A 230,686-nucleotide genomic window follows, 5' to 3' on the forward strand; every position below is an offset into this window, starting at 1 on the left:
GAACCAAATCTGCTCGTTGTACATGGTGCCCACCCAGCCCAGGAGCGGCGCGATGGAGGGGTGGTAGAGCAAACGGCCCAGGCCGGGGATGGCCCGCAGGCGGCGCTCCAAGAGGGACACTATATCCTGGCCCAGCTGGGGCGGCTGGAAGCCGGCCGGCTCCACCGCGTCGCCCGTGGCCGCGTAGTCCATCTGGCCCACCCCGGCCGCCGAGCTCAGGGCCACGTGGGGCGCGATTTCTCGGGGCAGGCCCATGTAATCCAGGGCCGCCGCGTCGCAGGCTACCCGGTCGCGCCCGGCCAGGAGCAGACCGCAGGGCCGGGGCAGGCCGGTCTTGGGGCCGCTGCCCTCCATGGCCACGGTGGCGTCCACCAGGTTGAATACCGTCTGCTTCACCTGAAGGTTGATCTCGGCGATCACCTGGTGCACCTGGCGGTGATACTGGTAGCGCAAGCGGGGCAGCAGGCCCCAGTGGTTCTTGAGGCAGCAGGAGATGCCCGAGAGCACGTGGGTCTTCATCACCGGCAGGTTGATGATGCTGTCGCTTTGGAATACCGCGCGGGGGAAGGACAAGGTGGGGCAGGCCGGGTTGGCGGTGGGCACTTCGCGGTAGGGTTCGCGGGCCAGGTTGACCAAGTCCGCGCCGTGGCACGAGGCCAGGGAGTCGTAGCCCCAGTGGCGGCAGGCGCGGGCGAACTGGGGATAGCCGGCCACGTCGCTGTCGGCCAGGGTTAGCCTTAGCGCCGGGAAGCGCGCCCGCAGCTGGCTTAGCAGGGCGTCCACCACCCAGGGGCCGGAGTTGCGGCCCGGCAACACCTCCTGGCTCATGGCGTTGATCTTGACCAGGCAGCTCTCGCCTAGGTCACCGGCGCTCAGCTTGGCCAGGTCCAGGGAATGGGCCACGGCGGCCTCCACCGCTTCGGGGGTGGCCTGGGGCAGTTGATGAAAAGAAACTTCAGGCATGGTTGCTACTAAACTTTGCCGCCAGCCAAGGGCGCAGGCGTAGCCAGATGCGGTGCAGGCACAGGGCCAGGCAAACCGCCAGCACCGGCATCAGGGGTGAGTTGAAACGGCTGGCATTGGCGGTGACCAGGCTGTGGAAGACGTACACGAACAGTGAAGGCACCACGAAGGCCAACAAGGGCCAGTCGCCCCGTCGCAGGCCGCTGCCCGCCAAAAAGAACAGGGCCGCGAAGCCGGGCAGGGCTATCCACCAAGTGTCGCAGAACAGGCCCCGCCAGGCCAGGGGCAGGGAGGCCAGAAGGTGCCCCCCCGGATGGGCCAGGATCTTTTGGATGGCCCGTTTCTGGGAGTGCATGTCGCCCACCGTGTAGTGCCCCAGCCACTTGGTGTGGCGGGCCCACTCGTTCTGCCCCATCATCTCAAAGGTGTCGCCCCGGTTCTGCACCCTGAGCCGGTTGAAGTCCTTCAAGTCGAGCACCCGCCCCAGGGTGAGGGCGTAAAGGTCCAGGCCCAGGAATTTTTGATACTTGGGCGGGTGGTGAAAATCGGCCGGCTCGGGGGACTCCTTCACCAGGGGATTGATATGGGTCCAGGGGGTGTAATAGACCAAGGCGGCCAGGTGCTCCTTGGGAGTCATCAGGGCGTGGTTGGCCCGGATGTCCAACACCTGCCCGCCCCGGAAGGCCAGCATCCAATGGCCGAAGTAATGATGGTTGCGGGCCATCCAGGCACCCACCGGCAGGGCGAAGGCCAGGCTGAACAACAGCAGCCCGCTAAGGGCCCGCCGCCAGGGCAGGGCCCCCCGCCAGGCCGCGACCAGCACCAGGAGCACGGCCACGGGCCAGAAGTACATGAGCACCGCGCGGGTGAGCGCGCCGCCGGCCAACCAGAGCCCGGCCAGGACAAAAACCCACCAGCGGGGCCGCCGCAGGCACCAGTAAAAACAGAAGGAAAAAAAGAACAGGGCCACCGCCGCGCCGAACTCGCTGTAAAAACGGTTCAGGAAAAACATCAGCCCCGGGCTGTAGGCGATGATGGCCCCGGCCAGGTAGCCCGGCCAGGGCGAGCCGGTGATGCGCCAGGCGAAGAGCCCGGCCACCGTTGCCACCAGGAGCAGCCAACCGATCTGCCACTTTTTGAGGGGCAGAAGGTCGTCGCGCAGGAACTGGGGCAAAGGCAGCTCATGGAGCCCCGGCACCAGGATGATGCCCGCGGCCAAGAGGGCCGGGTAGCCCGGCGAGCGCCAGGCGTCCGGCCAGGGCGAGGGGGTAAGGGTGCGCTGGGTGGATATGGTCCCGTGGTGCACCAAGTTGTGGGCCATGCACAAGTAGTGGGTGGCGTCGTGGTCGTTGGCGTAGTGGGGCAGGCGGGCGGCGGCAAAGGCCGCGAAACCGCCTAGCAGGGCCGCGATGATCAAGCCATGCAAGCACACCCGTAACCAGCGGTGGCTCGAAAGGGAATGCCGGAGAAGGGCGGCGGGGTCGCCGGGAGTCTGTGGAGCATCTGCGGGCATGGGTCTCTCTGGTTGTGGGGGGCCCATTTGCCTGAACCATACACACCGGGGGCCCCAGCGGCAACATGGTGGGCGCACAATCGTACTTTCGTTGCGTAGCAGGGGCAAAGCTGCTAAATATGGTGGACTGAAGCAGGTTCGGCCGGGATTTTTTCCCGGAACGGACCAATACTAAAACCCCGGGAAGACAGCATGATTATTTCCAAGGCGCCGGTGCGCATCTCCCTGGGAGGCGGCGGCACCGACCTTGCCTCCTACTACTCGCGTTTCGGCGGCTTCCTCATCGCCGGCGGTATAGACAAGTACATCTTCATCTGCATCAACCAGCGCTTCGAGCGCTCCATCAAGCTCTCCTACTCCCGCACCGAGGTGGTGGAGAGCGTTGACCAGATCAAGCACAACATCTTCCGCGAGGCCCTCAGGCTCTCCGGGGTGGACAACCAGGTGGAGCTCTCCTCGGTGGCCGACGTTCCGGCCAACTGCGGCCTGGGCTCCTCCTCCAGCTTCACGGTGGCCCTGCTCACCGCCCTACGCTCCTACAACCGCGACTTCGCGCCCCTGGGGGAATTGGCCGAGGAGGCCTGCCGCATCGAGATCGACATCCTGGGCGCGCCCATAGGCAAGCAGGACCAGTACATGGCCGCCTATGGCGGGGTGACCGCGCTCACCTTCGACACCGACGGCACGGTGCACGTGGAGCCCCTGAAGATGCCCGGCGGCAAGCTGGTGGAGCTGGAGTACAACATCGCCCTGTTCTATACGGGCATCGAGCGCAGCGCCTCGGACATCCTGGCCAGCCAGAACAAAAAGACCCTGGAGGACGACGAGGCCATCATCGAACGGCTGCACGGCATCAAGCAGATCGGCCTGGAGACCCGGCGGCTGTTCGAAAAAGGCGACATCGACACCTTCGGCGATCTGCTGCACGAGCACTGGACCACCAAGAAGAAGCTGTCCAAGTCCATCAGTTCGCCCTTCATGGACGAGTGCTACGAAGAGGCCCGCAAGGCCGGGGCCCTGGGCGGCAAGATCATGGGCGCGGGCGGGGGCGGCTTTTTCATGTTCTATTGCCCGGGCACCAAGGCCAAGGTGATCCAGCGCCTCGAGGCCATGGGCCTGAGGTACTTCCCCTTCCGTTTCGATTTCGAGGGGGCCAAGATCGTGGCCAACCTTCGCAAGTGATGCCCGGAGGCAAGCCGTGAGCGACTATATCGAGCAGTATTTGGATGAGGCGGGCAAGATCGCGGCCTCCCTGGACCGCGCGGCCATCGCCAAGATGGTTCAGACCATCGTGGGCATCCGCAGCGGCGGCGGCCGTTTATTCTTTGTCGGGGTGGGCGGCGGCGCGGGCAACGCCAACCATGCGGTGAACGACTTCCGCAAGATCGCCGGGATCGAGTGCTACACCCCCACCGACAACGTGAGCGAGCTCACCGCCCTGATCAACGACGAGGGCTGGGACGGCGTGTTCGCCCGCTGGCTCAAGACCAGCCGCCTGGGCCCCAAGGACGGGGTGTTCGTGTTCAGCGTGGGCGGGGGCAGCGCGGAGAAACAAATCAGCGTGAACATCATCGAGGCGCTCAAGCTGGCCCAGGAGGTGGGGGCCAAGATCATGGGCGTGGTGGGCCGCGACGGCGGCTACACCGCCACTGTGGCCGACGCCTGCGTGGTGATCCCCACCATGAGCGCGGCCACCGTGACCCCGCACACCGAGGCCTTCCAGGCGGTGGTGTGGCATATGGTGGTCTCGCACCCGGACATCCTGCAAAACGAGATGAAGTGGGAGTCGGTGAAGTAAGGCGGGCGGTCTTTCTGGACCGCGACGGGGTGCTCAACCCGGTGGTGATGCGCGGCGGCAAGCCCGCCTCGCCGCGCAGCCTGAGCGAGTTTTCCCTGTTGCCCGGCGCGGGCGAGCAGGTGGCGAGGCTCAAGGGCGCGGGCTACCGGGTCATCGTGGTGACCAACCAGCCCGACGTGGCCCGGGGGCTTCTGGCCCAGAGCGAGCTGGACGCCATGCACCAGGCCCTGGCCGCCGGGGCTCCGGTGGACGAGATAAGGTTTTGCCCCCACGGCGACCGCCACGGGTGCGAGTGCCGCAAGCCCAAGCCGGGCATGATCACCCAGGCGGCGGCCGAGCAGGGCATCGACCTGGCGGCCAGCTGGCTGGTGGGGGACGGGTACAAGGACATGGCGGCTGCCCAGGCCGCCGGCGTGAAGGCGATACTCATCGAGGCCGAATACAACCGCGCGGTGGAGGCTCCCCGCCGGGCGCCTGACCTGGTTTCGGCCGTGAATATAATTTTGGAGCAAGGGTAGGGCCATGGCCATTTTTCTGGACAGCGGCAAAATCGAGCAGGTGGAGAAGTACCTTAGCTGGGGGGTGATTCGCGGCGTGACCACCAACCCCACCATCCTGCTCAAGGACGGGGTGACCGGCGGGGCCGAGGGCATGAAGAAGCGGGCCCAGGAGATCGCCGCCATGATCGCGCCCCTTCCCCTGTCGCTGGAGGTGACCAGCAACGACCCGGCTCAGATGATCGCCCAGGGGCGTGAGTTCGCGGCCCTGGCCGAGAACATCAACATCAAGATCACCATCCACGGCCCCAACGGCGAGGACGACAACATCGCGGTGATTCACGAGCTGGAGACGGTGCATGACGTGCGGGTCAACGCCACGGCCATGATGAGCGCGCAGCAGTGCCTCCTGGCCGCGCTGGCCGGGGCCACCTACGTGTCGCTGTTCGGCGGGCGGGTGAACAACATGGGCTACGACGCCTCCGGCGAGATCGGACGCCTGCGCGAGGTGCTGGAGCTGCAAGGCCTGGAGAGCCAGATCATCATCGGCTCGGTGCGCGAGGTCAACAACGTCATCACCTGGCTGCACGCCGGGGCGCACATCGTCACCGTTACCCCGGATATCCTGGGCGGCATGCTGGTGCACCCCTACAGCAAGGAAACCGTCAAGATGTTCCTGGATGACGCCAAGAAATGCGAGACCTGCTGATTCGACGTTCCCGGAACGCCGCTGACGTTGTTGCCGGCGATGCTCAAGCCTCGACACGCCTAGTCAGCGACGCCCAGCCGGCCCCCGGGGCTGTGCCGGATAGATAAAAAGAAAGAAATATGAGCCCGGTCCTCCGCCAGGGGGGCCGGGTTTTGCTTTGGGGAAGCCCATGAAAAAATTTTGGGCAGGTTGACCCGCTAAATTCTAGTGACCTAAGGTGATTGTCAATTGGCCTCGCCGTTTAACGGCCCTGCCCGCGGTCCGCCCTTTGGGAATGAGGAGGTAGTCTTATGAAAAAGCTGTTTCTCTTGTTAATTTGCGCCGGCTTTTGCTTGGTAGCCGGCCCGGCCCACGCCTATACGGTTTACAATCACGCCAGCCATTCCGTGTGCGTGATGACCCACCCGGTGCGCAGCATGGGTCACTGCAAATTTTTCGTGGACCCGCATTCCCACCACAACGGGTCGCACGGCTCGGGTCTGGATGGCGCCTATTTCCAATTGTGGACCAACAACGGCAAGGTCATCAGCAGCACCACGGTGGAGGCGGATATCCCCAAAGGCGGGTTCGCACGGGTATATAACGACCGCGTGGAGGTTTGGAAGCATTGCGACCATTGCAAAAAGAGCAGGGACTTGATCGCTGGTTTTCCTCTTGAGAAGGGCGATCCTTTTGAATAGGAGGCCTTGAGGCGGCAGCCTGAGCCGGCCAACCCGCCGCAAATTAACCCGGTCCTCCCTGAGGGGGGCCGGGTTTTGCTTTGGGGGCTGAAGTTAAGCGAGAGGGGGGCGCCTACGGGAAAGCAGGTTGGGAAGGGTAAGCGGGGCGGTTCGGTGGCGCGATGGCCGCGCGCTTGGCGGCGGCGGGAGTATTGTGGCGGGCGGCCCCGCATCCGGTCAGAGCGGGCAGGTAGAGGAGGCTGCGGGATTCTGGGCAGGGCGGTATGTGATGTGAAGGACGGTGAAGAACCCGACGAGAAGGAGCGCATCCGGTAAGAGTGTCCCGCGCCCGTAACGGGGGTGCCAGACCGGACCGGCGCGAATTTTCTTTCCCTTAACTGCCTGCTTCTTTTTTTCTTTTATACTGTCGGCAATAAAAGGGGCCGCCCAACCGGGCAGCCCCTCTCGCTATTGCAAACTTGGTTTTACTTATTCCTGATTCAACTTGGCGGCCAGATCGCGGGCTCGCTCCAGGCACTGATCCATGTTCAGGTATTCGAAGGACCCGAAGCGGCCGCAGGTGTGGAGTCCCAGGCCGTCCAGCCAGTTGTAGACCCGCTCCCGGTTGCTCAGGTAGGCCAGGTCGTAGACCACGTAGGCGTACTTGATCTTCTGCACGTCGCTGGCGGTGACCTCGGCCGGGGTGATGCCGCAGAGACCGGCCACCTGCTCGGCCACCCGGCCTACCAGCTCGTCCTCGCCGGCGGCCAGGAGCTTGTCGCCCGGCGGCACGGTGATCTCGGCCACCAGGTGGGAGCTGCCTTGAGGCGCGTTGTGCGGGCTGAAGTAGCTCATGTAGCACACCCGGTGGGGCAGGATGGCCGGGTCCGGAATGTACACGGCGCTCTTGTCGCTCAGGCCCTCGTGGCCCACCCCCAGCATGACCAGGATGATGCTGTTGTACTGCAAGGCGTCGCAGGCTTGGCGGGCGTCGTCCGGCGCGCCCTGCAGGCAGGCGGCCAGGTTCATCACCGGGATGGTGGAGATGAGGCGGCGGCAGGCGTAGGTCTCGTTGCCGTCGCTAACCTCCCAGCCCGCACTGGTCTTTTTGATGCTCGTGGCCCGGAAACCGGTCTTGAGGTTAACCCCCTGGGCCAGGGCGTGGATCAGGGCCTCGATGCCCCCGCGCTGGGGATAGAGGAAGTTGAGCTGATGGGTGTAGCCCTCGGTCTCGATGCCGATGGCCGCCTTGACCACGTCGGCCGTGGGCGGGGAGGGGATGCGCTCCACCCAGTGCACCGAGATGTCCTTGGCCGCGCGCTTCCATATCTTGTCGTTGTAGGGGATCAGGTACTTGCCCGCCAGGCCCTCGCCGAAGCGGAAGCGGCACCACTCATCCAGGTTGGAGGGTTCGGCGTCGCTGCGCTCCAGAAAGCCCATGAGGCAATCGAAAATATCCTGTTTTTCCAGGGCGTAAAGGCCGTTTTCAAAGGGATATTTCACGAAGCGGTCGCGGAACCATATCTGGTTGTTGCGCCGCTGCTCCAAGAGGTTGCCCTCCAGCCAGCCGGTGAGCTGGGCCAACAGTTCCGAGTCGCGCGAAAAGAGGATGTGCCCCCCGATGTCGTAGGTGAAGCCGTCCTTCACGAAGCTGCGGCACAGCCCGCCGGGGCGCTCCTTGGCCTCCAGCACCAGGCTCTCGTGGTCCAGATATTGGGCCAGGCTCAGGCCGGTGAGGCCGCCGCCCAGGATGATGGTTTCCACTTCCGTGGTCATGCGGGGGATTGTCCTTCCTGCTCGATGATGTGTTGCTCCAGCTCGGCCAGTCCGGTGGGCGAGCCGATCTCAAAGTAGGGGTGCTCCACCACGTAGGCGGCCAGCTGACCCGCTGAGGCCAGCTCGACGAACACCTTCTCGATGGCATAGGGCTCGCCCGCGGGGATGCGCTCCAGCACCTCGCGGGAAAAGGCGCTCAGGCCGTAGTCGATGCAATCGTACTCCGGGCCGGGGGACCACTTGTCATAGGAGGCCACCATGCCGCCCTTGAGGCGCACGTTGGAGGGCTCCTTTTGCCCCTGGTTGCGCCACACCACCATGAGCCCCGGCGCGGCGGAGGCCAAAAAGCGCTGCCACACCGCGCGGTAGTCCAGGAGCAGATAGGAGTCGCCCCAGATCATGAAAAAGCGCTCCTCCAGCAAGGGGGCGGCCTTTTTCAGGCTGCCGCCGGTGCCCAGCAGGGTGGGGCCGTCTTCGCTGTATGCCACCTCCAGGCCCCAGCGGGAGCCGTCGCCCACAAAGGCGCGGATCTGTTCGCCGAAGTGGCCGATGCACAGCACTACCCGCTCCACGCCCTGCCCGGCCAGGAGCCTGAGCTGGTGGTCCATGAAGGGCCGCCCGGCCACGGGCACCAGGGGCTTGGGGACCTCTTTGGTCAGGTCGCCCAGGCGGGTGCCCTGGCCCCCGGCTATGATCACCGCCTGCACGGGCGCTTAGTCCCTATCCTCGGCCAGCATGGCCCGGATGGAGGCGGTGATGGCCTCGGCCGAGTTCATCTTGCTGTACCAGCCCAGGGCGTGAATCTTGTCCAGCACCAGGCGCACCTGGGGCACGTCGCCCTTCCAGCCCCGGTCGCCGCCGGTGTACTTGAGCTCCACGCCGCTCAGGCCCATCTCGGCGATCACGATCTTGGCGATGCTGGTCACGTCCAAAACATCGTCCGTGGCCACGTTGAACACGTTCACCGTGTCGTCGGTTTCAGCCATGATGTAGAGCATGGCCCCGATCACGTCAGTCACGTGCACGTAGCTTTTTGCCTGGGTGCCATCGCCAAGTATTTCGAGCGATTGAGCATATTTCTTAAGTTTTCGGATGAAGTCGTATCCCACCCCATGGGTCTGGCGTCCGCCCACCACGTTGCCCATGCGCAGGATGTAGGCCTTCATGCCGTACTGGTGGGCAAAGGCGCTGATCAGCCCCTCTCCGGCCAGCTTGGAGGCCCCGTAAAAGCTGATGGGCATGAGCGGGCCGAAGTCCTCGGGGGTGGGGAAGGTGCCCACGTCGCCGTAGATACCGGAGCCCGAGGTGTAGAGAATCTCCTTGGCCCCGTTGAGGCGCATGGCTTCCAGCACGTTGTAGGTGAGAAGGGTGCCTTCGCGCAGGTCCAGGTCGGTCTCCAGCATGCCCCGGGCGATGTCCGGGTTGGAGGCGTAGTGGATCACCCGCTGGTGCCCGGCCATGGCTTGGCTCACCTGCTCCAGGTCGCCCAGCTCGCCCTTCACGAAGTTGAAGTTGGGGTGCTCCCGGTGCTCGGCCAAAAAGTCCAGCGAGCCGGAGGAGAGGTTGTCGTACACGGTGAGGGGGCCTTGCTCGATAATGGCGTCCACCATGTGGCTGCCGATGAAGCCGGCCCCGCCGGTGATGAAAGTGCGCATACGCGGTTATCCTTTTGGTTGGCGGCCCGGGGCCATTTGGCCGATCTGGCCGCGCAGGCTGCCCAGGGAGGAGCCGTAGGAGTGGAGGTAGCCGAGCCCCACCAGGCCGGGCAGATACATCATGGCGTTGATGAAAACAGAGTAGATCAAGGCGCTTGAGCTGTCCACGCCGAAGTAGCCCAGGCCCAGCACGCAGAAGTATTGCAAGGGGCCGATATTGCCGACGGTGCTGGGGATGGTCATGCCCACGAAGATGAAGCAGAGCACGAACAGGGTCTGGGCGTAGCTTATCTCCAGGCCGAAGGCTTGGGCCAAAAGCCAGTAGGCCCCGCCCTCGATGAGATAAACCACCCAGCCCAGGGCGATGATGGCCGCCAGGCGTCCCGGGCTTTTGACCACCGCCAGGCCGTCCACAAAGGTGCTCAGCCAGCCTTCGGCCTTGGCCCGCACCCCGGGCCAGGGGGCCAGGCCGGCCAGCTTGACGATCCAGCCGGGGTGGCGCTGCAAAAAGAACAGCCCCAGCATCAGCCCCAGGCAGGCGGCCAGGCCGATGAGGGCCAACTTGTACAGCTCGCCGTGGCCGGTGTAGGCCACCGCCGCGCAGAGCAACACCAGCAGCGAGAGCAGCTCCAGCACCCGCTCCAAGAGGATGGTGGAGAGCACCGCCGTGGCCGGGATGTCCTCGCGGCGGCCGCAGATGTAGGCTCGCACCAGCTCGCCCAAACGGGCGGGGAGTAGCGCGTTGCCCGCGCAGCCCACGAAGGTGTAGCCCAGGGCCCCGCCCAGGCCCACCGGCTTGAGGCGGCCCAGGATGATGCGCCATTTCTGGGCCCGGGGGATGAACCCGGCCAGATACACCGCCACCACCGCGGGCAACAATGGCCAGTAAAGATCGCTCAGAGCCTGCCACAGACGGTCCGGCTCCACCTTCCTGAGCACCAGGTAGAGGAACAGGGCGGTCACGGCCAGGAGTATCAGCCGTTTGGCGAGGCTCTTCATGGCATATCCGGCGGCGGGTCGACTGGAGGTTAAGGCCAGGAGAACAGTTCCGTCAACCTATCAGAGGTATTGGGCTTTGGCAACCGGTCCGCCTGGCGCGGGGAGGCGGGATATGCTAAATGTTGGCCGTCGAAAGGAAGCTACATGAACCAAGAGCAGCCCCAAATCACCGTGGCCATGATCTCCATGAACGAGGAGGCGGCCGTGGGCAAGGTAATCGCCGATATCCAGGCGGCCGCGCCCGGCACGCACATCCTTTTGGTGGACTCCAGCAAGGACCGCACCCCGGAGATCGCCCAGGCGGCCGGGGCCGAGGTGATCCGCCAGTTCCCGCCCAAGGGCTACGGACCGGCCATGATGCGCGCCCTCACCTCGGCCCGGGGCCAGGTGGTGGTCACCCTAGACTGCGACGATACCTATCCCACGGACCGCATTCTGCCCATGGCCGAAGAAATACTCTTCGGCCGGGCCGACCTGGTGGACGCCAGCCGCCTGGAAAAGAAACCCGAGGCCATGCCCTGGATCAACTTCCTGGCCAACTGGGGCTTCGCCTGGCTGGCCAGCATCCTTTTCCTACGCCGGGTCACGGACCTGCACTCGGGCATGAGGGCCTACCGCACCAGCCTGTTCGACGAGATGAGCTTTCAAGCCCAGGGCTCGGCCCTACCCGTGGAGCTGCTGCTCAAGCCCATGGCCAAGGGCAAGAAGGTCAAGGCGATCTTCATCCCTTATGACGAGCGCACCGGTGAGAGCACCCTGGATCCGCTGAAGAGCGCCTGGTGGACCCTGAAACGGATTCTCCGCGTCAGGTTTGGCTTTTAGTTAGATTCCCCTACAACCAGCGGCAAGAGTCCGGCCCAATACAAGGGCCGGGAGGCGTCGCGTGGCTGCACGATGAACAGCACCCAGCCGGGCAGGGGCTTCTCGCTGATGGCGTAGCCGGCCCGGTGGAGCGCCGCGCGGGCGGCCGGGGCCAGGGAGGCGCGCACCGCCAGGTGCAGCTCATGGCCTTGGGGCAATAGCTGGTCCTGGTTCAAATAGCGCGGCAGCCAGGCCGGGCGGTGGCGGGGAGAGCGGTCCACCCTGAGGCGGGCGGGCAGCCAGGCGGCCAGGCCTGGCTCGGCCCACACCGGCTGGCGGCCGGGCAGCATCTCGGCCAGGGCCGAGGCCGCCGCTCTGGGAGTGGCTTGGCGCCCCTCGCCCTGGCTCACCCCCACCAGCAGCTCGTTGAGGGCCCAGTCGCCAGAGGCCTCGCCGCTCTGGGCCAGGCGCAGATAGCGCAGCTCACGGGGCGCGAAGCGGATCTCCTGCCAGGGCGCGCGGCCGGAGATGGCCAGCTTGCCTCCGGTCCAGAAGAAGGGCAGATAGGGCCGGGCCTTGGCCAGCTCCTGCCAACTCTCGCCGTCCGCGCTGCCGCTGAGGGTCAGCTCGCGGGGCAGCAAGCGTGGCTCGCCCGGGAAGAGCATCAGCGAGCACACGCCCTCCTGCGCGCGGCCCAGGTCCAGGGTAATGCTTGCGCCCGGCTCTTGGGCCAGCACCAAGCGGGTGGCCGCGTCGCGGTCCCACAGGGCCTCGCCCCCGCCGGGCGCGACGCTCCAGCCCTGGGGGCTGAGCCCGGACACGCGCGGGGCGGGCGGCCGGAAGTCGTAGAACAGCCGCCAGCGGGGAGGCGCCTGCTCCTCGCGGCAAGCCGCCCCCACCGTGGCCAGGGCCTCGCGGGTCACGGCCGCGTTGTGCTCGCCCATCACCGCCAGGCCGTAGCGCGGGGCCCGGAGCAGGCGCCGCTTGTAGGGCGGGTAGCGCTCGTGGTCAAAGGGCAGGAGGATCACTTTTTCCTTGGCCAGGAAGGTGTTCTTCATGCCGGTCCAGTAATCCACCACATAGGCGTAGCGCAGGCCGCGCTCTACCATGGCCTCGGTGAGCGAGGCCTGTTCGGCGGCCATGCCTTCGGCCGCGGCCCGCTGTTCGGGGTGGTTGAGCGGCGAGAAGGCCACGGCGGTGTAGAGGTTCATGCCCGCCACCAGGGCCAGGAGCAGCCAACCGGCCAGGGCCAGGGGGCCGCCTGCCCGGGTGAGCCGATCCCAAAGCAGGGCCACGGCCAGGGGCCAGATCAGATACAGGGCCAGCAAATAGCGAAAGGAGCCCGAATCCGCCCCGCCCACCGCGCAGAACACGTAGGCGATGCACAGGAAGGTGAGCAGCAGCACCTCGCCGCCGCCCGCCCCCTCCCAGCGCATGAGCCGCCGCCAAAGGTCCACCCCCCAGCGGGCCAAGGCCCACAGGGCGGCCAGCCCGGCGGCCGCGGCCAGGGCGGGCCCCAGGCCGGGCAGCACCCAGTCCTTCCTGAACCAGGACGCCCCCACCGTGGCCGGGAGCCCCTCGCGCACCAGGAAGTGCAAATTGGCCCAAAAGCCCGAGTGGGGCCGGGGCATCTCCATGTAGTGCAGGGTGCCGCCCTGGGTGAGCCAGTTGTGATAGAGGAGCGGCGAGGCCCCCACCAGTCCGGCCAGGGCCATGCCCCAGAAGCGCCAGCTTATGAGCAGGCGCGGCGCGCGGTAGAGCAGCAGCAGCAGGGTGGGGGGCAGGAAGTACACGAACAGGGGGTTGGTCCACACCCCCACCCCGGCGGTTAGGCCCCAGGCGATGAGCGCCCCGGCCTGACCCGATGCCAGAGGTCCGGCCTTGAGCAGGCGCACGGTGAGCCACAGGAGCAGCGCGCCCAGGGGCAGCATCTCCACGTGCAGGCCCCGGGCCACCACCGAGTAGGCCACCAGCATGTAGGGCCCCAGGGCCGAGAGCAGGGCGGCGGCCAGACCGGCCCGCTGGTTGATCAGTTCCTTGCCCAGGAGATAGAGCAGGGGCAAATAGGCCAGGGAGATCAGCGCGGCGGTGGCGTTCAAGACCCGGGGGGTGGCCCCGGCCAGGGCGAAGCTCCCGGCCGCCAGGATCGCCTCCAGGCTGCCGCCGTAGTGGTTGCCCCAGAACAGGGGCGTGAACTCGCCCTCAAGGGCGTGGCGGGCCATGAGCCCCACCACCGCGATGTCGCTGTCCAGATAGGGCCAGGCCAGGTAAGCCCCGCGCACCAGGGCCCCGGCCAGGAGCACCAACAGCAGGCGGATGGCCACTTGCCCGGCGCTCAGCTCCCCGCGCACCCCGGCCCCCTAGCGCCGGCCCGAGCGCAGGCTGGAAAGGCTCAGGCCCCGCCGGGTCATCTCGATGAGCCCGGCGGCCACCACCGGGAAGTAGAGGCAGGCCCAGAAAAGCAGGCTGTAGGCCGCGGCACGCTCCTGGTCGGCCCCGGCCATCATCAAGGCCCAGGTCACCGCCAGCTGGGTGGTGCCGATGTAGCCCGGTCCGGCGGGCACCGCCGCGGCCAGCATACCCCCGGCCAGGACCATGGCCGCCATCAAGAGGCTGTGGGGCAGGCCCACCGCCGGGAGGAAAAGGTAACCGGCCAGGTACATGAGCAGCCACAGGGCCACGGACTGGGCCAGCAGCAGGGGCAGGTGACGCCCCCGGCCCAGCAGGGCCAGGCCCTGGGTGAAGTGGGCCAACACCTCGGCCACCTTCTGGCCCAGCTTGGGCGAGAGCCGCCCGGCCAGCCCGGCCAGCCAGCCCACCGTGGCCGTGGGCCAGCGGTACAGGGCTCCCAGCACGGCCAGCACTCCCAAATACGCCGCCAGCAGGCTCAGCCCTGCGGCCCGCAGATAGATCACGTTGAAGGGCCCGGCCTGGGCGGCGGGGTCGGTGAAGATCAGGGCCGCGAAGAAGAAGGCCAGGATGGTCATGCCGTCCAGGATGCGCTCGATGACCAGGGTGGCCAGGGCGCTGGAGGCCGGGACCCCGCTGATGCGGTCGGCCGCGTAGGCCCTGACCAGCTCGCCCAAACGGGCGGGCAGGATGTTGTTGGCCATGAAGCCGATGAGGTTGGCCGAATATAGATCGCCCACCAGGCAGCGCTTGACCGGGCCCAGGAGCACCTGCCAGCGTTGGGAACGCAGATAGAAGATCCAGGCCTGGAGGGCCGTCACCATGAGGACGTAGAGGGGATTGAGGCCCTTGATGAGCATCCACATCCCTTCCAGGTCCACCCGGCCCAACAGCCAGATGAGGCAGGCGGCGCTGATGGCCAAGCCCCCCAGGAGCTGCCACTTCACGCGGGTAGCTCCCGGCGAGGGCGACGCGGCGGCTGGGGGCATGGATGGGTCATGGGGCTCTCCTGCCTGGGTGGCGGACTTTACTGGAGTGTAAAGGCGGGGTTGCCCGAAAACAAGGGGTTAGGTTGGGCGAGAGGGGCTTAGGTGCTGCTGCCCTTCGGCGAGGGGCGCCCGGGGTGCTTCAGCAGGGCGGCAGCCTTTTCGCGTCCCTTGCGCACCGCTTCCAGTTGGAGGCGCAGCGGCTCTTCCCACTGGGGGGCGGCTTCGGCGGCGGCCCTTAGGTGCCCCATGAGCACCGGCCAATCTACCTGGGAGGCCCAGAAGCGGGCAAAGGCGCTGTGCCCGCCCGGGAAGGGCGCGGTGGGACGCTGGTGCCAGGCGGCCAGGGCCTGCCTGCCTCGGGCCAGCTGCTCCATGGCCTCGCCGGGCCACGCCTGGGGCTGCTCCGCCGGGCGGTAGACAAAGGCCTCGGCCACCTCCAGGGGCGGCCAGTTGCGCTGGCTGGGCTTGCAGGTGATGCGCAGCCAGCGGGCCCGGGTGGGCGCGAAGTTGAACTGCAAGGCGGGAACCGGCTCCAGCTTGACCCGGCGGCCCCGCCAGCTCAACCCGGCCATGCAGGCCTTGCCTCCGGCGATCTTTCGCCAGGTCAGGCCGTCGGTGGAGCCTTCCACCAGCACCTCGTAGTGCATCCCCGGGCGGCCCTTCCATTCGGGGCCGGGCAACAGCGACAGCCGGGCCAGCTCCCGGGGCTGGCCCAGATCCAAAAACAGCATGGAGTCGTGTTTGGGGCTGGCCTTCCAGACTGTGGCCAGGTCGCGATCGGCCACGGGCGCGGCCCCCTCGCCGAAGCCCGCCGGCCGCCAGGAGGTGCTGGGCACCGGGGCCAGCACCGGGGCGGGCGGGAAGTCGTGCCACATCACGTAATCGTCCACCTGCAGGGGCTCCTTCCAGGCGCCCAGGCGCTTGAGGGACTGCTCCATGATCCCGGGCGGGGGCACGGCCAGGCGCTGGTGGGTGACCAGGGCGGGACGAGCCGAGCGGTCCACCCGCTTGAGGTGGGAGCTGTTGCGCGCTCCGAAGAAGTCCGCCGCCAGGATGCGCCCCTCGCTCTCGAAGGTGAGCGGCAGGGCCACCCGGCCGTGGGCGTAGGCGAAGCTCACCCCCTCGCCGTCAAGCTTGTCCATGGCCGCCTCCACCGGGCGGCGGGGCTGGTCCTGATGGCGATCCATATAGAGCAGATGGGTGTAGAGATTGAAGGCCATGAGCCCGGTGAGCAACACCGCCCCGGCCGGGGCCCGCCAGGCCCACAGCCGCCGGAGCCACAGGGCGGCCAGCACGGTCACCGGCACCATAAGGGGCGCGGCGTAGCGCATGATGGCCTTGTGGCCGTAGCCGCTGGAGGCGTGGATGAACAATAGGGCCAACAGGGTAAGGGCGATGATGTCGACGGGGCCTTGCCAGGGCCACTGGCGCCGCCAGGCCCGCCGGGCCCAGTTCGCGGCCGTGGCCAGGGCCAGGACGGCGGCGGGCAGATAGACCAGGAGCAGCACCACCCAGGGCAGGGCCGAGGGCATGTCCCCGGCCACGCTGCGGCCGTCCCACCAGGCCCCGGTGAGGGCGCGGGTCCAGACGTTTTGCATGAGCATGGCTGCGTTGGAGCCCAGGCGCTCCAAGTGCGAGCCGCCCAGCTGCACCATGGTCAGCCAGTCGTGCTCCAGGTTCCACAGGATCAGCGGCGAAGCCCCGGCCAGGGCGCCCGCGCCCAAACACCAGGGGCCCGCGCCCAGCAGCCAGGCGGGGCGGGCCAGCACCAGGCCCAGCCCGGCCGCGGCCAACAGAGGCAGGGCCATGAGGCTGGACCACAGGCCCAAGCCCGCGGCCAGGCCCAGGCCCAAAGAGAACAGGGCGGGACGGCGGGCCCGGCCCGAGGCCAGGCGCATCACCCCCCAGAGCACCACCGCTCCGGCCACCACCGCCTCCAGATGACCGCCGGTCACGTAAACCCCCTGGAAGCTCATAAACAGGGGGGGCAGGGACCACAGGGCCCCGGCCAGCACCCCGGTCCACCAACCGCCCACCGCCCGGCCCAGGCCGAACAGGGCCAGGACCCCCAGGGAGCCGTAGATAAGAAGCACCAGGCGCAGCAGGAAGGTGGAGGGCCCGAAGAGCTGGAACAGCCCGGCGGCCAAATAGGCCTCCATGGTGCCCATGTAGGGTTGGCCCCAGAAAAGCAGGTGGTGGTTGCCCCGCATGATGTCCAGGGCCATGAGCCCGGTCACCGCCTCGTCGTAGTCCACCTGGCTCAGCGAGGGGCTGCTGATGAGCCAGAGGCGCACCACCCAATAGAGCAGGACCAGTCCGGCCAGGACCAGCGCGGTGATATGGGAGGATGCGCGGGGGTGGCTTGGGTTAGGGTGCATTACTCCGGCGGATGTTCCTTGGGGTCGTAGTTCAGGCTGAAGCGCAAACGCCAGACGTTGAGGAATGCCTCCAGGGCGATGCTGCCGGTCAGCTTGGACTGGCCCACCCGGCGGTCCTCGAAGATGATGGGCACCTCGGCGAAGCGGCAGCCCAAAAGGTGGGCCCTATAGGTCATCTCCGACAGGGCGGCGAAACCCCCGGCCTTGAGAGTGGCCAGCTCCAAGCGGGCCAGGATCTCGCGCGGCCAGACCTTGTAGGCCCCGGTGAGGTCGTTGACCGGCAGGCCCAAGACGGTGCCCACGTAGATGCTGGCCCCCCGCGAGAGGATGCGGCGGCCTAGGCCCCAGTTCTTCACCCCGCCACCGGGCACGTAGCGGCTGCCGATGGCGATGGCCCCGGTGCGGGCCGCTTCCACCAAGGCGGGCAGGCGGCTGGGATGGTGCGAGAAGTCCGCGTCCATCTGGGCCAGCAAGGGGGCGTCGCTGTTGTTCAGCGCCCAGGTGAAGCCCTCGCGGTAGGCGGTGCCCAGGCCCTGCTTGCCGGGCCGGTGCAGGACCGTGATGCGGGGGTTCTCCCGGGCCAGCTCGTCGGCCAGCTCGCCGGTGCCGTCCGGGGAGTTGTCGTCCACCACCAGGATTCCCAGGTCCAGACCCAGACCGAAAAGGGCCTCGCTGAGCGGGCGCAGGTTATCGGCCTCATTGTAGGTAGGTATTACGACCAGGGTTTCCATGGGCAGTGGCGATCATCCAGGAAGGCGGTGAACTTTGATCCGGCAAGTCTATAGAAAAACCGCCGCCACGCCAAGCATTTCCGGCCTTCGTCTTGACTGGCGAGCCCCCGCGAAAATATAGTTCCTTAGTGAGTTTTCAAAAGCTTAGGAGCTGTGTGGTCTCATCTCGTCCACTCAAGACCTTCTGGCCCACGGCCGCCTTCCTCCTCGGCCTGGCGTGGTACCTGCGCCTGCCTTGGTTGCTCAAAGCCGACAAATTTTTGGACGCGGATCACTCGGTGTGGGGGCTCATGGCCCGTCACATCGCCCAGGGCCTAGCCTGGCCCTACTACATGTACGGCCAGGGCTACATGGGCAGCAGCGAGGCCATTTTCCTGGCCCCTCTCTTCGCCTGGTTCGGGGCCAGCCCCACGGTAATGGCCTGGGCCATGACCGGCCTGTCCCTGGTGATATTGCTTTTAGCCGCGCTCCTGGTCCGCCGTCTGGCAGGGCCAAGGATGGCCCTGGCCACCCTGGCCCTGGCCGCCTTGGCTCCGCCCTTTTTCATTCGCCTGGGGCTTTTGTCCTACGGCGGCTATCACGCGGTGCTCTTGTGGGGGGTCTTGCTCTGGCTGCTGTGGAGCCGGGTGTATCTGCCCCTGGACGACCCCCAACCGGGGCGCTGGGCCTGGCGCCTGTGGCTCATGGGCGCCCTGTGCGCGGTGGGCTGGTGGACCTGGACCTTCTTCTGGCTGCTGGTGTTCCCCCTGCTGGCCTGCCACGCGGCCTACCTGGCCGGACGCCTGGGCCGGGTGCGGGCCGGCCGCCCCTTTTGGGCTCCCGCCAGGGGATGGGATCTGGCCGGGGCCATCGCCCTCGGGTTGGGGCTGGTCTACCTGGCCTATGCCCTGGCCGTGATCAGCGCGGGGCGCGAGGTGAGTTGGCCTCTCCTGCCCGGAGTCAGCCTGCAAAACGACCCCCACCTGGCTCTGCGCCAGGATTTACCCATCGCCCTGGGCTTCATGGGCCTGGGGCTTTTGCTTTGGCTGGGGCCGCGCCTGCGGCGGGCCCGGCGGCGTCCGCCTGGCGGGGCCCGCCAACTCCGGCGCGAGCGCCTGGGCCGGGCGGGCCTGGTTCATCTGGGCGGGCTGCTGGCCTTCGGGAGCGGCTTGGTCCTCAAGCAGGGCGGCGACGTCTGGTACCGGCACAGCGATATGGCCGCCTGGGGCAGCTACGTGCCGCCCCTGCTGCCCGCCGGATCGGAGCGCCTCTGGGCCAACCTGAAGGTGGTGGCTGGCAGCATGGTGCCCGAGGCCTGGTCGCCCCACCCGCCCCTGGCCGCCGCGTGGCTGGCCTGGATGTTGTTCGGGGCCACTCTGGCCGCCGCCCTGGCCGCGTTGGGCTCGCGCCTTGTGGCCGCGCGCAAGCGGGGCCTGATCGCGGCCCTGGGCGAGGACTGGCTGGCCTTTGCCTGCGCGGTCTCCTATTTGGCCCTCCTGGCCGCTCTGATCTTCAGCACGGCCACGGTGGACCGCAACAATGTGCGCTATTTCTTCGAGAGCATCCTGTGGTGGCCGTTCTTGCTGGCCTGGGGGGTGCGCGCCCTGTATCGCCGGGCGCGCTGGGCCGGGTGGGTGGGCGGGAGCGCCTTGGCCGGGGTGTTGCTGGCCTCGGCCCTGGTGGTGTGTTTGCATCCAGCCTTTTGGCGCACCACCTCCTGGCGCGAGCCCTACGGGCCCCTGCTGCGCTATCTGCAACAAGAGAAGGTGACGCGGGGATGGGCCGACTATTGGGTGGGCAACCGGCTGACCTTCCTGACCCAGGAAAAGCTCATCTTCGCCATGGACCGGCGCTACGACACCTCTTTACAGCGCTACCATCCCTACTACTACGCGGTGAAGGACGCCGCGCGGCAGGCCTATTTGTTCCGTAAGGGCATTGACGACGCGGCCCTGGAGCGGGTGCGCCGCGACCTGAAGAACAAGCGCGAGCCTTTCACGGAAAAAGACCTGGGCGCCTACCGGGTGATCCTGGTGGAGAACCGGAGCTAGGCCCGCTTGGCCTTCCTGCGGCGGCGCAGCCACAGTCCGCCCCCGACCAGACCCAGCACCAGCAGCGGCGGCACGGCCAGGGAGGCCTTGACCAAAGGCTCGTCGTAGACCAGGGTCACCTGGTGCTCTCCGGCGGGCACGGCCACGGCCTGCAAGAAGCCGTAGGCCTGGCGGATGGGCGCGGCCTGGCCGTCCACTTGGGCCGACCAGCCGTGGTAGGCGCTCTGGCTGAGCACCAGCCAGCCGGGGCGCCGGGCCGAGACCTTGAGCCTGGCGTTCTGGCTGTCCCAGCTCTCCACCGCGACCCTGCCGCCGGGATCGGCTGTCTGACCCTGGGGAGCCCGCCAGCCGGGCGGGGCCTTGCGGAAGACCACCGTGCGCGAGGGGTCCGCCGACTTGAGCACGTGCAAATACTCCCAGATGGGCTCCACCACCGCCGCGCGGGACACGAACCAGGCCCGGCCCAGGTAGTCGCGGTTGACCAGCATCCCCCGGGGGCCGGGCTTCAGGTTGGGCCGGTCGTACTGGAAGCGGCCGTCGGCCTCCAGGCCATAGAGGCGGATCATGGCCTTGGGATGGGTGGAGCTCAGGATGATGGTGTCGCCCTTGGCCCCGGCCGGAGCAGTCAGCTCCAGGCTTTGCCCGTTGACCTCCTTGCCAAGGCGCAGGGGCCAGGCGGCGGTTATGCGACCCTGGTCGGCCAGGGCCACCCGGGCCACCTCCTCGCCTGGCCTGGCCTGGCCTGCCAAGGGGGCCTCGGCCACCAGGCGCAGCTTGGCCACCGGGCCGGGCTGGTCCAGGCGCACCGCCGACTGGCTGTAGCCGCAGAGGAACCACTGTTCGCAATGGGAATCGACCATGGGGCTGTCCGGGGCCACCAGCTTCACCGCCCAGAGGTTCAAAAAGCGCGGGTTGCTCTCCGAGCGCCGCCAGGTCTGCCAGAAGCCCAGGGGCAGGCGGCGGTCCATGTACCCGCCGGGCGGGTTGATGAAGTCGAGATGGGTCAGATAGATGGGGTACTGGTAGCCCATGGCGTCGGGGCCGCGCCCCGCCAGCACCCGGCCCCGCTCCGGCCCCCCGGCCAGGCGGGCCAGCTCGCGGTAGGCAGCCTCCTGGGCGGGTTTGGGCCGAGTGGGGTCGCTGCGGCGCACCGGGTCGCCGCCCACCATGACCGGGGTGTGGTAGAAGCCCAGGTCGAGGGCCACCAGGGCCACCAGCACCAGGGCCACCAGGCGGGGCGAGGCCTCCTGGGAGCGGCGCACCACCGCCCACCAGATAACCCCCAGATTGAACAGCAACCAGGTAAGCAGGCTGGCCAGGGGCAGGGTGTAGCGCCAAGGGTAGGGCAGCAGGCCGCTGCTCTCCACGGCCATGCTCAGCAAGAGCGTGCCGAAGATGATGGCGGCCATCACCGCCAGCACCCGGCGCAACGCGGCCAGCTCCGGGGGCCGCGCCTGGGTCATCAGCCAGCGCAGGCCGAAGCCGGCCAGCACCAGCAGGGCCAGGTGCAGCAGGAACATCCAGCGCACCGTTTCCCGGAACAGGCCGTAGCCGGGCAGAACGTCGACCAACACTTTGTGCAGGCCCAGGTTGTTGCCCATCATCAAGACGATGCCCAACAGGCCCAGGAGCTTGTAGAAGCCGGCCTCCCGGCCGCGCACCCACACCACGGCCATCATGGCCAGGGCCAGGGGGATGAGGCCCACGTAGGCGGTGTTCTCGGCGTGGCCTTGCAAAAGGCGCGGGGCCAGGAAATAGAACAGCACCCACCAGTCGCCCGAGCCCTGGGCGATGAAGTCGCGCCGCTGGGCCCCCACCAGGGCCCGGGTGTCGTGCGCCCCGATGGGGTCGCCCAGGGTCTGGGCCAGGTGCACCAGGTTGGGCAGGGCCCAGATCAGCGAGGCCCCGGCCATTAACAGGAAAGGCAGCGCTCCCCGGCGCCAGGCCGAGCGCCAGCCGTTGGTTTGCAGCTCGTCGATGGCTGCGTAGAGGCAGTAGATGCTGGCCCCCAGGCCCACATAGTAGAAGATCTGGGGGATGCCGCCCATGAAGCTCCAGCCCAGGAACAACCCGGCCCAGGCCGCGTTGATGAGGCTCTTGCCATGGCGGGCCCGGTGCAAAAACAACAGCACCAGGGGCGCCCAGCAGAAGGTCTGGATCATCATGGAGTGTTCGCTGTGGGCGGTTACGACGCCCATGCAGCCCATGACCACGCCCATGACCGTGGCCGCCGCCCGGCCCAGGCCGAGCTGGAGCCCCAGCATAAAGGCCCCGAAGGCGGCCAGGGAGCAGTAGGCGGTGAGCACCACCTGGAGGTAGTCCGAGCGCAGCAGGCCGCCTTCCAGGAAGAAGGTGTTGAGCAGCGACAGGGGGTTGAACAGGTCGAACAGATACTCCATGAAGGGCAGGCCGGTGGCCATGAGCGGGTCCCACAAGAGCAGCTTGCCCTCGGCCAGGCCCCGGTAGAAGTAGGCCCGTTGGGAAGTGAGCTCCAGGAAGTCGCGGCCCAGGAACAGGCGGTAGTCCAGCTCGGGATAGATGTATAGCCAGCGTTGCAGCCAAGGAAGGAGAATCACCAAGGCGGCCCCGGCCAGGGTCCACCACAGGGCGGCATTGGCCTGCACGGGGACGATGGGGCTGCGTTTTGGGGCCATGGGCAGATTTCTCCTTTGCGGACACCAGGAGGATCAATTCCCAGTTAAACCCTTAGGTGGGGGCTATGTCAATAATGCCAAGGCATTGATTGTGCGGTCTAAAACTCCTGCGGTCTCTTGTGGGGCAAGCGGGGCTGGGCTAAGATGGGCCCCTAGGCGGCGGCCCCCTCCGTGGCTGCCCCTTGGCGAAGGGCTTCCCTGGACGGGCCGCCTCTGCCAAGATAGGCTTTCAGACAGGGCCGATGGGGCCGGGCGCGGGAGGGAGGATCACTTGGCCATCTGGCGGCGGTGCAACGAGATCGGGCGGCGCGTCCCCTGGGCGGGGATGCTCCTGGGTCTGGTCATGCTGTTGGGCCTGGGCCTCCGGTTGTGGGGCCTCGACTGGCCCGGGGACATGCACCCCGACGAATGGACCAGCCGCATGGTGGCCGCCTTTGCGGGCGGCAGCCTCTACTACCCCCATCCCGTGATCTGGCACCAGGCCTTCTACCTGCTGGCCGGGTGGAGCTACGCGCCGGCCCAGTTCCTGGTGGGCAAGCTCTCCCTGCTCCTGGGGCCCTCCTACGCCGAGGTGGCGGTGATCCCCCACCTGCTCTGGGGCCGCCTGGTGGTGGCCCTGCTGGGCACTCTGAACATCTGGGCCCTATACCGCCTCATATTGGCCTGCAACCTGGGCCGCGCCGCCGCCCTGACCGGCGCGCTCTTGTTGGCCGTGAGCCCCCTGTTGGTGGTGCATAGCCATTACCTAACCGTGGACGCGCCCCTGGCCCTGGCGGTCACCCTGAGCCTGTGGGCCGGGGTGCGCCTCATTGCCGATCCCCGCTGGTGGCGCTACGCGGTGGCCGGGCTGGCCATGGGCCTCACCCTTACCACCAAGGCCAACGGCGGCCTGGTGCTGGCCAGCCTGGTCTTGGCCCACCTGCTGGTGGTGCTGCGCGACCGGCCCCCCAAGCTGCGCTGGCTCCTGGCCTGGCCGGCGGCCTTCGCCGGAGCCATGGCCGGGGGCATGATCCTGGGCTATCCCGGCTTCGTGCTGGGCCACGAGAACCCCATCCTCAAGTACGCCGAGCAGGTGCACAACTTCACCCGCCCCCACTTCGCGGAGAAGATAAGCCTGCTCAACAGCCCCATCGGCGACCGCCTCACCTGGTCGGCCCATACCTTTGGCGACGCCATCGGCTGGGAGCTGGTGGCCTTGTTCGCGGTGGGCCTGGCCATCGCCCTGTGGCAGCGGCGGCGCTCCCTGTGGGTGGTGGCCTCTTATCCGCTGTTCTACTACCTGGTGGTGCTGGTGTTCTCCCACCGCCTGGCCGAGCGCGACCTGACCTCCCTGGTGCCGCCCCTGATCTGCCTGGGCCTGTACACCCTGGCTTGGGGCTGGGGCCGCCTGCCCGGCGGATGGCGGCGGGCCCTGTGGGTGGGCGCGGCCATCGCCCTGGCCCTGATTCCCTTGGGGCACAGCATCTCCGGGGCCTATCTCTTCTGGCAGGAGGAGACCCGCATCTCGGCCCAGCACTGGCTCAAGGCCAACTTCGCGCCGGGCGACAAGCTCTACCTGGGCGGCTACGGTCCGCCCCAGACCCCGCCCCAAGCCGAGTTCCTGCACTCCCACGACCCGGAGGCCTACGCGGGCCCCAAAAACTACGTGTTGTTCTCCTCTAGCGCCGAGGACCGCCACTGGTTCCAGTGGGGGCATGTGCCGCGCAACGAAATGGGCCGCCTGATGCAGGGCATTGACCAGCGATTTTTACTGATCAAGGAGTTCGACCTGGGCTACGACCGCCCGGCGGACAAGCAGCCCGGCCGCTTCAAGTTCCCGGTGTTCGTGGACCCCCTGCTAAAGCTCTACGCCGCCCGGCCTAACCTGGCCCAAAAGGAGCGCCTGGGCCTGGAACGGCCTCCGGCCGATTCGGGCGCGGGCTATGCCGTGGTCTACACCAACCATCCGGCCTACAGCGCCCAGGGGGCAGACGCCCTGGTGCGGGGGCCGGGCAGGGCGGTGCGAGTGCTGCGCCCGCCGCGGGAGCTCATCGCCGCCGAGGTGGAGCTGATCAACTTGGGCCGGCAGGCGGTGGAGGTCAAGATGGTGCAGGGGCCGGGGCGCAGGCGGGTTCGCCTGGAGCCGGGCCAGACCTGGCGCTGGCAGGGCAGGCCGGTCAGCTGGCCTCTGCCCCTGAAGCGGGTCTATCCCTTCACCCTGTGGCTGGAGAGCCCGGGCGAAGTGTATATGCGGGTGCACGCCGACCCCCTCAAGCTGGGCCTCAGCTGCCTGGAGCGGGGGGAATGGGAACTGGCCGGGCGTCTGCTGACCCAGGCCCAGGCCCAGATGCCCGGCGCGGTACTGCCCCGGGCCCTGGCCGCGGCCGCCTTGCTGAACCAGGGCCTGACCTCTCAAGCCGCGCCCCTGCTGGCCGGGCAGGAGACGGCCCTGGAGCGGCTGGCCCGGCTGGTGCTGCGCGAGGATGATCCCCGGCAGCGGCCCGCCCGTTTGGCCGCCTGGGCCGGGCTCTACCCGGACCTGTTGGCCAAGTCCCTGACCCGGCGCTATGTGCCGGAACCATATTCTTTTAAGGCGGGCCTGGGCCTGAACCAAAAGCATCCGGCTTTCGATTTCGCGGCCCGGCCCGGGGACAAGAAAAGCCCACCCTCCTACCGCCTGGCGGTGCGCGAGCTGCTGCCCGCCTATGACCAGGTGGCGCGGGTGCGCCTGACCTGGGACCAGCTTCCCCTCATGGCCGAGGGGCCGCTGGGGGTCATCACGGCCCAGGCGAAGGGGCCGCTGGGGCAAAAGGGACCGCTGCTCAAGCGCGAGCTAAAACTGGCCGACCTGGCCGCCGGGCCGGGGAGCAAGGCCATCGCCCTGGAGCTGCCCGCCGCCGCGCCGGACGCCCGCTGGGAAATAAGCCTGACCCCCTTGGCCGGGTCGCCGCTCAGTCTGAAAGGGGTGGAGCTGACCACCTCGGCCCTGGACCAGGTGGCGGTTGCCGCCCGCTGGGCTTTCTGGGCCCAAGGAGAGCTGATGCGCCGCCAGGGACGCCCCGGCCCGGCCGCCTCTATCCTGGCTTGGCTGGGCCGCCTGGACCCGGCCTTCGCGCCGGGGCTGAGGAGCCAGGTGGAGGCCCTGGTGGCCAGCGGCCAGCCCAAGGCGGCCCGCGCCCGCCTGGAAGCGGCCCTGCCTTTGCTAAAAGCACAGCCCCAGGCCTCGGATTGGGCGGCCAAGCGCCTGCAAAAGCTGGAGGGCTCCGCCTCGGTCCCGCGTTGAGTCTCCTAAGCGGGGCGCATTGCCAACGCCCCGCCAACTCTATATAATCCGACCCATGCAACGCGCAATCGACAGCCTGGCCAGGGAGCGATTCGACCTGGTGGTGGTGGGCGGGGGCATCTACGGCGCGGCCGCGGCCTGGGAGGCCGCCCGCCGGGGCCTGAAGACCGCCCTGATCGAATCCGGCGACTTCGGGGCTCTGGCCAGCGCCAACAGCCTCAAGACTATTCACAGCGGGTTCCGCTACTTGCAGAACCTGGACCTGGCCCGGCTGCGGGTCTCCTCTGGCGAACTGACCAACCTGCTGGGCATGGCCCCTCACCTGGTGCAGGCGGTGCCCTGCCTGGTGCCCACCAAGGGTTTGGGCAAGCAGGGGCGCCCGGCCTTCGCTGTGGCGCTCACTCTGTACAACCACCTGATAAACAACCACAAACTGCGCGGTCGCCTCTTGGGCAAGCACGAGGCCCGCGCCCTGCTGGGGCCTTGCCCCCTGGAGGGCGTGACCGGCGCGGCGATGTGGTACGAGGGCGTGTCGGCCGACTCGGAGCGCCTCACCTTGGCCTATGTGCAATCGGCTGCGGCGGAGGGCGCGAGCGCGGCCAACTACGCGCGGGCCCTGGACCTGCTGCGCGAGGATGGCCACGTGACCGGGGTGCGGGTGCGCGACGAGCTGAGCGGGGCCGAGTTCGCGGTGCAAGGCTCGGTGGTGCTGCTCTGCGCCGGGGTCTTCAACGACGCCCTTCTGGGGCGCGAGGCTCCCCGGCCCGCCCTGGCCTCGGCCATCAATGTGGTGCTCAAGGACAGCCTGGGCTCGGCCCTCATGGGGGTGCGCTCGCCGCGCACGGCGGCGCAAGACCCGGTGTGCGGGGCGCATCGCTTCATGTTCATGGTGCCCTGGCAGGGGCGCACCATGCTGGGCACCGCCTACCGCCCCTGGCCGGAACAGGCCCGCCCGGCCGGGCCCAAGGCGGCGGAGCTGTTGGACCTCCTGGTGGAGTTCAACCAGGGCTGCCCGGGCCTGAACCTGGGGCCCGAGGACATAAGTTTCTATCACTGGGGCCTGGTGCCCCTGGCCGAGCCGGGCCGCGCGCCGGGCGGAGGCGGCTTGGCCACCAAGCGGCTCGTCGAGGAGGAGTCCGGCCTGGTGGCGGTGAGCGGAGCCAAGTACACAACCGCCCGCGCGGTGGCCGCCGAGGCGGTGAGCCGGGCCGCCGGCCAGATGGGCAAGGCCGCGCCCGAGCTGGCCGTGACCCCCTTGTGGGGCGGCGATCCCAACGGGGAGGCCCTGCCCGCCGATATGCCGCCCGCCACGGCCAAGCATTTGCGGGCCCGCTACGGCTCCCGCGCGGCCGAGGTGGCCGCTGTGGGCCAGGCCGACGCCGCGCTGCTGGAGCCATTGGCCGAGAGCCCCACGGTGCTGGGCTGCGAAGTGGCCTGGGCGGTGGAGCAGGAAATGGCCCTGAGCCTGGCCGATGTCAGTTTGCGCCGCACCATGCTGGGCAAGGTGCAGCGGCCCAGCGACGCGGCCCTGAGCGCGGCCGCCGGGATCATGGCCGCGCGCCTGGCTTGGGACGCGGCCCGGCAAGAGGCCGAGATCACCCGGGCCCTGGAGCCCTACGCGGTGCTGGAGGAGCTCAAGTGAGCGGGGCCATGCGCGAGGACGCCGATCAGGTCACGGCCACCCACGAATACGCCCAGCGCTTCGCCGGGCCGGTGGGGGCCTACTTTCTCACCGTGCAGGGCGCCCGCACCCTGGAGCTGGCCGCGCCCTGGCCGGGAGCGCGGGTGTTGGACGTTGGCGGCGGCCACGCCCAACTGGCCCCGCCGCTCATCGCGGCGGGCTATCAGGTCACCGTGGCGGGCAGCGACCCCAGCTGCGAGACCCTGCTCAAGGAGCGCCTGAAGCCGGGCTCTTATGAGTTCGTGGCTTGCGACCTCATGGACCTGCCTTTTGAGCCACGCTCCTTTGACCTGGTGCTCAGCTACCGGATGCTCACCCACGTGGCCGATCCTGCCGGTTTCGCGGCCCAGCTCTGCCGGGTGGCCGATCGCGCCGTGATCGTGGACTACCCGGCCAAGCGGAGCTTCAACATCCTGGGCGAGAGCCTGTTCAAGGCCAAGGAGTCCCTGGACGACAACGTCCACACCAGGCATTACGTGAGCTTCTGGGACCGCGAGGTGAGCGAGCTTTTCGCGGCCCGGGGCTTTGGCAAGCCCGTGCGGCGGCGGCAGCACTTCTGGCCCATGGCCCTGCACCGCAAGCTCAAGTCCTCCGGCTTCACCAGCGCGGCCGAGGGCGTGGCCCTGGGCATGGGCCTCACCGCTCTCCTGGGTTCGCCGGTGATCCTGCGCATGGAGCGGGCATCGTGAAGATTCTTCTGCTCGCGCCGCATCCCTTCTATCAGGAGCGGGGCACCCCTATCGCGGTGCGCCTGTTGGCCACCACCCTGGCGAGCCAAGGCCACGCGGTGGAGATGCTCTGCTACCACGAGGGCCGCGAGGTGGCGCTGCCCGGCGTGACCCTGCACCGCATCAGCCCGCCGGGTTGGGTGAAAAACGTGCCGCCCGGGCCGTCCTGGCAAAAGATCGTGTGCGATCTGTACATGTGGCCCGCCGCCCGGCGGCTGGCGGCCTCTGGCGGCTTCGACCTAGTGCACGCGGTGGAGGAGGCGGCCTTCATGGCCCTGCGCCTGCACAAGCTTTTCGGCCTGCCCTATGTCTATGACATGGACTCCTGCATGTCGGCCCAGATCGCGGACAAGTTCCCCGCGGCCAAGCCCCTGGCCGGGCTGCTGGCCCGCTTGGAGGGCGCGGCGGTACGGGGCAGCGCTGGGGTGGTGGCGGTGTGCCAATCCCTGGCCGACACCGCCCTGGCCCACGGCCCCAAGGCCCCGGTGTGCCGTTTGGAGGACGTGAGCCTCTTGGAGGAGCCCGGGGCCGAGCCGCCCGAGGAGCGCTTGACCTACCACGGCCCGGTGATCATGTACGTGGGCAACTTGGAGTCCTACCAGGGCATCGACCTCTTGCTGAAGGGCTTCGCCCTGGCCGCGCAAAAACACCCCCAAGCCCATCTGGCGGTGATCGGGGGCAGCGACAGCGCGGTGGCCGCTTACCAGGCCAAGGCCGAGGCCATGGGCATCGGAGCGCACGCCCATTTCCTGGGGCCGCGCCCGCCCGCCCAGCTGGGGCATTATCTCTACCAGGCCAACATCCTGGTGAGCCCGCGCATTCAGGGCGAGAACACACCCATGAAGATATATTCCTACCTCGACGCGGGGCGGCCCCTGGTGGCCACCCGTCTGCCCACCCACACCCAGGTGCTGGACGACGAGATCAGCCTGCTGGTGGACCCCACTCCCGGCGACATGGCCCGGGGCCTGGGCGAGCTCTTGGCCGACCCGGAGCGGGGCCGGGCCCTGGCCCGCGCGGCCAAGCAGCGTGTGGCAGCCGAGTACAGCCTGGCCGCCTACCGCAGGAAGCTCCTGGACTTCTACGCCCAGGTTGAGGCGGGCTGCTTGGGAGGGCGGGCATGAGCGCCAGCCGCGAGAACTGGGCCCTGAGCCTGTACCGGCGCTCGGTGCTCAAGCAGCAGAAGTTCGCGGCCATCCAGGGGCTCTTGGAGCCCACCCAAGGCAAGCGCTGCCTGGACATCGGCGCGGACAACGGGGTGATCAGCCTGCTGCTCCGCCAGGGCGGGGGCGATTGGGCCAGCGCGGACCTGGCGCCCGAGGCAGTGGAGTCCATCCGCTCCCTGGTGGGCGGCCGCGTGGAGCGCATCGACGGCGGGCCGCTGCCTTTCAAAGACGCCGAGTTCGACTGCGTGGTGGTGGTGGACTTTTTGGAGCACATCCCCGACGACCAGGGTTTTGCCGCAGAGTTGGGGCGCATCCTCAAGCCCGGCGGCCAGCTCATCGTCAACGTGCCCCGGGAGCCCCGCTGGTCTCTGGTCTGGCCCCTGCGCCACGCCATCGGGCTCACCGACCAGTGGCACGGCCATCTGCGCCCCGGCTACCGCCGCGACAGCCTTCCGGCCCTCTTGGCGCCCTGGTTCGAGCTGAGCCAGGCGCGCACCTATTGCAAAACTTTCTCCGAGCTGTTGGACACGGCGCTCAACTTCGGGTATGTGATCAAAAAAGGTTCGGCCCATGGCCAGGCCGCCACCGCCAAGGGGACGGTGGTGACCCAGGCTGATTGGCAACAGGGCGGCAAGGGTCTGGTGGACGTGGCCTACCCGATTATGAAGGCCTGGGTCTGGCTGGACAATTTGCTGCCCTTTTTTCGGGGATACCGATTGATCGTCTCCACGAGACGCAGAGGATAGAGCATGAAGATTTTGGTTACCGGCGGCACCGGTTTCACCGGCTCGGCCCTGGTCAAGCGGCTCATCGGCCTGGGGCACCAGGTGGTGGCCCTGGACTACAAGGAGGGCCTGATCCCCCAGAACCTGCGCGACGCCGGGGCCGAGGTGCACATCGGCTCGGTCACCGACGCGGCCCTGGTGGACCGCTGCACCCAGGGGGTGGAGATCGTGCACCACCTGGCCGCCGCCTTCCGCGAGCTAAACGTGCCCGAGAGCTACTACGATGAGGTGAACACCGGGGGCACCCAGAACGTATTCACCGCCGCCGCCAAGCACGGGGTGAAGAAGGTCGTCTACTGCTCCACCTGCGGGGTGCACGGCAACGTGGATCACCCGCCTGGCGGCGAGGACGCGCCCATCCAGCCGGCCGACTACTACCAGCAGACCAAGTACAACGGCGAGGTGGTGGCCCAAAAGTGGTTCGCCAAGGGCATGAAGACCACCATCCTCCGGCCCGCGGCCATCTACGGCCCCGGCGACCCGGAACGCTTCTACATGATCTACAGCCGGGTGGCCAAGGGCGTGTTCCCCATGTTCGGCTCGGGCAAGACGCTCTACCACCCCTTGTACATCGACAACCTGGTGGACGCCTTCCTCCTGGCCCAGGAGGAGGACAAGGGCCTGGGCGAGGCGTACCTCATCGCGGACGAGCACTTTTATCCCATCGAGGAGCTGGTCAAGCGGGTGGCTCAGGCCATGAACATGAAGGTGCGCATCCCCCACTACCCGGTGTGGCCCCTGGTGGCGGCCGGGCACGTGTTCGAGAAGCTCTACAAGCCCTTCAACGCCACCCCGCCCATCTTCCCCCGCCGGGTGGACTGGTACCGCCAGAACCGGGCCTTCAAGATCGACAAGGCCAAGGCCGAGCTGGGCTACGCCCCCAAGGTGGGCATCGACGAGGGCCTGAGCGCCACCTACCGCTGGTACCAGGAGATGGGCCTGCTCAAATGAGCGGGGCCTGAGCCATGCCCACGCCGATCGGCCATGCCCTGGCCGGGCTGGCCGCGGGCACCGCGGCCACCGGAGGCCGCACCCTGCTGGGGCCGGTCAAGGACGTGGTGTTCTTCTGCGGGGTGGGCGTGGTGGCGGACCTGGACTTTTTGCCCGGGCTCCTCAGCGGCAACGGCGCGGTCTGGCACCGGGGCATCAGCCACTCTATCGGCGCGGTGATCGCGGTGGGGCTGGTCGCCTGGCTCTGGGGCCGGGGGCGGGGTTTGGGCAAATGGCTGGCCGTGGGAGCCCTGGCCGCCTATGCCAGCCACGTGCTGCTCGACTTTCTCAACGTGGACACCAGGCCGCCCTTTGGGATACCCTTGCTGTGGCCCTTTTCCGGCGAGTATATGCTTTCCCACCATGCTATATTCCCGGATGTGAAGCGCGAGGGCTTCACCTGGGCCATCGTGCTCCACGACCTCAAGGCCGTGGGGTGGGAGACGCTGCTCTTGGGGCCCCTGGCCTTGGCCGCCTTGTGGTGGCGCCGGGCGCGCCGGACGCGGGAACAAGGAAGCATCTAAGTGGATTTATCAGTCGTCATACCGATCTATAACGAGAGCGCCAACCTGGAGGCCCTGCACCAGGAGGTCCACGCGGCCCTGATCCCCACCGGCCTGGACTACGAGGTCATCTTCGTGGACGACGGCTCCCGGGACGACAGCTTCGCCATCCTGGCCCGTTTGGCCGAGGGCGAGCCCCGCGACGTGGTGGTCAGGCTGCGCAAGAACTTCGGCCAGACCGCTGCCATGAGCGCGGGCTTCGACCACGCCACCGGCAAGATCGTGGTCACCATGGACGGCGACCTGCAAAACGACCCCCGCGACATCCCCAAGCTGATCGAAAAGATCACTGAGGGCTATGACCTCGTGGCCGGCTGGCGCCACGACCGCCAGGACAAATACCTCTCGCGCAAGCTGCCCTCCAAGCTGGCCAACGGACTGATCAGCAAGATCACCGGGGTCAAGCTGCACGACTACGGCTGCACCCTCAAGGCCTTCAAGGCCGAGGTGATCCAGAACGTGCGCCTCTACGGTGAGCTGCACCGCTTCATCCCGGCCATCGCCTCGCTCATGGGGGTGAACATCGCCGAGGTAAAGGTGAACCACCGCCCCCGCACGGCGGGCAAGAGCAAGTACGGCATCGGCCGCACCCCCCGGGTGCTCCTGGACCTGATCACCGTTAAGTTCCTGCTCTCTTATGCCACGCGGCCCATTCAGATCTTCGGCCTGTGGGGGCTCTTCGCCTTTGGGGCGGGCTTCCTTTTGGGCCTGTATTACACCTGCCTCAAGTTCTTCGCCGGGGTGCCGCTCTGGGGCAAGCCGGGCCTGTTTTTGGCCATCCTGCTGCTGTTCATCGGGGTGCAGCTCATCTGCATCGGCCTGCTGGGCGAGATGCAGGTGCGCACCTATTACGAGGCCCAGGCCAAGCCCATCTACGCGGTGCGCCAGGTGATAAACCACCCCAAGGACCGGCAGGACTGATCGCCGGGGGGAGCGCCCCCGGTCCGAGGACCGCGCCTTGAAACTCATCTACGACCTAAGGCTTTTGACCGGCCAGATGCACGGCATGGCCCGCTATGCCCTGGAGCTGCTCCAAGCCATGCTGGCCGAGGACCCCGACTTGCAGGTCGGGGCTCTGATCCGAAAGCCCGAGCACGCGGCCATGCTGCCCCCCGACAAGCGGGTGCTGGCCATGGCCTGCAAGCTGTCCCCCTACGGCATCAGCGCCCAGCTCAGCCTGCGCAAGCTCCTGGACGGCCTCAGGCCCGAGGTCTACCACTGCCCCTTCTATGCCCCGCCCGCCAAGTTTCAGGGGCCCATGGTCTTCACCATCCACGACCTGATCCATCTGCGCTTCCCCAAGGACCACGGCCTCAAGTACCGGCTTTTCTATTTGTGGGTGGTGGCCCCGGCGGCCAAGCGGGCCCAGTTCGTCTTCACCCCCAGCGAGCACAGCAAGCGTGACCTCATCGAGCTGATGGGGGTGCCCGAGGAAAAGATCGTCATCACCCCCAACGCGGCGGGCGAAGCCTTCCGGCCCGTTCAGGGCGCGGTGGAGGCCCCGGCTGGCCTGCCCGCCCGCTACATCCTGGGTGTGGGCAACCCCAAGCCCCACAAGAACCTGGGCGGCCTGGTGGCGGCGCATAAGCTGCTTAGCGAGCAAGCGCCCGCCGGAGTCGAGGTGCCGCCCCTGGTGATCGTGGGTGCCAAGGCGGGCGCGGCGGACTGGGCCAAGCCCAGCGAGCGCCTGGTGCTGCTGCCCTCTCTGGAAGACGCGGAGCTGGCCAGGGCCTATCAGGCGGCCTCAACGGTGGTCATGCCCTCGCTCTACGAAGGCTTCGGCCTCCCGGCCCTGGAGGCCATGGCCTGCGGCGTGCCGGTGGTGGCCGCGCGGCGGGCCTCCCTGCCCGAGGTCGTGGGCGACGCGGGCCTGCTGGTGGAGCCCGAGCCCGAGGCCCTGGCCAAGGGCATGGAAACGGTGCTGGCCGACCCCGCCCTGGCCGCGCGCCTCCGGGAAGCGGGCCCCCAGCAGGCGTCCCGCTTCTCCTGGCAAAAGACCGCGCTCACCACCCTGCGCATCTACCGCCGGGTGGCCAAGAGGTTCGGGGCGTGAGCCCGGCCGCGCCCGCCCTGGCCGGAGCCAAGGTGGTGCTGGTGCACGACTGGCTCACCGGGATGCGCGGCGGCGAAAAGGTCCTGGAGGCCATGTGCCGCCTGTTCCCGGACGCGCCGCTCTACACCCTGCTGCACATTCCCGGCTCGGTGAGCCCCATCATCGAGGACCGTCCCATCCACACCAGCTTTGTGCAGAAGATGCCCCTGGCCGCCAAGCGCTACCGGCACTATTTGCCCCTGTTCCCCCGGGCCATGGAGGGGCTGAGCATGCCCTCCTGCGACCTGGTGCTCTCCACCAGCCACTGCGTGGCCAAGGCGGCCAGCGCGCCCTCCGGGGCCTTGCACGTGAGCTACGTGCACACGCCCATGCGCTACATCTGGGACATGTATCCCGAGTACTTCGGCCCGGGCCGGGGCGGCGCGGCGCGCTACGTCATGCCGCTGCTCAGGCGCCGTATGCAGCGCTGGGACGTGGCCACCTGCCAGCGGGTGGATCACTTCATCGCCAACAGCCGCCACGTGGCCCGGCGCATCCGGCGCAACTACGGCCGGGGCGCGGTGGTCATTCCTCCGCCGGTGGAGGCCGAACGCTTCGCCCCGGCGGCCAAACCCGAGGGTTACTACCTGGTGGTCAGCGCCCTGGTGCCCTACAAGCGGGTGGAGCTGGCCGTGGAGGCCTGCACCAGGGCCAACAAGCGGCTCAAGGTGGTGGGGCGAGGACCGGAGGAGGCCCGCCTCAAGGCCATGGCCGGGCCCACGGTGGAGTTCCTGGGCTGGGTGGGCGACGAGCATTTGGCCGGGCTCTACGCCCGGGCCAAGGCCTTCCTCTTCCCCGGGGAGGAGGACTTCGGCATCACCCCCCTGGAGTCCATGGCCTCGGGCCGCCCGGTGATCGCCTTCGCCCGGGGCGGGGCCCTGGAAACGGTGGTGGGGCCCGGCGATCCCGCCGGCCGCGCGCCCACGGGCCTGTTTTTCCATCACCAGCACGCCGGGGCCCTCTTGGCCGCCATGCAGGAGCTGGAGGCCATGCTGGAGCGCTTCGATCCCCAGGCCCTGGCCGACCACGCGGCGAGCTTTGACACCGCCCATTTCATGGAGCGTTTGGCCGCCCATCTGGACGCCCTGGCTCGGGGCCAAGGCGTTGCCAGCCACGCGGGGCAATGATAGAGTTTAGGCGTCGGGCCGCTGTGATAGGCGGCCCGGAGTTGTTTGGCTAAACGCCCGGAGGGGTCCGTGCAGATTCTGATCATCGGCGCAGGCGAGGTAGGCTTCCACACCGCGCTCCGGCTGTCCCACGAGGGGCACCGGGTGGTGGTGGTGGACCGTCAGCCCGAGCGGGTGCGCCAGATTTCCGAGCAGATGGACGTGCAGACCCTGGTGGGCACCGGCTCCAGCCCGGCGGTGCTCCGCGCGGCGGGGGTGGATCAGTGCGACCTGGTGCTGGTGGTCACCAACAGCGACGAGGTGAACCTGACCGCCTGCCGTTTCGCCCGTCTGCTGGCCCCGGCCGCCACCCTAATCGCCCGCATCCGGTCGGCCGATTATCTGGCCTTCTTCGAGGAAGTGGGCACGGCCAGCCTGGACGTGGACACGGTGATCAACCCCGAGCGCGAGGTGGCCAACCAGATTCTCGAATTCCTGGCAGTGCCCGCGGCCAGCAGCGTCACCGACTTCGCGGGCGGCAAGGTGAAGATGCTGGGGCTCAAGATCCCGCCCACCTGCCCCCACGTGGGCCGCCCCCTGCACGAGCTGCGCATTGCCGGCGGCCCGCGCTATCTGGTGGTGGCCATTGAGCGCGGCGGCCAGGTGATCATCCCCGGCGGCGGCGACGTGATCCTGTCCGAAGACCTGGCCTACGTGGTCACCCGGCGGGAGAACACCGACCAGGTGGTGGCCCACTTCGGCCTGTCCAACCAGCCAGTGCGGAACCTGGTGGTGGTGGGCGGCGGGGCCATCGGCCGCTTGGTGGCCGCCGGGGCGCGCGAGATGGGCATCAAGATGCGCATCATCGAAAAGAGCGCCGAGCGCTGCGAGGCCCTGGTGGACGAGCTGGAGGACGTGACCATCTTGAACGGCGACGGCACCGACCTCTCGCTCTTGGAGGAAGAGAACGTGGGCGCGGCCGACGTGTTCGCGTCGGTCACCGACGACGAGGAAAACAACGTGCTCATCGCCCTGCTGGGCCGCAAGATGGGCGCGCGCCGTACCATCGCCCGGGTGGCCCACCTTGGCTACGTGCCCCTGGTCAGCTCCCTGGGCCTGGATTTGGTGGTGAGCCCCCGCTTCGCGGCGGTGGGCGCCATCCTGCGCCACCTGCGGGCGGGCAAGGTGTTGGCCGTGGCTCCGCTCAAGGACGAGGACACCGAGGTCATCGAGGTGGAGGCCCAGGACACTTCGGCCCTGGTGAACAAGCCGCTCTCCGAGGTCAAGCTGCCCCAGGGCTCGCTGGTGGCGGCGGTTATCCGGGATGGCGAGGTGGAGATCGCCACCGGCGACACGGTGGTGCGTCCCGGCAATCAGTTAGTCATCTTCGTAACCCGCCAGGTGCTGAAAAAGGTCGAGAAGCTTTTGACCGTGCGCCTGGAGTTCTTCTAGGCCGCGCGAGGGGGTTGGCCCGTGGGTTTTGCCTACGTCCTGTCCTTGACCGGGGTGCTGTGCGTGGGCACGGGGCTGTTCATGCTCATGCCCATGGGCATTGCTCTGCTCTATGGCGAGCCAGGCTGGCGCGCCTTTGCCATCGGCACCGGGCTTAGCCTGCTGTTGGGCACGGTGCTCTTCTTCCTGTTCCGCGACAAAAAGACCCGCGAGCTCAACCACCGTCAGGGCATGGCCATCGTGGGCATTTCCTGGCTGGTGGCCGGGCTGTTGGGCGGCATACCCTTCGCACTGTCCGGCGACTTCAGCGGCTTCACCGACGGCGTTTTCGAGTCCATAAGCGGCTTCACCACCACCGGGGCCAGCATCCTCACCAACGTGGAGGCCAGCCAGAAATGCGTGCTCTTCTGGCGGGCCCTCACCCACTGGCTGGGCGGCATGGGCTTCATCGTGCTCTCGGTGGCCATCCTGCCCTTCGTGGGGGTGGGCGGCATGCAGCTGTTCAAGGCCGAGGTGCCCAGCCCCACCCCGGACCGCCTGGCCCCGCGCATCACCGACACGGCCAGCGTGCTCTGGAAGGTCTACGCCGCGCTCACCGCCGCGGAGGTGGTGCTCTTAATGTTCGGGGGCATGGACTGGTTCGACGCGGTGTGCCAGGCCTTCGCCACCATGGCCACGGGAGGCTTCTCCACCAAGAACGCCTCCATCGCGGGCTTCCACAGCGACTACATCGACGTGGTGGTGACGGTCTTCATGCTCCTGGCGGGCATGAACTTCACCCTGCATTTCCAGATGTTCTGGCAGCGCCGCTGGAGCGCCTTCTGGCGCAACGAGGAATGGCGCTTCTACATGTACCTCTGGGCGGCGGCCACCCTGGTGGCGGTGTTGGCCCTGGACTGGGAGGCGGGCGACGGCCTGTGGGAGGCCATTCGCCTCTCGGCTTTCCAGGCGGCCACCATCCTCACCACCACCGGCTTCGCCACCACCGACTACTCCCTGTGGCAGCCCGTGGCCATCGGGGTGCTGGTGGTGTTGATGTTCGTGGGCGGCTCGGCGGGCAGCACCGGCGGCGGGCCCAAGGTCATGCGCATCATGGTGGTGTTCAAGCAGGTCTCGGCCGAGCTCAAGCGCCTGGTGCATCCCCGGGTGGTGGCCCCGGTGCGTTTGGAACATCACACCGTGGACCGCTCCATCGTGGCCTCGGTGTGGGGCTTCATGGGCGCCTACGTGGCCTGCTTCATCGTGGTGGGCCTGATCCTCAGCGTCATGGAGCTGGACCTGGTCACCTCATTCACCGCTTCCATCGCCTGCCTGGGCAACATCGGCCCGGGCTTGGGCTCGGTAGGCCCGGCGGACAACTACGCCCACCTCCCCGCGGCCGCCAAATGGCTTTTGAGCTTGGCCATGATTGTCGGGAGGCTCGAGGTCTATACCGTTCTCGTCTTGTTCCTACCCGAGTTCTGGAGGGACTAGGCCCCCAGGCTGCGCCGCACCAGGCGAAAGGCTTCCTTGCGGATCAGGCCGCTGAAGGGCCCGATCAGGCTCCAATAAAAGCGGAAGTAGCGGCGGGCGCGGGAGTCCAGGCACAGCACCCTGGTTTCGGTGCTCAAAAGGCATTTGCCGTTGTCCATGGGCTCGGCCAAGAAGTTCATGGCCATCTTGGCATAACCGGGGCGGTCGAAATCCACGAACTCGTCAGGGCTCACCCGGAGCAATTCGGCAGTGGGCAGCCAGAAGCGCCCCACCATTCCCACCACCAGCTCCCGGCCCGGTTCCTCGTCCAAGACCGTAAACCCAGGTTTTTGCGGATCAGTCGGAATGAGCTTGATCTTGGCCTGGCCCAGGCCGCGCAGCAGGACCAGCCAGCGGACCAGGGGCGAGCGGCTCCAGTCCAGGTCCAGGAGCAGGGAATAAACCCTCTCCGGCGGGGCTGGCAAAAAAGTCTGGTAGCGGGCGTGTACGTCAAAAGCGGGCAGGAATTTGTCCAACAGCATGGTGTTGCCTGGCCATTTCCACCAGCGGTGTGAGCTCCAGATGCTCGCGCACCGCCTGGTTCAGGGACACGCCGTCGATGGATTCGCGCGGGCCCAGATATGGCAGGGTGCCCAGGAAGGGGACGCCGCTGTACTCCACGATCAAGGCGTGGTTCTGATTCACCGAAGGGTCGTGCGGATCGGCAGGCTGGGTGCTACTGAAAATGAAGCCTATCACGTGCAGGCCCTCGCGGGCCAGGGCCTGGATGGTGAGCAGGCTGTGGTTGATGGTGCCCAGGCCGGGCCGGGCGGCCAGCACCACCGGCAACCCCAGCTCCACGGCCAGGTCAAGGAAGGTGGCTCCCGCCGCGATGGGCACCAGCAGGCCGCCCACCCCTTCGATCACCCCGAACTCCTGGCCGGCCAGAAACTCGCGGCACACGGCGGCCGAGGCTTCCAGCGACAGTTCCACCTCTTCCTCGCGGGCGGCGGCCAGGGGCGAAAGCGGCGCGCGCAAGCACACCGGGTTCAGGCTGTGCAGCGGTTCCCTTAGCCCCACCAGGCGGTGCAGCAAGAACACGTCCGGGCTCACCGGCAGGCCCTCGGGCCCGGGGGTGCACTCGCTGGCCAGGGGCTTGAAGTATCCCGCCGCAATGCCCGCCTGCCGCAGCCCCGCCACCAGGGCGGCCGAGACCATGGTCTTGCCCGCGTCGGTGTCCGTGCCGATTACCACCACCCCGCGCCCGCTCAAATCCCCACCTCCTTGGCCGCCTCGGCAAAGGCGTACGCGGCCATCCGCATGTCCTCGGGTTCGTGGGCCGCGGTCACCGTAAGGCGGATGCGGCTGGAGCCGGGAGGCACCGTGGGGGGGCGCACCGCCGGGGCGTATATGCCCCGCGCGGTGAGGGCGTGGCCCATGGCCACGGTCTTGGCGGGCTCGCCCACCAGCACCGGCACGATGGGCCCTTCCTGGCTGAGCACCGTGTGCCCGGCCTGGGTCAGCTCGGTCCGCAGCAGAGCCGAGAGCTCCCTGAGCTTGTCGCGCCGCCAGGGCTCGGCGTCCACCAGTTCCAGCCCGGCCCGGGCCACGGCCACCTGGCTGGGCGGCGGCGCGGTGGAGTAGATGAAGGGGCGGCTGTAATTGACCAGGGCGTCGATCACCGCGCGATCCCCGGCCACGTAGCCTCCCAGCCCGCCCAGGGCCTTGCTGAAGGTGCCCACCATGACCACCTCGGGGCTGGGCTCCAGACCCAAATGCTCCAGGCTGCCCCGGCCGGTGTCGCCGTAGACCCCGGTGGCGTGGGCGTCGTCGATGATCAGCAGCGCGCCCGCCTGGCGGGCCGCCTCGCGCAGCTCCCGGAGCGGGGCCACGTCACCGTCCATGGAAAACACCCCGTCGGTGACCAGCAGCTTGAGACCGTGGCCATCGCCGCCGGCCAGCAGCTCGGCCGCCGCGCCCGCGTCGCTGTGCGGGTAGATGCGCACCTCGCCGCGCGACAAACGGCAGGCGTCGATGAGGCTGGCGTGGTTCAGCCGGTCGCTGACGATGAGGTCGCCCTCCCGCGCCAGGCCGCAGATCACCCCCAGGTTGGTGGTGTAGCCGGTGGGGAAGAACAGGGCGGCCTCGGCGTGCTTGAAGGCGGCGATGGTCTTTTCCAGCTCCAGATGGCTGTCCAGGGTGCCGGAGATGAGGCGGCTGGCCCCGGAGCCGGTGCCGCAGGACCCGGCGGCCTCCACCGCCGCCTGGGCCAAACGCGGGTGCCCGGCCAGGCCCAGGTAGTCGTTACTGGCCATGAGCAAACAGCGCCGCCCCTGGACCACCACCCAGCGGCCGCAGGAGGGGCCCATGGACACCAGGCCCCGCGCCAGGCCCGAGGCCTGGTTTTGCGCGGCCCGCGAGGCCAGGGCCTCCATGGCGGGGTAGGGGCTCATGCGGCCGCCCCGGTGGCCTCGGCAATGCCCTTGCCCGTGGCCTCCAGCAGGAGGTCGATCTCTTCCAGGCTGCTGGCCAGGGTCGGCATGAGGATCACCGTGTCGCCCAGGGGCCGGATGATCACCCCGTGTTGGCGCGCGGCCATGATGGCCCGGTGGCCCATGCGCGCCTCGGGCGGGTAGGGCGTGTCGGTGGCTTTGTCCTGGCTCAGCTCGATGCCCACCATCATGCCCTGCTGACGCACCTGGACCACATGCTCCTGGGCGGCGATCCCGGCCAGGCCCTCGCTCAGGCGGGCAATCAGGGGGGCGGTGTTCTCCACGACGTTGTTGGCGCGCATCAGCTCCAGGTTGGCCAGGGCCGCCGCGCTGGTGAGGGGGTTGCCGGTGTAGGTGTGGCCGTGGAAAAAGGTCTTGAATTCGTCGAACTCGCCCAGGAAGCCGCCGTACACCTGGTCCGTGGCCATGGTGGCGGCCAGGGGCAACACCCCGCCGGTGATGCCCTTGCCCAGGCACATCAGGTCGGGCTCCACCCCTTCCAGCTCGCAGGCGAAGAGCTTGCCCGTGCGGCCGAAGCCGGTGGCCACCTCGTCGGCGATGAACAACACGTCGTGGGCCTGGCATATCTCCCACAGCCGCCGGAGGTAGCCCTCGGGCTGGATGATCATCCCGGCGGCGCCCTGCACCCGGGGCTCCACGATCAGGGCCCCGATCTCATCCGCCTTTTCGGCCAGCATGGTCTCCAGGGCCTCGGCGCAGGCCAGGCCGCACTCCGGATGCTTCAAGCCCAGGGGGCAGCGGCGACAGAAGGGCTGGGGCAAGCGGTGCACCGGGAAGAGCAGGGGACCGTAGACCTGGTGGAACAGGTCGATGCCGCCTACGCTCACCGCGCCGATGGTGTCGCCGTGGTAGGCCTCGCCCAGGGCCACGAAGCTTTTCTTTTCAGGCCTGCCGCTCTGCTGCCAATACTGGAAGGCGATCTTGAGCGCGATCTCCACCGCCGTGGAGCCGCTCTCGGAGTAAAAGGCCTTGTTCAAATCGCCGGGGCATATCTTGGCCAGCTCGGCGGCCAGGCGGGCGGCCGGGGGATGGCTCAGGCCTAGCAGGGTGGAGTGGTCCAGAAGGTCCAGCTGGTCGCGGATGGCCTGGTTGATGGCCGGCACCTTGTGGCCGTGCACCGTGACCCACAGGGAGCTCACCCCGTCGTAGTAACGGTTGCCGTCAATGTCGATGAGCCAGTTGCCCTCGCCGCGCTCTATGACCAGGGGCGGCTCGCCGGGCCAGAGCTGCATCTGGGTGAAGGGGTGCCAGAGGTGCTCGATGTCCTGCTTGAGAATGTCGTTTGTCTTGCTCATGATGCCTCTCTCACCAGCTTGTCGGAGGGCCTGAGGCCCAGGGCGGCCAGGTCGGCCAGGTCCTCGGAGGGCTGGCGGCCCTCGGTGGTCAGGTAATTGCCTACCATGGTGGCTCCGGCCCCGGCCAGATACATCAGCGGGGCCAGGTTGCCCAGGACCTGCTGGCGGCCGCCGCAGGTGCGGATGGTGGCCTGGGAGTTGAACAGCTTGAACACCGCCACCGCGGCCAGGGCCTGGGTGGGGCTCAGGGGTTCGACGTGGGACAAGGGGGTGCCGGGGATGGGGTTGAGGAAGTTGAGCGGCACGCTCTCGGGCCTCAGCTCGGCCACGGCCTGGGCCAGCTCCACCCGCTCGGCCGGGCTCTCGCCCAGGCCCACGATGCCTCCCACGCAGACCTCCAGGCCCGCGTCCTGGGCCGTGCGCACCGTGTCCACCCGGTCCTGATAGGCGTGGGTGGTGCAGATGCGCGCGAAGTGGGTCGGGCCCGCTTCCAGGTTGTGGTGGTAGCGCACCAGGCCCGCCGCGCGCAGGCGCTGGGCCTGCTCGGGCTCCAGGAGCCCCAGGCTGGCGCAGGGCGCGATGATCCCCTCGTTGGTGAGCACCTCGATGGCCCGGCAGATCTCGTCCAGGGCCTCGCCCTCGGGGCAGCCCCGGCCGCTGGTCACGATGCCGAAGCGCTGGGCCCCGGCCTCGGCCGCCGCGCGGCCCCGGCGTACCATCTCTTCAGCGCTCAGCAGGGGGTACACCTCGGCCTTGCCGGGATAGTGGGCGCTCTGGGCGCAAAAGGAGCAGTTCTCCGAACAGCGGCCCGAGCGGGCGTTGACGATGGCGCAGAACTCCACCATGTCGCCCTCGGCCGTGGCCCGCAAGGAGCTGGCCGCGGCCATAAGCGCGCTCAGCTCACTCAGGCTCTGGGGCTCGATCCAACCGGCGGCTTGGGAGGGGTCGGGCAGGCGGCCATGACGGGCGTCGTCGGCGGCCTGATTCACTTGGCTTGCAAAGCTGTCGCTCATGATTGTCAACCTCGTGTAAATCAGGTTGACAATCTATCAGCCAGGCGGGATGGGCGCAAGCGGTGAGTGGCTGTTTTGGGGCGGAAAAAGCGGGGCCGGGCTAGGACTTGCCCTCCCAGGCCAGAAGGCTCACGTCCCCGTGATGGATGGGCGAGACCGTGCCGTTCTCCTCCAAGAGCAGGGCCCCGCTGGGTGCGAAGCCGGTGGCCCGGCCCTGGCGCACCAGCTTACCCTCGCGCACCGAGACCTCCAGGCCCAGGATCAGGGAGCGCCCGGCGTACTCGGCGGCCAGCTCCTCGGCCCCGCCGCCCACGAACTGCTCGTAGAGCGCGCTCATCTCGGCCAGCACCCAGGCCAAAAGCTCGGCCCTATGCCAGGCATGGCCCGTGGCCGCCCGCAGGCTGATGCCCGGCTGGTCCAGCCCGGCCAGCCACTTGGCCTCCTGGTTCACGTTGAGCCCCACCCCCACCACGGCGTGGTCCACCGTTTCGGCCCGGCTGGTGAACTCGGTGAGCACCCCGGCCAGCTTGCGGCCTTCCAGATACACGTCGTTGGGCCACTTGATGGCCGGGGCCAGGCCGCCGTGCTTTTCCAGTGCGCGGCACAGGGCCAGGGAGACCAGGTTGTTCAGGGCGAAGATGCGGCTCAGGCCCAGGTCGGGCCGCAGGATCAGGGAGAAGAGCAGGGCGGTGTTCGGCGGCGAGACCCAGCGGCGCTCCAGGCGGCCCCGGCCGTGGGTCTGGTGCTCGGCCACCAGGCAGGCGCCGTGGGGAGCGCCCGCCTCGGCCCGGCGGCGGGCCTCCAGATTGGTGGAGTCTATCTCCGGGAAGTAGTACAGCGGCAGGCCCATGGAGCCCGCGCCCAAACGGGCCTCCACCATGGCCGGCAACACCAGGGGCGGCTCGCCTTGCAAGAGATAGCCCCGCCGGGTGGCTGCGCTGATGTCCACCCCCTGCTCGCGCAGCACGCCCACCGCCTTGGCCACCGCCGCGCGGCTGCAGCCCAGGAGTTCGGCCATCTCCTGGCCCGAGCGCTCGCCGCCCGCCTCCAGCAAGAGGCGCAGCACCTGGCCCGCGCGGGAGGGTTCCACCAAGATCAGGCCCCTTCGCCCAGGACGGCCAGCACCGCGTGATTGAAGCCCGCCGGTCCGGCCAGGGGCTCTCGGGTCAGGCCCTCCAGCTCCAGGGACGCGTGGCTGCCGTCGGGCCGGGCCACCAACACCGGGTGGTCCACCGCCTCCAGCATGGACAGGTCATTCTGCGCGTCGCCCAGGGCCATGGTGCTCAGCACCGGGTCGCGCTTGGCGTAGAGCACCTTGAGCAGGCGCACCGCCTTGCCCTTGTCCCCGCCGCCCAGCAGATGCCAGAAGCGGCCCCCCCGCGTGACTTGCAGGCCAGCCTGCTCGGCCGCCGCGATGAGCGCCTGGCCCTGCTCCTCGCTGGTGGGGGGCATTATGGGCTCGTTGAACTCGCGGGCGCGGGCCTTGGCCGCCTGCTCCTTGCTCAGGCCGGTGAGCTTGGCCACCTGGCGGTCGCTCATTTCGCCGAAGCCGGTGAGGCCCAGCTCGGCCAAAAAGCCCTTGGCCCGCTCGCGCACCTCGGCAATGGGCAGGCCGATTTCGTGCACCCGCCAGCCGCCGCCCGCGTCGATCCAGGTCTCGCCCTTGGCCACCACGCAATCAGGCGGCGCGAAGACGCCCCCGCCGTTCTCGGCGATGAAGGGGCCGCTCAGGCCCAGCTCGGCGTGCAGGGGGATCATCTCGGCCCGGGTCTTGGAGGAGCAGAGCACCAGGGGGGTTCCCCCGGCGGAGAGAGCCTCCAGGGCCGGACGCGCCGCCTCCCAGGAGTAGGTGTGGTGATCCAGCAGGGTTCCGTCCAGATCGCTGAAGACCACCAGTCCCATGTCTCTCCCCCTCGCTCGCCCTGCCTAGCCCTTGCCGTGCAGGTGTTCGTTCACCAGCTTCATGGCGCAATACTTGCCGCACATGGTGCAGACTTCCTCCTCGCCCGGAGGGGAGCCCGCCCGCATGGCCCGCGCGGTCTTGGGGTCCAGGCACAGGCCGAACATGGCCTCCCAGTCCATGGCCTTGCGGGCCTGGGCCATGGCCCGGTCGCGGGCGATAGCCTCCTGGTTGCCCTTGGCGATGTCCGCCGCGTGGGCCGCGATGCGCGTGACTATCACCCCTTCGTATACCTCATCCGGGCCGGGTAAGGCCAGGTGTTCGCTGGGGGTCACGTAGCACAGGAAGTCCGCCCCGGCCCAACCGGCCAGGGCCCCGCCGATGGCGCAGGCCACGTGGTCGTGCCCGGCGGCCACATCGGTCACCAACGGCCCGAGCACATAGAAGGGCGCATTGTGGCACAGGCGCTTTTGCAGCTGGATGTTGGCCTGCACCTGGTCCAGGGGCACGTGGCCCGGACCCTCGATCATCACCTGCACCCCCGCGTCCCAGGCCCGGTCGGTCAGCTCGCCCAGGGTGATCAGCTCGGTGATCTGGGCCCGGTCCGTGGCGTCGGCCAGGCAGCCGGGCCTCAGGCCGTCGCCCAGGGAGAGGGTCACGTCGTGCTTCTGGCAGATCTCAAGCAGCCGGTCGTACTGCTCGTAGAGCGGGTTCTCCTTCTCGTTGGCCAGCATCCAGCAGGTGAGGAAGGAGCCGCCCCGGCTCACCACGTCGGTGATGCGCCCCTCGGTCCGTAGCCGCTGCACCGCCTGCTGGGTCACCCCGCAGTGCACGGTCATGAAGTCCACGCCCTCTTCGGCCTGCTGCTCGATGACCCGGAACACGTCGTCCGCGGTGATGTCGATGATGCCCCGGCCCTCGCCGGTCACCTCCACCGCCGCCTGGTAGATGGGCACCGTGCCCACCGGGGCGTGGCTCAGCTCCAAGACCTGGCGGCGCATCTGGGTCAAATCTCCGCCGGTAGAGAGATCCATCACCGCGTCGGCCCCGGCCTCCAGGGCGGCGTGGAGCTTGGCGGCCTCCTCGGCCGGATCGCAGCGGTCCGGGCTGGAGCCCAGGTTGGCGTTCACCTTGACCCTGAGTCCCTGGCCCACGCCGCAGGGCTTGAGGCTGGTGTGGGCCGGGTTGGCCGGAATGGCCACCTTGCCTTCGGCCACCAGGGCCATCAGGGTGTCCAGCGCCATGCCCTCGGCCGCGGCCACGGTCTCCATGGCCGGGGTGGCCTGGCCCGCGCGGGCCGCTTGCAACTGGGTCTGTGCCATCTGCTTAACCTTCCTTGCCGGCCAAGAGCAGCAGGCGATCCACGATCTCGCCGGGGCTCTGGGCCAAAAGACGCAGCACCGGCTCCTTGCCGTTTTCGCCGCGGTCGAATATTACCTCGGGAACCTTGCCCATGACCTCGATGGCCCGGGTGGTGCCCCATTCCAGAGTGGAGCCTTCCATGCGTTTGACCTCGGGCGGCTCCTCGGCCCGGGAAAACTCGCCTACGCTCCAGCCCAAGGCCTTGGCCCGCTCCACCAGCTCCTCGGAGAAGTTGCAGGCCATGGCCGCGCGCATGGCCGGGTCCTTGGCCATGGCCGCCAAAACGATCTTGGCCACGTGGCTGGAGGCGCCAAGACGGGCCGGGCCCACCGCCTTGAGGCGGGTGCCGATGTGGCTGATGCGCCCGGCCACGGCCAACACCTCGGCGGCCGAGGAGGCGCCGGGCAGGCCGTAGCCCAACTGGCCGCGCACCTCGGGGATCATGGAGGCCAGGCCGTCCACCGTCTCCAGGCGCTCGAGGGCCGCGTCCATCTCGGCCAAACACTCGCCCAGGGCCAGGCGCGGGGCCAGGTCGGCCAGGGCGTGCACCGGGCCGTGGCCTTGGCCGATGGCCAACCCGGACGCGATGGCGCGGCGCACCAGCAGGCGGGCCCGCTCAACCGCCGGGGCCAGCTCCCACCCCTGGGCCAACAGGGCCGCGATGGCCGAGGCCAGGGTGCAGCCGGTGCCGTGGGTGTGGGGGGTGTCGATGCGCGGGGCGGAGAAGAAATAGGTCTGGCTGCCGTCGAAGAGCAGGTCGCCGGGCTCGCCTTGCAGATGGCCGCCCTTTATCAAGGCCGCCTGAGCCCCCAGGCCCACCAGCTCCTTGGCGGCCAGCTCCATGCCCGCCCGGTCGGTGATGGGCCGTCCCAGCAGCTCGGCCGCCTCGTCCAGGTTGGGGGTGATCAGCGTGGCCCGGGGCAGGAGCATGGAGCGCACCGCTTGCACCGCCTCGGCGGCCAGCAGGCGGCTGCCGCCCTTGGCCACCATCACCGGGTCCACCACCACCGGAGCCTTGACCCCGGCCAGCAGGCCGGAGACCAGCTCCACCAGCTCGGCCGAGTGCAACATGCCGGTCTTCACCGCGTCGGTGCCGATGTCCTCGATCACCGCGGCGAACTGCTGCTCCACGAAGTCCAGGGGCACCGGGTGCACCGCGCGCACCCCAATGGTGTTTTGGGCGGTCAGCGCGGTGATCACCGTGCTGGCGTGTCCGCCCAGGGCGCCCACGGCCTTCAGGTCGGCCTGGATGCCCGCTCCCCCGCCGGAGTCGGAACCGGCGATGATCAACACCCGCGAGATGCTCATGGGGCCATTTCCTCTTCGCCAAAAAAAATCGGGGCCGCCGTGGTAGGCGGCCCCGCTCGTATAGTTTGCCATGGGCTTACTTTATCGGGCGAGCCGTTCCCTACGCCGGCACTAACCGGATCAGGTTCAAGGGGTCGCTCCGCCCTGGGCGGAAGCTCTCAGCCACCGATGGGGCACCCCCCGGCCTCTATAGACGAAAACCTATCAAGGGATTGCCCTATCGTCAAGCGTACACGGCACATAGCTCATCATAAGCTTATCGTTTCTTGACGGACCCCAGCCCGCCCCCTATAGTGATTAAGGACTGATCACCGCCGGCGGGAGCTTAACTATCTTCCCTTCTTGGAGAGTCGGCCATGCACCTGTTGCGCCCCTTTGAGTATGTAGGGGCTAAGTTCCTGGGTATGCTGGATGAAGCGGGAGAGCTGCTCCTGCTTTTTCTGCAGACGGTGCTGTGGTTTTTCCGGCCGCCTTTCCGCTTCCATCTCCTGTTCAAGCAGTTCGAGTTCGTGGGAGTGGGCTCCATCAACGTGACCCTGCTCACCGGCGCTTTCACCGGCGGCGTGTTCGCCTTGCAGAGCTACCACGGCTTTTCCCTGTTCGGGGCCGAGAGCCTGGTGGGCTCCACCGTGGCCCTGGCCCTCACCCGCGAGCTGGGCCCGGTGCTCACCTCGCTCATGGTCACCGGCCGGGCGGGCAGCGCCATGGCCGCCGAGCTGGGAACCATGCGGGTCACCGAACAGGTGGACGCCCTCTATGTCATGGCGGTCAACCCGGTGCAGTACCTGGTGGTGCCCCGGGTGCTGGCCGGGGTGGTCATGCTCCCGGTGCTCACCATCATCGCCGACTTCGTGGGCATCGTGGGGTCTTATATCGTGGGGGTGCACCTGCTGGGCATCAACCACGGCATCTTCATCAGCAAGATCATCGAATATCTCGAGTTTTCCGACATATCCATGGGCATGACCAAGGCGGCCTTTTTCGGCCTGATCCTGTCCATGGTGGGTTGTTTCAAGGGTTTCTACACCACCGGCGGCGCCGAGGGGGTGGGCCGCGCCACCACCCAGGCGGTGGTCCTGGCCAGCGTACTCATCCTGGCCTCGGACTACGTGCTCACCGCGATCATGTTCTAGGGACGCTCCATGGGCACCAACGGCAACATCATAGAGCTGGTCGACATCCACAAGGCCTTCGGCTCGTTCAAGGTGCTCAAGGGCGTGAACCTGAGCATTCCCCAGGGCAAGACCACGGTGATCATCGGGCGCAGCGGCGGCGGCAAGAGCGTGATGCTCAAGCACATGATCGGCCTGATCAAGCCCGACCAGGGCCAGGTGCTGGTCAAGGGCAATGACATCGTGCGCATGGGCGACCACCAGCTGAACCAGGTGCGCCACAGTTTCGGCATGCTCTTTCAGGACGCGGCCCTGTTCGATTCCATGAACGTGATGGACAACGTGGCCTTTCCTCTCCGGGAGCACAGCAAGCTCTCGGAAAAAGAGATCATGGAAGCGGTGTCCCAAAAGCTGGCCATGGTGGGGCTGCCCGGGGTGGAGGAAAAGCTGCCCAGCGAGCTGAGCGGCGGCATGCGCAAGCGGGTCGGCCTGGCCAGGGCCATCGCCCTGGAGCCGGAGATCATCCTCTTCGACGAGCCCACCACCGGCCTGGACCCGCCCCTGTCGGCGGCGATCAACCGCCTGATCAAGGACACCCAGGAGCGCCTGGGCATTACCGCGGTGGTGATCAGCCACGACATCGAGGGGGCCTATGACGTGGGGCACAACATCGCCATGCTCTACCTGGGCGAGATAATCGCCCAGGGCACCCCGGACGAGATCAGAAACAGCGACAACGCGGTGGTGCAGCAGTTCGTGCATGGCCGGGCCGAAGGGCCCATAGAGGTTATATAAACCGGCGTCCGGCGCCGGATGGGTTATACTAGGGAGCCGAAGGGACCGGAGGCATCATGGCCGGAGTTTCCACAGAGGCCAAAGTCGGCATTTTCGTTCTGGTGGGCGTGGCCATCCTCGCCTACATGACTATCCGCCTGGGCGATTTCAAGCTCGGCGGCCCGGAGGGCTATAAGGTCTACGCCGTTTTCGACCAGGCTTCGGGCCTTAAGAAAATGGCTCCGGTGGAGATGGCCGGCATCCAGATCGGGCAGGTGCAGCAGATCGCCCTGGACCGGGGCAAGGCCCGGGTGACCATGCTTATCAGCAAGGACGTGCCCCTGGCCGAGGACGTCACCGCCCTGATCCGCACCCGCGGCGTGTTGGGCGACAAGTTCATCGCCCTGGAGCCGGGCAGCCCCGGCGCCCCCAAGCTCAAGCAAGGCGAGCAGATCACGCGGGCCGAAGTGCCCACGGACCTGGACCGGGTGATGAGCCGCATCGGCGAGGTTGCCGACAACATCAAGGACATCACCGATTCGCTCAAGGTCTCCATCGCCTCGCCCGAGTCGGCCCAGAACATCAGCGAGGCCCTGGCCAATCTCCGGGAGCTCACCGGCAGCCTCAAGACGGTGGTGGCCGACAACCAGCAGCGCCTCAACCGCATCGTGGTCAACATGGACCGCTTCACCGGCGACCTGAGCGACATCAGCACCCAGAACAAGGCCGCCCTCAACGACACCATCAAGAACTTCCAGGTGGCCAGCCGCCAGATGCAGACCACCATCGCCGCGCTCACCTCGGTCATGCAAAAGGTGGACAAGGGCGAGGGCACCATCGGCCAGTTGGTCAACAACAAGCAGACCATCGAGGACCTGAACTCCACCCTGGCCTCGCTCAAGGACGTGAGCAACAAGATCGCCAAGGGCGAAGGCACCATCGGCAAGCTGATCAACGACGACACCACGGTGACCAAGATCGACGACGCCCTGACCTCCATCAACGACTACCTGGCCCGGGCCGACGCCTGGCGGGTGTTCGTGGAGTATCGCGGCGAGTACATGTTCAAGGAGGAGTCGCTACGTAGCGAGCTGAACGTGCGCCTGCAACCCAAGGCGGACAAGTTCTTCCTCATCGGCGTGGTGGACGACCCCCGGGGCAAGCGGGCCGAGACCGACTCCTACAAGACCGTGGACCAGGACGGGCATGTCACCACCACCCACTCCAACACGGTCAACTACAACCGCGACGACCTGACCTTCAACGCCCAGTTCGGCAAGCGCTTCTGGGATCTGGTGCTCCGCGCGGGCATCTTCTCCAGCACCGGCGGCATCGGGGCCGACTACTACCTCTGGGACGACAAAATCCGGCTGACCGCCGAGGCCTTCGAGTGGCGCATGGACACCGCGCCCCGGGTGCGCTTCTCGGCCAACTACGATTTCTGGAACTACTTCTACATGTCGGCGGGCGTGGACGACATATTCAGCAAGAGCGGGGACACCAGCTTCTTCCTGGGAGGCGGCATCTACTTCTCGGACGACGACCTGCGCTTCCTGCTGACCAAGGCGCCCACCTCGCCCTAGGCCGGAGGTCATGGCTTTCGATCTGATCATAGCCGCCACCGATTTCTCCCCCGGCGCGGGGGAGGCCTTTGCCCAGGCCCTGGCCCTGGCCAAGCGCCAGGGCGCGCGCCTGCTCCTGGTCCACGTATTGCCCCCTCTCATGCCGCCCAGCCCGCTGATGGACGAGGTGGCGGTCACCCAGACCACCATGGCCCTGCGCGAGGGCCTGCGCGCCTCCAGCCTGCAAGAGCTGGAGGCCCTGGCTTCCCAGGCCGAGGAGGTTACACTGGAGACCCGCCTCATCGAAGGCGACCCGGCCCGCGAGCTGGCCGCCCTGGCCAAAGGGACCGGGGCCGGGCTCCTGGTCCTGGGCCACACCGGGGTCAGCGGCCTGGCCGAGGCGGTGTTCGGCTCGGTGGCCCAGAAGCTGGTGCGCCGGGCCCCCTGCTCGGTGCTGGTGGCCCGCCCCATGCTCCCAGAGCCCGCATCGGATATGTAACCAGCGAAAATCCCTCCGATGGTTTATAGTTAGGGCAGGAGAATCTTCAACCGGGCGGCCGATGGCCGGCCCGCGGATTATTGGATATGCGCGAATTTCTGGCAGCTGTGTGTGAACATCTGGCCTCGGGCTCGAATTTGTGCCTGGCCACCATTGTCGAGGCGACCGGATCGGCTCCCCGCTCGCGGGGCAGCCAGTTTTTCGTTTATGACTCTGGATTTTACGGCACCATCGGCGGCGGACGCTTCGAGGCGGACATCATCGCCCAGGCCCGTGCCTGCCTGAGCCAGGGGAGGGCCGATCTGGCCCACCATCGCTTGCAGGGCAAGGACGTGGCCGACATGGAGATGATCTGCGGCGGCGACGTCAGCGTGTACCTGGAGCCCCTGACCGCGGGCGACCAGGAGGCCCTGGCCATCTACCGGGCCGCGGCCTCGGCGGCGGCGCGGGGGCGGCGCAGCCTGCTGGCCACCCTGGTGGCTCCGGGGCCCATGGACGCGGTGGGCGGGCGCAAGCTCCTGTTGGGCGCGGACGGCGGCGCGGTGGGCTCCCTGGGCGACAACGGGTTGGTCCCGGCCCTGGGCCAAGAGCTGGAGCGCCTGAGCGGGGCCGACGGCCCCCAACTCTGGCTGAGCCCGGAGGTCCCGGCCCAGCGGCTGCTCCTGGAGCCCATCATCGAGCGGCCCACGGTGTACATCTTCGGCGGCGGGCATGTGAGCCAGAAGCTGGCCCCCCTGGTGTCCATGGCGGGCTTCAGCCTGGTGGTGGCCGACGACCGGCCCGAGTGGGCCAACCGGCAGCGCTTCCCCCAGGCGGCGGAGATATGGAACGATCCCCTGGACGCGGTCCTGGCGGATCACGAGCTGGGCTCCGAGGCCTACGTGGTCATCGTCACCCGGGGCCACCTCTACGACAAGGAGGTCCTGGGCCAGGCCCTGAGGCACAAGGCGGCCTACGTGGGCATGATCGGCAGCCGCCGCAAGCGCGAGATGATCTACCGGGCCCTGGCCGAGGAGGGCGTGTCGTCCGAGACCCTGGCCTGGGTGCACTCACCCATCGGATTGGACATCGGGGCCGAGACCCCGGAGGAGATAGCCATCAGCATCATCGCCGAGCTGGTGGCGGTGCGGGCCGGCAAGAGCGCCGGACGCTAACGGCGCAAGAGGAGACAGACGATGCGGCAAGGTGTGTGGTTCATTCTATTGGCCATAGCCTTGATAGCCGGCTGCGCTCATGAGGCGGCCGAGGAAATGGCCAAGGTGCAGGTGGGCATGACCCCCAAGCAGGTGGAGGCCAAACTGGGCCAGCCCGAGGCCGTCAAGCGAGTGCGCTTTCCGGGCCACCAGCGAGATTATCTGGTATTGCAGTACGAGCTAATCCCCCAGTCCCAGGTATGCCTAAGCGAAGGCACCGGCCGGGTGCTCACCGGCATGTTCACCCTGGGCCTGAGCGAGGTGGCCTGGACCAATGCCAAGGCCACGCCGCACTGGGTGTACTTTCTGGACAACAAGATGGTTTACTTCTCCGAGGCGGTGGATTGCGAAAAGACCGGATGCCGCACTTGGCTGGATATAAGAGACAAGAATTACACGCGCTGATAGCGCCACCGTCACGGATTGGAATTATTGACAAATATGATCAAGGACGAAAGCCCCGCAAAGCAGACCCAACCCCAGGAGCCCCGCACCCCCGAGGCCCCGGTGGGCACCCCCTTTTCCGACTTCGACCTGCCCCCCGAGCTGCTCAAGGGCCTGTCCGATTCGGGTTATGAACGCTGCACCCTGATCCAGGAGAAAGCCATTCCCCTGGGCCTGGAAGGCAGGGATGTGGCCGGCGAGGCCAAGACCGGCACCGGCAAGACCGCGGCCTTCCTGGTGCCCATCTTCGCCCACCTGGCCCGCGACAAAGAGCGCAAGCCCGGCGAAATCAGCGTGCTCATCGTTTCGCCCACCCGCGAGCTGGCCCTGCAGATTTTGCAGGACGCCCAGGCCATCGGGCGGCACATGGACCTGAAGATGCTGGCCGTGTTCGGCGGGGTGGACTACAAGAAGCAAGCCGACGCCCTGCGCGAGGGGGTTGATCTGGTGGCGGCCACGCCCGGCCGGCTCATCGACTACATGAAGCAGCGCATCCTGGACTACCGCAAGGTCAAGTTCCTGGTCATCGACGAGGCGGACCGCCTGTTCGACATGGGCTTCGTGGACGACCTGCGCTGGGTTCTCCGCCGCCTGCCCAAGTACGACCAGCGCCAGACCATGCTCTTCTCGGCCACCCTGGGCTGGCGGGTGATGGAGCTCACCTACGAGTACATGAACCCGGTGGCCAAGATCTCGGTGGTCTCCAACACCAAGACGGTCAGCCAAGTGACCCAGGAGATGTACCACTGCTCGGCCTATGAGAAGCTCAACCTGCTTCTGGGCCTCCTCAAAAAAGAGGACTGGGAGCGGGTGATGATCTTCACCAACACCAAGCGGGTGGTGGACATGCTGACCTTCAAGCTGAAGGCCCACGGCCTGCCCGCCGAGGGCATCAGCGGGGACATCACCCAGCCCAAGCGCCTCAAGCTCATGGAGGCCTTCAAGAAGGGCGAGCTCAAGATCCTGGTGGCCACCAACGTGGCCGCCCGCGGCCTGCACATCGACAACGTGAGCCACGTGATCAACTACGACGTGCCCGCCGATCCCGAGGACTACGTGCACCGCATCGGGCGCACGGCCCGGGCCGGCGCGGTGGGCAAGGCCATCACCATCTGCTGCGACGAATACGCCACCCATCTTCCCTACGTGGAGGAGTATCTCGGTGACAAGATTCCCGTGGTATTCGCCGAGGAAGACATGTTCCTGCCCGACGACACCCCGGCCTACCGGCGGCCTCCCCGCCGCAATGACGGGCGCGGCCGCCCCGGCGGCGGCGGGGGAGGGGGCCGTGGCCGGAGCCGCTCCGGCGGCGGCGGCAAGCCTTCTGGCGGCCAGCGCCGCGGCCGGAGCTCCGGCCGGGGCAGGGGCGGCGGCAAGTCCTCCGGCGGCGGGGGCAGGAGCTCCTGATCCCCGCCGGACGGCCATGAACATGGGGGGCGGGCATGGCGCCTAGGGCCGCCGCTCCCAGCCGGGCCCAGCGCCTGACGGGCCTGGCCGTGCTCATTGCCTTGGCCTTGGTGGCCCTGGGGGTGCTATACACTCAGGGCCGCTACGACCCGGCCTCCTGGGGCTGGGGCTCGGCCGCGCCCGGCGGCGACGCCGGTCCCCTGGCCGCCCTGGCCGTGCCCGGCCTGGAGCCCCGCGAGGCGGGCGCTTCCTTTGACCCGGCCACCCTCTCCGACAAGATCGACGGCAAGGCCGAGCTTTACCTGGCCGCCGGGTTCCAGCGCCTCTACACCCGGCGCTACGCCCTGAAGGGCAACCCGGCCGCCTGGCTGGAGCTGATGCTCTACCGCATGAAAGACCCCCGCGCCGCCTTCAGCGTGTTCAGCAACCAGCGCCGCCCCGGACCCACCCCGCCCGGCCTGGGGCCCAACGCCTACGCCACCAGCAACGCCCTGTATTTGGCCGACGGCCCCTGGTATCTGGAGGCCGTGGCCTCGGCCCCGGACGCCGGGCTCATCAAGGGCCTGGACGCGGCGGCGCGGGCCATCGTGGCCGCCCTGCCCAAGGACCAGGCCGCCGCCGTGCCCGGCGAGGCGGCGCTCTTCCCGCCCCAGGGCCTCAAGCCCGGCTCGGTGGTGCTCCTGGCCAAGGACGCCTTTGGCATGGCCGGGCTGAACCAGATATTCATCGCCTCCTATCCCCAGGGAGCGCCCGAGCGCATCGCCTGGCTGGCCCGACGGGCCGGCCCCGAGGCGGCGGAGCAGGAGGCGGCCGCCTATGCCCGCTTCCTGGAGACCAACGGCGGGCGCATGGCCCCGGCCCCCAGAGCGATTCGCGGCGCGCGCCTCACCGAGCTCTTGGGCGTGTGGGAGCTGGTGTGGCCCCAGGGGTCGTATGTGGCCGGGGTGCGCGGGGCCGAGAGCCAGGAGGCCACCCTGGAGCTGGCCATGCGCCTGCATAAGCGCCTGAGCGAGGTGAAGCCGTGAGCGGCCAGGGCAAGGATCTTGACCGCCGCGAGTTCATTGGGCGCGCGGCCAAGGCGGGCCTGGGCGTGGCCGCTGTGGGGGCTTTGGCCTGGTGGGGCTATGACGGCAAAGGCCCGGACGCCACCAGCGGCGCGGCCCCCTCGGTGAAGCTGCCCTCCTATGCCGTGAGAGGCCGTGAGAGGCGCCTGGCCATCGTCAAAAGCAGCCACCGGGTTCCCGCCCTGCGGGCCGGCCTGGAGGCGCTGGGCGGCCTGGGAGCCTTCGTGGGCGCGGGGCAGCGGGTGCTAATCAAAGTCAACGCGGCCTTTGCCAGCCCCCCGGCGCTCTGCGCCACCTCCAACCCCGAGCTGGTGGCCGAGCTGGTGCGCCTGTGCAAAAAGGCCGGGGCTCGGGAAGTCATCGTCACTGACAACCCCATCAACGACCCGGCCTCCTGCTTTGAGCTTTCGGGCATCGGCCCGGCCGCCCGGGCCGCCGGGGCGCGGGTGATGCTGCCCCATCCGGCTGCCTTCGCGTCCTACAGCCTGCCCGGCGGGCGGCTCATCCAGAACTGGCCCCTGCTCTGGGGGCCGCTGGAGGGGGTGGACCGTGTCATCGGCCTGGCCCCGGTCAAGGACCACCACCGCTCCCAGGCCTCGGCCACCATGAAAAACTGGTACGGCCTGCTGGGAGGCCGCCGCAACGTGTTTCACCAGGACATCAACGGCATTATCTCCGAGCTGGGGCGCATGGTGACCCCCAGCCTGGTCATCGCCGACGGGGTGGTCTCCCTGGCCCGCAACGGCCCCACCGGAGGCTCCCTGGAGGACCTGAAGCCCACGGGCACCATGATCTTGGGTACCGACCAGGTGGCCGTGGACAGCGTGGCCGTGGGCCTGCTGGGCCTCAGCCCCTCGCAGGTGGCCTGGCTGGGCCTGGCCCAAAAGGCCGGGGTGGGCACGACCGATTACCAAGCGCTCAAGCCGCGCCTGGTGGAGCTGGGCTGATGAAGATCACCACGGCCCGCCGCATAAGCCAGGCCTTTTTCCTGGCCCTGTTCCTGTGGTTCTGTGTGGTGGCCACGGTGGGCGAGCGCTTGTGGCAACTCCGGGGCTGGCCGGTGAACTGGTTCCTGGAGCTGGACCCGCTCACCGGCCTGACCACCCTCATCGCCGGGGGCTCGCTCTACAGCGGCCTGCTCTGGGGCGCGGCCACCCTGGCCCTTACCCTGCTGCTGGGCCGCTTCTTCTGCGGCTGGGTCTGCCCCTTTGGGGCCATGCACCATTTCATCGGCTGGCTGGGCAACCACAGCAAGGACCCCAAGGAACGCGCCCGGCGCAACGCCCCCCATCCGGCCCAACAGATCAAGTACTTCCTCTTGGCCTTTTTCCTGGGCGCGGCGGCCAGCGACCTGGCCGCGCGGCTTCTGCTGGGGCAGGGCGCGGCCTTCGCGGCCGGGGCAATAGCCATCGCCTTGGTGCTGGCCGCCACCCGTAAGGGGCAGGGCAGGGACTTCTACTTCATCGCGGTGGGCGTGCTGCTGGCCCTGTGGGCGGTGTGGAGCATGGCCGCGCCCCGGGGCGGGGCCTCGTTGCTGGCGGGCCTGCTGGACCCCATCCCCCTAGCCAGCCGCTCGGTGAACCTGGCCCTGCTGCCCCTGGCCGACATGCCCCTGCGCATCGCCTGGCCCGAGCCCCGCTTCTACCAAGGCGCGGCCATGATCGGGGCCATCTTCCTGGCCTTCTTGCTGCTCAATCTGTGGCGGCCCCGTTTCTTTTGCCGCTACGTCTGCCCCACCGGAGCGCTCTTCGGCCTTCTGGCCCGCTTCTCGCTGTACAAGGTGGGCAAGCGCGAGGCGCGCTGCGGCGGGTGTATGGACTGCGAGGCGCTCTGCGAAGGGGCCTGCCGCCCGGCCGGGCGTCTGCGCCCCCAGGAGTGCGTTCTCTGCCTCAACTGCCTTAGCGAATGCCCCGAGAGCGCCATCACTTACCGGCCCAAGCCCTCGGCCGCGGGCGAGGTGGCCCCGGACCTGAGCCGCCGCCGGGTCTTGGCCGGGCTGGGCGTGGGCCTGGCCGCGCCGCCGCTCTTGGGCCTGGGCGGGCTGCTGGGGCCCAACTGGGACCCGCGCCTCATCCGGCCGCCCGGCTCCCTGCCCGAGGGCGAGTTCCTGCGCCGCTGCCTGCGCTGCGGCCAGTGCATGCGCGTGTGCCCCACCGGCGTGTTGCAGCCCGCCGGGCCATCCTTCGGCCTGGAGGCGCTGTGGACCCCGGTGCTTAACAACACCATCGGCACCAGCGGGTGCCAGCCCCGCTGCGTGGCCTGCTCCCACATCTGCCCCAGCGCGGCCATCCGGCCCATATCCCTGGCCGAAAAGCTGGGCCAGGGCGAGTACGCCGCGCAAGGCCCCATCCGCCTGGGCACCGCCTTTGTGGACCGGGGGCGCTGTCTGCCCTGGGCCATGGACCGGCCCTGCATCGTGTGCCAGGAGAACTGCCCGGTGAGCCCCAAGGCCATCTTTACGAGGGTGGCCTATCAGACCGTGATCAGCGGCCTTAGCGCGGGCGAGGCTGGCGGCGGCGAGTTGGCGGTGAGCGGCCGGGCGCTACGGCCCGGGGCCTTGGCCACGGGCGACTACTATCTGGTCGCGGGCGAGGTCCGGGCGCGCATCCGGGCCAACACCAACGCGGCGCTCTCCCTGGAGCCCGGCCCGGGCTGGCATACCCCGACGCCCGGCAGCCCGGTGGCGGTGCAGGTGCGTTTGCAGCGGCCCTATGTGGACCCGGCCCGCTGCATCGGTTGCGGCATCTGCCAGCACGAATGCCCGGTGAGCGGCAAGCGGGCCATCCGGGTTAGCGCGGAGAACGCCACCCGCGAGCCCAGGCACTCCCTGTTGCTCAAAGGCGCGGGCCCCCACTGAGCCACCGGCTTCGTCAGACGGCGGGATACCGCGTTGCCGACGGCGCTCCAGCCCCGACACATTTTTAGCTCTTCTTTGAATGTCACTGGCTTGTGCTCTTGTCCCGCGCCAAATGATTGCCAGGTTCCTGCTATAATTAAAGGAATTGAAATGCCGCCGCGAAGGTGGCTGAACGGGGCGAACCCTCACTGAAGGCGGGAAGCATGGCCGAGAAAAAGGGCGGCAACAGCCGTAGGGATTTCTTCAAGACCGTGGGCGCGGCAGGGGCGGCATCCCTGCTTTTGGGGCCGGGCGCGGCCCTGGCCGCCGCACCGATGACCGTGCCCCGGCGGCCTTTCGGCCGCACCGGGGTGGAGGTCGCCGCCTTGTCCCTGGGCGGCATCTTCGACATCGTGACCAACCAACTGGTGCTGCACCAGGCGCTCAAGCTGGGCATCGACTACTGGGACACCGCCTACTCCTACACCGGAGGGCGCAGCGAGGAGGGCATCGGCCGCTACTTCGCCCGCTTCCCTCAGGTGCGTGAGCGCATCTTCCTGGTCACCAAGGCCCACCGCCGCACGCCCGAAGATTTGCAGTCCAACCTGGAGGAGTCCCTCAAACGGCTCCAGACCAACTACGTGGACCTGTTCTTCGTGCACGCCATCAGCGAGCCAAGCGAGGTGGACCGCCCGGAGATCAAGGCCTGGGCAGCCAAGATGAAGAAGGAGGGCAAGATAAAGCTCTTCGGCTTCTCCACCCACCGCAACATGGCCGATTGCCTGGCCGCCGCGCCCAAGATGGGCTTCATCGACGGCATCATGATGACCTACAACTACCGCATCATGCACGGCCAGGACATGAACCAGGCGGTGGAGGCCTGCCACCGGGCAGGCATCGGTCTGACCGCCATGAAGACCCAGGGCGGCGGCCCGGTGGCCGACGACACCGAGGGTGAGGTGCAGCTGGGCGGCCGCTTCCTCAAGAAGGGCTTCAGCCCCTTCCAGGCCAAGCTCATGGCCATTTGGGAGGACAAGCGCATCGCGGCCATCTGCTCCCAGATGGCCAACGTGACCATCCTGCAAGCCAACGCGGCCGCGGCCATGAGCCGCACCGCGCTCAGCGCGGCCGATCGCCGCGCCCTGGCCGCCTATGCCCAGGCCACGGCGGGCTGCTATTGCGCGGGCTGCGCGGGCATCTGCGAGGATGCCCTGGCGGGCGCCGCGCCCGTGGCCGATGTGATGCGCGGGCTCATGTACGCCCGCAGCCACCGCGACCTGGAGCTGGCCCGGGCCACCCTGGCCGAGGCCCTGCCCGGCGGGTCCGATGCGCTGCTCAACACGGACTTTGGCCCGGCCCAGGCGGCCTGTCCCCAGGGGCTGCCCATCGCCCGGCTCATGCGCGAGGCGGCGGAGGAATTGGCCTAGGCAAGATAAAGGTCGATTGCGGCTTGCCAATTCGGCGGTTTTTGTTATAATCCGCTTTCGTCGCCCTAGGCGGCAAAACAACGCGCCCGTAGCTCAGCTGGATAGAGCGCCGGACTACGAATCCGTAGGCCGCCTGTTCGAATCAGGCCGGGCGCACCAAAAGTAACGAGGGGCTGGCCCGGAAGGGCTGGCCCCTTTCCCTTTTGATCAAGCACGTTGTCCCCATTTTTTTTCGTATGAAGAATGGAATCAGCGCCTTTAGTTTGTGTGTAGCTAACATAGTTGATGCAATACTAAACAAGCGTATGTGTTGTGCTGGGTGAAAATATGCCGGGTAGATCAAACAAACCCTCGAACAGAATCGACCTGGCCGAAGCCCTGCGTTTCCGGCTCTAGCGCGGGCTTACTTACCAGGAGATCGCCGAATGCTTAGATAGTAGGCCAAATCCACGGGGGGATAAGGGGGGAATCCCTTTTTCAATTAATTACGGTTCGGCCCCTGGGTACGAATTTTCTAAAAGCACCCCACGCAACAAATTTCTTTCGATCTTGGTCATGCAAGGCACAACCCTGCTTGCTGGCGTCCAAGTTAATGGTGCTTAGAATTAGTATGCACTCCCCTCTTCACGGCGGAGACCGACGCCGCGCGCAAACTGGGCTCAACCAGGCGGCATTGGCGCGAACCGTGGCCGGCTACTTGCCATGCGGTGCCAGGAAACCGTATTTGCGGTACACCGCCTGCCCCTCTTGGCTTACCAGAAAATCCAGGAAGTCCTGGGCCGCCTGGGGATGAGGCGCCTTTTTCAAGGCCGCGGCGGTGTAGGTTACGTACTGGTTTTGCGCGTCGGGAATCTGGACCATGGCGATGGGGTTTTTTATCATGCCCTGAAAATAGGCTTCGGTGTACCAGACGGGCCCGGCATCGGCTCTCTTTTGCATGATGCGCATGGGCGTTTGGCGGTGGTGCATGCGGGTCAGCCAGGTGGTGCCGGCCTTTTTTTTGGCCTGCATGATCTTTTCTTTCAGGGCCTGGCCGCCGGCGGCCACGTATGCTTTTTGTATGGGCGTGGCAATGCCTTCCCATTGGGGGTTGGGCATGGACACCTTCACGTCGTCGCGGCCAAGGTCTTTGAGTCCCTTGATGTGCTTAGGGTTGCCCTTGTAAACCATGATGGCCAGGCGGTTGCGGGCGTAGTCCACCGTGCGGCCGAACCAGCCCTTCTCCTTCTGCATCTTCATGATGCGGCCGCGCCCCCGGGTATAGACGTCCGGTTGCAGGGCTATGCGCAGGGAGCCCACGACCAGGGATCCCTGCTCTATCTGTTGGGCCTCAATGCCCGGCGGCAGGGTTTGCCAATAAATGCGTTTGTATTGGGGATACTTCTTCTGGAAGGCCTTCATCAAGTCATGGGTGACCATGAACTGGTTCCCGGCGAAGAAAACCACCAGTTGCGGATCAACCACGTCGCCGTGCAGGTCGGCCATGTCGTTGACGCATCGGAGATGGAATTTCTTGCCGTTGGCGGGCGTGCCGGCCCAGGGGGGATAAACCTGGGTGGCCAGGGCGGAGGAAGCCGCCAGCAGGGCCAGGGTCAGGGTGCACAAAAAAACCAGTTTCCGTAACATACGCCCTCTCCTTTTAGGTCAGCGGCGATCCCGGATTTGGGGCCGGGACCGCCGCTGCTTGGTTCACTTACTTGGCCTTGCTCTTGTCATGGGCCTTGATGATGGGCTGGAAGGGCCCCAAACGATGCTGTTCGGCCGAGAATCCGTCATCCCAGGGAGGATAGGGCGAATCCACCGGTTTCTGCTTCTTGTCGGGGTAGTCCGTGCTCAGCTTGGCCGGGCTCATGAGGGGCCGGGGCAGGCTGTTGAAGTAGGCGGCGATGTCATAGGCCTGGCCGGTGGTGAGCACCGGATGCTGGTAAGTGGCTCCCAGGGGCATGTTGGCCCGGATGAAAGCCGCCGCGGTCCTCAGGCGGTTCATACCCGCGCCGTTGTTGTAGGCGCCCGGCCCGGCCAGGGGTGGCACCACGTACTTGGGCTGGTAGGTGTACAGGCCCTGATAGCCCATCCCCTGAACACCGTGGCAGGTCAGGCAATAGGTGGCGTAGGTTTCCTTGCCCGCGGCCAGGTTGGCCTTGCGGTCGGGGAACTTCAGCTTGGGCGTGCCCTTGCCCAACATCTTCTTGGGTGCGCCTTCGCTCAGCCAGGTCAGATAGGCCACCATGGCCTTCATTTCCGGGCTGTCCTTGGGCAGGGGCCGGCCGTTCATGCTGCGCTGGAAGCACCCGTCGATCCGGTCCTGTATGTCGCCCATGCCGCCCTTGCGGGCGCGGTAGCTGGGATAGCGCTTGGTGACTCCCACCCAGGGGTTGCCGAAACGCTGCGTCCCCATGTTCAAGTGACAGTTGGCGCAGTCCAGGGTGTTGCCCGAGTAGCGTTTGTCAAGGTGGGGCTGTCCCGAGCCCAGATGAAGGTTGGTGCGATTGAGCAGCTCAAAGCCACGGCGCACCTGCTCGCCCTCGGGGCCCTGGGGCAGATGGTTGGGGTCGCGGGGTTTCCACCAGCTGCCGGCCAAGGCCACCTTCACCGGCGGAGCCTGGTAGCGGGCCGGGGCGGTGAGGCTGTTCAGGAATAGAAGCACGGCGTGGATATCGCTCCGCTGCCATTGCTGATCCAGTTGCAGCCAAGCCATCAGGTCCACCGCCTCGCCGATGGTCCCCACTCTCCCGTCGTGGAAATAGGGCCCCGTGATGGCCACGTTCCTGAGCACCGGTACCTTGAAGACGTAGCGGTCCGCCGGGTTTTTGGTGACGCTGTAGCGGCCCAGGTCATTTTGGTCGAAGTAGGGATGGTAAACCCCAATCTTCTGGAAGAGCATGCCGCCCAACACCGGCCCCTCGTGGCAGCGCACGCAGCCTTGATTCATGAACAGCCGCAAGCCCTTTTTCTGCTTGGCCGAGAGGGCCGAGGCGTCCCCGGCCAGGAAGCGGTCGAAATTGCTTTTGGTGATCAGGGTGCGCTCAAAGGCCGCCACCGCGTGGGCGAAGTTCTTGGCGTTCACGGGCTCCTTGTCCTTGGGGAAGGCCTTGGCAAAGGCCTCGCGGTAGCCCTTCATCTTTTTGAGGCGTGCCATGGCCTCCACCACGTCGGGCATGCCCATCTCCATGGGGTTGAGCATGGGGCCGGTGGCCTGGGCCTCCAGGGTGGGGGCTCTGCCGTCCCAGAACTGAGCGATTTGGAAACCGGCGTTTAGGGTGCTGGGGGCGTTGCGCGGCCCGAAGTGACCCATGGCCCCCTTGGAGGTGGGCAGATAGTCAACCCCGCCCTTGCTCTGATCCAAACGGTGACAGGTGTTGCAACTCTCGCTACGGTTCAGGGACAGTTCGGTTTCGAAATACAGCCGCTTGCCCAGGGCGGCCATCTCCGGAGTGTCGGTATCCGCTCCGGGCATCTTGTCCGGCAGTGTGCCGAAGACCGCTTTGGCCTGGCGCAGCAACATCTGATCGTCAGCGCCGGTGGCGGACATCACCTGGCCGGCCAATAGGGCGGTCAAGGCCACGGCCAGCAGCACCAAACAGGTTTTCCTCAATCGATTCATCTTGGGTCATCTCCTCCCCTATGGGTCATTTACTCCCCCTCGGCTCATCCGCCGCCCGAAGCCGCCATAACGGCCGGACGGCCGCAGCGGCTAGAAGGGCAAGAAGGCATAGCCCCGGAGCTGGTAGGTGGGCAGCACGGTAAGGGCCGAAAGGGCGATCTCTATCTGGGGGTTCACGTCCCGGTGGGCGATGTCGTGCTCCTTGAGCCCCTGGCCGCATACATACAGTTTGACCCCCGCCTGCTTGAGCTGATCAAGCAGCGCCAAGCTGGGGTTGGCAAAGCCGTGCTTCTTTTCATAGGCCGCGGGGGCCAGCGCCGCCTCGGTGGCCGGGCCGTGCATCACCAGCACCAAGTGCAGCTTGTCGGGCTTCACCCCGGCCGAGGCGAAAACGTTGATCAGGCGGGCCACCTTGGCCAGACCGGGAATCAGCTTGCCCTTTTCCGCCTTGCCCTTGGTTATGTCGAACACGATCTTGTAGCTGAGGGCGGGGTCGGGCTGCACCTCGGCCTTGGGCAAAGACACGATCTCGCCGGCCGCCTTGATCACAGGATGCTCCCAGGGCCTTGCGGCCAGGGCGGTCCCGGCCATCAGCAGGCACAGGCCCGCGGCCAGGGCCAGGATGAAAAACAAGTGCTTCATGATCTCCTCCCTTGGAGACGAGGTTGAATATCCAATGGCAGGCAAACTGAATCGAACTTCTCTCATCAATCCGGGCCGGACCCAGGCCGCCGCAGCTTTTGCACCAGGCTCACCAGGCCCCAGCGGGTGGCCTCCGGCAACTGGGCAAAGGGTTGCATCACGGTGCCGTCGTAGCCGTTGCTGATCACCGCAAAGGCCCTTTCGGGAGTCAGGCCATAGCGGGTCAGGTCGGGCGGTGCCGGGCGCAAGCCCCGGCCAAAGGCGCTCCCCTTGCCGTTGGTGCCGTGGCAGGTGGCGCAGGTGCCGGCAAAGACTCGGGCCGCCGCGGCCGGGTCGCTGGCGTGCGTTTGGGCGGGAGGCGGCGAAACCATCCCGAATTGCCGGTTCATGTAATCCAACAGCCGCTCCAGCTTGGCCCGGTCGAAAACGGTGAAGTAGGGCATGCCCGAGCCGGGGATGCCCCTGGCCACCACTTGGTACAGATAGGACCGTTGGGCGCGCACCGCGTTGATGCGCTCGGGGGGAATGATCAGGGACGCGGCCTCGGGGCCGTCGCCCCCGCCGCCGTCGCCGTGGCAAAAGGCGCAGGAGTTGGCGTAGATGGTCTCGCCGTCGTCGTAGACCGTGGCCAGGTGGGCCTGGAAGCCTTGCAGGGCCGAGGCCTTCCAGGGGGCCAGCAGGGCGCGCTGGGTCTGGGCCCGCGCCTCCAGGGTGGCCTGCACCGGGGCCACGGCCTGGTGTTGCAAAAACTGCCTGGCCAACAGCATGGAAACCAGGATGATGGGCAAGAGCACCAGGGCGATCTTCATGCGCCCCTCCCGGGCCTCGGAGCCGCGGTAAAAGGCCAGGCCCACCAAGACCATGGCCGCGGCCACCCCCACGCTCACCGCCGCGATGATGGCCGGGGTCAGCCGGTCCAGCAGACTGCCCAGCAGCAGCACCCCCACCACCACCTGGAACAGCACCGCCACCACCATCCAATGGGAAAGGTGATAGTGACGATCCTCGGCGCCCTTGGTGGAAAAGAAGAAGTGAAAGGCCCCGCCGAACAGGGCGGCCGCGCCCAGAATATGCAGGTAGCGCATGAGCCAGTGGAACACCAGGACCGGTTCCTCGGCCAAGCCCCGGGCGGCCACCCGGGCCCACTTGTCCGGATTCTCCATTAGGGTGAGCACCGCGGTGAACACCGCCGGCACGGCCATGAGGGCAGCCAGGCCCAGCACCCCGAAAATAAGGTGCCTGACCGGGCGCACCTCGATCTTGTGGCCAATGGTGTCCAGGGAGAGGAAGGCGGTGATCATCAACACCAGCAGGCCCAGCCAGTAGGGGGCCAACAGCGCGGCGGCGGTGAGGAAGGGTACGCTCCAGAGCACCTGGATGATCAGCAGTGGCGCCACCCCCAGCACCACGGCCAGGCTTTTCAGGGCCAGGTGGATGCGCAGCACCCGCTTGTCCCAGCGCAACTCGAAGCGGTAGCCGGTCAGCCAGGAATGGGCGAAGAAGAACACCGCGATCATGGCCGTGCCCAGCATCAGGAGCACGAACAACAGGTGCAAGGCAAAGGAGCCGAACAGGAGCAGCTCCATTGCCCCATCGCCAAAGGGCTTGGCCAAAAGAAGGTCGTGCAGGTTATTCATGCCGCCCCGCCTTCCGGCCGATGGGCGGCACCGCTTCCATGGAGCGGCGCGAGCCGGACAGCTCGTAGAGGTAGGCGGCCATGGTCAGCGCCTCGTCCGGGGTGCCCGCGAAGGCGGGCATGAAGGGCACCATCTGCTCGGTGCGGCGCACAATTACCCCAACCGAGGGCTGGGTGCGCCCAGCCAGGCGGTCGCGGATGTCGTTGAGGCCTCCGATGCTGTGGCACACCCCGCAGTTGGCCATGAACAGGGCGTGCCCGGCCGGGGCGCGCGGCTCCAGGCCCGGCGGTTGGGCCGCGTACCAGGCGGCCTGGGAGAGCATGCCCTGGCGGCGGACCTGCTCCGCGCGGGTCAGGGGGACCTGGCTGGCGTACATGTAGCCTGGCATGAGGTAGGGGCCCCTAATGAACTCGCGGGCCCGCTCGAACTCTATGACCAGGCCCACCGCCAGGATCATGGCCGGGATTATCAAGAGGCGGGCGGCCAGCCGCAGGCGGAAAAGGGCGGCCGCCGCCGCGCCGGCGATAATCACCACGGCAAGCAGGTTGCCCAGCCAGAGCAGCCAGCCTTCCTGAGACAGGTGCGAGGTGAGCACCGCGAAAACCTTGTGCACCGAATAGGTGCGAGGCACCGCGCTGAAATAAAGCCAGCCCGCCAGCGCGGCCAGGGCGCCTCCGGCCAATATCCAGCCGCCCAGCAGGCGCATCACCCGCCGGCGCAGCTCGGCGCCGGGCTTGCGGCTGAAAAGCACCATGCCCAGGCAAAACAGCCCGCCCAGGGCCAGTCCTCCCAGGAAACGCAGGGCCAGCTGGGGCCAGAAGGTGGGGTTGAAAAAGGCCGATACCAGGCGCTGGTTCTGCACCCAGCCGTCCGGGGTGAGCATGAAGCCCAGGATGCCGGAGATGAGGAAGGCCGAGCAGAAGGCGATGGCCACGTAGGACCAGCCCAAGGCCACGTGCAGTCCGGCCCGCCTGGCGCGCATGCGCTCCCACAAAAAATAGTAGGGCAGCAGCACCAGGACCTCCAGGGTGAAGGCGATCCATTCGATGAACCAGGGCCAGAAAAATACCCGCAGCATGGAGCCGATGCCCTGAGGGGCCAGCACGCTCACCGTGAACCAGATGCCTGCCCCGGTCACCGCGCCCACCGCGGTGATGATGATCACCGCCGGCTTGAGCAGATGCTTGGCTAGATCCTCCAGCTCGCCGTCGCCCCTGCGCAGGGCCAGCTGCTCCATGAGCACGATGAGAGTCAACAGGCCTATGGCGAATCCGTGGCTGATCAGCACATGCACCACCGCCACCAGTGCGATGCTCATGCCTTGCCCCAAAGCAGGCATGTAGAAGGTTGGGAACAGCACGGCCTACTTCCCCGCCTCGAAGTGTGGGCGCGGCTGGCTGGTGGCATAGGCGGCCACGTCCAGGGCCTGGGCCACGCTCAGGGTGGGGTTGTTCTTAGGCATGAAATGATGGGTGAAGGCCGAGAAGTTCTTCATCTTGTGCATGCCGGCTCCGTCGTTGAAAGACTGGGGGCCCCACAGGGGCGGGGCGATCGGGGTGCCCTGGCCGCCGTCCCCGTGGCAGCGGGAGCAGACCTGGGCGAAGACGGCCTGGCCCTGGGCTTTGTCCGGCTTGTGGTCGCTCTTGAGCTTCTTCAGGCCCAGCCAGGGGATGTCGGCGTAGATGGGCAGCCCCTTGGAGATCCAGTGGTAGTAGGCCATGATGGCCTGCATGTGCCTGCCTTCGGGCGGCAGGGTCTTCCCGTTCATGCTGCGCTGGAAGCAGCCCTGGGTGCGGGTCACCAAGTCGGTGACGTATTTGCGGCGCTTGCGGTACTTGGGGTACTTGGCCGCCACCCCCACCAGGGACAGGGTGTTGCGCTCCCGCCCGGCGTTGAAGTGGCAGTTGCGGCAGTTGAGCTGGTTGCCCACGTACTCTTTGGCGTAGGTCTGGGTGTCCATGAGGATGTTGTAGCCCAGCATGACCCCCTCCCGGATGTCGGCCGGGGCGTCCTGGGGCCGGGGCGGGGCAAAGACCACCGCCGAGGCCTTGAGGCTTTCCCCCGGCGAGCCGCCCGCCATCAGCGCGCGCTGGACCGGGGGACCGGCCATGCTGCCCATCATGGCGTATAGGCCGGCGCCTCCGACTATGAGCACTAGGGCCAGCACAAGGGCGAAAAGGATGCCGCGAGAGTTCAAGGGTTCCTCCCGAATGAGTGAGAATGAAGAGCAGAAACCGTTTAACTAGGTCGGAGAGAAAAAACTGGTGGGGATGGCGTCTGCCTAGTTTCAATTATGCGCGGGTAGGAATTCCCAACCAATACGAATTGTCATAAATCTTGTACTGAAATACTACTATTCTTGTCGGATAGATGGCAGTTTGGCCTCTAATGCCCGGCAAATCAAAGATATATCCCGGCACCGGCTCGCAGAGACGTAGCCAAACAAGACGCCCAGTGTCCGCCGAATCCGATTCGGCAAGGCTGCTAGAATAGGTTCAAGGCCTATTTGACGGGGTGAATTTAGGAGGAAACATGGAAAACCTGAAAAAGCTAGCCTTCCGCGCCAGCGTGCAGGCCTCTTTTGATGAGGCGCTGCAAATGGCCAAGGATGCCCTCGGAGAAGAGGGCTTTGGCGTCCTGACCGAGATAGACATTCAGGCCGCTCTCAAGAAAAAACTGGATCAGGATTTCCGAAAATACATCATCCTTGGCGCCTGCAACCCACCCTTTGCGCTGAGGGCCTTGCAGGCCGATCTGGAGGTCGGCCTGCTTCTGCCCTGCAATCTCATTGTTTATCAGGACGATCAGGGGGGCATCCAGGTGGCTGCCCTTAACCCGGTCGCGGCACTGGGGGTGATGGATATTCCGGAGCTGGATCAGGTGGCTCAGGAAGTCTCGGAACGGCTGCGGCGGGTGATTGGGCGCATCGCTGCTTAGCCCCCAAGGTGGACACGGGAGGGATTTAGTCAGTCACGGCATTGATCGGAGTGTAGGGTTTTGAATGTTGAGACGGTACTGATCCTGTTATTTTCGGTGGCGGCCGGGGTGGCTGTCGCGGTGCGCCAGTTGCACCTGCCCTATACCGTGGCTCTGGTCCTGGGCGGCCTGCTCCTGGGCATATTCAACTTTTTTACGCCTCCTCATCTGACCAAGGAGCTGCTCTTTTCGGTATTCCTGCCGGGTTTGCTGTTCGAAGCCGCATTCCACATAGAGTTTCGTGAGTTTTGGCGCAACCGCTCGGCCGTGGTTTCCCTGGCCGTACCGGGGGTGGCCGCGGCCGTGGCCTTGACCACGATCATCCTGGTCCCCGTGGTCAACACCCTGCATTTGGAGCAGGACTTCATATGGCAGTATGCCTTGGTGTTCGGCGCCCTCATCGCGGCCACCGACCCCATTGCCGTGGTGTCGGTTTTCCGAAGCCTCGGGGCGCCCCGGCGTTTGTCCATGCTGCTGGACAGCGAGAGCCTGTTCAATGACGGCACGGCCATCGTTTGTTTTACCCTGAGCATTTCCCTGGTGTCGGGCGCCAGCATCACGGCGGGGCAGCTGGCCTCTAATTTTTTCCAGATAGTCATCTTCGGCGGGCTGATCGGAGCGGCGGCGGGCCTGGCGGTCTCGCAAATCCTCAAACACATTGACGACGCCATGATCGAAATTACCTTGACCACGGTCGCGGCCTACGGCTCCTTCGCCATTGCAGAGCACTTTCACTACTCCGGCGTAATTGCGGTGGTGGTGGCCGGGGTGCTTTGCGGCAATTACGGCGCGCGAGTGGGCATGACCCCTTCCACCAGAGTCGCGGTGGAGGCCTTTTGGGAATACGTGGCCTTTGCCCTGAACTCTATCGTATTCCTGCTCATAGGCCTGGAATTGAACCTGGATGCCCTGTTCAGCTCCTGGAAGGTGATCTTGGTGGCCTATCTGGCCGTAACCATGGGACGTGGGCTGATTATATTCGCGGTATCGGGCCTGCTGGCCAAGACGCGGGAAAGGCTGCCTTGGTCCTGGAGTGTGGTCCTTACCTGGGGCGGGTTGCGGGGCGCTCTGCCCATGGTGCTGGTGCTCAGCTTGCCACTGGACTTTCCCCACAGAGACCTTTTGGTCACCATGACCTTTGGGGTGGTGTTGATATCTATTATGGTCAATGGCACCACGGTCTCTCCCCTGCTGCGCTGGCTGGGCATCGTGCAGGGGCGCGAGCATCGCGCGGCCTATGAATTTACCCGCGGAAAGTTGCAGGCGGCCAGCGCAGCCCTAGAGGAACTGGACCGCATGTCCCATGTGCATTTCCTCCAGGAAGAGGTGCGGGATTGCCTAAGAGAGGAATATCAAAAACGGATGGAGGAGGAGCAAGTCCAGATCGGTGAGTTGGACCTGGACCACGAGGCCATTGAGGCCGATGAGTTCAAGTGGGCGCACCGCCATCTGCTTTTGACTGAAAAGAACCATGTGATTGATTCATTTCAGCAAGGCATCATCGGGCAAGACGTTTACGATAAATTGCTGGCCGACATAGATGCCCGCCTTCTGCGCCTGGAGTCGGGCGAGCCAAAAGTAATTTTTTCAAAATGAGCGTCAAGCTACAGCAAGGAAATCGTTGAATAGAGTTGGTTTCGAGAGAAACATCCGACGTTGACGCTTGTAAAATCTTTAAATAATCGCAAAGCGATATCGTTTAAGTTAATCGGCTACAAGTTGCAGTTCGGTGGCCACGATGAGGTTAGATAGAGGACTTGCAACCTAAACTCAACCCCACCAGACAGGCGAATAACGCCGCAGGAAGGGGCGAACGGTCCGCCCCCTACCCCAAGTATGGGCCCGTGCGACCTAGGCGATTCTGAGAGATTAATCGGTCCGTGAGACAGGGGGAAGCGGAATGATAAATGGGCCCGGTTAGGAGCTTTGTTTCGAGTGCGTATAGCCTGAACAAAGGTGCTCGGCTTTGGGCCACTGCCCGTTGTGCCCGTCCCAGGACTGCCCCTGACATAGGCCCAGGGCGTTATTCCGGTCGCCATGTCCCCGTTCGAAATGCCGGCAGTCATGGCATCGTACCTCGGCGGCCTGCTGCTCAGGTTACTCGGCGTCTACTGGAGCATCTTCCGGCCGCCAAGAAAAGGCCTGGACACCGGGAGGGAGTTGCAAGGTGAAGTTTCTGGCCAACGGTATACCAGCATCACCAGCTACGGCGGCGTGAAGCCCAATGCCGACGGGTCCTATGACATCTACTTCGGGCCCAAGCCGCCCCTGGGCAAGGGCTGCAACGTCATCCTGCGCTTCTACGGGCCGCTGTGTGGCTGGTTCGATCATTCCTGGCGTCCCGGCGAGATAGAGCTGCTCAACTAACTCGTTGCCAAAGCTTGCGCGAACAATAAGAGGTGAAACATGAAAAGGCTGCTAGGCCGGTGGTGGATTGTGGCCCTGATGCTCGGGCTTGTCTTCTGCGCGGCCCCGGCCCGCGCGGGGTCCGGCGGCAATGAATGGAAGTTCCAGGTCGCGCCCTATGCCTGGCTGGCCGGCCTCAAGGGCAGCACCTCGACCCTGCCCGGCCTCCCGGCGGCGAACATAAACATCGATTTCTACGACGACGTGCTGGGCAATCTGAACGGCGCCCTGATGCTCTTGGGAGAGGTCCAAAGGGGGCGGTTGGGATTCGTGGCCGATGTGGCCTACACGGATATCGAATCCAGCAACTCGACTCCCGGGCCGTTTTTCAGCTCGGCCGACACCAGGTCCAAGACCTTGATGATCTCGGGGTCGCTTTTCTACCGGCTGCTGGAAAAGCAGCGCGGCTTCCTCGACGTCTTCGGCGGGGCGCGCTACTGGTCCCTGGAGACCGATCTCTCCTTGACGGGGGGCGTGGCCAGGCCGCGCAATCTCTCGCACAGCGAAAGCTGGACCGATCCCCTGGTGGGGCTCAAGGGCCTGCTGCCCCTTGGCGGCTCCAAGTTTTTCCTAAGCGGCTTTGCGCTGACCGGTGGCTTCGGGGTGGGCTCGGACTTCATGTACGACCTCAACGCCAACCTGGGCTACCAACTGACTGAGACCTTTGCCCTCACTTTCGGCTACCGCTACTTGTACGTGGACTACGAAAACGACGGCTTCAAGTACGATGTCACCCAGCAGGGTCCGATCCTGGGCTTTTCCTGGCGGTTCTAAGCGGCTCGCGGGGGCCATGCCCCCGCGGGGCCTTACCTAGCGCAGAAGGAGGACCGACGACCTGCGGCTTGCCAGAAGCTTGGCCACCTTGTTCACCGAGAAAAGCCGTTTGAAGATCGAGGTCTCGCCCATCCACATGGTCACCAGGCTCCAGTGGTCTTCCTTTAGGACAAATTGCTCCAGCAAGGACAGGGCCACAAGCTGGATCCAGGGCTGAATCCCCTTGCGGTTGAAGTAGTGCATCAGCCAATCCAGCTTTTTCTCGATCTTGTCCTCCGCCAAGTGCTTGTCGGTCAGGCCTGCAATTTCGACCTCCGCCTTGTACAGGACCGCCATCTGGGTGACCAGCTCGAGGGACTTCTGGCTGAGCAGGTCGTCCTCCAGGAAGCAGAGGATTCTGCCCGTATCCTTTTCCTCCTTGACGATAAGGACCGAGCAATCGGCGTTGGTGGCGATCTTCTGCTGGCTGTCCATGTCGCCGTGCAGGACTATCAGGTCGCTGCCGCAGTCCTGGGCCTCTTCCAGGATCGTCTGGGCCGGGTTGCCCACCCGCACCCGGACCGTCAGCTCCTTGATGCCGCCATCGGCGCTGCCCGACTTTTCAAAGAGGCCGGGGCTGATCTCCACCATTTCGTAGTCACCGCCGGCCGGGGCATAGGGCAGGTCCTCGGCGGAGAACCCCTGCAAGACTGACCGGTGGTATTGATGCATGGTATCGGCGAATTCCGGGGGCACGCCGCCCTCATCGGATTTGTGGGGTATGACGCCCAAGAGAGTGACATTGGCCCAGGTGTTGACCAAAAGCCGGGAGACCTGGCTAAGGGTATGGGCGCTTCGTGTGTCCTGATCTAGGGCTACAAGAATTCTCATGTCCACCTCATGGGTCGGCGTTAGGGAAGGAAAAGCAGCGAGCAGGGGCTCTTGCTCAGCAGCTCGGCCAGAGGGCTGTTCGCCGGCGGCACCTCCGAGACGATCAGAAAGTGGTCCCTGACCAGCGCGGCCATGGAGGAGGGCGATCCCTCCACGGTGGAGATGTCTTTTATGGTTCCGCCCGAGGATTCGAAAAGGGAGACCGCGGCCTCGATATCGCTGGGTGAGGCCGGCTTGCCGCCGAACCGGCAGTTCAGCAGGGCCAGCTCGATGGAGCGGCTGGGGAAAATTCCCAGGAAGGTCTCCATGGACTTTGGTGCGATCTTGCCCGGGGAGACCCATAGCACCCCCTTGGAGGGGGGAGGGACGTTTTGGGCCACCATGGCCGGGCAGGGCAGGTTGCGGTAGAGCCGGGAGCCGATCTTGGCCGTGAAGTGGTCCGGCTTGAAACGGTGCAGCAACCCCTCCACGAAAAGGGCGTAACGGTTGGAGCGCAGGTGCCTGGCGATGCGCTCGTCCCGGGGCTGCTCGGGAGGCAGGAAAAGCGGGGAGGGCAGGATGCGGCATCCGGCCTGCTCCGCTTTGACCAGCTGCACCACCTGGTCCACGGTGTCCCTGACCACGGCGTCTTCCCACTTCCGGCGGACCCAGCCAGTGGCGATGGCTTGCCCCTGTTCGCCCGGCTCCGCCGCGTGGATGGTGCTGATGTCCAGGTCCAGGAATTGGCCCAGCTGGCAGGCGTAACGCACGGCGATGCGCGAGGCCAGGTCCGCGTCAACGGCGATGGCGGTCTTCAGCATGGGCATCAACCTCCATCTTCCATTTGCAGGGCCTGGGCCGCTTTTTCGATGGCGCCCCTGATCTCCTTGATCTTGAATGGCTTGGCGATGAAGTCAAAGGCCCCCTTGGTCAGGGACTCCCGGGCCACCTCCAGGGTGGCGTAGCCGGTGATCATGATGACCTTGGTCCGCGGGCTCTTGTCTCTGACCAGTTCCAAGATTTTGATGCCGTCGATATCATCCATGCGGATGTCGGTGACCACGATATCGAACACTTTTTCATTAAGCGCATCTATGGCCTCGTGGGGGCTGGTGAAGGCTTCCAGCGAATGGCCGTCTTTTTCCAGCGATGCCTGGAGCCGCTCTCCCACAATGGTCTCATCGTCCAGGATCAGTATTTTTAAAGACATCTTCGGCCTCCCTTTGATTGACTCTCAGCCCTATGGTTCGTCGCGCAACCGGGCTATCCATCCGGATTGACCACCATGAGGGTTTTCTGGATGCCCCTCCTCTGGATGTAGGAGCGGCCGACGTTGAACAGGATCACCAGGCATCCGGAGATTCCGCTGGCGAACAGGAAGAACTTGCTGATCAGGTTGAAATAGGCGTCATAGGAGGGGTCGAAGTCCATGATCCCCAACTGCCGCAGGTACATGGGGATGGCGATGCCCCGGCTCACCACGCAGAGCAGGATGATGAGGCTGGTCACCATGCGAATGTATTTTTCATTGACCACCTTCACCCCGTAGACCCCCAGATAGATCCCCACCAGGGAGCCCAGGTACAACAGCATGGTCAAGCGGATGTCCACGAAGCCCTGAAAGGCGTAGCTCAGGGCCCCGTAGGCGCCCATGAACATTGCCAAGTAGAGCTCGGTGCCCGCGGCCACCGCGGTGGGGACCCCGAACACGTAGATGATTGCCGGCACCCCGATGAATCCCCCCACCCCGATGGTCCCGGCCAGGTAGCCGGTGGCGATGCCGCAGGGCAACAGGACCCACAGGCTGACCTTGGTGTCAGCCACCTTGAAATGGATCACCGGGGGAATGGTGATCTTGGCCATGGCGTCAGCGATTTTGCGGGACGGCCCCGTGTCGCGTCCATTGCTGTCCTTCTTGGAGCCCATCACGTCCTTGATCATGGAGATCGCGACCACCGAGAGGATGACCGCGAAGACCAGGCTGATGTACAGGTTGGCTCCGGCGCCCTTGGCCGCGCCGTGGCCGCTGCCTTCCTTGAAAAGAAAGCTGTTGATGAGCACGGCCACCTGGATGCCGATCACCGCGGTGATGAGCATGAACAGGGCCAGTTTCTTGTCCACGTTGCCGGCCTTGCCGTGTTTGTGGGAGCCGACCATGGCCTTGCCGAACTTGTGGGTGATGTTGCTGGCCACCGACACCACGCCGTTGATGCCCAGGTTCATCATGCCCGGGGTCATGAAGAAGGCGCCGCCGCTGCCGATGAACCCGCTCAGCACGCCGCCGATAAAGCCGAGCAGCACCACCTGCAAGGCGGTGGAAAGATCTATTTGGATGAAGTTTGCGAGAAGGTAATCCATGAAAGCCTCCTGTTTCGCGGAGCAGCGGTATCAGTCGATATTCACCAGCTTAAGGAGCAGCCCGGATATGGTCCCGTAGGTGTAGGCCACCAAGGGCACGAACAGGGCCACCGAGACGGCGGCCACCCACTTCCAATGATCGTGGGTCGCGCCGCCCAGGAAGTTCATGATGGGCTCCTGGTGGGTGAAGACCAGGCCGTAGATGAGCACGGCCAGCGCGGTGAAGCCCAGCAGCTTGAAGGCCTGCTTGGCCCCGAAAAGGAACTGCGACTTGAGCTCGTCGATCTTGATGACCGGGGTTTTCATCCTTTCATGGATGGCCAGCCCCAGCTCGCGGGTAAGGCGGGTGCTGGCCTGGGGCCCCTTGGCCAGGAACAGGTCGCCCAGGACCACCAGCGAGTAGTTGTCGTTGTCCCGGAGGGTGTCTATGACCTCGTGCTGCCCCCCGGCGATGGTGACCCCGCCTGCCGAGCGCCCCATGGCCACCAGCTCCTCGATGGTGTTTTCCAGGCCGCCGTCGTCGCTGCTCACCTCGGGCCCGTCGTCTTCCACCCCCCCAGTGTAGGCGCCGTGGGTCGGGCGAGGCTCCGGGCCTGCCGCCTCCTGGAAGAAGGGCTGGCCTTCCTTGGGCGGGACGAGCCGGAGCAGCTCGACGGCGGCCCCCCACCTCTTGGCGAGCTTGGTGATCTGCACGAAGTCATCGGTCTTGGGGTCGAAGTGTTCCGACAGGTACAGGATGTTGGTCTCCGCCATGGTGCAAACGTGGCCGTGACACTCGTCCAGGGAGCCCAATACCCGCGAAACCGACTCGGCCACCTTTTTCTGGCGCGGCAAATAGGTCACCGTCACCACCTTGCCGCTGGCCTTTACCCCCAGGTTCAGGTTGGCGGTTTCTTTGTTGAAGGCCAAATGAAGCGTGGCCCGGGCGGCCGTGTGGAGGTCGTCCATGTGGCTCACGCTCTCTTCGGTGAGGCGGTACTCCGGCAGCTCGGCCATCTGCATCAATATTGCGGATGCGTTGGCCAGGCTGAGGTTTTCCAGGTTGAGCAGGAGGTCGTAGTTGGAGATGTCCCGCAGGTCGGCGCGATGGACGTAGTGCACCCATTTCATGATGTCCGCGTCCAACGATTGCAAGTAGTCCAGGGCCTTGCCCGGGTTGAGGTTCAGTTGTTGGGAGACGATGTCCACCCGGGTTTCCATGGGCACGTTGACGCCCACGCGCAGGACGTTTTTCACACCAGGAAAGAGCAGGTGGGCCGCCCGGCCGGTGTAAATCAAGTTTTGGTCCTTGATTTTCTTGCTGAGCATGTCGGTGACGAAGGAAAGGTAGATTTCCTTTTCCCAGGCCAGCTTTTCCGAGACTATGGGGGACTTGATTATGGAGGCTTCCAGGCGGCTCAGCTTGATCCCCTGGGTGTGGGCCTCCTCGGCGAGCTGGGCCCGCGAGTACAGGGGCCACCCGGTTTTCTCGGCCACTTTCTGCGCCAGGACGCTGACCATGCTGTGCGCCGGCGCGGTAATCAAGACAATTGACATAGGCTCACCCTTTCAGTGGGTCACCAACTTGAGCTTGAGTTGTCGAGAGGCCGGCCGTGCCGGAGGTGGGAATGCTCTTGGTGCTCGCGCCCAAAAAAAGGTGTCTTGTCGCGGGGTGAGGGCTTCTTTTTTTGCTGGCCTTGCTGCGGCTACTCCTAGCTAGTTAAGCGACTGATATGGTCCTTCTCCCTGACCTGAACCACATGGCAGGGAATCAACGGCATTAGTCTTCTGATCATCTTTTCCATGTCGGTTTCCGTGTCGCTGATGATGATCAGGTCGATACGTTCGCGGGTCAGAAGTTGCAGAAATTCCTTGTCAGCCTCCTCGCCCTGGGAAGAGGTGGTGACCAGGAGGGATATTTCAATATCGTTCTCACGGCCCCGGTTGATCACATCCATGCACGCCTCGATAACCGGGCTTTTCGCCTCTCCCTGAGCTGGCTCCGGCTCCACCGAGAAGACGATGATCTTGGTGTTGATCCTCTCGGCCAGGGATATGGCCTGTTGCAGGGCCTTCAAGTCCCGGCTGTCCGGAGCCAATGGAATGAGAATGTTTTCCTGCCCCACGATTCATCCCGATGTTTGAGTGTTTCCAGTTTCGATCCAACCGGGCTGCACGGGGAACCTTGCGGGTGGGCCCGCGCCCATGCCGGGCCCTGCCCAATGCCCTGCAAGGCAGAGGCCATTATGGAATAGCCAATTATTTAAGATTGTTAAAAAATGGGGCGTGAGCGGAGCCAGCTAAAACGTTCCAATTTGGAACAGTTTGATGTTCCAATATGGAACGCGAGAATGGGCGAAAAGGGGCCGAGGGGCTTGGGCCGAGGGGTTTATTTGGGGGAAGGGTCGAGGGCGTACTGTTTGATTTTGCGCCACAGGGTCGTTCGAGGGACCTTGAGGATCTCCGCCGCCTTGCTTTTGTTGTAGCCGGTTTCGATCAGCACGCGGCGAATGTGTTCCTTCTCGTTGTCCTGCAGGGTCTGCCAGGTCTCCGGCTTGATGTCCTCGATGGCGAAGTTGAACAAATCGTCCGGCAGGTCCTTGGGGGTGATGGTCTTGTGGTCGGAAAGGGCGATGGCCCGCTCGATGATGTTCTCCAGCTCGCGCACATTGCCGGGGAAGGGGTATTGATTAAATATTTCGACAACTTTTTGGTCAACCGCCGAAACGGACATCCCGAACTGCTGGTTGTATTTTTTAATGAAGTGGTTGATGAGCAGGGGGATGTCGCCCCTGCGGTCCCGCAGGGGAGGCAGCTCGATGGACACCACATTGAGCCGGAAGTAAAGGTCCTCCCGGAAGCGATTTTCGTCCGTGGCGGCCTTTAGGTTCTTGTTCCCGGCCGCGATGATCCTTACGTCGAGCGGGATCTGCTTGGTGCCTCCTACCCGAATCAAGGTGCGTTCCTGAATGAAACGCAGGAGTTTGACCTGCATGCTGCCCGGCATGATCTCGATCTCGTCGAGAAATAGGGTGCCCTTGTCGGCCGACTCCAGCAGGCCGATCTTGGTGTTCAGCGCGCCGGTGAAGGCTCCTTTTTCGTGTCCGAATAGCTCATTGGCGATGAGCTCCTCGGAAAACCCCCCGCAGGAAAAGGCGATAAAGGGGTTCTCGCGCCGGGAGCCGAGAAAGTGGATGGCCCGGGCGACCAGCTCCTTGCCGGTTCCGCTCTCCCCCTGAACCAAGACATTGCAATTGAGCGAGCACACCTTCTTGACCACGGACAAGACATCCTGCATGGCCTGGCTGTGCCCGATGATGTACTGCTGGCGGGAGTAGGCGGCCAGGGACTTCTTGAGGTCGTCCCGTTCCTGAACCAGGGCTACCTTTTCCAGGGCGCGCAAGGCCAGGGCGCTCAGCTCCTTGACCTTCACCGGCTTGGCCAAAAAATGAAACGCTCCGGCCTGGATGGCCTCCACCGCGGTGTCGATGGAGCCGTAACCGGTGAACACGATGACTTCGGTGGTGGGATGGTGGGTTTTGATATCCCTGACCACGTCAAGCCCGCTCATGCCCGGCAACCTGAGGTCGCAGAAGACCAGGTCATAGTGCTCGGCGGCCATTGCTTTCAAGGCCGATTCGCCGTCCCCAAAGGTCTCGACGGTGTGCAGAGTCTTGGACAGGCCCCGCTGGATTTCCCTCCGGGTTATGGCTTCGTCATCGATTATGGCGACCCTGGCTTTATGCAGAATCTTGCCCTGGCTCATGCGCTTCTTTCGTGCTCAAGAAAATGGAGAATATGGAGCCCTGTCCGGGTTTGCTTTTAACCGTGATGCGGCCGCCGTGCTTTTTGATGATGCTGTAGGTGACCGATAGCCCCAACCCGGTCCCCTCTCCCTCCTTTTTAGTCGTAAAGAACGGGTCGAATATGGAATCGATCTGCTCTTGGGGGATGCCCTGGCCGGTGTCGGCCACGTCGATCCTGATTTCGTCGGGGTTTTCCCCGGCGCCGATGATTACGCTCAAATTGCCGCCATCCGGCATGGCCTGGATCGCGTTGATCAAGAGGTTCAGCAGGGCCTGCTGCAACCGGCTCTTGTCGATCCACACGGGCCTGAGCGGAGTGTTGATCGACTTGCTGTATTTGATCTGTTGCAGCTTGATCTTGTTTTTGACCAGGCTGACCGTCTTGTCGATGATGTCGTCCAGGGAGAGCTTTTCCAGGTGTTCCTGATCGTTCCGGGAGAACTCCAGCAGGCCCTTGACGATCTCGGCGGCGCGCTCCGCCTGCCCCATTAGGTCGTTGTAGAGCTTCGCCCTCTCCTCGGGGGTGAAGTCGTCGTCGTCCATCAGGGTCTCGGTTATCAGGGATATGTTGTTGATGGGGTTGTTCAGTTCATGGGCGATGCCCGAGGTGAAGGTGCCGATGGAGGCCATTTTGCGCGAATGCAGCAGCTGCTCCTGCCGGGTCTGTATCTCCTTGGTCATCTTGTTGAAGGCGTTGATGCAGGCCGATATCTCGTCGCCCCGGTCGGCCGGGTAATATATTTGGCTGTAATCGCCCCGGGAAACCTTGCCGGTGGCGCTGTGCAATATGGACAGGGGCTTGGAAATGTTCCAGCGGGCCTTGAACAACAGGAAGGCGAACACGGCGAGGAACAGGACGAAAAAGACAAAGGGGATGATCAGTATGGTGTTTATGGCCTGATCGATCCTGCGGCGCTTGGTCTCGATCAATTTGTCCACGAAGTCATTTAGTAGCTTGCCCTTTTCGCGCAACTGCGAATTTACGTAATCGGCGACGCCCCGCTTTTCGCTGTCCAATCCGCGGTAGACCAGGCTTTCGTAGCTTTTCAGGGCGTTTTGGAATTGCGCGAGCGCCGGGGCGCCCATGATGTTTTTCATCTGGCCGCGAAGCTCGCTGAAGTTGTTTAGGGTTTGCAGGAGATAAGAGGTCAGCTTGTCCACGTCCCCGCGGTCGCCCGCCAGAAAAACGTTTTTTTCGTAGCGCCGCAGCTCGAGGATGTCGTCCCGGAGGTCGTTGAAGCGCTCCATGAGGATCAGCTTGTTTTTCAGGCCCACCACGTTCTCGTAATGGAATACGGTGGAGGCCAGCATGAAGGCAAGGCAGACGGCCAACAGGAAAATCAATCGGCTGCCGATGGTTTTCACGAGGCGGGCTCCCCGAAATTCAAAACGGATTCCTTCCGGACCATATCGCTCCTAATCGCTATCCTCGATTGGGGCTTTTGCGGGCTTCCCGGCTTTCTGGTCACTCACGGGCATCTTAAAAGCAAGGGCCCTGCAATATTTGCAATAGATATTAATTATCATATGATATTAATTATCTAATATGCCAATGACCATTGTACCACTTCTTTCCCAGAGTATCGTGACCCGGCCCCAGGGCTAAATCAACCTCCCGGTGGGCCCAGGGCAACCGTGGAGGTGCCAATGATGAGCGCAGCCGATAGGGGGTTGGCGAGCCTTTCGAGGCCGTCCCTCGGAGCGGCCCGGGAGGCCGCGCACAACGCTTGGCTAAACCCCATCGCCCGATATAGAGTGTAGGCCATGGCCAAGCTCTTACCCCAACGCGCCTCCTTCAAGACCGCCGCCGTGGTGGTGGTGGTGGCTTCCATGCTGCTGTTCGGCCTCATCGCGGCCTACAGTCTGTTCGTCCTGCACTCGGTGGTGCAGCAGGCCGAGGAGGAGAACCTGGCCGCCGACCGGGCCCAGGCCTCCCTGGGCGTGCTGTTCATCGCCGACCACCAGCACAGCCTGTTCACCCGGCTGGCGGCGGTGGCCTCGCGGCCTTCCTTTGGCCGCCTGCTCACCAGCGGCGAGGCCCCTGAGCTGAGGGCCTACCTCAATTCCCTGGCCGGGCAGTATGAGGAGTTGCGCACCGCCCTGGTCACCGACCCCCACGGCCGCATCCTCATGGAGGCCCCGGCGGCGCGGGTCAAGGGATCGCCCGACCTGGTGCTGCCGATGGGCGAGGCCCGCGCTCCGGACCAACCCTGGGTCTCGGGAGCCCAAAAGACCAGCGACGGCCGCCTGCTGGTCACCCTGGGGGTGCCCATCCCCGGTCCCCGGGGCAGCGTGCTCGGCTATTTGGCCGTGCGCCAGACCAACGAGCCCTGGCGCAACTTCCTGTCCCACCTCTCGGCCCGGCCGGGGCGTTCCTACTATCTGTTCGACAACCAGGGCGGGCTTTTGGCCTCCGGCCCCCAGGCCTCCGCGCGCCTGGCCCGCCTGGCCGAGGAGCTGCGCCGCGAGCTGGGCAGCCGGCCCGGCCCCTTGTCGCGCATGGCCGCCATGGCCTGGGGCGGCGAGGCCTTCGTCTCCGCCTCGGCGGTCAGCGGCCTGGGCTGGGTGCTGGTGGTGGCCCAGCCCTATGAGCAGGCCATGGCCCAGGCCTTGGCCCTGTCGCGCCAGGTGTATTTGTTCCTGGCCCTTTTGGCCGCGGGCATCACCTTCGGCACCCTGCTGCTGTTGTCCTTGTACCGCGCCCAGCAGACGGTTTTGGAGCGCACCGACCAGGAGGCGCGCCGCCTGGAGAGCGAGGTGGCCAAGCGCACCGCCGAGCTGCGCCTGGCCAACGACCGCCTGCGCACCCTGTTCCGCGACTTGCCGGACATGATCTACGAGGTGGACGCCGAGGGCAAGCTGACCCTGGTCAACCGGGCGGTGACCCGGCTGCTGGGCTACGAGCCCCGCGAGATGGTGGGCCGCCTGCGCCGCGAATTCGTCTTGAGCGACGACCTGGACAAGTTCGACGAGGAGCGCCTCCGGGCCGAGCGCGGCGAGAAGATGAACATGATGGCCCTGCGGCACGTGACCAAGGACGGCCAGACCCGCTGGCTTTCGGTGCACTCGCGCGGGGTATTCGATCCCCAGGGCCACCTGGTGGGTCGCCGGGGAGTGGCCCGCGACGTGACCCAGCAGGTGCTGGCCGAGCGCCAGGTGCGCGAGCTCTCCCGGCGGCTCATCGGGGCCCAGGAGGACGAGCGCAAGCGCCTGGCCCAGGACCTGCATGACGAGATGGGCCAGCTCCTCTCGGCCCTGAAGATCGGCCTGCAAGGCGAGGCCGCCCGGCGGGGGGGCGGCCCGGAGATGGATCGCCTGATCCGCCTGACCCAAAAGGTTATGGACCGGGTGCGCGCCCTGGCCTACAATCTTCGTCCGGCCATCTTGGACAGCTTTGGCCTGGCCGCGGCGGCCCGCGACCTCTGCGAGGCGCTCAGCGAGGCGGGCCTGTTGCAGGTGGAGACCGAAATCCAGGAAGTGCCCCTGGACCTGGCGCCCGAGGTCAGCCTGTCCATTTACCGCTGTCTGCAAGAGGCGCTCAACAACGTGGTGCGCCACTCGCGCTCCGGCTGGGCCAAGGTGGAGCTAGCCATGGAGGGCAACCTCATCAGGATGGCGGTTAGCGACCGGGGTCGCGGCTTCGACGTGGAGGCGGTCCTGGAAGACGGCGGGGCCGGGCGCAGCCTGGGCCTGCTGGGCATACGCGAGCGTATGAACCTGCTGGGTGGGCACCTGGAGCTGACTTCGTCGCCCCAGGGGACCCGCCTGGTGGTCGAGGTGCCTTTGGAGGAGGCTCATGCCTGACAAGATTCGCGCCATAATCTGCGACGACCACGCCATCTTCCGCCAGGGCATCAAGCAGGTCCTGGCGGCCAACCCCGCCCTGGAGGTGGTGGGCGAGGCCGGCGACGGCCTGGAGGCGGTGGCCCTGGTCAAGAAGCTGGCTCCCGAGGTGGTGATCATGGACATCACCATGCCCGAGCTCACCGGCATCGAGGCCACCCGCGAGATCGTGGCCCTGCGCCCCGAGACCCGGGTGGTGATCCTCAGCGTGCACTCGCGCAAGACCTTCATCTCCGAGGCGCTCAAGGCCGGGGCCCGGGGCTATGTGCTCAAGGACTCGGCCGGGGAGAAGCTCCTGGCCGCGGTGGACGCGGTGATCAAGGGCGAGTGCTATCTGGACTCTCCCGTGGCCGGGCACATTGTGGACGAGTTTTTGGCCGTGCCCGAGGCCGCCCCGGAAAGCAGCGAGCAGGCCGAGCGCCTGAGCGACCGCGAGCGCCAGGTGCTTCGGCTCATCGTGGAGGGCAACACCAACAAGCAGATCGCGGACAAGCTGTTCCTGAGTCCCAAGACGGTGGACAACCACCGCTCCCGCATCATGAGCAAGCTGGGCCGCCACGACCTCATCGGCCTGGTCAAGTACGCTATCGCCAGCGGCCTGGTGGACCCGGACTCCTGGAGCCGCTAGGCTCCGCCGGTCTCATCAACCCAATAGAAACGGCCCGGCCTCCCCAGGGGAAGCCGGGCCGCGTTGGCTACGGGCCAGATTAGGTGGGTTTACTTGGGTGGCGTGATCTTGTATCCGCCCTTGCCGTCAAAGGTGATCTCGCCGTCGAGGTAGTAGACCTCGGTCAGTTCGGGCCGCTTGTCTTGCAGCATGTAATAGGCCTCGCCGCTGCGCGCTCCGGTGGAGCAAATGAACACCACCGGCTTGTCGGCGGGCAGGGAGCCCAGCTTCTTTTCCAGGTTGTCGGTGGGGATGTTCACCGAGCCCTTGAAGTGGCCGGCCTTGTACTCGTGGGGGTCGCGCACATCCACCAGGTAGATGCTCTGGGGCTTGGTTTTATAGATCTCCTCGAAGGCCACCAGGTCCAGGCTGCCTTCCTCCTTGCCCGCCTTGAGCGAGCGCTGAGGGGCCGCCTTGGCCTTGGCCGGAGCGGCGGCCATGGCCACGCCCGCGCCGTAGGTCTTTTTCCAGTCCGGGTAGCCCTTGGCATAGACCTTTAGGTTCTTGTAGCCCAAGGCCTGGGCCTTGAAGGCCGCCTTGTGGCTCAGGGCGCAGTGCAGCCCGCCGCAGTAGAAGATGACCAGGGCGTTTTTATCAGCGGGCAGCAGGCCTTTCATCTTGGCGAATTGGCTGGTGGGCATGCTCAGCGCGCCGGGGATGTGGCCCTTGGCGTACTTCTTTTTATGGGGCCGCGAGTCGATGACCAGGCCCAGGGTCTTGCCGGTGACCACGTCCTTGACCTCGGCCGCCTCCACCAGCACCGGGAACGGCTTGAAGGCCGGGGCGGCGGTGGCCTCCGGGCCGCTGGGGCCGGGGCCATAGGCCTTTTTCCAGTCCGGATAGCCCTTGGCGTAGACCGCCAGGTTGTTGTAGCCCAGGGCCTGGGCCTTGAAGGCCGCCTTGTGGCTCAGGGCGCACTTGAGGCCGCCGCAGTAGAACACCACCAGCATGGCCTTGTCCTTGGGCAGCTTGCTCGCGGCCAGCTTGTCGAACTGGCTGGTGGGCATGCTCAGAGCGCCGGGGATGTGGCCCTTGGCGTATTTCTTCTTGTAGGGCCGGGCGTCGATGACCACGCCCTTGACCTTGCCGTCCACCACGTCCTTGACCATGGCGGCGTCGACTATGTTGGGGAATTGCTTAAAAGCCGGGGCCTCGCCGGCCATCACCGGCAAGGCGATAGCCAGCACCAGCAGGGCGGCCAGCACCAGGGCCGCTCCCTTTTTGATCGAGTTCACGGTTAGCCTCCTAACGCTTATACAAACCGGGGACGCTATTTGCACTTGGCCGGGCTGGGCGAGTCCGCCGCGTGGCCGTGCAGATAGGCGTAGATGTCGGTCAGGTTCGACTCGCTCATCTTGGGCCACTTGGGCTTGCAGGGAATCTTGTTCTGGTTGAACAGCTCGGCCCACTTGGCCTGCTTGTAGGTGGCCGGGCTCAGGTCCTTGGCCGGGCCGTTGGCCGTATGGCAGGTGCGGCAGTTCTTGCGGTAGAGGTACTTGCCCTTGCGCCAGTTGCCCTCGGAAAGGGCCGGCCCCATGCTGGCCAGCAAGAGCAGCGCGGCCAGGGCCAGGGAGAATACGGTCTTTATCATCATTGCCTCCGTGGATTTGGTTGCGGGAAGGGGCTGCTCCCAATCGGGGGAGTTAGCCGACCTTCCAGAACTCGGGGGGCATGTGCATGCCGCCGGGCAGGGTGGGGGTCACCGCCCAGTCGAGCATCAGCGTGCCCTGGGTGTAATAGATGTTGGGCTGGGTGTGGACCTGGGGCGAGTCCACGGTTACCAGCTTGCGAGTGGCCATGAGTTGGCTCACCGGGCTGGCCGGGTCGTTCAGATCGCCGAAGACCCGCGCCTTGGTGGGGCAGGTCTCCACGCAGGCAGGCAGCTCGCCCCGCTCCAGCCGGTGCAGGCAAAAGTCGCATTTGTCGGCCACCCGGGTCTTGGCGTTGCGAAAGCGCGCGCCGTAAGGGCAGGCGCTCACGCAGTTGGCGCAGCCGATGCACTTCTTGGGGTCAATGACCACCACTCCGTTTTGCAGCTGATAGGTGGCCCCCACCGGGCAGGCGGCCACGCAGGAGGGCTGACTGCACTGCATGCACTGGCCGGGCTGGAACTGGGTGCGCTTGCCCTCCAGGCCTCCGGTGTGTTTCACCCAGTTGCGCCAATGGCCGTCCGGCACCTGGTTCTCCACCTTGCAGGCGATCATGCAGGCCTTGCAGTCAAAGCATTTCTGGGTGTCGACCACGATGGCCAGGCGTTGGGCTTTTTGCGCGCTCATCAGCTTTGCACCTTTTCCACGGTGACCAGGGTTTCATGCATGGCCATGTTGCCCGAGACCTCGTCGGCCTCGTCGGTGAGCACCGCGCTGAGGCAGGCCCCCTTGCCGTAGATGTTTTTCAGCCAGGTGGACAGCGGCCCGAAGCCGGTGTCCATGTACACCGTGTCCGGCCGTATCTCCTGGGTCACCCGCGCCTTGAGCCGGACCGCCCCGGCCGGGCTGCTCACCCGCACCGTGTCGCCGGGCGCGATGCCCAGGCGCTTGGCGCGGCAGGGCGCGATCCACAGGCTGTTCTCGTCCTCCAGCTGGCAGAGCAGGGCGTTGTTGGTGCTGGAGCTTTGCGAGATGTAGGCGTTGCGCCCCACCACCATGCGGAAGCGGTCCTGGGGCACCTCGGGGCGGGAACGGTACACCGGCAGCGGGTCCACCCCGTTTTCCTTGTAGCGGTCGTTGTATAGCTCGACCTTGGTGGAGCGGGTGCGGAAAGGCTTGTTCTGATGCACCCCGTGGGTGGTCACCACCTCGTTGTACACGCCCTCGTTCTTGAGGGCGGCGTCCACCTGGGGCAGCTTTTTCAGCTGGGCCGCGCGGAAGTCGGCGATGGTGAAGTCGAAATACTCCCCCAGGCCCAGGCGGCCGGCCAGCTCCTTCATGATCCAGAAGACCGAGCGGGTCTCGTACATGGGCGGCACCACCGGGTCGCGCATGACCATGCCCGAGCAGGCCGAGGAGCCCTGGAAGGAGGAGACCGGGTCCTCGCGCTCCAGGTAGGTGGGGGCGGGCAAGACCAGATCGGCCATCCAGGCGGTGTCGCTCATGGCGATGTCCACGCTGATCATGAAGTCCAGCTTGGAGATCATCTCAACAGTCTTGGCCCGGTTGGCCCCGGTCTGCATGGGGTTGGTCTTGTAGGAGAAGAAGCATTTCACCGGGTAGGGCTTGCCCTCGATCACCGCGTCGCGGGTGTACTTGAACGAGCCCTCCTCGGGGAACATCATCTTGGCCCGGCCCGCGTCCACCCGGTCCTCGGGGTTGGAATCGTAAAAGGGCGCCTCATAGGGGATGGAGCCGGTCTTGATCTTGTGGGGCAGGGTCAGGCCGCCGGCCTGGTCCCAGTTGCCCAACAGGGCGTTGACAATGGCCATGGAGCGCCGGATCTGGGTGGAGTCCACATAGTCGCTGGAGCGGCGGCCAGGATAGACCATGGCCGCCGGGGCGGCCGCGGCCAGTTCACGGGCGATGCGGGTTATGTCCTTGGCCGCGATGTCGGTCTCGCCCGCGGCCCACTCGGGGGTGTACTGCCGCACATGCGCGGCCAGCCGCTTGAAGCCGTGGGTCCGCTTGGCCACGAACTCCTTGTCATAGAGGCCCTCTTTGATGAGCACGTGGGCCACGGCCAGGAAAAAGGCCATGTCCGAGCCCGGCCGGATGGCGTGCCACTCGGTGGCCAGGGCCGCGGTCTTGGTGTAGCGCGGGTCCAGCACCACCAGCTTGGCCCCGCCTTGCAAGGCGGTGACCATGTCGATGCTGTCCGGCGTGACCAGGGCCTCGAAGCGGTTGGCCCCGGGCATGACGAGGTATTTGCAGTTGAGCGTGTCCGGGATGGGCACCACGCCGTAGGTGTCCAGATAGGCCCGGTTGCGGCTGAGCAGGCAGTTGGACTCGTGGGAGATCACGTTGTAGGAGCCGTAGACCTCGGCGAAGCGGTGCACAAAGGTGCTCTGGGTGTCCGTGCCGGCCATGAACACCGTACCGCAGCGGGTGTACTGCTCGCCGATGGCCTTGAGCTTGGCGGCGGCCAGGTCCAGCGCCTCGTCCCAGCTGATGCGCCGCCATTTGCCCTCGCCCCGCGCGCCCGCGCGCAAGAGGGGGTACTTGAGGCGGTCCGGGTCGTAGAGCTGCATCACCCCAGCGTTGCCCCGGGCGCAGAGCATGCCCCGGGACTTGAGGTAGCGCGGGTTGGGGTCCAGCTTGGTGACCACCCCTTTTTCCACCCGCGCGATGAGCCCGCACTTGTTGAAGCACATGTCGCAGGCCGAGAACTTCTTCTCCAGGGCCGGGGGGGCGGGTTTCTGGTCGCCGGCCAGGGCCCGCCAGGCGCCGCCACTGCTGGCCAGGGCCGCGGCCGAGGCCGCCCCGCTGAGCTGGAGCCAACGGCGGCGGGTCATGCCGGTCTTCTTGGTGATGCTCATTACTTGCCCCCCTTCGCCTGCAAGGGCAGGTTGCGGAAGCGGCCGCCGTCCTTGGCCGGATCGCCCTTGTAGCCCAGGGCCTTGAAGTCCACGTAGTTGCCCTTGCCGCCGTGCGGGCCCGCGCCCGCTCCGGCCAGCTTCTTGAAGTCAGCTCCGGCCTTGTTCTGATGGCAGGAGCCGCAGTAGGGGGCCTTGGCCAGGGTCCGGTGGCAGTCGGCGCAGGAGAGCGACTGCTCCTTGGGAGCCACCTCGTGGGTCAGGCCCCAGTACATGGCCGTGGGCACGAAGGTGTACTTGCCGGAGTAGGGCAGGCCGGCCTGCTTCATGCCCTCGGCTGCGGCCTTGTTCCAGTCCCAGTGCTTCCAAAAGCCGCCGAAGAGCTTGGGCGCGATGAGGTAGCGGTGCACCGCGTCGGCGATCTGCTTGCCCTGGTGGATCTTGAAGGGATAGATGCGGCTGGCCGGGTCGGATATGCGGCCCACCGGCGAGGTCAGTTCGGTGACGCCGTTGTCGTTGACGCGGTCGCCCAAAAGGTGCCGCTTGACCGTGCCGTTGTACCAACGATAGGCGGGCTTCACCCCTTGGGCCCAGGTGAAGCTGCCCTTCTTCTTGGCATAGGTGGGCATGCCCAGGGCGTCTTTCTTGCCCTTCTTGTTCTTCCCGGCGGTGGACCAGTCCCAGGACACCTTGGTGGGGTTGCCCTTGGAGTAGACCGGCACGTGACAGGTCTGGCAGGCCACGTGCTTGGTGTGCTGGTTCAGGTGGTAGTCCAGATAGGGCCGCCCGATGTGGGGCCGGTCGGTGTGGCACTGCTCGCAGGTCAGGTCGCCCTCCACCGCGGGCACCGAGATGCTGCGCCCGGAGATGAGGTGGTTGCGGGTCTTGTGGCAGTCCTGGCAGCGGAAGTTCATGCCTCCGCCGGTCAGGCCCATGTGCACGTCGTGGTTCTTGTCGGGCTTGGCCATGGCCGAGCTCATGTCGCCGTGCTTGACCGCGTCGCCCCCGCCGCCCACGAAGTGGCAGTTCATGCCGCAGGTGTTGCGGCTGGGCCGCCCCACGTTTTTGGCAACCCGGGCCAGGTCCACGTCCTTGAAGGGCATGCCCGCGCCCTTGGGGTTCTTGCGGTAATCGCCGGTGGTGTCATGGCAAACCAGGCAGTCGATGTTGGCCGGGTTCTTGAAGTCGAAGTTGGCGTCCTTCCAGCCATAACCGATGTGGCAGGAGGTGCAGCGCGCCCAGTTGCCTGAGAGGTTGATGCAGAAGTTGTTGATGGTGTTGTGGCGCTTGCCCAGGTCCACCCGCTTCTCGTTGCCTACGGTGTAGGGCGAGGGCCCCTGCCAGTTCCAGTGGGAGGTGTGCAGGATGGCCTTTCCCGCCTCCTTGTGGCAGCTCAGACAGTTTTGGGTCACCTCATGCGGGGTGACTCCCTTGTCCAGCTTCACCAGGGCGTGGTGGTCGGGCACCTTTTTGGCGTGGCAAGCCAGGCAATCGGTGGGGGCGCGAGTCTCCAGGGGGCGCACCTTGGCCCCGCGCACCATAGAGCTGTAGATGATGGGCCCGCGGGCGTGCGGGGTCTGCTCGGACTCCTTGTGGCAGTCCATGCACAGCTGATGATAGGCGCCCTTGAGGCCGGGCGTGTTCAGCTGCTTGGGGTTAAAAGGGGCGCCGTGGCACTCCTTGCAGGACACCGGCTTGATGCCCTTGGCTTGCAGCTCGGCCATGCGCACCGGCGCGCCGTAGGTGTCGCCCTTTTCGCGCGGCTGGCGGTGGTGGCAGATGGTGCAGTCGCCCAGCACCCCGGCGTGCTTGCCGTGCATGAAGCGCACCGGCTCGTAGAAGTCGGAATGCTCCTTGATCACCGGGCTGTCCAGCATGAACAGGCGCACCGTGTCCTTGGGCGCGGGGAAGGGCTGGGCCTTGGTCTCCAGGGGGCGCTTGGCCGCGGTCTCGGCGGCGATGGCCGTATCGGGCGCGGCGCTCAGGCCCAGAAGCACGGCCAGGGCCAGGGCGCTGAGCACCACCGGGGAGAGCTTCTTGGGATGGGCTCCCAGCACCGGGAAGATGAACACGCACACCCGGTAGAGGAACATCAGGGTGGCGATAAGTCCGGCGGTGATGAATATCTCGCCCACGGCCGGGAAGTAGGAGGTCAGCTTGTAGGGCGGGTTGTAGGCCACCAGGAACACGTTGATGCGGTTGAGCATGATGCCCAGGACGAACAGGGCCGAGGCGAAAAACAGCCAGCCCGGCGAGCGCCGCACCTTGTCGAACAAGAGCAGGGTGAAAGGCAGGATCACCCCGAAGAGCATCTCCACGATAAAGGAATTGGACTGGTAGGAGCCCTCCAGCAGATACACGTAGGTTCCCCGCCAGAGCATGTCGCCGATCTTGAAGGCCAGGTAGATGCCCATGAGCACGGGCATAAAGCGGGCCAGGGGGGTGAGCACCTCCATCTCGGGCTGGCGGTTGAAGCTCTTGGCCACCAGGAGCGACTCGAAGGCCACCATGGGGTAGCCGGCCGCGAAGGCCGAGAGCAAAAACAACAGCGGCAGGATCGGGGTGTACCACAGGGGATGCACCTTGGAGGGCGCGATGAGCATCAGGGTGCCCAGGCTGGACTGGTGCAGACAGGAGAGCACGATGCCCGCGATGATGAACAGGAACATCACCTTGCCCAGGATGCGGTCCAAAAACTCCAGCACCGATTCGAGCATGTCCCCCAGGAACACCAGCAGCCAGTTGTGCTTCTTCAGGGTCAGGTTCACCCGGCCCTTGAAACGCTCCACCACGATGGGCAGGAACTCTATGTAGAGCACGTGCAGATAGATCATCACGCACATGGCCACTTCGAAGAGCACCGAGTTGGGGTTGTGGTTGAAGATGGGGCTGGTGATGTTCCAGTAGCGCCCGATGTCCACCAAGAGGCCCAGCACCACGAAGGTGTAGCCCAGCATGGCGGTGAGCAGGGCCGGGCGGATCACCGCGTGGTACTGGTCGCGGTTGAACACATAGGCGATCAGGCCGGTGGTAAAACCGCCCGCGGCCAAGGCCACGCCGGTGGCCACATCCACCGCGATCCAGATGCCCCAGGGGAACTGGTTGTTGAGGTTGGACACCTTGCCGATGCCGAACAAAAAACGGGCGGCGATGAAGGCCCCGCCGATGGCCATGAGGGCCAGGAGCACCATCACCCCGGGGCTGAGGAATTTTTCTTCCACCGGGGCCGCGGCTTCGTGCTTACTCATGGCCCGCCTCCTTCTGGTCGTCGTCGTGATGGCCCATCTCGGCCTCCTGGCTCTTTTTCAGATAGCCCGAGAGCCACATGATGCCGCCCAGGACTCCGTAGAGGCCCAGGGGCACGGCCAGGTAGCTGGTGATGGCGTGCTGGATGGATTCGGTGAGCCGGGGAGGGGGCGTGGGGCTCAGCTTGGGGAAGCCGATGTTCTCGAAAGGCTCGGAGGCCAGATAGAGCCAGGAGGTGCCGCCCACCTCGTGCTCCCCGAAGATGCGCTCATGATATTTGCCGGGGTTGTTCTTCATCTTCCAGCGGGCCAGATCCAAAAGCTTCTCCCGGGGCCCGAAGGTGATCACCTCGCGGGGGCAGACCTGGGCGCAGGCGGGCAGGCCGCCGTCTTTCACCTGGTCGAAGCAGAAGGTGCACTTGCGCACCTGGGGAGTCAGGGCCTTGTCGTACTCATAGGCCGGCACCTGGAAGGGACAGGCGATCATGCAGTAGCGGCAGCCGATGCATTTGTCCACGTCGTAGACCACCGCGCCGTTGGGGGCCTTGCTCAGCGCCCCCACGATGCAGGCCGACACGCAGGAGGGGTCGGCGCAGTGCATACACTGGAACTTCACGTAGGTGGGCCGCTGCCGCCAGGTGAGGGTGCCGATGTTGTTGGGGTAGTACTTGTTGACCACCGTGAAGCTGGTGTCGTCCATGCGCCGCAGGCTCTCCAGGACAGCCATCTCCTCGAAGGACTGCTTGGGCTGGGGCAGGTGGTTGCGCTGGTTGCAGGCCTGCTCGCACTTGCGGCAGCCCACGCACAGGGTGGTGTCCACCAGGCAACCCACCTGGCCTTCCGGGGGGGCCTTCTTGGCCTTGGCCGAGGCCTTGCCGGCCGTGGCCAGGGGCAGGGCGGCGGTGGCCCCGGCGATCTTGAAAAAGCTTCTACGGTTTATTTCCATTACGCCAACCAGTCCTAAGCTCGGTTCTAGGTTTCGCGTTTACCCTTTTGTATGATCAGGCTGATGCCGTCGTCCGAAGGCCGCTGCTCCACGATGCAATCGGACGAGCGCGACACTATCTGGCCGATCATCCCGATGAGACCTTCGTCATGCACCATTACCCGGAGCCGCTCGCCTGGGTTCAGGCGGTTTAGGGCGCTCTTCATCTGCAGCAGGCACAAAGGGGCGACCACGCCGTTGAGGTCGACTTCATGATGTGGGCCCATCGCCCCTCCTTTGCTGCAAGTTGCAACGCATACTCGCAATATGTATGCCCAATTTGTAAGAATTGATCCCGCGGGAAGGCTTTGTTGACAAGCAATTGAAATAGAATGGCAAATAAACCATATTGCGGTGTTAAACATTGGCGGGGTGGGTTTTACAATTGATTAAATGTCTTATGCATATGTAAAAATTAGTGATAAAATCTTAAACACCTGTTGCGAACAGGTTTGACAGCCAGCTCTGGAGAAAATGCGAACTATGCGCGCCCATGAGATAAACCGTCAGCTCGAGAGCATCATCAACACCATGAACGACGGGTTGATCGTCATCGCCCCGGACGGGGCCATCGTGATGATCAACCAGGCCTTCGAATCGCTCACCGGCTACCAGGCCGAGGAGGTGATCGGACAGCCCTGCACCTTGCTCTCTTGCGATGCCTGCGAGCTGGCCATCAAGCATGGCCAGGGCCAGGTGTGGTGGTGCGCCCTGTTCGACCCGGCCCACGGGGGCATGAAACGCTGCCGCTGCAACTACCGCAAGAAGGACGGCTCCTACGTCCCGGTTTTGAAAAACGCCTCGGTGCTGCACGACGAGAACGGCATCCCCCTGGGCGCGGTGGAGACCCTCACCGACATCTCGGAGCTGGATCGCCTGGACCAGGAGGTGGCCCAGCTCTCGGCCCAGCTAGGCACGGTGGACGGCTTCCGCGGCATCGTGGGCTCCTCGCCGGCCATGCAAAAAGTGTTTCAGGTGATTCAAAAGGCGGCGGCCAGCGACGCGCCGGTGATCATCTACGGCGAGAGCGGCACCGGCAAAGAGCTGGTGGCCCGGGCCATCCACCAGACCGGCAACCGCCGGGAGATGCCCTATGTGCAGCTTTCCTGCGCCGCGCTCAACGAGTCGCTGTTGGAGAGCGAGCTCTTCGGCCACACCAAGGGGGCCTTCACCGGGGCCTACCGCCACCGCATCGGCCGCTTCGAGGCGGCCAACGGAGGCGACATATTCCTGGACGAGATCGGCGACATCCCCCTGAGCACCCAGGTCAAGCTGCTGCGCGTGCTGGAGACCAAGCAGTTCGAGCGGGTGGGAGACCACCAGCCCATCTCGGTGGACGTGCGGGTGATCACCGCCACCAACCGCAACCTCCAGCAGCTGCTGTCCTCCGGGGCCTTCCGCGAGGACCTCTACTTCCGCATCAATGTGATCCCCATCCACCTGCCGCCCCTGCGCGAACGCATCAGCGACGTGCCCGCCCTGGTCAACACCTTCATCCAGCGCTTCAGCGCCAAGACCGGCAAGGAGATAACCGGGCTCAGCCGCGAGGCCATGGACAGCTTCATGGCCTATCGCTGGCCGGGCAACGTGCGCGAGCTCAAGGGCGCCCTGGAGTATGCCTTCGTGGTGGCCGAGAGCGGCCTGATCGAGCCGGACCACCTGCCGCCCCAGGTGCTGGAGGCCCGCCCGGCCCCGATCATGCCCGCCGGGCCGCAAGCGCTCCCGCAAGCATCCCCGGCCGGCCTGTCGGAAAAGGACGCCCTGGTGGCGGCCCTCAAGCAGACGGGCGGCAACCAGACCCAGGCGGCCGCCCTCTTGGGGGTCAACCGGGTCACGGTCTACAACCGCATGAAAAAGTACGGTCTGGAAATGAAGAAGGTGTTGCAGGCCTGAGCGAAGCGCCTAGGGCTCGGTCTTGGGAGGGGCTGCATCGGCCGGGGTCAGCACCTTGGCGGCATCCACCCCCCACTGCGACACGCAGCCCACCAGGTCCAGGGCGTTGGCCTTGAGCATGGTCAGGCGCTCGTCGTCCACCACATAGATGTGCCCCAGGCTGACCATGGGGGCCATGGGTACAAACACCGTGCTGCGGCCTCCGGGCAGGCGGTCCATGACCAGGCCGGGAACCTCGGCTCCGGAGTCGTGCAGGCGCACCAGGGCGGCGGGGTAGGCGGTGCGCGTCTCGGCGAAGCCGGTGAGCAGGTTCTTGATGAGCTGGTAGCCGGGTATCTGGCGGAAGAGCTTGGCGTCGAGCTTGTCAAAGGACCAGGTGCCGATGCGGGTGCGCACCGCCGCGCCGATGAGGTAGCAGGCCACCACCAGGGCAATCACGGCCAGCAGGGCGGCCAGGAGGGTCATGCCCATGGATTGCAGGCCCAGGAGCTTGGTCAGCTTGCCCAACGCGCCCACCACCTGCGCCACCAAAAAGGCGATGAGCGCGGTGGGCACCAAGACCACCAGGCCGTAGATCAGGTTCAGTTTCAGGCTCGCCTTGCTCTCAGCCATGCCGCCGCCTCCTTGGCCGGGGTGGGGCCGGAGGGCGGCTTGTGGCCCTCCGGTGCGGCCATTCTAACCCATGCGTGGGGGGTGAGGTGAGGGGAGGGCGCCCGGGCCCGCAAGAGAGCCCCCGGCGCGCAACCGGATCGATGAAAAGGGGTTTGCCGGCCAAGCCTGCCCCATGGCCCCGGCCCGGAGCCATGCAAGGCCCGGCGCGGCGGGTTTGCTCCGCGGGCCTCCGGCCGCCGAGCTACCAGCCGTACTTCTTGAGCGCCTCGCGCACCGCATCCTCGCGGGTGGCCGCGTCCAACTCCAGGCGGCGGCTCTGCCCCTCGCGGATCTTGGCGGCCAACAGGTCCAGGTCGGCCGGCTTTTCCATGAAGTCCAGGGCGCCCAGCTTGATGGCCTCCACCCCGGTCTCCAGGGTGGCGTGGCCGGTCAGCAGGATGATTTGCAGGTCCGTCTTCTTGGCCAGGGCCTGCTTCAGGGTGGCCATGCCGTCGATGCCCGGCATCATCAGGTCCAACACGATGGCGTCGTAAATATTGCCTTGAATCTTTTCCAGAGCGTCCGCCCCGTTGTCGGCGGTGTCCACCAGGAAGTCCCGGTTGCGCAGGCGCTCCCCCATGCTCTCCAGAAACTCCCGCTCGTCATCGACGATGAGCACTCTTGGTTGGGCCATGGGTCCCTCCTTTAAAAAAACCACCCGGCCTGGCCGGAGCCTAACGGCGGCCGGCCACCACCTCGGCGGCCTTGCGCTGATCCAGCCAGCGCACCTGGCCGTACTCCAGGTTGTACACCGCGCCCACCGCGGCTATGCTCCCCTCGGCGCAGGCCGAGCGCACCAGGGGACTCAGGCGGCCCAGGTCGCCCAGGGCCTGCCAGATGTTCTCCTCCACCGCCGCGTCCACCTGGCCGTGGCCCGGGTCGCCGGCCGGGGCCGGGGGCACCCGCTCCAGGGCGGGGTCGATGTAGTCCAGCAGCCCGGCGATGTTGGGCTCGATTCCGTCCCCGCCTCTTTGGCGGCGGTTCCAGGCGGCGGTAACCGCCCCGCAGCCGGTGTGCCCCAGCACCACCACCAGGGGGGTGTGCACGTGCAATGCGCCGTACTCCAGGGAGGCGGCGGTCACCGGGGTGACGATGTTGCCCGCCACCCGCACCACGAACAGTTCCATGATGCCCGCGTCGAAAAGACGCTCCACCGGCACCCGCGAGTCGGAGCAGGAGAGCACGGTGGCCAGGGCGTGATGGGCCTGGTCGCCTTGGTGGGCGGCCTCCAGGCGTTCCGGGCCGGTGTTGGGGTGGATGGGCCGGTCCTGCCAGAAACGGCGGTTGCCCTCGGCCAATATGGCCAGCACCTCGGCCGGAGTGGGTTTGTTCTTGTGAGGCGGGGTTGCGTGCTCTTGGGGGCCGCTCATCGTAAATCCTCCAGAGTAGGCCTCGGCCTCATAACCGGGCCGCCGCGCGGGGGCGGCGCTTTAGTCCTGCATAAGGTTGAGCAGGTCCTCGATGTCCACCGGCTTGACCAGGTAGCGGTAGGTGCCCAGGTCCTGGGCTCCTTCCATCTCCTCGCCCGCGCTGTGGCCGGTGAGGATGATCACCCGGGTGTCGGGCTGTTCCTGCCGGATGGCGCGGATGGTGTCCAGACCGCCCAGGCCGGGCATCTTAAGGTCCACCACCACGCAGTCGTAGGCCTGCTTCCTGGCCAGCTCCAGGCCGGCCTCGCCCGAGGTGGCCCAGTCGTTGTCGATACCCCTGAGCTCCAATCGCTCGGAGAGGGTGGTTACCAGCTCTTTCTCGTCGTCTATCAGTAAGACCCGCATTCTTTCCTCCGCCCTTATCGGGCCGGCTCGGCCTCAAATCTAGCGCGGCAGCACCACGGTGAAGGTGGTTCCCTGCCCCGGCTCGCTATGCACGTCGATGTGTCCGCCCATTTTCTGAACTATGCCGTAGGTGATGGACAGACCCAGGCCGGTGCCTTTTTCGCCCCGGGTCGAAAAGAAGGGCTCGAAGATGCTGTTAAGGTTTTCCTTGGGTATGCCCACGCCGTCGTCGCTGATGGCTATGGCTATGGTTTCATCGCTGGGCAGGCTCACCGAGATGTCCAGGCCGCCGCCGTCGTCCATGGCGGCCATGGCGTTGTTGATGATGTTGAGCAGCACCTGCTGCAGCTGTCCCTTGTCCGCCCTGAGGGTGGGCACCTCGGGCGGGATGTTCACCTTCACGTCGATGTTGCGGTACTCGGCCTCCTTGCCCAAGAAGCCCAGCACCTCCTTGACCAGCGCCTGCAAATGAATCTGCTCGTACTTGAGGGGCAGGTGGCGGGCGAAGCCCAGCAGGCGGTGGGTGATCTCGCTCACCCGCTTGACCGAGCCCTGGATGGCCTGGGTCAGCTTTAAGAACTTTTCCTTATGGCCGAAGTCGGTGGACACGGCCAAAAGGTCGCTCATCAGGCCCACCTTTTCGTTGATGATGGCCACCGGGTTGTTGATCTCGTGGGCCACCCCCGCGGCCAGGCGGCCGATGGAGGCCAGCTTGTTGGTGTACTCGGCCTCGTGCAGCAGGCCCACGCGCCTGAGGTCGGCCTCAAAGACCCGGGAGACAAGGGTGGAGGTGCCCCACCAGAGCACCACCAAAATGGCCAGCACGCTCACCGCGATCATCACGATCACGTTGATGCGCAGCTGACCCCACTTGTGAAGGAGCACCTTGGGCTGGTTGACCAGCACCAGGGTCAGCGGGGTGTTCTCGATGCGGGCCATGCCCATGAGCAGGGGATGCCCAGAGAGGTCCTTGCCCTCCACGATGCCGTGCCAATCCTGGGGCGAGGAGGGCAACAGGGGGAAGCGGGCCAGCACCCCGCCGTAGAGCTGGGAGGGCGTCTGCAACACGCCCTGTTGGTTGACCAGGAACAAGTCGCCCGAGGGCTGCAACTCGGCCGCGCGCAAGAGGTTGTTCAGGCGGCCGGTGTCGATGGTGGCCCGGAGCACGTAGGGCTTTTCACCCTCGCGCTCGTGGCGCACCGCGATCACGAAGTGGGGGAAGTTGCGGTGGCCCAGGAACACGTCGCTGACGTAGATGCCCCTGAGTTGCACCTCCTTGTACCAGTCCTGATCCTTATAAGCGCGGCCTTGCAGGTTGTAGGGCCCCATGTAGGCCCGCTGGATGCCATCCTGGTCGATGAGCCCCAGATCCACGAAGCCGCCGAAGGCCCGCCGCAGGCGCAGGAACACCGCGCCCAGGTGCTTCAAGTCCGAAAGCTCCTCAAAGGTGTAGCCCAGGCTGACGTAGGTGAGGGCGGCGCGGCGCTCGTCCAGGAAGTAGCTGATCTGCACCTGGCCGGTGGACAACAGCCGCTGGATGTGGCCTCTGATCTGGTTGCTCTGCAGCTCGTACTGCTGGTCGAACTGATAGAAGTTGACCCAGGAGAGCAGGATCACGGGCAATAGGGTGGCCAGCAGGCCCAGTCCGAAGGTGTTGCGCCACAAACGCCGGTAGTTCAGCGACTCCAGCTCGGACTCGCGCCGGTCCCAGAAGGCCGGCTTAATTTTTTGCCAGAGGCCCATTATCATCCCTGCGCGGACCTTATCTTGTCATAGGCCTGCTGCATGACTTCGGAGAGCTGGTCGATGTCCACCGGCTTCTCCAGGTAGGCGAAGGCCCCGATCTGCAAGCACAGCTCGCGGTCGCGGGCGCTGCCGTGGCCGGTGAGGATGATCACCTCCATCTCGGGGTGATCGGTCTTGAGGCGCTTGAGCACCTCCACGCCGTCGATGCCCGGCATCTTCAGGTCCAGGACGATGACCTCGGGCTCCTCCTCGGCGGCCATCTTCAGGGCCTCGGTGCCGTCGTAGACCACCGCCGAGCCGATCTCGCGCAGCATCAGGCGCTCGGAGAGCGTTTCCACGAACTCGCGCTCGTCGTCCACCAAGAGCACCTTGGAGGGCAGCTTGAAGTCGGCCTGGCGGTAGATGTCCGCCTGGTAGTAGGCCGGACCCGGGGCCACCTGCACCGAGGACACGCCGGGCACGGTCTTGACCAGCTCCTCCAGCTCCTCGCTGAGGCGGCCCAGCATCATCACCTTCTTGTTGATGGCGATGCCCACCTGGCCGTCCTTGGCCTCCACCTTGAGGTCGTGGGGGTTGTGGCCCTTGTCGGCCAGGGCCGCCTCCACCTGGGCGCCCAGGAGGAAGTCCTTGACCTCCTGACGCGAAGCCGCGTTGGGGGCCAGGATGACGCTGTCGACGTTGTCGCAGATCTGGTTGACCGCCTCGGTCTCGCCTACCTGGTCCATGCCGATGCGCATGTCGTAGAGCTTGGGGTCCCAGGCCTCGCGGCCGCGCAGATACTCCACCCAGCGGATGGCCGCCTCGTCCTCGCGGTGGATGCGGGCCAGGGCGTCCTTCTCGCTCAGGCCCAGCTCGCGGGCCCCGCGGACCGCGCGGCCCTTGGCCTCGGCGATGAGGCACACGTCCAACACGTGGGTGATGGAGCGCGGCACCAGATGGGAGGCGTAGCCCAGGTAGATAAGCTCCTCCTGGGCCAAAAGCTCGGCCATGCCCAGCTTGAGCCGGCTGACCGCCCGCTCCTTTTCGTTGCTGAACTGGTTGAAGATGGATGGCTTGCCGAACATGGCCCGCCGCAGGGCCCCGGCCTTGATGCCGCTGGTCTCGGCCACCTGGCTGATGAGGTCCTCGTCGCGCATGACGGGATATTCGAGCCGCGAGGAGAGGCCGTGCACCACCTCCTCGGCGAAGCAGAAGACACCGCTGAATAGGTTGACCACACTCATTACTAATCACCTCCCAAGACGTGCACTTCCTCTAGGGGGCACACGGTCATCAGGGGACAGGTTTCCTCGTCGGAGCCCAGGTGGGCTGACTCGTGGATGGCCCCCAGAGCCACCGAGGCCAGGGGATAGACGTGATCCTCCCCGATCTTGGCCAGCAGGTGGGTCCGCTTCATGGCTTCCAGCACGTTTTCCTTGAGGTGGCTGAAGCTGATGTCGTAGCCAGCGCTACGCACCTGGTCCACCAACAGCGACAGGGTGTCCTCGCCCGAGGCGTCGATGTCGTTGATGCCGTTGGCCACCACCAGGATGTGCTTGAGCTTGGGCATTTCGCGGATGCGCTCGTTGATCTGGTCCTCCAGGAAGCTGGCGTTGGCGAAGAACAAGGGACCGTCGAAACGAACCACGGCGATGTGCTCGCACTCGGCCAGGCTGAAGTGCTCCGCGTCGCGCAGGGAGCAGTCTTCGTGCATGGACAGCTTGGCCACCCGGGGACGCATGCTCTTATAGAGGAACACCAAGAGCGAAAGCACCACCCCGATCATGATGCCCTTGTCCAAATGGGGGGCGAAGATCAGGGTGCCCACGAAGGTGATGATGCTTATGGCTCCATCGTACCATTGGGCCTTCCAGGCGTGCACAAAACCGCTCACGTTGATAAGACCCACCACGGCCATCATGATTACCGCCGCCAACACCGCCTGAGGCAAGTGGTACAACAACGGCGTGAAAAACAAAAGCACTATCACCACCATCAGGCCGGTGACCACGCTGGACAGGCCGGTTACCGCGCCAGCCTGCAAGTTCACCGCCGAGCGCGAGAACGACCCCGATACCGGATAGCTCTTGCCCAGGCAGCCGATCATGTTGGCCAGGCCCTGGCCGATAAGCTCCTGGTTGGGGTCCAGGCGCTGGCCGGTCTTGGCGGCCATGGCCTTGGCGATGGAGATGGCCTCCATGAAGCCCAACAGGGAGATGATGACCGCGTAGGGGAACAGCTGGAGGATGATGCCCCAGTCCATGGTGGGCGCGCTGAGGGTGGGCAGGCCGGGCGGGATGTCGGCCACCACCGCCCCGCCGCCGGCCATGCGCAGGCTGGCCAGGTCCAGGCCCCGGTTGCCCACCATGACCCGCCACACCCGGCCGTCGCCCTTGACCCCCTGGGGCACTTTGCCCTCGGGCCAGAAGCGCATCCGGCCGTCCGGGCCTTCCTCGCCCACGAAGATGTAGGAGCGCAGGTCCTCGCGCAGCAGGTGGGCCTTGCCCTTTTCCAGCTCTATCTTGGCCGTGTCCATGCTGGCCTGCTGGTGCAGCTTCATCACCTCCAAGGATTCCGCGCCTTGGTTGTCGGCCGCCTTGCGGGCCGCTACGTTGATGTCGGCCCGCTCCTGGCCCAGGTTGTTGATGCGCTCCACCTCCTGGTTGTAGGCCACGATCTGGGCCCGCACCTTGGCCGACTGGATGGCATCCAGGGGCACCTTGGCGTCGTGCTGGAAGCCGATGGCCCAGGAGATGAGGGTGGTCACCGCCACCGCCACCAGGACGTAGGGGATCTTGGGGTTGATCCGCTTGAGGCCCCACATGATGATGAAGGCCCCCACCCCCATGGCAAGGGTGGGCCAGTGGGTGTAGTGCAGCGCGCCCTCCAGCACCCGCCAGATCGTCTCGTAATGATGAGGGGCCTTGTCAACGTAGACCCCGAACATCTTGGAGAGCTGGCTGGAGGCGATGATGATGGCCGCCGCGTTGGTGAAGCCGTTGACCACCGGGTGGGACAAAAAGTTCACCACCAAGCCCAAACGCAGCACACCCAGGGCGAACTGGAAGGCGCCCACGATGAGGGCCAAGAGCACCGCGTAGGCGATGAAGGCTTCGCTGCCCGCGGTGGCCAGGGGCTCCAGCGAGGCGGCGGTCATCAGTGAGACGATGGCCACCGGCCCGGTGGCCAGCTGCATGGACGAGCCGAACATGGCCGCGATCATGGGGGGCAGGAAAGCGGCGTAAAGGCCGTAGTAGGCCGGCAGGCCGGCCAACTGGGCATAGGCCATGGACTGGGGTATGAGCACCAGGGCCACGGTGATCCCGGCCAGCAGGTCCACCCGGAAGGCAGCTCCGGAATACCCTTTGAACCAGCCCAGGAAAGGGAATATGCGACTCAGCATTTCGTCCGCTCTCCATTGGTCTGGATGGTCATTGCTAATCCTCCAAGCCGAACTTCTTGATCTTGCGCCACAGGGACACCCGGTCTATGCCGAGGATTTCGGCCGAGCGGGTCTTGTTGCCCCCGGTCTGGTTTAGAACCTGCTTTATGTACTCGCGCTCCCGCTCCTCCAGGGTGGGCGGCCGCGAGGCCTCCCGCTGCCCGGCATCCTGGGCGGCGCTCTTCACCTCCTCGGGCAGGTCGGCCAGGTCGAGGCTGTCGCCTCCCAGGGTCACCCCCCGCTCGATGAGGTTTTCCAATTCGCGCACATTGCCCGGGAAGCGGTGGGCAATGAGCGCCTCCATCATCTCCCGGGGGATCTCGGTGATGTCCTTGCCCTGCTTGCCCGCGTGCTTGTGCAAAAAGTGATTGGCCAATAGCGGTATGTCGTCCGGGTGCTCCCTGAGGGGGGGCAGCTCCAGGCACACCACGTTGAGGCGGTAGAAAAGATCGGAGCGGAACTGGCCTTGCTCCACCAGGTGCTTGAGGTCCTGGTTGGTGGCGGCCACGATGCGCACGTCCACCGGAATGGGCTCGGTGCCCCCCACCCGGGTGACGACCTTCTCCTGGATGACCCGTAGCAGCTTCACCTGCATGGCCATGGGCATGTCGCCGATCTCGTCCAGGAACACGGTGCCCCCGTCGGCCGCCTCGAACAGGCCGGGCTTGGTGGCCATGGCCCCGGTGAAGGAGCCTTTCTCGTGGCCGAAAAGTTCGCTGACCAGAAGCTGTTCGGCAAAGGCCGCGCAGTTGAAGGCCACGAAGCGGCGCTCGGCCCTAAAGCTGGCCTGGTGCAGGGCCCGGGCGAAGAGCTCCTTGCCGGTGCCGGTCTCGCCCATGATCAGCACGTTGCAGTCCGTGGGCGCGATCTGGGCCACGGTGCGGATGAGCTGCTGGATGCGGGGGTGTTTGCCCACGATGGAGCCCACCCCGTCGCGGGCCGAGGCCTCCTGCTTGAGCTGCTTGATCTCCTTTTTTAGCCGCGCCTTGTCCAGGGCGTTGGCCACCTGGGCCCGCACCTCGCCGATCTTGTAGGGCTTGGCGATGTAGTGGAAGGCGCCGCGCTTCATGGCCTCGATGGCCGAGTCCACCGAGGCGAAGGCGGTGAGCATGATCACCTCGGTGTCCGGGTGGTTCTGCTTGACCTCGGCCAGCACCTCCATGCCGTCGACCTTTTCCATGCGCAGATCGGTGAGCACCAGCTCAAAAGAGCGCACCGACAAAAGCTCCAGGGCCTCCTGGCCCCCGGAGGCGGCCACCACCTTGTACTCGCCATCCTTTTCCAACACGTGTTGGAGGTTGCGGCGGGCCACCGGATCGTCTTCCACGATGAGCAGATGAGGCTTGGCGGACATGGTCTACCTCCCCTCCGGCGCCAGGGGCAGGGTCAGGCGGAACAGGGCGCCCTTGCCCGCCGGGCTCTCGGCGGTTATGTGCCCCTCGTGGCGCTCCACGATGCCGTAGGTGATGGACAGCCCCAGGCCGGTGCCGCGCCCCACGTCCTTGGTGGTGAAGAAGGGGTCGAAGATGCGCGAGAGCACCTCGGGCGCGATCCCCGGGCCGGTGTCCTCCACCTCCAAGACCACCTGTCCCTGGGCCAGCTCGCGGCGGCCCCGGATGGTTACGATGCCCCGCTCGCCCATGGCCTGGATGGCGTTCATGATCAGATTCAAGAGGGCCTGCACCATGTGGGCCTTGTCCATCTCCAGCCGGATGCCGCCAGGCACCTCCAGGCGGACCTCCACCCCGGCGGGTATCTCGCCCCGGATCAGCTTGCGGGCCTCCTCCACCACGGCGCGCAGGTCCTCGGGGTTGAGCTCGAACTCCCGCTGGCGGGCGAACTCCAGGAGCGATCCCACGATGTCCCGCGCCTTGCTCACCTGCTGGTCAATGGCCGCCAGCAGTTCGCGGTGGTAGGGGCTGGCCTCCTGGTCCAGCTCTTCCAAGAGAATCTGGCAGGAGGTGGAGATGTTGTTCAGGGGGTTGTTCAGCTCGTGGGCCACGCCGCTGGTCAGGGTGCCCAGGGCGGTGAGCTTCTCGGTCTGCACCACCTGCTCGTTGTTGTGCCTAAGCTGGCTGACCATGCGGTTGAAGCCCTGCACCAGGCTGTGGATCTCGTCGCCGCCCCCGGCCCAGGGAATGGTCTGGTACTGGCCCTGGGCCACCACCCCGGTGGCCTCCTCGATGGTCTGCAAGGGCTTGATCAGGCGCACGATGAGCACGTGGGCCAATACCGCGCCGATGGCGGCCAGCACCACCAAGAAGCCCACCAGCAGGGGGCTGTACTCCCGGAGCAGGGTGCTCAGCCCGTGGCGTTCCTGGTGGGCGATGGTCTCGGAGCGGTCGATGAGCTCCTTGCCCGCCTCGCGCAGGCGGCCCACGGCCTGGGCCAGGGCCGGGCCCTCGGCCAAGTGCCCCCCGCCGGCCAAAAGCTCGTGCACCTTGCCCAAGCGGCGGCGGTACTCATCCAGCAGGGTGGAGAGAATTCGCTGGTTGGCCTGGCCCAGGTGTTCCTTCTCGGCGTTCAAGAGGTCCTGGTACTGGCCCAAATAGGCCAGGGCTTGCTCGAAGTCCTTTTCGTGGTGGTAAAGGAAATAGTTCTTCTCGTAGCGCCGGGCTTCCAGGACCTGGTTCACCAGGCTGTCGGCTTGGCTGAGGAACAGCAGGCGCTGCTCCATGCGCGCGAAATAGTGGTAGCTCAGCGCACCGAACAGGGCCATGCCCAAAAAGGCGGCGGCAAAGCCCACGGTAAGGCGCACCCGGATCTTCTTGGTGTTGCGCAGCAGTTTCATCGCGTTCCCTTGTCCCGCGCGCGGCATGGCTTGGCCGGCCCCGGCCGGGGCGCGCCGGGCGGCCCCTGGCATAAATCCGGCTCTCAGGATGTCGCCGCTGGCGGAACTCATGCGGCTTTTGTCTGAAGGATTCGTGCCAAATTTCTCAAGCTCGGGGACAATGGGCTGAATTGCCTCGCTTATCAGCCTAATTTGGTCTCGATGCGGTTCTTGGTCAACCGTTACAGTATGCAACGAAATGGTAGGGCAAATGCCAGATAAAGTAAATGAATATTTACATAAATTTAGCTGGGCCACTTAGGGAGAGACATGTTGCAAGATTAAACGTTTTTCAGTCGAAATAGCGAGGAGAGCACCCGGCCCGGCGAGGCAAGGGCGGGGGAGGGCCATGGCGCGGGGCCGCGCCGCGTCCCTGCGGGCGACAAATCGGGATGCGGTTCTTTAGTTGTGTGGAATCTTGGGGATTGTTCCGTATAATCGGCTTAAAGGAGGGCGCTTTGAAAATTCGCCTTTTACTTGTCGATGATCACAGCCTGTTTCGCCTGGGCATCCACACCCTGCTCACCGAGCAGCCGGACATGGAGGTGGTGGCCGAGGCCGACAACGGCCGCGCTGCCGTGCGTCTGGCCGAGAAGGAGTGCCCGGACGTGGTGGTCATGGACATCTCCATGCCCAACCTCAACGGCATCGAGGCCACCAGCGCCATCCTGGCCAATTGCCCCACCACCAAGGTGGTGGCCCTGTCCATGCACAACGAGGAGCGCTACGTCCTGGGCATGCTCAAGGCCGGGGCCAGCGCCTATCTACTCAAGGACAGCCCCCTGGAAGACGTGGTCAGTTCCATCCGCACGGTGCACAATGGCGGCACTTTTTTGTCGCCCGCCATCGCCGGGGTGGTGCTGGGGGGCATACGCCAGCCCCGCGCCCAGGAAAAGGGCTCGGTCTCCCAGGTGCTCACCCCCCGCGAGCGCGAGGTGCTCCAGCTCATCGCCGAGGCCCGCACCTCCGAAGAAATCGCGGACATGCTCTCCCTGAGCGTCAAGACGGTCTACACCCACCGCCGCAACATCATGGAAAAGCTCCAGGCGCGCAACGTGGCCGACCTGACCAAGATCGCCATCCAGGAAGGCCTGACCACCCTGCAAAGACGATGAAGTCTCCGGCTTACCACCAAAATTCCGGATAAGCGCGTCGAGGCGAAAGGTTGTTGACCAGCAGGGCAACGCCCAGCATTACCACCGCCCCGGCCGCCACGGGCACAAGCACGTAGAGCCAGCCCAGGTTTTGGATGGAGGGGCCGCCGATGACCGCTATGAGGGCGGTGGCTCCGCCGGGAGGGTGCAGGGTCTTGGTGGCATGCATCAGGGCGATAGCCAACGACACCGCCAAGGCGGCGGTGAGCCAGTAATGAGGGCCCAATAGCTGTACGCAGGCCACCCCCACCACGGCGGAGAGCACGTGGCCGCCAAGCAGGTTGCGCGGCTGGGCCAAAGGGCTTTTGATCGCACCGTAGATCAGCACCGCCGAAGCTCCGAAGGACCCGATAATCATCGCCAGCCCCGTGGGGGCCAGCCAGTGGTAGTTGAGCAGGGCAACCAGCCCGATGCCCAGGAAAGAGCCCAGCCAGGACCAAAGAATCTCGGCCAGGCCCACTCCGGGAGGGCTCTGGGTGGAGCTTTTCATCTTGGACCAGTAGCTCATCTTTGGTCACCCTCACCGGAGCGGGGGAGCAGGTCGGAGCGGGTGACTATTCCCAGCAAGCCACCGTCCTGGTCCACCACCGGAATCCGGTTGACGGATTCGCGGGCCATGAGGGCCGCTATCTCGGCCACGCCGGTTTCGGGACCCACTTTGACCAGCGGGGAGCTCATCACCTCGCGGGCCAGGCGGCGGCGCAAGGGAACGGCGCCGCAGGCTTCCCCGGACAGGCAACGGGCCACCACCGCCATGAAGCTCAGCCCGGCCTCGCCGCCCATCAGCTTTAGGACGTCCTTTTCGGAGATCATTCCTACAGCAAACCCGTTCTCCAGCACCGGGACCCCAGCCACCCCTTCACGGGCCATGACGTGTACCACCTGGGCCAGGCTGTCCTCCGCCTTCAGGGACACCACCGGCCTGGTCATGACCTCGCTCGCCCGGCGTCCGCCGACCAGGCGTTCCCAAGCGTGTTGGAAGGCCAGGCTATATATCTGCTTGAAATCACCGGGGGTAATGTCGAGATAACCACCTGCCTGGCGCATGGCCTCATAGATGTCCTCGTCGTCCAAGCGCAGTGCGTCCGTGGGGGGAGTTTCGGATGTGCCGCCCAAGGAAGCCTCCTTAACTTTTTTGCACGCCAAAAGCATGTGCTGCCGGCGCGTAGGTAAAGGTAAAGTCGATTCAATATAAAATCAAATAAGTACCTGTTTACCTAAATTACCTTATTCTGATCTCCAGCCCAAGAAAAAATTATCGAGGTGAGGCGAATTACCGAGCAGCTCGGCTTGGGAACTTTGGGGGCTGGCCAAGGCTGGTTGGGCGCTACGCGAAGACCAACAGATAAGCCAGCTGTTGAAAGCGCGGTCAGCGGGCCAGGCCGCGCCCCCGCCCGGAGGCGCGGCCTGGCGCGATAATTACCAGCTGAGCTCGGCCTGGCCCTCCCAGGCGCCGTGGATGTTGCAATAGGAGGTGGCCAGCAGGGTGCCCGGTTGGTCCAGCTTCACCTTGAAACAGGCCACGGGCTCGGTGTTGGCCACGATGCTGTCCGGCCCCTCGGTGCTGGCGCCATGGGCGGAAAACTCCGCGCGGCCCAGGCAATAGACGAACTTGCCGCCCTGGGGCATGTAGTAGAGGGTGATCCAGTTGATGAAGTGGGCCGTGGTGTTGGGATGGGCGATCTCCTTGCCCACCGAGACCATGATTTCCACCGGGTCGCCGGGCTGGCCCTTTTGGGTGATCTCCACCACCGGCACGTGCTTTTCCTTCTTAAAATCGTCGGTGCGGATCATATCGGCAAAGTTGGCCATGGGTTCCTCCTGCCAAAAATTATCCTCCGCCCCCGCTGGAGGAGCGGCGTGTGAGTGGGCTGTTGTCAATTATGCTCGGGCAGGATTGCCCTCGAGTAAATAGGTAATTCTAGGGTTTGCCCCCCAGGTAAATTCTTAGTTTCGCTATCCGGAGCCCGTTTTTCCTCCCCGCCGGACTAGGACTTTTTCTTAGTCGAATTTCCTACATTTTCCGCATACCCATTCTCAATTTGCAGGCCCACAATTAGGTATGCTGCTCGCCGGGCGGGCGGCATAGCAGTTATTTAGGGGAACCACTGTCGAGGAAACGCCATGAGCACAGCATTGAAACGGAATTTTGCCTGCCCCGATTATGACCGCTGCCTGAACCAGGCGGTGAAGGCCAAGGACCGTAACTTCGATTGCGAGGGCTGTTCCAAACGCCAGGTGGTCCGCGAGGACTGGGGCGAGATCCAGCAACAGGACGTGCACCGGGTGGTCACCTTGTTCGAGGCGGTGTGCCGCCGCCAGAGCCGCACCAGTTCCAAGCCGCTTACCCCCGAGGACCTGGCCTTTCTGTGGGAAGAGGAAAGGCCCGGCGAGGAGGCCTGCGCCTAAGGCCCGGTGATGAGCATGGCGCGGTTCAGCTCCCGGGGAGTTGCCGCGCCCAAAAGCCCCATGGTGCGGCGCAGTTCCTGGCTCAAGCCGGCGACCACCGCGTGCACCCCGTCGGCCCCGTCGGCGGCCAGGCCCCAGAGCAGGGGCCGCACCACCCCCACCAGATCGGCCCCCATGGCCAGGCACTTGAGCGCGTCGCTGCCCCGGCGCACCCCGCCGTCGGCCACGATGGCCAAGCGGTCGCGGACCACGGCCCGTATCTCGTCCAAGACCTGCAAGGCGTGAGGCAGATAATCCAGGGTGTGGCCGCCGTGGTTGCTCACCACGATGCCGTCCGCCTCGGCCTCTGCCGCCTTGGCCGCGTCCTCCGCGCTCAACACGCCCTTCAATATCAGTGGGCACTCCACTTCGCGGCGAATTTCGCGTAGCTCGGCCAGGCTGAGCGGCGCGCAGTCGGCCACCATGGGCTTGTCGCCTACCTTGGTGCCTTCGGCCGCGTCGATCTCCAGGCCGATCCAGGTCACTCCGGCCTTTTGGAACTCCTCGATCATTTCGAAGATGCGCCCCCGCTCCCTAAAGGGCTTGGCGTTGGCCACCACCGGCAGGCCCAGGCCGCAGAGCTCGGCCAGGTTGGCGGGCACCGGGCTGCCGCACCAGAGCAGGCTGCCCGCCTTCTTGAGCCCTTCGGCCACCAGGCTCATGCCGTGCTCGGCGATCTTGGGGATGGGCATGGTAACCGCGGACATGATTATGGGCGTGGCCAGCTCCAGGCCCAACACCTCCACCGCCGTGTCGGGCGCGGGCGCGTCGATGTAGCGCGGCTTGAAGGTGTAGGAGTCCAGCACCTTGCGGTCGTGCTCCAGCACGAAGCCGGTTTCCACCGCGTTCAGCACCCATGCCAGGCCTTTTTCTGCCAGGGCCGCCTGCCCTTGGGCGTAAATCTCGCTCAACGTCATGCCGTCCTCCCGGGTGAATGGTCTTCTACAGATTAGCACGCCCGGCCCCCGGAGCAAGCGATCCGCCTAAGGCGCGGGAAGCAGGGGGTTTCCAGGGGTGAGGGGGAATGGTTAAGATGGAATTAACCACAAAAAGGTAGGTGCCCATGGACCATCTGGAATTCCTGAGCACGGTGGCGATGCTGGAGGGGCTGGCCCTGCCCGAGCTGATGAAGCTGGCCGCCTTGGCCCGGGGCGGCGAGGCCCGCGAAGGCGAGCGTATTTCCACCGAAGGCAAGCCGGCCGAGGAGCTGTTCATCCTGCGGCAGGGCGCGGGCGAGCTGCGTTACGAGCTGCCCGGCCGCGAGTCTACGAGCGACCACGCCCTGTCCACCCTGGAGCCCGGCTTGGCCTGGGGGTGGTCGGCCCTGGTGCCGCCGCATATCTACACCCTCTCGGCCTACTGCACCTCGGGGCAGTGCTCCTTCCTGCGCCTGGGGCGCGAGGCCCTGGAGGCCCTGTTCGAAGCCAACCCGCGCATCGGGTATATTTTTATGCGCAACCTGGCCTACATCATCGGGCAGCGCTTCAACGCGGCCCAGGACGAGCTGGCCCGCGCGCAGGGGTTCGACCAGATGCACCAGTGGTGAGCCAAGGGGCGCGGCGGGAAGGAACAACTTGAGCCCGCAAGCAGACGACCCCTCCCTGACGCGCCGCGAGGTGCTCAGCCTCGACGGCCCCCGCCGGGAGGCCCGCCAAGACGAGATGGCCCGCGAGGCCCCCTGCGAGATACGCCTGGAGGGCCGCTCCCATGTATTGCTCATGGCCACCCCGGCCGGCCTGGAGGCCCTGGCCCTGGGCTTTTTGCTCAGCGAGGGCGTGGTCTCCCGGCCGGAGCAGGTGCTGGAGCTGAGCACCGGCCGCGGTGAGCTGCCCGGCATGGGGCCGGTGCATTGGGTGGACGCCCGCCTGGAGCCCGGCCTGGCCCGCCAGGCCCGCGCCCGCCGGGTGGCCCCGGCGGCCACCTCCTGCGGCCTCTGCGGCCTGGAGTCCTTCCGCGACCTGAGCGGGGGCATCGCGCCGGTGGCTTCCGGGTTCACCGTGGAGCTGGCGATCATCCAAAAACAATTCGAGGCCATGGAAGCGGAACAGGAGCTTTTCCGCCGCTCGGGGGCCACCCATGCCGTGGCCCTGGGCACCGCCGAGGGCCAGCTCATTTGCGTGGGAGAGGACGTGGGCCGTCACAACGCCCTGGACAAGGCCATCGGCATGGCCATCAAACAGAGCCGCGACCTGGGCCAATGCGTGTGCACCGTGTCCGGCCGCCTGAGCATGGAGATGGTGCTCAAGGCGGCCCGGGCCGGGCTGCCGGTGGTGGCCTCGGTCTCGGCGGCCACCGCCCTGGGCCAGAGCCTGGGCCAGGAGCTGGGCCTGACCCTGCTGGGCTTCGTGCGGGGCGAGAGGGCCACTCTCTACAGCCACGCCGAACGCGTGTTGCAAGAGGGCCGCCCCCTGGCAGGCCCGGTCCCGGCGGGTTTGTGATAAGCTTGCCGGGTCGCGGCCTTTAGTCATCGGAGCAACGCCATGCCCACCCCCCAGCCCCTCATCGCCGGCCTCACCGCCCAAGAGTATCTCCTCCGGGTGGAGGAGTTCCATGGCCACGTGTCGCCGGGCACCACCATGGGCGGCTTTCTGGTGGGCGCGGCCTGGGATCTCTTGGGCGACACGCCCTATATCAACGCGGTGGTGGAGACCATGGTCTGTTTGCCCGACGCAGTGCAGCTGATAACTCCCTGCACCCTGGGCAACGGGTTCTTGCAGCTTCTTGATTGGGGCAAGTTCGCGGTGACGCTCTACGACCGCGAGACCCTGGAGGGCGCGCGGGCCTGGGTGGAGGTGGGCGATATCGAGCGCTTCCCCCGGGTGGCGGACTGGTTCCTGCGCCGGGGCGGCAAGGTGGACAAGCAGCAGGTGGTGCAAGACATCCTGGACGGCGGCTACGTGCTGGCCCAGGCCGCGCCGGTGCGTATGCGTTCCTGGCTCAAGCCCGTCGAGAAGGTCTCCACCGGCCCCTGCGCGGGGTGCGGGGAGTATCACCCCTTGCGCCAGGGCGAGCTGTGCCCGGCCTGCGCGGGCCAGGCCTATTACCATAGCTAGGCGAGGCGGGGAGAGGTCATGGCGCGGGTGCAGTTCAAGCTTTGGGTCGAGGAGGAGGGCAAGGTCCTGTTCGGCGAAGGCCGCCTGGCCCTGTTGCAGGCGGTGCACGAGGCCGGCTCCCTGGCCGGGGCGGCCCGCCAAATGTCCATGAGCTACCGCGCGGCCTGGGGCCGCCTTCGGGCCTCGGAAAGCCGCCTGGGCTTCAGCCTGCTGGAGCGCCGCGGCAAGGGACGCCGCGAGGTGCGCCTCACCGAACAGGCCCTCAAGCTGATGGCCAGGCACCGGGCCATGGAAAAGGAGGCCGAGCGCTTGGCCGCAAAGTACCAAAAACAGTGGGACCAGGAGCTGGCCGCCCTGCGCGGCAAGGAGGGCGCGGCATGATGCCCCGGGTGGTGCATGTGGACGGACCGGCCGGGCCGGAGCGCGAGGCCCTGGCCCAGGGGCTCATGCAAGCCCTGGCCCAGCAAGGCGTGGCCGTGGGGCTGCTGCGGGCCAACGGCGAAGGGGTGGCCCTGAGCCTGCCCCTGGAGGGCGGCGCGGGCGAGGCCCTGGTTGGTCTGCGCGGCCTGGAGCTGGTCATCAGCCTGCTGCCTCCGGGCGAGGGCCAGGAGACCCTGAGCATCGAGCCCGGCCGCGAGGCCGAGCTGGCCGAAGAGCTGGCCGCCCGCCGGGCCAAGAGCCAGGGCGAGCGGCGCCTGACCATCCTGGCCGACGGCAAGCCGGTGCCGGCCAAGCCGTTCGTGCGCGACATCCTGGCCAACAGCCTGGACGGCCTGCTGCGGCCCTTGCACGGCATTCAGGGCGCGGGCCGCTTGGAGATAATCATCGAGTAGGCCTTTGGCCTGTCCATCGCCTGCCCCGGCAACCGCGCCCCAGCGGCGCCACGAGTAACTTTCATCGCGCGACCGATCCGCGTAGGCTTTTAGGCAAGGGGCTGCTCCTAAGAAAGGGCGGCCCGCGTCCGGGTCGGGAGCTGGGAGGCGGCATGAGCCGGGGCCTGATCAAAAAGTTGGTGATCCTGGGTTTGGTGGTGGCGGCGGTCTTGGCCTTTTGGCTGCTGGACCTGGGGCAATACTTTTCCCTGAGCTACGTCAAAGATTCCCGTCAGGCCTTCCAGGCCTATTACCACGCCCACCCGGCCTTGATGCTGGGCGGCTACTTCCTGGTCTACGTGCTGGTCACCGCCTTTTCCCTGCCCGGCGCGGTGGTGATGACCCTGGCGGGCGGGGCCTTGTTCGGCTTCTGGGAGACCCTCTTGGTGGTCTCCTTCGCCTCCAGCATCGGGGCCACCCTGGCCTGCTTCTTCGCCCGCTTCGTCTTGGGCAACTGGGTGCAGGCCCGCTTCGGCGACAAGCTGGAGGCGATCAACCGGGGGGTGGAGCGGGAAGGGGCCTTTTATCTGTTCACCCTGCGCCTGGTGCCGCTGTTCCCCTTCTTCGTTATCAACCTGGTCATGGGCCTGACCAAGATGCCGCTGCGCACCTTCTACTGGGTCAGCCAGCTGGGCATGTTGCCGGGCACCATGGTGTTCACCAACGCGGGCAAGGAGCTGGGCCAGATCGACAGCCTGGGGGGAATCCTCTCGCCCGGGCTGATCATCAGCTTCGTGATCCTGGGTCTGTTCCCGCTGGTGGTCAAAAAGGGCCTGGCCTGGTACCGCCGCCGCACCGGGCGCAAGCAGATCATCGAGTAGCCGGAAGGGAGGGGGCATGGCGACGTATGATTACGACCTGGGGGTGCTAGGCGGGGGCTCGGCCGGGCTGACCCTTACCTCGGGCGCGGCCCAGCTGGGGGCCAAGACCCTGCTCATCGAAAAGGAGCCCCGCCTGGGCGGCGATTGCCTGCACTACGGCTGCGTGCCCTCCAAGACCCTGATCAAGACCGCGCGGGTCTATCACTTGATGAAGCAGGCGGACCGCTTCGGCCTTCCGCCGGTGGAGACCCCGCCGGTGGACTTCGCGCGGGTGCGCGACCGCATCAAGGGGGTCATCGCCACCATCCAGGAGCACGACAGCGAGGCCCGATTTTGCTCCCTGGGCGCGGCGGTGCGCTTCGGCTCGGCCCGCTTCGTGGACGAGCACAGCGTGGAGTTGGATGGCAAACGCATCTCGGCCAAGGCCTGGCTCATCGCCACGGGCTCCTCCCCGGCCGCTCCGCCGGTGCCCGGCTTGAGCGAAACGCCCTACATCACTAACAAGGAAATTTTCTACCTGGACAAGTTGCCCGAGTCGCTCATCGTCCTGGGCGCGGGGCCCATCGCCATCGAGATGGCCCAGGCCTTCGCCCGTCTGGGGAGCAAGGTCAGCGTGGTGCAGCGCTCCGGCCAGATCCTCTCCAAAGAGGACAAGGACTTGGCCGACGGGGTGATGGCCGCGCTCATGGCCGAGGGCGTGGAGTTTTACCTCAACGCCAAGGTGACCGGCGCGCGGGAGGTTGGCGGCAGGCCGCACCTGGCCTTCACCAACGCGGACGGCAAGGCCAGGGAGCTGAGCGCCGAGCGTATGCTGGTGGCCTTGGGCCGTAGGGCCAACCTGGAAGGCCTGGGCCTGGAGGACATCGGCGTGGAATTCGACGCCAAGGGCCTCAAGCTGGACGCCCGCCTGCGCACCGCGCACAAGCACATCTACGGCGCGGGCGACGTGACCGGCGGCAACCAGTTCACCCACGCGGCGGGTTACGAAGGCGGGGTGGTGCTGGCCAACGCTGTGCTGCACCTGCCTCGCAAGACGGACTACACCTGGCTGCCCTGGTGCACCTACGCCGACCCCGAGCTGGCCTCCATCGGCCTGAACGAGAAGGCGGCCGAGGCGGCGGGGCTTAAGTACACCGTGTGGAGCGAGCAGTTCGCGGGCAATGACCGGGCCCTGGCCGAGGGCGAGGCCGAGGGGCGCATTAAGCTGATCCTGGATCAGGACGAGAAGATTCTGGGGGCGCAGATATTGGGTCTGCACGCGGGCGAGCTGATCAACGAGTGGGTGGCCGTGGCCGGGGGCAAGGTGAAGCTCTCCACCATGGCCGGGGCCATGCACCCCTATCCCACCCTGGGCGAGATAAGCAAGCGGGTGGCCGGCGACGTGCTGGCCCCCAAGCTTTTTTCGGACCTGGTGAAAAAGGGGCTCAAGCTTTTCTTCTCCACCCGGGGCCGGGCCTGCACCCCGCCCACGGGCGGCACAGCCCAATAGGGACACCTTCGGCAGCAACGAGGTAGGACATGCCCAGCATTCTGACCGCGGACATAGGGGCCACCAACAGCCGCTTCGCCCATGTGGCGGGCGAGGAAGACCAAGGCCTGGAGCTCAAGAACAGCGTGTGGCTCAAGACCGCCGAGGCCGGGACCTTTCAGCATCTGCTGGAGCAGGTGGAGGCTTCGGAGCTGGGCCTGGCCCCCAAAGAGGCGGACCTAGCCTGCTTCGCGGTGGCCGGGCCGGTCATAGGCGGCACCTATTGCCAGCCGCCCTGGATCGAGTGGGACATCGACCTGGAGCGCGACCGCCCGGCCCACGGCCTGGGGCCCAGCCTGCTGATCAACGACTTCGTGGCCCAGGCCTGGGCCTGCCGCACCCCGGCGGTGGACGATGCCCGCGAGGTGCTCTCCGGCGACCCGGATCCTGACGGGGTGATCGGGGTGATCGGCGCGGGCACCAGCCTGGGGCACGCCGCCCTCTTGCCCGGCGCGGGCGGTCTGGTGTTGGCCTCGGAGTTCGGTCACGCGCCTTTTCCATTCGCCGGGGGCCGCGAGCGCGAGTACCGCGAGTTCCTCAGCGGCCAGGTGGACATGGACCAGCCCAGCAACGACGTGACCGTGTCGGGCCGGGGCCTGGCTCACGTGCACCACTTCCTGAGCGGCGACAAGCTGAGCCCCAAGGAGGCTGGGCAGGCCATGGGCGAGGACTCGGAGACGGTGCGCTGGATGGCCCGCTTCTATGGCCGGGCCTGCCGCCAGTGGGCCTTGGGCTGCCTGGCCCTGGGCGGGCTCTACATCGCCGGGGGCCTGGCCGCCAAACTGCCGGTCTTGGTGGAGCACCCCGCGTTCGGCCGCGAGTTCCGCCTGGCCGAGAGCATGGTCCACGTCCTGGAGCGCATTCCGGTTTTGCTCAACACCAACGAGCAGAGCGGCCTGTGGGGGGCCGCCGCCGCGGCCCTTCATTGGCGGAGCTGACCCGTATATAATTAGTAGGCAAGTAGGGAATTCGCCGCGCCGGGGAGGGCGCGCCTGGTTCCCCGGGGGTGGGAAAGCAGCCTAAATAATGCAGCCAAGACGCAAGTTCCTGGCCCTGGGCCTCGGTTGCCTGGCCGGGCTCAATCTTGTCCTGGCCTGGCCTTCCCGGGGTTGGGCCGCGCTCAAGCGCCAGATCCTGCCGGCCCACACCAAACCCACCGGCCTTTTCAACCGCGACCCCAAGGGCATTGACAACCGCAACCTTTCGGTGACCCCCATCGAGCAGTTCGGCACCATGGGCCAGAGCGACCTCAAGCTGGACCCTGCCAAGTGGCGTTTGGTGGTTCAGGGCAAGCTGAGGCAGCCGCTGAGCCTGGACCTGGCCACGCTGCGGGCCCGGCCCCAGATGCAGCGGACAGTGCTGCTCATCTGCCCGGGGGTGTTCTCCTATAACGCGGTGTATCAGGGCTTCAGCCTGGGCAAGCTGCTGGAGGAGACGGGCCTGGACCCCATGGCCGACATGGTGGAGATTCGCGGGCCCAATGGCGGCTACACCAAGATCGAGCACTTCAAGCTGAGCGAGGTGCTCTCGGACAAGGTGTGGCTGGCCTACCAGGTCAACGGCAAGGACCTGCCTCCCAAGCACGGCTTCCCGCTCAGGGTGGTGGCGGGAGACCACTACGGCGACGACTGGGTCAAGTACGTGAGCAAGATCACGGTTCGGGCCACTGGGAAGAGGGGGTAGGGCCATGATGAGCCAGGCAAGCAAGCAGGCCTGGGTCTGGGCTCTGGGCCTGGCCCTGGTGGCCGCGATCCTCGCCGGTCCGGCTCCCCACGCCGACGCGGCCCCGCCTCAGCGCATCGTCTTCTATGTCGCCTGATACGACGTGGGTAAGGCCGCCCTGGAGGGGCAGCCGGGAGTTATCAAGGTGACCCGGGGCTGGCACCGGGGCCGGGAGATCAATGCCGTGACCTACGACCCGGCCAAGATCAGCCAGGCCTCGATGGTCGATCTGCTGAAAAAAGCCAAGACTTACCGGGGCATAGCCGTGCCGTCCGCTAATATCCCAGCCCAATGAAGGAATATATACAGTTAGTATTACTTAAAATGTTAGTTAAATAATAACAAATAAGAAAATTATTAAATATCCCATCATCTCGTGGCACAGCCATGGAAACGCCGGCAACGCAGTATTCCGGTGTCTGGCTGCGCCGCCGGTTAAAAGGTCCAGCCCCAGCTCAGGCTCAGAGTAAAATCCGGGCTGGTGTAGTAGATCAGGTCCTCGGCAAAGGCGATGGAGATGAGCTGGCCGTGGGTCGGGACCCACTGCACGCCCAGGAGAATCTGCAACATGCCGTTGTCCAGCCCCTCCACCCCGGTGTCGTCCAGCAGGGGCGTGGCCCCGTTTAGCTGGGCCCGCAGGGTCAGGGTGTCGCTCCAGGCCCAGCCCAGGGACAGGCTCCCGGCGGCCACGTTGTTGGGTTCCAGGGGGTCCAGCAGGCTGGTGTAGCCCAAATAGAAGTACAGGGCGTTGGCGCTCAAGGACCAGCGGCCGTGGGTCAGCTCCCCGGTCAGGCCCAGGGCGGGCAGGGCTCCCCCGGCCCCCAGGCCCTTGTCCGGGTCGCCGCTGGGCAGGCTCACCTGGCCCAACAGGCTGAGCGCCGCGCCCGGCCGGGCCCACAGGCTCCACGCCCCTTTGAGGCGCAGGTCACCCACGCCCTGGGTGCTGGAGTCCTGGCTGATGATGGTGCGGCTTCGGCTTGATGCCCGGTAGCGCACCAGATCCTGGGGCACCTGCTCACGGCCTCCGTTGGGCAGGCCCAGGGCGCGGTGATAGGATTCGATGAAGCCGTCCATAAAGCCGCCCCAGTAAAATGCGGCGGGCAGCTCCACCCCCAGGCGCACCCCGTGGGGCAGGGACTGCTCATAGCCCAGGGACACGTAGCCCAGCTCCATGTCCAAATCCAGGCTGGCCCGGTTGCTGCCCTGGCGCACGAACACGCTGGAGTAGGCGGTGGTGAGCAGCAGGCGGCCCGTGCCCGCCGGAGCCACCGCCGCGCCCGTGGGAGTGAAGGGCACCAGGGCCAGGGCCAGGGGTGATTGGTTGGGCACCGCGAAGGGCAGGCTCTGGGGGCTGGGAGCGGTCTCGCTGGCCATGGCCGGGGCGGCGCTAAGGGCCAGGGCCAGGAGCGCGGCGGCGATTATGCGGTAAAACTTGAGCAACATGGCCCCTCCCTTTGGGATGGGCATTATAGCCCAGGGAGCATCGCTTGTGCAGGGAGCTTAAAGAGGTTGCGCCCGGCGCGCTATGTTGGCAATATTGGGGCAGTCCCACGGCAGGAGAAAATCATGACCGTTTTGAGAATGCTGGCCTTTTTTATCTTGTTGGCGACCATGAGCGCGATGCTGGCGTCTTGCGCCAACGTGGCCCCGCCGGGGTACGACGCCGCATGGGAGCAACGGCGGGCCGATCAGTTGGAGTGGGAGGACGATCCCTGGCGCTGATCGCCTGACCGCCCCAGAGCAGTCAACGAGGCTGGCGGACGCAAGACCGCCGGCCTCTTCGTTTGCCCGGCTTCTAGTAGCGGCCCCGGTAAAAGGCCAGATGGCGCGCCTGGGGCCGGAACATCCCGGTCAGGCGCTGCACGCCCTCGGGGGGCAAGGGGCCTTTGATTCCGGCCCGGGCCAGGGTGGCCACCTCCTCCGGCGTGGAGCATCCCACGATCACCGTGGTCACCTCCTGGGCCAGGGCAAAGCGGATCAGCGCCTCGGCGTCCAGGCCGTCCCGGGGCGAAAGATAGTGCCCCCCGCCCAGCACCTTCATGGCAATGGCCGCCAGGCCCTTGGCCCGCGCCGCGGGCAGGGTCTCGTCCAAAAAGCCTTCCAAGCAGGCCTCGGCCGGGTTCACCGGCAAAAGCACCGCGTCCACCGGCCAGGTGAGCACCGCCTTGGTTAACAGATAGGGGTCGTGGTGGCCCGTAACCCCGATGTGGCGCGCCAGGCCCTGCTCCTTGGCCTGCACAAAGGCCTCCAGGGCCCCGCCCGGACCGGAGATGCGCTGATATTCGTACTCGGTGCGGATGTCGTGAATCTGCCACAGGTCCAGGCGCTCCACCCCCATGGTGGCCAGGGTGTTCTCCAGGTCGGCCCAGGCCCCGTCCTTGTCGCGGGCGGCGGACTTGCTGGTCTGGAACACCCGGGCCCGGTCCTCGGACCGCTCTGGCCAGACTTGGCCGTAGTAGCCCTGGCTGCCCGCGTAGGCCGGGGCGGTGTCAAAGTAGGTGATGCCCGCCGCGATGGCCGCCTCGATCACCGCCTGGGCCTCCTCTTCGCGGTCCTGGGTGCGCAGCACCCCCTCGCCGCCCAGGCCCACCCGGGTCACCGGGAAATCCTTGTCTCCGAAGCTGGCGGTGGGAATGACCATGCTGCCCTCGCTTTCTCCCTAATTTCACTCTAACCGGGCCGGTCGCGCCAGAAAAGGCGCTTGCGGGGCAGGGGGGTGGGGTCTAGATTTGAGGGCGTGCGTCCTGCAACCCCATGCCCGCGAGGATATACCGTGCCCTTTGCCGCCCTGATCTGCGACCTGGATGGAACCCTGATCAACAGCCTGGACGACCTGGGCGAGAGCATGAACGCGGTTCTGGCCGACGATGGGCTGCCAGTGCATCCCCTGGAGGCCTACCGCTATTTCGTGGGCAACGGGGTGGAGAAGCTGGCCGAGCGCGCCCTGCCCGAGGACCGGCGCGACCCGGACACGGTGCGCGAGATGGCCCGGCGCATGCGCGCGGTCTATGCCGACAACTGGGCGGTGCACACCCGCCCCTACGATGGCATCCCCGAGATGCTGGGCCTGGCCGTGGAGCGGGGCCTGGCCCTGGCGGTGCTCTCCAACAAAGTGGACGAGTTCACCAAGATCATCGTGCCCCACTTTTTCCCAGAGTTCAGCTTCGCGGCCGTGGCCGGGGCCAAGCCAGAGGTGCCTATCAAGCCACACCCCCAGGCCGCCCTGGGCATGGCAGAAGACCTGGGCCTGGAGCCCGCGCAGTGCATCTTTTTGGGCGACACGGCGGTGGACATGAACACCGCGCGGAGAGCGGGCATGTTGCCCGTGGGCGTGCTGTGGGGCTTCCGGGGGGAAGAGGAACTGCGCCAGGCGGGCGCGGCCGCGATCCTAAGCCACCCCCGCGAGCTGGCCGCGCTGTTGAATTAGTACAACCTGCGCCTAAAGAGCCAGCCCGCGATACCCAGGGTCACCACCCCGATCACGGCCATGGGCCAGTAGAGCGGCAGCAGAAGCTCCACGTCCGCCCCTTCCAAGAACACCGACCGGATGATTACCAGGAAATAGCGCAGGGGATTGAGCAGGGTGAACTGCTGCACGATCTCGGGCATGTTGGCAATGGGCGTGGCGAAGCCCGAGAGGATCACCGCGGGCACCATGAACAGGAAGGTGCCCAGAAGCGCCTGCTGCTGGGTCACGGAGATGGAGCTGATCATCAGACCCAGGCCCACCGCCGAGAGGATGAACAGCCCCATGCCCAGATAGAGCGCGGCCAGGCTGCCCAACAGCGGCACTTGGAAGATTTTCACCGCCACCAGCATGATCAGGCTGCCTTCGCCCAGGCCGATGATTATGCCGGGCAGGGCCTTGCCCAAGAGGATTTCCGCCGGGTGCAAGGGGGTGACCAGCAACTGGTCGAAGGTGCCGTTCTCGCGCTCCCGGGCCACGGACAGGGCCGTGACCACCAGGGAGAGCAGCAGGGTCAACAGCCCCACGATGCCCGGCACGATGAACCAGCGGCTCTCCAAATTGGGGTTGAACCAGGTGCGCACCTTGAGCTCGGCCGGGGGCTTGGGCCAGCCGTGGTCGGCCGCCCACTTGCCGCTGAAATTGGTGACGATGGTGCGCACGTAGTTCAGCAGCACCATGGCCGTGTTGGAGTTGCGGCCGTCGATGATCACCTGCAAGTCGCCGGGCCGCCCCTGCATGAGCTGGCGGGTGAAGTCGGGCGGGATGTTGATGACCATCAGCACCTCGCGGGCGTCGATGGCCGGGGCCACCTGGCCCAGGTGGTCCAGGGTTTGGCGTAGCTGGAAGGCGGGGGAGCCCTGGAACGAGGCCAGCAACTCGCGGGAAGCCACCCCTGCGTCCTGGTTGTAGACCGCGTAGGGCACCTGGTTCAGCTCGAAGGTGGCCGCGTAGCTGAAGATCAAAAGTTGGAACAGGGGCGGCACGATGAGCATTATTCGGCTGGTCTTGTCCTTGAGCAAGGCCAGCAGCTCCTTGATTACCAGGGCTCGGATGCGTCCCCACATGGCCGCCCTCAGTCCAGACGCTTGCGGCTACGTAGCCGCACCAGGGTAAAGAAAAACGCCGCCATGACACCCAAGGCCAGGGAGTTGAGCCCGATCACCGGCCACACGTCCCCGGCCAAAAACACGCTCTGTAACACGGCCACGAAATAGCGCGCCGCGATGACGTGGGTGATGGTCTGCACCCAGCCGGGCATGGAGCCGATGTCGAAGATGAATCCCGAGAGGATGAAGGCGGGCAAAAAGGTGGCGAAGATGGCCAGCTGCCCGGCCACGAACTGGCTGTGGGCCACCGTGGAGATGAGCAGGCCCATGGCCAGCGCGGCCAAAAGGAACAGGGCGCTGACCCCCATGAGCACCCCCAGGCTGCCCCTAAGCGGCACCTCGAACAAAAACACCGCCATGGCCACCGAGAGTATCTGACCGCCCATGCCCAGGCAGAAGTAGGGCACCAGCTTGCCTAGAAGGATCTCACTCAAACGCACCGGTGTGACCAGCAGGGCCTCCATGGTGCCGCGCTCCCACTCGCGGGCCACCACCATGGAAGTGAGCAGGGCGCCGATCAGGGTCATAATCACCGCGATGAGTCCGGGCACCAGAAAGTTGGTGGAGCGCACCTCGGGGTTGAACCAGATGCGCTGCTCCACGTTCACCGGCAGGCTCATGGCCTTGCCCTGCTGGGCGGCGTAGCGCACCAGCCAGTTGCTCCACACCCCCTCCACGTAGCCCCCCACGATGCGGGCGGTGTTGCCGTCCACCCCGTTGAGGATCAGCCCGATGGGGGCCGGGCCGCCGGTGAACAGGCGCGAGGCGAAGTTGCTTCTGAGCCACAGGATGCCCTCCACCCGGCGGTGGCGCATGGCATCTTGGGCGGCCTGAATGTGGTCGTAGCGCATCGGCCGGAACCAGGGCGACTCGTAGAAGTCGGCCAACAGGCTGGAGGCGGCCGGGGACGACTTTTCCACCACCAGGGCCAGGGGCACCCGCTTGGCGTCCAGAGACACGCCGTAGCCGAAGATGAACAAGAGGATGGCGGGCAACACGAAAGCGATGGCAATGGAGGAGGGATCGCGGATGATCTGCAAGGCCTCCTTGCGCACCAGGCCCCGCACCCGTCGCCAGCCGCCCCCGCTCATGCCGCCTGCTCCTTGTCCTTGGCCGCGTGGCTCTGCTCGATCAGCTCGATGAAGGCGTCCTCCATGGTGGGGTCGGGGTTCTCTTGGTTGCGGTGCTCTTGCTTGAGCTGCTCCGGCGTGCCCTCGGCCAAGAGCTTGCCCCGGTCCATGATCACCACCCGGTCGCAATACTCGGCCTCTTCCATGAAGTGGGTGGTCACCAACACGGTGACCTGGTGCTCGGCCAGGGCGTTGATGCGCCGCCAGAACTCGCGGCGGGCCAGGGGGTCCACGCCCGAGGTGGGCTCGTCCAGGAACAAGATGCGGGGATGGTGCATCAGCGAGGCGGCCAGGGCCAGGCGCTGCTTGTAGCCCAGGGGCAGGTCTCCGCTGGTGGCCCCGGCCAGCTCGGCCAGCTCGAACTCCTCCAGGGCCCAGCCCACCCGCTCACGCTTGAGCGAGCCCTTGAGTCCGTAGATGCTGGCAAAGAAGCGCAGGTTCTCGGCCACCGATAGGTTGCCGTAGAGGCTGAAGCGCTGGGCCATGTAGCCGATCTTGGACCGGGCCTGGGCCGCGGCGGTGCGCAGGTTGTGCCCGGCCACCTGCAAGGTGCCCTCGCTGGCGGGCAGCAGGCCGCAGAGCATACGGAAGGTGGTGGACTTGCCCGCCCCGTTGGCGCCCAGCAGGCCGAACACCTCGCCGCGCTCCACCGCGAAGCTGATGCCGTCCACCGCGTAGAAGGTTCCAAAGCGGCGCTTCAGGTCCTTGACCTCGATCACCGGGCCTTCGCCGGAATCCTCTTCCGGGGCGGGAGCGTTCATGGCCGTGTCCTTGTCGCGGCGCTCCCCGCCCAGCATGTCCACGAAGGCGTCCTCGAAGCGCGGGGCCACCTCCTGCACCTTGAGCTTCTCGCCGTCCCCGGCCATGCCCGCCAGGCCGGGATCGCCTTTTTCCCGCGTGACTACCCGCACGCCCTCGCCCTGAATCAAAGCGTCCAAGACCGGCGGGGCCTGGGACAGCTCGCGCTGCAAGCGGCGCTTGCCCATGTCCGGCGAGGAAACCAGGAAGCTGCGGCCGGTCATGGTGGTGGTGAAGTCGCTGGGCGGCCCGGCCTGGAGCACCTTCCCCTGGTGCATGAGGATCACCTCTTGGCAGCGCTCGGCCTCGTCCAGATAGGCGGTGCTCAGGAGCACCGTGAAGCCCTGCTCCTCCACCAGGCGGTAGATGATGGCCCACAGCTCGCGGCGCGACAGGGGGTCCACCCCCACGGTGGGCTCGTCCAGGAGCAAGAGCTCCTTGGGTTGGGCCAGGGAGCAGGCCAGGCCCAGCTTTTGCTTCATGCCGCCGGAGAGGTCGCCGGCCAGACGCTTGGTGAAGGGGGCCAGGCCGGTGAGGCGCATCAGCTCCTCGTAACGGGCAGGGCGCTCCTTGGGGGCCAGGTTTTGCAGGTCCGCGTAGAGGTCGAGGTTTTCCTGCACGGTGAGGTCTTCGTAGAGCCCGAACCGCTGGGGCATGTAGCCCAGGGAGGATTGCACCTCCAGGGCCTGGCGGGCCACGTCCAGGCCCAGGGCGGTGACCGTGCCCTGGTCGGGCAGTAACAGCCCGGCGGCCAGGCGCATGAGGGTGGTCTTGCCCGCCGCGTCCGGCCCCACCAGGCCGGTGACCAGGCCGCGCCGCACCGAGGCGCTGACCCCGTCCAGGGCGGTGACCTTGCGGCCGCCCCCGGAGAAGGTCTTGACCACCCCGTCCAGGACCAGGGCCGGGGAGTCCTGGCTGGCTTGCGGCGCGTTCACGGGACTATTTGCCGGCGCAGGGGTTCTGCCCGCCCCGGGCGGCCGGCTTGGGCGGCTGCTTCAGATCCAGCACCACGGTCACCGGCATGCCCAGGCGCAGCTCGTGGCCCGGGTTGCAGGCGTAGATGCGCGCCCGGTAGACCAGCTTGGTGCGCAGCTCCGGGGTCTGCACCGTCTTGGGGGTGAACTCGGCGGTGGGCGAGATGTAGCCCACCCAGCCGGGGAACTTCTTATTCGGGAAGCTGTCGGTGAGGATGGACGCGCTCATGCCCGGCACCACCTTGCCCAGCATGGTCTCGGGCACATAGGCCCGCACCCACACCGGGTTGTTCAGGGCCACGGTGAAGGCCGGGACGGCCGGGGAGGCCATGTCGCCGGGCTCCAGGATGCGCTGCTGGATCACCCCCTCGCCGCTGGCGTAGAGCTTGGTGTCTCTCAGCTCGCGCTCGGCCAGGCGCGCGGCTGCCTTGAGCGCCTCCAGCTTGGCTCGCGCGGCCGCGATGTCCTGCTGGCGGGGGCCCTCGATGGCCAGGTTTAGGGACTCGGCCGCCCGCTTGACCTCGGATTTGGCCGCCAGATAGCGCGCCTCGATGGAGTCGTAGGTCTGGGCCGGGATGGCCTTGCGCTGGTAAAGCTCTTTGTTGCGCTTGTAGAGGTGGGTGGCGTCGGAGAGATTGGCCTTGGCCCCGGCCAGGCGGGCGCGGGCCTCGGCGATCTCCTGGGGCCGGCTGCCGGCCAAGAGACGAGCCAGGACCTGATCCTGGGCGGCCACCTCGGCCTGGGTCCGGGCCAGGTTGGCCTGATAGCGCACCGGGTCCAGCTCGGCCACCAGTTGGCCCGACTTGACCTGGTCGCCTTCTTCCACCAGGATGCGCTCAATGCGGCCGTTGGCGTGGAAGGCCAGGTGCACCTGGCGAATATCCACGTTTCCGTAGAGGGTTAGCTGATCCTTGGGCTTGTTCTCGGCCGGGCGCACATACAAGTAGTAGTAGGCGCCTCCGGCCGCGGCGGCCAGAATGAGCAGCACGATCAGGATCTTCAACGGCTTGGGCATGGCACCTCCCTGCCGCTTGAGAGTAGGCAGCGGCAAACTAGGGCAGATGCCTTTGTTATACTCCCATCACCGCCGTAGCTAAACCTTAAGCCGCATTTTCATGCGTCTTTTTCCGCCATGCCGGGCAGGGGAGGGCGCGGCCTCAGCTCTCCAGCTCGTTGAGCATGGCGCGCAGGTCGCGGTGTTGCAGCCACAGGTTGAGGCGCTCGTGCCCGTCGCTCTGGCTGTAGCGCCGGGCCACCTCCCGCGCCTTGCGCTCGGCCCGCTCTCGCAGCCACGGCCCCGCAATCAGCTTCCCACCCGGCTGCGGCTCCTGCCGGTCATGTTCCGGATTCATCTCCCGCCCACGCCGCCTTTGCGGCCAAGGCCCCTTCACCACCGACCTCCGGAGGCGCTCCCTCCTTTGGCTCCTTAATCTACACACTGCCCGCCACATGAGTGTATATGCACCTTTCTCCTGAAAAAAAATTACCTAAGGCCTTTGACCATGGTCCTGAGGTCCTTGGCCAGGCCGTCCCATTTGTCCTTGCCCAAGGTGCCGACCACGCGCTCCTGGGCCTGGTGCCAAAGGGGCACGGCCTGGAGCACCGCCCCCTTGCCTTTGTTTGTTATCTCCACTCGCTGCTCTCGCCGGTCCTCTCCGGAGTGGGTTTTCACCAGGCCCTTTTTCTCCAGCACGCGCAGGTTGCGGCTCAAGGTGGTGCGGTCCATGCCCAGGCCTTGGGCCAGCTGGGCCAGGTTGCTGTCCGGCGACAAGACAAAGGAGACCAGCAGGCTGAACTGAGTGATCTTCAGCCCCACCGGCTTGAGGGCTTGATCAAAGGCTTGGGTTACCAGGCGGCTGGCCCGGCGCAGGTTAAAGGCCGCGCAGCTGCGGGCCAGGTCCAGGCAGAACGCGGAGCTCAGGCACGACGCGGCACCGTTGGTGCGCATGGCGGCCAGTTCGTCTTGCAGCTCCTTGTAGTTCATGGTTCGGTTCTCCGGGTGACCCTTCAATAGGAGTATATGCACGCATTTTGGCGGGGGTCAAGAAAAATGTCTGGCCCGTCACACAAGGCTGGAGCCCGGCCCGGCCTTGTATTAAAATTCCTGCTCGGCCGGGCGCTCCCCCGGCGATCCGCAAAACATCCGAGAAAGGCATGGACCCATGAGCCCGGTGATGCGCAACCTCGACCCCGAACAACTGGCCCAGCTATTACCCACGGGCATAGCCGACGAGTTTTTCGACGCCCTGTATGGCGACGCGGCCGAGGGGGCCTATGACATCAGCCTGTCCTTCAAGGGGCAACAGGGCCCGCGTTTGGAGCTGGAGTTGTTGCTCAGGCAGCGTCCGGGCAAGTGCCTGGCCTGCAACCTCACCTACGGCCTGCCCCAGGTTTTTTCGCGCCACCCGGTGCTCAACCTCAAGGGCGTGGTGGCCAAGGTGTGCCAGCTGGCCGGAGCCGACCCGGCTGAAGCCAAGTGGGAGTTGGGCCACACCCAGCCGGTCAGCAACGAGCTGCACGCCATTCCCCTGTACATCACCCTGGAGGGATGAGCCGGGGCGGCGCGCCGGGCAAAGGCCTTGACAAAGAAGCGCGCCTCCCATATTTAATGAGAAAATTTGTTTGGGCGGCAGCAAGGCGGCCATATAGGCCCTAACAGGGAAGCCGGTGCGAATCCGGCACGGACCCGCCGCTGTGACCGGGGACGAAACCCGCAAAACAAGCCACTGCACCGCGAGAGCGGGGCGGGAAGGCGCGGGGAGTAGGGCGAACCGGAAGTCAGAAGACCTGCCTTGCCGCCGGCGACTGGGGAGAAGGCAAATCCTCGAGACGCACCGCGTCCGGGGATTTTTGTTTTCTCCGGGGTGGTCCCCCTAACGCTGAACTCCTAACGGGAATAAGGAGAAAGCATGGCCACCCAAGTCGAACTGGCCGTTCAAGGCCAAATCACCCCTCAGATGAAAGAGATCGCCCTGGCCGAAGGCCTGGAGCCCGAACTGGTGCGCGCGCGTTTTGCCGCCGGCCAGATCGTGGCCCCCATAGGCTCCAACCATGAGCACAGCGTGGTGGGCATGGGCAAGGGCCTGGGCACCAAGGTCAACGCCTCCATCGGCACCAGCACCGACATCGTGGACATCGCCGCCGAGGTGAGCAAGGCCCAAGCCGCCGAGGCCGCCGGAGCCGACACCCTCATGGAGCTGAGCGTGGGCGGCGACCTGGACCAGGTGCGGCGCGAGGTGTTGGCCGCGGTCAAGCTGCCCGTGGGCAACGTGCCTCTGTACCAGGCCTTCAGCGAGGCCACGGCCAAGTACGGCGACCCCAACAAGCTGGACGAAGATATGCTCTTCGAGCTGATCGAGCGCCAATGCGCCGACGGCATCGCCTTCATGGCCGTGCACTGCGGCATCAACCTCTACACCATCGAGCGCCTGGAAAAGCAGCACTACCGCTACGGCGGCCTGGTGAGCAAGGGCGGCACCACCATGGTGGCCTGGATGAAGAACAACCAGCGCGAGAACCCGCTCTACGCACGCTTCGACCGGGTGGTGGAGATCCTAAAGAAGTACGACGTGGTGCTCTCTCTGGGCAACGGCCTGCGCGCCGGGGCCATCCACGACTCATTCGACCGGGCCATGGTGCAAGAGCTTCTGATCAACTGCGAGCTGGCCCAGATCGGCCGCGAGATGGGCTGCCAGATGATGGTGGAAGGCCCGGGCCACGTGCCCCTGGACCAGATCGAGGCCAACATCATCCTGCAAAAGCGCATGAGCGACGACGCGCCTTACTACATGCTGGGGCCCATCCCCAGCGATGTGACCGCCTCCTACGACCACATCACTGCGGCCATCGGCGCGGCCCAGAGCGCCCGCTACGGCGCGGACCTGATCTGCTACATCACCCCGGCCGAGCACCTGGCCCTGCCCAATGAGCAGGACGTGATCGAAGGGGTCAAGGCGGCGCGCACCGCGGCCTACATCGGCGACACGGTGAAGCTGCCCGAAAAAGGCCGCGCCCGCGACAAGGCCATGAGCAAGGCCCGCCGCGACTCGGACTGGGACAAGCAGTACGAGCTGGCTCTGTTCAGCCAGGACGCCAAGGCCATCCGGGCCGAGCGCTGCCCGGCCGACAGCCAGGCCTGCACCATGTGCGGGAAGTTCTGCGCCAACAAGGGCAGCATGGCGGTGTTCGGCCATCTGGTCGAGGGCACCTGCAAGGCCTGAGGTGATCGGCCTGAAGCCAGAACGGGCCCACCCGGCCCTAGCCCGGGACGAGGGCTGCCCATGGGCAGGAGGAGAATTAGACATGCAACTGACTGAGATTATCGCGCACATTGCGCCCATCGATCCGGAGCGTTTGGCCGAGGCGCACGCGCATTCCATGGCCCTGGCCATACCGCCCCTGGCCTTGGGGCGGCTGCACGAGCTGGGCGAGCGCCTCTGCGCCATCCAGGGCACCATAACGCCCAGCGTGGAAAGGCGTGTCTTTCTGGTCATGGCCGGGGACCACGGCGTGGCTGCTGAAGGCGTGAGCGCTTTTCCCCAGGAGGTGACCGGCGAGATGGTCAAGAACTTCCTGGCCGGCGGGGCCAGCATCAACGCCCTGGCCCGCGAGGCAGGGGCCGAGGTGTGGGTGGCCGACCTGGGCATCATCCCGGAGATCGAGGCCCAGGCAGCCAGCGGACAGCGCTTCATCAGCCGCAAGGTGGAACGGGGCACGGCCAACCTGGCCCAAGGCCCGGCCATGAGCCGCGCCCAGGCCGAACAGGCGGTGCTCACCGGCTTTGAGCTGGCCAGGGAGGCGGTGGCCCAAGGCGCGCAGATGCTGGGCACCGGCGACATGGGCATCGCCAACACCACGCCTTCCACGGCCATTGCGGCCGCGCTAACCGGCAAGCCTCTCTCCGGGTTGGTGGGGCGGGGCACCGGCCTGGACGATCCCGGCCTGGCCAACAAGCACTGGGTCATCGAGCGCGGCCTGGAGCTGAACCGGCCCGACCCCAACGATGGCCTGGACGTGTTGGCCAAGGTGGGCGGCTTCGAGATCGGCGGCATCGCGGGCTGCGTTTTGGCGGCCGCCTATCACCGCAAGCCGGTGGTCATCGACGGGCTCATCTCCACCGCCGGGGCGCTCATCGCCCATGCCCTGTGCCCGGCGGTTGCGGGCTACATCTTCGCGGGCCACCGCTCCCAGGAGCCGGCCCACGCGGCCATGCTGGAGCGCTTGGGCCTGGAGCCTATCTTGGACCTGGGCATGCGCTTGGGCGAGGGCACCGGCGCGGCCCTGGCCATGCAGGTGTTGAGCGGGGCGGCCCGGGTGATGCGCGAGGTGCTCACCTTTGAGCAGGCCGGGGTCAACCAGGGCTAGGCGTCATGGGCAAAGAAAAGGCCCGCCGCAAGGGCGGGCCTTGGCCGTCGTGGGTTATGGCTAGATTTAATCGGCCAGAAGGGCCTCCTTGACCGCGTCGCCCATCTGGGCCGTGCTGGCGGTGCCGCCCATGTCGCGGGTCTTTACTTGGCCCGCGCCCAACACGGCCATCACCGCGCGCTGCATGTCCCCGGCGGCCTCGTCCTCGCCCATGTGCTCCAGCATCAGGCGCACCGCCTCGATGGAGGCGATGGGGTTGACCACGCCCTGGCCCGCATATTTGGGGGCCGAGCCGTGGATGGGCTCGAACATGGAGGGGTAGTCCTTCTCTGGGTTGATGTTGCCGCCGGCGGCAAAGCCCATGCCGCCCTGGAGCATGGCCCCCAGGTCGGTGATGATGTCGCCGAAGAGGTTGGAGGCCACCACCACGTCGAAGTACTCCGGGTTTTTCACGAACCACATGGTCATGGCGTCAACCAGGGCTACGTCGGTCTTGACGGCCGGGAAGTCCTTGGCCACCTCGGCGTAGACCGAATCCCAGAAGACCATGGAGTAGTTCAGAGCGTTGGACTTGGTGCAGTTGGTGACCATGCCCTGCTTGCCGCGTTTGGCGGCCAGCTCGAAGGCGTAGCGGATCACACGCTCGCAGCCCTTGTGGGTGAAGATGGCGGTCTGCATGGCCAGGCCGTCGGGGGTGCCTGCCTTGAAGATACCGCCCGCGTTGCTGTACTCGCCTTCGGTGTTCTCGCGCACCACCACGAAGTCCACCGTCTCCGGGGTGGCGGTGCGGATGGGCGTGGCCACGCCGGGGTATAGCTTGATGGGCCTGAGGTTCACGTACTGGTCGAAGCCTTTGCGAATCTTGAGCAGCATGGTCAGCGAGATGTGGTCCGGCACTTTGGCCGCGTCGCCCACGCAGCCCAGAAAGATGCCGTCGCAGCCTTCGAGCTGGTCCAGGCAGTCCTCCGGGGCCATCTCGCTGCTGGCCAGATAGCGGTCGCAGCCCCAGTCATAAAGCTGGGTTTTAACCTTGAAGCCGTGCTTGTCGGCCGCTGCCCGGAGCAGCTTCTCCGCCTCCACGGTGATCTCGCCGCCCACCCCGTCGCCGGGAATCAAAGCAATGTCGTACTCGCGCATGATCGTCCTCGCTTGCTTTGCGGTGTCAGTGCCAAAGGGCCGCTTGGCCCGGGGCATTATAGCCCGTGGACATCTCCATGGATAGCGGGATCAGGCCCGCACTCCGCACCAGAGGGCCGTGGTAAGGGCCAGCACCTTGCAGGTGGCCAGCACGCTGGGCAGCTCCACGTATTCGTCGATGCCGTGGATGTTGCCCGCCTTGGGGCCGGTGCAGGCCGAGACCATGTTGAAGTAGGGCGCGAAGCGCGAATCGATGCCCGAGGAGCGCCCGATGAAGGGCACATAGCCACCGGAGATCTTGCGGGCGGCCTGGAGCATGGTCCGCACAAAGGGGTGCTCCGGGTCCTGCCGCCAGGGTTCGGTCTGCCAGCCGAACCACTCGATACTGGGCGGGTGCTCGGCCAGCCAGGGGTCGCTCTGGGCGGCCTCCTCGATAGTGCGGCGCACCAGGGCGCGCACCTGCTGCATGGTCTCGCCCGGCGGGAAGCTGATGCGGCACTCCATCACCGCTTCGCCGGCCACGGTGGAGGGCCAGTCGCCCGCGCGCACCGTGCCCACGCTGAGATGGCAGGAGCGGCCCGAGCCGCGCTCGAACAGCTCGTAGTGCACCGTGGCCTGGCGGTGCTCGCCCAGCTTTTCCAGGGCCTGGTATATGGGGATCAGCTTGCCGAAGGCGTTGACCCCCTCGTGGGCCAGGCCGCCATGGGCGGTGCGCCCCACCACCCGCACCCGGAACATGCACACCCCGGCGTGGGCGATGGTCACGTTCATGCCGTGGGGCTCGGAGCAGATCATGGCGTCGGCAACGTGGCCCGCGGCCAGGCAGGCCAGGGTGCCCCCGGCCCCGCCGGCCTCCTCGTCGATGACGCTCATCAGGCGCACCGTGCCCGCCGGACGAAGGCCCGCGTTCAGCAGCGCGGCCAAGGCGTAGTGGTTGGCCATGAGGCCTGCCTTCATGTCGCCCGCGCCCCGGCCGTAGAGGCGCTCGCCCTCTACATCTCCGCTCCAGGGGTCGCGGCTCCAGGATTCCACCGGCTCTGGCGATACCACGTCGATATGGCCGTTGAGGATGAGCGAGGGTCGAGCAGGGTCGCCGGGCAGGGTGGCCACCAGGTTGGGGCGGCCGTCGTAGGGCGCCTTGGTATCGAGGAAAGCCGGGTGCCCGCGCAGGGCCTCGATGTCGGGCAGCACGGTGGCCACCTCCAGGCCCAGTCCGTGGTAGAGGCGCTCCATGTATTGCTGGGCCGGGGCCTCTTGGCCCACCACCGAGGGGATGCGCACCAGCTCCTGCAAGGAGCGGGTAAGCTCGGGGGCTAGCTGCTCCACGGCGGCGCTGATCTTCTGACTAAGCAAGCTGATTTCCATGACGCTTATTCCGTGCCGATGGATAAGGGGGTTAAGCGCGGGGCAGGGGATGGTGGCAGGCCACCCAGTGTCCGCTGGCCAGGGGCCGGAACTCCGGCTCCAGGCTTCGGCAGTCGTCCTGCGCGTGGGGGCAGCGGGTATGGAAGCGGCAGCCCGTCGGCGGGTTGAGCGGGCTGGGCACGTCGCCGGAAAGGATCACCCGGTTCTTCACCCGGCCCACCTCGGCCACCGGCGCGGCCGAGAACAGGGCTTGGGTGTAGGGGTGGCGCGGCCCGGAGAAGACGGCCTCCTTGGAGGCCAGCTCCATGAGCTTGCCCAAATACATCACTGCGATGCGGTCGCTGATGTGCTCCACAACGGACAGGTCGTGGGAGATGAACAGATAGCTCAGGCCCATCTCCCGTTTGAGGCGGGCCAGCAGGTTGACCACCTGGGCCTGCACCGATACGTCCAAGGCCGAGAGCGGCTCGTCGGCCACCACCAGCTTGGGGCCCACGATCAGGGCGCGGGCGATGCCCAGGCGCTGGCGCTGGCCGCCGCTGAACTCATGGGGGTGGCGGTCGTAGTGCTCGGGCCTGAGGCCCACGGTCTCCATCATCTCCAGCACCCGGCGCTTGCGCTCGGCCTGGCTCAGCTCCTTGTTGCGCCTCAGGCCCTCGCCGATGATCTCGCGTACCGTGAGGCGCGGGTTGAGCGAGGACCAGGGGTCCTGGAAGATGATCTGCATCTCGCGGCGGAGCTTGCGCAGCCCTCCGGCCGAAAGCTTGGCGATGTCCTTGCCCTTGTAGCTCACCGTGCCCCGGGTGGCCTCGATGAGGCGCAGCACCAGGCGGCCGGTGGTGGACTTTCCGCAGCCCGACTCGCCCACGAAGCTGAGCGTCTCGCCCTGGAACAAATCGAAGCTGAGCCCGTCCACCGCCTTGACCACCTCGCCGGAGCTGACGATGGAGCGGTTAACCACGAAGTGCTTGGTGAGGTCTTGTACCTCTAGGATGGTTTCACGATTCATGGCCGCCTCACTCGTAGAGCCAGCAGAGGGCGTGGTGCCCCGGAGCCAGCTCGCGCCAGGGGGCGGGCTCCTGCACGCAGCGGGGCAGGGCCCGGGGACAGCGGGGGTGGAAGGGGCAGCCCTGGGGCAGCTCGAAGAGGCTGGGCACAATGCCCTTCATCTCGTAGAGCTCGTGGCCGCCCGGGCGGGGGATGGACTTGAGCAGGCCCCGGGTGTAGGGATGGGCCGCGTTGTCAAAGATGTCTTGCACAGTGCCTTGCTCCACCACCCGGCCGCAGTACATCACCACCACCCGCTTGGCCGACTCGGCCACCACCCCGAGGTTGTGGGTGATGAGCATGATCGCGGTGCCGATGCGCTCGTTGAGCCGGTGCATGAGATCCAGCACCGAGGCCTGCACCGTCACGTCCAGGGCGGTGGTGGGCTCGTCGGCCAGGAGCACGTCCGGGTCCAGGAGAAGCGCCTCGGCGATCATCACCCGTTGGCGCATGCCGCCGCTCAGGTGGTGGGGGTAGTCCTTGATGCGCTTGGCCGGATCGGGGATGTCCACCAGGGCCAGCATCTCCACCGCCCGGTCGCGGGCCTCGCTCTTGCTCATCTTGCGGTGGGTGCGCAGCGCCTCGGTGAGCTGGTTCTCGATGGTGAAGGCCGGATTCAAGGAGATCATGGGCTCCTGGAAGATCATGGAGATGCGGTCGCCCCGCACCCGGCGCATTTCCCTGGCCGACGCGGTGAGCAGATCGCGCCCCTGATACCAGATGCGGCCCTTGGCGATGCGGCCGGGAAAGGGCACCAGGCCCAGCACGGCCAAGGCGGTGACGCTCTTGCCCGAGCCTGACTCGCCCACCACCCCCAGCACCTCGCCGGGATCGATGTGATAGTTCACTCCGCACACCGCCTGGGCCACGCCCTGGCTGGTGTGGAAATTGACCTCAAGGTCCTCTATGCGCAGCAGCGGTTCCATGCTACTTCAGCCTCGGGTCGAGGACGTCGCGCAGGGCGTCGCCCAGGAGGTTGAAGCCCAAAACCGCCAGGGTGATGGCCACCCCGGGGAACACGGTCATCATGGGGTTTTCCATCATGAAGTTGCGCGCGTCGCTGAGGATGTTGCCCCAGGAGGGCGCCGGTGGGGGCGCGCCCAGACCCAGGAAGCCCAGGGAGCTCTCGGCCAGGATGGCGTAGGCCAGGCTGGCCGTGGCCTGCACGATCAAGGGCGCGGTGCAGTTGGGCAGGATGTGGCGGAAGATGATGTACACGTCGCCGTTGCCCATGGCCCGCGAGGCCTCCACGAACTCCTTCTCCTTGAGCGAAAGCACCGAGGAGCGCACGATGCGCGCGAAGCGCGGCACGTAGACCACGCCCAGGGCTATGATCACGTTGTAGAGGTTGGGCCCCAGCGCGGCCAGGATGGCGATGGCCAGCAGGATGGCCGGGAAGGACATCAGCGCGTCCATGAAGCGCATGATGACGTTGTCCAACAATCCCCCGAAATAGCCCGCCGCCGCGCCGGTGATCACCCCGCCCACCGTGGCCAGCACCACCGACAACAGGCAGATGTAGAGCGAGATGCGCGAGCCGTAGATCACCCGGCTGTAGATGTCGCGGCCGTACTCGTCGGTGCCGAACCAGTGCTCCGCCGAAGGCGGGGCCGCCTGCATCTCCAGGTTGATGGCCAGGGGGTCGTGGGTGGCCAGCAGGGGAGCGGCCAGGGCCACGGCCAGGTTGAGGCCGATGACGATGACCCCGATGAGGCCGATCTTGTTCTTGAGCAGTCGTTTTAAAAGCATGTTGTGCCCGCCTCTCACTTGTATTGGATGCGGGGATCGAAGAAGCCGTAGAGCAGGTCCACGATCAGGTTGATGAGCACGTAGACCAGGGCGATGAACAGGATGCAGCCCTGCACCACGGGGTAGTCGCGCATGTTGATGGCCACCACCAGATATTTGCCCAGGCCGGGCAGGCTGAACACCGTCTCAGTGACCACCGCGCCACCCAGGAGCATGCCGTACTGGATGCCGATGGTGGTCAGCGCCGGGGCGAAGGCGTTCTTAAGGGCGTGCTTGTTGATCACCTTCCACTCGGGCAGGCCCTTGGCCCGCGCGTGGGTCACGTACTCCAGGCGCAAGACCTCCAGCATGGACGAGCGCACCATGCGCGCCACCACCGCGGCCATGAACAGGCCCAGGGTGATGCCGGGCAGGAGCAGGTAGCGCATGCCCTGCCAGAAGCTCTCCCAGATGGGCACGAAGCCGGTGGAGGGGAACCAGCCCAGGTTCACCGAGAAGACGAGCAGGCAGATAAGCCCCAGCCAAAAGCCGGGCACCGACACGCCCACGATGGTGCCGATCATGAACATGTAGTCGCTCTTGGTGTTGTGCTTTACCGCGGCCATGACCCCCGAGGGGATGGACACGATCAGCGAGAAGATCAGGGCCAGGGTGGTGAGCGACAGGGTGACCGGGAAGCGGTCGGCGATGGAGGTGAGCACCGGCACCTTGGAGTGGATGGACACCCCGAAGTCGCCGGTGAGCACCCGGCCCACCCACAGGAAGAACTGCTGGTAGAGCGGCTGGTTGAGCCCCAGGGCGTCGCGCAGGGCCTCCACGTCCTGGGGCGTGGCGTCGTTGCCCAGCATGACCAGGGCGGGGTCGCCGGGGATCATGTGGATCAACAGAAAGACCATGACCGCCACCAGGCCGATGGTGGGGATCAGGTAGATGATCCTTTTGAGAATGTATTTAAGCATGGGCCACGGTCTTTTTGTCGCCGCCCCCCGGGCCCAGGAGGTCAAGCCCGGAGGACGGCTGTTGAAGGTTTACTTGCTCAACCACACGCCCCACAGGCGCGGCATACCGGTGCTGAGCACCTGGTAGCCGTGCACGTAGTCGCGGAAGGCGTTCAAGTAGTTGTAGTTGCAAGAGAGCACCCAGGGCACCTGGTCTATGCAGATCTGGTGGATCTTCTCGAAGATCTTTTGGCGCACCGCAAAGTCGGCGGTGGCCAGGGCCTCTTGGCGCAGCTTCTCGGCCTCGGGATAGACCTCCATAAACTTATTGCGTTTCAAGTAGGCGTAGGCCAGGGCCGGGTCGGGCATGGGGGCCGCGCCGAAGGTGTGGATCTGGGACTGGCCCTTGAGGTGCTTCTTCAAGAGCACCGGCCAGTCGATCACGTTGAGCTTGGCGTTGACGCCCAAGGCCTTGAGCTGGGCGTGCACGGCCACGGCCATGCGGTACATGTAGGAGTACTTCTTGGTGGTGTCCACCACCACCTCTTCACCCTTGTAGCCCGATTCCTTGAGCAGCTTCTTGGCCTTGGCCATGTCCGGGGAGTACCAGGTCTTGAAGAAGGGGGTCCAGTACTGGTTGGCGGTGGCCACGGCCGAGGGGTTGATGGTGGCGTAGCCCATGAATCCGGCCTTGGCCATGGAGTTGATGTTCAGGGCATAGGCACAGGCCTGGCGGAACTTGAGGTTGTTGACCACCGGCCGGGTGACGCCGAAGTGGGCGCCCACCCAGACCAGGCCTGCCACTTCCTGCACCACCATGCCTTCCTTGGAGTAGTCGCTCTTGTACTTTTTCATGTACTTCTGCGGGAAGGAGTGCACCAGGTCTACTTCCTGGTTGACCAGGGCCATCACCGCCACCGACTCCTCGGAGATGGGCATGAAGGTGACCTTGTCCAGGTAGGCCACGCGCTGGCCGCCCATGCCGTCGCGGGCGCCGCTCTGGCCCTTGTAGTCCGCGAACTTGGCCAGGATGACGTGGCGGTCCGGCTTCCACTCGATGAACTTGAAGGGGCCGGTGCCCACGGGATGGGTGATCTGGCCGCCCTGCTTGGCCATGTCGGCCTTGCACATGATGGCCATCACCGGGGCCACGTAGGCCAGGGCGTTGGGGAAGCCGGGAGAGGGCTTCTTCATCAGAATGCGCACGGTGTACTTGTCCACCGCTTCGACCTTGGCCACCCCGGCGAAGAGCTTGGCCCGGGCGCAGGTCTTGGGGTTCATCATGCGCTCCACCGAGAACTTAACGTCCTCGGAGGTCACCTCGGCCCCGTTGTGGAACTTTTTGCCCTTCATCAGGTGGAAGGTGTAGGTCTTGTAGTCCTTGCTCACCTCCCAGGACTGGGCCACCACGGGCACGATCTTGAGGTTGGTGGTGTAGGCCAACAGGGGCTCGAACACGTGGTTGAGCACCACCGCGTTGACCATGGCCGGGCTGGCCATGGGGTCCAGGCTGGTGATGTCGGTGTTGAGCCTGACCTTGATCTCGCCCCCGGCCTTGGGCTGGGGCGCGGCCCACAGGCTGGTGGCGCCGAGCAGCACCAGCGCCGCCGCCAGGCAAACGGCCACGGCGCGCATGGTCTTGTGAGTACCTTTTGGGGACATATGCTCCTTGCTCCTTATGATGAGGTGGTTTCGCCGGGAGCCAGGTAGCGCCGCGCCGCCGCGACGAAAACCTTCACACCGGTGATCAAAGCTTGGGGGTCCAAATCGAAAGTATGGGAGTGCATGGCCCGGTAGGGCCCGGCCGGGGCGCAACCCAGGCGGATCAGCGCACCGGGGCGCTCAGCCAGGAACAGGGCGAAGTCCTCGGCCGCGGTCACCGGGTCCAGGGGCATCACGTTTTCCGCGCCCAGGGCCTCGCGGGCCGCTTCGGCCAAGAGCTCCAGGGCCTCGGGGTGGTTGTCCAGGGGAGGGAAGGTCTCCTCCAGCTCCAAGTGGCACTCCACGTTAAACGACTTTTCCAGGCCCGCGGTCATTTGGGCCAGGCGCTCCTTCAAGAGGGCCCGGGCCGGGGCGGACAAGGCCCGCAGGCTGCCCGAGAGGCGGGCCGCGCCGGGTATGATGTTGTTGGCCGAGCCGGCCACGAACTCGCCCACACTGATCGCCCCGCTCTCCAGGGGGTTCAGGTTGCGGGCCACGATGGACTGCAAGGCGCTCACCAGATGGGCCCCGGCCACGATGGGGTCCTTGGCCAGGTGAGGGCGCCCGCCGTGGGCTCCCTGGCCGCGTATCTCCAAATGGAACACGTCGCAGGAGCTGTGGCTGACCCCGGGGGTGATCCCCGCCTGGCCGGCGGGCAGGTCGGCGGTGAGATGGGCGGCCAGGATGTAGTCCACCCGGGGGCTGTCCAGCACGCCCCGCTCCAGCATCATGCGTGCGCCTTGTCCAGTTTCTTCGGCAGGTTGAAAAAGAAACTTAATATTTCCCTTTAACCTGCTCTTCAGCCCGGATTCCATAACCCGGCGGGCCACGCCCAGCATGATGGCGGTGTGGCCGTCGTGCCCGCAGGCGTGCATCACGCCCGGGTTCTGGGAGCGGTAGGGAACCTCGTTGGCCTCGGCAATGGGCAGGGCGTCGATGTCCGCGCGCAAGGCCAGGGTGGGGCCGGGCTGGGTTCCCCGAATCAGGCCCACGGCGCCGGTCATGCCCGGGAGAGGGAGGAGCTCCACCCCCCAGCGGGCCAGTTCGGCCTGGATCACGCGGGTGGTGCGCTCCTCCTGGCCGGACAGCTCGGGATGGCGATGCAGGTCCTCGCGGAGGTCCCTAAGCCATGCCTGAAATGCCTTGTCCATGGGTCTTGCCGCCTTTTTTTGGCACTAGTGGTCCTGTCCGGGCGGGAAATACCGTCCGGTGAGCCGCCCGGGGGCGGCTGGGGGGTTTAGACCCCGTCGCTTCCTGCTATGGGTCCGCCGCCGGGCAGGGGAGCTTCGGCGTGCCGCCCGGCCACGATTTCGTCTGCGATCACCTTGGCCACCCAGGCCCTCCGCTCTGCGTCCATGCGCTGGGCGATGGCCGCCACGCTGATGGCCGCCTCCACCTGCCCGGACTCATCGCGCACCGGGCGGCCGATGGCCACCGCCTCGGGTATGAACACCCCGCCGGTCTCGGAATAGCCCATCTCCCGGCAGCGCTGCACCGACTCCAACACGTCGTCCGCGGTGTAGTTCTTGTAGCGGGTGTAGCGCCTCCGGTTGGCCGAGATCACCGCCCGGCAATCTTTGTCCGGCAGGCTGGCCAAGAGCACGGTGCTGCCCGCGCCGATGCCCAGAGGGGTGCGCTGACCCACCTCGTGGGTCAGGGTGCGGATGGGGAAGCTGCCTTCCGTCCGGTCCACCACCAGGGCGTCATAGCCCGAGCGGATGACCAGGAAAGCGGTGTCCTCGGTGATTAGGGCCACCCGCTCCAGGATGTGGCGGTATTGGTCCCGAATTTGGAACTGATGGGCCGCGGCCCCGAAATGATAGAGCTCCACCCCCAGGTGGTAGCGTTTGGTGATGGGATTGTAGGAGAGCAGGCCCTCGGAGACCAGGGCTCCCAGAGAGCGGCGGGCGGTGGCGGTGTGCAGTTCGGCTTCGCGGGCCACCTGGGCCAGGCTCATGCCGCGTTCGTTGTTGTTTACCACCATGCGCAACAGGCCGATGGCCCGGTGGATGGTCTGCACTCCCCGCTGCGAGGATGAGGCTGATTGGCTTTTGGTCGGTTTATCAGCTTGTTTCATGATTCCTCGGGTGCCTGGTGATCATAGGGTGGAAAAATCTTAGTTTTTTGATTCCGTAGGGTCAATAAAAAATTTACACATAATTCAATTTTAGTTACATATAGTGTAACAATCTACAAAAAGGTCAGGCCGGGGCACCGCACGGGCGGTTTTAAGGCCAAACCGATCACATAGTGGAAGGGGATGCCTGGAGGGGGCAGCCGGGCGGCCTAGCGGCGGATGAGCACCACGCCGGCCACCAGGAGCAGGGCCCCCAGCAGGCGCAGGGGGTCGGCGGGCTGGCGGGCCAGGCCCAGGAGCCCGAAGTGGTCAAAGGCCAGGGAGGCGATCATCTGCCCGGCCACGAACAGGGCCAAGAGAGCGGCCGCGCCCAGGCGGGGCAGGAGCAGGATGATGATGACCACGTAAACGGCTCCGAACAGGCCGCCGGTCCAGGAAAGCCAGGAGCTTTTGGCCATGGCCGAGGCCGTGGGAAGGGGCTCGCGCATCACGGCCAGCACGGCCAGCATGACCAGGGTGCCGCCCAGATAGCTGACGAACGAAGCCCAGCAGGCCGAGCCCAGGGCCCCGCGCAGCTGGGAGTTCACCGAGGCCTGCACCACAAAGGACGCGCCCGCCGCGGCCGCCAAAAGGCCCAAGGCCCAGAAATGCCAAAATGCCGGCATGAGGCACCTCCGCTTTCAGATAGATACGGTGCGGCGGCATCAACCGCCTCGGGGCTGGCTGGTGTGGCGTCTAAGCTGAAAGGACCGGCAGGGGGGCGCTCAGGCGAGGGCGCCCGCGCCGAGAAGCTGCACGTTGAGGATCTCGCCTTGGGACAGGCTTTCCCGGCCCTCGGGTATGGCCGCCACCGCATGGGCCTTGGCCAGGGCGCTCAGGCGGCTGCGCTTGGACAGGGGATGGAACAGGGGCAGGCCGTCCTCGCCGGGGGACAGGGAGCCTTGGAAAAAGTCGGTCCAGGCCGGGTTGCCGTCCAATATGTCCGCCGCTAGACGGGCGCTCACCCGGGGCAGGCCGGGACGGGCTCGTCCGGCCAGGGCGTGCAGGCCGGGCAGGGCGATCTGCAAAAAACCCATGAGATTGGAAGGCGGACCGCCGGGCAAGAGAAACACCGGCTTGCCGGCCAGCAGGCCGAAGCCCACCGCCTTGCCCGGGCCCATGCGGATGCGGTGGAACACCTTGCGCCAGCCCAGCTCTTTCAGGGCCTGGGCCACCAGGTCGCGTTCGCCGCGCCAGGCCCCGCCGCTGGTGATCAGCGCGTCGCTGCCGGCCAGCAGGTCCTCCAGGGCTCGGCGCAGCTCCTCGGGCTGGTCGACCGCCATGCCCAGAGAGGGGGCCATGCCCTCGCGCGCGCAGAACCCGGCCAGGGTGATGATGTTGGAGGCGTGCACCTGGCCCGGCCGTAGGGGCAGGCCGGGCATGACGATCTCGCTGCCCGTGCCCAGGATGCCCACCCGGGGCCGCGCGAACACCATGGCCGAGCCCAGGCCGCCCGCGGCCAGCAGCCCGGCGGCCACGGGGGTGATGACTCGGCCCGTGGCCAGGATCAGGTCGCCCCGGGCCACGTCGCCGCCTGTGGGCAGGATGTTCTTGGCCTGGGACGGGGCCAGCACCAGCAAATCGCTGCCTTCCAGGCGGGTGTATTCCTCGGAGACCACCGCGTCCGCGCCGGGCGGGATGCGCGCGCCGGTGAGCACCCGCACCGCTTGGCCAGGCCCCACCGGGATTTCCTCGTGGTCCCCGGCGGCCATGATGCCCGCCAGCTCCAGGCGCACCGGCGCGGCCTCGCTGGCAGAGGCCACCTCGCTGCCGCGCAGAGCGTAGCCGTCCTTGCGCGAGGCCGCCGCGGCGGGGCTGTCCAGCAGGGCGCGCAGCTCGGCTCCGGCAACCCGGCCCACGCTCTCCAATAGCGGCGCGTCCTCCACGCCCAGGGGCTCCACGCCCTCAAGGGTCAGGCGCAGGGCCTCCTCGTATCCCAGAGACAAGCGGTTCATGCTCTCCTAAAGCCCAATCAGGCCGACAGCGGCCTGTATTGAATTTATAACCTGGACGGTCCGGGGGGCAACGGAATACCATGCAGCCTATGAAACACCCCCTGAAAACCCGGCCCATCCTGCGGGTGCGCGGCGACGCGGTAAGCCCGGACAGCATCACCTTTGCCGACGAGCGGCCGCTGAGTCTGGCGGTGCGCGGCCGGGCGCTCACCGTGCTCATGGCCACCCCGGGCCTGGAGTGCGAGTTGGCCGCGGGCTACGCCCTGACCATGGGCTGGGCCAAGCCCGGGGACACGCCGCCTCGGGTGGATTACCACGCCGGGCAGGCCCAGGTGGAGCTGGATTTGGCCGTGGACCCCGAGTCGCTGAGCCCTATCCGCGCCGCAGGGGGCGGCCTGCTGGGCCCCACCGAGGCCGAGCCCTTGGCGGAGGGCCCCGGCATGGAGCTGGGCCTGGCGCGAGGCCTCACCGAGGCCATGGGCCAAGGTCAGGTGCTCTACCCCCTGACCCGGGGTACCCACGCGGCCGCGCTGTTCGACGCGGCGGGCGGGCTGCTGGCCCTGGCCGAGGACGTGGGGCGTCACAACGGCCTGGACAAGGCAGTCGGGATGGCCTGGCTGGAGGGCAGCCTGAGCCGGGCGGTGGCCGTGGCCCTGTCCGGGCGGTGCAGCCTGGAGATGGTGCTCAAGACGGTGCGCGCGGGGGTGAGCATAATCGTGAGCGTGTCCTCGCCCACCGTGCCGGCGGTGGAGGCGGCCGAGCGGTTGGGCCTAACCCTGGCCAATTGCCACGGCCCGGAGAACCTGGTCATCTACACCCACCCCGGCCGCCTGCGCCAAAACGGCGAGCCCCTGCGCCTGGCCTGAGTCTTATTGCCAACCCGATTCGGCGATCTCGTCGTGATAGATGAGCTGAATCTTGACCGTGGTGCCCGCGGCCAGGGGGCCGGAGTCGGGGGGAATGATGATCAGGCAGTTGGCGTCGCGCATGGATTTGAACACCGATGACTTCTGGTCGCCGGCCAGGGCCACGTGCAGGCCGCCGTTGCCCAGGGAGAAACGCCCGCGCAGCAGGCGCAGGTTGTGGGTGGGCTTCTTGTCGATGGGCTCGTCCAGCACCGCGCTGACCACGGGCTTGAACAGCTTGCGCGCGCCCATGAGGGCCAGGAGGGCGGGGCGCACGAACTGGATGAAGCTGGTCATGGCCGAGACCGGGTTGCCCGGCAGGCTGAAGAAGAGCTTGTCGTCCATGGTGCCGAAGGAGCAGGGCTTGCCCGGCTTCACGCGCACCCGTCCAAAGCGCAGCTCCACGCCCAGGTCCGCGTAGGCGTCCTTCACGAAATCGTACTTGCCCATGGAGCCGCCGCCGGTGGAGAGGATCACGTCCGCGTCCAGGGCGCGGCCCAGGAGCTCGCGCACCTGGGGCAGGGAATCGCGGGCAATGCCCAGATGGTCCGGCTCGGCGTTGTACTTGCGGGCTTCGGCGCACAGGGCGTAGGCGTTCACGTCGCGGATCTGGCCGGGGGCGGGCTTTTCGCCCACCGCGGCTAACTCGTCGCCGGTGGAGATGATGGCCACGCGGGGCCGCTGGTACACCCGCACCGTGTCGTGGTTCAGGGCGGCCAGGATGCCCACATCGGCCGGGTTGAGCATGTCGCCCCGCATGAGCACCGCCTCGCCGCTCTCGATATTCTCGCCCCGGCGGCGGTAGTTCTCGTAAGGGGCCACGGCGCGAAAGAGCTCCACCTCGCCGCCATGTTCTCGGCTGTCCTCGAACTGCACCACTGCGTCCGCGCCCGGGGGCAGGGGAGCGCCGGTCATGATGCGCACCGCCTTGCCGGGCGTCACCGTCAGGCCGTTCAGCGAGCCCCCGGCCTGCACCTCGCCCACGATCTTCAGGCGCGCGGGGCGCTGGGGTGAGGCCCCGGCGGTGTCGCTGGAGGCCACCGCGTAGCCGTCGCGGGCCGAGGAGTCGGTGGGCGGCAGCATGGCGTCGGCCACCACGTCCTCATGCAGCACCCGGCGCACCGCCTTAAAGATGGATATCTCCTCCGGCCCCAGGGGCGTCACCGCGTCCAGGATGATCCTCTGGGCCTCGGGCAGGGAGACGGTTTTCATCTCTTGGCTCATACCGCTACGCCGTTTACCCCCAAATAAAAGCGCCCGCCAAGCAAGCAGTGGCCGGCGGGCGTTTTGGCGGCGAATCCCCCCGCCGCAGCAGCAGCGGGGGGACGCCGGTCAGCTCTGGTCGCCCTTGCCGGGCAGGCTCCTTTGCTCCACGGGCAGGGGAGGGGGCACGGCCTGGCCGCCGCCCAGCTCCTGCACCGCCGAGAAGCGGGAAGGGCAGGCTTCGTGGCAGGTGCCGCACTTGATGCACAGATCCTGGTCGATCACGTGCACCTTGCCCTTGGCCCCTTCGATGGCCTGCACCGGGCAGCGCCGGGCACAGATGCCGCAGGCCTGGCACTTCTCCGGGTCGATGTAAAAGGACACCGGCTCTTCGATGAGGCTGGTCACCTCGTCAAGAGTGAAGTGCCCTTCGTAGAGCTCCTTGTCCTTGAGCGGGGTGGAGAGCTTCTCGCGCTCGCTCACCTTGATGTAGGGGATGAGCTTGCGCACCGCGGCCAGCTTGGCCTTGACCTCCACCAGGTCCACGCCCTCGCCCTCGGCCAGGGGGCCCAGCTCCTTTGTCCGCTTGTTGAACTCGTCGACCTCGCGCGCGAACACCAGGCCCTCACCCGAGGACATGAAGGATACCTTGAGCCGGGCCGGGTTGAGCCCGATGTGCTCCAGGATGCGCTTGGCCAAGAGCACCGTGTTGAGAGCATGGTAGTTGCCGTGGGTGATGTAGTTGCATTCGCCCAGGCGGCAGCCGCCCACGAACACCCCGTCCATCCCGTTGGAGAAGGCCCGCAGAATAAACTCCAGGTCCACCCGGCCGGAACACATGACGCGGATGATTCGCATATCAGTGGAATATTGTAGTCTGGAAACTCCAGCCATGTCAGCGGCGCCGTACGCTCACCAATGGCAGAGGAACCCCAGAGTCTTCGGCTTGAATTTGGCAGCCGCGCTCATAGCTCCTCACCTCCTTTCCGGGTCTGGGCAAACATCATTGGTTCACCGCCGCGTCTATCTGCCCCAGGATGTCCTCGTCCGGAGGGGCGTAGGCGTCGATTTGGCTGAAGACCTCTTCGTCCGTGAAATGCTTTAGGTAGATGGCCCCGGTGGGGCAGCAGGCGTTGCACAGGCCGTCGCCCTTGCACAGCACCGGGTTGACCACGGCCTTGGGGCCGCCCTTGGTCTTGCGCATCTCGATGGCATCGTAGGAGCAGGCCTCCAGGCAGGCTCTGCAGCCCATGCAGGCGTCTTCCTTTACCTCGCACACGCTGCCCGACACGGTCACGATGTCGTTGGAGAGCATGGTGAGCGCGCGGCCGGCCGCGCCGTAGGCCTGGTTGATGGTCTCGTGGATGTACTTGGGGTAGTGGGCCGCGCCGCAGAGATACACGCCCTGAGTGGCGAACTCCACGGGGCGCAGCTTGACGTGGGCCTCCTTGAAGAAGCCGTCCTCGCCCAGGGCCGCGCCGAACAGGCCCGAGAGCTCCACGTTGTCCTCGCCGGGCACCACCGCCGCGGCCAGCATCACGTAGTCCGCGTCGATGGCGATCTCCGTGCTCAGGATGTAGTCGGGCAGGGACACCCTGAGGACCGGTTTGCCCTCGTCGGACTCGGCGGCCTCCACCTGGGGCGCCTGCTCGGGCTCGTAGCGCACGAAGCGCACTCCCAGCTCGTTGGCCTCGCGGTAGTGGTCCTCCATGTAGCCGTAGGTGCGCATGTCGCGGTAGAGGATGTATACGTCGCGCTCGGGGTTTTGCTTTTTCAGCTTGATGGCGTTTTTCACCGACTCGCCGCAGCACACGCGCGAGCAGTAGTTGCGCTCCTCGTTGCGGCAGCCCACGCACTGGATCATCACCACGGTTTCGGCCTCGGCCAGGCCCTCGTCGCCGTTGGTGATGCGCTCCTCCAGCTCCAGGTGGGTCATCACCCGCTCGTCCTGGCCGTAGAGGTACTCGTTGGGCTCATAGACCCCGGAGCCGGTGGCCACCACGGTGACCCCGTGCTTGATCTCCACCAGGCCGCGCCAGCTCTTCACCTTGGTGACGAAGTTGCCCACGTAGCCGGTGGCCTCGGTGATCTCGGCCCCGGTGTACACGTGCAACAGCGGGTGCTTGAAGACCTTGGCCTTTAGCTCTTCCAGATAGGCCGGCACGTCCAGGCCGTCCAGGGTGTCATGGATGCGCACCGCCAGGCCGCCCAGCTCATTGGACTTCTCCAGCAAATAGACCTCGTGCCCCTGCTCGGCGATGGACAGGGCCGCGGTCATGCCCGCGATGCCGCCGCCCACTACCAGGGCCGCCTTGTTAACCGGCAGGTCGATCTCGCTGAGCGGCTCCAATAGGCAGGCGCGGGCCACGGACATGCGGGTGATGTCCTGGGCCTTGGCGGTGGAGGCCTCTCGCTCCTTGGAGTGGCACCAGGAGCAGTGCTCCCGGATGTTGGCCATGTCGTAGTAGTACTGGTTGAGGCCAGCCTCACGCAGGGTGTCGCGGAACAGAGGCTCCAGGGTGCGCGGGCTGCACGCGGCCACCACCACCCGGTTGAGCCCCTTCTCCTTGATCATGTCGGTGATCTCTTTGGCGCTGTTGGTGGCGCAGGAGAAAAGCTGTTCCTGGGCGTAGACCACGTTGGGCAGGGTCTTGGCGAACTCCACCGTGCCCGGCACGTCCACGATGCGGCCGATGTTGGCCCCGCAGTGGCAAACGAACACGCCGATGCGCGGCTCCTCGCCGGTCACGTCCTTCTCGGAAGGATACTCGCGCTCCTTGGTCAGCTTGTCGCGGCGGTAATCCAGAAGCTCGCCGGTCTGGCTGCCCGCCGCGCTGGCGCTGAACACCGACTCCGGAATGTCCATGGGGCCCTGGAAGGCGCCGGACACGAACACGCCGGGCGCGCCGGTGTTCATGGGGTTGAAGGGCTCGCCCTTGCAGAAGCCGTGCTGGTCCAGCTCCAGGCCGAACATCTCGGCCAGGCGCTGGTTGTCCTCCGGCGGGTTGAGCCCCACCGAGAGCACCACCATGTCGAACTCCTCCTCCTTGACCCCCTCGTCCGGGGTGGAGTAGCGGATGATGACGTTGTGGTTCTCCGGGTTCTCGCCCACGATGTTCACATAAGAGCGGATGAAGCGGGTGTCGGCCAGAGCGGCCGTGTTCTGGTAGTAGCGCTCGAAGTCCTTGCCGTAGGCGCGCACGTCGTTGTGGAACACGGTGCACTTGGCGTCGGCGTGGTGGTCCTTGGTCAGAATCACCTGCTTCTGGGTGTAGGTGCAGCACACGCTGGAGCAGTAGGAGTTGTCGCCTTCGGTGAGGCGGCGCGAGCCGATGCACTGCAACCAGGCCACGTTTTGGGGGTGCTTCTTGTCGCTGGCCCGGAGGATCTCGCCCTCGTAGGGCCCGGTGGCGCACAAGAGGCGCTCGTAGTCCATGCTGGTGACCACGTTGGGGATGCGGCCGTAGCCGTACTCCTCCTTCACCGCCGGGTCATAGACCTCGTAGCCCGGGGACAGCACCACCGCGCCCACCCTGATCTGAAGCTTCTCGGGCTTCTGGTGGAAATCGATGGCGTTTGCCTGGCAGACGTTCTCGCAGATGCGGCATTTCTTCTCTTTAAGGTAGATGCAGCTCTCGTCGATGTAGGCGATCAGGGGGATCGCCTGCGCGAAGTAGATGTGCACCGCCTTGTTGTCGGAAATGCCCTGGTTGAACTTGTCCGGGTACTCCACCGGACAATATTCCACGCAGGAGGTGCAGCCGGTGCAGGCGTCCTCGATAACGTATCGGGGCTTCTTGACCAGGCTCACCGTGAAATCGCCCACCCCTCCTTCCACCTTTTCGATATCGGTGTAGGAGAGGACCTCTATATTTGGATGCCGGCCGACCTCGACCAGTTTAGGCGAGAGTATTCACATGGAGCAGTCATTGGTGGGATATGTCTTGTCCAACTGCGACATATGCCCGCCAATGGCTGGGTTTTTCTCCACTAGGTATACTCGGTAGCCCGCCGTGGCCAGGTCCAGGGAGGCTTGGATACCGCTGATCCCGCCACCCACGACCATCACGTCTCCGAATTCGCCGCCGGGCTGTTTAACAGCCTCTTGCGGCAACTGCTCTTCCGACATGGGCTCGTGTTCCCCTTTCCATATCCCCGGCGCTTCGCCCCGGGGCTTTATCGGCCGATTTGGCCGCTTATGCTCTTTCTGTCCGCCCGGGGCGGTTTCCCCCCCCCACCCCCGCGCGCGGCCCCCTAGAGGGCCTCGGCCACGATCTCGGTGATGTCCTTGATCTGGATGGCCTCATCGGCCTCCAGGGTAAGGATGCTGTCCTGGAAGTTGGAGATGCAGTAAGGGCAGGCCGTGGCCAGCACCTCGGCCTCCTGGTCCATGGCCTGCTGGAGGCGCAGGTCGCTGAAGCGCTCGCCCTTGGGGGTCTCCATCCAGATGCGGCCCCCGCCGCCGCCGCAGCACAGGCTGGCCTTGTGGTGGTCGGGCAGCTCCTTGAGGCTAAGGCCCGGCACCGCGCTCAGCACGCCGCGGGGCTCGTCGTACACCCCATTGTGGCGGCCCAGGTAGCAGGGATCGTGGTAGGCCACCGTCTTGGCGAACTCGTTCTTCAACTCCAGGCGGCCCTCGGCAATCAGCTCGGCCAGGAGCTGGCTCACGTGGACCACCTCGAAGTTCACCGCGAAATCGGGGTACTCGTTTTTGAAGGTGTGATAGCAGTGGGGCGAGGAGACCAGGATCTTCTTCACCCCGGCGTCGATGAAGTTCTTGATGTTTTCCTTGGCCAGGCGCTTGAACAGCTCCTCGTCGCCGGTTTTACGGATGCTCTCGCCGCAGCAGTTTTCCTGGGGCCCCAGGATGCCGAACTCCACCCCGGCGGCCTTGAGCACCTTGGCCGTGGCCTGGGCCACTTTCTTAAGGCGCGGGTCGTAGCTGAGGTAGCAGCCCGGGAAGTAGAGGTACTCCATCTCCTCGCTGAAGGTGCCGACCCCCTGGCCTTGGGCCCAGGCGGAGCGGTCCTTGCGCGACTCGTTGAGCGGGTTGCCCTCGCCGATGAGGCTGGCGCTGATGGCCCGGATGGGCTTGACCGAGGTGGGGAAGACGCCGTACTCGGTGGCCAGGCGCCTGAGGGCCACGCCGGACTCGATCTGCTTCACGTCGCGGGGGCACTGCTGGGGGCAGCGGCCGCAGGTGGTGCAGAGCCAGATATCCTCGCTCTCGATCTCGGTCATGCCGAAGGTGGCCTGGCGCACGATCTTGCGCATGGAAAAATCGCGCACCCGGTTCCAGGGGCACACCGCGTCGCACAGGCCGCATTGGAAGCAGCGCTTGAACAGGTCGCCGCCGCTATCGCGTATTACCTCTACAATTTCTTTGTAGTCGGCTACATTCTCCACTGTCCGTGCCAGTCCTTCCGCCGGGTGCTAAGGGCGCCCTAGGCTTTTTTCGATTGGGACATCCGGGCAACGGCGTCTTGCAGCTTGTCCAGGCCGAACTTGTCGGCCAAAGACATGAGCCCGGTCTCCATGTCCTCCAGGGGAGCCTCTTCCTCCTCGTCCACCTCTATCTCGCGCTCTTCGTAGGTGAGCACGTCGTTGAGGCACCACTTGACGCACTGAGGCTCGTCGGCGCCCTCGCACATATCGCACTTGAGCGGCAGCCCCGAGTCAGGGTCCTTGAACAGGTCGCGGGAGGGACAGGTGGCCCGGCAGAAGGCGCACTCGTCGTATTCCTTGCCGTCGATGGTGTATTTCTCGCGGCCCATGCACTCGGCCGGGGTGTACTCCCCGGCGAACACCGGCAGCCAGATGTCCTTGATGCGGTCGGTAAGGATCTGGATGCGGCTCTTGGCCGGGTTGATGCTGCTGTATCTGGGCTCGGCGTGGTAGGCGGAGCAGATAATCTCGCAGCCGCGGCAACCGTTGCAGCGGTCGGCGTCGACCTTGATCGTCTTGATGGTCTTTTTAATTTTCGCCATCTTCAAGCAAGCCTCTCTTGATCAGTTCGTCGGCCACGTAGTCCAGGTCCAGCTCATGCAGCCGTTCCTTGGTGGGAACGCCGTTGTCGTTCCAGCCCTTGAACTTGTAGTAGGTGCTGAGCAGCTCTTCTTCCAGCTCGGGGAAGCGGCGCTTCCAGTGATCCTCGGGCGGGTACTCGTCCTTGCGGGACATGCCGCGCAGGTTATTGAAGGCCCGGTGCAGGTTGCGGCTGCGGTTGACGATCTTCTGCAGGCTCTTCTCGTCCAGCTCCAGGCCGGTGAGCGCGGTGATCAGCTTGGGGTAGTTGTGGATGTGGTAGGGAGGCTTCAGGCAGAACGAGCCCATGCCCGCGCAGATGCACAAGGCATCGTCGATGTTGTGCAGCATCTCCATCCAGTCCACGATCTGGGAGGCGATCTCCGGGGTGGGGTAGTAGGGGATCGCCTTCTCGCCGCGGACCTCCCACTCCAAGAGCCACTCCTTCCAGTTATCGTCGGGCAGCTGAGGCCAGTCTTCCACGAAGCGCTCGCGCTGCTCCTTCTTGGGGAAGGCGGCCTGGGGCCAGTTGCCCTCGATCTGGGTGATGCTGATCTTCTCGTTGGTGGCGTACATCAGGAAATAGAGCGGGTCGAGCATGCCCAGCTTGATGGGCAGCTGCTCGTGCTTCTTGATGTTGTTGTGGGCCAGCTTCTCGGCCTCGGGGCCCAGGGCCTTGCCCGCCCAGTAGGTGCCGTTGGCCAGCAGGTCGCCCACCTTGCCCTTGCGGTGCACCATGTGGTCCAGCAGCCAGAAGAAGCGGCCCTCCTTGTCCTCGGGGCAACCCTCGAAGTCCTCGTCGGTGAGGATGCCCGCCTCCTTGAGCTCCACCGCGTAGGCCAGGATCTGAGGGGTGGAGAAGCCGTCTACCCCGTACTCGCTGGCCTTCTGGGCGATCTGGAAGCCGAAGTCCAGGTTGTCCACGTAGGCGGCCATGGCGTAGGTGAGCTTGGAGAAGCACTTCATCATGTAGCGGGGCACGTTGGGATAGTCGATGAGCGCGCCGCAGTGCTGGGGGCAGTTGTAGCAGGAGATGAGCCGGGCGATGGAGTCGGTCTGGGTCTTGGACCAGCTCTCGTCGATCTCGTCGGTCCAGAAGTCCTTGCGCCGCTCGCGGGCGTTGCCCCAGGCGAAGTTCTCGGTGTGCCACTTCTCGTCGGTGTGCACCATTTCCGCCGGGGAGCCGATGCCCGAGAGGATGGTCATCACGTCGGGGATGGGGTTGTTGTTGCGGTAGTTGATGTACTCGGTGATCTCGTCCATGATCTCCATGAACTTGGCGCCGTCGTGGATGTGCACGTCCTTGGTGCCCCGCACCGCCACGGCCTTGATCTTCTTGTCGCCCATGACCGCGCCGCCGCCCAGGCGGCTGGAGCTGGAGCGCGACTGCTCGATGGAGGCCACGAAGACCTTGTTTTCGCCTGCCGGCCCGATGGCCGCCACCTGGGCCCGGGGCTCGTCCAGCTCCTCGCGGATCAGGTCCTGGGTCTCCAGGGCGCCCTTGCCCACCAGGTGGGTGGCGTCGCGGAGCTCAACCTTGTCGTTGTTGATCCAGACGTAGACCCAGTCCGGCGATTTGTTGCTGAAGACCACCTTGTCGTAGCCCGCGTGCTTCAGCTCGGCCGACCAGAAGCCGCCCATCATGGGATAGGCCAGAAGCTCCGACTGGGGCGAAACGAAGCTGATCACGGTCCGGTTGGCGCTGAAGGCCGGGGTGGCGTTCAGCAGGCCGGAGCTGAAGATCAGCAGGTTTTCGGGGTCAAAAGGCTTGGTCTCCGGCGGCACCCGGTCCCAGTGAATCTTGACGCTGGTGCCCAGGCCGCCAAGGTGCGTCTCCAACACTTTGGGATCGGTCTCCACCCGCTCGATATTGCCGGTGGCCAGATCGATCTCCAGGTTATAACCAGTCTCTCCGTACCTCATTCTTACCTCTTTCGAAAGCAAAGAAACGGCGGGGATGGCTATGGAGCGATCCTCAAGTCCCTGCTTTGCATGCAGTCTTTTTAGACAGCCTACCGCCCCACATCTTAAGGGGCGGGTGAATGGTAGTTATAATATGGCTACAATGTAACTGAGTGTCAACCATAAAAACCACGGCAAGGCTTTATGTTAAAAATTCGGCCAGATGAGCGAAATTAGGGACAAAATCGTAGTTGAGGTTCGAGAGGGCACCTGTAAACCCCCTGTGATTGGTGGGGGCATGGCCCGGCGAAATTTGACCAGCTAGGGCATAGGCTTTAGTATGAGCCCTAGGGGAGGGCTCGGGCGCGCCGCCGTGGCTGCTACGAAAAATATCCATAAAAGACATTAATATTCGCCCCTTACCCCCCATGGTCCCCGCCAGGCCCTGGGACGCGTCCGCCGGAGTAATGACATGCCCGATTTGCACACCGCCTGCCGGGAGCCCGTGACCCCATGAGCCTGGAGCCCAACCAGCGCCGCGCCCTTTGCGGCATCTGCCCGGCCGGGTGCTGGATAATCGCCACCTACGATGGGGACGGCCGCCTGGCCAAGGTGGAGCCCGACCCGGCCTCGCCCCTGGGCATCACCTGCCGCCTGGGCGACCACTCGCCCGAGATCCTGTATTCCCCCGAGCGCCTGAAGACTCCCCTGCGCCGCAAGGGCCCCAAGGGCACCTACGATTTCGAGCCCATTTCCTGGGACGAGGCCTTCACGGCGATTGCCGAGCGCCTGCAAGGCATCAAGGCCGAGCACGGTCCCGAGGCCACCTGCGTGTACACCGGGCGCGGCTCCTTCGAGCTGGCCATGTGCGACCTGTACCAGCCCAAGGGCGTGGCGGTCTCCTCGGCCTCCTCGCTTTTGTTCCCCTTCGGATCGCCCAACACCATGGGCGTGGGCGCCTTGTGCTATGTGTCCTACGCCATGATCGCGCCCCATGTGACCCTGGGGAGTATGCACATCACCATGTTCAGCGACCTGGAGAACGCGGAGTTGATCGTGGTGTGGGGGGCCAACCCGGCCACGGACAGCCCGCCCATGGACTATCGCCGCATCGCCCAAGCGGTGGAGCGCGGGGCGCGCCTTGTGGTCATCGACCCCCGCCGCACCCTCACCGCCAAAATGCCGGGCGCGCGCTGGGTGCCCATCCGGCCGGGCACCGACGGAGCCCTGGCGCTGGGCATGTGCGCGGTGCTCATTTCCGAGGAACTCTACGACGAGGAGCTGACCCGCGACTGGACCCACGGCTTCGATCAGTTCGCTGCTTACGCCCAGCACTTTAGGCCCGAGGTGGTGGAGAACATCACCGGGGTGCCCGCTGACACGGTGAAGGAGCTGGCTCGGGAGATCGCCGGGGCGGCCGGGGCCGCGCCGGTGATGTACACCGGCCTGGAGTATTCCGACTCCGGGGTGCAGGCCATCCGGGCCACCCTGGCCCTGTGGGCCCTGGCCGGCCAGCTCGACGTGCCCGGCGGGCGCTGCTTTGCCATGCGGGAGAACAACTATCCCATCAACCGGGAACACCTGGTGGCCAACCCGGCCCCGGAAAAGGCCCTGGGCCGCGAGAGCTTCCCGCTCTACACCCTGTACCGCGAGGAGTCCCACGCCAACTGCCTGCCCCGCGCGGTGTTGGAGGGCGAGCCCTATCCCATCAAGGCCCTGATCAGTTTGGGCGCGTCGCTGTGCACCTCCTGGCCGAGGGCCTCGGTGTGGAAGGACACCCTGGCCGCCCTGGATTTCCTGGTGTGCGTCGACATCTTCCACAACGCTGACACCGCCTACGCGGACCTGGTCTTGCCCGCGGCCACCTGGTACGAGATCGAGTCCTACATGACCTACGGCCCCACCTTCCGCTTGCGCGAGCAAGTGGTGCCCCCGGTGGGCGAGGCCAAAAACGCCTTTTTCATCTTCAGCGAGATCGCCAAGCGCCTGGGCTACGGCCATCTTTACCCCCAGAACGAGCAGGAGGTGCTGGAGCGTGCCCTGGAGGGCGGGCCCTTCAGTTTGGACCAGGTGCGCGCCGCCGGGGGGCAAGTGAGTCTGCCCGGGGCCATGATGCAGTACAAGAAGTGGCAAAAGGGCCTGCTGCGCCCAGACGGCAAGCCCGGCTTCGACACCCCCACCGGCAAGATCGAGCTGTTCTCCACCATCCTGGCCGAGCACGGCTATGCCGGGCTGCCCGAGTACACCGAGCCCTCGGAGAGCCCGGTGTCGCGCCCCGACCTGGCCGAGGACTACCCCCTGGTGTTCAACTCCGGGGCGCGGGTGAGCACTGACTTCCGCTCCCAATTCCACCACATCCCCGGCTTGGTAAAACGCCGCCCCGAGCCCACCGTGACCCTCAACACCCACGACGCCGAGGCGCGGGGCATCGTCAACGGCGACTGGGTGCGCCTTTCCTCGCCGCGCGGCGCGGTGCGTTTGCGGGCGCATGTGACCGAGGACATCGTGCCCGGCGCGGTGGACGCCAACATGGGCGGGGGAGGGCCGCTAGGCCCCCAGGCCTGGCAGGACTGCAACATCAACGACCTCACCGAGCTGAAGTACGACCCCATCAGCGGCTTCCCCATTTACAAGGCGCTCTTGTGCGAGGTGGCCAAAGAGCAGGGCGCGGGCGAGGCCGTGGCGGTGGACTCCGGCGAAGGCGCGGCGGCCCAGGTGCGGCCTGCGCCGCGCGCTGCCCAGGCGGGGCCGCGCATCTACCTGGACCACAACGCCACCACGCCCCTGGACCCGGGGGTGGCTTCGGCCATGAGCGAATTTTTGGCGGCCGAGTTCGGCAACCCTTCGGCCATCTACCGCGAGGGGCGCGCGGCGGCCACGGCCCTGGCCGAGGCGCGGCGCAAGCTGGCCTCCCTGCTGGGGACCACCGCCCGCCGCCTGACTTTCACCTCCGGGGGCAGCGAGGCCAACAACCAGGTGATCAAGGGCGTGGCCCTAGACCCGGCCAACCGGGACCAGCGCTTCATCACCTCCAGCGTGGAGCACCCCTCGGTGCTGAGGGTCTTCTCGTGGCTGGCCGATCTGGGCTGGGACGTGGTGATTCTGCCCGTGGACCGCGAGGGTCTGGTGCGGCCGGATGACCTGGTCGAAGCCATGGAGAAGCCCACCGCCCTGGTGAGCATCATGCTGGCCAACAACGAGACCGGCGGCTTGCAGCCCATCGCGGAGCTGGCCGCCCTGGCCCATGGGGCCGGGGCCTTGTTCCACACGGACGCGGTGCAGGCGGTGGGCAAGATTCCGCTGAACGTGGGTGAGCTGGGCGTGGACTTCCTGAGCCTGTCCGGCCACAAGCTGCACGGGCCCAAGGGAGTGGGCGCGCTCTACGCGCGGCAGGGATTGGAGCTGGCCCCCCTGGTGCATGGCGGCGGCCAGGAGGGCGGCCGGAGGGCGGGCACCGAGAACACCGCATCCGTCGTGGGCCTGGGCGCGGCGGCCGAGCTGGCCGCGCGCAGCCTGGGCAAAATGGGCGGCCAGGTGGCCGCGCTGCGCGACCGGCTGTGGTCGGGCATCCGGGAGCTGGTGCCGGACGCGCGGCTCAATGGCCCGCGAGAGGGACGTTTGCCCAACACCCTGAGCGTGTCCCTGCCCGGCATCCGGGGCGAGTCCTTGGTGCTGGCCCTGGATCAGAAGGGCGTGGCCTTGTCTTCGGGCTCGGCCTGCCGGGCGGGCAGCCCGGAGCCCTCGCACGCGCTGTTGGCCATGGGCCTGAGCGACGAGGAGGCGCACTGCGCCTTGCGTTTTTCCCTGGGCCGCGAGAACACGGCCGATGAGATCGAGCGAACCTTGCAACTAATGCGGCAGGTGATCGCCGAGAGCGAGAACCTGGTGCGCTTCGTGCCCTGCCGGTAAGGCAGCGGGGAGCGGCGGATATGCGCCTGAAAGCCTGCATCAAGGCCGAACAAGAGCGGCTGGAGATTCACGACTATTTGGACCTGGACCACCGCGAGGAGATGCGGCGCCTGGTGGGGGAGGGGCTGAGCGCGGCCGACAAGTGGCTGCACTGTAAATACCTCTACGACCAGCGCGGTTCCGAGCTCTTCGACCAAATCTGCCGCACCCCGGAGTATTACCCCACCCGCACCGAGATGGCCCTCTTGGAGCGCCACGCCGGGGAGATCATGGATTTCTTCGCCTGGCGCGGGGGCGACCTGGTGGAGATGGGCTCGGGCTCCAACCAGAAGATACGCCTGCTCCTGGACGGCCACGCGCCGCGAGCCGGAGGGCATCTGCGCTACGTGCCCTTTGACATCAGCCAGAGCGCCCTGGAGGAGGCGGCCCGCGAGCTCCTGGAGCTATATCCCGGCCTGGAGGTCATGGGCATCGTGGGCGACTACACCCGCCATTTGGCCGCGTTGCCGCCGGGCCGCAAGCTGGTGCTGTTTTTGGGCAGCACCCTGGGCAACTTCAACGAGGCGGACGGCCTGGCCCTGCTCAGGGGCGTGGCCGCGGCCATGGGCCCGGAGGACCGCTTTCTCCTGGGCCTGGACATGGTCAAGCCGGTGGAGGTGCTGGAGGCGGCTTACAACGACGCGGCCGGGGTGACCAGCCGCTTCATCAAGAATATCCTGGCCCACCTCAACCGCGAGCTGGGCGCGGACTTCCCTCTGGAGCACTTCGAGCACCACGCTTTTTTCAACCCCCAACGCGAATGCATGGAGATGCACCTCCGGGCGCGGCGAGAGCTGAGCTGCCGGGTGGGCGACCTGGGCATGGAAGTGGGCTTCGAGCCCGGCGAGACGATCCACGTGGAGATCGCCCGCAAGTTCGCCCCCGAGAGCGCCCGCGCCATGCTGGAGCAGGCCGGGTTCCGCCTCACCCGCTGGTTCAGCGACGAGCGGGGCTGGTTCTCCCTGGTGGAGCTGGCCTTGGCGGGGTAGGGGGCGGCCTTCGCATCAGCTAGGCGTTGCGAAGGTGTTTGCCTTGTGCAAGTTGCCCAGGTCGGGAGGGGATGGGCGCTTGGCATAAAAAGAAGGACCAGCTTGCGGCTGGTCCTTTTGTCTTTTGTGTGGCTGGGGCTACATGATTGCATAATACTGGCTTTGAAGTGAAAGGCAGATTGAGTTGCATAATAGGTAATTAATTTTTAAAGGCGCTCAATCGTGTGGATTTAGTGGGCAATGGTAGCAGTTCAGAGCCTTTATACTAATTTATTATTAGCAGGATGGATTTATTTGGTTCACAACGAATAATCCATTATTTGTTGCGGAATTAGGGATTGAGTTTTTATGGAACCTCGTATACTTTGAAGTGAATTTATCAACCATAATAGGGGATGATAATTGACCATCGACGAATTACGTTTGGCAGCGGAAACGTACCTAGCCCCCCTGTTGTCTGCCCAGGTCCTTCCTGCCCTCGAACCTTGCCAACCATATTGTAGCCGTGTTGCTGCACTAGACCCTAGCAGAATTGGTATCAAAGCAAGCGATGGTGATACAGAAAGGATTGTGATTAACCGGACTCCAGGGTTTCCTCCAGAAGAACTCCAAATAGCAAAGGATTTTACAGAAGAGTTATTTAATATTTATGGGGCTACGGCGCAGGGTTATCGGCAAGAGTTGTTATCATTTCTTCCTGCGAGAGCAATTGCTCGGCATCTGGGGGGAATGGAGGCAACCAAGATCGTTTTGCGTCAATTTGAAAAATGGGCTGCGAGGACATATGAAGGAGGGGCCATCTCGTCTTTAGTGGGTATCGATCCAGGATGTACTGAACGTGATGTTTTACTGGCAGAACTTTTTGAACACGATTTTTCGGCGGTGTTGAGCAATGGGTTCGATACACTCCTGTTGTCTTCGCCTGGGGGAAGTGTGGGAGGTGCCAGACAATTATCCGTGAGTGAAGACAATTTGCGATTTGCGCCTTATAGACTTAGCCCTGTTGCAGGGTGGTCCGAAGGCAATAAGGTCGCTTTCGTACTGAATAGGCTCGGTGAACAATTGGTTTTTAAGGGAAAGAAACTAATATTTGCAAAAAGGCGTGGAGAATGGCGCTATTATTCCCACGAAATGTATATCAGACAAATGCAGCCGCCTCAAAAGAGGGAACTACGTGAGGCTGTGTACGAAAGTTGTATCGATACTTCCTTCGCACGAACAGGTGGATGCATAATCATTGTTAGGTCCGGTTCCGTTGATGATGCAAATGAGTTGATATCTAGTTCGGATCGTCTAGATGGAACAAATCAATCTATTAAAACAAAGACAATTAAAACGATGACGAATAAAAAATTCCAAAAATTAGATCGACGATTGCGACAGGAGCTTCTCGCATTAGATGGTGCAACAATATTGACCCATGATGGAGATGTCCTCGCGGTTGGGGCAATAATTAGCGTTCCTTCTGGTAGCGACGGTGGAGGCCGTAGAGCGGCCGCCAAAAAGGGAAGCACGTTAGGGCTGGGCATTAAAGTGTCTGAAGATGGTGAGATAACAGCATTTAAGAACGAGGAACAGGTCTTTACAGCCTAGAAGATCAAATGTCTTTTAATATTGGTTCTTAAAGTAGAAGGACCAACTTGCGGCTGGTCCATTTATCTTCATGCCTGGCGGGACGACCCAGTTCCGAGCCGCCGCCCATGGCGTGGCGACGGCCCAGATCGAATCAGTAACTGTTGATCAGGTCGGCCTTGGCCTGAAAAACATTGCTGACCGAATCGCCGAACAGGAAAGAGGCGAAGGCGATCCCTCCGGCCAGGAACGACAGGATAAGGGCGTATTCCAGCGCGCTGACGCCGGTGTCGTCTAAGGCAAGTTGGGCTAGGCGGGGCATGGGGCAGGCCTCCAACCAAAAATTGCTATGTTAGCTAGAAATTTTATCACGGGCCGCTTCAAGAAGGAAATCGCTTCTTTGCCCTCCCGAACCGAGACAAAAAAGGACCAGCCTTGCGGCTGGTACTTTTATCTTTTGCTTGGCGGGGACGACCGGGCTCGAACCGGCGGCCTGAATGCATGGCGTATTTAGTCACCCGCATGCCGTCAAAAAGGCATGGGGTTTGTTTTCAACAAGCCATTTGAGATAACATGGCGAGTCATAGGGCATTAATGGTCTACGGCCACCCAGGGATTCTGCTGCCCTTAATATCTACCAGGCTTGCATGTGGCTGGGTTCCATGATCGACCTCACCGCAAATGATGCGAATCTGCTTCTGAAGATATCGGAAAAGTTATCCGGCAGCCTGAGCCAAATAGAAGTCAGGCTTTCGGCGGGGGAGGAGCTTTTACGGCTTCTCAGGGCCGACTATCTGGCCTCATACGTTTGGGAGCCAGCCAAAAAAGTTTTTGAGCAGGGCGTCAGCATCAACATGGATCCCAAAAACCTGGCGCGCTACGACGAATACTTTCAGTTCCGCGATCCCATCACGCCAGCATTGCAGAAACAACGGAGCGCCACTCCGGTACACCGCGTAATGCCCCAGGGAGACCTGGAGCGGACGGAGTTCTTCAACGATTTTCTTGCCAGAGACGGCTTGCACCATGGGATCAACCTGTACGCCTACGATGGAAACCTGAATATCGGCGACCTTCGTATCTGGCGCAACAAACGTCAGCCGGAGTTTGATGGACGAGACGTTCAACTGCTGAACCTGGTCAAGCCTCACTTCAAGAACGCCTTGCGCAACGCGAGGGTCCGCCTGGCCTTGCAAAAAGGGGCGGAATCCACGACGCGCCATTATTGGGAGAACTCCCCGATCCCCTGTTTCGTCTTTGACCGGGAATTGAGCCTGTTTTTCCGCAACCAAGCCAGCATGAGGTTGGAAAAGCAGATGCCGGAGCGTCAGTTTTCCCAATTGATGTCCCAGGTGTCGCGGGCCGCTGGGGGGAAGCTGCCGGAAGACGGCTGGGGGCCTTTCCAGATTTCGGTGTTCCGTCCCGAACCGAGCGGTGATGAAAAGCGGCACCTGGTGGTTCATGTGCAACGCGCCGCTCAACCGAGGTTGCACGCCGCTTGGCTGCGCTCCCGGTTCGGCTTGTCTCAGCGCGAGTCGCAGATAGCCATGTTGTTGGTAAAGGGCCTGGCCGACAAGGAGGTCGCGGGAATACTCTCGATTACCTTCAACACGGTGCGCGCTCACATCAAGAGCATTTTTCATAAGCTGGAAGTTACCAACCGCACCGAATTGCTGCACACCATGATGCACGATCTGGTGGACATCACCCTGGATTAGGCCCACCTCCCCAATCCTGGGGATACCATTGTCCCTTCTCTCCGTGTTCGACTGCTTCTCGGAAAGCCACCCGCAACCAATGCCGGTCCAAAGGAGCAGTCATGTCCAATAATGAAGAGATGTCCAGAAGGCAATTCGTGAAGATGTCCCTGGCCGCCGGGGCAGGCGCCGCCTTGTTGCCGGCCATGGGGGCAACGGTGTTCGCGTCCGGCCAAGCCGGAGCAACCGCCGGCTTGCCGGTGTACCTGCTCGAAGAAAAGATCCGTCAGGGCAAGCTGACTGCGAGCAAGTTGGTGGAGATCTACCTGGAGCGCATCGCCAAATACGGCGGCAAAAAGGGCCTGAACTGCTATATAACCTTGGCCGGCCAGCAGGCGCTGGCCCGGGCCAAAAAGCTGGACGCCATGGCCGCCCACCACAAATTCGCCGGCCCGCTGCACGGCATCCCGGTTGCCGTGAAGGACAACCTAGACACCATGGAGATAGTCACCACCGGCGGCTCCAAGATTTTAGCCCAGTGGCGGCCGCCCCAGGACGCCTATGCCGTGGCCCGCCTGCAACAGGCCGGCGCCATCATCCTGGGCAAGACCAACATGCACGAGTTCGCCTTCGGCATCACCACCAACAACCCTCACTACGGCCCCTGCCGCAACCCTTATGACCAGACCCGCATCCCCGGGGGCTCCAGCGGCGGCTCGGCCGCGGCTGTGGCGGCCGACCTCTGCGCCGCTGCCCTGGGAACCGATACCGGCGGCTCGGTGAGGATACCTTCGGCCCTTTGCGGAGTGGTCGGTCTTAAGCCGACCCTGGGCCTGGTGGGCCGCGGCGGCATGATGTACTTGTCCTTCACCCGCGACTGCATCGGGCCTATTACCAGGTCGGTCAGCGATGCGGCTATCGTCTTGGAGGCCATCGCCGGCAAAGACGCCCGCGACCCGGAAAGCGGCCGGGGCCCCGCCAAAATCCCCAATTATTCCGCCTTTGCCAAAACCGGCCTCAAGGGCAAGAAGTTCGGCCTGCCCAAAAATTACTTCTTCGACAATATCAGCCCGGACACCGCCAAGGTGATAGACCAGGCCATCAAGCTGGTGGAGAAGCAGGGGGGGCAGGTCAAGGAGGTGGAGGTCAAGCACATGGACCTGGTCACCTCGGCCGGGTTCAACATCGTGCTCTCGGAGGCGGTCTACCTCATGGAGGACTATTTGCGCGCCTTTGACCCCAAGGCGAGCATTGACAAGTACCTGGACCAGATGGGCCCTGACGTCAAGGGCGTGCTGGGCAGCCAGAAGGGCACCCCCAAGAGCAAGCCGGTGCCCGGATGGGTCTACTCCCGATCCCTACGCAAGGAGCGCGGGCTCATCATCGCCGGCATGGCCCAGGCCCTGGACGGGCTTGACGGACTGCTCACCCCCACCACTCCCTTGCCGGCCGCCAAGATCGGCGAGGACGTGGACACCACGCTCAACGGCAAGAAGGTCAACACCTTCCTCACCTTCATCCGCAACTGCGACCCCATCAGCGTGGCCGGTTTCCCGGCGATTACAGTGCCGGCCGGTTTCTCGGGGAACGGATTGCCCATCGGCCTGCAAATCATTGCCCGGCCTTGGGAGGAGATGAGTCTTCTGAGCCTGGGTTACGGCTTCGAGCAGGCGGCGGGGCCGCGCAAGCCGCCCCGATTAAAGGGCTGATACGCTTGCCAGACAAAAAAGGACCAGCCTTGCGGCTGGTCCTTTTATCTTTTGCGTGGCGGGGACGACCGGGCTCGAACCGGCGGCCTCCGGCGTGACAGGCCGGCGCTCTAACCAAACTGAGCTACGCCCCCGCGTAGATCTATTTTATAAGCCGTAGGCTCTGGGCTCGGGCCCACCGCCATCGCCCTCGTCAGGGGTAATGGTGGTAGGCGGAACAGGACTCGAACCTGTGACCCCCGGCTTGTAAGGCCGATGCTCTCCCAACTGAGCTACCCGCCCAAGTCCCGGGGCCGCGCGCCTTGCGCCCGGCCCCGCACCCCATTCAAGGGGACTCTTATTTATCAAGCGACAGGCTAACTGTCAAGCGGTTAAGTGACTAATGAGCCACCATATCCGAGGATTTGTCAGCCTCGGACTCCGGAGGCAGCACATAGGGCTCCGGCTTGCACTGGAAGATGGCCTCCGGGTCGTCGCAGGCCAGGGCGTAGGTGAGGACCTCGTCCATGTGCTCCACCGGGATCAGCTCCACCGTCTTGAGGACCTTCGCCGGTATTTCCTTGATATCCTTCTCGTTGTCCTTGGGGATCAGCACCTGGGTGATCTGGGCGCGGTGCGCGGCCAAAACCTTCTCCCTCAGGCCGCCGATGGGCAGCACCCGCCCGCGCAGGGTGATCTCCCCGGTCATGGCCACGCTGGCCTTGACCGGCATGCGGGTCAGGGCGCTCACCAGGGCCGTGGCCAGGGTGATGCCGGCAGAGGGGCCGTCCTTGGGAATGGCGCCCTCGGGCACGTGGATGTGCAAATCCACCTTGGTGTAGAAGTCGCCCGGCAGGCCCAGGGACTTGCCCCGGGAGCGCACGTAGCTAAGCGCCGCCTGGGCCGACTCCTGCATGACCTCGCCCAGCTTGCCGGTGATGGTCACCTTGCCCTTGCCGGGCAAGACGATGGCCTCGATGGTGAGCATCTCGCCGCCCACCTCGGTCCAGGCCAGGCCGTTGGCCAGGCCCACGTGGTCCTTTTCCTCGGTCAGGCCGTAGCGGAACTTGGGCACGCCCAGATAGCTCTCCACCGCGCTCACCGGCACCCGCACCTGTCCCTTGGTGTCGTTCTCGCTCACCAGGCGCTTGGCCACCTTGCGGCACACGCTGGCGATCTCGCGCTCCAGGTTGCGCACCCCTGACTCGCGGGTGTAGCGCCGCGCGATCTCCAGGATGGCGTTGTCGCTGAGCTGCACCTGCTCGTGCGCCAGGCCGTTGGCCTTGGCCTGCTTGGGCAGAAGGAACTGGGTGGCGATGCCCAGCTTCTCCAGCTCGGTGTACCCGGGCAGGCGGATGATCTCCATGCGGTCCTGCAAGGGGGCCGGGATGGAGTAGAGGGTGTTGGCCGTGGTGATGAACATTACTTCGGACAGGTTGTAGTCCGTGTCCAGGTAATGGTCGTTGAACGCGAAGTTCTGCTCCGGGTCCAGGACCTCCAAGAGCGCGGCGCTGGGGTCGCCCCGGAAGTCGGTGGACATCTTGTCCACCTCGTCCAGGCAGAACACCGGGTTGACGCTGCCGGCCCGGCGCATGGACTGGATGATCTTGCCGGGCAGGGCGCCGATGTAGGTGCGCCGGTGGCCGCGAATCTCGGCCTCGTCGCGCACGCCGCCCAGGGAGACGCGGATAAAGTTGCGCCCCATGGCCCGGGCGATGGAGCGGGCCAGGGAGGTCTTGCCCACGCCGGGAGGGCCCACGAAGCACAGGATGGGGCCCTTGATCTTCTTGGTGAGCGCCTGCACGGCCAAGAACTCCAGGATGCGCTCCTTAGGCTTGTCCAGGCCGTAGTGGTCCTCGTCCAGGATCTTGCGGGCCTCGTTCAGGTCCAGCATGTCCCGGGTGCGCTCGTACCAGGGGATGGCCATGAGCCAGTCCACGTAGTTGCGCACCACCGTGGCCTCGGCGCTCATGGGCGACATCATCTTGAGCTTCTTGATCTCGGCCTCGACCTTTTGGCGAGCCTCGCGGGGCATGCGCTTGTTCTTGAGCTTTTCCTCAAGGTCCTTGGCCTCGCTCTTGAGGTCGTCCTTCTCGCCCATCTCCTTCTGAATGGCGCGCATCTGCTCGTTGAGGTAGTACTCGCGCTGGGTCTTTTCCATTTGGCGCTTGACCCGGCCCTTGATGCGCCGCTCGATCTGCAAAATCTCGATCTCGCTGCGCAACAGCTCGAACAAACGGCTCAGGCGGCGGTTGGGCTCCAGCAGCTCCAGAAGCTGCTGGCGGTCCTCCAGCTTGATGGGCAGATGGCTCACCACCGTGTCGGACAGGGCGCCGGGGTCGGTGATCGCGGCCACGGAGAGCAGCACTTCCTTGGGGATCTTCTTGTTGAACTTGGCGTACTGCTCGAAAGAAGCCACCACCGAGCGGATCAGGGCCTCGGACTCAAGGTCGGCCGGGTAGCGCTCGTCGAGCACCTCCAGCTCCACCATGAAGAAGTCCGGGTTGGTCTCGTAGCTGACGATGCGGGCGCGCTCGCGCCCCTCGATAAGGGCTTTCACCGTGCCGTCGGGCAGGCGCAGGAGCTGCAAGACCGTGGACAGGGTGCCCACCTGGTAGATGTCGCCCTCGCGGGGGTCGTCCACCTTGGCCTCGCGCTGGGTGGCCATGAAGATGGTCTTGCCGTGCTCCATGGCGTATTCCAGGGCGGCCACGGAACGGTCGCGGCCCACGAACAGGGGGGCGACCATGGAGGGGAAGACCACGACGTCTCTCAGGGGCATCAAAGGTGCGCGCATATTTACAAGACTCCGGTCAGGAGTTTAATCCTGGATTTAGAGCAAAAGTGCCTATCCTCTATCTACAAAATAGAGGATAAGCACTGTTGGGGTCGATTGCATGAATTTTAAACGCCGTCCTTCTGGGGCGGCCGGGGCCGGCCGCGCCTCTAGGCGTACTCGGCCTGGTCGGAGTAGAGCAGCAATGGCTGCTGGTTCTCCGTGATCACCTCTTCGCCCACCACGCACTCGGTGACGTCCTTCGAGGAGGGCAGCTCGTACATGATGTCGAGCATGGCCGACTCCAGGATGGAGCGCAGTCCGCGGGCGCCGCTCTTGCGGGCCAAGGCCTCCTTGGCCACGGCCAGCAGGGCCTCGTCGGTGAACTTCAGCTCCACGCCCTCCAGCTCGAAGAGCTTGTGGTACTGCTTGACCAGGGCGTTCTTGGGCTCGGTGAGGATGCGGATGAGGGCTTCCTCGCTCAGCTCCTCCAGGGTGGCCACCACGGGCAGCCGGCCCACGAACTCGGGGATGAGCCCGAAGCGGATGAGGTCCTCGGGGCGGCAGCTCACCAAGACCTCGCCCAGAGGCACTTCCTTGGACTGCTGCTGCACGTCCGCGGTGAAGCCCATCATCTTGGCGCCCAGGCGGTTGTTGATCACCTTATCCAGGCCCACGAAGGCGCCGCCGCAGATGAACAGGATGTTGGTGGTGTCCACCTTCACGAACTCCTGCTGCGGGTGCTTGCGGCCGCCCTTGGGGGGCACCGAAGCCTGGGTGCCTTCGATGATCTTCAAGAGAGCCTGCTGCACGCCCTCGCCCGACACGTCGCGGGTGATGGAGGGGTTCTCGCTCTTGCGGGCGATCTTGTCGATCTCGTCGATGTAGACGATGCCCCGCTGCGCCCGCTCCACGTCGTAGTCCGCGGCCTGCAAGAGGTTGAGGATGATGTTTTCCACATCCTCGCCCACGTAGCCGGCCTCGGTCAGGGTGGTGGCGTCGGCGATGGTGAAGGGCACGTTGAGGATCTTGGCCAGGGTCTGGGCCAACAGGGTTTTGCCGCAGCCGGTGGGGCCGACCAGCAGAATGTTGGACTTCTGCAGCTCCACCCCGCCCATTTCCATCTTGGCGTCGATGCGCTTGTAGTGGTTGTGCACGGCCACGGACAAGATCTTCTTGGCCCGCTCCTGCTCAACCACGTACTCGTCCATTATCGCCTTGATTTCCACGGGCTTGGGAATGGCGATCCGGCTGGCGGATTCTTCCTTCTGGTACTCCTCCTCGATGATCTCGTTGCACAGCTCGATGCATTCATCGCAGATGTATACCGAAGGGCCGGCGATGAGCTTCTTGACCTCATCCTGGCTCTTGCCGCAGAAGGAACAGACCAGATCCGAACCCTTGCCGTCAGTTTTCTTGGTCATATGAAGAAGCCTCCGTCCGCCTTAGCGAGCCTTGTGGGGCGTCTAGGTCTCGGTAGCGTCGCGGTGGGTGATAACCTTGTCCACGATGCCGTAATCCTTGGCTTCGGCGCCGCTCATGAAGAAGTCGCGCTCGGTGTCGGCGGTGACTTTCTTGACGCTCTGGCCGGTGTGCTGGGCCAGGATCAGATTGAGCTCTTCGCGCATGCGAAGGATTTCCTTGGCGTGGATATCGATGTCCGAAGCCTGGCCTTGGAAACCGCCCATGGGCTGGTGGATCAGGATGCGCGAGTGGGGCAGGGAAAAGCGCATGCCCGGCTCGCCGGCGGCCAAGAGGATGGCGGCCATGCTGCTGGCCTGGCCCAGGCACAGGGTGGCCACCTTGCTCTTGATGTATTGCATGGTGTCGTAGATGGCCATGCCCGCGGTCACCTGGCCGCCGGGAGAGTTTATGTAGAGGCTGATGTCCTTGGTGGGGTCCTCGGCCTCCAGAAACAAAAACTGGGCGATGAGCACGTTGGCCACGTGGTCGTCGATGGGCTCGCCCAGAATGATGATGCGGTCCTTGAGCAACCGGGAATAGATATCATAGGAGCGTTCGCCGCGTCCGGTCTGCTCGATGACAAAAGGAATCAAGGGCATCAGGGCCTCGTTTCGTTCGCTGGAATCAGCTTGCTTCGCCGTCGGCCGGCTGGGCGCTTTCCTCGCCGGATTTGGCAGCCAATTCGGCGGGATCAACTGATTCAATAGTAGCACCGGCCTTGATGGCCTGCAACGTCTTTTCCTCGAGGATGCGTGCGGTCAACGAAGGCATGGCATTGTTTTTATTGTAGATATCCTTGAGGGCCTGGGCCGGCTGACCGGTGCGCGAGCTCATCTTTTCGAACTCCGCATCGATGTCTTCCTGCCCGCTTTCGATCTCCTCCAGGGCGGTGATCTTGCCCAGGATGATGCCTGCCTTGACCTTTTTCTCGGCCTGCTCCTTGAAATCCTCGCCCAGCTTGGCGTCGTCCAGGCCCGCCATGTCCGGGTCCATGCCCGACTGACGCAGGCGCTGCTTGAAGTCCGACACCATGGCCTCGGTCTCCTCTGCCACCAGCGACTGGGGCACCTCGAACTCGGCCAGCTCGCGCACCTTGTCCAGGATCTGCTTGCGCAGCTCCTGGTTGCGCTGCTCGGCGTACATCTCCTCCATGTCGGCGGAGATGCGGTCCTTGAGGGCCTGGAGGCTGTCGAACTCGCCGCCCAGGGAGCGGGCGAAGTCGTCGTCCAGCTCGGGCTTGACCTTCTTCTTGAGGCCCTTTACCTGCATCACGAAGCGCACGTCCTGGCCGGCCATCTGCTTGTTGGGATGGTCGTCCTCGTAGTGCACCGTGGCCGTGGCCTCGTCGCCCACCTTGGCCTTGACCAGGGCCACTTCGATCTCCTGCTGGCTCTGGCCGCCGCCCAGGTCCACGTCCACGTTCTCGGCCGTGCCGCCTTCCAGGGGCTCGTCGCCGATGAAGGCCTGGTAGTCGATCACCACCACGTCGCCGATCTCGGCCGGACGTTCCTCCTCCAGGGGCACCAGCACCGCCTGGCGCTCTTGCAGCTGCTCCAGGCGCTGGTTCATCTCCTCCTCGGTTACCTCAAGCTTGGGCTCCTTGAGGTCGAAGCCCTGGTAGGCCTCCTTGCTCAGCTCGAACTCGGGGCGTACGTCGAACAGCAGCTTGTAGGTAAAGTCCTTGCCCGCCTCGGGGGGGTCGAAATCGAACTCGGGCTGGGCCAAGGGCTCCAGGCCGGACTCCTGGATGGCCTCATGGTAGGTGCCGCCCAGAAGCTCCTGCACCGCCTCGTTGGCCGCCTCTGCTCCGTAGTAGCGCTCCAGAACCGCGCGGGGGGCCTTGCCGGGGCGGAAGCCCTTGAGCTTGGCGCGGTTTTTAATCTGGTTAAAAACTTTGTTCAGGGTCTTATCCACGTCGCCGGCCGGCAGCTCCACAGTTACCTGGCGCCGCACCTGGCTCAGCTCTTCAACGTTGACCTTCATGTCCGGTATTCCTTGCCCTCGGAAGGGTTGTCCTAAAAAGGGTTAACAAGCCTGAAATTGTAGAGATATAACACCAGCAACCGGCCCCCGCAACCCCAAAGGGCCGCAAAAAGGTATGAATGGGCCGCTCTTAGTATTCGGAAAGCTGGCGGCGCACCAGGCTGATGTCGTCCTCGATGAGGGGGAAGGGGTAGTTGCGCAGGTCCGGGCCGGGCCGTTCGTTGCCATAGGGCCGGTTGCAGGCCACCTCGCCCGAGGCCCCGGGACAGCCCGAGGTCATGAAGGGACGGCCCGAGGCGATGGCCGCCTCCACCGCGGCCTCGTCGGCTCCGAAGCCCACGATGCGGCCCTCGCCGTCGAAGCGCATGTCCTCGGCCCGGGCCTGGTCGTGGTCGATGAGCCAGCGGGCCAGCTGGATGCGGCGGTAGCCTCCCGGCGGGGGCTGGGGGGTGTCCCTCAGCGCGCTGAAGCGCTCGGGGTAGAAGCAGAACAGATGGGTGGAGCCGCCCATGCGGCGGGCCCGGTCCATGGCCAGGGCCAGGTCCTGCTCGCGCTCGCCCAGGCCGTAGATCAGGTGTACGCCCACCATGTCCTGGCCGAAGATGCGGGCCGATTCCTCGTAGATGTCCCAGTAGTGCTCCCAGCGGTGGGGGCCTCCGGCGGGTTTGCCCCGGAGTTGGGCAAAGAGCTCGGGCGTGGCCGCGTCAATGGCCACCCCGATGCGGTCGGCCCCGGCTTCCTTCATGTCCTTCAGGTCCGAGGCTTTGAGCAAGGTGGGCGCGATCAACAAACTCACCGGCAGGTGAGAGCCCGCGCGCACCCGGCGGCACACCTCCAAGACGTCGGCCTTGGCCCGGGGGTGGGTGATCATGGACACGCAGACCCGCTCCACGTGGGGCGGGGCCGCCGCGCAGCGGGCCACCACCTCGTCCAGGTCATAGGCCTTCCAGGTCACCCGGATGAACTTCTGGAAGCGGGGGTCGCCCTCGGCCACCTGGCTCTCGCGGGCCAGGCCGCAGAAGGAGCAGTTGGCCTTGCACCCGCCGGGGTAGGTGAGGAGCAGGTTGATGCAGCCCAGGCGGGCGTTGCGGTAGAAGCGCCCCTCGGCAAAGCCCAGGGTCATGGCCGCGGCCAGGGACAGACGCACCTGGTCGGGGCTGGATTCGCTCAGAGGTGTTTGGGCGGCGGCCAAAGGCATAGGGTCGTCTCCTTAATCAAGCCAGGGAGCAGCAGGTGTCCCGGAAGCTAACTTCTACACCCAACTCCCGGGCCTGGTCCAGGGCTCCGTCGCTGGGTATGGCCAGGGCGTTGATCCCGGCTCTCACCGCCAGGGCGTCCAGCTCCCGGCGGTAGCGCCCCCGAGGCCGGGCGCAGCCCAGGTGCTGGCGGATGTGGGGCAGGCGCTCCCGGGCCGTGGCCAAAAACTCGGCCACCTCATTCACGCTGGGCGGCTCGGCCCCGGCCATGGGGGTGCCCTTCAGGGGCATGAGCACCACGAACACCACCCGCTTGGGCTCCAGCCCGGCCACCAGCTCCAGGGCGTGCTCCTCGCCGTGCAGATGGCCGTGGTCCAAACCCAGGATGATGTGCGGAGCCAGCTCCAGACCCGCTTCCCGGCAGGCCTCCAGGGTTTCGCTCTGCCCGGCCAGGCCGTCGGCCAGGTGTAAGACCCTTTGCGCCGTGCCCTCGGAGCCCACCACGTCCACCAAGGCCTGGCGCACCCCGGCCGCCTTGAGGGCCCGGGCGGTCTCGCGGTCGATGCGCCCCACGTGGGCGGTGAGGATCAGGTCGGTCTCGACGGCCAGCTTCTCTATGGCCGGGAGCACCTTTCCCCAAGGCAGGCGGCCGCGCGGGTCGCTGCCCCCGGAGATGAGCATGCCTTCCTGTCCCGAGGCGGCCAGCTTTTTGCCCAGGGCGTAGAGCTTGTCCGCGTTGGTGGCCGCGCGCATGGTTTTCAGCAGATTGCCCCGGCAGTGGTCGCAGCCCAGGGCGCAGGTCTTGCCGGTGATGCTCACCGCCGGATAGCGGCCGGTACGGCCGTAGGCGGTGAACATGCCCGGCAGAAAAATGTCCAGGCGCGCCCCGAAGGCGGCGTGGGACAGCTCCCGCGCCCGCTCCAACTTGGCTTCCAGCTCAGGCATCATTTCTCCCCCCGCCAACCGGGCCACACCTTGGCCATGAGTCCGGCGAAATCCTCGCTCTCCCACCCGGCCTCCATCTTTTGCCGGGCCACCAGCCCGGCCAGCAGGTTGCGGCCGTAGCGGCCCAGCAGCTCATGCTGGTAGTTTTCGCCCGCCGCGCCGTCGCCCCCGGCTCGGCGCGCCGCCGCCCGGCCGGCCAGGATGCCCGAGAACACCGCCTGGGGGATGCCCGCCCCGGTGATGGGGTGGGGCAGCCCGGCCGCGTCCCCGGCCAGGATCACCCGGCCCCGGCTCAGCTTCTGGCGCACCCCGCCCACCGGGATGGCCCCCCCGGCCATGGCCAGTACGCCGGGCTTGATCATGCCGTCAGCCTCCAGCTTTTGCCTCAGCTCCTCCAAACGGCGCAAAGGCTTGGCCTCGGTGCGGCAGCCCAGGCCCAGGTTGCCCGCCGCGCCCTTGGGAAAGAGCCAGGCGTAGCCGTGCTTAAAGGCTGGGTCCAGGTAAACCCGGGTGCGCTCCATGGCCCGGGCCAGGGGCACCTGCATCTGCACCCCGGCCATGAGCGCCTGGCGCTCCCACCCGCTCAGGCGGGCCGTGGCCGAGGCCGCGCCGTCGGCGGCCACCACCGCCCCGGCGATCACCTCCACCACGCGGCCGCCGCGCTTGAGGCCCCAGATTTCGCCCTCGCGGCCGGTGAGCCGGGTGCCGGCCCAGGCCAGGGCCCCGGCCCCCACGGCCTGCATGACCAGGCCGTGGTCCCACACCTGGCGGTCCAGGATCCAGCCCGGCCCGGGCATGAAGCGCTCATCGCCTCCGATGACGCTGACCATGCCCGCCACGGGCTGGCTCTTGCCGTGGGGCGGGAACTCCACCTCCGCGGCCAACAGGCGCGGCACGAACTCCGCGCAGTGAGGCAGGGCGCCGAAGCGGGCCTTCTGGTCTGTCAGCAAAACCTTGGCCCCTGCCACAGCCGCCTCGCGCGCGGCCAGGGCTCCGGCTGGCCCACCGCCCACCACCAATACGTCGACCCGCTCAGGCATGGCCCATGGCCCTCGCCACCCGCTCGATGAGCTGGGTGTTCATCTCGGTCTGGTTGTCGAAATGCCCGGCATAGGCGGCCATGCCCTTGCCCAGGTCGTAGCAGGTGGTGGAGTCCAGGTTGATCAACACCCCTTGGGCGCCGCTGTCCTCCATCTCCCGTTGGTGCTTGCTGTAAAAGGCCTCGCAGCACGATCCCACGAAGCGGCCGCCCCGGCTTTTGATCCAGGTCATGGCCTCCATGAGGTGCTCGAAGGACTGCACGCTCACCGGGGTCAGGCCCAGCTCTTCGGCCAGGGCGTACATGTCCGCGAATTGGCATTCGCCGCACTGGGCGCAGTCGGGCACCTTGCGGAACTCGCAGGCCGGCGGCTTGGCGCAGTAGGGGAGCAGCAGCCATTGGGCTTGCTCGGCCAGGGCCTCGCCCGGCTCCAGGCCCACCAAAAACAACTCCGAGGCCGCTTCCTGGTCCAGGGAGCGGGCCAAGACCCGCCGCGCCCCGGCCATGGCCACCGCTTGGGCCACCTCCTCGGGGCTCAGGCCCACCAGCTCGCCGGGGCCGCCCGCGAAAAACTCACGCACCTTGGCGCGCAGCGCCTCGGGCTCGGCCTTGGCCCCCATGAGCGCGGCCTCCAGGTCAGCCACCAGGCGTTGGGGCCGCGAGAAGAAGTCGCCGCTGATCAGCGCCTTTTGCGCCCGCGCTCCCCTCCGGTCCAGCCAGAGGTGCACCCGCAGGCTGCCGCCCTCGCCCTGAAAATACGAATTGAGCCAGGCGGGCTGCCCGCTGGGGGTGGAGCTGCTGCGCAGCCACTTTTCGGAGCGGAAATAGGGCAGGCGCTCGGCCAGCCCGGCGCGCTCTCCGTCGCTAATGCCTCCGGGGGTGAGCTCCAGGCCCAGGGCCTCTGCAAAACCCTCGGCCAGGGCAGCTTTTATCTCGGCGTGCTCCACCGGCCGCCCCAACAGCTCTTCGAGGAACGCCACCCGCTCCATGAGCGACTCGATCTCGCGGCGCTTGAGCTTTTCCACCGGCACGCGCAAGGCCTTTAGGAAGCGCTCGATCTCGTTGTGCACCAGCACGGTGCCCTGGAACATGGCCCCGCCTTCCAAAACCATGCCCCCAGTGCCGGATATCTTGCGGCCATGCACCTCAATATCGTTGCGCGGCCGAAACTCGGCTTCGATGCCCAAGCGGCTCAGCCCTTGAGCGGCCGCCTGGCAGATGCGCTCCAGCACCGGGTTGAAGCCTCCGTTGAAGGGAGGCTCGCCCCAGGGCGCGATCAGCTCCCAGCCCAGGGCCGAGCTCTGGAACAGGATGGCCCCGCCCCCGGTGAGGCGGCGGCCCAGGGCGATGCCATGCTCGCGGCAATAGTCCAGGCGAAGCTCGCGCTCCATCTGCTGGTGATAGCCCACCAGGGCGGCGTCGGGCTGGAATACGAGAAAGCGCAGGGTAGGGGGGCTTAGCCCGGCGCCGGCCCGGCGGGTGAGCACCTCGTCCAGGGCCATGTTTTCGGCCGCGCTGAGCGGTCCGGGGTCTAAAAGGCGGAAGCGGGCCACGGCGTCGTCACGCTTGAGGTTTCATTCTAGGGCCCAAGCCTATCTCCAGGCGCGGCGCCCGGCAAGGGACAGGGCTCAGGGACGCCCCGCCTCGGGGCGGAGCTGAAAATGCTCCCGGTGCAGGCTTTGGTTGGGCACCACGTGGATGGTCAGGCTGAGATTGGCCTCCAGCTCCTCCAGAGCAAAGCGCTCCTCCTGGAGCATCACCTCGGCCACCTGGGGATGCACCATCACGCTGACCACCCCGGCCACCGAGTTGCGCATCTCGCGCTCCAGGGCGCGGAAGATCTCGTAGCACACGGTGGTGGGGTCGCGCAGGCGGCCGCTGCCCTCGCAGTAGAAGCAGCTCTCGCCCAGGGACTCGCCCAAAGACTCGCGCACCCGCTTGCGGGTCATCTCCACCAGGCCCAGGGGGCTCATGGGCAGCACGTTGGTCTTGGAGCGGTCGGCGGCCAGGGCGTCCTTGAGCGCGGCCACCACCCGCTCGCGGTTCTCCTCGCGCTCCATGTCGATGAAGTCGATGACGATGAGCCCGCCGATGTCCCGCAGCCGAATTTGGCAGGCGATCTCCTTGACCGCCTCCAGGTTGGTCTTGAGGATCGTCTCTTCCAAGTTGTGCCCGCCCACGTAGCGTCCGGTGTTCACGTCGATGCTGGTGAGCGCCTCGGTTTTTTCGATCACCACGTAGCCGCCGCTTTTCAGCCAGACCTTGCGCTCCAGGGCGCGGGCCAGCTCGGGCTCCACCTCAAAGGCGTCGAAGATCGGATCGCCCCGGTCGTAGAGCTCCACGCTGGGCAGCAGGCGGGGCATGAAGGTGGAGACGAACTCGATTACCTGGTCGAACTCAGCCTGATCGTCGATGATCAGGTGGTCCACTTCGCGGGTGAACAGGTCGCGCACCGCCCGCAGGCTCACCGACAAATCCTGATGGAGCAGCGAGGGCACCCCGGCGGTGCTCCGGCGCTGGCCAATGGAGTCCCACAGGGAGCGCAGAAAGTCCATCTCCGCCGATAGCTTCTGGCGGTCGGCCCCCTCGCTCACCGTGCGGGCGATGAAGCCGATGCCGGCGGGCCGGAGGTCCTCGATCATCTCGCGCAGGCGCTGGCGCTCCTCCAGGTCCTCGATGCGCCGGCTCACCCCCACGTGGTCGATGGTGGGCATGAGCACCAAATTGCGGCCGGGCAGGGTGACGTGGCTGGTGATGCGCGCGCCCTTGTTGCCCAGGGGCTCCTTGGCCACCTGCACCATGATCTCCTGGCCCTCCCGCAGCATGTGCTCGATGCGGCTGCCCGGGCTCTTCTGGGCCTCGGGGGGCACCTCGCCGGCGTCCCACTGCATCTCCTCGGGGGGCTCGTAAACGTCGCTTACGTAGAGGAAGGCGGCCTTGGGCAGGCCGATGTCCACGAAGGCGGCCTGCATGCCGGGCAAGACCCGGGCCACCCGGCCCAGATACACGTTGCCCGCCAGGGACATCTGCTTGTGGCGCTCCACGTAGACCTCCACGCACTGCCCGTTTTCCAGCAGCGCCACGCGGGTCTCGTAGGAGCGCGAATTTATGAGCAGAGTGGCCGCCATGCTTTCCCTAACTTTCCTGGCTCGCGGGCATCTTCAACGCCCGGCTGGCCGCGGCCTCGGCCGGGCTCAGGCCGAACACGCTGATCAGCACCTCGCCCGGTTTGGGCCTTCCCCCGGCGGAGCCCACCTCCAACAGCAGGGCCCCGTCCTCCAGCTCCATGCGCTTGATTGCCGCCTTCAGGTCGATCTCCTTGGAGCCTTTGGGGGACTGCCTAAGCATAGTCCAATCCGCGGCCTCCTGAAAAGCGTGCAGCCGCCCCGGGTCCAAGGGGACCGAGGGCTCCACCCGATAGGCGGCAATGGGCGGGTCCACCAGCTTTTCGCCCGGGCGGCCCAGGCGTCCGTCGTGCAGCGAGAGCCCGGCGGGCAAATGGGGGTTCACCCGCGCGGCCAGGTCCTCGGGGTCATAGGAGCGCGGGGTGGTGATCTCCAGCACTTCGGCCAGGCTCTCCACTCCCAGGCTCAGGGCGGCGGCGGTCTTCACCAAGGCGTGGGGATGGAAGCCTTGGGTGTAGGCCAGCTCCACGCCCCCAGCCCGGAGCCCCCGCTCGATGAGCCGGAGCATTTCCAGATGCCCCAAAAAGCGGGCGGTGCCGGTCTTGGCCAAACGAAAACGGTAGCGCAGGCGCTCGCCCTCGGGCTCGGGCGCGGGCGGCGGGGCGGGCAGGTCGGCCCCGGTGGCCAGGCGCGGCTTGATGAGCTTGTGGTCGCACACTCCGCAGTCCAGGCAGCGTCCCGTCCGGCAGTCGGCGGTGGACTCCCCGGTCAGGGCGCGTTCCCGCTCGGCCCAGAGATACTGCTTGGTGACCCCCACCTCGATGTGCTCCCAGGGCAGCACCTCGTCTTGTTCGCGGGGGCGCAAATAGTCGGCCAGTGAGAGCCCGTTGTCCTCCAGGGCCCGCAGCCAGGCGTCGTACTTCAGGTGCTCGCTCCAGCCGTCGAACACACAGCCCAGCTCCAGGGCCTTGAGAAGCACCGGGCCCAAACGGCGGTCGCCCCGGCTCAGAACCCCCTCGATCACGCTGGTGTAGGGGTCGTTCCACTTGGCCTTGACCTTGCGGTCGCCCATGCCGGACTTGGCCTGGGCCAGGCGCTCCCGGGCCTGCTCCAGGTCGAGCTGCCCTTCCCACTGAAAGGGGGTGTGCGGCTTGGGCACGAACAGGCCCAGCGAGGCGTTGACCAGGGGATTCCTGCCCCGGCCCCGGCCCAGGGCCCGGCCCTCGCCGGCCACCAGGGCGGCCAGGCGGCCGATGGCGGCCACGTCCTCATCGGTCTCGGTGGGCAGGCCCAGCATGAAGTAGAGCTTGACCAGGTTCCAGCCCAAGCCGTAGACGGTGCGGGCCGTGGCCAGGATCTGCTCCTCGCTCAGGTTCTTGTTGATCACCCGGCGCAGGCGCTCGCTGCCCGCCTCGGGCGCCAGGGTGAAGCCGGTTTTCCTTACCCGCTTGATCTGGTTGATCAGTCCCTCGCCCAGGGAATCCATGCGCAGGCTGGGCAGGCTCAGGCTGATGCGCCGGGGCTCCAGGGCGTCCATCAGCGCCCCGGCCAGGGGCTCGATGCAGGAGTAGTCGCTGGTGGAAAGCGACAACAGGGCCAGTTCCTCCAGGCCGCTGTCGTCCAGGCCCTGCAGAGCAGCGCCATAGACCTGCTCCGGTGGCCGCTCGCGCACCGGGCGGTAGATGAAGCCCGCCTGGCAGAAGCGGCAGCCCCGGGTGCAGCCCCGCGACACCTCCACCCCCAGACGGTCGTGCACCGGGGTCACCGCAGGCACGATGGGCCGGGCCGGAGGCTGGTGGGCGCCCATGTCGGGCACTATTCGCCGCCGCGCCTTGGGGTGGGCGGGGTTCAGGGCCTTTATCTCTTGCAAGCGGCCGTTCTCGTACATCGGCGCGAACATGGCTGGCGCGTAGACCCCCTCGATGGCCACGGCCTCGGCGTAAAGCCGCTCCCGGGGCCAGCTCTCCTCCTTGGCCCGGATGAACAGGTCCATGAGCGAGTCGAGCAATTCCTCGGCCTCGCCCACCACGGCCAGGTCCAAAAAGTCGGCCAAAGGTTCGGGGTTGACCATGGCCGGGCCGCCCGCGATAACCAGGGGATGCTCCGGCCCGCGCTCCTCGCGCTTGAGCGGCACCCCGGCCAGGGAGAGCATGGCCAGGAGGTTGGTGTAGGTCAGTTCGTATTGCAGGGAAAAGCCGATCACGTCGAACTCGCCCAGGGCGCGGCCGGTCTCCAGGGACCAGAGAGTCTCGCCTTGGGCGCGCAGCAGCTCCAAGAGGTCCACCCAGGGGCAGAACACCCGCTCGGCGGCCACGTCGGGCCGCTTGGCCAGGGACTCGTAGAGCACCTTGATGCCCAGATGGCTCATGGCGATCTCGTAGACCTCGGGAAAGGCCAAGGCGAAGTTGAGCCGCACCCGGCTCTGGTCCTTGACCACCGAGCCGGGCTCGCCGCCCAGATAGCGGGCCGGTTTCTCCACCCCGCTTATGAGTCCTCGCCGGTCCACGCTTTAGTCGGCCTCGTTCATGAGCATGGCCTTGTCGGCCGACTTGAAGGCCCTGAGCCATATCGCGGCCTCGGCCAGGTCGGCCTGCTTGCCGCTCTCCAGACGCGAGGCCAGCTCGGCCAGGCGGCCGCTGAGCTCGCGGGCCTGGGCGGCCAGCTCGCTGGGCTCCACCTGCACCATCTCCGGCGGGTAGGCCTTTAGCTGCATGATCTCGTTCCAGCGGGGCAGGTGGAAGCGCACCTTGTGGAACTGGCCCATGGCCACGCGCTTGAAGGCCAGGGACTGCTCCTCCTCGCCGTGGATCAGGTTGACCACCACGCCGGGGCGGGCCAGGGGCTCCAGCCAGTGCAGCAGCTCGCTCTGATCGGCGTGGGCCGAGAAGCCGTTGATGGTGTGGACCTTGGCCCTGACCGCCACGTCCTCGCGGAAGATCTTCACCTTGTCCGCGCCCTCCACCAGCAAGCGGCCGGTGGTGCCCTTGGCCTGGAAGCCCACGATCACCACGTGGGTGTTGGGCCGCCAGAGGTTGTGCTTCAGATGGTGCTTGATGCGCCCCGCGTTGGCCATGCCGCTGCCGGCCAGGATGATGGCCGGGCCCATGACCCGGTTTATGCCCTGGCTCTCCTCGGTGGTGGTGGTGAACTTGAGGTTGGGCATGTCCAGGGGGGTGTGCCCCGCCTCCAGGATGGCCTTGGTCTCGTCATCGAAAAACTCGGGGTGGTCCCTAAAGATGCGGGTGGCGTTGATGGCCAGAGGCGAATCCAAAAACACCGGCATGTCCTCGGGCAGCTCGCCCCGGCGCTGGGCCGCGGCCAGGGTGTAGATGATCTCCTGGCTGCGCTCCACCGCGAACACCGGGATAAGCACCTTGCCGCCCTCGGCATAGGCCTCTTTCACTATACTCAACAGCTCGTCCATGCTATCGGGCAGGGACTTGTGGGCGCGGTTGCCGTAGGTGGTCTCCATGAACAGGGTGTTCACCGGCTCCATGGTCTCGGGGTCGGGCACGATGAGCTGGTTGGGCCGCCCCACGTCCCCCGAGAAGCCGATGCGGTGCTCGCCGCCGTTCTCGCTCAGGGTGAGGTGCAGGCTGGCCGCGCCCAGGATGTGTCCGGCGTCGTAGAAGCAGACGCGCACCCCGGGGATGAACTCCTCGTAGCAATGGTGCTCCACCGGGGTCAGCAGCTCGATGGCCGCCTCGGCGTCCGGGGTTTCGTAGAGCGCCTCCAGGGCGTTCCTGCCCGCCCGGCGGTTCTTCCTGCTCTGCCACTCCGCCTCCATCTCCTGGATGTGGGCCGAGTCCAGCCACAGGATCTTGAGCAATTCGCAGGTGGGCTTGGTGGCGATCACCTTGCCCTTGAAGCCCAGGCGCACCAGGCGGGGCACCAGGCCGGAGTGGTCGATGTGGGCGTGGGTGATGAAGATGGCCTTCAGGTCGGCCGGGCGGTAGGGGGTGCCCACCCAGTTGCGCCGCTCCAGCTGCCCGCTACCCTGGAACATGCCGCAGTCCACCAGGAAACAGCGGTCGTCGTCTAGTTCTATGAGGTAAGATGATCCGGTGACGGTGCGGGCAGCGCCCAGGCAAGTGAGTTGCATTCGGTGCTCTCCTTCGTGCGAGGCCGTGCCGGAGCGGCCCCCGTCTTGACAGCGGACAGGCAATCCAGTGACCATACGAAAACGTTCGGTTAGTATAACAGGGCATTTGACGGCGGTCGCCCCCCGGGGAGACCGGCCCACAACCAGGAAAGGCCCATGTCGGAAAAAAGCGAGCAGCAATACGTAATAGACGCCCTAAGCGCCCGGGAATCCTGGCGCATGTTCCGCATCATCAGCGAGTTCGTGGACGGCATCGACGCCATGAGCAACATACCCAAGGGGGTGAGCATCTTCGGCTCGGCCCGGGTGGCCCCGGGCAGCCCGGAATACCTTCTGGCCGAGGAGATGGGCCGCCTTTTGGTGGAGGCCGGTTTCTCGGTGATCACCGGCGGGGGCGGCGGGGTCATGGAGGCGGGGAACAAGGGGGCCACCGAGGCGGGGGGCCATTCGGTGGGGCTCAACATCCAACTGCCCTTTGAGCAGCGGCCCAACCCCTATGCCAACGTCCGCCTGGACTTCCGCTACTTCTTCGTGCGCAAGGTGGTGTTCGTCAAGTACTCGGTGGCCTACATCGTCATGCCCGGCGGTTTCGGCACCCTGGATGAGATGGCCGAGGCCCTCACCCTCATCCAGACCCGCCGCATCCGGCCTTTCCCGGTGATCCTCATGGGCAGCGACTATTGGGGCGGGCTGGTAGACTGGATCAAGGAAAAGCAGCTTGGCGGAGGCATGATCAGCCCCGAGGACCTGGACTTCTTCCGGGTGATGGACGACCCGGCCGAGGTGGTCAAGCTGATCAAGCAGGTAGTTATTCTCTAGCCGGCGTCCGCGCCGGGAATGGCGGCCAAAATGAACTTTAGCAAAACTTTGTTGGCCATGGCGCTGACCGTGGCCCTCACTCTCACCGCCGGGGCGGCTGCCCTGGCCGCAAGGAGCAATCCCGTGGTCAAACTTGAGACCAGCAAAGGCGACATAGTAATCGAGCTCGACGAGGCCAAGGCGCCCAAGACCGTGGCCAACTTCCTGGCCTACGTGAAGGACGGCTTCTACGACGGCACCATCTTCCACCGCGTCATCGACGGCTTCATGATCCAGGGTGGCGGCTTCAAGTCCGACATGGGCATGAAGGCCACCAAGGCCCCCATCGAGAACGAGGCGGACAACGGCCTGAAGAACGACAAGTACACCCTGGCCATGGCCCGCACCATGGACCCCAACAGCGCCACCGCCCAGTTCTTCATCAACGTGGCGGACAACGATTTCCTCAACCACACCGGCAAGAACCCCCAGGGTTGGGGCTACGCGGTGTTCGGCAAGGTGACCCAGGGCCAGGACGTGGTGGACAAGATCAAGGACGTGCCCACCACCACCAAGGGCATGCACCAGGACGTGCCCGTGGAGCCGGTGGTGATCAACAAGGCCGTGGTGATCTCGGAGTAGACCCTTGGCCAAATCCAAGGCCGATAAGAGCGTCCAGGGCTGGCAGCCTCCCGACCCCAAGCGGGTCAAGGCGGTGCTGGCGGCCCTGGACCGCCTTTATCCCAAGGCCCACTGCGCCCTGAACTATTCCACCCCCTGGGAGCTGTTGGTGGCCACCATCCTCAGTGCCCAATGCACCGACGAGCGGGTGAACCAGGTCACGCCAGAGCTGTTCAAGCAGTATCCCAAGGTAAAGGACTTCGCGGGGGCCGACCCGGGCGACCTGGAGCAGGCGGTGCGGCCCACCGGCTTTTTCCGCAACAAGGCCAAGTCCATCAAGGGCGCGGCCCAGAAGATCATGGAAGAGCACGGCGGCCAGGTGCCGGACAACCTGGAGGCCTTGGTCAAGCTGCCCGGCGTGGGGCGCAAGACGGCCAACGTGGTCCTGGGCAACTCCTTTGGCGTGCCGGGCATCACCGTGGACACCCACGTGGGCCGGGTGTGCCTGCGCCTGGAGTTCATCGACCAGAAGGACGCGGTCAAGGCCGAGTTCCAGCTCATGGAGATCGTCCCGGAGAAGCGCTGGACCATGTTCAGCCACCAGGTGATCTTCCACGGCCGCCAGGTTTGCCACTCCCGCAAGCCGGCCTGCGGTGACTGCGGCCTGCTCAAACACTGCCCCTTCGGGCAGCAGCATGTGAACGACTGAGAGGGGCCATGGACAAGGAACGCGTGTTCGTGGTGGTGCTGGGCAAGGACCAGAAGGGCATCATCGCCAAGGTCTCCAACCTGTGCTTTGAGCACGGGGGCAACATCATGGACGTGCAGCAAAAGGTCATGGACGGCACTTTTGTCATGACCATGCTGGTGGACCTGACCGGCGGCAGCGATCCCGCCGTGCTGCGCAAGGCCCTGGACGGCCTGGCCGCGGAGATGGACCTCACGGTGATGTTGCAGAACGAGGCCGTGATCAAGGCCATGCACCGGGTCTAGGCCGGCCTCGCCTGCCATTGCCTGGCTGTGCCGGGCGCGACATGACGCGAACAATTTATTCCAGCTAGGAGCTAACGGTGGAATTCGGGGTTGAGGAAGTCTTCGAAACCGCGGGGATGATCCTCTTCGAGCATTTCGACATCCGCGCGGTGACCCTGGGGGTGAACCTCAAGGACCTCATGGCCCGCGACCCGGAGCAGCTGGCCGAGGCGGCCCGCGAGCGCCTGACCCGCCTGGGCTCGCGCCTGGTGAGCGAGGCGGCGGCGGTCACCGAGTCCCTGGGCCTGCCCATCGTCAACAAGCGCATGTCCATCACCCCGGCGGCCTGGCTCCTGGAGCCCTGCCCGGGCGACGAGGCCCCGCTGACCCTGGCCCGCGCCCTGGACGCGGCGGCGGCCGAGGCGGGGGTGGACTTCATCGGCGGTTGGGGGGCCCTGTTGCAAAAGGGGGCCACCAACGCAGACAACCGCCTCATGGAGTCGCTGCCCCAGGTATTGGGCAACACCCAGCGTATCTGCGGCTTCTTGAACCTGGCCTCCACCAAGGCTGGCATGAACCTGGACGCCATCGCCCGTTTGGGCCACATCCTCAAGGACATGGCCGCGGCGGCGGACAAGGGCATCGCCTGCGCCAAGTTCGTGGCCTTTGCCAACGCGCCCGAGGACAACCCCTTCATGGCCGGGGCCTTCCACGGCGGGGGCGAGCCCGACACCGCGCTCAACGTGGGCATCAGCGGACCCGGCGTGGTCAACGCGGTGGTGGCCCAGCATCCCGACTGCGACCTCACCATGCTCTCGGAGATCATCCGGCGCACCGTGTTCAAGATCACCCGCGCCGGCGAGCTGGTGGGCCGCGAGCTGGCCCGCCGCCTGGGGGTCAACTTCGGGGTGGTGGACATCAGCCTGGCCCCCACCACGGCCATGGGCGACAGCGTGGGCGAGATTTTAGAGGGCATGGGCCTGGAGCGGGTGGGCGCCCCCGGCACCACCGCCGCCCTGGCTTTGCTCATAGACGCGGTGAAAAAGGGCGGGGCCATGGCCTCGGGCCACGTGGGCGGGCTCTCGGGCACCTTCATCCCGGTGAGCGAGGACTCGGCCATGATCGAGGCGGTGCAGGCCGGGGCCCTCACCCTGGAGAAGCTGGAAGCCATGACCGCGGTGTGCTCCGTGGGCCTGGACATGTTCGCCGTGCCTGGCGACACCAGCCCCGCCGCCTTGGCCGCGCTCATCGCCGACGAGCTGGCCATCGGCATGGCCAACGACAAGACCACCGGGGTGCGGGTGATTCCCGCCCCGGGCATGGTGGCGGGCGACATGCTGGACTTCGGGGGCCTATTGGGCCGCGCGCCGGTCATGCCCTTGTCGCCCTTTTCGGGCGAGAAGTTCGTGGCCCGGGGGGGGCGCCTGCCCGCGCCTATCCGCTCGCTGACCAACTAGGCGGTTTCGGCGGACGCGGCCACGCCTGGCTGTGCCGCGGGTAGCGCCCCGGCGCGGCGCCTTGTACCGATGGGGAGGAACCTCATGAAACGGCTGATCCTGCTGCTGGCCGCGCTGCTGTTGCTGGCCGCCTGGCCCGCCCTGGCCGACGACCCCTACCAGGCCGCCCGCCAGCGCATGGTGGATACCCAGATTGCCGACCGGGGCATCAGCTCGCCCCTGGTGCTGGCCGCCATGCGCACCGTGCCCCGCCACCAGTTCGTGGACCCGGCCTGGCGTCCCCAGGCCTACGAGGATCACCCCTTGCCCATCGGCCAGGGCCAGACCATCTCCCAGCCCTTCATCGTGGCCTACATGAGCCAGCTGCTCCGGGTGCGCCCCGGACTCAAGGTGCTGGAGATCGGCACGGGCTCGGGCTATCAGGCGGCGGTGCTGGCGGTGATGGGCGCTCAGGTCTACACCGTGGAGATCATCCCCGAGCTGGCCGAAAAGGCCGCCGCCACCCTCAAGGGCATGGGCTACCAGGGAGTGAAGGTAAAGCTGGCCGACGGGCACTTCGGCTGGCCCGATCAGGCGCCCTTTGACCGCATCGTGGTCACCGCCGGGGCCAAGGAGATACCGCCCGCCCTCTTGGAGCAGTTGGCTCCCGGCGGGCGCATGGTCATCCCGGTGGGCGCGGACTCGGGCGGCGAGGAGCTCACCCTGGTGCTCAAGGACCAAAACGGCAAGATCAGCCAGCAGACCCTGTTGCCGGTGCGCTTCGTGCCTCTGGTGGGCGGCAAGCCCGGCAAAAAATAGAGGGGCGCTAGTCTTCCAGCTCCTCGGGATGCTTGGGCAGCCAGGAGGCCTTCTTGATGCGGTCCAGGATAAAGGGCGGGGCCGACAGGGCCACGATGCCCAGCACCAGGAAGGCCTCGAAGCCGATGAGCCCGCCGGTCTTCACGTCCACCGGCGGCACGAACCCCACGAAAAAGGCGAAAAAGCAGGAGAACAGGCCCACCCCGCCGATGATCCACATGCCCAGCTTGCCGCCGGGCACCTGATAGGCCCGCTTGGCCTCGGGGTCGCTGTAGCGCAGGCGGATGCCCGCGCCCAGCATGAGGATGTACATGATCACCGTGAGCTGGGCGGTCAGGGCCGAGAGAATCCAGTAGAAGCTGTTGGCGTTGGGCACCAGCAGGAAAAGCAGGATGAACACGGTGCTCACCATGCCCTGGGCGATCAGGATGGACACCGGCATGTGCTTGCGGTTCACTTTCTGCAAGGAAGAGGGCAGCGAGCCGTCGCGGGCGGTGGCCAACAGGCCCTTGGAGGGGCCCACCAGCCAGGTGGATATCTGGGCGATGCCCCCGGCCGCGGCCAATACGGCCAGCACCGGCACCAGCCATTTGAGGCCGAAGGGGTCGAAAAAGCGCTCCATGGCCTGCATGAGCCCGGCCACCAGGCTGATGTCCTTGGCCGGCACCACCACCGCGATGGCCAGCGAGCCCATCATGAACACGGCCACGATGGCCACCACGGCCAGCATGATGGCCTTGGGGTAGTCCTTGCGCGGGTCGCGGGCCTCCTTGGCGTGGAAGGCGGCCATCTCGATTCCGAAGTAGCCCAGAATCACCCCGGCGAAAAAGGACATGTTGGCCCATTTCAGGTCCGGCATCATGGCGCCCCAGGACACCTCGAACTGCACCCCGCCGCCCTTGAGAAGCCACACCACGGCCATGACGATCAGCAGGGTGCCCGGGATCAGGGTGCCGGCGATGGTGCCCACGCTGGAGATGATGCCCGAGGCCTTCATGCCGAAGAAGTTGGCGAAGGTGGCGCCCCAGTAGACCACCAGCATCACCGTGACCATGAACAACTTGTTCTCGTCCAGGCTGGGGTTCAGAGCGTAGGCGATGGTGGCGGCCACGAAGGAGAGCACCGTGGGGAACCACACCACGTTCTCCACCCAGTCCATCCACACCGCCAGAAAGCCGTATCTGGGGCCAAAGCCGCGCTTGACCCAGGCGTAGACCCCGCCGGACTCGGGGTAGGTGGTGGCCAGCTCGGCGGCCACCAGGGCCACGGGCACGAAAAAGGCCAGGGCGGCCACGCCGTAATAGAAAATGGAGGCCAGGCCGTAGAAGGCCATAAGCGGCAGGTTGCGCAGGGTGAGGATGGCGGCCATGTTGATCATGGCCAGGGTGAAGATGCCCAGAGTGCGCCGCGGCCCGTTGCCCATGTTGTCCGGCATGTTCGCCTCTCCCTGATATGGACGGACCCGCGCCGCCTGGTAAAATCGTCAGTTCAAATTCAGGCATGAACAGGGGGTTTGTCAAGGCCGCTTGCCGTTGACACATCCGGGGCCTACCTATACATTTGTTGCGTCTGTTGCCGCCCCCAATAAGTAACCCGAGGCATCGTGATGTTCAAGCGTTGGTCACAACCCAATGGCTATCGCCAGGTATTGGCCGTGGGCCTGCCCCTGGTGGTGAGCTTTGGCAGCACCTCTCTGATCCACTTCACGGACCGGGTGTTTCTGGCCAACTACTCGGTGGACGCCATCGCCGCCTCCCTGCCGGCGGGCATCGCCTCTTTCGTGGCCCTGTGTTTTTTCATGGGCGTCACCGGCTATGTCAACGTGTTCGTGGCCCAATACGTGGGGGCCGGAGCCCGGGAGCGGGTGGGCGCGGCGCTGTGGCAGGGCATCTATTTCTCCCTGGGGGCAGGCCTTTTGCTGGCCTGCCTGTGGTTCATCGCCGGGCCGCTGTTCGCCCTGGGCGGGCATCCCGAGCCGGTGCAGCGCCTGGAGGTGGTCTACTTCCGCATCCTCACCCTGGGAGCGGGGATGGTGGTAATGGCCACCACCCTGAGCTGCTTCTTCTCCGGCCGGGGGCTCACCCGCCCGGTGATGGTGATAAACCTGATCAGCGCGGGGCTCAACATCCCCCTGGACTATCTGCTCATCTACGGGGTGGGGCCTTTCCCGGAGCTGGGCATCGTGGGCGCGGCCCTGGCCACGGTGACCTCCCAGGCGGTGATGGTGCTGCTGTTCGCCTTGGCCGTGTTCCGGCCGGAGCACGACCGCCTCTTCGCGGTGTGGCGTTCCCGGGCCCTGGATCGCGCGCTTTTCGCCCGCCTGATGCGCTTCGGTCTGCCCGGCGGGGTGCAGTTCTTCATGGACATCTTCGCCTTCACCTTCTTCGTGTTCATGGTGGGGCGCTTGGGCCGGGCGGAGCTGGCCGCCACCAACATCGTGATGGCCATCAGCACCCTGTCCTTTTTACCCATGATCGGGCTGTCCATCGCGGTGAGCACCCTGGTGGGCCAGGCCATCGGCGCGGGCCGCCCCGCCGACGGCGTGGAGGCCACCGCCTCCACCCTGCACATCACCCTGGCCTACATGGGGCTGGTGGCCCTGAGCTTCGTGCTGCTGCCCCACTTGCTCATGAGCCCCTTCATGGACGCCCAGGCCAGCCCGGAGGCCCGGGCCCAGCTCATGACCCTGGGGGTGACCCTCTTGCGCTTCGTGGCGCTCTATACCCTGTTCGACGCCCTGGCCATCATTTACATGGGCGCGCTCAAGGGCGCGGGCGACATCTACTTCGTCATGTGGACCATGGGCCTGGCCGCCCTGAGCATCCTCATCATCCCCGCCTGGGTGGGGCTGGAGGTGTTGGGGCTGGGGTTAGATTTCCTGTGGGGCTGCGTGGTGCTCTATGTGGTGGCCATGGGTCTGAGCTTCCGCTGGCGCTTCCGGCGGGGAGCTTGGCAAAAGATGCGGGTCATCGAGAGCCCTCCCACGCCCGAGCCTCTGCCTTGACCCGGCCGCCCCGCTCCGCCTAAGCTGAAATACATCCCGCCAGTTCCGGAGACGCACTCATGGATACACAGCCTTTGCCCGCCCCTCCCGTGGAGCTTTTGGCCCAGGCCCCGGTGGCCCTCACCGTGTTGGACCGCGAGGCCCGGGTGCTCTATTACAACCCCTACGCGGCCACCATCCTGGACCGCAAGCCATCCTATATCGGCCGCGACGTGCGCGAGCTGCACAACCCGGCCAGCAATGAGCGCATCGACGCCATCTTGGCGGCTTATGCCTCGGGCGAGCGCGGCGAGTTCAGCTGGGTCCTGGAACGGGGAGACAAGCGCTTCGCCGTCCGGGTGGCCCCATGGATGAAGGACGGGGAGTGGGCCGGGGTGCTGCACGCGGTGGTGGTGCTCCAGGGGCTGAACCACGCTTGATCCGCGCCTCCGGACGTCCCGTGGACCAGCCCGCTTGACTTACGCTCCCAGTAGCGGGATTATGCCCCTCCAGGGGTGCCTCCCGGCCATGACCGGCGGGAGGAGGGTCATACGAGGAGTTCATTACATTGCCTCACCGGATCTTGCACGCCATCACCACCACCATGGTGGGGGGGGCTGAAATACAACTGGTGCGCCTGGTCGCGGCCAGCGACCCGGAGCATTTCAGCCATACCGTGGTGGGCCTGGGCCCGGAAGGCCCCATGGCCGAGCAGATGCGCCAGGCCGGGGCCGAGGTGATCAGCCTGGGCCTGGAGCCCAAGCCCGTGGCCTTGCTCGAGGGGGTGCGCCGCCTGCGGGCTATCATGCAGGACACCCGGCCCGAGCTGGTGCAAGGATGGATGTACCACGCCAACCTCATGGCGCTCATGGCCGCGCGCCTGAGCGGCCGCGCTCCGGTGACCTGGGGGGTGTTCTGTTCCAACATGGAGCTGGCCGAGTACCGCGCCACCACCCGCGTGCTGGTAAAGGCCTGCGCGGCCGCCTCCCGCTGGCCCGTGGCCATCGTGTCCAACAGCCACGTGGGGGTGAATTTCCACGCGGCCCAGGGCTATCCCCGCAAGTCCATGCTGGTGATCCCCAACGGTTTCGACACCGAGGGCTACCGCCCCGATCCCGCGGCCCGGGCCGAGGTGCGCGCCGAGCTGGGCCTGGGCGAGGAGCATTTGCTCATCGGCAAGGTGGCCCGTTTCGACCCCATGAAAGACCACGCCTCCTTGTTCCGGGCCTTCCGCGAGGTGCTGGAGCAGTTTCCCAACGCCCGCCTGGTCACCCTGGGCCTGAACATGGAGCCGGGCAACCCGGCCCTCAAGGAGGCCCTGGAGCCGCCCCTGGCGGGCCGGGTCATCCTGGCCGGCCGCCACACCGGCATCCCCCGCTGGCTGGAGGCCATGGACCTGCACGTCTCCTCCAGCGCCTTTGGCGAGGGCATGTCCAACGCGGTGAGCGAGGCCATGGCCTGCGGGGTGCCCAACGTGGTCACCGACGTGGGCGACAGCGGCCGCCTGGTGGGCGAAACCGGCCTGGTGGTGCCCCCCCGCGACAGCGCGGCCCTGGCCGAAGCCATTAAGCAGGTGCTGGCCATGTCCCCGGATGAGCGCCGCGCCCTGGGGCTTTCGGCTCGCCGCCGCATCAAGGAGCACTTCTCCCTGGCGGCCATGGCCCGGGCCTACGAAAATCTCTACCACCGCTTTTTGCCTCCGCACGCCCATCACTGAGGAAGCGGCCCATGGCAAGCCTGCCCCCGCTCAAAGTCACCTTTCTCATGCGTTCCATGCTCTACGGCGGGGCCGAGCGTCAGGTGGTGATGCTGGCCGGCGAGCTGGTCCGGCGGGGGCATCGGGTCTCGGTGGTGGTGTTCTATCCCGGCGGGGCTCTGGAAAAAGAGCTCCTGGCCGCGGGCTGCCGGGTGGTGGGCATGGGCAAGGGCGGCCGCTGGGATTTGGTGGGCTTCCTGCCCCGCCTGGCCCGCACCCTGCGCGGCCTGGGCACCCAGGTGCTGGTCACCTATCTGGACGTGCCCAACCTGGTGGCCGCGGGGCTAAGGCCCCTGCTGCCCGGCGCGGCGGTGGTGTGGGGGGTGCGCGCCTCCAACACCGACTGGAGCCGCTATGGCTGGTTCGAGCGTCTGACCTTCCGCCTGGAACGGCCCATGTCCCGCCTGGCCGACCTGATCATCTGCAACTCCCACGCCGGCCTGGAACAGGCGCGGGGTGCCGGTTTCGCGGCCGATCGCCTGGTGGTGGTGCCCAACGGCATCGACACCCGGCGCTTCGCCCCGGCGCGTGAGAAGGGTCTGGGCCTGCGCGCCGAGCTGGGCCTGACGCCGGAGCAGAACCTGGTGGGCCTGGTGGGCCGCCTGGACCCGGCCAAGGACCACCCCGGGTTCCTAAAGGCCGCCGCCTTGGCGGCCGGGCGTTTTCCCGAGGCTCGTTTCGTTTGCGTGGGTGACGGCCCGGCCGATAGGCTGGCCCGCTTCCAGGCCTTGGGCCGCGAGCTTGGCCTGGACGGCCGGCTCTTTTGGCTGCCCGGGCGCGATGCGGTGGAGGAGGTCTACAACGGCCTGGATGTGCTGTGCAGCGCTTCGGGCTTTGGCGAGGGCTTCCCCAACGTGCTTGGCGAGGCCATGGCCTGCGGGCTGCCCTGCGTGGCCACCAGGGTGGGCGACGCCCCCGGCATCCTGGGCGAGGCGGGCCGCGTGGTCGCGCCCGGCGACCCAACGGCCCTGGCCGGGGCCCTGTGCGAGCTGCTGGCCATGAGCCCGGCAGAGCGCCGCGCCCTGGGTCTGCGGGCTCGCCATCGGGTGAAGGAAAACTTCGGGGTGGAGCGCCTGGCCGAGCGCACCCTGGAGGCCTGGGCCCAAGGCCGGGTGGCAAAAAAGCTGGGGCTCTAGCTCAGCTCCGGCCCGCCTTGCCCCAGCGCACCCAGCGCCACAGGGCGGCATAGGGGCGCAGGGACACCGTGGCAAGCAGGGGCAGGATGATCATGTCCCGCATCCGGTAGAGCGAGCCCAGGTTCACCACCACCAGGGCCAAGAGCCCGCCCACCCCCAAACTCCAGAACAACAGCAGCAAGGCCGCGCGGGGCCGCCGCCGCAGCAGGCGAACCAGGCCCAGCACCAGGCCGGGCAGCAGGGCGTACCAGAACAGGCTCTGGGCGCTGATTATCTTGGAGATGGCGCCTCCGCTGCTGGGCCAGCGCTGCCAAGGGTAGGGGAACAGGAACAGGTCGCGCAGCGAAGCGGCCGCCAGCCGGGCCAGGGACGAAGGGCTGTCCACGATCAGCATGGTCTCGGGCGGGGCGCTGGCCGTGCCGTTGGCCGCGTAGAGCCAGCGCTTGCCCCAGAGATAGCGCCAGGCCTCCCGGGCGCTTTGGATGACCGGGCCGGGCTGCTCCGTGGGGGCCGCCGCCCGCCAGGCAGGCCGCGCGGCGGGGGCAACCGGCTCGGCCAGCGAGGTTACGGGAGGAGTGTGCAGCTGCTGTTCGTGGATAAGGGCGGGGCCCAAGGCGCAACGCGTTGCCAGCCAGGAGGCGAAAAACACCGCCAGGCAGGCGGCCACCACCCCGGCGGCGGTGAGCAGCCGCCAGCGGAAGACCGCGCCGGCCAGGCCCAGGACGCCGGCCGCCCCGGCCACCACCAACCCCAGGGTGCTGAAGTCGAAGCGCACGGTCATGGCCACCCAGGCCAGGGGCAACAGCCAGGCGGCGGCCAGCCAGGAGTCGCGGGGCCGGCGGGGCGAGGCCACGGCCACCAGGCAAAGCATGATCCCCATGAGCAGGCACAGGAACACCGAGTCCTTGATGAGCACCGCGTTGTAGGCCAGTGCCGGGGGCCACAGGGCCACCAGCAGGGCCGCCCAGGCACATGCGGCTTGCCCGCGCCCCAGGCGGACTGCCAGATAAAAGGCCAGCAGCGAGGCCAGGAACCAGGCCAGGGCGTTGAGCGCCAGGCCGGGCCACACCCCCGCCCCGGTCAGCTGGAACAGCGAGGCCAGCAGGGCGGGATAGCCCAGGTACTCCGGAGTCAGGCCGGGTTCGCAGTGCCCCAGCCGGCCGGACCAGAAGCGGTCGATGTGCAGGGCGGCCGCGTAAAAGCGCGGCGCGTCCGGGGCCAGGAGACGCTCGCTCACCTGATAGAGCTGCTCCGTGGGGGAGGGGCCGGGCGCGGTCCAATAGAGCCCCAGGCCCAGCAGCAGGCGCAAGGCGGCGATCGCCGCCAGCACGGCCAACAGCTTGCGCCCCGGCCGGGGACGGCTGGCATCTTCGGGCATGACCGTGGCCTGTTGGCTGGTGCCGGGCACGGCTAGGGCCTCTCCAGGAGATCGATCACCGGCTCGTTGCCCATGATCACCGCCAAGTCGCGGGGCGTGAGGCCCGCTTGGTCGCGGGGGTCGGGCGCGGCACCGGCGCGCAGCAAAGTGCGGCTCTGGTCGCGGGCGTAGAGGTTGGGCCAGGCGTAGGCGGCCAGGTGCAAGGGGGTCTGTCCCGCGTGGTTGCGCGCGTCGGGGTTAGCGCCGTGGGCCAGCAGCGGCTTGATCACCGCCTTGCCCACGCCGAAGGCCGCTGCGTGCAGGGGGGTGTCGCCCAGGGCGTCCCGGGCCTCGATGTCCGCCCCGTGCCTGAGTAGCAACTCCACCATGGGCGCGTTGCCCTTGAGCACCGCCAGGTGCAAGGCTGCGCGGCCCAGGCAGACCCGATTGACCGAGGCGGGGTCTTGTTGGAGCAGGGCCTCGGTCCGGGTCAGGTCGCCGTCGCCCACCGCTTTGATCAGGGGCGTGGGCGGCGGTTGCAAAGCCAGGCAGGCCAACCACAGCCCCAAGGCCGCGGCCGCCACCACCGCCCCCCGCAGGAGGGCCGGCGCGCTGGGTAGGTTCAGGGACATGCGCGTGCCTGCCTTGCCTTTACTGGTTGAGCACGAACTTCTTCTGGATGCTTACCTCGGCCGTGGCCAGCACCTGGGCCATCTGCTTGCCCGCCGTGCCGTCGCCGTAGATGGGGGCGGAGGGGTAGGGCCCGTGGGACGCCTGCGCGCGGATGGCCGCCAGGATGGCCGCCGCGTCATGGGGCGCGTCGGCCACGTTGGGGCCCCGGGTGCGGTCAGCCTGGCGCGAGCCGATGTTCACCACTGGCGTGCCCAAAAAAGCGCCTTCGCGGATGCCGCTGGAGGAGTTGCCCACCAGGCAGGCCGCGTTGGCGATAAGGGTCACGTAATCCTCGGGCGTGAAGTTGCGATAGAAGTGGATGGGCGCCTCGGGGTTGCGCTCGCGGAACATGCGCAGGCCCTTGGAAACCTCGTCGCTGCCCGCGTCCACGTTGGGCCACAGCCACACCGCCTGCATGCCGCTGTCGATCACCGCGCTCAAGGTATGGTTGATCTGCTCCATGCCCTGGCCGAACTCGGTGGTCACCGGGTGCTGCAACACCACCAGGTAGGGTTGGTCGGCCTGTATGTCTGGCCCTACCCCGCCGTAGCGGGCGAAGAACTCCTGGCCGATCTCCTTGGGCGCGCGGGCGGCCAGGTCGATGGCCGGGCAGCCGGTGACGAAAATGCGCGCCGGGTCCTCGCCCATGCGCTTGAGGATGCCCGCCGCCTGCTCATTGGCCGGGAAGTGCAAATGAGCCAGCTTGCTGATGGCGTGGCGGACGCTCTCGTCGATGGAGCCGCTCACCTCGCCGCCCTGGGTGTGGGCCAGGCAAATGTTCATGTAGCTGGCCGCCACGGCGGTGCCCATGGTCTCGAAGCGGTCGGCCACGGTGACCACCACGTCTGGCCGAAGGTTTTCGAACAGGGTGGCCAGCTCCTGGATGGCCAGGCCGGTGGACTTGGCCATGGTGGTGAGGTTCTCGCCCTCCACGATGGAATAGACCTTGGCGGTCACCTGGAAGCCGTCCTTCTCGATGACCTTGACCACCTGGCCGAAACGGTAGAGCAGGCCCGAGGCGCCCACGATGAGCTGGAGCTCCAGGTCGGGATGCTCCTCCACCGCCTCCAGCAGGGACTTGATGCGCCCGTAGTTGGCCCGGCTGGCCACGATGATGCATATCTTGCGTTTCGCCAAATCAGTCCTCAAGATCCTCGGGCCGGAGCAAACGCTCGGCCGGAACGGGATGGGCCAGGCGGCGGCCCAGCAGGGAAGCGCGTTGCTCCCAGGGGATGCCGCCGCCGGGTTTTTTAAGGATCAAATCGTCGGTCTCCAGCACGTGGCCCTCGGGCAGGTCGCGGGCCGGGGCCAGGCTGCGGCCGAACAGGGCGCGCAGCTCGGTCTTTTCATGGGCCATGGCGTCCTTGTCCACCGGGGCGCGCATGGCCACCACCGCGTCGCGGCCCGAGCAAACCATGGCCAGTTCGGCCGGGGTGAGCGAGGCCTTGGCGTCCGGGCCGAACATGGCCTTGTCGAAAACCAGGTGCACCTCCACCAGATCCGCCCCCCGGGCCAGGGCGGCCAGGGCGGGGTAGATGGTGCCGGAGTGGTCCGAGAGCCCGGCTGGGGCTCCGAAGCGCCGTTTCATTTCGTCGATGTTGTCCAGGCCCGCCTGCTCCAAGGGAGCGGGGTAGGCGGTGGTGCACTGCATAAGGGCCAGCGGGCAGCCGCGCCCCCGGAAGAACTCCGCCACCCGGCCCAGCTCGTCCCAGCCGCTGAGGCCGGAAGAAATGATGGCCGGCTTGCCGGTGGAGGCCATGAACTCCAGCAGCGGCGCGTGGTCCAGCTCGCCGGAGGCCACCTTCCAGGCCACCATGCCCAGGCGTTCCAAGAGCTCGGCCGCCTGCACCGAAAAGGGCGAGCTTAGGAAAATTATCCCCGCCTTGGCGCAGTGCTCGGCCAGGCCGGCCCACCGCTCGGGCGTGAACTCCATGCGTTGCCAGTAGTCGTAGCGGGTGGCGTCTTCATAGGAGAAGGGCACCCGGAACTCCTCGTCGCGGGTGCTCTCGGCCGCCGCGATGTGGGTCTGGAACTTCACCGCGTCGGCCCCGGCCTGGGCCGCGGCGTCGATGTAGGAGTGGGCCAATCCCAAGGACCCGTCATGGGCCTGGGCCACCTCGGCGATGACCAGGGGCTTGGCCCCGGGGCCCAACTCCCGCTCGCCCAGCATTATCGCTTGATAATCCATGCTTCACCCGCCTGAATGGTCCGGCCCCTCGCCGAACCGTGAGCCCATTCTAGCAAGGGGCCTGGCGCTGGTAAAGCGGGCGCCCCGGCCGCGCTTGCCAAGGGCCGGGCCCGGGGGTCATACTGCCCCTTGACCTTGGCTGGAGCCTTTTTTCGGGAGCTTGCCGCCTTTTATGCGCCTGGTATATCTCTCAGACGCCTTGCTGCCCTCGCGCATGGCCAACAGCGTGCACGTGATGAAGATGTGCGCCGCCTTCGCGGGCCTGGGCCATGAGGTCACGCTCATCGCGGTGGACAACCGCGCGGCCGAGCCCGGCGTGGGCGATCTCTTCGCGCACTACGGTGTGCCGCCCAGCTTCCGCCTGGCCGCCTTGCCCTTTCCCCGGGTCAAGGGCGGCTGGGCGCTCTACGCCTGGCGCGCCGCCCGCCTGGCTCTGGGCCTGAGGCCCGATCTGCTCTACGGCCGCTATCTGCGCGGCCTGTACTTCGCCTCGCTCATGGGCGCGCGCCCGGCCTATGAGAGCCATCTGCCGCCCGAGGGCCTCGACCGCCTGACCCGGGCCATGTTCCGCCGCCTGGAGCGGCGGCAGGCCCTGCGCCTGCTGGTGGTGATCTCCGAGGCCCTGGCCGCTCTGGCCCGGGAGCAGGGCGCCACCACGCCCATACTGGCGGCCCATGACGGGGCCGATCTGCCGGAGGATGACGCGCCGGTGGAGGCCCTGGAGGGCGAGTTCCCGGTGGGTTACTTCGGCAACCTCTACCCCGGACGGGGCGTGGAACTGATCGTCGAGACCGCCCGCCTCACGCCCTGGGCCAGCTTCCACTTGGTGGGCGGCCAGGACCCGGCCCTGCTGGAGCGCCTGCGCCGCGAGGCTCCGGCCAACCTGATCCTGCACGGTTTCGTGCCCCCGGCGCGGGCCCTGGCCATGCAGCGGGGCTGCAAGGCCCTGCTCATGCCTTATCAGCAGCGGGTCAGCGTACCGGGACAGATCGAAACCAGCCGCTGGATGAGCCCCCTGAAGATGTTCGAGTACATGGCCAGCGGCGCGGCCATTGTTTCCTCACACCTGCCGGTGCTGGGCGAGGTGCTGGCCGATGGCGTCAACGCCCTGCTGGTCCCCCCGGCCGATGCCTCCGCCTGGAGCGCGGCCCTGTGCCGCCTGCGCGACGAGTCAGGCCTGGCCCGGGCTCTGGCCGCTCGGGCGCGGGAGGACCTGGCCGCCAACTACACCTGGACCCGCCGGGCCCGGCGCATAATGGATGTGCTTGCCAGCGGGCCGGGCAAATCGTAAGCTGCGACTATGCTGCGCATCCTGAACATAGAGCCCGAGGATTTCAGCGAGCCGGCCCACCGCCTGCTGGCCAGCCTGGGCGGGCTGGACGAAGCCGCCCTGAGCCGCGCCGAGCTGCTGGAGCGGCTGGCTGGCTACGACGTGCTCATCACCCGCCTGGGGCATCGCATCGACGCGGAGGTCCTGGACGCGGGGCCTGAGCTCAAGGCCCTGGTGACCGCGACCACCGGCCTGGACCACATCGACCTGGAGGCCGCTGCCGCGCGGGGCGTGGAGGTGCTCAGCCTACGGGGCGAGGTAGAGTTTCTGGAGTCGGTGAGCGCCACGGCCGAGCACACCTGGGGACTCTTGCTGGCCCTGGTGCGCCGCATCCTCACGGCCCACGCCTCGGTGCTGGCCGGCGAGTGGGACCGAGACTCTTTCAAGGGCCGCGAACTCATGGGCCGCCATCTGGGCTGCGTGGGCCTGGGGCGCCTGGGGCGCAAGGTGGCGGCCTACGCCCTGGCCTTCGGGATGCAGGTCAGCGCCTATGACCCCGCCCCGCAGAAGTGGGTGCACGGCGTGGAGCGTTGCGACAGCCTGGAGATACTCCTGGCCAACAGCGAGATTCTCAGCCTGCATCCGCCATACAACGAAGACACCCACGGCATGATCGGAGCCGAGGAGCTGGCCCTGCTGCCCGAGGGCGCGGTGATCATCAACACCGCGCGGGGCGGCCTGGTGGACGAGGCGGCGCTTTTGGCCGCGCTCACCAGCGGACGCCTGGCCGGGGCGGCCCTGGACGTGTTGGCCAACGAGCCCGGCGGCGGCCAGGCCGCCAGCCCGCTCATCGCCCATGCCCGCGAGCACGGCAACCTGATCATCACCCCCCATGTGGCCGGGGCCACCACCGAGTCCATGGCCAAGACCGAGCTGTTCATGGCCCGTAAGCTGGAGGCTTTCCTGCACGGCAAGGGCCTGCTCAAGGAATGCTCATGAGCGATTCGCCCAAGGTGCTGGCCGTGATCCCCGCCCGGGGGGGCAGCAAGGGAGTGCCTCGCAAGAACATCCGAGAGGTGGGTGGCAAGCCGCTCATCGCCTGGACCATCGAGTGCGCCCTGGCCGCGCGGCATCTGTTCCACAGGGTCATCGTGAGCACCGACGACCCCGAGACCGCCGAGATAAGCCGTGGCTACGGCGCGGAGGTGCCTTTCATGCGCCCGGCCGACCTGGCCGCGGACAAGAGCCCCACTCTGCCGGTGCTCCGGCACGCGGTGGATTTCGTGGAAAACCAGGACGGCCTAACCCTGGATTGGGTGATGCTTTTGCAACCCACCGCGCCGCTCAAGGAGCCGGCCGACCTGGAGGCCGCCCTGGAGCTGGCCCGGGCGGGCGGCTGCGATTCGGTGATCAGCGTGGTGCGGGTGTTCGACGTGCACCCGGTGCTCATGAAGCGCATCGAGGACGGCCTGCTCCAGCCCTTCTGCGTGGAGGAGGCCGAGGGCACCCGCCGCCAGGACTATTCGCCGCCGGCCTACATGCGCAACGGCGCCATCTACCTAACCCGCCGCGCGGTGCTCATGGAACAGGGCTCCATTTGGGGCCGGCGCATCCGGCCCTACGTCATGCCCGAGGAACGCTCGCTGTCCATTGACAACGAGTGGCACATCAAGATGGCCGACGTGGTCTTGTCCGAGGGAAAAGGCTAGCTACCAGGCGGTCCAGCCGCCATCCACCACCAGATTGGTTCCGGTCATGTAGCGCGAGGCGTCGCTGAGCAAAAACAGCGCGGCCGCGTCGAAGTCGGTGAACTCGGCCATGCGGCCCAGGGGAGTGCGTGCGGTGTAGGCCTGCACGAAGGCCTCCTCCTGGCCGTCGAACACCCCGCCGGGCGTGAGGCAGTTCACCCGCACCCCGTCCGGCCCCCACAGGGCGGCCAGGTGGCGGCCCAGGGCGATGATGCCGCCCTTGGAGGCGGTGTAGGCGGCCGGGCAGCTAAGGGGATCGGCCCCGCCGTAGATGTTGCCCGCTGGCGAGCAGCCCTGGTAGATGCGCTGGTCCGGGGCGGCCACGCCGTACACGCTGGCCGTGAGCACCACGCTGCCCCGCTTGGCGGGCACCATGAGCTTGCCCGCCTCGCGGCAGCAGAGGAAGGCCCCGCCCAGGTTGCCCTCGATCACTTGCCGCCAGGTGTCCCAGGAATAATCGGTAAAGGGGCGGTAGTAGCCCTCTGGCTTGGCCATGACGTTGTAGACCAGGCCGTCCAGGCGGCCCTCGTCGCGGCCCACTTTTGCGAACAGCTCCGCCACGCCGGCCTCGTCGGTCACGTCCAGGGCCGCGCCGCTCAGCGAGCCGCCCATGTCGGCGGCGATACCGGCGGCCAGCTCCGCGCAGCGCGCCTGGTCGCGGTCGGCGATGATCACCCGGGCTCCGGCCGTGGCCAGGGCGCGGGCCATGCGCTGGCCGATGCCCCCGGCCCCGCCCGCGATCAGCACCACCCGCCCGCTCAGGTCGAACATCTCTTGGGGCTGCTCCAGAGGGGGAAGTTGCCCGCTCATGCCTTGCCTTCCTCCTGAGCCAAGATCGCCTCCAAGAGCAAAAAGTCCAGCTCGCTGTCCAGGTCCACCGCCCGCTCGCGAGGCACCTCGTAGAGCCGGGTGCGCGCGGGCAGGCGCGAGGCCTGCTCCATGAGCGCGGCCCGCTTGTAGGCCCAAATAACCGTATTGAGGTCGTACACCGGCGGGGCGTCCTGGCGGCGGCCCACCTCGCCGGGCGTTTGGGCGAACAGCTCCACGTAGCTCCCGGCCTCGCGCACCATGTTGAAATAGGGGCTGCGGTGGGATGGCGATCCGCTGATCACCGCGTCGCAGTCCGGTTCGGCCAAAAGCTGCAAGGCCGCCTCCACATCCTCCACCCGCCGAAGGGGCGCGGTGCAGTCCAGCAGGGCCAGCACCTCCACCGTGGCTCCGAAGTGCTCTTCGCAAGCAGTGATGGCGTGCTGCATCACCGGCAGCATGGGCGCGGTGTCGCCGGCCAGCTCGGCCGGGCGCGGGAAGGGCACGGTTGCGCCATGCTCCCGGGCCACGGCGGCGATCTGCTTACTGTCGGTGCTCACCACCACCTGGTCGATGGAAGGGCAGGCCAGGCCGCAGGCGATGGCCCGCGCGATGAGCGGCTGGCCGCCAACCTCTCGGAGGTTCTTGCCCGGCACGCCCTTGCTGCCGCCCCGGGCGGGGATGAGCCCCAAGACGATTCCCTTGCTCACGCTTGCACCGTCCTTTGCTCCCGGGCCGCGCGTTTGGCGGCCAGGGCCAGGCGGGTGGCCGCGATGCCGTCGGCCAGGGTGGCCACGGGCTCCTCGCGCCCGGCCAGCACGGCCAGCCAGTGGGCCATCTGGTGGCGGAACATATCCTCGCGCTGCCAGCCGGGCGGGTCTTCCAGGCGCACCGGGTCTTCTCCGGGCCGCCGCAGCTCCAGCCAGCCTTCACCGTAGTCCCACACCGCCTCGCCCTCTTCGCCGAACAGCTCCAGGCGGCGGTGATAGCCCCGCCGGATGCAGTCCACATGCACCCGGCTCAGGGCGGGCGGCTCGTGGCGGCACACGATCTCGGCCAGGTCCTCGGCGTCCATGCTCAGGGACGAGAAATTGCCCGCCGCGCAGCTCACGCTCGCGGCCGGCCCCATCAGGGCCAGGCACAGGTCCAGCTCGTGCACCAGCTCCAGGATGACCCCGCCGCCCAGCTCGGCCCGCGCGGTCTGGGAGTTGCGGTAGTCCGTGGCGGGCCGCCAGTCGGGCAGCCACTGCCCCACCGAGGCGGACAGGGACAAGGGACGGCCCAGGGCGCCATCGGCCAGCCAGGCTTGCAGCCGGGCATAGGCGGGATGATGGCGCAGTTGCAGGCCCACCAGCACGGGCAGGCTCCGGGCGGCCACCTCGGCGGCCAGATCGTCCAGGCCGTCCGCCGTGTGGCTCACCGGTTTTTCCAAGAGAAAGGGCACCCCCGCCTCGGCCAAACGGCGCGCCGTGTCCAGGTGCAGGCTGGTGGGGTTGGCGATTACCGCGAAGTCCGGCTGCCAGGCCAGGGCCTCGTCCCAGTCGTTGATCGAGCGGCCCCCATAGGCGGCCAGCTCGGGCACTCCGGCCATGCCCAGGCCGGAGCGCAGGGCCATGACCTCAACTTCGGGAGCCAGCTCCAGGAGCAGGCGCAGATGCCGCCGCCCGGCCGAGCCCAGGCCGATGAACAGAGCCTTCATCGCGCCGCCTCCCGGGCCAGCCCGGCAAGATGCGCGGCGATGGCCTTGCCCGCGCGGCCCTGGTTGGGGCCCAGCTCCTCGGCCTTGACCAGGGCGCGGCCCTCGGCGCGCAGCCCGGGATGCTCCAGGGCTTGGTTGATGGCCGCGATGATATCCTCGGCGCCCTCGGCGGTGCGCTCGGCCCCGCGCGAACAGATGCGCACGATGTGCTCCAGGGTGTAGACCGAGCGGTCGGCCGCGCCCAGGTGCACGTTGTGGGCGTGCATGATCCAGTTGATGATGGGCTTGTCCACCGCGGCCGCCTCCAGCATTAGGGTGGAGTAGTAGCTTATCACCATGGCGCTGTGCCCCACCAGGGAGGCCAGCAGGGTCATTTCGCCGGCGGGCATGTCCGAGGGCAGCTTGGTGGAGAGTATGTCCGGCTCATTGAAGGCCACAAAGGGGTACTCCTCTTTGATGGCCTGGTACTGCTCCAGGATGCCCGCGAACTTGAGGCCGCCCTTGCCGCCCTGGAAATGGTTGGGGTGCAGGCGCACCAGCAGGGAGCAGGGCCGGGCCAAGCGGCCGCCCTGGATGGCCTCGGCCAGCAGGCGGATGTAGTCCGGGGTCCAGGGAAATTTGTTGGGCGTGCGGGTGCCGAAGAAGATGATGGGACGCGCGGGGTCCAGGCCGAAGCGGGCGCAAAGCTCCTCGCGGCTGGTCCAGCGCTCGGGATGGGCGTACACGTCGAAGTGGGCCACCCCGCCTACGAAGATCTTGGCCGGGTCCTGGTCGTAGTATTTGACCAGCTCGTTTTTCATGATCCCGGTCCAGGCCACCAGGTGCTCGGCCGAGGCGCCGGGCAGGCCCTTGCCGCTGGTGTTGTCCCAACTGAGGATCACCGCGCAACGCCGCGCCCCATGGCGCTTGGCCTCGCGCATGAGGTACTGGTCGTAGTCGAAGTAGCCCAGGCTGGTGGTGATCACCAGGTCCGGGCGATAGCGTTGGAACAGCTCGGCGTGGGCGCTGCCCGCGAAGAACCGCTCCTCCAGGGCCAGCAAGAGCCGCCGCGCCCAGCGCCAGCGCATCAGGGGCCTGCGCAGCAGGCGTATAAGCTGGTAACGCAGCTTGGCCTTGGGGCCCTCGGCGTCGCAGATGTTCTTGAAGGCCGCGAAACGCGCCCCCAGAGAGCCCTGGTCGTGGCGGCCGGGCATGGCGTACCAGCGCAGCTCCTGCAAGAAAATCTGCGCCCGGCTGCTCAGGAAGTAGTCCCGGCAGGCGGCGAAGTCATAGAGCTCCACCGCCGCGCCCGCGGCCTCGAACTCGCGGCGGAAGTACTCCTCGTCCGCGTTGGGGCTTAGCACCACCACCTTGACGCCCGCCTCGATCAGGCCGGGCAGGATGTCGCTGCGCAGAAGGTAGCGCGCCCCGAAGCCGTTGTTCACCGCGATGAAGATAGTGGGCGAGTCGCTCATGCTGGTCATTTGCTCCGGGCCAGGAGCGCCTGGAACCAGGCCTGCTTCTCGATTTGGTCGGCCAGGGCGCGGGCGAAAAGCGCGGCCCCGTCTGGGTTGTAATGGGAGAGGTCCTCGTACAGGGTCTTGCCGCCTTGGTCCGCGAAGACTTGCGAGAGGTCGTACATGGCGCGCTCTTGGGCCATGCGCGGGGAGACCAGGCCATAAAAGATGCGCCGCCGCTTGGTCTTCACGGTGGGCCGTCCCTGCTCGTCTTGCACAAAACCCAGCTCATCCTTGGTAAGCGGCTTGCCCAGGGCGGCCACCGGGCGCAGCACGCCCATGAAGTGGCCTGCTTGGTTCTCCACCGCGCCCCGGTAGTCCATCAGGGTGTTCAGCATGGTGCGGGCGGTTATGCCCAGCTCCAATGGGGTGTCCGGGCGCGGCCCCTTTTCCGGCGAATCTTGGCGCTCCAGGGCGGTGAGGGCGTTGGTGACCCAGTTGCCCGCGCCGAAGCGCTGCCCAACGCGGTCCAGCAGCTGGCCGGTGTTGGTGCGCGAGGCGTAATAGGCGATGAATTCGCCGATGCCGGGGGGAACCTTGTTTTGCTCCATCTGGTTAATGAGGTTGTCCATGGCCTGCATGTAATCGCTCTTCACCGGCTGGGACACGCCCTGGCGGCCCTGGCGGGGCGGCAGCTTGAGGTCGTTGGAGCCCACCACCGAGATGACCACGTCCGGGGAGAAGGAGCGCACATACAGCAAATAATAGGTGAACTGCTGGAAGGAGTTGTAGCCACGCACGCAGGCGTTGATCACCTTGATGTCGCGGCCGGGGTGCCGCCGCCGCAGCTCGGCTTGAAAGCGGGAGGGCACGCTCCATTCCGGCTTGCGGCAGCCGATGCCGAAGGTGGCGCTGGCCCCGGTGAAGGCCAGGCGTATCTCGCCCGGCTGCTTGTGCAGAGTGAGCTTTTCGGCGGTGGTGTTGAAGCCCCACTTGTCCAGGAGGATCAGGGTGGAGTGCTTGGAGGCGGAGGAATAGTCCACCCAGCGGAAGCCGTCTGGGGTGAAGTAGCGCCAGCCGCAGAGGCCGTCGTAATACTGGATGTGGCCTTCGTTGGACGCGGGCGAGGCCCCGGCCAGGCGCAGCACCAGGAAGCTGCCCGCCTCCACCGCAGCCAAAAGCAACAGGGCAATGGCCAGGCTCCAGACCACCCAGCCGGGGCGGCGGCCTTTTTCGGTGGCGGGCTCTCGTTTTTGCCTTTCTACAGCCATGGGCCTCTCAGAACTCGAAGTAAATGAATTGGGTGGTGCGTTCCAGGGCGCCGAAGATCAGGAGCAGGGCCATCACCCCCCAGCGCAGTCCGAAGCTCAGGGCCTTGGCCCAGGCGGCCTTGGGCCGGAGCCAGGCCTTGCGCCAGGGCCGCGCGCCCAGCCAGTGGGTGAGGTAGAGCAGGGCGCAGATGAGCAGAAAGTAGCGATAGTGCCCTTGCAACAGCTGGCCCCATCCCTCGGGCGCGGCCAACATGCGCCCCCATATCTGCCAGCCGTGGGCCACCGAATCGGCCCGGAAGAACACCCAGCCCAGGGTGACGCAGGCGAAGGTGAGCCCCACGCCCAGGGCGGCCAGCAGGGGCGAGGCGGCCAGGGGCCGGTCCTTGGGCACTCCCCGCGCGGTGCGCAGCATATCATAGGCCACGATCAACAGGCCCATGAACAGGCCCCAGGCCACGAAATGCCAGGCCGCGCCGTGCCACAGGCCCGCGATGAGCATCACCGCCAGGATGTTAAGGTAATGGCGGGCCTTGCCGTGGCGGTTGCCTCCCAAAGGTATGTAGAGGTAGTCGCGCAGCCAGGAGGAGAGCGAGATGTGCCAGCGCCGCCAGAATTCGCGGGGGTTGGGGGCCAGGTAGGGATAGGCGAAGTTTTCGCTGAGCCGGATACCTATGAGGCTGCCGCAGCCCCGAGCCATGTCGGTGTAGGCCGAGAAGTCCAAATATATCTGGAAGGAAAAGCACAAGGTGGCCAGCCACCACACCGCGCCGTCCTGGCCGGCGGCGGGCAGCTTGTAGGCCTGGTCCACCAACACGCCCAGCCGGTCGGCGAAGACCATCTTCTTTACCAGGCCGCGCAGAAACAAGTAGATCGCCTGCATGGTCTCGTCCGCGTCGGGCACATGCTTGCGGGCCAACTGGGGCAACACGTTGCCGCCGCGCTCGATGGGCCCGGCCACCAACTGCGGGAAGAAGCTGATGTACAGGGCGTAGGTGGGGAAGTGGCGCACCGGGGCCAGGTCGCCGCGATACACGTCCACCACGTAGGCCACCGCCTGGAAGGTGTAGAAGCTGATGCCCACGGGCAGCAGGAACATGAGGCCTTGCTGGTCGAGCAGGGGCACCAGGCTCAGGCCGAAGAGGTTGTCCACCTGGCTCAGGGCGAAGTGGGTGTACTTGAACACGGCCAGCACCGCCAAAGGCGCGGCGATGCCCACCAGCAGCCATAGCCTGCGCCAGGGCGCACCCCCAGAGCGGGCCAGCAACAGTGCGGCGAGGTAGGTGCTCAGGCTGCAGAAGAACAGCAGGAAGATGTAGTACCAAGTGGAGCAGCCGTAGAAAAAGTAGGAAGCGACCAGCAGGAACCACAGCCCCGCCCGCCAGGGCAGCAGACGGTGGGCCAAGACCACCACCAGGATGAAGGCCAGGAATGTCCAGGTGTGAAAAAGCATTCAGCTTCCGTTGGATGAAGGCCGGCTCTACTGACCTGCCTTGTGCTCGGCTTCCATGAGGTCTTGCTGGGCGACCATTTCCGCGAAGAGGCCGCCGCGTTGGCGCAGCTCCCGCCAGGTGCCTTGCTCAACCAGGCGGCCCTTGTGCAACACGTAGATGCGGTCCACGTTGACCAGGGTGGCCAGGCGGTGGGCGATGATGATCTGGGTCTTGTCGCGGCCCAGCTCTTCCAAGGACTGCTGTATCTCAGCCTCTGCCCGGCTGTCCAGGGAACTGGTGGCCTCGTCCAGGATAATTATCTCCGGGTCCTTGTAAAAAACCTGGGCGATCATCAGGCGCTGGCGCTCACCGCCCGAGAGGCTCGAACCCATCTCGCCCACCACCGTGTCGAAGCCTTCGGGCAGGTTCATGATGAAGCCGTGGGCATTGGCCCGGCGGGCCGCATCCACCATGCGTCGCTCGTCGCAGGTCCCACTGGACAGGCAGATGATCTCGCGCACCGAAAGGTCGAACAGGTGCACCGTCTGGCTAACCAGGCCCATTCCCCGGCGCAAGGCCTCCAGGGATACCTCCTTGAGCGGCACGCCGTCGATGGCGATGTTGCCTTCCACGGGCTCGTAGAGGCGCAGCAAGGCATGGGCCAAGGAAGACTTGCCCGAGCCCGAGGGCCCCACGATGCCCACCCGCTCGCCCCGGCCCACCCGCAGGTTGAGGCCGCTGACCACCCGGGGCCGCTTGCGGTAGTCCAGGCGCAAATCCCGGAGCACCAGTTCCTTTTCCAGCAAGGGCCTCTTGTCCAGGCCGCCTTCGGCCTCCAGGTGCTCGGCCGGCAGGTTGTACAGGTAGTAGACGAATTCCGCGGACGGGAAAAATTGCACCGCGCTGGAGACGTTGGAGGCGAGCTTGCCCAGAGCAGGCATGAGGCCGCGCAGCACCAGCAGGAAGCTGATCACGCCGGCCACGGGAAGAGGCTCGCCGATGAACAGGCCCTTGATGCCCACCCACACCACCAGGCCCACGATGACCAGGCCCTGGGCCTGGATGAGCAGGGGCTCCAGGTGTTTTATGCGCTTTTGCTTTTGGAAGAGATGTTCCAGCTCATAGGACAGGGCCCCGAAACGTTCCACGACCCGGAGGGCCACCCCGGCCAGTTTGATCTGTTGCAGGCCGGAGACGTACTCCTTGATCTGCCGCCAGAACAGGATGCGCCGGTCCAGGGCCTCCTGGGCCACGTGCTTCACGTAGCGGGTGTAGGCGTACTTGAAAAACAGCACCAACAGGAGAGAAGCGGCCACGAAGGCGGTGAGGGGCACGTTGAGCTGGATGAGCAAGGCCAGGATCACCGCCACGCTAAGCGAGGCTCCGGCACCCTTGAAGAACTCCAGGCAGGAGGTGCACACCGTGCGCACCTCGCGCTTGAGCATCTGGTCCAATCGCGAGATGCGGTACTCGTCCAGAAAGGTCTGGGTGGCCCGCATGTATACCCGGAACAGCCGCACGCGCAGGGCGGTGGCCGCGCGCACCAGGAAATGGGTCTCCACGACCACGATGAGGTATTCCAAGCCGCCGCGCACCAGCATGGCCGCCAGGGTGCCCATGATGGCCAGGGCGGGCAGGGAATGGTTGTCCATCCCCAGGGCGGCCACGACATCCTTGAACATGGCCGCGAAGCCGCCGTCCTCGGGGGAGATGACGGTCTGGGCGGCCACCACGGCCATTCCGTAGAGCACCCCGTCCCACAGGGCCATGCAAAGCTGCATCAGGCCCAAGAGGATCATCCAGGCCTTTTGCCCGGAGGTCATCTCCAGGATGTGGGCCATGGTCGCGCCCAGCCAACGGAGCTGTTGGGCCAGGCGACTCATGCCCGGAGCCTCCTCTCGCGTCCCAACGACTTCAGGAGCGGGCCCAAGTGGCGCTCCTGGTTGAAGGTCCTGACGACCAGCGAGGTCTCGGGGGAACAATCAGGCATCTTGGCGCAGGCTCTCCAAAAGCATCCGGAAGCTGTTCTCGTGCACCGCTTGCCAATACTTGGGCGAGCTGTTGGCGTTGTGCGGGGCCAAGAGCACGTTGTCCATGCCCCGCAGGGGAGAGCCCTGGGGCAGGGGCTCATCCTCGAAAACATCCATGGCTGCCCCGGCGATGCGCCCGGATTCCAGAGCCCGCACCAGGGCCGCCTCCTCCACCACCGGCCCCCGCGAGGCGTTTATCAGCACCGCGGTGGGCTTCATGCGGCCAAAGGCCTCGTCGTTCATCAAGTGATGCGAAGTGGGGTTCAGGTCGGTGTGCAGGGTCACGAAGTCGGCCTCGGCGAGCAGCTGCTCTTTGCTGGTCATCTCCACCTGCTGCTCGGCCAGGAACCCGGCGTCGATCTGTTTGATGTCGTTGCCCAGGATGCGCATTCCCAGGGCCCGCGCCCGCCGGGCCACCGCCTTGCCGCAGTCGCCCACCCCGATGATGCCCAGGGTGCACTCGTTCAAGGTGCGGCCGTCGATCTTCTGCCAGCGCCCGGCCTTCATCTCCCGGTCCATGGCCACCAAATTGCGGGCAAACACCAGCATATAGCCCAGCACCGTGTCGCCCACCGGCTCGCTGAAGGCATTGGTGGTGCGGCGCACCGCGATGCCCCTGGCGGCCGCGTGCTCGGCCGCGATGGAGTCGATGCCCGTGCCCCACTTGACGATGGCCTTGAGGCGCGGGGCTGCGTCGATCACCTTGGGGGTGATGCGGTCGTCGCCGCAGATGATGCCGTGGATGTCGCCCACCAGGGGCAGAAGGTCCGCCTCTTCCAGGCGCTCCTCAACCGAGCAGCGCACCAGCTCGAGGCCCTCGGCGTTGAAGCGGGGCTCGAACTCGTCCAAAACCGGCTGCATGTAGGGGGCGGAAACCAGCACGCGATACTTGTATTGGCTCATGGCGTCAATCCAGGTAGCTCCTGGCCAGGGAATCGGAGGCCATCATCGCCTCCACCCGGGCCAGGTCTTGGGGGGTGTCCACCGCTTGGGTGTCGAACTGGGTCTCGATGAGGCGCACTTTGCGGCCGTGCTCCAAAAAGCGCAGCATGTCCACCGACTCGGCCACCTCCAGGGGGGTGGGCTCCAGATCGCGGTAGTCGAACAGGGCCGTCCGGGTGAAGGGGATGATGCACACCTGCTTGTACACTCGGAGCCCGGCGAAGCCCAGCTGATAGGGCGAGGGGATGGGGTTGCGCGAGAAGTACAGGGCGTCGCCCTTCAGGTCCATCACCATCTTGATGGTGTTGGGGTCGTTGTAGTCCGACTCCGCGCTCAGGCGCTTGGCCAGGTTCACGCAGGCGATGGACGGGTCGGCCAGCATGGGCTCCACCGCCTGGTCGATCATCTCCGGCATGGTCATGGGCTCGTCGCCCTGCACCAGCACCACGATCTCCGCGTCGAGCTTTTCGGCCGCCTCGGCCACCCGGTCGCTGGCCCGCTGGTGCTGGTCCGAGGTCATAATGGCCCGCGCCCCGAAGGCCTGGGCCGCGTCGAATATCTCCTGGTCGCAGGTGGCGATCACCGTCTCGCTGAGCACCTTGCTCATGGCGGTGCGGTGAAAGACGTGCTCCAGCATGGGGCGGCCCAGGATGGGTGCCAGGGGCTTGCCGGGGAACCGGGAAGAGCCCATTCGGGCGGGGATCACGGCTGCTACTTTCATGGCGGGCTATTCCTCCCAGAGTACGGCGCGGGCCGGGGCTCCCTCGCATCCGGCCAGCTTCAGAGGCAAACAGGCCAAAAAATACACCCCCGGCGATACCGGGGCCAGGTTGAGGCCCTCTAAAATCACCACCCCCGCCTCCAGCAAGATGCGGTGGGTGTCGTCGGTGGGGTCGTCGAAGAGCTGCACGGAGAGATAATCCGCGCCCACCAGGCGCACCCCCTGGGCCACCAGATGGGCCGCCGCCTCAACGGTGAGGGCCGCGAAATCCTCGCGAAAGGCTTGGCTTTCTTGAGACCAGAGGGCCGAGTTGCGGCTCTTGATGAGCACCCGCTCCGTGCCGGGGGGCAAAGCCAGGCGCTGGGGAGTTATGCGCCGCTCCGGTCCCACGTCGATCACCAGGGCAGGGCCCACCAGATCTGGCAGGGCGAGCTGGTCGGCCATGGCTCCCTGGGGCAGAAAATGCCCCGGCGCGTCCACATGGGTGCCCGCGTGCGCCCCGCAGCAGAGCTTGCTCACCGTGGCCGGGTCGCCGGCGGCCAGATCTTGGACCCGGCTGATCTCCAAGGACGGGTCGCCGGGCCATACGGGCATACCGGGCTGCATGGTGAGGCTGATGTCTATGATTTTCATGGCTTTCACCTCGGCGGCCGCCCGCCGCCGCAAGGCCTGATCATTTGGCGGGATAATGATGACACCCCAATTTAATTGGCATTATGGGGGGTTGCCAGTCAAGGAAATAAATGGGCGCGCTCTGGGGGCGTAGGAAAGGCTGTAGGTGAGCCCTTGACCTTAACCATGCGTTATGAGAAAAGAAGTCCCACCCCGGTGCCCCGGGGTAGGCCGGAGCGGCGGCCAAGCGGGCATTATGCCTCAACGCCGCGCTTTTGATATGATTGCTTGCCAACAGAGCTTCCCTCACTGGAATGGTGCATGGCCGCCAAACCCAAAATAGTTTTCCTGATCCGTGCCTACAACGACATCGACCACATCACCCCTTTGGTGTACAAGCTGGCGGCCGACGGCTCGGCCCAATGCCGGGTGTTCTGTTCCAACCCCACCTTTGATCTGGACGGCGACTTTCGCATAGAATTTTTACGGCGCCAAATGAAGGTGCCGGTGAGCTACCTCTACCAGGCCCACCGGCCCACGCCGCTGCATCTGGCCATGGACCAGATCATCTGCGGGACCAAGGCGGGGCGGGGCAGCTTGTGGCGTAGCCAGGCGGCGGTGGCCTGGTTACAGGAGCGGGCCCGCCACAGGCTCTACTCCCAGGCCTGGTGCCGGGGTTTCCTGCAAAAAGAGCGGCCCGACGTATTGGTGGTGGACTGGCAGCGTCCCAAGTTTTTCAACACCTTGTATTTGCTGCGCGCCGCCCGCGAGCTGGGCATACCCATGGTCTCGGTGCCCCACGGCATGAACCTGGCCACCACCACTCTGTGCACCACCAAGGACCTGGAGAACGGCCACGACCAGGACTATGGCCATGACTGGCGCTTTTTCGACTACAACCTGGTGCAGTTCGAGTTCTTCCGCCAGCGGGTGATCAACGGCGGCCTGCCACCGGAAAAGGTGGTGGTCTTGGGCAGCGCCCGCTTCTGCCCCCAGTGGCGCGAGGTGTACAAGCGCATCCTGCCCCCGGACCGCGACCTGGCCGGGCGGGGCGCGGACAAACTGCGCGTTGTGTACATGGACCACCACCACCGGATGCGGATGCAGACCGAGCAGGTTAACCAGATGATCGCCATGATGCTGGCCCGGCCGGAGATCGAGCTTCTGGTCAAGCCTTCCACCCGCGCGGTGGGCCAGGCCCTCAGCGATCCCGCCTGGGCCGCCTCCTCGGAGTACGTGCGCAATCTGGACTGCCTGGCCACGGATCACCAGAGCCTCAACCTGATCCTGTGGTCCCAGGTGACCATCAACGCGGCCTCGAGCATCTGCCTGGAGGCGCTGTGGGAGGGGCAGGCCTTCGTCTATCCCAAGTATTTGCATGAGAACGACATGCTTTTCGAGGATTTCGGGGCCTGCTGGCAGGTGAACGACCACCAGGAGCTGGCCGACGCCATGGCCCGGCTGGCCGCGGAGCCGGATTACCGGCCTTACACCCGCGAGGCGGCGCGGGCTTTCCTGGCCGAGGCGGCCCAAGGCGGCGACCCGGAGCGCGACGTGCTCCAGGCCTACGCCGATTTCATGCTCTCCCTGGCCTGAGGCGGGGACGGAAGGAAAAGGCCATCAGCAAAGAGACGCCAAACCTGGCCCCGCCCAGCGTGGCCCTGATCGTGAACAACCCGGTGCGCGATCTGTGGACCATGGTGCTCTTGGCCTACGGCCTGTGCCAGGAAGGGGCGCGCTGCCACCTCTTGCCTCTGGCCACCCGTTCACGGGAGCTGTGGGCCCTGGCCCCGGACGCGGTGCTGCTTCCCACCTTCCAGGACCTGTTCATCCCCTGGATCGAGCCCCTGCACCGGGCGGGCACGGCCATCGTATTGCACGACGGCGAGGGCAGCCCGGCCACGGGCATCGACAAGTACGCCGCTTCCTGCATCGCCGACCCGGTGCTGCGCTCCCGGGTGGATCTGGTCACCGTGTGGGGCAGCGAGATGGCCGCGCACGTGGAACGCGAGCAGGTCTACCCCAACGCCCGGCTGGAAGAGACCGGCGCGCCGCGCTACGACTTCTACGCCCCCCAGTGGCAGCAGGCCATCGAGCTGGGCACCCAGTCCCTGGACCGCTTCCCCAAGCCCCTGGTGATGATCAACACCCACTATCCCCGGGGCAACCCGGGGCCGGGCTTTCAGAGCTTCCAGCGCATCCACGAGATGCTCATGGAGCGGGGCTACAGCGCCCAAGGCGCGGACGCCTACATTGCCGAGTCCAAAGAGGCGGTGCTAAAGATCGCCGAGCTGGCCAACCAGTTGGCCCGCCGCTTCCCCCAGGCCACCTTCATCTTTCGGCCCCATCCCTACGAGGAGCTGGCCGCCTATGATGAGCTGCTGGAGGAGCTGCCCAACCTGCACCTGGTGCGCGAGGGGGCGATCTACGGCTGGATGGTGCGGGCCAGCGCGGTGATCCACACCGGCTGCCTCACCGGGGTGGAGGCCGCCTTCCGGGGCTTGCCCAGCCTAATGCCCCGCTGGTTCGCGGGCGGCCTGGGCAACGACGAGTCCAAGGACATGGCCGAGGGCTTCGACTCTCCCGAGGAGCTGGCCTCGGCCCTGGGCCGCGTGTTGGAGGGCGGCTACCAGCGCCCCCCCGAGGTGGAGCGGGTGCTGGCCGACTACATCCCGCGCCGCTTCCACTCCACCGACGGCCGGGCCTGGGAGCGCAACACCCGGGCCATTATGGAGCTGATCGCCTCGCGTCCCGCGCGGCCGGACCAGCAGTGGTGCCGCGATTTCCTTTACGGCCTGGAGGGGGCCAACCAGGCCAGAGGCCTGAGCCGCCTGGTGGCCCGGGCCAAGCGCAAATGGCAAATGCCGCCCCAGTGGAGCTATCGCCAACGCGAGATCGTCTTGGACCCCATGCCCGCGCGCAAGGTCTACGGCCTGGAGGAGGCCCGCGAGGCGGCGGCGGCCATCCACGCCAGCCATTCGGCCCAGCACCCCGAGGCCCGGCCCCTGAGCCTGCGGCCCTGCTCCTATGTGCAGGGGGATTACGTTTGCCCCTACTGGGGATGGGGGCTGAGCGTGGAGGCGCTTCCGGCAGCGGAGCGGGAAGGCGCGGAGCTTAGCGGGCAGGGGGGATGCTGAGGCACCGGGGGGCGCTACACAATTGTGACAAAGGCCGGGGAATTGGTTACACTGGGGCACCGGAGGCGCCCGGGGGTCATGGGTGCAGCCTGTTTCCGGAGCCAGGCGCCTTGCGTGCCGAAAATGGGGGAGTAGGAGTCGAGGCATGAAACAGCTTTGGGGCCGCCTTCAGTGGCAGAGCCGCACCCGAGGCATGTCTCCCCAGGAGATCAAGCAATTCAAGCGGGCCCGGATCATCGCCGACGCCATGGAGGGCAAGACCGCCTGCCCCGAGGAGTTGCCCGCCCGGATGCTGGCCACCTACCGCCCGGTGCGCGAGCCGCTGTATCTCATCTCCCAGGTGCAGCGCTCCGGCGGGTCACTGCTCGCCCAGCTCTTCGACGGCCACCCGGAGTGCCACAGCCATCCTTACGAGATAAAGATCGGCAAGCCGGACAAGACGGTGTGGCCCGAGTTCTCGCCCGGCGAGGCCCCGGAAGAGGCCTTTGCCAAGCTGTTTGAGCACGATTGCATTTCATTCCACCGCAACGGCTACCGCAAGCCGGGGAGAGGCTCCAAGGCCAAGGGTCAGGACGAGACCTTTCCCTTTTTCTTTCTGGTCCGGGCGCAGCGCGACATCTTTCTGCACTACCTGGCCGGGGTGCCCCAGCCAAGGCCCCGCGACTATCTGGACGCCTACTGGACCTCCTATTTCAACGCCTGGGTGAACAACCAGAACCTGAGCGGCGAGAAGAAGTGCGTGCTGGGCTTCACCCCCATGCTGGCCGCGCGGCCCGAGAGCGTGGAGGGCTACTTCGCGGCCTACCCGGAGGGCAAGCTGGTTTCCCTGATCCGCGATCCCCTGCGCTGGCTGGCTTCGGCCCGGCGGCACCAGGAGAAATACCGCCAGACCGAGCAGGCCATGGAATATTGGACCGTCTCCACCCAAGCGGCCATCGCCAACGCCGGGAAATGGCCGGACCGGGTGCGCCTCTACGCCTTTGAGCGGCTCATCACCGACACCCCGGCGGTGATGCGCGACATGTGCGCCTTCCTGGGGCTCCGTTACCGCGATTCCCTGTTGGACCCCACCTTCAACCGGTCCCTGATAGCGCCCAACAGCTCCTTCCGGGTGGACGGCAAGGGCATAATAAAGGATGTGGTGGCGCGGCCTCTTGACCTGGAGCCCGAGGCAATGGCCTATGTGGAGGAGCACTGCCGCGAGCTGCACACCCGGGCCCTGGCCCTGGCCGGCGCCTGAACCCCGCTGGGGGCCTGAAAATAAACGATAGGAAAGCGAAGGATGCATGGCGCGTTCCCTGCTCATTAACGACCGCTTGATTGACGACGAGCATGATTGCTTTGTGATCGCCGAGATCGGCCACAACCACCAGGGCGACATGGAGCAGGCTTATAAGCTCATCGCGGCGGCGGCCGAGTGCGGGGCCGACGCGGTGAAGATACAGAAGCGCCACAACAAGAGCCTGTTCACCCCGCAGATCTACGACGCACCCTATGAGAACGAGAACAGCTTCGGCAGCACTTATGGTCAGCACCGCGACTATCTGGAACTGGAGCCGGAGCAGATCGCCGAGCTGATGGCCTATGCCCGCGAAAAGGGCCTGATCATGTTCTCCACGGTGTTCGATTTCATCAGCGCCGACCAGATGGCCGCCCTGGACGCGCCGGCCTACAAGATGGCCTCGGGCGATTTGTTCAACACCCCGCTGCTTAAGCACGTGGCCGCCCTGGGCAAGCCCATGATCATGAGCACCGGCGGGGCCACCATGGACGACGTGCGCCGGGCGGTGGACACGGTGGGGGCCATCAACCCGGATTTCGCCTTGCTGCAATGCACGGCGGGATACCCGCCCGCCTTCAATGAACTGAACCTCCGGGTGCTCACCACTTTCCGCGACGAGTTCCCGGACACGGTGGTGGGGCTTTCCTCCCACGTGAGCGGTATCGCCATGGACCTGGCCGCCTACATGCTGGGGGCGCGCATCGTGGAGAAGCACTTCACTCTGAACCGGGCGGCCAAGGGCACGGATCACGCCTTTTCCCTGGAGCGGCCCGGCCTGCGCAAGCTGGTGCGCGACTTTCGGCGGGCTCGGGTGGCCATGGGCGACGGGGTCAAGCGCTCCTATGAGAGCGAGGCCAAGCCGCTGTACAAGATGGCCAAGAAGCTGGTGGCCGCATCGGATCTGGCGGAGGGCACGGTGCTGGCCCAGGAGCATGTGGCCATCAAGAGCCCCAACGACGGCCTGCCGCCCTACGAGCTGGATAATGTCCTGGGCCGGCGGCTGAAGCGGGCCCTCAAGGCCGACGAGAACCTGGCCTGGGAAGACCTGGAGGAGAAGGGGTGAGCGGCTCCCTGACCGATCTGGCTGGGCGCGTGGTGGTGGTCACCGGCGGCCTGGGGCAGCTGGGGCGGCAGTACGCCCAGACCCTGGCCGCGGCCGGGGCCCGGGTGGGAGTGCTGGATTTGCACGCGGACCAGGCCGCCCTGGAAGAGACCTTTGGCGAGCTGGCCGGACAGGGGAGCCTGTTGCCCTTGGCGGCGGACGTGACCTCGCGCGAGTCGTTGGTGGAGGCCTTGGCCCGGGTGGAAGAGGCCTGGGAAACGCCGTTCGGGCTGATCAACAACGCGGCCCTGGACTCGCCGCCCAACGCGCCCAGCGAGGAAAACGGGCCTTTTGAGACCTATCCCGAGGCGTCCTTTGACCAGGTGATGGCGGTCAACGTGAAGGGGGTGTTCTTGGCCTGCCAGGTGCTGGGCGGGGCCATGGCCCAGGCGGGGCGCGGCTCCATCATCAACATATGCTCCACCTACGGCGTGGTCTCGCCGGATCAGCGGCTCTACGAGTACCGCCGCCAGCGGGGCGAGCAGTTTTTCAAGCCCGTGGCCTACAGCGTTTCCAAGAGCGCCTTGCTCAACCTGACCCGCTACCTGGCCACCTACTGGGGGCCCAAGGGGGTGCGGGTGAACACCATGACCCTGGGCGGGGTGTTCAACAACCAGGACCCCGAGTTCTTGGCGGGCTACGAGGCGCGGGCCCCGCTGGGGCGCATGGCCCAGGAGAGCGACTATAACGGGGCGGTGGTCTACCTCATGTCCGACGCCTCGTCATATGTGACCGGGGCCAACCTGGTGATCGACGGCGGCTGGACCGCCTGGTGAGGAGCGAAGCCATGGACAACCCCATACCCGGCGAGGTGCTCAACTGGATCGGGGGCAAAGAGACTCCCGCGGCTGACGGCCGTTTGCTGGACAAGCTCTCGCCGCATAACGGGCGGCGACTTTGCCGAATCGCCCGCTCGGGCTGGCCGGAAGTGGAGGCCGCCGTGGCCGTGGCGCGCGCGGCCCAGCCCGCCTGGGCGGCCACCCCGCCGGTGCAGCGGGGCCACATCCTGCACCAGGTCTGCAACCTCATGGAGGCGCGGGCCGAGGAGATCGCCAGGATCGTGGCCCTGGAGACCGGCAAGTCCTTGGCCGAGGCCAGGGGCGAGACCGGCGGGGCCATCGCCCTGGGGCGCTTCTACGCGGGCGAGGGCCAGCGCCTCTACGGCCGCACCACCACCAGCGGCACGGCCAACAAGTACGCCATGACCCTGCGTATGCCATGCGGCGTGGCCGGGCTGATCATCGCGGCCAACACGCCCATCGCCAACGTGGCCTGGAAGGTGTTCCCGGCCCTGATCTGCGGCAACGGCGTGGTGCTCAAGTGCGCCGAGGACACCCCGGCCACGGGATGGATCGTGGCCAAGCTCGCCGAGGAGGCGGGCCTGCCGCCGGGCGTGCTCAACGTGATCCAGGGCCTGGGCATCGAGGCGGGCGCGCCCCTGGCCGAGCAGGCCGAGATCGACGTGCTCTCCTTCACCGGCTCCAGCAAGGTGGGCCGCCAGCTGGCCGAGGCTGCCGGACGGCGGCTGCTAAAGGTCTCCATGGAGCTGGGCGGCAAAAACCCCCTGGTGGTGTGCGACGACGCGGACCTGGAGCACGCGGTGAAGTGGGCCTCGCTGTCGGCTTTTTCCAACGCGGGCCAGCGCTGCGCCGCCGCCAGCCGGTTCATCGTCTTTGAGTCGGTGTACGACAAGTTCAGAGACATGCTGGTGGCCAAGGCCGAGAGCCTGAAGCTGGGCCCCGAGGACGGCGACGACCTGGGCCCGGTGATCAACCAGCGCCAGATGGAGAACATGCTGGGCGCGGTGGAGCAGGCGGTGCACGGTGGGGCCAAGCTGCTCTGCGGCGGCCGCCGCTCGGGCGCGGCTTATCTTACCGACGGCTATTACGTGCTGCCCACCCTGCTGGAAAACGTAGGCCCCGACGACCCCATCTCCACCACCGAACTGTTCGGCCCCATCGCCTGCATGTATCCGGTGCCGGACTTCCCGGCCGCCCTGGAGCTGGCCAACCGCTCGCCTTACGGCCTCACCGCCTGCATCCACACCACGAGCTTCGACCGGGCCATGGAGTTCACCCACAAGGTGCGGGCCGGGGTGGCGGTGGTGAACATGGGCACCTACGGCTCGGAGCCCCACATGCCCTTCGGCGGGGTGGGGGTGTCGGGCAACGGCACCCGCGAGCCAGGCACCGAGGCCCTGGACATCTACTCCGAGCTCAAGGACGTGTACCTCGGCGTGAACCCGCAGGTGGGCGGGGGGACGCGGCCGTGAGCGCGCCCAGCCTGGTGGGGCTGATCCCGGCGAGGGCGGGCAGCCAGCGCATCAAGGACAAGAACGTGGTGCGCCTGGCCGGGCACCCGCTTCTGGCCTACAGCATCCGCGCGGCGCTCGACAGCGGGGTGTGCGACGCGGTGGTGGTCTCCACCGACAGCGAGGACTACGCGGCCATCGCCCGGCACTACGGGGCCGAGACGCCGTTCATCCGTCCCGTGGAGATGGCCGGGGCCAAGTCAATGGACATCGAGTGGGTGCAATTCACCCTGCAAAAGCTGGCCGAGGCGGGGCGCGAGTACGATTGCTTCTCCATCCTGCGGCCCACCAGCCCCTTCCGTCTGCCCACCACCATCCAGCGCGCCTGGGCCGAGTTCCGGGCAGAAGAGGGGGTGGACTCCCTGCGCGCGGTGGAGCTGGTCAAGCAGCACCCGGGCAAGATGTGGGTGGTGCGCGATAAGCGCATGACCCCGCTGTTGCCCCTGACCCCGGCGGAGCGCCCCTGGCACTCCTGCCAGTACGCGGACCTGCCCCGGGTGTACGCCCAGAACGCCTCCCTGGAGATCGCCTGGACCCGGGTGGCCCTGGAAGGCGGCACCATCGCTGGGCAGGTGATCATGCCCTTCCTCACCACCGGCAGCGAGGGCTGGGACATCAACCACCCCGAGGACGTGTGGATCGCCGAGCGCCTGCTGGCCGAGGGGCAAGCCACGCTGCCCAACATAGACATCGAACCCTGGCCCGGCGCCTAAAGCCCGGCCGCCTCCCGGAGCCTTGCCTTGAGCCTGAGCATCAATCTGATCCCCCGCGAAGAGATCGCCCGCATCTGGAACAGCGCCCTGCCCGAAAAGGAGCGCCTGGCCCTGGTGGCCGACGCCTGCCGGGCCAACGCCCTGGCCGCGGTGAAGCTGGCGGGCAGCGGGCATCTGGGGTCCTCCTTCAGCGCCATGGACATCGTGGTGTGGCTCTACTACGGGGAGATGAACACCCTGGAGGCGGGCCTGGACTCGCCGGAGCGTGACGTCTACTTCTCTTCCAAGGGCCACGACGTGCCGGGCCTCTACGCGGTGCTCTACTCCCTGGGCGTGATCAGCGAGGACAAACTCCTGAACCTGCGCCGACTGGGCGGGCTGGACGGGCACCCGGACATCAATATTCCAGGCGTGGAGGCCAACAGCGGCTCCCTGGGCATGGGCATCTCCAAGGGGCGGGGCATGGCCTGGGCCCAGCGCAGTCGGGGCGTTGACGTGCGCACCTTCGTACTCACCGGTGACGGCGAGCTCCAGGAGGGGCAGAACTACGAGGGGCTGCAAAACGCGGCCCACCAGGGCGCGCCCAATTTGGTGGTGATCGTGGATCACAACAAGGTGCAGTCCGACAAGCCGGTGGCCGAGATCTCCGGCCTGGGCGAGCTGCCCGAGAAGCTGGGCTCCTTCGGCTGGCAGGTGCTCTCCTGCGACGGCCACGACTTCGCCCAGCTGGCCGCCATGCTGGACGAGGCGCGCCAGGACTCCCGTCCCAGCATCATCATCGCGCATACTCTGAAGGGGCGCGGCGTGTCCTTCATGGAGCACCCCCGCGCCCTGGCCGAAAACGCGGGCTGCTATCCCTGGCACGCGGGCGCTCCGGCCGACGAGCCCTTTGCCCAGGCCCACGCCGAGCTGGTGGGGCGGGTGAACGCGGCCCTGGAAGCGGCGGGCCTGGAGGCGCTGTCCCTGAGGGACGTGACCCCGCCGCCCAAGGCGGCCAGCGGGGTGAGCCCCGAGAAGGTGGCTGCGTCCTATGGCCAGGCGCTGCTGGAGCTGGCCCCGTTGCACCCCGAGCTGGTGGTGCTGGACGCGGACCTGGCCGTGGACTGCCAGGTGCGGGCCTTCGAGGAGGCCTATCCCCAGCGCTTCATCGAGTGCGGCATAGCCGAGCAGGACATGGTGTCCATGGCCGGGGGCCTGGCCCGGCAAGGGATGCTGCCCGTGGCCAACAGCTTCGCCTGCTTCCTGGCCAGCCGGGCCAACGAGAACATCTACAACAACGCCAGCGAACAGGGCCGCATCATTTATGCCCTGCACTACGCCGGGCTAATCCCGGCCGGGCCGGGCAAAAGCCACCAGAGCCTCAGGGACATCTCCCTGCTGGGCGCGCTGCCGGGCCTGGACATCATGCAGCCCTGCAACGGGGCCGAGACCAAGCAGATGGTGGAGTGGGCCGTGGAGGACGCGGCTGGGAGCGTTGCTCTCCGCCTGGCCATCGGCCCTTCGCCGCGGATCATCGAGCTGCCCGCGCATTACCAGCTCACGCCCGGCCGAGGCGTGGCCGTGAGCGAGGGCGGGGACGCGACCCTGGTGGCCTATGGCCCGGTGATGCTGCATGAGGCGCTTGTCGCGGCCGAGCTTTTGGCCAAGCAGGGCGTGGGGCTCAGGGTGGTGAACCAGCCTTGGCTCAACCGCTTCGAGGAATCGTGGCTGGAGGAGTTGGCCACCGGCGGCGGCCCCCTGGTGGTGCTGGAGGATCACTCGCCCGTGGGCGGCCTTGGCGACCGGCTGCGCGCCGCGCTCATGGATCATGGCCTGCTGGGCGGAAAGGCCTTCGCCGTATTGGGGGTGGAGGGCTGGCCGGCTTGCGGCACGCCGGGCGAGGCCCTGGCTGCCCACCGCCTGGACGGCGCCTCCCTGGCCCAGCGCCTGGCCGCGCTGCTCTAGGGCCGCTTGGCGGGGGCGAGGGCCTGGGGGCCCAGCACCCGCTTCAGCTCGCGGCACAGAATCTTCCCGTACAATCTGGTGCCCTGCCAGTTCAGGTGCATGATGTCCGCCCAGAAGGGCCGGGGCCACAGCTCGGCCCGGGTGTCGATGACCACGACGCCGGGCAAGGCCCGCTCCAGGGGCGCGGGGTCCAGCTCGATATAGCGGTTGGCCCGGCTCGGGGCCAGGTTTAGCACCAGGCGCTTGCCCTGGTCCTTGGCCAAGGCGGCCAGGGCGGCCAAGTAACGCAGCACGCCAGGGTCCATGGGTTTGTTGCGATAGTCGAGGATTTTTTCAGGTGGGTCAAAGCCCTTTTGGTCCGCGAAAACCTGGCCGTCGCCGTTGTTGAACAGCACCACCAAGCGGTCCTGATCCCCTCGGATGTAGTTCACCTCCCGGCTGTCATCGCCGGGGTCGTAGCCGTACTTTTGTTTGAGTAGGGTTCTCCAGCGGGCCTGATTGGGCAGGCTGCGCTCGCGGCGCTCCAAATAGCGGTCCAGCCGATTCATGGCCAGGGAGCGCAGGAACAAGGGCAGGCCCAGGTCGCCCAGCAGCTTGGGATCGTGGCGCAGGAAGAAGATGATTTCGCCCATGGTGAGCCAGCGGGGCTTTTGCATGGGCTCGAACAGGCGCATGGGGTCCAGGCTGAGCACCACCACCCCGCCGGTCCGGCAGGCGGCCTGGTTCAGGGAGAAGACCTGCTCGTTGATCAGGTTGCCCGGCAGGCCCAGGTTGAAGGCGTCGATGCCGCAGCGGGCCAAGAGAGCGGTGTCCACGTGGTTTTGGGTCTGGGAGGAGCCCACGAAGATCACGGGGTAGCAACGCTTCTGGACCTGGAGCAGGGCGGTCTTGGAGAGCTTGCCCTCGTACCATATCCCTTGGCTGGCCTGCCAACGCAGGTACAGCTTGAAGCCCAGGTTATAGGCGGTCAGCGACAAAAGGCTGAGCGCCAGCACCCCGAAGAAGAATATTTTTGCCCGCGTCTTATTCATAAACCTAGAAGTTGAAGTAGATGAATTCGCTGGGCGCCATGGAGGCCAGCTTGATCAGCGAAAGGCAGCCCAGGGCCGAGGCCCCCAGGGTGGCGGCGGCCAGGCGGGGCCGGGTGGCCAGGTAGCCCTCCAGGCGCGAGGCCCATTGCATGCTGTTGGGCAAGGCCAGGCAAACAAAGGCAAATATCACGAGATAGGCTAAGGTGTGCAGGTTAACCACCGCGTGGCTCCAGGCCGGGGCCGCGCTTTGGCCCAGCATGGCCAGGAACATGTGCCAGGCCTTGGTGATGGACTCGGCCCGGAAAAGCACCCAGGCGAAGTTTACGAACAGGAACGTCACCAGCCAGCCCAGGGGGCGGGGCAGGCGATAGCCCCCCAGCTTCCACAGGCGGCTGATGATCAAGGCCAAGGCGTGCAGCACCCCCCACAGGGCGAAGGTCCAGTTGGCCCCGTGCCAGATGCCGCCCAGCAAAAAGGTGATGAACACGAACAGTAGCGACTTGGGCACGCCCTTGCGGTTGCCGCCCAGGGGTATGTAGATGTAGTCGCGCAGCCAGCGGGACAGGGTCATGTGCCAGCGCCGCCAGAAGTCCTGGATGTCGCCCGCCTTGTAGGGCGAGTCGAAGTTAAGGGGCAAGATGATGTTGAACATCAGGGCGCTGCCCAGGGCGATGTCGCAGTAGCCCGAGAAATCGAAATAGATCTGGAAGGTGTATGAGAGGCTGGTGCCCCAGGAGTCCAGCAGGGACAGGGGATGGCCGGCCGCGAAGCCCTTGTTCACCCACACGGCAAAGGTGTCGGCCACGAAGACCTTCTTGAATAACCCGATGACGATGAGGCACAGGCCGGTGGCCCGGTTGCCCCAGTCGGCCCGGAACAACTCCGGCCGCTTGAACTGGGGCATCATCTCCCGGTGGTGCACGATGGGCCCGGCCACCAACTGGGGGAAGAAGGACACGAACAGGGCGTAGTCCAAAAGGCGGTACTGGTCGCAGATGCCTTTCCTCACGTCGGCCAAATAGGCGATCTGCTGAAAGGTATAGAAGCTGATGCCCAGGGGGATGAGCATTTCGAGCAGGGGCGGGTCGTCCACGCCCATGACCCAGGCCGCGTTGATGGAGATGAAGTCGAAATATTTGAAGAAACCCAGCAGCCCCAGGTTGAAGGCCACGCCCAGCACCAGCAGGGCGCGGGGGCCCAGGGCGGTGGCCAGGCGGGCGGCCCACCAGGGCGGGCGGCCGGAGGGCCCGGCCCCGGCCGGGGCCAGATAGGCCAGCAGGCTGCCGAAGGCAAAGTTGACCAGGATGGAGACCAGAAGGATGGGCAGATAGACCGGCTTCCAGGAGCCGTAGAACACCAGGCTGGCCAGGATGAGCAGGGACTTGGCCAGGGAGGGCCAGCGGCGGCCCAGGAGGTGGAAGCAGACGGCCACGATGGGGAGGAACAGGAAAAGGTATGGGAAGGAGTTGAAGAGCAAGCAGCGAACTCCCCGTGGACAGGTCAGGGCCGGTGCTAAGGAAAACGGCCGGTTGACACCGCGACCAAGTATGCCCCAAGGCGAGGGATATGACAACCAGCCGGTCCCGGCCCGTCAATCCCGTCTGGCATTCGCTACGCGCCTGGACTATGCTGGCAGAGGCTGCCACCCGGGGGGACGGGGCGGCGCTGCATTGATTTTACAATCGCCCGACAGGACCCAATGGCTGCAAAGCTCAGCAAATTTCGCCTGATCGACCGCGCGTTGCCCGGCCTCTCCGAGCTGGGCTACCGCTTGCTTTTCGGAGCCCACTCCCAGGCCGGCCCCCAGGATCGCGGACGGCTGGTGGCGGACTACCTGCGCCGCACCCGCGACCTCGAGGTTTTGCAGCGGGTGCTGGCCGTGGGCAACCTGCCCAAGGCGGCGGCGCCCCAGCTGGTCCCCGCTCCCTCGGGACGCCGCTTACTGGTACTGGCTCCCCATCAGGACGACGAGATAATCGGCTGCGGCGGCATGCTCTTGCAGGCCATGGCACAGGGCTGCGCGGTGCGCGTGGTCTACCTTACGGACGGCGTGGGGGCCAGGCTCAAGGGCGCGGAAGCCCGGGCCTATGGCCAACAGAGGCGGCAAGAGGCGCTGGAGGTTTGGGGCGATCTGCCCGCCGGCGAGCCGGTGTTCCTGGACCTGCCGGGCAAGGCCATGCCCCTGGACCAGGCAGCGGTGCGGGCCGTGGGCCAGGCGGTCGAGGATTTCGCGCCGGATATGGTGCTGCTGCCCTTTTTCCTGGAGCCGCCAGAAGACCACCGCAAGTGCGCCCGTCTGTTCTGCCTGGCCGCCCGGGAGCGGGGCCTGGCCGTGCCCGAGGTCTGGAGCTACCAGGTCTACGGCAGCCTGGCGGCCAACCTGGCGGTGGACATCAGCGCGGTGGCCCCGGAAAAGGCCCGGCTCATGGGCCTGTGGCGTTCCCAGAACCAGGTCTACGATTGGGCCTCCTATGCCATGGGACTGGCCTCAGTGAACTCCTGGCAGGTGAAGAATCAACTCCCTAGGGGACAGGCCGAGCCCCGGGTCGAGCTGTTCCTCTCTTTGCCCCTGGGCGAGTACCTGGCCTTGGCGGGCGGGTTTTTTGGGGGCGCGCCACAACGCGAGGCGTATCCCGGCCCGCGGCCCGAGGCGGGCGGGGGCGAGCAAGACGCGGCCGCCAAGCTGAAGCAGCGCTGGATAACCGCCAAAAGCCAAGCCAAGATGGGCCTGCGCCGTTTGGAGGTGCTGGCCCGGCCCGGCGAGTATTACGCGGAGCAGGGGCCGGACTTTTTGGTGGTGGGCTTGCAGAAATGCGGCACCTACTGGCTGACCAACCTGCTGATGAATCACCCGGAGGCCTCCTGCCAGCCCACCCAGCCCGAGGGCGAGGACCGGGTCAAGGAAGGACATTTCTTTGACGCGGTGGGCGCCCTGGACAGCGACCCCGAGTTTTTTAGACGGCGGATGCTCTACAAGCATCACGGCTTTTTCGCGGACCTGGCCCAGCCCACCCTGCGGGCCGGAACCGCCGGACGTGGGGCCGCCTTGGCCAAGCTGTGCCGCCGCTACAACGCCTTCGTGCGCCGCAACGCCCGGCCCGGCGCCCGCCTGGTGGGCGAGAAGACCGCCGAGTACATCTTCCATCACCAGCTCATCGGACAGCTATATCCCCAGACCAAGCTGGTCTGCGTGATGCGCCATCCCCGCGACCGCATCGTGAGCTTCCATCACCACCAGATCCGCAAGGGCCGCTGGGACCACGCGGAGATCGAGGATTGGGAGGTGGCGCAGTACTGCGACAGGGTGGCCTGGGAATACGCCTGCCTGTTAGAGTGCCAGCAGGCGCTGCACCTGATCACCTACGAGGAGTTGACCCGCCGGGGCCCGGAGACCGTGGCCGGCCTCTGCCGCTTCCTGGGCCTGGACGCTTCTGCGGAGGTGGTGCAAAAGATGCTGGACCAGGCGCGCTTCGACCGCCTGGCCAAAAAGAACCCCGGCGCGGGCAACCCGCACCAGCACTTCCGCCAGGGCAAGGTGGGCGAGGGCAAGCAGCGCCTGAGCCCGGCCCAGCAGGCCATGATCCAGGAGCGCCTGGGAGAGCTCACCCGCCGGGTGGCCGAGCGCTATGGCCTGGACCTGGGGGAATACCTGGAATAGGGCCCCGTCGGCCGCCGGACCCGGCGGCTGGTCTCCAACTCGATATTTAAGCGGACAAGGACAGGATGCGCTGAGCCACGGCCCGTCCCGCGCGGCCCCGGTTCACGGGCACCATGGTCTGGGCCAGGGCGGCCCGGTTTTGCCCATCCAGGGCGGGGTCGGCCAGATAGCGGGCTATGTAATGGTCCAGCTCCTCAAGGGAGTAAGCATTGCGGCAGGCCCCGCTGTCCAAGACCACCTTGAGGTGCATGTAGTTCTCGAAGTGCTTGGCCGGCAGGTTGGTGTCCCAGAAGCGGAAGGTAGCCACGTTGACGATGGGGGTGTCCACCAGGGCGGCCTCGATGATCAGGGTGGAGTACTCGGTGAGTAGCAGATCGGCCTGGCGCAGGGTCTCGGCCAGGCCCAGCAAATCCTCGCGGGGCATGTTCAGCCCGGCCTCCAAGGTCTGGATGTCCGGATGGGCGAACTTGATTAGCGAACCGTAGCGTTGTTCCAGGGAGGCGATGCGCCCGTCAAAGGCGTCCACCGTGATGCGGCCGCCTTTTTGCTGGCGGAAGTAGGAGGGATGCAGGCGCACCAGGAGCTGGGCGGGCCGGCCATAGGCGTCCCGCGCGATGGCCTCCATGATGGACTCAATGGCGTCAAAGGTGTTGGGGAACATCTTGGCCGCCGAGGTGCCGTAGAAGATCAGCTTGCGGGCGGGGTCCAGGCCCAGGGAGGCGCAGAACTCCTCCCGCGAGCGCAGGGGCCGGGGCGGGTCGAAGTAGTGGTCCCAGTGGGCCACGCCCTCCACGAAGACGCGCTGCTTGGGGATGTCCTGGAACACCTCTAGCTCATCGGCCATGACCTGGTTCCAGGCGATGGCCGCGTCGGGGTCGGCCCCGCGATAGCCCTTGGTGGTGGGGTTGTCCCAGGAGTGCACCACCGAGACCACCGGGCATCCGTGCCGCCGGGCGGCGCGCATGAACAGCACGTCATGGCCGTAGCCCACCGAGGAGGTGACCAGGGCCCGGGGCCGGTACTTGGCGAAGTAGGGGTCGTAGAGCTTGCCTGGGGCCAGGGCGCTCTCCAGGGCCACCAGCCCGTGGCGCAGGAGGCGCGTTCGGCTGCCCAGAGCGGCCGCGCCGGTGACGATCTTGGCCAGGGCGCGGGCGCGGAGGCTGTCAGCCGTGGAAAAGCCGTACAGCTCCACCCAGGTCTGGTCCGTGGTGTTGCTGAGCCCGCCCCGGCGGCCGGACATGAAGCGCCGCACCCGCTGGAGCTGCTGGTTCAGGCGTCCCGTGGCCAGCGCCTTTTTGGCGGCAACGGTCTTAATGGGTTCGAAGATGATATTCTCGCCGCCTAATAGGTCCTGGTAATAGCTCAGGTCCTGGTCCTTGACGAAAAAGACCAGCCGCGCCCCGGACTCGCGCAGCCCGGCCAGCACCTCGGAGTGCAGAAAGTAGCGCACCGAGGGGTTGCGCCAGATGGATATGAACAGGGTGGTGGGGGGCGTCAAGTCGTTTCCTTTGTTACCGGGCTACGGGGGCAGGTTGCCCCGTGATTCTACCGCATGGGGCGGGCAAAGCGAAGCGGCCGGGCGCTCCGGGCCGTTGCTTGGCTGAATATCGCTCATTTCCCGGATAGTTCATGCTTTCGCCGGGTTCCCCACCCACCGCCGGGCCAATTACTCCTTGAACTGGCCCAGGCGCTCGGATAAATTGACGGGGTGGCCGGCGACACCGGCCGGGCGGCGGCGGGGTCCGCGCCTCCTCCCCATCCTTGCACAGGCCTTCGGGCCTTCCGGAGCGGCATACCGGCATGACCCAGGATAATCCCCTTTGCATTGCCCAAGGCGCCACGGTGCGCCAGGTGATGAAGGCCATCGACGGCAACAAGCAGGGCATCGTGCTCGTGGTCGATGCCGAGGGCAAGCTGCTGGGCACCATCACCGATGGTGACGTGCGCCGCTTTTTGCTCACCGCCGGGGGCCTGGACGAGCCCGCCGACCCCCTGGTGTGGCGGCATCCGGTCACCGCTCCCCAGGAGGCCACCCGGGCCGAGCTGCTGGAGCTGTTGGCCGCCCACAAGCTTAGGAACATCCCCCTGTTGGACCCCGAGGGGCGGCCCAGCGGGGTGTTCAGCCTGCGCGACGCCCTGGAGGGCGGCAGCGCCGGGCCGGTGGCGGCGGTATTGGCCGGGGGCGAGGGCAAGCGCCTGCGCCCCCTGACCAACGACCTGCCCAAGCCCATGCTGCCCGTGGGCGACACCCCCCTGTTGCAGCTCATCGTGGAAAACCTGGTTTCCTCGGGCTTCAAGCAGATCCACATCTCGGTGAACTACAAGGCCGAGCTGATTGAGGAGCACTTCGGCGACGGCGCGGCTTTCGGGGCCGAGATAAGCTATCTGCGCGAAGAGACCAAGCTGGGCACCGCCGGGCCCCTGGGCCTGCTGCCCCCGCTCAGCGGGCCGCTGTTGGTGATCAACGGCGACGTGTTCACCGCCGCCAATCTGGACCGGCTCTACGAGTTCCATCTGGCCCAGCGCTGCGTGATGACCGTGGCCGCCACCGAGTACCGGGTCAAGGTGCCCTATGGGGTGCTCAAGCTGGCCGGGCACCTCATGCTGGGCATGGAGGAGAAGCCGGAGCAGAGCTTCTATTGCAACGGCGGCATCTACGTGATCAATCCCGAGGTGCTGCGCTTCGTGCCCAAGGGCGAGCCCCTGGGCATGAACGACCTCCTGGCGCGGGTCTTGGCCGCGGGCCTGCCGGTGGCCGCTTTCCCCATCCACGAGTCTTGGGTGGACGTGGGGCAGGCGGCCGACCTGGAGCGGGCCTGCCGCCAGGCCAACGGCCAAGGGGAGGGCGAATGATGGGCTATTGGCAAGACAAGCCGGTCTTGGTCACCGGTGCGGACGGCTTCATCGGCAGCCACCTGGTGGAGCGCCTGGCCTTGGAGGGCGCGCGGGTCAGGGCCTTTGTGCTCTACAACTCCTTTGCCGCCTGGGGCTGGCTGGACTCGCTGCCCGCCGAGGTTATGCAGCGGGTGGAAATCTTCCCGGGCGACATCCGCGACCCCAACCGGGTGGCCGAGGCGGTGGCCGGGCAGGAGGTGGCGTTCCACCTAGCCAGCCTCATCGCCATCCCCTACAGCTATCACGCGCCCGACTCCTATGTGCAGACCAACGTGGGTGGCGCGCTGAACCTATTGAACGCCTGCCGGGCCCACGGCATCCAGCGCCTGGTGCACACCTCCACCAGCGAGGTCTACGGTTCGGCCCAGTACGTGCCCATCGACGAGAAGCACCCCTTGCAGGGGCAGAGCCCCTACAGCGCCTCCAAGATCGGGGCGGACATGCTGGCCGAGAGCTACTGGCGCTCCTTTGGCCTGCCGGTGGCGATCATCAGGCCCTTCAACACCTACGGCCCCCGCCAGAGCGCCCGGGCGGTGATCCCCACCATCCTCAGCCAGCTCCATACCGGAGCCACGGAGCTGAAGCTGGGCTCGCTCACCCCCACCCGCGACTTCAACTACGTGGCCGACACGGTGGCCGGTTTCCTGGCCGTGGCCCGGGCCGAGCAGGCGGTGGGCAAGGTGGTCAACGTAGGCTCGGGCCGCGAGATTTCCATCGGTGACCTGGCCAAGGCTCTGATGAAGGCGGTGGGCCGCGAGGTGCCCATCGTCACCGAGCAGGCCCGCCTGCGCCCCGAAGGCAGCGAGGTGGACCGTCTCTTGTGCGACAACACCTGCGCCCGGGAGCTGACCGGATGGCAGCCCGCCCACAGCCTGGAAGAGGGCCTGGCCGCCACGGCCGCCTGGATCAAGGCCAACCCGCAATACTTCCGGCCCCAGGAATACAGCATCTAGGATGAGGGCGCTTTTCCTCACCCAGGGCGGCTCCCTGGAAACCTTTTACCGCCTGGCTCAGATCATGGCCCGCGAGGAGGGCCTCACCCGAGCGGGCTTCTTCGTCACCGACTCGCGCCAGTTCAACGAAAGCTTTCTGCCCGCTCATCCCGAGTTCATCGGGCTGGGCTGGCCGGTGCTCAAGGAGTGGGAGCTTTACCAGGCGGCCCTGAGCGGCGCGGCGGACCCGGCCGTGCTGACCGGGCTGGAAAAGCGCCTGGGCGCGCCCTATCTCTGGGACGCCATGGTGGCCGACCGGCGCATTTACTTGGGCCGCAAGGGCACCTTCACCCAGGATTACGCGCCGCGCTGGTCCCACGCTCAGATGCTCTCCATTTTGCAGCACACCGCCCTGGGCCTGGAGCGGCTCTGCGACGAGCTGCAACCGGATATGGTGGTGAGCTTCATCTGCGTGACCGCCGCCGACTACCTGGGCTGGCGGGTGGCGGCCAGCCGGGGCATCCCTTATCTGAACCTCAGACCCACGCGCATCCGCAACTACTTCTACGCGGGCGAGAGCCCCCTGGAACCCAGCCCCTGGCTGTGGGCCCAGTATGAGCGCCGCCGCGCGGCCGGGGGCGAGGAGTCCGAGGCGGCGGCTTATCTGGCCGAGGTGCGGGGCGGCACGGCCCGTTACGAAGGGGTCATCGCGCCCTCGGCCAAGCCCATGGAGCAGGCCCTGGGCGCGGGCGAGCAGCCGGGGCTGAAGGAACGCCTGGCCAGAGCCTGGGGCTCGTGGCGCGACTACCAGAGCAAGTACCACGCCGATCCCTCGGTGCCCCCCCTGGCCAGCCAGACCTGGCACCGCCGGGTGGTCAAGCCCCTGCGGGCGCGGCTCATGGACTTCACCCAGCGCGCGGCCTATGCCAAGCCAGACGATTTGCCCGTGGGCGGCTTCGCCTTTTTCCCCCTGCACAAGGAGCCCGAGGTCACGCTCCTGGTCTACTCCCGGCCCTGGCTCAACCAGATCGAGGCCTGCCGCCTCATCGCCGCCAGCCTGCCCGTTGGAATGCCCCTGGTGGTCAAGGAGCACCCGGGCAGCGTGGGGACGCGCAGCCTAAGCTACTACGCCAAGCTGAGGGCCATACCCAATCTGCTCCTGGCCCCGCCGGAGCAGGAGGCGCGGCCCTATCTGGAGCGGGCGGCGCTGTGTGCGGTGATCGCGGGCAGCGTGGGCTTCGAGGCCGTATTATTGAACAAGCCGGTGCTCACCCTGGGCAACGCGCCTTTCAACTGCCTGCCCGGGGAGATGCTGCGCTTCGCGGACAAGCCCTTGGACCTGAGCCGCGAGGTGGCCGGGCTTTTGGCCGGGCACCGCCACGACGAGGCCGCTCTCTTGGCCTACCTGGGCGCAATGATGGACGCCTCGCTGCCCCTGGACTGGTACTCGCTCATGCTGGGCCGCCAGGGGGTGCACGTGGTGGACGGCGCAGGCCAGGACCGCGAGGCCAGGCGCGCCGCGCAGCTTAGCGCCCTGGGGGCCTACCTGCTGCGCCGGGCCGGAGAGCTGGGGCCGGCCGAGTAAGAGTTTTCCCCGCTTCTCAAGCGGGTCCGAGGAGAGACACGATGAGCGATTTCCAGCTGGCCGGGCGCAAGATAGGACCAGAGCATCCGCCCCTGGTCATGGCCGAGGCGGGCATCAACCACGAGGGCGAGTTCGACAAGGCCATTGCCCTGGTGGACGCGGCCAAAGAGGCCGGGGCCGAGGTGATCAAGTTCCAGTGCCACATCACCGAGGCCGAGATGATCCCCACGGACATGACGCCGGGCGAGATCAGCTCCGAGAAGCTGTGGGACATCATCAAGCGCTGCGAACTGAGCGCCGACGAGGAGCGCCGGGTGCAGGCCTATTGCGGCGAAAAAGGCATCCTCTACTTGTCCACTCCCTTCAGCCGCGAGGCGGCCGACCGCTTGGAGTCCATGGGCGTGCCCGCCTACAAGATCGGCTCGGGCGAGTGCAACAACCTGCCCCTGCTCAAGCACATCGCCTCCTTCGGCAAGCCCATGATCCTCTCCACCGGCATGAACGACCTGGAGTCGGTGCGCCGCTCGGTGGCCGTGATCCAGGCCGCCGGCGCGCCGCTCATGCTCATGCACTGCACCTCTCTGTATCCCACGCCCTATGACAAGGTGCGCCTGGGGGCCATCCCCCAGATGATCGATTCCTTTGGTCTGCCCGTGGGCTTCAGCGATCACAGCCTGGGCATCTGGGCATGTTTGGGCGCGGTGGCCTTGGGGGCCTGCGTGTTGGAGAAGCACTTCACCATCAGCCGGGAGTGGCCTGGCCCGGACACCGGCCTGTCCATCGAGCCCCGGGAGCTGGCCGATCTGGTGACCGGCTCGCGCGCGGTGTGGCAGGCGGCCGGCGGCGGCAAGGGCATCCTGAGCGAAGAGCAGCCGGTGATCGACTTCGCCTACGCCTCGGTGGTGACCATCGCTCCGGTCAAGGCGGGCGAGGAGTTCAGTCACGCCAACACCTGGGTCAAGCGCCCGGGCACCGGGCCCATCCTGGCTCCCGAGCTGGAGAGGGTGCTGGGTAAGCGGGCCACCCGCGACCTCGCCGTGGACCAGCAGATAGCGCCCGAGGACGTCGTTGACTTCTAGCTGGCAAGAGCGCCCGGTGGTCATCACCGGCGCGGCGGGCTTCCTGGGCCGTCACCTGATCCCCGCCCTGAGCGCGGCCGGGGCGCGGGTGCTGGCCCTGGACCTGGCCCCCGCCTGGCCCGGCCTGCCCGTCGGGGTGGATTGGCAACGGGCCGACCTGATGAGCCCCGAGGGGGTGGAGGCCGCCCTGGCCGCCGTGCCGGGAGACATGGCCTCGGCGGTGCTGTTCCATTTCGCCGCCCTGAGCATGCCCTTCGAATGCGCCCAGAACCCGGAGAAGGCGCGGGCCTTCAACGCGGGCATGGCCCTTGGCGTGGGCCGCGCCTGGGCCGCGCGGGGCGGCGGCCGCCTGGTCTTCGCCTCCAGCGCCCTGGTCTACCAGCCGAAGAGCGGAGGCCGCGACATCAGCGAGGACGACCCGGTTGAGGCGCGCAACCCCTACACCGAGGCCAAGATCGCGGCCGAAGAGGGCGTGGCTTCCCTGGCCGACCAGGGCGGCGTCGCGGTGGACGTGGTGCGCCTGAGCAACGTGTACGGCCCGGACGCCCATCCCCAGACCGTGCTCATGGAGGCCATGGACCTGGCCCTGGCTGGCCAAAGCCCGGTGATGCGGTTCCCCGGCCATGAGCTGGATTTCGTGCACGCCGACGACGTGGCCCAGGGCCTTTTGCGGCTCATCGCCCTGGAGCATCCCGGCGGCTGCCGCTACACCAACATCTCCACCGGCCAAGGCTGGCGGGTGGCCCAGGCCGCCGGGATCATCGCCCGCCTGGCCGGGGTGGCCCCGCCGCCGGACGACGAGGCGCAGCCGGGCTACGGCTACCGCCTGGTGTTGGACAACCGCCGTCTGCGCGAGCTGACCGGCTGGGCCCCGGAGGTGGAGTTTCGCCAGGGCCTGGAGCGCGCTTGGCGAGAAAGGACCGGCCGTGGGGCCTAAGCGCAAGATCGCCATCTTCACCGGCAACCGGGCCGAATACGGCCTGCAAAAGCCCATCATCTCGGCGGTGAGCCAGCACCCCGGCCTGGAGCCCTATCTGCTGGTGGGCGGGGCGCACCTCAACGAGGATTTCGGCAAGACGGTGGGCGAGATCGCGGCTGACGGCTTCGAGGTTTACGCGGAGGTGAAGATCGACCTGCCCCAGGACGACCTGAAGGGCACCGCCCAGGCCATAGGCACAGGGGTGATCAACCTGAGCCAGATCCTGGCCGAGCTGAAGCCGGACCTGCTGGTGGTCTACGCCGACCGCTTCGAGGGCTTCGCCGCGGTGATCACCGGCAGCCAGATGGGCATCCCGGTGGCCCACATCGAGGGCGGCGACATCACCGAGGGCGGGGCCCTGGACGACATGGTGCGCCACGCCATGAGCAAGCTGGCCCATCTGCATTTCACCACCAACGCACAGGCGGCGGAGCGGGTGATGAAGCTGGGCGAGGAGCCCTGGCGGGTGCATGACGTGGGCTTCCCGGCCATTGACCTCCTCGCGCGGGGCGACCTGGCCACCCCCGCCGAGCTGGCCGAGCGCTACGGCCTGGACCTGGCGCGCCCGGTGATCGTGTTCACTCAGCACTCGGTGACCACCGAGTTCGACCAGGCCGAGGCCCAGCTGGCCCCGTCGCTACAGGCCCTGGAGGCCATGGCCCGCGAGGGGGTGCAGGTGGTGGCCACCTTCCCCAACAACGACGCGGGCGGCCAGCGCATCATCGCCGCGCTCAAGAAGTGGGCCGCGCGGGGCGTGCCCAACCTGCAGCTGCACAACAGCCTGGGGCGCTACAATTACCACGGCATGTTGGCCCTGTGCGGCCGCGACGGCGTGGGGGCCTGCGTGGGCAACTCCTCCAGCGGCATAAAAGAGACCCCGGCCCTGGGCTGTCCGGCGGTGAACATCGGCTCGCGCCAGCAGGGCCGCCTGCGCGCGGACAACGTGATCGACGCGCCCTACGAGGCCGTGGCCATCGAGGCCGCCTGCCGCCGGGCGCTGTTCGACGAGCCGTTCCGCGCCCTGTGCCGCGAGGTGGAAAACCCCTACGGCAAGGGCGAGGCCGGGGCCAAGATCGCCGAGGTGCTGTCCACGGTGGAGCTGGGGCCCCAGCTAATCCAGAAAAAAATGACTTACTGAGGCCGGGCGTGCTGGAACTGATCCACGACTTCGAGGGCGCCATCCTGGGCGGCGGCGAGGTGCAGGGCGTGCGGGTGCGGGCCCAGCTGCGGCGCGACCCGGTGACCCGGGCTGACGGGGCCTCCCACGACTACAACTATCATTTCGTCTTCGGCCTGCGGAACACGGGCGACGCGCCGGTCAGCGCGGAGGTGGGCCTGGAGTGCGCCGGGCCGGAGGGCCTGGACCGCGAGGCCCTGATATATGCTACTCCGTCGCTGGGGCAAGAGTTCGCGCCCGCTGAGTTTCCGGCTCTGGGCGACGGCGGCCGCCGCACCTGGCTGCGCCCCGTCATCCCGCCCCGGAGCGAGCTGTATCTGGCTAACACCTATCCCCGGCAGCCCCGGAAGCTTATCGCCGGGCTGGACGCCCTGGCCCAGGCGGGCGGGGCCCGGCGCGGGGTGTACGGCAAGAGCCTGGAGGGCCGCGACCTGACGGCCTACTATTACCCCGCCGCCAAAGGGCCCGATCAGGCCTGCGTGTTCATCACCTCGGGCTTCCATCCGCCCGAGCCCGACACCCTGGCAGCCGAGGCGGTCATGGCCTGGCTGGCTTCCGACGAGGCCGCCGAAGCGCGGCGAGAGCTGAGCTTCTGCGTTGCGCCGATGGCCAATCCGGACGGCTTTTTCCTGGGCACCCAGGGGCACAACGCGGCGGGAGTGAATTTCTACTGGGAGTTCGAGCCGAGCCAAAGGGAGAGGATTCCCGAGGCCGCCGCCCTATGGGCCCTGGCGCGGGGCCTGCAACCGGCCCTGTACTTTGACTTCCACGCCTACACCTTCCAGGGCGCGGCCAAGCAGGCGGGGCCATATCTCAAGCCCCTGCACTTTTACCGGGGCGAGGCGGTGCGTGGCCTGGCCGGGGGCATGGAAGCGCTCTTGCTGGAGCTCACCCACGGCGGTTGCATGCGCGGCGAGTCGCCCCTGGCCCGCAGCACCTTGCAAGCCCGCCTGACCACCCGCTTCAACACCATCACCTTTGCCAAGTACCATTTGCACCTGGGCGCTGGCGTGGAGGCCTGCCGCGAGCACGGCCGCGAGGTGGTGAGCCGTT

Annotated in this window: 199 protein-coding genes, 3 tRNA genes and 2 riboswitches (2 of these 204 only partly in view); of the genes, 90 read left to right on the forward strand and 112 right to left on the reverse strand. The window is 66.3% G+C overall.

Going from position 1 to position 230,686, the window contains the following annotated elements; genetic code table 11:
• Both KQH53_04780 and KQH53_04785 read right to left on the reverse strand, forming a co-directional pair.
• Window positions 1-963: the 5' portion of a DUF362 domain-containing protein gene (locus tag KQH53_04780; GenBank protein MCB2225973.1), read on the reverse strand. Its footprint begins 99 nt before the window's first position; 963 of the gene's 1,062 nt are visible here — the first part of the coding sequence; its start codon is at window positions 961-963; its stop codon lies off the left edge, out of view.
• The gene (locus KQH53_04785; GenBank protein MCB2225974.1) at window positions 956-2,389 is read right to left on the reverse strand and encodes a hypothetical protein; all 1,434 of its coding nucleotides are present in this window, start codon (window positions 2,387-2,389) and stop codon (window positions 956-958) included. The genes KQH53_04780 and KQH53_04785 overlap by 8 nt, the downstream gene beginning before the upstream one ends.
• A gap of 279 nt (window positions 2,390-2,668) precedes the next feature.
• Here KQH53_04785 and KQH53_04790 point away from each other — a divergent pair, with 279 nt between their 5' ends.
• The 5 genes from KQH53_04790 (at window position 2,669) to KQH53_04810 (ending at window position 6,160) form a co-directional block, all read left to right on the forward strand.
• On the forward strand, window positions 2,669-3,658 hold the full coding sequence (locus KQH53_04790; protein MCB2225975.1) for a hypothetical protein: 990 nt from the start codon (window positions 2,669-2,671) through the stop codon (window positions 3,656-3,658).
• A 16-nt stretch (window positions 3,659-3,674) separates the two neighbouring features.
• Window positions 3,675-4,274, forward strand: coding sequence for an SIS domain-containing protein (locus tag KQH53_04795; protein ID MCB2225976.1), 600 nt, complete (start codon window positions 3,675-3,677; stop codon window positions 4,272-4,274).
• Window positions 4,256-4,792 carry an HAD family hydrolase gene (locus KQH53_04800; protein ID MCB2225977.1) on the forward strand — a complete coding sequence of 179 codons (537 nt, stop codon included), beginning with the start codon at window positions 4,256-4,258 and terminating at the stop codon, window positions 4,790-4,792. The genes KQH53_04795 and KQH53_04800 overlap by 19 nt, the downstream gene beginning before the upstream one ends.
• A gap of 4 nt (window positions 4,793-4,796) precedes the next feature.
• Window positions 4,797-5,480, forward strand: a complete 684-nt coding sequence (locus KQH53_04805; protein ID MCB2225978.1) for a hypothetical protein — start codon at window positions 4,797-4,799, stop codon at window positions 5,478-5,480.
• A 290-nt stretch (window positions 5,481-5,770) separates the two neighbouring features.
• Window positions 5,771-6,160, forward strand: coding sequence for a hypothetical protein (locus KQH53_04810; GenBank protein ID MCB2225979.1), 390 nt, complete (start codon window positions 5,771-5,773; stop codon window positions 6,158-6,160).
• A gap of 468 nt (window positions 6,161-6,628) precedes the next feature.
• On the opposite strand, the gene KQH53_04815 is transcribed toward KQH53_04810, so the two are convergent.
• From KQH53_04815 to KQH53_04830, 4 genes are read right to left on the reverse strand one after another with little or no spacing between them, the layout of a single operon-like run.
• Entirely contained in the window at window positions 6,629-7,915 is a 1,287-nt protein-coding gene (locus KQH53_04815) for an FAD-dependent oxidoreductase (GenBank protein ID MCB2225980.1), read from the reverse strand.
• Complete coding sequence (locus KQH53_04820) at window positions 7,912-8,622, reverse strand: NTP transferase domain-containing protein (protein ID MCB2225981.1); 711 nt, start codon at window positions 8,620-8,622, stop codon at window positions 7,912-7,914. The genes KQH53_04815 and KQH53_04820 overlap by 4 nt, the downstream gene beginning before the upstream one ends.
• Window positions 8,623-8,628: 6 nt before the next feature.
• Window positions 8,629-9,570, reverse strand: a complete 942-nt coding sequence (locus tag KQH53_04825) for an NAD-dependent epimerase/dehydratase family protein (GenBank protein ID MCB2225982.1) — start codon at window positions 9,568-9,570, stop codon at window positions 8,629-8,631.
• Between the two features lie 6 nt (window positions 9,571-9,576).
• Window positions 9,577-10,569, reverse strand: a complete 993-nt coding sequence (locus tag KQH53_04830; protein ID MCB2225983.1) for a flippase-like domain-containing protein — start codon at window positions 10,567-10,569, stop codon at window positions 9,577-9,579.
• Between the two features lie 144 nt (window positions 10,570-10,713).
• Between KQH53_04830 and KQH53_04835 the strand changes: the two genes are divergently transcribed.
• Entirely contained in the window at window positions 10,714-11,391 is a 678-nt protein-coding gene (locus tag KQH53_04835) for a glycosyltransferase family 2 protein (protein MCB2225984.1), read from the forward strand.
• On the opposite strand, the gene KQH53_04840 is transcribed toward KQH53_04835, so the two are convergent.
• The 4 genes from KQH53_04840 to KQH53_04855 form a co-directional block, all read right to left on the reverse strand.
• A complete protein-coding gene (locus KQH53_04840; protein ID MCB2225985.1) occupies window positions 11,388-13,721 on the reverse strand; it encodes a glycosyltransferase family 39 protein in 2,334 nt (777 codons plus the stop codon). The genes KQH53_04835 and KQH53_04840 overlap by 4 nt on opposite strands.
• Window positions 13,722-13,730: 9 nt before the next feature.
• A complete protein-coding gene (locus KQH53_04845) occupies window positions 13,731-14,726 on the reverse strand; it encodes a flippase-like domain-containing protein (protein ID MCB2225986.1) in 996 nt (331 codons plus the stop codon).
• A gap of 140 nt (window positions 14,727-14,866) precedes the next feature.
• On the reverse strand, window positions 14,867-17,146 hold the full coding sequence (locus KQH53_04850) for a discoidin domain-containing protein (GenBank protein ID MCB2225987.1): 2,280 nt from the start codon (window positions 17,144-17,146) through the stop codon (window positions 14,867-14,869).
• Window positions 17,146-17,877 (reverse strand): polyprenol monophosphomannose synthase, encoded by a 732-nt coding sequence (locus KQH53_04855; GenBank protein ID MCB2225988.1) that lies wholly within the window; start codon window positions 17,875-17,877, stop codon window positions 17,146-17,148. The genes KQH53_04850 and KQH53_04855 overlap by 1 nt, the downstream gene beginning before the upstream one ends.
• A 155-nt stretch (window positions 17,878-18,032) precedes the next feature.
• Between KQH53_04855 and KQH53_04860 the strand changes: the two genes are divergently transcribed.
• A complete protein-coding gene (locus KQH53_04860; protein MCB2225989.1) occupies window positions 18,033-19,907 on the forward strand; it encodes a hypothetical protein in 1,875 nt (624 codons plus the stop codon).
• Here KQH53_04860 and KQH53_04865 read toward each other — a convergent pair.
• On the reverse strand, window positions 19,904-22,561 hold the full coding sequence (locus KQH53_04865) for a YfhO family protein (GenBank protein MCB2225990.1): 2,658 nt from the start codon (window positions 22,559-22,561) through the stop codon (window positions 19,904-19,906). The two genes, KQH53_04860 and KQH53_04865, sit on opposite strands and share 4 nt — an antisense overlap.
• 271 nt (window positions 22,562-22,832) lie before the next feature.
• Between KQH53_04865 and KQH53_04870 the strand changes: the two genes are divergently transcribed.
• From KQH53_04870 to KQH53_04925, 12 genes are all read left to right on the forward strand, one after another.
• On the forward strand, window positions 22,833-25,823 hold the full coding sequence (locus KQH53_04870; GenBank protein ID MCB2225991.1) for a glycosyltransferase family 39 protein: 2,991 nt from the start codon (window positions 22,833-22,835) through the stop codon (window positions 25,821-25,823).
• 55 nt (window positions 25,824-25,878) lie between these two features.
• A complete protein-coding gene (locus tag KQH53_04875; protein ID MCB2225992.1) occupies window positions 25,879-27,465 on the forward strand; it encodes an FAD-dependent oxidoreductase in 1,587 nt (528 codons plus the stop codon).
• Window positions 27,462-28,193, forward strand: coding sequence for a methyltransferase domain-containing protein (locus KQH53_04880; GenBank protein ID MCB2225993.1), 732 nt, complete (start codon window positions 27,462-27,464; stop codon window positions 28,191-28,193). The genes KQH53_04875 and KQH53_04880 overlap by 4 nt, the downstream gene beginning before the upstream one ends.
• Entirely contained in the window at window positions 28,190-29,356 is a 1,167-nt protein-coding gene (locus KQH53_04885) for a glycosyltransferase family 4 protein (protein ID MCB2225994.1), read from the forward strand. Before KQH53_04880 ends, KQH53_04885 begins: the two co-directional genes overlap by 4 nt.
• Window positions 29,353-30,144, forward strand: coding sequence for a class I SAM-dependent methyltransferase (locus KQH53_04890; GenBank protein ID MCB2225995.1), 792 nt, complete (start codon window positions 29,353-29,355; stop codon window positions 30,142-30,144). Before KQH53_04885 ends, KQH53_04890 begins: the two co-directional genes overlap by 4 nt.
• Window positions 30,145-30,147: 3 nt before the next feature.
• Window positions 30,148-31,134 (forward strand): NAD(P)-dependent oxidoreductase, encoded by a 987-nt coding sequence (locus KQH53_04895; protein MCB2225996.1) that lies wholly within the window; start codon window positions 30,148-30,150, stop codon window positions 31,132-31,134.
• A gap of 14 nt (window positions 31,135-31,148) precedes the next feature.
• On the forward strand, window positions 31,149-31,697 hold the full coding sequence (locus KQH53_04900; protein MCB2225997.1) for a metal-dependent hydrolase: 549 nt from the start codon (window positions 31,149-31,151) through the stop codon (window positions 31,695-31,697).
• Window positions 31,698-32,657 carry a glycosyltransferase family 2 protein gene (locus tag KQH53_04905; protein ID MCB2225998.1) on the forward strand — a complete coding sequence of 320 codons (960 nt, stop codon included), beginning with the start codon at window positions 31,698-31,700 and terminating at the stop codon, window positions 32,655-32,657.
• Between the two features lie 37 nt (window positions 32,658-32,694).
• A complete protein-coding gene (locus KQH53_04910) occupies window positions 32,695-33,789 on the forward strand; it encodes a glycosyltransferase family 4 protein (GenBank protein MCB2225999.1) in 1,095 nt (364 codons plus the stop codon).
• A gap of 62 nt (window positions 33,790-33,851) precedes the next feature.
• Window positions 33,852-34,955 (forward strand): glycosyltransferase, encoded by a 1,104-nt coding sequence (locus tag KQH53_04915; protein ID MCB2226000.1) that lies wholly within the window; start codon window positions 33,852-33,854, stop codon window positions 34,953-34,955.
• A gap of 69 nt (window positions 34,956-35,024) precedes the next feature.
• Entirely contained in the window at window positions 35,025-36,386 is a 1,362-nt protein-coding gene (gene trkA, locus KQH53_04920; protein ID MCB2226001.1) for a Trk system potassium transporter TrkA, read from the forward strand.
• Between the two features lie 21 nt (window positions 36,387-36,407).
• On the forward strand, window positions 36,408-37,859 hold the full coding sequence (locus KQH53_04925) for a TrkH family potassium uptake protein (protein MCB2226002.1): 1,452 nt from the start codon (window positions 36,408-36,410) through the stop codon (window positions 37,857-37,859).
• Here KQH53_04925 and KQH53_04930 read toward each other — a convergent pair.
• The 9 genes from KQH53_04930 to thiD all read right to left on the reverse strand — a co-directional run bounded on the left by KQH53_04930 (window position 37,856) and on the right by thiD (window position 47,229).
• Window positions 37,856-38,380, reverse strand: coding sequence for a hypothetical protein (locus KQH53_04930; GenBank protein MCB2226003.1), 525 nt, complete (start codon window positions 38,378-38,380; stop codon window positions 37,856-37,858). The two genes, KQH53_04925 and KQH53_04930, sit on opposite strands and share 4 nt — an antisense overlap.
• Window positions 38,349-39,110 (reverse strand): dethiobiotin synthase, encoded by a 762-nt coding sequence (gene bioD / locus KQH53_04935; protein ID MCB2226004.1) that lies wholly within the window; start codon window positions 39,108-39,110, stop codon window positions 38,349-38,351. Before bioD ends, KQH53_04930 begins: the two co-directional genes overlap by 32 nt.
• On the reverse strand, window positions 39,107-40,291 hold the full coding sequence (gene bioF / locus KQH53_04940; GenBank protein MCB2226005.1) for an 8-amino-7-oxononanoate synthase: 1,185 nt from the start codon (window positions 40,289-40,291) through the stop codon (window positions 39,107-39,109). Before bioF ends, bioD begins: the two co-directional genes overlap by 4 nt.
• A complete protein-coding gene (bioA, locus tag KQH53_04945) occupies window positions 40,288-41,646 on the reverse strand; it encodes an adenosylmethionine--8-amino-7-oxononanoate transaminase (GenBank protein ID MCB2226006.1) in 1,359 nt (452 codons plus the stop codon). The genes bioF and bioA overlap by 4 nt, the downstream gene beginning before the upstream one ends.
• Window positions 41,643-42,659 carry a biotin synthase BioB gene (bioB, locus tag KQH53_04950; protein MCB2226007.1) on the reverse strand — a complete coding sequence of 339 codons (1,017 nt, stop codon included), beginning with the start codon at window positions 42,657-42,659 and terminating at the stop codon, window positions 41,643-41,645. Before bioB ends, bioA begins: the two co-directional genes overlap by 4 nt.
• Before the next feature lie 100 nt (window positions 42,660-42,759).
• Entirely contained in the window at window positions 42,760-43,752 is a 993-nt protein-coding gene (locus KQH53_04955) for a biotin--[acetyl-CoA-carboxylase] ligase (protein ID MCB2226008.1), read from the reverse strand.
• 2 nt (window positions 43,753-43,754) lie between these two features.
• On the reverse strand, window positions 43,755-44,561 hold the full coding sequence (locus tag KQH53_04960; GenBank protein ID MCB2226009.1) for an HAD-IIB family hydrolase: 807 nt from the start codon (window positions 44,559-44,561) through the stop codon (window positions 43,755-43,757).
• A 24-nt stretch (window positions 44,562-44,585) separates the two neighbouring features.
• The gene (gene thiC / locus KQH53_04965; GenBank protein MCB2226010.1) at window positions 44,586-45,881 is read right to left on the reverse strand and encodes a phosphomethylpyrimidine synthase ThiC; all 1,296 of its coding nucleotides are present in this window, start codon (window positions 45,879-45,881) and stop codon (window positions 44,586-44,588) included.
• A gap of 4 nt (window positions 45,882-45,885) precedes the next feature.
• Window positions 45,886-47,229, reverse strand: coding sequence for a bifunctional hydroxymethylpyrimidine kinase/phosphomethylpyrimidine kinase (gene thiD / locus KQH53_04970; GenBank protein MCB2226011.1), 1,344 nt, complete (start codon window positions 47,227-47,229; stop codon window positions 45,886-45,888).
• Between the two features lie 79 nt (window positions 47,230-47,308).
• Window positions 47,309-47,420, reverse strand: a riboswitch (TPP riboswitch).
• A 207-nt stretch (window positions 47,421-47,627) separates the two neighbouring features.
• Here thiD and KQH53_04975 point away from each other — a divergent pair.
• The 12 genes from KQH53_04975 to KQH53_05030 all read left to right on the forward strand — a co-directional run bounded on the left by KQH53_04975 (window position 47,628) and on the right by KQH53_05030 (window position 59,706).
• On the forward strand, window positions 47,628-48,362 hold the full coding sequence (locus KQH53_04975) for an ABC transporter permease (GenBank protein ID MCB2226012.1): 735 nt from the start codon (window positions 47,628-47,630) through the stop codon (window positions 48,360-48,362).
• Window positions 48,363-48,371: 9 nt separating this feature from the next.
• Window positions 48,372-49,136, forward strand: a complete 765-nt coding sequence (locus KQH53_04980) for an ABC transporter ATP-binding protein (GenBank protein ID MCB2226013.1) — start codon at window positions 48,372-48,374, stop codon at window positions 49,134-49,136.
• A 56-nt stretch (window positions 49,137-49,192) separates the two neighbouring features.
• On the forward strand, window positions 49,193-50,698 hold the full coding sequence (locus tag KQH53_04985; GenBank protein ID MCB2226014.1) for an MCE family protein: 1,506 nt from the start codon (window positions 49,193-49,195) through the stop codon (window positions 50,696-50,698).
• Window positions 50,699-50,708: 10 nt separating this feature from the next.
• Window positions 50,709-51,176: a universal stress protein gene (locus KQH53_04990; GenBank protein MCB2226015.1), complete on the forward strand. Its 468-nt coding sequence runs from the start codon at window positions 50,709-50,711 to the stop codon at window positions 51,174-51,176.
• 86 nt (window positions 51,177-51,262) lie between these two features.
• Window positions 51,263-52,330, forward strand: coding sequence for an XdhC family protein (locus tag KQH53_04995; GenBank protein ID MCB2226016.1), 1,068 nt, complete (start codon window positions 51,263-51,265; stop codon window positions 52,328-52,330).
• A gap of 21 nt (window positions 52,331-52,351) precedes the next feature.
• Complete coding sequence (locus KQH53_05000; protein MCB2226017.1) at window positions 52,352-52,774, forward strand: hypothetical protein; 423 nt, start codon at window positions 52,352-52,354, stop codon at window positions 52,772-52,774.
• A gap of 36 nt (window positions 52,775-52,810) precedes the next feature.
• On the forward strand, window positions 52,811-54,220 hold the full coding sequence (locus KQH53_05005; protein ID MCB2226018.1) for a DEAD/DEAH box helicase: 1,410 nt from the start codon (window positions 52,811-52,813) through the stop codon (window positions 54,218-54,220).
• Between the two features lie 35 nt (window positions 54,221-54,255).
• The gene (locus KQH53_05010) at window positions 54,256-55,245 is read left to right on the forward strand and encodes a hypothetical protein (GenBank protein ID MCB2226019.1); all 990 of its coding nucleotides are present in this window, start codon (window positions 54,256-54,258) and stop codon (window positions 55,243-55,245) included.
• On the forward strand, window positions 55,242-56,231 hold the full coding sequence (locus KQH53_05015; protein ID MCB2226020.1) for a DUF362 domain-containing protein: 990 nt from the start codon (window positions 55,242-55,244) through the stop codon (window positions 56,229-56,231). The genes KQH53_05010 and KQH53_05015 overlap by 4 nt, the downstream gene beginning before the upstream one ends.
• Window positions 56,231-58,141 (forward strand): 4Fe-4S binding protein, encoded by a 1,911-nt coding sequence (locus tag KQH53_05020; GenBank protein MCB2226021.1) that lies wholly within the window; start codon window positions 56,231-56,233, stop codon window positions 58,139-58,141. Before KQH53_05015 ends, KQH53_05020 begins: the two co-directional genes overlap by 1 nt.
• 203 nt (window positions 58,142-58,344) lie before the next feature.
• Window positions 58,345-59,547 (forward strand): aldo/keto reductase, encoded by a 1,203-nt coding sequence (locus KQH53_05025; GenBank protein ID MCB2226022.1) that lies wholly within the window; start codon window positions 58,345-58,347, stop codon window positions 59,545-59,547.
• Window positions 59,548-59,629: 82 nt separating this feature from the next.
• A tRNA-Arg gene (locus tag KQH53_05030) sits at window positions 59,630-59,706 on the forward strand.
• A gap of 534 nt (window positions 59,707-60,240) precedes the next feature.
• Here the strand turns inward: KQH53_05030 and KQH53_05035 are convergent.
• The 6 genes from KQH53_05035 to KQH53_05060 all read right to left on the reverse strand — a co-directional run bounded on the left by KQH53_05035 (window position 60,241) and on the right by KQH53_05060 (window position 67,627).
• On the reverse strand, window positions 60,241-61,173 hold the full coding sequence (locus tag KQH53_05035; protein ID MCB2226023.1) for a substrate-binding domain-containing protein: 933 nt from the start codon (window positions 61,171-61,173) through the stop codon (window positions 60,241-60,243).
• A gap of 67 nt (window positions 61,174-61,240) precedes the next feature.
• Complete coding sequence (locus KQH53_05040; GenBank protein ID MCB2226024.1) at window positions 61,241-63,151, reverse strand: c-type cytochrome; 1,911 nt, start codon at window positions 63,149-63,151, stop codon at window positions 61,241-61,243.
• 90 nt (window positions 63,152-63,241) lie between these two features.
• Window positions 63,242-63,793: a DsrE family protein gene (locus KQH53_05045; GenBank protein MCB2226025.1), complete on the reverse strand. Its 552-nt coding sequence runs from the start codon at window positions 63,791-63,793 to the stop codon at window positions 63,242-63,244.
• Window positions 63,794-63,858: 65 nt separating this feature from the next.
• A complete protein-coding gene (locus tag KQH53_05050) occupies window positions 63,859-65,430 on the reverse strand; it encodes a cytochrome c (protein MCB2226026.1) in 1,572 nt (523 codons plus the stop codon).
• A complete protein-coding gene (locus KQH53_05055; GenBank protein MCB2226027.1) occupies window positions 65,423-66,748 on the reverse strand; it encodes a cytochrome ubiquinol oxidase subunit I in 1,326 nt (441 codons plus the stop codon). The genes KQH53_05050 and KQH53_05055 overlap by 8 nt, the downstream gene beginning before the upstream one ends.
• A gap of 45 nt (window positions 66,749-66,793) precedes the next feature.
• The gene (locus KQH53_05060) at window positions 66,794-67,627 is read right to left on the reverse strand and encodes a c-type cytochrome (protein ID MCB2226028.1); all 834 of its coding nucleotides are present in this window, start codon (window positions 67,625-67,627) and stop codon (window positions 66,794-66,796) included.
• A gap of 335 nt (window positions 67,628-67,962) precedes the next feature.
• Here KQH53_05060 and KQH53_05065 point away from each other — a divergent pair, with 335 nt between their 5' ends.
• The 4 genes from KQH53_05065 (at window position 67,963) to KQH53_05080 (ending at window position 71,586) form a co-directional block, all read left to right on the forward strand.
• Entirely contained in the window at window positions 67,963-68,367 is a 405-nt protein-coding gene (locus KQH53_05065; protein ID MCB2226029.1) for a DUF302 domain-containing protein, read from the forward strand.
• A 60-nt stretch (window positions 68,368-68,427) separates the two neighbouring features.
• Entirely contained in the window at window positions 68,428-70,002 is a 1,575-nt protein-coding gene (locus tag KQH53_05070; protein MCB2226030.1) for a Na+/H+ antiporter, read from the forward strand.
• A gap of 468 nt (window positions 70,003-70,470) precedes the next feature.
• Window positions 70,471-70,773 carry a hypothetical protein gene (locus KQH53_05075; protein ID MCB2226031.1) on the forward strand — a complete coding sequence of 101 codons (303 nt, stop codon included), beginning with the start codon at window positions 70,471-70,473 and terminating at the stop codon, window positions 70,771-70,773.
• Window positions 70,774-70,812: 39 nt separating this feature from the next.
• Entirely contained in the window at window positions 70,813-71,586 is a 774-nt protein-coding gene (locus KQH53_05080) for a hypothetical protein (protein MCB2226032.1), read from the forward strand.
• Window positions 71,587-71,622: 36 nt separating this feature from the next.
• On the opposite strand, the gene KQH53_05085 is transcribed toward KQH53_05080, so the two are convergent.
• The 8 genes from KQH53_05085 to KQH53_05120 all read right to left on the reverse strand — a co-directional run bounded on the left by KQH53_05085 (window position 71,623) and on the right by KQH53_05120 (window position 79,943).
• Window positions 71,623-72,456, reverse strand: a complete 834-nt coding sequence (locus tag KQH53_05085) for a universal stress protein (protein MCB2226033.1) — start codon at window positions 72,454-72,456, stop codon at window positions 71,623-71,625.
• A 20-nt stretch (window positions 72,457-72,476) separates the two neighbouring features.
• Entirely contained in the window at window positions 72,477-73,256 is a 780-nt protein-coding gene (locus tag KQH53_05090; GenBank protein MCB2226034.1) for a hypothetical protein, read from the reverse strand.
• Window positions 73,257-73,261: 5 nt separating this feature from the next.
• Window positions 73,262-73,645 carry a response regulator gene (locus KQH53_05095; protein ID MCB2226035.1) on the reverse strand — a complete coding sequence of 128 codons (384 nt, stop codon included), beginning with the start codon at window positions 73,643-73,645 and terminating at the stop codon, window positions 73,262-73,264.
• Between the two features lie 53 nt (window positions 73,646-73,698).
• Window positions 73,699-74,793, reverse strand: a complete 1,095-nt coding sequence (locus KQH53_05100; GenBank protein ID MCB2226036.1) for a sulfite exporter TauE/SafE family protein — start codon at window positions 74,791-74,793, stop codon at window positions 73,699-73,701.
• Between the two features lie 30 nt (window positions 74,794-74,823).
• A complete protein-coding gene (locus KQH53_05105) occupies window positions 74,824-76,293 on the reverse strand; it encodes a cytidylate kinase-like family protein (GenBank protein ID MCB2226037.1) in 1,470 nt (489 codons plus the stop codon).
• Between the two features lie 191 nt (window positions 76,294-76,484).
• Window positions 76,485-76,898 (reverse strand): hypothetical protein, encoded by a 414-nt coding sequence (locus KQH53_05110; protein ID MCB2226038.1) that lies wholly within the window; start codon window positions 76,896-76,898, stop codon window positions 76,485-76,487.
• A gap of 263 nt (window positions 76,899-77,161) precedes the next feature.
• Entirely contained in the window at window positions 77,162-78,538 is a 1,377-nt protein-coding gene (locus KQH53_05115) for a sigma-54 dependent transcriptional regulator (protein ID MCB2226039.1), read from the reverse strand.
• Complete coding sequence (locus KQH53_05120) at window positions 78,513-79,943, reverse strand: HAMP domain-containing histidine kinase (GenBank protein MCB2226040.1); 1,431 nt, start codon at window positions 79,941-79,943, stop codon at window positions 78,513-78,515. The genes KQH53_05115 and KQH53_05120 overlap by 26 nt, the downstream gene beginning before the upstream one ends.
• A 399-nt stretch (window positions 79,944-80,342) precedes the next feature.
• Here KQH53_05120 and KQH53_05125 point away from each other — a divergent pair, with 399 nt between their 5' ends.
• Window positions 80,343-82,382 carry a PAS domain S-box protein gene (locus KQH53_05125; GenBank protein ID MCB2226041.1) on the forward strand — a complete coding sequence of 680 codons (2,040 nt, stop codon included), beginning with the start codon at window positions 80,343-80,345 and terminating at the stop codon, window positions 82,380-82,382.
• Window positions 82,375-83,049 carry a response regulator transcription factor gene (locus KQH53_05130; protein MCB2226042.1) on the forward strand — a complete coding sequence of 225 codons (675 nt, stop codon included), beginning with the start codon at window positions 82,375-82,377 and terminating at the stop codon, window positions 83,047-83,049. Before KQH53_05125 ends, KQH53_05130 begins: the two co-directional genes overlap by 8 nt.
• 89 nt (window positions 83,050-83,138) lie before the next feature.
• On the opposite strand, the gene KQH53_05135 is transcribed toward KQH53_05130, so the two are convergent.
• Genes KQH53_05135 through KQH53_05165 form a run of 7 tightly spaced genes read right to left on the reverse strand, consistent with a single transcriptional unit; the run spans window position 83,139 to window position 92,010 of the window.
• Window positions 83,139-84,323, reverse strand: a complete 1,185-nt coding sequence (locus KQH53_05135) for a hypothetical protein (protein ID MCB2226043.1) — start codon at window positions 84,321-84,323, stop codon at window positions 83,139-83,141.
• Window positions 84,324-84,358: 35 nt separating this feature from the next.
• Complete coding sequence (locus KQH53_05140) at window positions 84,359-84,679, reverse strand: cytochrome c (GenBank protein ID MCB2226044.1); 321 nt, start codon at window positions 84,677-84,679, stop codon at window positions 84,359-84,361.
• Between the two features lie 52 nt (window positions 84,680-84,731).
• Complete coding sequence (locus tag KQH53_05145) at window positions 84,732-85,364, reverse strand: 4Fe-4S dicluster domain-containing protein (protein MCB2226045.1); 633 nt, start codon at window positions 85,362-85,364, stop codon at window positions 84,732-84,734.
• Entirely contained in the window at window positions 85,364-87,556 is a 2,193-nt protein-coding gene (locus KQH53_05150; protein ID MCB2226046.1) for a molybdopterin-dependent oxidoreductase, read from the reverse strand. Before KQH53_05150 ends, KQH53_05145 begins: the two co-directional genes overlap by 1 nt.
• Complete coding sequence (hybB, locus tag KQH53_05155; GenBank protein ID MCB2226047.1) at window positions 87,556-90,801, reverse strand: Ni/Fe-hydrogenase cytochrome b subunit; 3,246 nt, start codon at window positions 90,799-90,801, stop codon at window positions 87,556-87,558. The genes KQH53_05150 and hybB overlap by 1 nt, the downstream gene beginning before the upstream one ends.
• On the reverse strand, window positions 90,794-91,744 hold the full coding sequence (locus tag KQH53_05160; GenBank protein ID MCB2226048.1) for a 4Fe-4S dicluster domain-containing protein: 951 nt from the start codon (window positions 91,742-91,744) through the stop codon (window positions 90,794-90,796). The genes hybB and KQH53_05160 overlap by 8 nt, the downstream gene beginning before the upstream one ends.
• 26 nt (window positions 91,745-91,770) lie before the next feature.
• Window positions 91,771-92,010 (reverse strand): sulfurtransferase TusA family protein, encoded by a 240-nt coding sequence (locus tag KQH53_05165; protein ID MCB2226049.1) that lies wholly within the window; start codon window positions 92,008-92,010, stop codon window positions 91,771-91,773.
• A 247-nt stretch (window positions 92,011-92,257) separates the two neighbouring features.
• On the opposite strand from KQH53_05165, the gene KQH53_05170 reads away from it, so the two are divergent.
• A complete protein-coding gene (locus tag KQH53_05170; GenBank protein MCB2226050.1) occupies window positions 92,258-93,676 on the forward strand; it encodes a sigma 54-interacting transcriptional regulator in 1,419 nt (472 codons plus the stop codon).
• 9 nt (window positions 93,677-93,685) lie between these two features.
• Here the strand turns inward: KQH53_05170 and KQH53_05175 are convergent, their stop codons facing one another.
• From KQH53_05175 to KQH53_05215, 9 genes are all read right to left on the reverse strand, one after another.
• Complete coding sequence (locus tag KQH53_05175) at window positions 93,686-94,288, reverse strand: DUF502 domain-containing protein (GenBank protein MCB2226051.1); 603 nt, start codon at window positions 94,286-94,288, stop codon at window positions 93,686-93,688.
• Window positions 94,289-94,529: 241 nt separating this feature from the next.
• Window positions 94,530-94,961, reverse strand: coding sequence for a response regulator (locus KQH53_05180; GenBank protein MCB2226052.1), 432 nt, complete (start codon window positions 94,959-94,961; stop codon window positions 94,530-94,532).
• 40 nt (window positions 94,962-95,001) lie between these two features.
• Window positions 95,002-95,697 (reverse strand): carbonic anhydrase, encoded by a 696-nt coding sequence (locus tag KQH53_05185; GenBank protein MCB2226053.1) that lies wholly within the window; start codon window positions 95,695-95,697, stop codon window positions 95,002-95,004.
• A 60-nt stretch (window positions 95,698-95,757) separates the two neighbouring features.
• Window positions 95,758-96,102 (reverse strand): response regulator, encoded by a 345-nt coding sequence (locus tag KQH53_05190; GenBank protein ID MCB2226054.1) that lies wholly within the window; start codon window positions 96,100-96,102, stop codon window positions 95,758-95,760.
• A 39-nt stretch (window positions 96,103-96,141) separates the two neighbouring features.
• A complete protein-coding gene (locus KQH53_05195) occupies window positions 96,142-97,845 on the reverse strand; it encodes a hypothetical protein (protein ID MCB2226055.1) in 1,704 nt (567 codons plus the stop codon).
• Window positions 97,846-97,847: 2 nt separating this feature from the next.
• The gene (locus KQH53_05200) at window positions 97,848-99,071 is read right to left on the reverse strand and encodes a response regulator (protein ID MCB2226056.1); all 1,224 of its coding nucleotides are present in this window, start codon (window positions 99,069-99,071) and stop codon (window positions 97,848-97,850) included.
• A gap of 2 nt (window positions 99,072-99,073) precedes the next feature.
• Window positions 99,074-101,230 (reverse strand): SulP family inorganic anion transporter, encoded by a 2,157-nt coding sequence (locus tag KQH53_05205; protein MCB2226057.1) that lies wholly within the window; start codon window positions 101,228-101,230, stop codon window positions 99,074-99,076.
• A gap of 34 nt (window positions 101,231-101,264) precedes the next feature.
• The gene (locus tag KQH53_05210; GenBank protein ID MCB2226058.1) at window positions 101,265-102,623 is read right to left on the reverse strand and encodes a sigma-54 dependent transcriptional regulator; all 1,359 of its coding nucleotides are present in this window, start codon (window positions 102,621-102,623) and stop codon (window positions 101,265-101,267) included.
• 3 nt (window positions 102,624-102,626) lie between these two features.
• Window positions 102,627-104,060, reverse strand: coding sequence for a HAMP domain-containing protein (locus KQH53_05215; GenBank protein MCB2226059.1), 1,434 nt, complete (start codon window positions 104,058-104,060; stop codon window positions 102,627-102,629).
• 497 nt (window positions 104,061-104,557) lie between these two features.
• On the opposite strand from KQH53_05215, the gene KQH53_05220 reads away from it, so the two are divergent.
• Window positions 104,558-105,214 (forward strand): response regulator transcription factor, encoded by a 657-nt coding sequence (locus tag KQH53_05220; GenBank protein MCB2226060.1) that lies wholly within the window; start codon window positions 104,558-104,560, stop codon window positions 105,212-105,214.
• Between the two features lie 10 nt (window positions 105,215-105,224).
• Here KQH53_05220 and KQH53_05225 read toward each other — a convergent pair whose 3' ends face one another.
• The 3 genes from KQH53_05225 to KQH53_05235 all read right to left on the reverse strand — a co-directional run bounded on the left by KQH53_05225 (window position 105,225) and on the right by KQH53_05235 (window position 107,065).
• Entirely contained in the window at window positions 105,225-105,761 is a 537-nt protein-coding gene (locus KQH53_05225) for an HPP family protein (protein ID MCB2226061.1), read from the reverse strand.
• Entirely contained in the window at window positions 105,758-106,369 is a 612-nt protein-coding gene (locus KQH53_05230) for a CBS domain-containing protein (GenBank protein MCB2226062.1), read from the reverse strand. The genes KQH53_05225 and KQH53_05230 overlap by 4 nt, the downstream gene beginning before the upstream one ends.
• Before the next feature lie 303 nt (window positions 106,370-106,672).
• Window positions 106,673-107,065 carry a class II SORL domain-containing protein gene (locus tag KQH53_05235; protein ID MCB2226063.1) on the reverse strand — a complete coding sequence of 131 codons (393 nt, stop codon included), beginning with the start codon at window positions 107,063-107,065 and terminating at the stop codon, window positions 106,673-106,675.
• Window positions 107,066-107,377: 312 nt separating this feature from the next.
• Here KQH53_05235 and KQH53_05240 point away from each other — a divergent pair, with 312 nt between their 5' ends.
• Entirely contained in the window at window positions 107,378-107,662 is a 285-nt protein-coding gene (locus KQH53_05240) for a hypothetical protein (GenBank protein ID MCB2226064.1), read from the forward strand.
• Here the strand turns inward: KQH53_05240 and KQH53_05245 are convergent.
• Complete coding sequence (locus tag KQH53_05245) at window positions 107,659-108,618, reverse strand: alpha-hydroxy-acid oxidizing protein (GenBank protein MCB2226065.1); 960 nt, start codon at window positions 108,616-108,618, stop codon at window positions 107,659-107,661. The two genes, KQH53_05240 and KQH53_05245, sit on opposite strands and share 4 nt — an antisense overlap.
• Before the next feature lie 146 nt (window positions 108,619-108,764).
• Between KQH53_05245 and KQH53_05250 the strand changes: the two genes are divergently transcribed.
• From KQH53_05250 to KQH53_05295, 10 genes are all read left to right on the forward strand, one after another.
• On the forward strand, window positions 108,765-109,247 hold the full coding sequence (locus KQH53_05250) for a cyclic nucleotide-binding domain-containing protein (protein MCB2226066.1): 483 nt from the start codon (window positions 108,765-108,767) through the stop codon (window positions 109,245-109,247).
• Window positions 109,248-109,275: 28 nt separating this feature from the next.
• A complete protein-coding gene (fdhD, locus tag KQH53_05255) occupies window positions 109,276-110,139 on the forward strand; it encodes a formate dehydrogenase accessory sulfurtransferase FdhD (protein ID MCB2226067.1) in 864 nt (287 codons plus the stop codon).
• Between the two features lie 42 nt (window positions 110,140-110,181).
• Window positions 110,182-110,754, forward strand: coding sequence for a hypothetical protein (locus KQH53_05260; protein ID MCB2226068.1), 573 nt, complete (start codon window positions 110,182-110,184; stop codon window positions 110,752-110,754).
• Between the two features lie 18 nt (window positions 110,755-110,772).
• Entirely contained in the window at window positions 110,773-111,135 is a 363-nt protein-coding gene (locus tag KQH53_05265) for a LysR family transcriptional regulator (GenBank protein MCB2226069.1), read from the forward strand.
• A complete protein-coding gene (locus tag KQH53_05270; protein MCB2226070.1) occupies window positions 111,132-111,587 on the forward strand; it encodes a hypothetical protein in 456 nt (151 codons plus the stop codon). The genes KQH53_05265 and KQH53_05270 overlap by 4 nt, the downstream gene beginning before the upstream one ends.
• Window positions 111,588-111,739: 152 nt before the next feature.
• A complete protein-coding gene (locus KQH53_05275) occupies window positions 111,740-112,447 on the forward strand; it encodes a TVP38/TMEM64 family protein (GenBank protein MCB2226071.1) in 708 nt (235 codons plus the stop codon).
• A 16-nt stretch (window positions 112,448-112,463) separates the two neighbouring features.
• The gene (locus KQH53_05280) at window positions 112,464-113,936 is read left to right on the forward strand and encodes an FAD-dependent oxidoreductase (protein MCB2226072.1); all 1,473 of its coding nucleotides are present in this window, start codon (window positions 112,464-112,466) and stop codon (window positions 113,934-113,936) included.
• A 29-nt stretch (window positions 113,937-113,965) separates the two neighbouring features.
• Window positions 113,966-114,913, forward strand: a complete 948-nt coding sequence (locus KQH53_05285) for a glucokinase (GenBank protein MCB2226073.1) — start codon at window positions 113,966-113,968, stop codon at window positions 114,911-114,913.
• A gap of 88 nt (window positions 114,914-115,001) precedes the next feature.
• Complete coding sequence (locus KQH53_05290) at window positions 115,002-115,658, forward strand: molybdopterin-dependent oxidoreductase (GenBank protein MCB2226074.1); 657 nt, start codon at window positions 115,002-115,004, stop codon at window positions 115,656-115,658.
• 142 nt (window positions 115,659-115,800) lie between these two features.
• Window positions 115,801-115,992, forward strand: coding sequence for a hypothetical protein (locus KQH53_05295; protein ID MCB2226075.1), 192 nt, complete (start codon window positions 115,801-115,803; stop codon window positions 115,990-115,992).
• A 140-nt stretch (window positions 115,993-116,132) separates the two neighbouring features.
• Here the strand turns inward: KQH53_05295 and KQH53_05300 are convergent, their stop codons facing one another.
• On the reverse strand, window positions 116,133-117,140 hold the full coding sequence (locus KQH53_05300) for a DUF3187 family protein (GenBank protein MCB2226076.1): 1,008 nt from the start codon (window positions 117,138-117,140) through the stop codon (window positions 116,133-116,135).
• A gap of 123 nt (window positions 117,141-117,263) precedes the next feature.
• On the opposite strand from KQH53_05300, the gene KQH53_05305 reads away from it, so the two are divergent.
• A complete protein-coding gene (locus tag KQH53_05305) occupies window positions 117,264-117,419 on the forward strand; it encodes a hypothetical protein (protein MCB2226077.1) in 156 nt (51 codons plus the stop codon).
• 73 nt (window positions 117,420-117,492) lie between these two features.
• On the opposite strand, the gene KQH53_05310 is transcribed toward KQH53_05305, so the two are convergent.
• Window positions 117,493-118,338, reverse strand: a complete 846-nt coding sequence (locus KQH53_05310; protein ID MCB2226078.1) for an aldo/keto reductase — start codon at window positions 118,336-118,338, stop codon at window positions 117,493-117,495.
• A 132-nt stretch (window positions 118,339-118,470) separates the two neighbouring features.
• Between KQH53_05310 and KQH53_05315 the strand changes: the two genes are divergently transcribed.
• The gene (locus tag KQH53_05315) at window positions 118,471-119,124 is read left to right on the forward strand and encodes an HAD-IA family hydrolase (protein MCB2226079.1); all 654 of its coding nucleotides are present in this window, start codon (window positions 118,471-118,473) and stop codon (window positions 119,122-119,124) included.
• Here KQH53_05315 and KQH53_05320 read toward each other — a convergent pair.
• The 6 genes from KQH53_05320 to KQH53_05345 form a co-directional block, all read right to left on the reverse strand.
• Complete coding sequence (locus KQH53_05320; protein MCB2226080.1) at window positions 119,121-120,230, reverse strand: ABC transporter permease; 1,110 nt, start codon at window positions 120,228-120,230, stop codon at window positions 119,121-119,123. The two genes, KQH53_05315 and KQH53_05320, sit on opposite strands and share 4 nt — an antisense overlap.
• A gap of 8 nt (window positions 120,231-120,238) precedes the next feature.
• The gene (locus KQH53_05325; protein MCB2226081.1) at window positions 120,239-121,363 is read right to left on the reverse strand and encodes an ABC transporter permease; all 1,125 of its coding nucleotides are present in this window, start codon (window positions 121,361-121,363) and stop codon (window positions 120,239-120,241) included.
• A complete protein-coding gene (locus KQH53_05330; protein MCB2226082.1) occupies window positions 121,360-123,135 on the reverse strand; it encodes an ATP-binding cassette domain-containing protein in 1,776 nt (591 codons plus the stop codon). Before KQH53_05330 ends, KQH53_05325 begins: the two co-directional genes overlap by 4 nt.
• A gap of 4 nt (window positions 123,136-123,139) precedes the next feature.
• On the reverse strand, window positions 123,140-124,189 hold the full coding sequence (locus KQH53_05335; protein ID MCB2226083.1) for an efflux RND transporter periplasmic adaptor subunit: 1,050 nt from the start codon (window positions 124,187-124,189) through the stop codon (window positions 123,140-123,142).
• 142 nt (window positions 124,190-124,331) lie between these two features.
• Entirely contained in the window at window positions 124,332-124,526 is a 195-nt protein-coding gene (locus tag KQH53_05340) for a hypothetical protein (GenBank protein ID MCB2226084.1), read from the reverse strand.
• Window positions 124,527-124,657: 131 nt separating this feature from the next.
• Window positions 124,658-125,158, reverse strand: a complete 501-nt coding sequence (locus KQH53_05345; GenBank protein MCB2226085.1) for a MarR family winged helix-turn-helix transcriptional regulator — start codon at window positions 125,156-125,158, stop codon at window positions 124,658-124,660.
• Window positions 125,159-125,336: 178 nt separating this feature from the next.
• On the opposite strand from KQH53_05345, the gene KQH53_05350 reads away from it, so the two are divergent.
• The 3 genes from KQH53_05350 to cobT all read left to right on the forward strand — a co-directional run bounded on the left by KQH53_05350 (window position 125,337) and on the right by cobT (window position 128,538).
• Complete coding sequence (locus KQH53_05350; GenBank protein MCB2226086.1) at window positions 125,337-125,726, forward strand: pancreas/duodenum homeobox protein 1; 390 nt, start codon at window positions 125,337-125,339, stop codon at window positions 125,724-125,726.
• Between the two features lie 66 nt (window positions 125,727-125,792).
• A riboswitch (cobalamin riboswitch) is annotated at window positions 125,793-125,984 on the forward strand.
• A 99-nt stretch (window positions 125,985-126,083) separates the two neighbouring features.
• Entirely contained in the window at window positions 126,084-127,394 is a 1,311-nt protein-coding gene (thiC, locus tag KQH53_05355) for a phosphomethylpyrimidine synthase ThiC (GenBank protein ID MCB2226087.1), read from the forward strand.
• A gap of 82 nt (window positions 127,395-127,476) precedes the next feature.
• Window positions 127,477-128,538 (forward strand): nicotinate-nucleotide--dimethylbenzimidazole phosphoribosyltransferase, encoded by a 1,062-nt coding sequence (gene cobT / locus KQH53_05360; protein MCB2226088.1) that lies wholly within the window; start codon window positions 127,477-127,479, stop codon window positions 128,536-128,538.
• 66 nt (window positions 128,539-128,604) lie between these two features.
• Here the strand turns inward: cobT and KQH53_05365 are convergent, their stop codons facing one another.
• The 11 genes from KQH53_05365 to KQH53_05415 all read right to left on the reverse strand — a co-directional run bounded on the left by KQH53_05365 (window position 128,605) and on the right by KQH53_05415 (window position 140,546).
• Entirely contained in the window at window positions 128,605-129,675 is a 1,071-nt protein-coding gene (locus KQH53_05365) for a 3-isopropylmalate dehydrogenase (protein ID MCB2226089.1), read from the reverse strand.
• Window positions 129,676-129,765: 90 nt separating this feature from the next.
• Window positions 129,766-131,040 (reverse strand): ArgE/DapE family deacylase, encoded by a 1,275-nt coding sequence (locus KQH53_05370; protein ID MCB2226090.1) that lies wholly within the window; start codon window positions 131,038-131,040, stop codon window positions 129,766-129,768.
• Window positions 131,041-131,071: 31 nt separating this feature from the next.
• On the reverse strand, window positions 131,072-132,049 hold the full coding sequence (locus KQH53_05375) for a dipeptide ABC transporter ATP-binding protein (protein MCB2226091.1): 978 nt from the start codon (window positions 132,047-132,049) through the stop codon (window positions 131,072-131,074).
• A 7-nt stretch (window positions 132,050-132,056) separates the two neighbouring features.
• The gene (locus KQH53_05380; protein ID MCB2226092.1) at window positions 132,057-133,013 is read right to left on the reverse strand and encodes an ABC transporter ATP-binding protein; all 957 of its coding nucleotides are present in this window, start codon (window positions 133,011-133,013) and stop codon (window positions 132,057-132,059) included.
• Window position 133,014: 1 nt separating this feature from the next.
• The gene (locus KQH53_05385; protein MCB2226093.1) at window positions 133,015-133,836 is read right to left on the reverse strand and encodes an ABC transporter permease; all 822 of its coding nucleotides are present in this window, start codon (window positions 133,834-133,836) and stop codon (window positions 133,015-133,017) included.
• A 14-nt stretch (window positions 133,837-133,850) separates the two neighbouring features.
• Window positions 133,851-134,795 carry an ABC transporter permease gene (locus KQH53_05390; protein MCB2226094.1) on the reverse strand — a complete coding sequence of 315 codons (945 nt, stop codon included), beginning with the start codon at window positions 134,793-134,795 and terminating at the stop codon, window positions 133,851-133,853.
• Between the two features lie 69 nt (window positions 134,796-134,864).
• On the reverse strand, window positions 134,865-136,436 hold the full coding sequence (locus tag KQH53_05395; GenBank protein MCB2226095.1) for a hypothetical protein: 1,572 nt from the start codon (window positions 136,434-136,436) through the stop codon (window positions 134,865-134,867).
• Between the two features lie 14 nt (window positions 136,437-136,450).
• Complete coding sequence (locus tag KQH53_05400) at window positions 136,451-137,626, reverse strand: amidohydrolase (GenBank protein ID MCB2226096.1); 1,176 nt, start codon at window positions 137,624-137,626, stop codon at window positions 136,451-136,453.
• Window positions 137,627-137,712: 86 nt separating this feature from the next.
• Window positions 137,713-138,552: an IclR family transcriptional regulator gene (locus KQH53_05405; protein ID MCB2226097.1), complete on the reverse strand. Its 840-nt coding sequence runs from the start codon at window positions 138,550-138,552 to the stop codon at window positions 137,713-137,715.
• Window positions 138,553-138,761: 209 nt separating this feature from the next.
• Window positions 138,762-139,217 (reverse strand): DMT family transporter, encoded by a 456-nt coding sequence (locus KQH53_05410; protein ID MCB2226098.1) that lies wholly within the window; start codon window positions 139,215-139,217, stop codon window positions 138,762-138,764.
• Between the two features lie 99 nt (window positions 139,218-139,316).
• Complete coding sequence (locus tag KQH53_05415) at window positions 139,317-140,546, reverse strand: molybdopterin molybdotransferase MoeA (GenBank protein ID MCB2226099.1); 1,230 nt, start codon at window positions 140,544-140,546, stop codon at window positions 139,317-139,319.
• A gap of 80 nt (window positions 140,547-140,626) precedes the next feature.
• Here KQH53_05415 and KQH53_05420 point away from each other — a divergent pair, with 80 nt between their 5' ends.
• Entirely contained in the window at window positions 140,627-141,412 is a 786-nt protein-coding gene (locus KQH53_05420) for a formate dehydrogenase accessory sulfurtransferase FdhD (protein MCB2226100.1), read from the forward strand.
• Between the two features lie 3 nt (window positions 141,413-141,415).
• Here the strand turns inward: KQH53_05420 and KQH53_05425 are convergent, their stop codons facing one another.
• The 7 genes from KQH53_05425 to KQH53_05455 form a co-directional block, all read right to left on the reverse strand.
• Window positions 141,416-142,663 carry a molybdopterin molybdotransferase MoeA gene (locus tag KQH53_05425; GenBank protein ID MCB2226101.1) on the reverse strand — a complete coding sequence of 416 codons (1,248 nt, stop codon included), beginning with the start codon at window positions 142,661-142,663 and terminating at the stop codon, window positions 141,416-141,418.
• A gap of 120 nt (window positions 142,664-142,783) precedes the next feature.
• Window positions 142,784-143,293, reverse strand: coding sequence for a 4Fe-4S binding protein (locus KQH53_05430; protein MCB2226102.1), 510 nt, complete (start codon window positions 143,291-143,293; stop codon window positions 142,784-142,786).
• Between the two features lie 364 nt (window positions 143,294-143,657).
• The gene (locus KQH53_05435; protein MCB2226103.1) at window positions 143,658-146,480 is read right to left on the reverse strand and encodes an FAD-dependent oxidoreductase; all 2,823 of its coding nucleotides are present in this window, start codon (window positions 146,478-146,480) and stop codon (window positions 143,658-143,660) included.
• Window positions 146,481-146,567: 87 nt separating this feature from the next.
• Window positions 146,568-146,783, reverse strand: a complete 216-nt coding sequence (locus KQH53_05440) for an FAD-dependent oxidoreductase (protein MCB2226104.1) — start codon at window positions 146,781-146,783, stop codon at window positions 146,568-146,570.
• 125 nt (window positions 146,784-146,908) lie between these two features.
• A complete protein-coding gene (locus tag KQH53_05445; protein ID MCB2226105.1) occupies window positions 146,909-148,060 on the reverse strand; it encodes a (Fe-S)-binding protein in 1,152 nt (383 codons plus the stop codon).
• 38 nt (window positions 148,061-148,098) lie between these two features.
• Window positions 148,099-148,647 carry a hypothetical protein gene (locus KQH53_05450; protein ID MCB2226106.1) on the reverse strand — a complete coding sequence of 183 codons (549 nt, stop codon included), beginning with the start codon at window positions 148,645-148,647 and terminating at the stop codon, window positions 148,099-148,101.
• Window positions 148,628-150,601, reverse strand: a complete 1,974-nt coding sequence (locus tag KQH53_05455) for a hypothetical protein (protein ID MCB2226107.1) — start codon at window positions 150,599-150,601, stop codon at window positions 148,628-148,630. The genes KQH53_05450 and KQH53_05455 overlap by 20 nt, the downstream gene beginning before the upstream one ends.
• 492 nt (window positions 150,602-151,093) lie before the next feature.
• On the opposite strand from KQH53_05455, the gene KQH53_05460 reads away from it, so the two are divergent.
• The 3 genes from KQH53_05460 (at window position 151,094) to KQH53_05470 (ending at window position 157,110) form a co-directional block, all read left to right on the forward strand.
• The gene (locus KQH53_05460; protein MCB2226108.1) at window positions 151,094-154,489 is read left to right on the forward strand and encodes an aminotransferase class V-fold PLP-dependent enzyme; all 3,396 of its coding nucleotides are present in this window, start codon (window positions 151,094-151,096) and stop codon (window positions 154,487-154,489) included.
• A 20-nt stretch (window positions 154,490-154,509) separates the two neighbouring features.
• The gene (gene egtD / locus KQH53_05465) at window positions 154,510-155,517 is read left to right on the forward strand and encodes an L-histidine N(alpha)-methyltransferase (protein MCB2226109.1); all 1,008 of its coding nucleotides are present in this window, start codon (window positions 154,510-154,512) and stop codon (window positions 155,515-155,517) included.
• Window positions 155,518-155,919: 402 nt separating this feature from the next.
• Complete coding sequence (locus KQH53_05470) at window positions 155,920-157,110, forward strand: hypothetical protein (protein MCB2226110.1); 1,191 nt, start codon at window positions 155,920-155,922, stop codon at window positions 157,108-157,110.
• A 133-nt stretch (window positions 157,111-157,243) separates the two neighbouring features.
• On the opposite strand, the gene KQH53_05475 is transcribed toward KQH53_05470, so the two are convergent.
• Window positions 157,244-157,411: a hypothetical protein gene (locus KQH53_05475; GenBank protein ID MCB2226111.1), complete on the reverse strand. Its 168-nt coding sequence runs from the start codon at window positions 157,409-157,411 to the stop codon at window positions 157,244-157,246.
• A gap of 340 nt (window positions 157,412-157,751) precedes the next feature.
• Here KQH53_05475 and KQH53_05480 point away from each other — a divergent pair, with 340 nt between their 5' ends.
• Both KQH53_05480 and KQH53_05485 read left to right on the forward strand, forming a co-directional pair.
• Window positions 157,752-158,807, forward strand: coding sequence for a LuxR C-terminal-related transcriptional regulator (locus tag KQH53_05480; GenBank protein MCB2226112.1), 1,056 nt, complete (start codon window positions 157,752-157,754; stop codon window positions 158,805-158,807).
• A gap of 101 nt (window positions 158,808-158,908) precedes the next feature.
• On the forward strand, window positions 158,909-160,495 hold the full coding sequence (locus KQH53_05485; protein MCB2226113.1) for an amidase: 1,587 nt from the start codon (window positions 158,909-158,911) through the stop codon (window positions 160,493-160,495).
• Window positions 160,496-160,551: 56 nt separating this feature from the next.
• Here KQH53_05485 and KQH53_05490 read toward each other — a convergent pair.
• The 13 genes from KQH53_05490 to KQH53_05550 all read right to left on the reverse strand — a co-directional run bounded on the left by KQH53_05490 (window position 160,552) and on the right by KQH53_05550 (window position 177,104).
• A tRNA-Asp gene (locus KQH53_05490) sits at window positions 160,552-160,629 on the reverse strand.
• Between the two features lie 72 nt (window positions 160,630-160,701).
• Window positions 160,702-160,777 (reverse strand) — tRNA-Val (locus KQH53_05495).
• Between the two features lie 97 nt (window positions 160,778-160,874).
• The gene (gene lon / locus KQH53_05500) at window positions 160,875-163,271 is read right to left on the reverse strand and encodes an endopeptidase La (GenBank protein MCB2226114.1); all 2,397 of its coding nucleotides are present in this window, start codon (window positions 163,269-163,271) and stop codon (window positions 160,875-160,877) included.
• Window positions 163,272-163,420: 149 nt separating this feature from the next.
• Window positions 163,421-164,674, reverse strand: coding sequence for an ATP-dependent Clp protease ATP-binding subunit ClpX (gene clpX / locus KQH53_05505; GenBank protein MCB2226115.1), 1,254 nt, complete (start codon window positions 164,672-164,674; stop codon window positions 163,421-163,423).
• Window positions 164,675-164,716: 42 nt separating this feature from the next.
• Window positions 164,717-165,313, reverse strand: coding sequence for an ATP-dependent Clp endopeptidase proteolytic subunit ClpP (clpP, locus tag KQH53_05510; GenBank protein MCB2226116.1), 597 nt, complete (start codon window positions 165,311-165,313; stop codon window positions 164,717-164,719).
• Between the two features lie 25 nt (window positions 165,314-165,338).
• Entirely contained in the window at window positions 165,339-166,697 is a 1,359-nt protein-coding gene (gene tig, locus KQH53_05515) for a trigger factor (protein ID MCB2226117.1), read from the reverse strand.
• Window positions 166,698-166,827: 130 nt separating this feature from the next.
• On the reverse strand, window positions 166,828-167,895 hold the full coding sequence (locus tag KQH53_05520; GenBank protein MCB2226118.1) for a radical SAM protein: 1,068 nt from the start codon (window positions 167,893-167,895) through the stop codon (window positions 166,828-166,830).
• A 16-nt stretch (window positions 167,896-167,911) separates the two neighbouring features.
• Window positions 167,912-168,838 (reverse strand): hypothetical protein, encoded by a 927-nt coding sequence (locus tag KQH53_05525; GenBank protein ID MCB2226119.1) that lies wholly within the window; start codon window positions 168,836-168,838, stop codon window positions 167,912-167,914.
• Window positions 168,838-169,878: a geranylgeranyl reductase family protein gene (locus KQH53_05530; protein ID MCB2226120.1), complete on the reverse strand. Its 1,041-nt coding sequence runs from the start codon at window positions 169,876-169,878 to the stop codon at window positions 168,838-168,840. The genes KQH53_05525 and KQH53_05530 overlap by 1 nt, the downstream gene beginning before the upstream one ends.
• The gene (locus tag KQH53_05535; GenBank protein MCB2226121.1) at window positions 169,871-171,430 is read right to left on the reverse strand and encodes a DUF116 domain-containing protein; all 1,560 of its coding nucleotides are present in this window, start codon (window positions 171,428-171,430) and stop codon (window positions 169,871-169,873) included. The genes KQH53_05530 and KQH53_05535 overlap by 8 nt, the downstream gene beginning before the upstream one ends.
• 75 nt (window positions 171,431-171,505) lie before the next feature.
• Window positions 171,506-173,005, reverse strand: a complete 1,500-nt coding sequence (locus tag KQH53_05540; protein ID MCB2226122.1) for an Rne/Rng family ribonuclease — start codon at window positions 173,003-173,005, stop codon at window positions 171,506-171,508.
• Window positions 173,006-173,012: 7 nt separating this feature from the next.
• The gene (locus tag KQH53_05545) at window positions 173,013-175,508 is read right to left on the reverse strand and encodes a TIGR03960 family B12-binding radical SAM protein (protein MCB2226123.1); all 2,496 of its coding nucleotides are present in this window, start codon (window positions 175,506-175,508) and stop codon (window positions 173,013-173,015) included.
• Window positions 175,509-175,511: 3 nt separating this feature from the next.
• On the reverse strand, window positions 175,512-177,104 hold the full coding sequence (locus KQH53_05550; protein MCB2226124.1) for an MBL fold metallo-hydrolase: 1,593 nt from the start codon (window positions 177,102-177,104) through the stop codon (window positions 175,512-175,514).
• 156 nt (window positions 177,105-177,260) lie between these two features.
• Here KQH53_05550 and KQH53_05555 point away from each other — a divergent pair, with 156 nt between their 5' ends.
• The 6 genes from KQH53_05555 to KQH53_05580 all read left to right on the forward strand — a co-directional run bounded on the left by KQH53_05555 (window position 177,261) and on the right by KQH53_05580 (window position 181,750).
• A complete protein-coding gene (locus tag KQH53_05555) occupies window positions 177,261-177,923 on the forward strand; it encodes a TIGR00730 family Rossman fold protein (GenBank protein MCB2226125.1) in 663 nt (220 codons plus the stop codon).
• A gap of 57 nt (window positions 177,924-177,980) precedes the next feature.
• The gene (locus tag KQH53_05560) at window positions 177,981-178,544 is read left to right on the forward strand and encodes a peptidyl-prolyl cis-trans isomerase (GenBank protein MCB2226126.1); all 564 of its coding nucleotides are present in this window, start codon (window positions 177,981-177,983) and stop codon (window positions 178,542-178,544) included.
• 4 nt (window positions 178,545-178,548) lie between these two features.
• Complete coding sequence (nth, locus tag KQH53_05565; GenBank protein MCB2226127.1) at window positions 178,549-179,232, forward strand: endonuclease III; 684 nt, start codon at window positions 178,549-178,551, stop codon at window positions 179,230-179,232.
• Between the two features lie 8 nt (window positions 179,233-179,240).
• A complete protein-coding gene (locus tag KQH53_05570) occupies window positions 179,241-179,516 on the forward strand; it encodes an ACT domain-containing protein (GenBank protein ID MCB2226128.1) in 276 nt (91 codons plus the stop codon).
• A gap of 77 nt (window positions 179,517-179,593) precedes the next feature.
• Window positions 179,594-180,952 carry a PFL family protein gene (locus KQH53_05575; GenBank protein MCB2226129.1) on the forward strand — a complete coding sequence of 453 codons (1,359 nt, stop codon included), beginning with the start codon at window positions 179,594-179,596 and terminating at the stop codon, window positions 180,950-180,952.
• 84 nt (window positions 180,953-181,036) lie between these two features.
• Window positions 181,037-181,750, forward strand: a complete 714-nt coding sequence (locus KQH53_05580; protein MCB2226130.1) for a protein-L-isoaspartate(D-aspartate) O-methyltransferase — start codon at window positions 181,037-181,039, stop codon at window positions 181,748-181,750.
• 7 nt (window positions 181,751-181,757) lie between these two features.
• Here KQH53_05580 and KQH53_05585 read toward each other — a convergent pair whose 3' ends face one another.
• Window positions 181,758-183,185: an APC family permease gene (locus KQH53_05585; GenBank protein ID MCB2226131.1), complete on the reverse strand. Its 1,428-nt coding sequence runs from the start codon at window positions 183,183-183,185 to the stop codon at window positions 181,758-181,760.
• 171 nt (window positions 183,186-183,356) lie between these two features.
• Between KQH53_05585 and KQH53_05590 the strand changes: the two genes are divergently transcribed.
• The 4 genes from KQH53_05590 to KQH53_05605 all read left to right on the forward strand — a co-directional run bounded on the left by KQH53_05590 (window position 183,357) and on the right by KQH53_05605 (window position 187,625).
• Window positions 183,357-184,754 (forward strand): MATE family efflux transporter, encoded by a 1,398-nt coding sequence (locus KQH53_05590; protein ID MCB2226132.1) that lies wholly within the window; start codon window positions 183,357-183,359, stop codon window positions 184,752-184,754.
• Window positions 184,755-184,813: 59 nt separating this feature from the next.
• Window positions 184,814-185,173, forward strand: a complete 360-nt coding sequence (locus KQH53_05595) for a PAS domain-containing protein (GenBank protein MCB2226133.1) — start codon at window positions 184,814-184,816, stop codon at window positions 185,171-185,173.
• Between the two features lie 128 nt (window positions 185,174-185,301).
• Window positions 185,302-186,450, forward strand: coding sequence for a glycosyltransferase (locus KQH53_05600; protein MCB2226134.1), 1,149 nt, complete (start codon window positions 185,302-185,304; stop codon window positions 186,448-186,450).
• Window positions 186,451-186,461: 11 nt separating this feature from the next.
• A complete protein-coding gene (locus KQH53_05605; protein ID MCB2226135.1) occupies window positions 186,462-187,625 on the forward strand; it encodes a glycosyltransferase in 1,164 nt (387 codons plus the stop codon).
• Between the two features lies 1 nt (window position 187,626).
• Here KQH53_05605 and KQH53_05610 read toward each other — a convergent pair whose 3' ends face one another.
• From KQH53_05610 to KQH53_05625, 4 genes are read right to left on the reverse strand one after another with little or no spacing between them, the layout of a single operon-like run.
• A complete protein-coding gene (locus KQH53_05610) occupies window positions 187,627-189,033 on the reverse strand; it encodes a hypothetical protein (protein ID MCB2226136.1) in 1,407 nt (468 codons plus the stop codon).
• A gap of 2 nt (window positions 189,034-189,035) precedes the next feature.
• Window positions 189,036-189,614 carry an ankyrin repeat domain-containing protein gene (locus KQH53_05615; GenBank protein ID MCB2226137.1) on the reverse strand — a complete coding sequence of 193 codons (579 nt, stop codon included), beginning with the start codon at window positions 189,612-189,614 and terminating at the stop codon, window positions 189,036-189,038.
• A 19-nt stretch (window positions 189,615-189,633) separates the two neighbouring features.
• Window positions 189,634-190,791 carry a UDP-N-acetylglucosamine 2-epimerase (hydrolyzing) gene (gene neuC, locus KQH53_05620; protein MCB2226138.1) on the reverse strand — a complete coding sequence of 386 codons (1,158 nt, stop codon included), beginning with the start codon at window positions 190,789-190,791 and terminating at the stop codon, window positions 189,634-189,636.
• Window position 190,792: 1 nt separating this feature from the next.
• Window positions 190,793-191,842 carry an N-acetylneuraminate synthase family protein gene (locus tag KQH53_05625; GenBank protein MCB2226139.1) on the reverse strand — a complete coding sequence of 350 codons (1,050 nt, stop codon included), beginning with the start codon at window positions 191,840-191,842 and terminating at the stop codon, window positions 190,793-190,795.
• Window positions 191,843-192,014: 172 nt separating this feature from the next.
• Here KQH53_05625 and KQH53_05630 point away from each other — a divergent pair, with 172 nt between their 5' ends.
• From KQH53_05630 to KQH53_05640, 3 genes are read left to right on the forward strand one after another with little or no spacing between them, the layout of a single operon-like run.
• Window positions 192,015-193,133 (forward strand): glycosyltransferase family 4 protein, encoded by a 1,119-nt coding sequence (locus tag KQH53_05630; GenBank protein MCB2226140.1) that lies wholly within the window; start codon window positions 192,015-192,017, stop codon window positions 193,131-193,133.
• A gap of 9 nt (window positions 193,134-193,142) precedes the next feature.
• On the forward strand, window positions 193,143-194,111 hold the full coding sequence (locus KQH53_05635) for a hypothetical protein (GenBank protein MCB2226141.1): 969 nt from the start codon (window positions 193,143-193,145) through the stop codon (window positions 194,109-194,111).
• Window positions 194,108-194,821 carry an acylneuraminate cytidylyltransferase family protein gene (locus KQH53_05640; protein ID MCB2226142.1) on the forward strand — a complete coding sequence of 238 codons (714 nt, stop codon included), beginning with the start codon at window positions 194,108-194,110 and terminating at the stop codon, window positions 194,819-194,821. Before KQH53_05635 ends, KQH53_05640 begins: the two co-directional genes overlap by 4 nt.
• On the opposite strand, the gene KQH53_05645 is transcribed toward KQH53_05640, so the two are convergent.
• The 10 genes from KQH53_05645 to KQH53_05690 form a co-directional block, all read right to left on the reverse strand.
• Window positions 194,822-195,670: an SDR family oxidoreductase gene (locus tag KQH53_05645; protein MCB2226143.1), complete on the reverse strand. Its 849-nt coding sequence runs from the start codon at window positions 195,668-195,670 to the stop codon at window positions 194,822-194,824.
• Window positions 195,667-196,377 (reverse strand): acylneuraminate cytidylyltransferase family protein, encoded by a 711-nt coding sequence (locus tag KQH53_05650; protein MCB2226144.1) that lies wholly within the window; start codon window positions 196,375-196,377, stop codon window positions 195,667-195,669. Before KQH53_05650 ends, KQH53_05645 begins: the two co-directional genes overlap by 4 nt.
• Window positions 196,374-197,366 (reverse strand): Gfo/Idh/MocA family oxidoreductase, encoded by a 993-nt coding sequence (locus tag KQH53_05655; GenBank protein ID MCB2226145.1) that lies wholly within the window; start codon window positions 197,364-197,366, stop codon window positions 196,374-196,376. The genes KQH53_05650 and KQH53_05655 overlap by 4 nt, the downstream gene beginning before the upstream one ends.
• Entirely contained in the window at window positions 197,363-198,829 is a 1,467-nt protein-coding gene (locus KQH53_05660; protein ID MCB2226146.1) for a hypothetical protein, read from the reverse strand. Before KQH53_05660 ends, KQH53_05655 begins: the two co-directional genes overlap by 4 nt.
• On the reverse strand, window positions 198,826-200,073 hold the full coding sequence (locus KQH53_05665; protein ID MCB2226147.1) for an SGNH/GDSL hydrolase family protein: 1,248 nt from the start codon (window positions 200,071-200,073) through the stop codon (window positions 198,826-198,828). Before KQH53_05665 ends, KQH53_05660 begins: the two co-directional genes overlap by 4 nt.
• 7 nt (window positions 200,074-200,080) lie before the next feature.
• Window positions 200,081-201,523 carry a hypothetical protein gene (locus KQH53_05670; GenBank protein MCB2226148.1) on the reverse strand — a complete coding sequence of 481 codons (1,443 nt, stop codon included), beginning with the start codon at window positions 201,521-201,523 and terminating at the stop codon, window positions 200,081-200,083.
• Between the two features lie 27 nt (window positions 201,524-201,550).
• Entirely contained in the window at window positions 201,551-203,386 is a 1,836-nt protein-coding gene (locus KQH53_05675) for an ABC transporter ATP-binding protein/permease (protein MCB2226149.1), read from the reverse strand.
• Between the two features lie 99 nt (window positions 203,387-203,485).
• Window positions 203,486-204,436 (reverse strand): phosphoglycerate dehydrogenase, encoded by a 951-nt coding sequence (locus tag KQH53_05680; GenBank protein ID MCB2226150.1) that lies wholly within the window; start codon window positions 204,434-204,436, stop codon window positions 203,486-203,488.
• Between the two features lie 4 nt (window positions 204,437-204,440).
• The gene (gene kdsB / locus KQH53_05685) at window positions 204,441-205,196 is read right to left on the reverse strand and encodes a 3-deoxy-manno-octulosonate cytidylyltransferase (protein ID MCB2226151.1); all 756 of its coding nucleotides are present in this window, start codon (window positions 205,194-205,196) and stop codon (window positions 204,441-204,443) included.
• A gap of 6 nt (window positions 205,197-205,202) precedes the next feature.
• Window positions 205,203-205,829 (reverse strand): cyclase family protein, encoded by a 627-nt coding sequence (locus tag KQH53_05690; protein ID MCB2226152.1) that lies wholly within the window; start codon window positions 205,827-205,829, stop codon window positions 205,203-205,205.
• Window positions 205,830-206,129: 300 nt separating this feature from the next.
• Here KQH53_05690 and KQH53_05695 point away from each other — a divergent pair, with 300 nt between their 5' ends.
• The 8 genes from KQH53_05695 to KQH53_05730 all read left to right on the forward strand — a co-directional run bounded on the left by KQH53_05695 (window position 206,130) and on the right by KQH53_05730 (window position 216,297).
• On the forward strand, window positions 206,130-207,404 hold the full coding sequence (locus tag KQH53_05695) for a hypothetical protein (protein MCB2226153.1): 1,275 nt from the start codon (window positions 206,130-206,132) through the stop codon (window positions 207,402-207,404).
• A gap of 59 nt (window positions 207,405-207,463) precedes the next feature.
• Window positions 207,464-208,945 carry a hypothetical protein gene (locus KQH53_05700; GenBank protein ID MCB2226154.1) on the forward strand — a complete coding sequence of 494 codons (1,482 nt, stop codon included), beginning with the start codon at window positions 207,464-207,466 and terminating at the stop codon, window positions 208,943-208,945.
• A gap of 145 nt (window positions 208,946-209,090) precedes the next feature.
• The gene (locus KQH53_05705; protein MCB2226155.1) at window positions 209,091-210,185 is read left to right on the forward strand and encodes a sulfotransferase; all 1,095 of its coding nucleotides are present in this window, start codon (window positions 209,091-209,093) and stop codon (window positions 210,183-210,185) included.
• A gap of 46 nt (window positions 210,186-210,231) precedes the next feature.
• Complete coding sequence (locus KQH53_05710) at window positions 210,232-211,290, forward strand: N-acetylneuraminate synthase family protein (GenBank protein MCB2226156.1); 1,059 nt, start codon at window positions 210,232-210,234, stop codon at window positions 211,288-211,290.
• On the forward strand, window positions 211,287-212,105 hold the full coding sequence (locus tag KQH53_05715; protein MCB2226157.1) for an SDR family oxidoreductase: 819 nt from the start codon (window positions 211,287-211,289) through the stop codon (window positions 212,103-212,105). The genes KQH53_05710 and KQH53_05715 overlap by 4 nt, the downstream gene beginning before the upstream one ends.
• Before the next feature lie 11 nt (window positions 212,106-212,116).
• Window positions 212,117-213,601, forward strand: a complete 1,485-nt coding sequence (locus tag KQH53_05720; GenBank protein ID MCB2226158.1) for an aldehyde dehydrogenase family protein — start codon at window positions 212,117-212,119, stop codon at window positions 213,599-213,601.
• A complete protein-coding gene (locus tag KQH53_05725) occupies window positions 213,598-214,353 on the forward strand; it encodes an acylneuraminate cytidylyltransferase family protein (protein MCB2226159.1) in 756 nt (251 codons plus the stop codon). Before KQH53_05720 ends, KQH53_05725 begins: the two co-directional genes overlap by 4 nt.
• Before the next feature lie 27 nt (window positions 214,354-214,380).
• On the forward strand, window positions 214,381-216,297 hold the full coding sequence (locus KQH53_05730) for a hypothetical protein (GenBank protein MCB2226160.1): 1,917 nt from the start codon (window positions 214,381-214,383) through the stop codon (window positions 216,295-216,297).
• Here KQH53_05730 and KQH53_05735 read toward each other — a convergent pair.
• Together KQH53_05735 and KQH53_05740 are read right to left on the reverse strand one after the other, a co-directional pair.
• On the reverse strand, window positions 216,294-217,328 hold the full coding sequence (locus KQH53_05735) for a hypothetical protein (protein ID MCB2226161.1): 1,035 nt from the start codon (window positions 217,326-217,328) through the stop codon (window positions 216,294-216,296). The two genes, KQH53_05730 and KQH53_05735, sit on opposite strands and share 4 nt — an antisense overlap.
• A gap of 4 nt (window positions 217,329-217,332) precedes the next feature.
• Complete coding sequence (locus KQH53_05740; protein MCB2226162.1) at window positions 217,333-218,805, reverse strand: MBOAT family protein; 1,473 nt, start codon at window positions 218,803-218,805, stop codon at window positions 217,333-217,335.
• A gap of 222 nt (window positions 218,806-219,027) precedes the next feature.
• Here KQH53_05740 and KQH53_05745 point away from each other — a divergent pair, with 222 nt between their 5' ends.
• Window positions 219,028-220,986 (forward strand): sulfotransferase domain-containing protein, encoded by a 1,959-nt coding sequence (locus KQH53_05745; protein ID MCB2226163.1) that lies wholly within the window; start codon window positions 219,028-219,030, stop codon window positions 220,984-220,986.
• A gap of 46 nt (window positions 220,987-221,032) precedes the next feature.
• Here KQH53_05745 and KQH53_05750 read toward each other — a convergent pair whose 3' ends face one another.
• Window positions 221,033-222,484, reverse strand: a complete 1,452-nt coding sequence (locus tag KQH53_05750; GenBank protein ID MCB2226164.1) for a hypothetical protein — start codon at window positions 222,482-222,484, stop codon at window positions 221,033-221,035.
• Between the two features lie 302 nt (window positions 222,485-222,786).
• Between KQH53_05750 and KQH53_05755 the strand changes: the two genes are divergently transcribed.
• The 7 genes in view from KQH53_05755 to KQH53_05785 are tightly spaced (at most 41 nt apart) and all read left to right on the forward strand, a layout consistent with a single transcriptional unit that may run on beyond the window.
• A complete protein-coding gene (locus KQH53_05755; protein ID MCB2226165.1) occupies window positions 222,787-223,839 on the forward strand; it encodes a nucleotidyltransferase family protein in 1,053 nt (350 codons plus the stop codon).
• Window positions 223,839-224,834, forward strand: a complete 996-nt coding sequence (locus tag KQH53_05760) for an NAD-dependent 4,6-dehydratase LegB (protein MCB2226166.1) — start codon at window positions 223,839-223,841, stop codon at window positions 224,832-224,834. Before KQH53_05755 ends, KQH53_05760 begins: the two co-directional genes overlap by 1 nt.
• Window position 224,835: 1 nt before the next feature.
• Window positions 224,836-226,398 (forward strand): hypothetical protein, encoded by a 1,563-nt coding sequence (locus KQH53_05765; GenBank protein MCB2226167.1) that lies wholly within the window; start codon window positions 224,836-224,838, stop codon window positions 226,396-226,398.
• Between the two features lie 41 nt (window positions 226,399-226,439).
• Complete coding sequence (locus tag KQH53_05770) at window positions 226,440-227,477, forward strand: N-acetylneuraminate synthase family protein (GenBank protein ID MCB2226168.1); 1,038 nt, start codon at window positions 226,440-226,442, stop codon at window positions 227,475-227,477.
• Window positions 227,467-228,414 carry an NAD(P)-dependent oxidoreductase gene (locus tag KQH53_05775; GenBank protein ID MCB2226169.1) on the forward strand — a complete coding sequence of 316 codons (948 nt, stop codon included), beginning with the start codon at window positions 227,467-227,469 and terminating at the stop codon, window positions 228,412-228,414. Before KQH53_05770 ends, KQH53_05775 begins: the two co-directional genes overlap by 11 nt.
• Window positions 228,404-229,594, forward strand: a complete 1,191-nt coding sequence (neuC, locus tag KQH53_05780; GenBank protein MCB2226170.1) for a UDP-N-acetylglucosamine 2-epimerase (hydrolyzing) — start codon at window positions 228,404-228,406, stop codon at window positions 229,592-229,594. Before KQH53_05775 ends, neuC (KQH53_05780) begins: the two co-directional genes overlap by 11 nt.
• Before the next feature lie 8 nt (window positions 229,595-229,602).
• Window positions 229,603-230,686, forward strand: the 5' portion of a protein-coding gene (locus KQH53_05785; protein MCB2226171.1) for a hypothetical protein. 164 nt of this gene lie beyond the right edge of the window; 1,084 of the gene's 1,248 nt are visible here — the first part of the coding sequence; its start codon is at window positions 229,603-229,605; the stop codon falls past the right edge of the window.

It is taken from the genome of Desulfarculaceae bacterium, from assembly GCA_020444545.1.
Classification (GTDB): domain Bacteria; phylum Desulfobacterota; class Desulfarculia; order Desulfarculales; family Desulfarculaceae; genus Desulfoferula.

Bases quoted from the DNA above. Each gene is read 5' to 3' on its own strand.
- KQH53_04790 (MCB2225975.1), top strand. From the start codon at position 2,669: ATGATTATTTCCAAGGCGCCGGTGCGCATCTCCCTGGGAGGCGGCGGC.
- KQH53_04805 (MCB2225978.1), top strand. From the start codon at position 4,797: ATGGCCATTTTTCTGGACAGCGGCAAAATCGAGCAGGTGGAGAAGTAC.
- KQH53_04810 (MCB2225979.1), top strand. From the start codon at position 5,771: ATGAAAAAGCTGTTTCTCTTGTTAATTTGCGCCGGCTTTTGCTTGGTA.
- KQH53_04815 (MCB2225980.1), bottom strand. From the start codon at position 7,915: ATGACCACGGAAGTGGAAACCATCATCCTGGGCGGCGGCCTCACCGGC.
- KQH53_04825 (MCB2225982.1), bottom strand. From the start codon at position 9,570: ATGCGCACTTTCATCACCGGCGGGGCCGGCTTCATCGGCAGCCACATG.
- KQH53_04830 (MCB2225983.1), bottom strand. From the start codon at position 10,569: ATGAAGAGCCTCGCCAAACGGCTGATACTCCTGGCCGTGACCGCCCTG.
- KQH53_04835 (MCB2225984.1), top strand. From the start codon at position 10,714: ATGAACCAAGAGCAGCCCCAAATCACCGTGGCCATGATCTCCATGAAC.
- KQH53_04850 (MCB2225987.1), bottom strand. From the start codon at position 17,146: ATGCACCCTAACCCAAGCCACCCCCGCGCATCCTCCCATATCACCGCG.
- KQH53_04855 (MCB2225988.1), bottom strand. From the start codon at position 17,877: ATGGAAACCCTGGTCGTAATACCTACCTACAATGAGGCCGATAACCTG.
- KQH53_04865 (MCB2225990.1), bottom strand. From the start codon at position 22,561: ATGGCCCCAAAACGCAGCCCCATCGTCCCCGTGCAGGCCAATGCCGCC.
- KQH53_04875 (MCB2225992.1), top strand. From the start codon at position 25,879: ATGCAACGCGCAATCGACAGCCTGGCCAGGGAGCGATTCGACCTGGTG.
- KQH53_04890 (MCB2225995.1), top strand. From the start codon at position 29,353: ATGAGCGCCAGCCGCGAGAACTGGGCCCTGAGCCTGTACCGGCGCTCG.
- KQH53_04895 (MCB2225996.1), top strand. From the start codon at position 30,148: ATGAAGATTTTGGTTACCGGCGGCACCGGTTTCACCGGCTCGGCCCTG.
- KQH53_04900 (MCB2225997.1), top strand. From the start codon at position 31,149: ATGCCCACGCCGATCGGCCATGCCCTGGCCGGGCTGGCCGCGGGCACC.
- KQH53_04915 (MCB2226000.1), top strand. From the start codon at position 33,852: ATGCGCGGCGGCGAAAAGGTCCTGGAGGCCATGTGCCGCCTGTTCCCG.
- KQH53_04930 (MCB2226003.1), bottom strand. From the start codon at position 38,380: ATGCTGTTGGACAAATTCCTGCCCGCTTTTGACGTACACGCCCGCTAC.
- bioF (MCB2226005.1), bottom strand. From the start codon at position 40,291: ATGAGCCCCTACCCCGCCATGGAGGCCCTGGCCTCGCGGGCCGCGCAA.
- bioA (MCB2226006.1), bottom strand. From the start codon at position 41,646: ATGAGCAAGACAAACGACATTCTCAAGCAGGACATCGAGCACCTCTGG.
- bioB (MCB2226007.1), bottom strand. From the start codon at position 42,659: ATGAGCGACAGCTTTGCAAGCCAAGTGAATCAGGCCGCCGACGACGCC.
- KQH53_04960 (MCB2226009.1), bottom strand. From the start codon at position 44,561: ATGGGACTGGTGGTCTTCAGCGATCTGGACGGAACCCTGCTGGATCAC.
- thiC (MCB2226010.1), bottom strand. From the start codon at position 45,881: ATGGCACAGACCCAGTTGCAAGCGGCCCGCGCGGGCCAGGCCACCCCG.
- thiD (MCB2226011.1), bottom strand. From the start codon at position 47,229: ATGAGCATCTCGCGGGTGTTGATCATCGCCGGTTCCGACTCCGGCGGG.
- KQH53_04980 (MCB2226013.1), top strand. From the start codon at position 48,372: ATGGGCACCAACGGCAACATCATAGAGCTGGTCGACATCCACAAGGCC.
- KQH53_04985 (MCB2226014.1), top strand. From the start codon at position 49,193: ATGGCCGGAGTTTCCACAGAGGCCAAAGTCGGCATTTTCGTTCTGGTG.
- KQH53_04990 (MCB2226015.1), top strand. From the start codon at position 50,709: ATGGCTTTCGATCTGATCATAGCCGCCACCGATTTCTCCCCCGGCGCG.
- KQH53_04995 (MCB2226016.1), top strand. From the start codon at position 51,263: ATGCGCGAATTTCTGGCAGCTGTGTGTGAACATCTGGCCTCGGGCTCG.
- KQH53_05000 (MCB2226017.1), top strand. From the start codon at position 52,352: ATGCGGCAAGGTGTGTGGTTCATTCTATTGGCCATAGCCTTGATAGCC.
- KQH53_05005 (MCB2226018.1), top strand. From the start codon at position 52,811: ATGATCAAGGACGAAAGCCCCGCAAAGCAGACCCAACCCCAGGAGCCC.
- KQH53_05010 (MCB2226019.1), top strand. From the start codon at position 54,256: ATGGCGCCTAGGGCCGCCGCTCCCAGCCGGGCCCAGCGCCTGACGGGC.
- KQH53_05020 (MCB2226021.1), top strand. From the start codon at position 56,231: ATGAAGATCACCACGGCCCGCCGCATAAGCCAGGCCTTTTTCCTGGCC.
- KQH53_05025 (MCB2226022.1), top strand. From the start codon at position 58,345: ATGGCCGAGAAAAAGGGCGGCAACAGCCGTAGGGATTTCTTCAAGACC.
- KQH53_05035 (MCB2226023.1), bottom strand. From the start codon at position 61,173: ATGTTACGGAAACTGGTTTTTTTGTGCACCCTGACCCTGGCCCTGCTG.
- KQH53_05040 (MCB2226024.1), bottom strand. From the start codon at position 63,151: ATGAATCGATTGAGGAAAACCTGTTTGGTGCTGCTGGCCGTGGCCTTG.
- KQH53_05045 (MCB2226025.1), bottom strand. From the start codon at position 63,793: ATGAAGCACTTGTTTTTCATCCTGGCCCTGGCCGCGGGCCTGTGCCTG.
- KQH53_05050 (MCB2226026.1), bottom strand. From the start codon at position 65,430: ATGAATAACCTGCACGACCTTCTTTTGGCCAAGCCCTTTGGCGATGGG.
- KQH53_05055 (MCB2226027.1), bottom strand. From the start codon at position 66,748: ATGAGCATCGCACTGGTGGCGGTGGTGCATGTGCTGATCAGCCACGGA.
- KQH53_05065 (MCB2226029.1), top strand. From the start codon at position 67,963: ATGGAAAACCTGAAAAAGCTAGCCTTCCGCGCCAGCGTGCAGGCCTCT.
- KQH53_05075 (MCB2226031.1), top strand. From the start codon at position 70,471: ATGGCATCGTACCTCGGCGGCCTGCTGCTCAGGTTACTCGGCGTCTAC.
- KQH53_05080 (MCB2226032.1), top strand. From the start codon at position 70,813: ATGAAAAGGCTGCTAGGCCGGTGGTGGATTGTGGCCCTGATGCTCGGG.
- KQH53_05085 (MCB2226033.1), bottom strand. From the start codon at position 72,456: ATGAGAATTCTTGTAGCCCTAGATCAGGACACACGAAGCGCCCATACC.
- KQH53_05090 (MCB2226034.1), bottom strand. From the start codon at position 73,256: ATGCTGAAGACCGCCATCGCCGTTGACGCGGACCTGGCCTCGCGCATC.
- KQH53_05095 (MCB2226035.1), bottom strand. From the start codon at position 73,645: ATGTCTTTAAAAATACTGATCCTGGACGATGAGACCATTGTGGGAGAG.
- KQH53_05100 (MCB2226036.1), bottom strand. From the start codon at position 74,793: ATGGATTACCTTCTCGCAAACTTCATCCAAATAGATCTTTCCACCGCC.
- KQH53_05105 (MCB2226037.1), bottom strand. From the start codon at position 76,293: ATGGTCAGCGTCCTGGCGCAGAAAGTGGCCGAGAAAACCGGGTGGCCC.
- KQH53_05115 (MCB2226039.1), bottom strand. From the start codon at position 78,538: ATGAGCCAGGGCAAGATTCTGCATAAAGCCAGGGTCGCCATAATCGAT.
- KQH53_05125 (MCB2226041.1), top strand. From the start codon at position 80,343: ATGGCCAAGCTCTTACCCCAACGCGCCTCCTTCAAGACCGCCGCCGTG.
- KQH53_05130 (MCB2226042.1), top strand. From the start codon at position 82,375: ATGCCTGACAAGATTCGCGCCATAATCTGCGACGACCACGCCATCTTC.
- KQH53_05140 (MCB2226044.1), bottom strand. From the start codon at position 84,679: ATGATAAAGACCGTATTCTCCCTGGCCCTGGCCGCGCTGCTCTTGCTG.
- KQH53_05145 (MCB2226045.1), bottom strand. From the start codon at position 85,364: ATGAGCGCGCAAAAAGCCCAACGCCTGGCCATCGTGGTCGACACCCAG.
- KQH53_05150 (MCB2226046.1), bottom strand. From the start codon at position 87,556: ATGAGCATCACCAAGAAGACCGGCATGACCCGCCGCCGTTGGCTCCAG.
- hybB (MCB2226047.1), bottom strand. From the start codon at position 90,801: ATGAGTAAGCACGAAGCCGCGGCCCCGGTGGAAGAAAAATTCCTCAGC.
- KQH53_05160 (MCB2226048.1), bottom strand. From the start codon at position 91,744: ATGGAAATAAACCGTAGAAGCTTTTTCAAGATCGCCGGGGCCACCGCC.
- KQH53_05165 (MCB2226049.1), bottom strand. From the start codon at position 92,010: ATGGGCCCACATCATGAAGTCGACCTCAACGGCGTGGTCGCCCCTTTG.
- KQH53_05170 (MCB2226050.1), top strand. From the start codon at position 92,258: ATGCGAACTATGCGCGCCCATGAGATAAACCGTCAGCTCGAGAGCATC.
- KQH53_05175 (MCB2226051.1), bottom strand. From the start codon at position 94,288: ATGGCTGAGAGCAAGGCGAGCCTGAAACTGAACCTGATCTACGGCCTG.
- KQH53_05180 (MCB2226052.1), bottom strand. From the start codon at position 94,961: ATGGCCCAACCAAGAGTGCTCATCGTCGATGACGAGCGGGAGTTTCTG.
- KQH53_05185 (MCB2226053.1), bottom strand. From the start codon at position 95,697: ATGAGCGGCCCCCAAGAGCACGCAACCCCGCCTCACAAGAACAAACCC.
- KQH53_05190 (MCB2226054.1), bottom strand. From the start codon at position 96,102: ATGCGGGTCTTACTGATAGACGACGAGAAAGAGCTGGTAACCACCCTC.
- KQH53_05195 (MCB2226055.1), bottom strand. From the start codon at position 97,845: ATGGGCCTCTGGCAAAAAATTAAGCCGGCCTTCTGGGACCGGCGCGAG.
- KQH53_05200 (MCB2226056.1), bottom strand. From the start codon at position 99,071: ATGAGTGTGGTCAACCTATTCAGCGGTGTCTTCTGCTTCGCCGAGGAG.
- KQH53_05205 (MCB2226057.1), bottom strand. From the start codon at position 101,230: ATGCTGAGTCGCATATTCCCTTTCCTGGGCTGGTTCAAAGGGTATTCC.
- KQH53_05210 (MCB2226058.1), bottom strand. From the start codon at position 102,623: ATGTCCGCCAAGCCTCATCTGCTCATCGTGGAAGACGATCCGGTGGCC.
- KQH53_05215 (MCB2226059.1), bottom strand. From the start codon at position 104,060: ATGAAACTGCTGCGCAACACCAAGAAGATCCGGGTGCGCCTTACCGTG.
- KQH53_05225 (MCB2226061.1), bottom strand. From the start codon at position 105,761: ATGAGCTACTGGTCCAAGATGAAAAGCTCCACCCAGAGCCCTCCCGGA.
- KQH53_05235 (MCB2226063.1), bottom strand. From the start codon at position 107,065: ATGGCCAACTTTGCCGATATGATCCGCACCGACGATTTTAAGAAGGAA.
- KQH53_05240 (MCB2226064.1), top strand. From the start codon at position 107,378: ATGAGCACAGCATTGAAACGGAATTTTGCCTGCCCCGATTATGACCGC.
- KQH53_05245 (MCB2226065.1), bottom strand. From the start codon at position 108,618: ATGACGTTGAGCGAGATTTACGCCCAAGGGCAGGCGGCCCTGGCAGAA.
- KQH53_05250 (MCB2226066.1), top strand. From the start codon at position 108,765: ATGGACCATCTGGAATTCCTGAGCACGGTGGCGATGCTGGAGGGGCTG.
- KQH53_05260 (MCB2226068.1), top strand. From the start codon at position 110,182: ATGCCCACCCCCCAGCCCCTCATCGCCGGCCTCACCGCCCAAGAGTAT.
- KQH53_05265 (MCB2226069.1), top strand. From the start codon at position 110,773: ATGGCGCGGGTGCAGTTCAAGCTTTGGGTCGAGGAGGAGGGCAAGGTC.
- KQH53_05270 (MCB2226070.1), top strand. From the start codon at position 111,132: ATGATGCCCCGGGTGGTGCATGTGGACGGACCGGCCGGGCCGGAGCGC.
- KQH53_05275 (MCB2226071.1), top strand. From the start codon at position 111,740: ATGAGCCGGGGCCTGATCAAAAAGTTGGTGATCCTGGGTTTGGTGGTG.
- KQH53_05280 (MCB2226072.1), top strand. From the start codon at position 112,464: ATGGCGACGTATGATTACGACCTGGGGGTGCTAGGCGGGGGCTCGGCC.
- KQH53_05285 (MCB2226073.1), top strand. From the start codon at position 113,966: ATGCCCAGCATTCTGACCGCGGACATAGGGGCCACCAACAGCCGCTTC.
- KQH53_05290 (MCB2226074.1), top strand. From the start codon at position 115,002: ATGCAGCCAAGACGCAAGTTCCTGGCCCTGGGCCTCGGTTGCCTGGCC.
- KQH53_05300 (MCB2226076.1), bottom strand. From the start codon at position 117,140: ATGTTGCTCAAGTTTTACCGCATAATCGCCGCCGCGCTCCTGGCCCTG.
- KQH53_05305 (MCB2226077.1), top strand. From the start codon at position 117,264: ATGACCGTTTTGAGAATGCTGGCCTTTTTTATCTTGTTGGCGACCATG.
- KQH53_05310 (MCB2226078.1), bottom strand. From the start codon at position 118,338: ATGGTCATTCCCACCGCCAGCTTCGGAGACAAGGATTTCCCGGTGACC.
- KQH53_05320 (MCB2226080.1), bottom strand. From the start codon at position 120,230: ATGTGGGGACGCATCCGAGCCCTGGTAATCAAGGAGCTGCTGGCCTTG.
- KQH53_05325 (MCB2226081.1), bottom strand. From the start codon at position 121,363: ATGAGCGGGGGCGGCTGGCGACGGGTGCGGGGCCTGGTGCGCAAGGAG.
- KQH53_05335 (MCB2226083.1), bottom strand. From the start codon at position 124,189: ATGCCCAAGCCGTTGAAGATCCTGATCGTGCTGCTCATTCTGGCCGCC.
- KQH53_05340 (MCB2226084.1), bottom strand. From the start codon at position 124,526: ATGAATCCGGAACATGACCGGCAGGAGCCGCAGCCGGGTGGGAAGCTG.
- KQH53_05345 (MCB2226085.1), bottom strand. From the start codon at position 125,158: ATGAACTACAAGGAGCTGCAAGACGAACTGGCCGCCATGCGCACCAAC.
- KQH53_05350 (MCB2226086.1), top strand. From the start codon at position 125,337: ATGAGCCCGGTGATGCGCAACCTCGACCCCGAACAACTGGCCCAGCTA.
- thiC (MCB2226087.1), top strand. From the start codon at position 126,084: ATGGCCACCCAAGTCGAACTGGCCGTTCAAGGCCAAATCACCCCTCAG.
- cobT (MCB2226088.1), top strand. From the start codon at position 127,477: ATGCAACTGACTGAGATTATCGCGCACATTGCGCCCATCGATCCGGAG.
- KQH53_05365 (MCB2226089.1), bottom strand. From the start codon at position 129,675: ATGCGCGAGTACGACATTGCTTTGATTCCCGGCGACGGGGTGGGCGGC.
- KQH53_05370 (MCB2226090.1), bottom strand. From the start codon at position 131,040: ATGGAAATCAGCTTGCTTAGTCAGAAGATCAGCGCCGCCGTGGAGCAG.
- KQH53_05375 (MCB2226091.1), bottom strand. From the start codon at position 132,049: ATGAATCGTGAAACCATCCTAGAGGTACAAGACCTCACCAAGCACTTC.
- KQH53_05380 (MCB2226092.1), bottom strand. From the start codon at position 133,013: ATGGAACCGCTGCTGCGCATAGAGGACCTTGAGGTCAATTTCCACACC.
- KQH53_05385 (MCB2226093.1), bottom strand. From the start codon at position 133,836: ATGCTTTTAAAACGACTGCTCAAGAACAAGATCGGCCTCATCGGGGTC.
- KQH53_05390 (MCB2226094.1), bottom strand. From the start codon at position 134,795: ATGCTTAAATACATTCTCAAAAGGATCATCTACCTGATCCCCACCATC.
- KQH53_05395 (MCB2226095.1), bottom strand. From the start codon at position 136,436: ATGTCCCCAAAAGGTACTCACAAGACCATGCGCGCCGTGGCCGTTTGC.
- KQH53_05400 (MCB2226096.1), bottom strand. From the start codon at position 137,626: ATGGACAAGGCATTTCAGGCATGGCTTAGGGACCTCCGCGAGGACCTG.
- KQH53_05405 (MCB2226097.1), bottom strand. From the start codon at position 138,552: ATGAAACAAGCTGATAAACCGACCAAAAGCCAATCAGCCTCATCCTCG.
- KQH53_05410 (MCB2226098.1), bottom strand. From the start codon at position 139,217: ATGCCGGCATTTTGGCATTTCTGGGCCTTGGGCCTTTTGGCGGCCGCG.
- KQH53_05415 (MCB2226099.1), bottom strand. From the start codon at position 140,546: ATGAACCGCTTGTCTCTGGGATACGAGGAGGCCCTGCGCCTGACCCTT.
- KQH53_05420 (MCB2226100.1), top strand. From the start codon at position 140,627: ATGCAGCCTATGAAACACCCCCTGAAAACCCGGCCCATCCTGCGGGTG.
- KQH53_05425 (MCB2226101.1), bottom strand. From the start codon at position 142,663: ATGAAAACCGTCTCCCTGCCCGAGGCCCAGAGGATCATCCTGGACGCG.
- KQH53_05430 (MCB2226102.1), bottom strand. From the start codon at position 143,293: ATGTCCTCGGGTGAGGGCCTGGTGTTCGCGCGCGAGGTCGACGAGTTC.
- KQH53_05440 (MCB2226104.1), bottom strand. From the start codon at position 146,783: ATGTCGGAAGAGCAGTTGCCGCAAGAGGCTGTTAAACAGCCCGGCGGC.
- KQH53_05455 (MCB2226107.1), bottom strand. From the start codon at position 150,601: ATGAGGTACGGAGAGACTGGTTATAACCTGGAGATCGATCTGGCCACC.
- KQH53_05460 (MCB2226108.1), top strand. From the start codon at position 151,094: ATGAGCCTGGAGCCCAACCAGCGCCGCGCCCTTTGCGGCATCTGCCCG.
- egtD (MCB2226109.1), top strand. From the start codon at position 154,510: ATGCGCCTGAAAGCCTGCATCAAGGCCGAACAAGAGCGGCTGGAGATT.
- KQH53_05475 (MCB2226111.1), bottom strand. From the start codon at position 157,411: ATGCCCCGCCTAGCCCAACTTGCCTTAGACGACACCGGCGTCAGCGCG.
- KQH53_05480 (MCB2226112.1), top strand. From the start codon at position 157,752: ATGATCGACCTCACCGCAAATGATGCGAATCTGCTTCTGAAGATATCG.
- KQH53_05485 (MCB2226113.1), top strand. From the start codon at position 158,909: ATGTCCAATAATGAAGAGATGTCCAGAAGGCAATTCGTGAAGATGTCC.
- lon (MCB2226114.1), bottom strand. From the start codon at position 163,271: ATGCGCGCACCTTTGATGCCCCTGAGAGACGTCGTGGTCTTCCCCTCC.
- clpX (MCB2226115.1), bottom strand. From the start codon at position 164,674: ATGACCAAGAAAACTGACGGCAAGGGTTCGGATCTGGTCTGTTCCTTC.
- clpP (MCB2226116.1), bottom strand. From the start codon at position 165,313: ATGCCCTTGATTCCTTTTGTCATCGAGCAGACCGGACGCGGCGAACGC.
- tig (MCB2226117.1), bottom strand. From the start codon at position 166,697: ATGAAGGTCAACGTTGAAGAGCTGAGCCAGGTGCGGCGCCAGGTAACT.
- KQH53_05520 (MCB2226118.1), bottom strand. From the start codon at position 167,895: ATGCCTTTGGCCGCCGCCCAAACACCTCTGAGCGAATCCAGCCCCGAC.
- KQH53_05525 (MCB2226119.1), bottom strand. From the start codon at position 168,838: ATGCCTGAGCTGGAAGCCAAGTTGGAGCGGGCGCGGGAGCTGTCCCAC.
- KQH53_05530 (MCB2226120.1), bottom strand. From the start codon at position 169,878: ATGCCTGAGCGGGTCGACGTATTGGTGGTGGGCGGTGGGCCAGCCGGA.
- KQH53_05540 (MCB2226122.1), bottom strand. From the start codon at position 173,005: ATGGCGGCCACTCTGCTCATAAATTCGCGCTCCTACGAGACCCGCGTG.
- KQH53_05550 (MCB2226124.1), bottom strand. From the start codon at position 177,104: ATGCAACTCACTTGCCTGGGCGCTGCCCGCACCGTCACCGGATCATCT.
- KQH53_05555 (MCB2226125.1), top strand. From the start codon at position 177,261: ATGTCGGAAAAAAGCGAGCAGCAATACGTAATAGACGCCCTAAGCGCC.
- KQH53_05560 (MCB2226126.1), top strand. From the start codon at position 177,981: ATGGCGCTGACCGTGGCCCTCACTCTCACCGCCGGGGCGGCTGCCCTG.
- KQH53_05570 (MCB2226128.1), top strand. From the start codon at position 179,241: ATGGACAAGGAACGCGTGTTCGTGGTGGTGCTGGGCAAGGACCAGAAG.
- KQH53_05580 (MCB2226130.1), top strand. From the start codon at position 181,037: ATGAAACGGCTGATCCTGCTGCTGGCCGCGCTGCTGTTGCTGGCCGCC.
- KQH53_05585 (MCB2226131.1), bottom strand. From the start codon at position 183,185: ATGCCGGACAACATGGGCAACGGGCCGCGGCGCACTCTGGGCATCTTC.
- KQH53_05590 (MCB2226132.1), top strand. From the start codon at position 183,357: ATGTTCAAGCGTTGGTCACAACCCAATGGCTATCGCCAGGTATTGGCC.
- KQH53_05595 (MCB2226133.1), top strand. From the start codon at position 184,814: ATGGATACACAGCCTTTGCCCGCCCCTCCCGTGGAGCTTTTGGCCCAG.
- KQH53_05605 (MCB2226135.1), top strand. From the start codon at position 186,462: ATGGCAAGCCTGCCCCCGCTCAAAGTCACCTTTCTCATGCGTTCCATG.
- KQH53_05615 (MCB2226137.1), bottom strand. From the start codon at position 189,614: ATGTCCCTGAACCTACCCAGCGCGCCGGCCCTCCTGCGGGGGGCGGTG.
- KQH53_05625 (MCB2226139.1), bottom strand. From the start codon at position 191,842: ATGGATTATCAAGCGATAATGCTGGGCGAGCGGGAGTTGGGCCCCGGG.
- KQH53_05630 (MCB2226140.1), top strand. From the start codon at position 192,015: ATGCGCCTGGTATATCTCTCAGACGCCTTGCTGCCCTCGCGCATGGCC.
- KQH53_05635 (MCB2226141.1), top strand. From the start codon at position 193,143: ATGCTGCGCATCCTGAACATAGAGCCCGAGGATTTCAGCGAGCCGGCC.
- KQH53_05640 (MCB2226142.1), top strand. From the start codon at position 194,108: ATGAGCGATTCGCCCAAGGTGCTGGCCGTGATCCCCGCCCGGGGGGGC.
- KQH53_05645 (MCB2226143.1), bottom strand. From the start codon at position 195,670: ATGAGCGGGCAACTTCCCCCTCTGGAGCAGCCCCAAGAGATGTTCGAC.
- KQH53_05655 (MCB2226145.1), bottom strand. From the start codon at position 197,366: ATGAAGGCTCTGTTCATCGGCCTGGGCTCGGCCGGGCGGCGGCATCTG.
- KQH53_05660 (MCB2226146.1), bottom strand. From the start codon at position 198,829: ATGACCAGCATGAGCGACTCGCCCACTATCTTCATCGCGGTGAACAAC.
- KQH53_05665 (MCB2226147.1), bottom strand. From the start codon at position 200,073: ATGGCTGTAGAAAGGCAAAAACGAGAGCCCGCCACCGAAAAAGGCCGC.
- KQH53_05670 (MCB2226148.1), bottom strand. From the start codon at position 201,523: ATGCTTTTTCACACCTGGACATTCCTGGCCTTCATCCTGGTGGTGGTC.
- KQH53_05675 (MCB2226149.1), bottom strand. From the start codon at position 203,386: ATGAGTCGCCTGGCCCAACAGCTCCGTTGGCTGGGCGCGACCATGGCC.
- KQH53_05680 (MCB2226150.1), bottom strand. From the start codon at position 204,436: ATGAGCCAATACAAGTATCGCGTGCTGGTTTCCGCCCCCTACATGCAG.
- kdsB (MCB2226151.1), bottom strand. From the start codon at position 205,196: ATGAAAGTAGCAGCCGTGATCCCCGCCCGAATGGGCTCTTCCCGGTTC.
- KQH53_05690 (MCB2226152.1), bottom strand. From the start codon at position 205,829: ATGAAAATCATAGACATCAGCCTCACCATGCAGCCCGGTATGCCCGTA.
- KQH53_05695 (MCB2226153.1), top strand. From the start codon at position 206,130: ATGGCCGCCAAACCCAAAATAGTTTTCCTGATCCGTGCCTACAACGAC.
- KQH53_05705 (MCB2226155.1), top strand. From the start codon at position 209,091: ATGAAACAGCTTTGGGGCCGCCTTCAGTGGCAGAGCCGCACCCGAGGC.
- KQH53_05710 (MCB2226156.1), top strand. From the start codon at position 210,232: ATGGCGCGTTCCCTGCTCATTAACGACCGCTTGATTGACGACGAGCAT.
- KQH53_05720 (MCB2226158.1), top strand. From the start codon at position 212,117: ATGGACAACCCCATACCCGGCGAGGTGCTCAACTGGATCGGGGGCAAA.
- KQH53_05735 (MCB2226161.1), bottom strand. From the start codon at position 217,328: ATGAATAAGACGCGGGCAAAAATATTCTTCTTCGGGGTGCTGGCGCTC.
- KQH53_05745 (MCB2226163.1), top strand. From the start codon at position 219,028: ATGGCTGCAAAGCTCAGCAAATTTCGCCTGATCGACCGCGCGTTGCCC.
- KQH53_05755 (MCB2226165.1), top strand. From the start codon at position 222,787: ATGACCCAGGATAATCCCCTTTGCATTGCCCAAGGCGCCACGGTGCGC.
- KQH53_05760 (MCB2226166.1), top strand. From the start codon at position 223,839: ATGGGCTATTGGCAAGACAAGCCGGTCTTGGTCACCGGTGCGGACGGC.
- KQH53_05765 (MCB2226167.1), top strand. From the start codon at position 224,836: ATGAGGGCGCTTTTCCTCACCCAGGGCGGCTCCCTGGAAACCTTTTAC.
- KQH53_05770 (MCB2226168.1), top strand. From the start codon at position 226,440: ATGAGCGATTTCCAGCTGGCCGGGCGCAAGATAGGACCAGAGCATCCG.